We start from the raw sequence: 230,686 nt of genomic DNA, 5'->3' as shown, positions 1-230,686 counted from the left end.
GGGTAATGGCTTTCCAATCGGCGCAGTTATGGCTCAGGGGAAGGCTGCAGAACTTTTTCAGCCAGGTCATCATGGTTCTACCTATGGTGGCACACCGCTGGGTTGTGCAACGGTCCTTGCTGTACTCAACACGCTTGAGCAAGATAACCTCTGCCAAGCCGCAGAAAAACTCGGCCAGCGGATTCGTGAAGGCTTCCAGGAACACCTGGGCAACCGTGAAGAGCTGCTTGCCATTCGAGGGCGCGGACTGATGATCGGCCTGGAACTGGATCGCCCCTGTGGCGAACTGGTTAAATTGGCTCTGGATGCTGGCCTGCTCATCAATGTGACTGCAGGATCAGTCATTCGCCTGCTGCCACCCCTGATTTTTAGTGACCAGGAAGCCGACCAGCTGGTCGAACGCCTTTCACAATTGGTCATTCACTGGTTAGAAACTACCAAGATCCCTTAAAGCTGAGAGCCTCAAGTTATGAGCGTGCGACATTTTTTAACCCTCTCTGATCTCTCTCCACAGGAGCTGGAAAGAGTCATTCAGCGAGCTATAGAACTCAAGCGTCGCCACAAGGCCGGCTTGCTTGATGAGCCCTTGAAGAATAAGGTTCTGGCGATGATTTTTGAAAAATCCTCGACCCGGACCCGTGTTTCTTTTGAAGCTGGCATGACTCAACTGGGCGGCTCAGCCATCTTCTTGTCGCCCAAGGATACCCAACTAGGTCGTGGCGAACCTTTGCAGGACACCGCAAGAGTCCTTTCGGAAATGGTGGATGCAGTCATGGTCCGCACCTTCTCCCACCAGGACCTGGAAACCTTTGCTCAGCATTCAACAATTCCTGTCATTAATGCCCTAACCGATGATTTTCACCCCTGTCAGCTACTGGCCGATGTCCAAACTTTTGTTGAATGTCGTGGCAGCTTGCAAGGCAAAACCGTAACCTGGATCGGCGATGGCAACAATATGTGTAACTCCTATATTCGTGCTGCCCGCCAGTTTGATTTCCAGTTGCGCATCTGCTGCCCTGAAGGCTATGAGCCTTCCGAAACCCTGGTCAAGGATTTTGAAGACCGGGTGACCTTGGTTCGTAACCCTCAAGAAGCCGTCAAGGATGTCCAATTGGTAGTTACCGATGTTTGGGCATCCATGGGTCAGGAAGACGAGCAGAATCGGCGTAAAAGGGACTTTGCAGACTACCAGGTATCTCCACAGCTTATGGACCTGGCTGCCAAGGATGCCCTCTTCATGCACTGTTTACCCGCACACCGAGGCGAAGAAATCAGTGAAGACATGCTGGATGATCATCGTTCAGTCGTTTTCCAGGAAGCTGGCAACCGCCTGCATGCCCAAAAGGCCCTACTTGAATTTTTGATTACAGGTTCCCCGCTACAGCCGATGTAAACTAACCAACAGCCAATAAAAAGCCCCTGGCCCATTCAATGGGTACCAGGGGCTTTTTTGGTAAACCTGGCTTTATTCAGTGATCAGCCAAGTCACCTTCGTGGGCATGCCCGTGCTGAACTTCATCTTCACTAGCTTCACGAACTGAATCGATGCTGCCTTTAAAGTTCAGAGAAACACCTGCCAGCGGATGGTTGGCATCAATAGTGACGGTTTCGTCATTCGCTTCAATGACCGTCACGACCATAGCGCCACCTGGACCCTGAGTTTGAAACTGCATTCCCGGTTCAATCTGCTCAACACCCTGAAAAGCTTCGCGCTGAACCTGCTGAACCAGCTCGTCATTCCTTTCACCATAGCCATCTTTAGGCTTGACGACCACGTCAAACTCATCACCCTTCTGCTTGCCTTCAAGCTGAGACTCAAGACCGGGAATGATGTTACTGTGGCCATGCAGATAGAAAAGTGGGTTGCCGCCCTGGGAGGAATCCAGAACCTGTCCATCATCATTGGTAAGTGTGTAATGAATACCAATGACCTTATTGGCTGCAACTTGCATAGAATAATCCTGTTTCGGTGAATTGATCTTATATTGTAGCGACCTGAACCCCGATAACACAAATTTTCCTATCTTTTTCATGGCCGATGTTTATTCAACAATATGAAGTGTTAAACTTATGACCAGCCTCATATCAACCCGCAGGACAGGAGAATCAGTGAGCCTTAGTCTTGAATTCAGGAGTTGCTGGCGATTATTCATTCCATTCCTGATCCTTGTGCTCGTTCTAGCAGGCTGCTCAACCCCCTCGAGACTGGATACACCTCCACCCAGTGGCTTTCAACCCTTTTATCAGCCTCAACCTGGCGAAAGTTTTGGCCAGGTTGCCCATCGCTTGCCCGTCAGCGAAGCTGAATTAAAACGCTTCAACCCGCGCTCTCAGGAAACACCCTTGAATTCTTCCCGCAGCCTGAGACTCCCTGAGCGCTCTAGCGATGTACCAGCTGAAGGCCCTTATTATTATCGTATTCAGCCCGGCGATACTCTAAGCAAACTGGCCCAGCATTTTCATATTTCGTTGCTGAGTTTGACCCAAGCCAATCCTGGGCTCCAACCTGAACGCTTAGGTATTGGCCAAAGAATTATTATTCCTGTGGAGGGTCGAGATATAAATGGTTATCGCTGGCCCGTAGACAACCCCCAAGTCAGAATCAACTTTTCCCACCAGCGCTGGGGAGTTCATCAGGGGCTGACTCTGGAGACTGAGCCTAGAGAAGAAATTTTCCCCATAGCACCCGGGCAAGTCGTTTTTGCAGGAGAAATGCGTGGCTTTGGCAGAGTCGTAATCGTTGAACACAGCGGCAGACGCCAGTCCATCTACGGCTACTGCCATGCGCTCTTTGTGGAAGAAAGAAACCGGCTCTCTGGACGCCACCCTGTATGTTCAGCAGGCCACCAGCGTCAAATCAATCAACCTGGTATTTATTTTGAACTGCGTGAAGAAGGCAGAGCTGTATCACCAGAAAATTATCTGCCAGCCCTGCCTTGGAAGGATTAAGCTAGTGTACCAACTCGGGTAGTAACTCCAGTTTTTCCAGGGCAGAAGACGAAGTCGCTCGCTGGGTATTCAAAAGCACCCTGGCATCCAGTACCTTGTAGCCTTCACGGTAACAACGCACAGGATTCAGATCCATTTCCGCTATCTCAGGATGAGCTGTCACCAAGGCTGAAACCTTCAGCATCAGCTCAACCAGTGCCGACTTATCAACCGGTGGCTGACCACGCACCCCTTCAAGTACCTTGGCAGAGCGAATACCAGCCAGCATATCCCATGCATCAGCCCGGCTCAGCGGCAAGGCCCTGAACACCACATCTTCCAGAACCTCAACAAAAATGCCACCCAAACCAAACATCAGTAGAGGGCCATATTGAGAGTCCCGAGTTACTCCCAGAATCACTTCCGTTGCCTGGTTACTGGCCATAGGCACCAGCAGACACCCCTGTAATTTGGCATCCGCTGCATACTTGGCAGCACTTAGCTCTATACGTTGCCAGGCTGCATCCAGGTCTTCCAAGCCAAGCAGATTCAGTTCCACGCCACCGGCGTCAGATTTATGTAGAATATCCTGCGAAACCAGCTTCATCGCCAAGGGCTGGGTCAACCAGGCAGCATCCAACTGCTGTAAATCCTCTCTGGATCTCAGCCACAGCTCTTCTGGCAGTTGCACCTCAAAAGCCTTCAGCAATTGCTTGGCTTCAGGCTCAAGCAGGGCTGAGCGGCCTTCAAAGCGGGCTCCATCCAAAATCTTAAGCGCACGCCGACTGGCTTCGCCTTCGCCAGTCAGATAATCATCCGTCGCTTCTCTGAATCGATAAGCCGAATAGTCAGTTAAGGCCTGAACTGCGGCTACAGCCACTTCAATACTGGAAAAAACCGGAAAGCCTTCTTCTACCAAAAGTGCCAGCGGCTCTGGCTTATAGAGCGCATAAAGACTATGTACCAACAAGGGCTTGCCACTGGCTCTGGCTAAGTCCGCCAATTGCAGGGCTGTTTGTCGCTCAGCAATCAAAAGCTGCGGATCAAAGCGCAAGGCATAGCCACCAAAGAGTCCGACCAGCAGTAGCTGATCCACACCAGGGTCAGCCAATAAAATTTCTGCACAGCGTGCAAAAACCTCAGGGTCAGTATCTGTCGCTCCGGCCACATCAATCGGGTTCGTCAAACTCGCCGTCGCTGGAAGACAAGCCGCCAAAGCCTTCTGACTGGCAGCACTTAATTGGGCCAGAGGCAACCCCAAACTATCCAGCGCATCGGCTGCAATGGTGGCATGTCCGCCACCGTCCGCCAAAACGGCAACACGGCCTCCTTTAACCAGAGGCTGGGTTGCCAGGGCCTCAGCCACTGGGAGCAAGTAATCGGGTTGATTGACCAGGACTACTCCGGCCTGACGCATAACACCCCTGGCCACCTGATAGTTACCTGCCAGGGCACCGGTATGGGATTTAGCTGCTTTTTGACCGGATGCTGAACGCCCTGATTTATAAACCACCAAAGGTTTACTGGCTGTAAACTGACGAGCTGCCTGTAAAAAAGCCTGACCGGCATCCAGGCCCTCAATATAGGCCGCTAGGGCACCCGTTCCCTGATCCAGCAGGAAATAATCCAGATAATCATGGAAAGCCAAATCTGAGGCATTACCCACGCCAATATAACTACTAAAACCTGAATGCAGCTGCAGAGTTCCTTCAGTTACCAAAGACAGGGCCATATTGCCGGACTGGGACAAAATTCCCAAAGGACCAGGACGCAGATCTCGATAACCAACCAGATTCATGGCCGCATGCATGTTAAAGACACCTGAAGTGTTGGGACCTATCAGGCGCAGCCCCCAATTTCTGGCAACCGCCAGACTTAGATTTTGCAGAGCCTGGCCTGCTGCACCCACTTCAGCAAAACCGCTGGCCAAAACCACCGCCGTTTTCACCCCTTTACGACCACAGGCATCCAGCACTTCGGGTAAGCTAGCCGCAGGCGTACACACCAAGGCCAATTCAGGCGCGCCGGGGACAGCGGCAATTTCCGGATAGCAAGTCAGGCCGAGAAGTTGCTCCAGCCGGGGGTTGACCGGGTAAATACGGCCTTGAAACCCCTCGGTAACCAGGGCCTGAACCGCCTGATAGCCGCGTTTACCTGGATCAGCCGAAGCACCCACCACCATCAGGGATGAGGGATAAAGGCTGGCAAGAAGCTCTTGGGCACTGGTCTTTGCTTGCTGATTCATGGTCAGACTCCTAACGTCCACTAAAAACGGGGTTACGTTTTTCAGTAAAGGCATTCACCCCTTCCTGCCAGTCTTCTGTACTGCTACAGAACATCATGCCTTCCAGCTCAGCAGTTAAGGCATCCGTCAAACTCCGCTGCCCAGCTAGATTAAGCTGTTGCTTAGCCAAAGCCATAGACAAAGGTGCCTGTTTAGCCAAACGCCTGGCAAACTCCTGCACCTGCTGATGAAAACTGTCTAAACCCTCAGCCACCAGGCTTCGGTGTGCCAAGCCAAGATGAACAGCTTGATCACCGGTAATTTTTTCACCCAAGAGGACTAACTCCTTGGCTTGAGTCATGCCAACACGCTGAGGCAAAAGCCAAGAGATGCCACCGCCAATAAAGGCACCTATACTGGTTTCAGGGAGCCCCCAAAGCGCATCAGACTTCATCAACAGAAAATCAGCCGCCACCGCCAACTCAGCTCCAGCACCCAGCGCATAACCATTAACTGCAGCAACAATAGGCTTGGGATATTCCACCAGTCGCCGACAAACTTCCTGCTCACCGCGCAAATATTCTCTTTTTTCATAAGCGGTTCGGGTGCCTTCTGCATGGGCCTTCATATCCGCGCCCACGCAAAAAGCACGGCCAGCGCCAGTCAGCACCAGTGCGCGCACATCGGAACGCTCACGGGCTGCATCCAACTGCTCACACAAAGCGGTATACACGGCTTGATTGACTGCATTTAACCGCTCAGGCCGATTCAAGGTAAGCCAGAGCACCTCGTCTTTCATTTCAGCCAAAACCGGCTGCTGATCATAATTCATGGTTCACCTCATCAATCAGCAACTCATGACGTCTAAGGCTGCTCAGCCCCTTGCGTCCGAGACGACCTGCAACCATCGCCATCAACCCCTCAATAAAAACCAAAAAGGCAGCCATAGAATTGCTGTACCAGGTACCACTGGTTGGGGCCACAAAGGTCAGGGAAGCTTCAGTCGCCAAAGGAGATCCATGGGAATCAGTAATGGCAACCACCTGCATGCCGTGATTGGCTGCAATGCGCGCTGCCGCAACCGTGCCACGGGTATAGGGTGCAGCCCCGATAACCACCAATACATCCTTCTCTGATAACTCAGTCAAACCATGCGCAACACCATGATGAGGATTACCCAGAAGGCTGACATCCGGACGCAACAGGCCCAAAGCATAGGCAAAAAGATTAGCCATGGTATAAGCCTGTCGTAGGCCATAAACCCTGACCCGGGGCGCAGAAATTAATAAGCTGACGGTTTTCTCAAGTGCATGCAGGTCCAGCCCTTTAAGCATCTGGGCAATATTGCTGGTTTCCTCTTCAGCAACCTGGGTCATCAAGGCCAGGGAGGCAGGCGTTTCTTCCGCGTCTCCTTCTTCCAGCAACTGTCCGGCCAGGTCACTGTAAAAACTGGTGCGACTGGTGCGTGCCAAGTGATTACGAAAAATCAATTGAAACTCAGCAAAGCTTTCAAAACCCAGCTTACGAACCAAACGGCTAAGCGTAGAGGCATTCACGCCAGCATTCTCAGCCAGGGTTGAAATTGAAGCCACAGCCACCTCATCCGGCTTATCCATCATTTGGGTTAAGGCCATCATGGCTCTTTTACCCAGCTTGAGATCGCTGTTGGGGGAATTGAGCGTTTGCAGCCGACGTTTTAACTCTTCCAGGGTACGGGGTGCCAAAGTTCTTCTCTCTCTCGGTAAACATTGCTTAACCTGCACTCTAGACAGAAAAAAACCTTAATGCAAATATTTTTGCTTATAAAAATTTAAATGCAAATTATTGCGCAAATTTTTCCAGACAACTGATTACTCGAGAGTAAAAATAGCTTTTCCCCGACAATAGATAACGGTATAAAATAGAAGACATAAAAAAAGCCTGCAAAAATTTGCAGGCTTCAGTATTAAAGCAAACTAACGACCCAATAGACGGCCTCTTGGCATTTCTGCCAACGAGCGGAACTCGACCCTAACTCCCTGCTCATCCACCCAGGCAGTAATCAGCCTGGCTGGAACCAGATCAAAGTATATATTGCGCACCGTTACTGAAGACAAGGGTTCCAGCTGAAGTTCATCTTCAGACATTTCCTCCAGGGTGACATCTTCTGCCGGGATTAAGGAATGCTTGAAGCTTTCAGCAAGCACCCAAAAAGGCACACCTGAATCTCTGGCCGCCAAGGCCAAGAGTTTACTGCCAGCCTTGTTTACCAGACTGCCATCACGCAGCAAGCTATCAGCACCCACGATTACCTTATCAGCCTGGGGTACAAAATAGGCCATTTGAGCCTCTGAAATAAATTGCGTTGGTATGTCCAGCTTGCTGAGAAAACGCGCCAGTTTACGCCCTTCCATTCCAGGACGGGATTCAGTAATGATCGCCTGGATCTGGATGCCGTGCAGATGACAGGCTTCAAATAACGCCATAACACCAGAGCTGGTACTCAAGGTCATTAGGGTCATGCCATCTTTCAGCTCATCAACACAGGCTCTTACCGCTCCCTTTTGGGCCGCTTTTAGTTCTTGAATAACTTCTTTAGCTGCCGTTTGAGCTTCTTGACGCGCCGCTTTCAAATCATCTTCAGGCAGACTTTCCAAACAGTCCGACCAGCGCAAAAGCGCATTTCTGACCGCCTGTATACTGGGACGGGCCGTCAGCAACTTCTGCACCAAATCTTCTAGCTCTTCAACCAATTCGCGGGTATCCGCTGCGACACAGCAGTCGGCAAAATCAATCATGTCTTCCAAGGTTTTGCGCGCCAGCGTCGAAGCGCCACTATTCAAGTCTTCCTTAACGGCCCTCAGCCTGCGTGCTTTAAAATCCGCATTGTCCTTGGCATAAATCATACTTTAGAATCTCCATCGGCTTGGCTGGTGTTGGTTTGCTGATGACGCAGCTCTCTGGCTGCCTGAAGCGAACGACTGGCCAGATTTTCCAAAATACCCCAATCTTTGCGCATCAAGAGTTCACGCGGCAACATCCAGCTTCCGCCCACCGCAGCCACTCCAGGCAAGGCAAACCATTGCGCCAAACAGGATTCATCAATGCCACCCGTGGGTACAAACTGCATTTCCGGCAAGGGCGCCTTCATTGCCTGCAAGTACTCAGGTCCACCCAGAGCAGCAGCAGGAAAGAGCTTAACCTGGCGGTAGCCTTCCAGGCAGGCTTGCATGGCTTCCCCTGGTGTTGCCACACCGGGTAGAAGACGAATTCCCAGATCACGAGCAACTGCATTCAGTTCTGGGCACCAGCCGGGGGTTACTGCCAGCGTCAGGCCCAAACGCTTGAGCTTCACCAGTTGCTCAGGGTAGCGAACACTGCCAGCAACCAGAGTAATATCAGTGGATTTCAGCTGCTCAAGGACCTTCCAGGCCGCTTCTTCACGCAGGGTAACTTCCAAAACACCATAGCCCGCCCTCAAGAGCACTTCCACCAAGTCCTCAGCCACCTCTGGAAGCACTTTTGCCCAAACAGGAATCAAGGGTTGATCAGCAAGCAGAGAGGCCCAGTCAAAGGGCGAGACATGAGACATGGTTATTTCTCCACGCGAGTTAGAAAATCACTAACCAACTGACCAAAGGCTTCAGCCTGCTCAGCATGCAGCCAGTGACCTGCATCCAGTTCAGCCAATTCCAGATTGGGGAAGCCGTGTTTGAATTCTGGCAGCAATTCATCCGTCACATAATCTGAACGCTGACCACGCAAGACCAGGGTTGGTCCGTTGAAGCTGCGATCTTTTGCCATCGCCGGGGGAGCATCAATAATCGACTGATAATCTCGTGCAATCTCTTCGATGGCTACTCGCAAACGCAGGCCATCCTCAGCGCGCACCAGATTAGTCAATAAAAACAGGCGGGTTTGAACATCACTGACAAAATCAGCCAAAAACTTATCAGCCTCACGGCGCTCATGCCAAGGCTCGGCTTCATGCAGGGCTCTCAAGCCATCAATTATGGCTGCATGGGTATGCTCATAACGAACCGGAGCTATATCAGCAACCAGTAGTTTATTCACACGGCTGGGATAACGCAGGGCAAACTCCATAGCCACCTTGCCGCCCATGGAATGCCCCAAAAGATTAACTTTTTCCAGATCCTCACTATCCAGCCAGTAAAGAAGATCTTCAGCCTGCTGGCTATAATTCATGCCCAGCGAATGAAAACTGCGCCCATGATTGCGTAAATCCAGGCACCAGACTGCAAATTCATCACTCCAACGCCGGGCCAAGCCCCGCCAGTTGTCAGCACTTCCAAAAAGACCGTGCATAACGACTAGGGGTTCACCCTGGCCATAGCGTTGATGTGCGAGAAGGCTACTCATGAAAAACTCCTTGGATCAGGTGATTCCTGCTTTCATGAGATTATGCCAACAACAGCCCCCTAAATACCAATCTAAATAGGTTTAACTCAGGTTGACTGGCTTAGAGTTGAGCGGCTTTCTCAGGAGCGACTCGCAACAGGCGCTGCTGCAACCAGGACAGAAAAAGACCATAGGCTGGCAGGAAGAACACCAGAGAAAGAGTCAGCTTGAAGCCGTAGTCGACCAGGGCAATTTCTGGCCAATGAGCCGCCATAAAGGTATCAGGGCTGTTGTGGAAGGCAACCGAAAAGAACACCAGGGTATCCAAAGCATTACCAAAAACAGTCGAGACCGCAGGAGCAACCCACCACAAAGGCAGAGTCCGCAAGCGTTCAAAAACCTGAATATCCAGCAACTGACCCAGCATATAAGCCATGAAACTAGCCAAGGCAATACGGGCAACAAAGAGATTCAATTCGGTAAGACCTGAAAAACCTGCAAAGCTACCCTGGGCAAAAACCACAGAAATCAGGTAGGAAAGCAGCAAAGCGGGAAACATCACCGCAAAAATGATTCGCCGCGCCAGCTCTTTACCAAAAATCCGCACCGTTAAGTCGGTGGCTAAAAAGATAAATGGAAAGGTCAAGGCGCCATAGGTATTGTGCAGACCCAAGAACTCAAAGGGAAACTGCACCAGATAGTTACTGGCTGCGATAATTGCAATATGCAACAAGGAAAGATAAATCAGGGCTTTACGGAATTGTGATGCAGAAAGAGACAGCATGGCTGGATCCTTTTTTTGTCAGGGGTTGAGGGAACCCTGGATGAATGAAGGCGCGCATTATAAGCAGCCAGCCGGAAAATATAAAGCCCCTGCGCAGATCAACGCAGAGGCTAGTTGACGCAAGGGATCTACTTAAGAGCGATGGAGGCCGCTGCTTGGTCAGGCTGTCCACGACAGGACGTCGTGGCCAGAGCCTACAGGGACGTATTCACGCGTCCTGACAAGCAGTACCTTTGCCGGCACCCAGCTCAAGCAGCCCTTGCCCTAAAACCAAGCCAGCTATCAGCTAACCAGCCCCTGCCCTTTCATGGCATCTTCGATTTCACTCAGGCTGGCTGGATCATCAATGGTGGAAGGCACCTGGTATTCCTTGCCGTCGGCGATGTTGCGCAGAATCTTACGCAAAATCTTGCCAGAGCGGGTTTTCGGCAGACGGTCCACCACCAGGGTTTGGCGATAGCAGGCAATGGCACCGATTTCCTTGCGTACCAGTGCAGCCAGTTCTTTTTCCAGCTCGGCAGGATCACCATCCCAGCCATCTTTGGTAATCACCAGACCGACAGGCAGTTGGCCTTTGAGCTCATCAGCGACACCGATGACTGCACATTCAGCTACACCCGGATGGGAAGCCACAATTTCTTCCATTTCACCGGTAGAGAGACGGTGGCCTGCAACATTGATGACATCATCGGTGCGACCCATGATGAACAGATAACCCTCTTCATCAAACTTACCGCCATCACCCGTTAGGTAGTAGCCAGGGTAAGCCGCCATGTAGGAGCTTTCATAACGGGCATGGTCACCCCAAACGCTGGTCAAACAGCCCGGCGGCATGGGTAGCTTGATGCAGACACTGCCCTCTTCATTGGCCGGAGCCTGTTCACCTTTAGAGTCCAGAATCTGAACATTAAAGCCAGGTGTGGGATAGGTCGCCGAACCTGCCTTGGGTTGAACTGCTTCCAGCCCCATCATGTTACCGGCAATTGCCCAACCGGTTTCGGTTTGCCACCAGTGGTCAATCACAGGGACGGGCAGAAGCTCATTCAGCCAGTGGTAGGTAGGCGGGTCCAGGCGCTCACCCGCCAGGAACATGGCTTTCAGGCTGGAGATATCATATTTCGCCAGCATCTTGCCTTCAGGGTCTTCTTTCTTGACCGCACGAAAAGCCGTTGGCGCGGTAAAGAAGCCACTGATTTTGTATTCTTCAATCATTCGCCAGAAGGCACCGGAATCAGGCGTTTTCACCGGCTTGCCTTCGTAAACCACGGTAGTACAACCCGCCAACAGAGGCGCATAAACAATGTAAGAGTGACCGACAACCCAGCCAACATCCGAAGCCGCCATAAAGACCTCACCTGGGTCGATGTTGTAGACCGTCTTCATGCTGTACTTCAAAGCCACAGCATGACCGCCGTTATCACGAACAACGCCCTTGGGCTTGCCGGTGGTGCCGGAGGTATAAAGTACATACAGGGGATCGGTGGCTTTAACCGGAACAGGATCAACCGGGTCAGCCTTGCTGACTTCTTCCCAGTCCACATCCATGGGCGCTTTCAGCTCACAAGTTTGTTGCGGACGCTGCAAAACCACCAAATGATCAGGCTTGTGCTGTGCCTGACTAATGGCTTCATCCAGCATGCCTTTGTAGGGAATAACCTTGCTGACTTCAATGCCACAGGAAGCAGAAACAATTACCTTGGGCTGGGCATCATCAATACGCACTGCCAATTCATGAGGTGCAAAACCACCAAAGACCACTGAGTGAACTGCGCCCAGGCGAGCACAGGCATAGATAGCCACCAGCGCTTCTGGGACCATGGGCATGTAAATAACCACCCGATCACCCTTTTCAACTCCCAGCTTACGCAAGCCACCTGCAAAGGTAGCAACCTGATCACGCAACTGGCGATAGGTCAGCTTGGATTTGCTATCCGTTACTGGAGAGTCATAGATCACTGCCGTCTGCTCAGCACGGCCATTTTCAACATGGTAATCCAGGGCACAGTAGCTGGTATTCAGTTCACCATCGACAAACCAGCGCCAAGCGCCCTTCTCATCCTTTTCAAGAATGCGTGTGGGCTTTTTGTACCAAGGCAGCTGTTCGGCCTGCTCACGCCAAAAATCTTCAGGCTGATTAATCGAGCGCTCGTATTCTGCTTTGTAGGTCATTTTCCTCGCCTCTGATGTAATTTTTATTGGACAACACTCGCAAGTGTTGACACTTTGCATAGATCCAAGCGTAACTCTAAAGCACCCAAGGGCGTTTGAAACTACTACAAAAGGCGCAAAGCCTTATCAGCTCTTAGCAAAAAGATCTTTAGCTCCGAACAAACTAAACTTAAAACCAGGAATATTGCTGACAATTACCGTCACTTCCCCTTTAAAACATCAGGTTATGCATAAAAAGACACAAAATACCTCTTTTTAGGGTGTCAACAACTCTAAAAAAAGCAGGTAGAATGAGAGGCCTAAAATATACCGGTTAACGGATTGTTAACTGATAAATCATAACAACCAGCGGGCCAACATCATGGCAAATGCACTAGCAGCAGATGAGCAGCTTATCAGTGAATTAAGGAACAACGCCCAGCAGGCAACCACCCTGCTCAAGGCGCTGGCTAATGAAAATCGGCTAATGATTCTTTGTTATTTAGAAGGCAAGGAAATGTCTGTTACGGAACTGAATGATTGCCTGGATCTGAGTCAATCGGCCTTATCTCAGCACCTGGCAATCCTGCGAAGAGACGGACTGGTCAAAACACGGCGCGAATCGCAAACTATTTTCTACTCATTGAAGGGCGAAGAGGCCAAGCAGGTTATCAGTACGCTTCACTCTATTTACTGCGCCTGACCCCTTCAATTTAGAACAACCACTTAACGTTTAAAAGGCGCCTGCAAACTTGGCCACAAACTTGCAAGGCGCTGCTCTACCACTCCTGCAGCCTGCGCTGTGACTCTTTCTACCAGAGGCGAGGGCTTCTTCAGTTTCAAAGCCAAAACCTCAGCCTCATTAACTTTTTGTAACAAATACTCGTCACTGGTCATTAATTGATCAATCAGTTTCAGGCCGAGTGCCTGCTCGCCGTACCAGATTTCACCCTTGGCCACCTTATCGATTTCCAAGTCGGGGCGGTTACGCTGAACAAAGTCTTTAAATAGCTTGTGAGTGGATTCCAGGTCATCCAAGAACTTCTTACGGCCTTCTTCGGTATTTTCACCCATCAAGGTCAAGGTGCGCTTGTATTCGCCGGCTGTCAGCACTTCATAATCAACATCATGTTTTTTAAGGAAGCGGTTAAAGTTCGGCATTTCGGCAACGACGCCTATCGAGCCTATAACCGCAAAGGGCGCGGCCAAGATTTGACTGGCTGCACAAGCCATCATGTAGCCCCCCGAAGCAGCAACCTTATCAACACAGATCGTTAGACGAACCTGACGATCTCGCAGGCGCTGTAGCTGGGCTGCTGCATAGCCATAGCTGTGCACTAGGCCACCGGCACTCTCCAGACGCACAACCACTTCATCGTCAGGTCTGAGCAAGCCCAGCAGACAGGAAATTTCCCGGCCCAGAGCACCGGCACGGCTTGCCATCAAATCCCCCTTGAAATCCAACACAAAAACCCGTGGCAAGGCCGCTTTTTCCTGCTGGCGTTTTTTATCTTGCTGCTTACGCTCTTTGCGTACTTGCTTGAGCTGCTTACCCTGCAGCCACTGTTCTTGTAACTCATCCTGCTGCTCTTGAAGCCGCTCATTCAAGGAGTGAACTTCAAGCTGCTCCTGCCCTGCCCGGCTGCGTTTAATGGCAACCGCAAGACTGACAATAACCAGAACAGCCACCCCAAAGGTCAACAGCTTCAATAGAAAGCCAAGGTATTCAACAATAAATTCTGGCACTCAGGACTCCTTTCAAAAGAAAAGCAAAACAAGGGTTGATTAAAACATACGTTTGAAATAAGCTAAAGTTATCTGCATGAGATCACCCAACAAGAGGATACCCCCATGGCTGATATCAACGCTATTATCGAAGGCCTCCAAGACAAGTTCAACGCCGAAGCGGCCAACGGCATGGAAGAAGTTTTCCAGTTCAACATTGAAGATGGCGACAACTACCATATCACCATCAACAACGGCAGCTGTGAGATCGCTCAGGGCGAGCATGATGAACCTTCCGTAACTCTGATCATGGATACAGAAACACTTAAAGGTGTTCTGACCGGTGAAGAAGATGGCATGCAAGCTTTCATGGCTGGCAAACTACGTGCTGAAGGTGACATGATGCTAGCAACCAAGCTGTCTGCTCTTTTCCCAGTGTAACACCCCTCAGTTTCCCTGCATGACCTTTGGGCAGCCGCCTCGCTGCCCTTTTTTGCGACCTTTTGCCCCAGCCCCCCGTTTTTAAACCTCTGGTTTGCCTAACGACTTTTGGTTAACATGGCTTACATTTTTACACACTGTAAAAATATCTGAGATAGATCTGAGGACACTTTGGCTAGGCTTTTTACATCTGTGCGCCACTCTTTACGCTGGTTTATATTTATAGCCATTCTTTTTTGCTGCCTGATCGTCTTCCTGGGTGCATCCCTGGTCTCTTCACTGCATTACGAGAACTTAATCAATCAGCAAAACCAGGCTCTTCAGCAAGAGCTTGAAGCCCGTTATCCAAATGAATCCGAGGGGTTTGAGCTAATCACCATCACTGCTGATGTTCGTCTGACCTATATTCTTAGTTTTATTTTCTTCTCACTATTTTTTATTGGCCTGGCCGGCTACCTATCCCACCTGGCAGTACGCAGAATCAATACAGCCATCGACCAGTTCCAGCTGAGCATTGTTAACATTCAGTCAGCAGATGATTTAAAAGATTTTGATGCACATCCCCAGGCGTTTGTTTTTCAAGAACTGGGTGAAGCCTTTTCTGGTGTTAATCAGCTGGCCAGGCAGCTAGACACCATTATGGTCGATAAAAGCCTGTTGGAAGCTGCGCTTAATGAACTGGACCAAGAAAACAGCATGGCGGCCAAAATTCTTTATGGCCATCTGATTGAAAAAAACGCTGACAACCCTTGGGGAATCAGCCATCGCATTCAGGCTTCCAGTCGCTTCAGCGGTGACATTGTACTGGTCCGTCGCTCACCAACCGGCAGCATCTTTGTGCTGTTGGCAGATGCTACCGGGCACGGCTTGGCCGCCACTATCACCATTATGCCGGTTATATCAGTTTTTGACTCCATGGTTAAAAAAGGCCATCGGCTGACCTATATTCTCAAGGAAATGAATCAGCGCCTGCTGGTCGATCTACCGGGTGACCGTTTTGTCGCTGCCCTGGTGATGGAAATTGATCCCCTAAACCGAGAACTTAAAGTATGGAACGGCGGCATGCCGCCGGCTTTGTTACGCAGCGCAGAAAAAGCTATTCACCACCGGTTTCTCTCACGTCATATGGCTTTGGGTATTTTGGATGCTGATCTTTTTGATGCCCTGCCCGAACGGGTGCCCCTGCCTCAGGATGGCAAGCTGATTTGTTATAGTGATGGACTAACCGAGCAGGAGAATATGCAGGGTCTTAGCTTTGGCCAACCAAAACTGGAAGACTTGTTTGAACAGCTAGATGACCAGCACCTGGTTGCAGGCATTCTTACCGCAGCTGAAAAGCATGCAGAAAAAGCAATTCCAGATGATGACATTTCTTTGCTGTTATTGGATTTTGAAAAACTGAATACCAGTCTCCATTACTCAATCAGCCAGGCACCCCGCAGCATCAACAGCACCCAGCAGGTGGCTCCCTTTCAGTGGCATATCAAACTTCAAGGCCAGCAACTGATCAATCGTGCCCTGCCAGCCATGACCAATGATTTTCTGCAAACTCTGGGAATCAATCAGGAACTCACTCAGCAGGTTTTCACTCTGGCCCATCAGCTCACTTCCAGGGCACTCCACGAAAACCTCTTACAGCTTCCTGCTGCCATTAAATACCGACTTCTTGCCGGACAGGGAGAAGAAGGACTCAGACACTACTACCGCAAGCGCCAGGAAGCTCTTGAAAATCTCAACCCAGACTCCTTTCTGGAATTAAGCCTGGACTGTTGGACAGACCCAACGACTGCTAATACCCATGTAGAGGTCAGTGTTCGTGACAATGGCTCAGGTCAGGCAGAACTTGATGTGAAAACCAGGTTGCAGCTGGATTGGTGCAAACAAGTCGAGGTTTTGGAAGCAGGCCACTGGGTCAAGGCAAGAATCTAGTAGACAAGTGCAAACCCGTGATTAAAACAGATCCACTTCGCCCACTTCAGGCTTCTGCTCGACCTGCTTCAGGTATTTGTTTTCACGTTCAATAATAGTGCGGTTATGCAAGGTATTGATTTTCTTCAGCATGACTTTTCCGGTTACTGGAAAAAAGTGCACCTTACGCGGATAAATATCCAGCACATCCTTGGCCACCACGGGGATGCCTTCATTGCTCAGATGCTCAAGAACAAATTCCACATTACGCTCACCAACGTTGGCAAAGGTAAAGTCTTTAATAACCTTGCCACCGCCAAATACCTTGGCTTCAAGACGCCGGCGCTGCGCCCCCAGCTTAAGCAGATGATTGACCAGCAGCTCCATAGCATAAACACCATAACGGGCAGACTCATTCAGTGGCGAGGCATCTGAGCTACGATCATGAGGTAGCAGAAAATGGTTCAAGCCACCAATCCCCGAATAGCTATCTCTAAGACAAACGGCAACGCAAGAGCCTAAAACAGTGACCAGCATTTCACCCATGTCGGTCGCATAGTATTCACCAGGCAGCACCTTAATGGCAGGCACTTCAAAATAGCGATCATAATAATGGGAGAGAGCAAAATGCTTATCGACTTCAATTTCCATAGATCGTCCTATTCCAAGGTTGCCAAAGCCAGGCACCCTTGCTTCCTAAATTCCAGACTCTTGGCCAGCTTTCTAACCAAAAACAGACCACGCCCTGAAAGCTCATTTTTGGGTTTGGAGAGCACGCGATCAGTATCAAAGCCTTCGCCCGTATGCTCGACTTCAACCTGCAAGAAGCCCAAATCCTGACCTCTAACCCACTGCAAGCGAATTCTAATCGCGTCCTGATCGCTTAGCTGTCTAAGTCGCTGTTCACGCTGAACATAGTATTCAGCAAAGCCATGCACTTCATCTTTCAATGAGGACTCCAGCCTCAACAAGCCATGCTCAATTGCATTGTTGGTTAGCTCACTGATAATTGTGAAGGCTTTTTGACAAAATGGCTGGGCAAAACCCAGCTCTTGCAGATAGTCATTGCATAAAGCCGGTAATTCCTGACTTCCGACCTGCTGGCCTTTCAAGGATAACTCCCAGCAAAAAGGGGCGATTGCTTTGCTTTGAAACTGTTTCGTTTGTTCCTGATACTTCTGGTATTGAAAATAAATCAACTCAGCAAAGTGGACATAAAACAAGGAAGCATCATCGTCAAACTGATCGATTTCCGAGAAATCCTTCAGCTCCTGAATCAAAGGGCTCATCATCTGCTGATGATTACCACTGCCCAAGCCCATCAATAAACGCTCAAGGCCATAGGTTTCACCACCCAGATTGACCTGCTCGGTAATACCGTCACTGCAGCCAAAAAGCCCGCCCGCTGCCTGCAAAGGGAAGCGTTCAACATTCGACTCAAAACTCAGGTTATCTAAAATACCCAAGGCCATATGAGTGGATGAAAAGCTCTGAATGACCTCGCCCGCTTCATTCAAGTGATAAAGCGGCGGCATTCCACCGTTCCATATACTGACCTGATCATGGAGCACATCCAATTCCACCAAAGAGGCGGCGACAAAACGGTCTGGGGGTAACTTGAAATGCAGTTTGCGGTTCATTTCTCTGACGATCATGGGTAGGGCATAGCCCTTGTTGACCATACTGTGGAAAATATCAACTAGCGGCAAGAGGGTCATAGTCGCCGAGAGTCCATGACCCATAGCATCCGCGTGGAGTACAAAAGTACTTCCAGAGGGCGCTGTTTTGGCAAGAACCAGATCGCCACAAAAACCACTACTGGCATTCAGGTAGCGGTTAAACCCGCGTATTGTGTCTGAACCGTGATCCAGCAGGTTGTTATAGAAAATATAGGATGCCATTTCAGCTTCTCGCTTACTGGCATCCAACAGTCGCTGGAGTTCATTGTTTTGCTCAACCACTCGATGGGCCAGGCGCCCTCGACTCACGAGAGTCCTGGCCTTTAAAGCAACCTGCTTTGCATTGAGTGGCTTAACCAGATAATCATTAACTCCCAGCTCCAAGCAGCGGCTCAACAGCTGCTCATCCTGCTCTTTAGCTACCAGGAGCGTTGGTAGGCGCAGCTCGCTGACTCCAGCCTTTGCCTGCTCTTCAATCAGCTGCAAGCCCTGACCATCCGGCAACTCCTGTTCAACTAGGAGCAAGTCTACCTGCATTTCCTTTTGCAAAAGCTGTCTGGCAGCTTGCAGATTGGTTGCCAGAGTGGCCTCCAAGCCCAACTGATTCAACTGCTCTGCAAAGGCACGGTTAGAGTCCTGGTCGGCACCCACCAGGAGCAGATGAAAATCAGCAATATCTGGTGGTAAAGAGTTCATTGCACGGCAACAATTTTTTCAATATTGGCGACTTTCAGAATCTCAGCGGCTGTCCCCGAGGCATTCGTGATACGGATCGTCTTATTGACCGCAGCAGCCTTCTTATGCAAATACACAATCATGCCCAAAGCCGCACTATCCAGATAATTAACTGCTGAGAAGTCCAAGGAGATGCTAGTGACCTCCTTATTGCTTAAAGCCTCATCCATTTGCTCATTAAATTGCTTGTGATAACCAAAATCAAAGCGCTCGGGCAGACGTGCCACATGGACATTTGACATTAAAGGACTCCAAATTTTATTAAAATAGGTCGATATCTCCACTAGCCATTGAGCTACTGGAAACTGGATTGGATTTACGCTCTTCCCTGGCTCTACTGAAGTTTTCAATACTGCGGTGCAAAGCTGCATGAAACTGATGTGGGTCATCCGCACCGGCTTGCAAGGCCTCGACCAAAAGCAGTAGGTGACTTTGTTCAGAAACCGTGTGCTGAATTGTTTGGGTACTCATATCCTCAAACTGCATGGCACGCATGGCATCATAAAGAGCACTACTCAGGCTGGCAGAAAGTCCATTCAGCTGTTCAGTAACCCGTTGATCACTGGCTGATTTATCCATTAGTAGCTGAATCGCCGTTTCTACATCCTTTTTGGCTTTGAGGATATAGCTCATATCCTGAGAAGCAATCTGGCTAACATCATCAACCAGCTTGCCAATCCGGTTATTCATTGCATTTAAATTATGTTGAATGGTTTGGCTAAATTGTGCTGATCTCGCCGACAGGGCTCTAACCTCATCAGCAACGACAGCAAAACCCCGCCCATGTTCACCTGCCCTTGCTGCTTCTATAGCCGCATTCAAGGCCAAAAGGTTGGTCTGGTCAGCAATATTGTCAATATCACCCAAGGCTTTCATCAATTCAGGCATGCCTTCAGAAAGCTCGGAGACTCTATCCAGCATTTCCATCAAATCAGCACTGGTTTGTACCGAGGTTTCAACAAAACTGTTTAGGGTTTTCAGGGTATCTTCAGCAAAACTACTCATATGCTTATGAGAGCTGGCATCGGTTTCCAGGTTCCCTCCATATAAGAGCACTCTGACTAAATCCTGCTGCTCGTCCAAATCCTGCTTGAACCGGTTAAAGGCATCAGTCAGAGTGCTGAGAGCATCTGTTTGCATGCTCTGCAGGGCATCCATATCCTCTTTGGATTCAGCAACGACCGAGGCGATGGTTTCACCAATTTGACGATAATCCCTTTGCAGGTCTACTTCCGAAATACCTTCAATAAATGCATCCCGGCTAGGATCAGGCAAACCGCTGATACGCTGCCTGGCCCTTTCCCGTAAAGGCAGGTAACCCAGCAGAAAACCAGCTGGAAAAATCATAAGACCCATTAACCAGCCTGGCAAAAACCAGCCTACGACCCCTGCAACCAGCGTCAGTAGGATTAACAAGACCCATACAAGCTGTTTATTCATTAACTTTCCTTCAAACGACTAAACACGATTAATTCGCTGACCCAAATGGTCGATGACCCTGGCTGGTAGCTCTACAAGAGGTAGAACCTCATCAGTGGCGCCCAGTGCAATGGCTTCCTTGGGCATTCCAAAAACTACACAACTGGATTCATCCTGGGCCAGGGTGAAAGCCCCGGCATGCTTCATTGCCAGCAATCCTGCCGCACCATCCCGGCCCATTCCGGTCAGCAGTACACCGACCGCATTGGCTCCGGCTACTTTGGCCGCGGAATGAAAAAGCACGTCTACCGAGGGTCGATGACGATTGACCAGGGGTGTATCCAGCAAGCGGGTCATATAATTGGCCCCGCTTCGGGTAATTTCCAAATGCTGATTGCCAGGAGCAATGTAGACATGGCCTGGCAAGACTCTTTCATTGTGAGTGGCTTCCTTGACCCTTAAAACACCTTCCTTATCCAGACGTTCGGCAAAAGTACGGGTAAAGTTTTCCGGCATATGCTGGGTGATCAAAATAGCGGGCATATCCGCCGGCAAATCCACCAAAAACTCTTTGATGGCTTCAGTGCCACCCGTCGAGGCACCTAAAAAAACCAACTTCTCGGTTGACGCATACTGGTGACTGCGCATCGACTCAGCCAGACTCTTGGCCCGCTTGGCATCAGCCTGGGCCTTTCTGGACTGGGTTTTCGGCTTGATATGCGCGGCAGAACAAGTCCGTAACTTTTCAGCAATCAGGTCCGAATAGGCCGTCATCCCAGAAACGATATCCACCTTAGGCTTGGCAATATAATCAATTGCGCCCAGCTCCAAGGCTCTTAAAGTCACTTCTGACCCCTTGTCAGTCAGTGATGAAACCATCAGTACCGGCATTGGTCGCAAGCGCATCAGACGTTCCAAAAAATCCAGTCCATCCATTCGCGGCATTTCGACATCCAGGGTCAGCACATCCGGGTTATGCAATTTAATTAAATCGCGGGCCACCAAGGGGTCAGGTGCCGTGGCGATCACTTCCATGTCAGGGTGGCTGTTAATCAGGTCTTTCAGCAGTCGCCGAATGAGCGCCGAATCATCCACCACCAAAACTGTAATTTTTTCCTTTTTCATCAGCCAAAAAGCTCTATATTGCCAGCTACTTCGATGTTAAGAAGCCTTTGAAAGTACTCGGCTTCACGCTCAAATATAGTTTTGTTATTCAGCCGCTTGAGCTTTTTCACCAAAACCCGCCCACTGGCTGGAAAAAAATAAATTTTTTGCGGCCAGGGGCCCAAGAGACTTTTACTGACTACAGGAATCTGTTCAGCATTCAAGTAATCCAGCAGGAACTCTGCATTCCGCTCACCGATTTGATGACTTTCCGGTGCCATCAGCACATCACCGCCCCCAAACACCTTGGCCTGTAAAGATTCCTTTTGGGCTCCCAACTTATAAAGTTGATTCAGCAAGACTTCCAAAGCATGGCTGCCATAACGAATTGAGCTATTAATCAGCTCTTCTTCCCGACCATCCACAGGCAACATAAAATGATTGATGCCACCAATACCCTTAACAGGGTCATGAATGCAGGCAGCAACACAGCTCCCCAAAACAGTGACCAGTAACTTGTCCTGCCCGGTGACATAGTATTCTCCGGGAAGTAACTTGACCGCTTGCATCTCAAAGTAGCTGTCATAGTAGCTAACAGGAGACCAGGCCTCCGTCTGGATATCTTCATCCAGCGCTTCCTGATCACTAACCTGCATCGTTTACTCCTTGGGCAAGGGTCTGAATACGGTTTTGCCCTGCAACCGGAACAAATCTCCAGCGTGCTGAAAACTTTCTGAATGCCCCGCATACAAGAGCCCTTCAGGACTCAATAACGGATGAAAGCGGGACAAAACCTTATACTGGGTCGGCTTATCAAAATAAATCATCACATTACGACAAAAGATTGCATCAAAAGGCCCCTTGATTGGCCATTGAGGTGCTAGCAGGTTCAATGAATTAAAGTGAATCAAGTCTCTGACCTGAGAACGCACCTTAACCATGCCGGTATACATCCCCTTGCCGCGTACAAAAAAGCTTTTAACCCGTTCATCAGACAATTTAGCAACCCTGTCAGAAGCATAGACTCCTCGTTTAGCCTGGCGCAGGACATTGGTATCCACATCCGTCGCCAGAATACGAACCGGTGGCGTCCAACTGCCAAAGGCTTCGATCGCTGTCATGGCTATCGAGTAGGCTTCTTCACCTGTCGAGCAGGCACTGGACCAGATTTTTAAAGGCTTGGGCGAGTGTTTGGCAGCCGACAAAAGCTGCTCCGCCAGCAGGTCAAAATGGTGCTCTTCTCTAAAAAATGCCGTTAAGTTCGTAGTCAGCGCATTAATAAAATCCTGAGCTTCATCTTCGTTTTCTTCAAGGTGTTGAAGATACTGCTCAAAAGTCATCAGGCCAAGAGCGCGTAAGCGGCGCGCAATACGGCTATAAACCAGATCGCGCTTTTTGGGGCTTAGAAAAATACCCGCACGCTCATGAGCCAGATCACGAATTCGCTCAAAGTCCTTATTCGTAAAATCAAATTCGCGTTCTTTTTCGCTCACATCCACCTCTCAGAACTCTTCCCATTCATCATCAGACTGACGCTTGGGAGGTGGCAAGGGAGCCTTGCGCTTACTGGCCTGCTGCCCCGCAGGTTTGGCTTGCTGAGGCCTGGTTGGGGCTTGTTTGTTGGCCACTTGCCGGGTTTTGTTTGCTTGAGGCTGCTGGGTTTTTCCAAGCTGGTTTAGAGCCTCCTCATCCACTCTAAAAATCGATACCGAGCCGGTCAGGGACTCCGCTTGGTCTTGCAGGGACTCCGCCGCTGCGGCGGCTTCTTCGACCAAAGCAGCATTTTGTTGGGTCACATCATCCATCTGCATGACGGCCTGGTTAACCTGCTCGATACCCTGGCTTTGCTCATCAGAAGCTGCAGCAATTTCAGACATGATATCCGACACCCTTTTTACTGAGGTGACGATTTCTTTCATGCTCTCACCAGAAGCCTGAACCACGCTACTGGTGGCATCTACGATCTGTCCGTCTTTACGTATCAGTTCCTGAATTTCTTTGGCTGCCGTTGCCGAACGCTGTGCCAGAGAACGTACCTCACCAGCCACGACCGCAAAGCCTCGACCCTGTTCACCGGCACGGGCCGCTTCTACCGCAGCATTCAAGGCCAGGATATTGGTTTGGAAAGCAATGGTGTCGATGACCGAGATAATCTCACTCATCTTCTCGGCACTAGCGGTTAATTCATGCATTTTTTCAACGGCTTCCTGAACTCTTGCGCCGCCTTCTTCTGCCACTTCACTGGCACTGAAGCTCAACTGGTTGGCCTGGCGGGCATTATCAGCATTCTGACGCACAGTAGACGTCAACTCTTCCATGCTGGAGGCCGTTTCCTCCAGACTGGACGCCTGCTCTTCGGTACGCTGAGACAAGTCGGTATTGCCTGCTGCGATTTGTGAGGAAGCCGTGCTTATCGCATCAACAGAGGCTTTGATTTCACTAACCAGCCCACGCAGTTTATTCTGCATCTCCTGCAAAGCCAGTAGTACCTCACCAATTTCATCTTCTTTATCAACACGTATCTGGTTATTGAGGTTGCCTGAAGAAATCTCTTTGAAATAACTCACGGTGCGTTTCAGTGGATTAATGATGGCCCGCATGAGCAGCCAGCCCACAAAAATAGCAATCAATACACCCAGAGTAATCGCCAGGATGGCAAAATTACGGGTGGCTTGATAATTAGCAAGGGCTTCAGCATATTCCTGAGCTGCGACTTCTTCCTGTAAATTCATCAACTCAGAAGCCACTTCAAAAGCGCGGTGAAAAGCCGGGTTGGTAGTTCTAATCATATGCATGTTGGCTTCCATGAACTCACCTACTTCATAAAGCTCTATAGCCGGCAATAAACCTTCCCTGACAAATTCACCTCTTAGGCGTGCAAAATTTTCAGCCAAGCGAGCTTCACGTTCGGTCAGATAGGTTTGCATATAGTCATCCCAGATATGGGTAATGCGCTCAATATTTTCTCTGACTCTATCTGTGTGCAGCTCTATTGGGTGGTCATGCAACACATGTTCGTCCAATCGGGGGTCATGCATCCCTGCCAGATTCAACTCCATAATGTTGCGCTGCATCAGGTATTCAATATCCGCCAACTGGTGGGAAGGAACCAAACGATCCTCATAGACGCTTTCCAGGCGATCAGCGACATCCCGCATGCCATTGAGGCCGACAATGCCTATTGCAATCAGCAAAACAGATAAAAAGCCAATAACAAAAATCAAACGCAGTTTGAGAGTCAGTTTTTTGAGCATCATGAGTCCTTGATTATTCGATTCAATAAATTAGCCAGCCTGAACGACCTGGTCCATCAGTCCCATATCACCGCTGGTCATCAATTTTTCGATATCAACCACTATAGCCATGCGCTCCTGATTTCCCTCCTGGTCCTTGGCAAGGGTTGCCAAACCCTGCAGATATTCAGTATCCAGGGTGGCGCCAAATTCGGGTGCCGGACGGATTTGCTCAGGGTCCAGAGCAATCACATCAGAAACGCCATCAACCACCATACCAACAATGCGCTCACCCAAATTCAGGATGATCATCACGGTAAACTGATCGTAAACCACTTCACCCACGTTAAACTTGATGCGCATGTCCACGACAGGAACGATTACCCCGCGCATGTTGATGACACCTTTAATATAGCTGGGGGTATTGGCAATACGAGTCACGCCGTCATAACCACGGATTTCCTGAACTTTAAGAATATCGATAGCATATTCTTCTTCGCCCAGTGTAAAAGTCAAAAATTCCTGCTGACCACTATTTACTAGTGCCTGATCATCAAGTGCATCACTCATCAGTTATTCCTCCCTATCTGGCTGCTTAAGCATTCATTTTTGCCAAGCGTTCAATATCGATAATCAAGGCGACGCGACCATCACCCATAATGGTGGCTCCGGAAATACCCTCTACTTTACGGTAGTGGGTTTCCAAGCTTTTGATCACCACCTGGTCTTGGGCTATCAGCTCATCGACAAAAAGAGCCAATTTACCATGAATACTTTCCACCACGACGAGAATGCCCTGCTCAGGCTTGGTGACCCGAGGTTCCAGATTGAAAACCTTGTACAAGGGCACCAAAGGCAGATATTCACCCCGAATATGGACGACTCGCCCCTTACCCGCAACGGTTTTAAGCTGAGATTTGTCAGGTTGCAAAGACTCCAGAATACGGGTTAAGGGCAGAATGAAGACTTCATCACCAACCCGCAGAGACATTCCATCAAGAATGGCTAATGTAAGTGGCAAACGCAAGCCAATTCGCGTTCCCTCACCCTCGACAGAGTCAATTTCTATCTGGCCTTTCATTTCACTGATGTTGCGTGAAACCACGTCCATGCCAACACCACGCCCGGAGACATCAGTTACTTCCTTGGCCGTGGAAAAGCCAGCCGCAAAAATCAGCTGCCAGACTTCTTTATCCGTTGGGTTATCACTTAAGGGAACCCCTTTTTCCTGAGCCTTAGCCAAGAGTTTTTCACGATTAAGGCCAGCACCATCATCATGAATTTCAACCAGGATACTGCCACCCTGGTGGCTGGCACTGAGGGTAATCGTGCCCTCTTCAGGCTTGCCTGCTGCAACCCTTTCTTCGGGCGATTCAATGCCATGATCAATCGAGTTGCGAACCAAGTGGGTCAAAGGGTCAGAAAGCTTTTCAATCAAGCCCTTATCCAACTCAGTCTCTTCACCCACCAGCTTGAGCTTGACCTTCTTGTGCATTTTTTTGGTCAGATCGCGCACCACTCTTGGAAAGCGGCCAAATACAAAGTTAATCGGCAGCATGCGTATCGACATCACCGCTTCCTGGAGATCCCGCGAATTGCGCTCCAGATTAGCCAAACCGTTATGAATATTTTCGTGCTCGATAGGGTCAAGTACTGAAAGCGACTGAGCCAGCATGGAACGAGTAATGACCAACTCACCGACCAAATTGATCAACTGGTCAACCTTTTCAACACCAACACGAATAGAGGTATCAACACTGGTTTTGGATTGAGCCTTGGCCGGAGAAGTGGGTTTGCTGACTTCTCTGGAAACTGAACCTGCCGACGCCTTTTCATCAGCTGCCTGTTTAATCGGCAATTCCTGCTCATCAACAAAAAAACCATAGCCCTGATCTGCTTCCTGCTGCTCTTTAGCAGCAGGCAAATCAGCAGTATCAACAAAGAAACCAAAGCCCTGATCCGCCTCAACAGCGTCCTGGGCCGCAGGCAGGTCTTTCTCATCGACAAAAAAGCCAAAACCATCATCGTCGCTGGGCTCTGCCAGAGGCGCTTCCTCACGACTAAAGGTCACTTCTTGGGGCTCACACACCCAGGCAAAAATTTCTTCCAGTTGCTCCCGGCCTACATCAGCCTGCAAGCGCCAGCTGGCTTTACCTTCAGCCGGTTGCTGCAAAATTTCCAGAGGGCCCAAAGCCTTCAAATCTTCATTGATGGCTTCATGCGAAGCCCCTTTGGCAAAAACATCTTCCTTGGGGTGGAGTTGAATCAACCAATGGCCTTCACCACCCTGAGGGCTAGCTGAAGCCAAGGGCGGCTCTGAAGGTTGATCAGCAGCAACTTCCTGGTCAGCTTCTGCCAGACGTATCAATTCAGCTTTATTGGCCTGAATGGCTTCCTGGTCAGATTCCTCACCCTGTTGATGAGCATCCAAAAGCCTTCCCAAGAGATCAGAAGCCTGCAAGAAGGCTTCAATCATTTCATCAGTTGGCTCTAGCTCTTGCTTACGCAGGCGATCCAATAGGGTTTCCAAAGCATGGGTTAAATCGGCAATATCTGTAAAACCAAAGGTCCCTGCACCACCCTTGATCGAATGGGCCGCCCTGAAAATGGCATTGAGATCATCAAGATTCGGGTCATCCAGATCCACTGCCAGCAAGAGATTTTCCATAGTTGCCAGATGCTCATAGGCTTCATCAATGAATACCTGGTGAAACTGGCTCAGATCAACACTCATCAGCCAAACCTTTTCAAATCAGCCTATGACTTTTTTAACAACGTCGATTAATTTCTGCGGGTCGAAAGGTTTCACCAGCCAACCCGTTGCTCCGGCAGCCTTGCCTTGTTGCTTCATTGCATCACCGGCTTCAGTCGTCAGTACCAGAATAGGTGTGCGACTATACGCTGGCAGTGCACGTAAACTCTTGATCAGGGTAATGCCATCCATATTGGGCATATTCTGATCGGTCAACACCAGATCAAAACGGCCTGTTTTGGCTTTTTCCAGCCCCTGCTTGCCATCAACAGCTTCAGTGACTGAGTAACCCGCCCCTTTCAGGGTAAAAGTAACCATCTGACGGATGGAAGCAGAATCATCGACAGTCAAAATCGATTTGGCCATTCACTGAATCCTCTTTAAATACATACGGATATCTAATATTAGTTTGTCCTAGCATAGCATTCTTTACAGGGCTCCCTAAAACTCTTCCCACTCATCTTCATCCTGGCGCTTGGGAGGTGGTGGTACCCGACGTTTGTTAGCAGTCGACTGAGCCGTTCTTTGCTGGTGCCCTTGATTAGCTGCAGCAATCCGGGGAGCCTGCTTTTTAGCCGCAGGTGTTTTAGATGAACTGCTCAAACGGCGATTTCCGGCTTCAATTTCACGGCTAATCTTGAAGGTTGAAACCGCATCACTGAGTGCCTGGGACTGCTCTTCCAAAGACTCTGCGGCAGCCGCCGCCTCTTCAACCAGGGCAGCGTTCTGCTGGGTCACATCATCCATTTGAATCACGGCTTGATTGACCTGTTCAATACCCTGGCTTTGCTCATCAGAGGCTGCAGAAATCTCACCCATCAGGTCGGTGACTCTTTTCACCGAAACGACAATCTGTTCAATGGTGTCACCCGTTTCCTGAACCAGTAGACTCCCGCCTTTGACTGTTTCTACCGACTCACCAATCAACTGTTTGATTTCTTTGGCCGCTGCTGCAGAACGCTGTGCCAGTACTCGCACTTCACCGGCAACCACAGCAAAACCACGACCTTGCTCACCGGCTCGGGCGGCTTCCACAGCAGCATTCAGGGCTAGGATATTGGTCTGGAAAGCAATACTGTCGATCAGGGTGGTGATTTCAGCAATCCGGTCAGAACTGGCGCTTATTTCTTCCATGGTGGCAACCACCTGACGGGCTTTTTGACCGCCTTCAGTGGCAATGCGGCTGGCATCCTGAGAAACCTGATCAGCCTGACGGGCATTGTCGGCATTCTGCTTAACCGCTGAGGTCAGCTCTTCCAGGCTGGACGCGGTTTCTTCAAGGCTTGAGGCCTGCTCTTCAGTACGCTGAGAAAGATCCGAGTTACCTGCCGCAATTTCACCCGAAGCAGTGGTGATTGAAGCAACGGCTTCCTTAATATCGCCAACCAGATCTTCTATCTTGCCAACAAAGACATTGAAATGCTGGGTTAACTCCGAAAGCTCATCATGACCCGATTCATCCAGACGAACGGTCAGGTTACCTTCACCACTGCTGATATCTTTCATCGCATCAGCTGTTTGCTTGATCGGTTGAATAATCGAACGACCAATCATCATGGCGATCACCAGCATGGCAACCAAAATAGCCAGAGCTATCCCACCTAGAGTCAGCAGGCTTTCTATGAACATCTGGTCAATATCATCAACATAAACACCTGTTGCAATAACCCAGTCCCAAGCCTGGTTATAGCGTGCATAGGAAATTTTCTGGATCTGTTCATCACTACCGGGACGATTCCAGTAATAGGGAACTACGGTTGAGCCTTCACGCATTGCACCTTGAATCATATCCCTGACCAAGCGCACACCATTAACATCTTCCAAGTGCATCATGTTATTGCCGCGCAAGTCTGCACTGGGATGAGCAAGGGTCAAACCATCACTGGCAAAGATGAAAATATAATCATCATCCGGGCCATAGATCATCGCACTAACTCTTGCAGCGGCCTGCTCTTGAGCCTCCTGCCGAGTCAACTCGCCTGAGGCTTCCATTTCCTGGTAGGCCCTGACGATGCCTTCAGCAGAATCCACCTGATTGGTAATTTCCTGCAGCTTCAGACTTTCCATATCATCATATTGACGATTCAAAGCAACCAATAAAATGGCCAGCATACCGGCCACAGCTAAAAGGTTGATAATCCAGATTCGGTGGTTAATTTTTAATTTGCGAAGAAGCTTGAGCATGTTGTTCCCCAAAGAAAACTCAAATCCCAGTCCAAGGTTGCGACCAATAGCCGCAAGTATGGCATGGATATAGGATGACGTGTACCTTCAGAACAGAAATGATCTTTAACCCAGGTTTCAAAAGTCTGCGCCAAGGCAACAAATACGTTAAAATGCCGCTTTGATTTAACGATTGTTTAGGGTCATGACAGAATATTTGCTCCTGCTAGTCAGCACCGTTCTGGTGAACAACTTCGTCCTGGTACAGTTTCTTGGTCTCTGCCCGTTTATGGGGGTGTCCGGAAAGCTGGATACTGCTCTGGGCATGGCTTTAGCAACCACCTTTGTCCTGACCCTTTCTTCAGCCCTGAGTCACCTGGTTTATCATGGGCTGTTGCTGCCTTTGGATCTTGAATACCTGCGCACCATCAGCTTCATCATTATGATTGCCGCCGTTGTTCAATTTACTGAAATGCTGGTGCATAAGACTTCCCCCGTACTCCACCAAACTCTAGGCATCTTTCTGCCCCTGATTACCACCAACTGTGCGGTTCTTGGCGTTGCTCTCCTCTCCCTCACCCGGGAGCAAAGTTTTGTTGAAGCCATTGTTTATGGGTTGGGTGCCGGGCTGGGCTTTGCCCTGGTCCTGGTTTGTTTTGCAGCCATGCGTGAGCGCCTGGCTTTGGCTGATGTGCCGGCGCCCTTTCAAGGTGCAGCCGTTGCCATGATGACCGCCGGCCTCATGTCTTTGGCCTTTATGGGCTTTACCGGAATGGTGCAGTTGTAATGCTGGAGCTGCTTGTTAACCAACCGGTTATTGCTGCCATCCTGGCTCTTGCCGGCTTGGCTTTGTTGATTGGCCTGCTACTGGGCTTTGCCCAGGTCCGCTTTCATGTGGAAGGCGACCCTCTAGTTGAAAAAATCGACCACCTCTTGCCCCAAACCCAGTGTGGTCAGTGCGGTCATCCTGGCTGCCGACCCTATGCAGAAGCCATAGCCGCCGGAGAGGAAATCAACAAGTGTCCACCCGGCGGTGAGGCCACCATTCAAGCCCTGGCTGATCTCCTTGGCCGCGAGCCGCTACCCCTGGATGCCGAAGAAGGAGTGACCAGTGATAAGAAGGTTGCCTTTATTCGTGAAGATGAATGTATTGGCTGTACCAAATGCATTCAAGCCTGCCCGGTTGATGCCATTATCGGGGCTCCCAAGCTGATGCACACGGTCATTATTGATGAATGTACCGGCTGTGACCTTTGTGTCGAACCCTGCCCCGTTGATTGTATTGATATGCTGCCCTTAACCAGCGAACCAGGAAACTGGAAATGGCCCCAGCCGCCCGGCCCTCTCAGCAAAAGTCAGGATCGCCTTTTGAATAAGGAGGCTATCCATGACCTTTAATATCCAAAGGGCCAACTACCGGTTTCATGGTGGTATTCATCCACCGGAGTGCAAAGCACTATCCAATCAACAACCCTTGATGATGGCAGGTTTACCTGAGCAGGTTGTTCTTCACCTCGGCCAGCGTTTGGATCGGCTGGCAACACCCGTCGTCAAACCCGGTGATCGTGTCAAAAGAGGCCAGCTACTGGCGACCAGTGAATCTCCCGCCAGTGCTTGTGTGCATGCCAGCATCAGTGGTGAAGTTCTTGCTATAGAGCCTCATCCCTTACCCCATCCTTCAGGGCTTAGCCTTCCCGCGCTGGTACTTGTCTCTGATGGCCTGGATGAGCCTGAAGAGTCAGTCGCTTATCCCGACTGGCCGGAAAGAACAGCTGACGAGTTATTGCCACTGATCTACTCCTCAGGTTTAGCGGGTCTGGGCGGTGCTGTTTTTCCAACTCGAACCAAACTGGCCGGGGCCTTGAGCAAGGGCATCGACACCCTGATTATCAATGCCGCCGAGTGCGAACCCTATATCACTGCGGATGATGTCTTGATGCGCACCCGGCCCCAGGCCATCCTGGAAGGCATAGGACTGCTCAAGAAGTTGCTTCAACCCAAGCAGTTGCTGCTCGGAATCGAAGACAACAAACCCGAAGCCCTGGCCGCATTACAAGAGGCCTTACCGGCTAGTGGCCTGGAAAAAGATCTGCAACTCCTGGTTGTACCCACTCTCTACCCTTCTGGTGGAGAGAAGCAACTGATCCAACTGTTAACGGGTAAAGAAGTACCCAGTGGCGGCCTGCCACTGGATTTAGGTATTCTCTGTCACAATGTTGGCACCCTGGCCGCACTTGCTGATGCCGTGGTTCGGGGTCAACCGCTGATTGAGCGGGTCGTCACCCTCACCGGCCAGGCCTTAGCTCGCCCCGGAAACTTTAGGATTCGTATCGGCACCCCTATGAGCCAACTCCTTGATGAAGCAGGTTTGGATGCCCAAAAAGCTCAAAGGCTGATTATGGGTGGCCCCATGATGGGTTTCACACTGCCCGACACCCAGCTACCCATAACCAAAGCAGTCAACTGTCTTCTGGTACCGACTCAGCAAGAATTGCCTCTACCTGGACCCGAACAACCCTGTATCCGCTGTGGACGCTGTGAAGAAGTCTGTCCAGCTCAGTTGCTGCCCCAACAGCTTTATTACTATGCAGCTGGTCAAGCCTTCGAAAAGGCTGAAGATCAGCAATTATTCGACTGTATTGAGTGTGGTGCCTGCGCCTGGGTTTGCCCCAGCGAAATCCCTCTGGTTCATTACTACCGGTATGCCAAGGATGAAATTCGCCAGCAGCGCGATGCAGCCGAAAAAGCCGAACAGGCCCGCTTGCGGTTTGAAGCCCGCCAGGAACGCCTGGAGCGTGAAGCTGCTGAAAAAGAAGCCAAACGCAAAGCCAGGGCAGCGGCGGCAGCCCAGGCCAATGCTGCAAAAAAACAGGCAGAACAACAAAAGGCCGCTGCCTCGACTCAGGACAAGACGACTTCAACGCCTGACGAGTCGGCTGCCAGCCAGGCAAAAAAACTCAAGCAATTAAAAGTTGCCCGTGCAGCGGCCACAGTTGCGGTTAAAAAAGCAGAAAAAGGGCTAAGCAATCTGGAAAGCTCGGCTGATGCAACCGCCGAACAAATCCAGGAACAGCAAACACGCTTACAGGCCGCCAGGGAACAATTGAAGATCGCAGAAGCCAAGCTTGGCGAAGCAGAAGGAAACTAGCATGTCCTGGATACAGATTTCTTCGCCCCATGCCCATAACCAGGTTACGACTGACCAGGTTATGCGTCAGGTTCTACTGGCCTGTCTACCCGGTATCAGTGCGCTGACCTGGTTTTTTGGCCCTGGCATCCTGATCAATCTGCTATTCACCGTCAGCACGGCTGTAGCCGCAGAAGCCCTGGTGCTTCGCCTGCGTGGCCGTTCTCTGGGTCTTCTTAATGACTATTCAGCAGTGGTTACCGGCGTATTAATCGGGGTTTGTTTACCGGCAACAGCGCCCTGGTGGATTGCTATTCTAGGCAGTCTTTTTGCTATTCTCATGGGCAAGCAGCTCTTTGGTGGTCTGGGTCAAAACCCTTTTAATCCGGCCATGGCTGCCTATGCATTTCTGCTGGTCAGCTTTCCGCTTCAAGTCAGTATCTGGCCTTTTCCAGCACCTCCCTTTAGCGGCAGTGACGCTGGCTGGCTCAACTCTCTAGCCGGTGCTGATGCCTTAACCGGGGCCACAGCTCTGGATGCCTGGCGCAACAAAGGCCTGCTAATGGCAGATGAATTCTGGGCAGATACCTCACGTTTGGCTCCGGCCATGACTCAGGCTTGGGCCAGTGTTGCTCTAGCCTGGCTGCTGGGTGGCCTCTATTTGATCTACCGGCGCCTGATTAACTGGCAACTGCCGGTTGCTTTCCTCAGTACCCTGTTTATTGCCGGTGCTTTTGTCTGGGGATTGGATACCAGTCATCAAGCGCCCCCCTGGCTGCATTTGGCTGCAGGCTCTGCGGTCTTTGCGGCCTTTTTCATCCTCACCGACCCAGTCAGTGGTGCCACCAGCCTTAAAGGCAAAATCTGCTTTGGTATCGGTGCTGGCCTGATCGTTATTGCGATACGCACCTGGGGCACCTACCCGGATGGGGTGGCCTTTTCAGTACTCCTGATGAACTTTGCTGCCCCAGCGTTAGATTATTACACCCGCCCAAGGGTCTATGGTCAGTCACGCGCCAAAAAAGGCCTACAAAGCAAGGAGCCAAAAGCATGAGCAATCAAGCACCCAGCTTGGCGTACAGCCTAAAACGCAGTGTTGTTGGCCTGGTGCTTTTTGCTCTGGTAACCGCTGGTGCTGTTTCCTTAACCCAGGTACTGACGGCGGAGCGGATTAGTCACAATCGCGCCGAAGCAGCAGCCCGCCTGTTATTTGAACTGGCACCACCCCAAGAAGGCTACCAACTCAATATTGATCAACCTCTGCTGCTACTGGCTGCACCCGAACTGGGTCATAGCTCTCCTTTTGCCGCGCATCTCGCCTACCAACAGGAAGAGCCCACCTTGCTGCTGGTTCCAGTGATCGCCCCCGATGGTTATACAGGAAAAATCGAGTTACTGGTTGCACTGCATTTAGACGGCCATATTCAAGGTGTTCGTGTCGCCCATCACCTGGAAACACCCGGCCTGGGCGATAAAATTGAAGTGCAAAAATCTAACTGGATTCATAACTTTGTTGGACGGGATCTGAATAACCCCGAACCCGAAGGCTGGACGGTTAAAAAAGAAGGTGGTGAATTTGATCAATTCACCGGTGCCACCATTACACCTAGAGCTGTTGTCAGGGCCGTTAAACGCAGCCTCATCTGGTACCAGGAAAATCAATATCAGCTTACGCCACAAATAGAAAGGCATGCCCAAGATTCTCTGGAGGATCAGTGATATGAGCCAGCCAACCCTGCCATACCGGCAAATTGCCACCGATGGCCTCTGGAATAACAACCCAGCCCTGGTGCAACTGCTGGGACTCTGTCCACTGCTTGCGGTCACCAATACGTTTGTCAACGCCCTGGGGCTGGGACTGGCAACCTTACTGGTTCTGCTGGGTTCCAATTTATCGGTCTCTCTGGTTCGCCACCATGTACCCTCCAGTGTGCGTCTACCTGCTTTTGTGATGATCATTGCCTCCTTTGTAACCTGCGCTGAACTTCTGATGCAGGCGTTCACCTATGAGCTGTATCAAATTCTGGGGATTTTCATTCCCCTGATCGTCACCAACTGCATGATTCTGGGCCGTGCCGATGCCTTTGCCTCAAAAAATCCACCTCTGCCCGCCCTCTATGATGGCCTGATGGTTTCACTCGGTTTTGGTGGTGTTCTGCTTCTGCTGGGCAGTCTGCGAGAACTTCTCGGCCAAGGCACCCTATTCAGTGGCATGGATTTACTCTTAGGACCTCTGGCTGCTGACTGGAAAATCACCTTTTTTACCGACTTCCAAGTTCTCATTATGCTGCTACCACCAGGTGCCTTTTTTGGAACCGGACTCTTAATTGCTTTGAAAAACCTGATCGACCAGGAGCGCAAAAAACGCGCTCAACCTCAAATAATTGCCAGTGATCAACCCAGCCGACGCGTAAGGATCAGCCAAACGTGAATGCCGAAAAACGTCACCAGATTTTTAGCCGTTTAAGGGAAGCCAACCCCGAGCCAACAACCGAGCTTAACTGGACGACCCCTTTTGAGTTGCTCGCAGCCGTACTCTTATCAGCCCAGGCCACTGATGTTGGTGTCAACAAAGCGACGGCCCGCCTCTTTCCCGTCGCCAATACACCCCAAGCCATTCTTGATTTGGGGCTGGACGAACTGAAGAGTTATATCAAAACCATTGGCCTCTTTAACACCAAGGCTGAAAATCTGCTCAAAACCTGCCGTATCTTGGTGGAAAAGCACGCAGGTGAAGTACCAGCTACGCGTAAGGAACTTGAAGCTCTGCCTGGTGTAGGTCGCAAAACCGCTAATGTGGTGCTCAATACTGCTTTTGGGCAGCCTACCATTGCCGTAGACACCCATATTTTTCGGGTCAGCAACCGTACAGGTATTGCCAAGGGAAAAAATGTTGAGGAAGTTGAACAAAGACTCTTGCGTCTTACTCCTAAAGAGTTCAAACAGGATGCTCACCACTGGCTGATTCTACATGGGCGCTATACCTGCGTAGCCCGCAAGCCCCGCTGCTTAAGTTGTATTATTGAAGATCTATGTGAATTTAAAGAAAAAACTGAGTAAGATGAACAGCAACAAAATTCATCACGCAAAAATACATTTTATGTGAGGTCACCGTGACGCCCCTAGCAACTGCCAGACGCTCCCGTGCTGTTACCACCGAAGAAGTCCTGTTGATCCTCTGCCATTCAGTCACAGAAGTGCTCAGCAATGCAGGCAACAAAGAAGTCTCCTATTCACCCATGGTCCAAAAAATCAACAAAACCTGCTTGCGGCCGGATATCGGTTGCTTTGTGCTTTTCGATGGCGGTTTTTCAGGGCTGGTCATTATTAACTTCACAGCCGATTCGGCCATGGAAATTTATCGCAAATACATGGTCAGCATGGGCATGCCAGCCAACGAACTGGCCCATTACCATACGGCCGATGAAGTAGGTAATGTTATGGGTGAAGTCATGAACCAAATTGTTGGCGATTTCACCAATAAAGTACGCCATCAATTACGGACTTCCATCACCCAAAGCCAACCCAAAATGATGGCGATTAACAAGCAGGTTCAGATTTCAGTCAACACCACTCTGGATCAGCCCCAGTCTCGCCGGGTAACCTTTAGCACGGAAGATAACAATATTTTCTACCTGGAACTCTCCATGGACAAAACCGAATTTATCAAGCTGCATGATTTTGATGAATCCGAGCTGGAAGACCCAGACAGCATCATTGAAGAAAATCGTGAGAAAGAAGAAAAAAAGGTCCGCGACCAACAAGCTGGCAACTCGGACCATGATGACCTGATGAATGATCTAGGCATATAAGTATCTAAGTATCAAAATACAGCCCTTCCCTTGGGAGGGCTGGTCAACAAGCGGTAAAGCCGCTTCAACCCCTCTTCCAACTGACTTCTTTCCGCAGGCGGGCTCACACACAAACGAACCGCCTGAGGAGCCGCCTGAGTCCCCACACAAAAAGGCTCAGCACTCAGCAACCTGACGCCCACCTCTGCGGCGGCACGCACAAACTCACTCGCCCGCCAGCCCTCGGGTAAATGCAACCAAACCACAAAACCATAGGGGTGGCAGGAAAAGTTTTGATCCACAAAGATGTCTGCCAAGAGCTGCTGACGGGCGTGCACCTCCTGCCACTGCCACTCCAATAGACGCTCGGCATCACCTCTCTCTATCCAGGCACAGGTCAAAGCCACCATCAGCGGAGGCGCCATCCAGCAGTGGGCACGCAAACTAGCCATCAAACCCGGCAAAAGATCTTCCGGTGAGGCAATCAAACCCACTCGCAAACCACCGGCTAGAATCTTGGAAGTACTAAACAGGTAAAGTGTTCTTTTCGGAATTAAATCCGCCATACGCGGCAAGCGAAAAGCTTCAGGTAAAAACTGTACGGAATCTTCCAGAATCCAAAAATCATAACGCTCTGCCAGCTCTGCCAATTGCTGGCGGCGGGCAAGCGACATCCGGCAACCGGTAGGATTATTCAGATCCGGCATCACATAAACCGCCTTGGGGCTTTGTTGATGACACAGCCTTTCCAAAGCCTCCATATCCATGCCTTCTGCATCCATAGGAACCCCCTGATGCCTCAGGTGCAGCTGACGTGCAGCCGCTATCGCACCGGGATAGGTAAAACGATCCGACACCAAAAGATCGCCAGGAGCCATCAGCGTTTGCAGCGCAATAAACATAGCATGCTGCCCACCATCGGTTACTACCAGCTGCTCTGAGCGCACCTCAACCCCCATGCGTGCCAACCAGTCTACAAAAACCTGCAGATAGCGCGTTTGGCCCCGCTCAGACTGATAAGCCAAGGCAGCGGCCAGTTGTTCTGGATCTTCGGCCACCTGTTGAAGTGCTTGATAAAAGGTTTTAACTCGTTCAGATGAAGGCACCATCAAACTCAGCGATAAATCAATGCTGCCATCATCACGTCCTTCTTCAAGATGATAAAAGTCTGGTTTTGGGGACAGACTCTTGGATAGCACATAGGTACCACTCCCCACCCTGGCCGCCACCAAACCTCGCCGTTCCGCTTCACTATAGGCGCGAGTCACCGTTCCTGTTGTCACCCCCAGAGCATCGGCCAGCAAACGCTGGGGAGGCAAGCGTTCTTCCTCAGCCAGCTCACCAGCATCAATAGCCGTTTTAATGGCAGTAACCAACGCCTTGTAACGGGGCCCAGGATAAGCCTCCAGATCAGGTAGCCACTGGCAACGAGCACGCGCCTTAGCTTTTAGTGACATTGTCATGGTATCAATATTCCGATTGCAGTTATTTTCTAGCAGGATAACCTAGTATTGAATGCATTCAAAGACGAAACACCTAAAATTGAACCCATACAATTTAAGAGTAAAGAACAATGGAAACTGGATGGAATCTTAACCCTGAAAGCCTCCTACTGCTTGGTGCAGCCCTGGCTTATATGGTCTCCATGACACTAACACCTGGACCCAACAATATTATGTTGACGGCCTCCGGAGCCAACTATGGATTTCGGCGCACCCTACCGCATATTTTTGGAATAGCCGTGGGCTGCCTACTGCTCTTTGTTGCCCTGGCACTGGGATTGGGCAGTGCTTTTATGCACTACCCGATACTGCAAACTGTCTTAAAGGTTCTCGGCAGCGCCTATTTACTTTGGCTAGCCTGGAAAATTGCCACGGCACCACCACCCGTCATTCGTACTGACAACCAGGGCCAGCCCTTGACGCTCGTACAGGCTGCGGCCTTCCAGTTTGCCAACCCCAAGGCATGGATTGTGGGAATTGCCTTAATGGCTGGCTTTCTGCCGGATCAAGGCAACCTACTACTCAATGCGTTATTATTAGCAGGCTTAAGCACCCTGGTAGGCTTGCCCTGCGTTTGTATTTGGGCGGGATTTGGTGTAGCAATCGGTAGAATTTTGAAAAGCGAGAACCACTGGCGCTGGTTCAATCGAGGGATGGGTGGGATTACCGCTGCTTGTGTCCTGGTTATTCTTCAGTAATCAGCAACTGAGTGGCGAATCCAACCTGAGCAAAAACCTCAAGCATTGACTCAGGTGCCAGGCGGATACAACCATGTGAACCAGGCACCCCCAGAGGTTGATCATCGGGGGTGCCATGCAGGTAGATATAACGCCTCTGGCTATCCACCGAACCACCCCGATTAATGCCTTTTTCTTCACCGCAAAGCCACAGAATCCGCCCCAGAATCCAGTCCCTGTGCGGATAAGCTGCATTCAACTCAGGCGTCCAGATTTCACCTGTCAGCCTGCGACCACGAAACACAGCCCGAGCATCCTGACCCGCACCGATACAGGCACGAATGCGGTGCCAGCCGCGGGGCGTACAGCCACTACCCTCCTGCTCACCCAAGCCAGCTTTTCCTGTCGAAACGGGCCAGCTTTGCAAAACCTCTCCACCAGGACTCAGCAAATACAAACGCTGCTCACCGGCACTCACCCACAACCAATTATTGGCTGGGCGGCTAGGAGCCAGGTTCAATTGCTGTTTCAGAAACTGCTTATCCATTTACTGGACCGCCTAAGTGGATTGAAAGGCAGAGGGCATCACTTTTTCAAGCTGCCACAACAAGATGTTATGGCCAGAGCTTACAGGCATGCATTCACGTGCCCTAAAAAGTGGATTGAGAGGCAGAGGCCATCACTTTTTCAGGCTGTCCACAACAGGATGTTGTGGCCAGAGCTTACAGGGATGTATTCACGCGTCTTGAAAAAGTGATGGATTCTGACTAAGTGCCAGTGCCAGTGCCAGTGCCAAGAAGCTTAATCGCTAGCTACCAGCGGCTCAGGAACAGGCGCCTTCAAAGCTGCCGTAACGACTGGCAGCAAACGAGCCACCAGATCCTTGATGCGTGTTTTCTCATCATAATCGTTGTAGGCAATGTCTCTCAAGGCATCCAACGAGGACATGGTGAAAACCACCGAACCCAGCATAAAGTGAATGCGCCAGAAGCGTTCAGCATCCGGCAAATCAGCCGTACAGAGTTTTAGCTGGTTGGTAAAGCGGGTAAAGGTTTGACCGTAGTGTTCCTGAAGATAACGACGCATATGCCCCTGTGCCTGAGTGTAAGCCAAGCCCAACAAGCGCATAAAGACCGACAAACTACCCTTGCTGGCAGGAACGCTAATAGTTGTTTTGGCCAGGACTTCCAGTAATTCTTCCAGAGTCACGCTGCCGCGCTTTTCCAAAGCGGCCAACTCGGCATTGAATTGTTCACAGAAGGGATCAAGATAGCGGGCAAAGACCGCCTGTATCAGGGCTTTCTTGGAACCAAAATGGTAGTTGACTGCAGCCAGATTCACCTTGGCCTTGCCAGTTATCGTGCGCAAAGAGGTTTCAGCAAAGCCCTTTTCAGCAAAAAGGGCTTCAGCAGTATCTAAAATTCGAGTGACGGTATCCGACTGGGCCATGGGTGCTCCTGCGGCAAACAGACAAAGGTTAAAACATACGTTTTAAACATTATCTAGCAAAGCACCCTCCAGGGTCAAGCGCCTTCCAGACGATCACGCCAGCTTTCCACCAAGCTCAGTAAGGCAGGTATCACCACTAAAACCAGCAAGGTAGCTACTGCCAATCCAAAAACAATGGAAACAGCCATGGGTATCAGAAACTGGGCTTGCACCGAGGTTTCAAAAAGCAAAGGAACCAAGCCAACAATTGTAGTGGTCGAAGTGATTAAAACAGCCCGCAAGCGCTGGCAGGCAGCCTCAATGATTGCTTCCTGGCGCTCCAACCCTGTTTTACGCAGTCCCTGATAAAAGCTCACCAGGATGATGGAGTTATTGACCACGATTCCCGTCAGGCCAAAAAGACCAAACAAGGATAGGATAGTGAGTTCGATATTTAATAGCCAGTGACCCAGGGTTGCACCCAGCAAACCAAAGGGAATGATAGCCATCACCACCAAAGGCAATAGATAGCTACCAAACATCCAGGCTAGAACGATAAAAATAGCTGCCAAGGCAAAAACCAAGCCCATGCGCATATCACCCAGGGTTTCTGCCTGATCCACAGCTCGCCCCTGAAAGGACCAGTTGATACCGTGGCGTTCAGCTAATTCAGGCAAGACATCACTGGCCAAACCATCACGTATCTGTCCAGCATTCCCCCGAGCCCGGTCCACTTCAGCGGAGACATGAATGGCCAGGCGCGCATCGGCATGCCGCAGGGTTTCAAAGCCTGGCTGAAAATCGAGGTCAATCACCTGCTCCAAGGGCACCCAACCTTGGCGATCCGGTAGAGGCAAGGACAATTGGCTTAAGGTTGAAGAACGATAGCGCTCGACATCTGGCAAGCGTACTCTGACTTCCACCTCTTCCAAGCCATCCTGATAAAGCTGCACCAAGCTGCCATCGAAAAAACCACGCAACTCAGCTGCCAAGGAACGGGGGGTAAAACCCAGAGCCTGGCCTTCAGGTCGCAAGCGCACCAGCAGTTGCTCCCGACCATAGGGCGTATCATCCTCCACTGCATAGAGGCCGGCAATGTCTTGCATGCGTCCGGCCAATTCCAAAGCAGCAACCTTCAACTCTTCTGCGGTTCCTCCTTCCAGGCGCACGTCCACATCACGACCCGGAGGACCGCCAGTTACCGCTGTGATAACCACTGAATCCAAGCCAGGCGCCTTGGGAAGGCGTTCATTCCAGGCATCCATAAGCTGCTGATTGGTGACTTCGCGTCGATCAGGTGAAACCAACTCCACCAAAATGGAAGCAAACTGGTCGCCACTGGGTGCATTACCATCCTGAGAAAGTTGCTGGCCCAAGCGGGTCACTCGGGTTTGCACGATGCCCTGGCCCAGGTCATCTTCTGCTTCCAGCAGTGCCTGATCCAGATCTTGCATAAAGGCTTCAACTTTGGCCGGTGAAGTACCAGCAACAAAGGCCACATTGGCTCTCAGCGTAGTACCGTCAGGACTGGGGAAAAAGGTGAAGCCGACCCGACCACCGGCCAGCATACCGATTGCCAGAATAAACAGAGCCAAGGCAGAAGCCAGGGTCAGGCCCTTGCGCTCAACAGCAAAACTGACCCAACGCCGGAATCGATGGTCCCGAAAGCTTTCCAGCCCCCGCTCAAAACGGGCACTGATTCCCTTTTTCGAGGCTTCATTCAGCTCAGCAGGATCTACAGCCAGGCCACGTTTGAGTTGATGTGGCAGAATCAGAAAACTAATAATCAAGGTGGCAAGAATCACACAAATCACCACCAGCGGAATCTCAAACATGATATTGCCGATAATGCCGCCGACCAGCATCAACGGCAGGAAGGCAGCCACGGTCGTCAGGGAGGCGGCAATAACCGGGCCCAGCATCCGCCGGGCACCTGTTTCGGCCGCTTCTTCTGCGGAATAGCCCTGACCACGCAGGGTATAAGCATGCTCGGAAACCACGATGGCATTATCCACGATGATGCCCAAGGCCATAATAAAGCCGAACAAAGACATCATGTTGATACTGCCCCCAAACAACCAAAGGGCTACAAAAGCCGTGGTAAAAGCAATGGGAATTCCCAGCGCCACCCTTAAAGCCAAACGCCCACTTAAAAACAGGAAGAGAATTGCCAGAACCAGCAGGAGACCACCAGCACCATTTTTCAGCAGCAGCTTAATCCGCTCGTCAATCAGTTCCCAAAGCTGGTCATAGACTTCCAACTCTATATTGGGTGGCTTGCTTGCCTGAGTCTGCTTCAGCCAATCATTAAAAAGACGGGCAGCCGCCAAGGCATCGGTGGACTCGGTTCGCTGCAACCAAAGCTCCACAGCGGGTTTACCCTGATAGCGAATCTGAACCTGGCCATCTCGGGCACGTTTATTGATTTCAGCAAATTCACCCAGTTGTAAGAGCCCACGTTCATTGTTGGCAGCTATCGGCAGCTGGGCAAAAGCCCTTTCATCACGGGCCTGTTCAAGAATTCGCAGTTGACGGCCACCCTGGTCACGCCCAACCTGACCCGCAGGCTGATCCTGAGTAAAAGCTGCCAACTGCTCAGCCAGCTGATTAGGCGTCAAGGCTAAAGCCATCAAGTTAGCCAGAGGCACTTCAATCGCCATTTCTTCTTGGGGAAGGCCCGCAAAATCAACCCGCTCTATCCCCAGATCCAAAAGCTCCTGCTCATACTGACGGGCCAGGCTACGCATTTCATCCGCATCATCCAAACCCGTTACCAGCAAACGGGCGATGGGTTCATAGCGCACGATACGGCTCACTATCGGGGTTTCAGCTGCTTCGGGCAGGTTGCGCAGCTGAGCAACCCGGTCTTCGACCTGGGCCAAAGCCTGGGTCATATCCGTGCCGTCGCGAAACTCCAGAGTGATGGCAGAAATTCCCAGTGACGAGGTCGAAGTCATCGACTTCAAGCCATCAACACTGCGCAGTTCATTTTCCAAAGGCAGGGTTACCCCTGTTTCCACATCCTCAGCACTTGCTCCTGTCCAGACCACCCGAACACTAACAATATCCAAGGAAAAATTAGGGAAGAACTGGGTATTGAGCTTATTCAGTGCCCAAAAACCCGATAAAAGCATCAGCACCACCAGCAAGCTGCTGGCCAGACGATGACGAAGAAAGAGCCCGATCAAGCCGCCCTGATCTTTCATTCCACCGCCTCCACCAAAAGGCCTGTCATGGCATTAGGCAGGCGATTAGTCATGACTCTATCGCCTGAAGTCAACTCCTCAGAACGCACCAAAACACCCGGCTGCCCATCCACTAGCAGTTGTCCCAAGGCTTCAACATTCAAGCCTTCAAGGCGCTCATCAAGGACTCGGTAAACCCGGTTACGCCCTTGAACGGCATCAGCCGGAAGCCAGTAAACCCCTTTTTCAACGGGTAAAGCCAGGTTGGCATCAATAAAACGTCCCAAGGCCAGTCCTTCAGGGTCTCCTTCTAAAAGGCTGAACACAGCTTTAATACCCGCTGTATCCTGAGTTCGACCGGCCAGCTCCTGAAGTTCAAATATCAAAGTCTGCCCATCGACCTGGGTTTCCGCTTTGAGAGTCAGCCCCTGATCCAGCGCTGAGCGTAAAGTGGCCAGACGGGAAACAGGTAAACGTGCCAGCAACTCCACCTGTTCAGGTACAAAAACACTGACCAAAGGCTCATTGGCAGCAACCCGATCACCCCGGCTGACTTGAATTTCCTGCACCCGCAAATCGACCGGGGCCTTCAAGCGGGTTGCCTCTAAATCCCGTCTTGCCATAGCCAACTGAGTTTCAGCTCTTTGCAAATTACTCTTCAATTGCTGTTGCCGGGAGGTAAACTGCTCAATAGCTAGCTCCCGGTTAATGACTGCCAAACGCTGCTGGGCCAAAGCCAGCTGAGCCTCATCGACTTCACGCTGAGAGGCGCGATTAGTCGCCAGCAACTGACGCAGACGCTCATATTGTCGTTCAGTCAGCAGCAACATGGCTTCTTCCTGATCCAGAGCCTGACGATCGACCCGGTGTTGACTCTGCAGCTGTTCCAGTTGAGCACTAATATCAGCCATTTCGGCTTCACGCTGCTGGTAGAGAGCGCGGGCATCCAGGTCATCCAGGGTAATCAGTAAATCCCCTTCAGCTACCCGCTGACCTTCACGAACGTGAATCTCCTGAACATCCCCAGCCGCTCTGGCTCTCAGCTGGGCATCGGTATTACTGGTTAGCTCGCCAAACACACGCAGGCTGGGCGCATAATCACCAGCCTGAATCTCAACCACTGTGATTGGCCAACGTCTTTCTTCATCGCCTGCAGCCGGCGGCTCAGGCCGGGTCATACGCAGGAGAACAAAACCCAGCAGGGCTAGCAAAATAATCAAGAAAGGCAAAAAGCGTTTCAGCAAGGCAGGCATATATCAGAGATCCCTGATCTATTTTTTGGAACCAGAAGTCTAATTCACTTGCCGATAAAAATACAGCAGAGCCAAGAGTGTGACTTTTTGACGCAAATCAAGGAAACAAATCATTCAAAAAGATGCATTTAATTATGCTTTTTAGTACATAAAACTGCAAAATCAATAAAAAAACAGAATAATCAATCAATAAAAATAAAAAAATCAGTTAAATTAACCAAAAAACTACTAAATGCTTTATTAGATGCAAAACCTGACCCTATAAGCCACTGATTTTAATCAATTTTATTGTTTGACTCCTTTACAAGGGACCACTAGGCTAGGCAGCCTTACTTGACCAAAGGGTCACTTAACTAGATAGAAGCAAGAGAGGAAGCTGGTTTGTCCTTGATTTATATTCCCAAGCTTAGGAAGGCCACTCACTGGTATCATCAGCAACTGGAGTCCCTTCCCCCGCTGCAGCGAGTGACTCATCCTGAACTGACGCTGGGGCATTATCGGGATTTGCTGAAATGCTTTTTTCACATCTACCTCCATCTTGAGGAGCAGATCTACCCCTATTTCTGCCAGCTAACTCGCAACGAATTCAACTGGAATGGTTTTATGGCTTCACCACGCTTAGCCAAAGACCTGGTTCATCTGTGTCAGCCCCTTCCTGGTCGCCACCTGTGTCATGAGCACCCTATAAATATTAGTAACCTACCCCAGGCCTTGGGCTGCTGTTATGTACTGCTGGGATCAGGCTTTGGTGCTAAAAAGATCGGCCCTTTAGTTAAACAAAATCTAGGTGAGCTTACACCGATTCACTTTTACGAAGAGGGGCAGCCTTATCTGAAAAGCCTTTGGCATCAACTGGAAGACCTTATCAGTATCTATTCAGCAGAAGTTAACGATATGCAGGAAACCATCGAAGCGGCCATAGCAACCTTCCAGTTTTTCAATCAACAAATCCAACAAGCTTTCCATCCAGTCAAACAAGAGGTTAAAGATCTGTGACCCCTTCTGCAGTTGCCTACGAAATCAGCAATTGTGAAAAAGAACCCATTCACACTCCAGCTGCCATTCAACCCGATGGCCTGCTACTGGTCATCGAACCGAGAACCTTTAATATCCTTCAAGCCAGTGCTAATACCAAAGATTGGCTGGGTATAGACGCAGAACAACTTTTAGGTACTTATTTGCCGGACTTACTCGGTGAAGAACTGAACCCCTTTCTTGATCAAATCCTCTCACACCCCAGCAATTATCAACCCAATCTTTTGCCGATAGAGTTCCAGAAGAGCAAGTTTGTCTTGCGTGGTCACCATAATGCAGGTGGTATTTTAGTAGAAATGGAGCCGCTTCCCAAAGATGATCAGCTCCTGACCTATCGCCTCTTTACACAGCTGAACAACTTCTTTCATGAACTGGAATTGACCAGTGACCCCGAGCGCTTATTAAAAATGGCAGCCAAGATGCTTCGCAAGGTCACCGGCCATGAAAGTGTAATGGTCTATAAATTTGATAACGAGTGGAATGGTCAAATTATCATTGAGGACCGAGCGGATGGACAAGAAAGATTTAAAGGCCACCACTTTCCCGCCAGCGACATTCCAGCACAGGCCCGGCGACTCTATCGCATCAACCGGGTTCGGCGTATCAGCAATGCCAACTACACCCCCGTACCCCTGGTTCCAGCCACCAACCCCCTGGTTGGCGATTTGGATATGACGCTGACCCAGCTACGCAGTGTTTCTCCGATCCATCTCGAATACATGCGTAACATGGGAACCGCTTCATCTCTAACTCTGTCACTGATGCCTGATGGACACCTTTGGGGAATGATCGTTTGCCACGGCGATCAACCCAATTATGTTAGCCAACCGGTTCGCACCTTTTGCAAAATGGTGACCCAACTGGTTAGCGAAAACCTGCAACTCGCATTAAACCGTCAGTTTAATCACCAGATGACACGGCTGGGACGGGCTATAGACCAGTTCAATGCGCCCTTTCAAGCTACCTACAATCTGCACGAAGGCCTGGCTGGACTCAAAGAACTCCTTGACCCTTTTGAATCTGACGCTATTTTTTTGCGCCTGGATGGTATTGATTACCAGTTTGGCCGGGAAGTTGATGCTCAGGAAATGCAATGCCTGCGTTCAAGTGTCAGGCACCAAACTCATGCTGGCATGGCCTACGCTGAACATCTTCCTGAAAACTACCAGGGTCAAGCTCACTGGATTTGCGGCTACCTGTTTTTGCCGCTAGCCGCCTCGGGTGATGAATATATGATTTTCCTGCGTAAAGAACGCCCCCTAGAAGTGACCTGGGCAGGTAAGCCAGCCAAGGCAGTCCGAGAAGAACTAACGCCCGGAGAATTCAACCTTTCACCCCGTGAATCCTTTGAGAAGTGGACTGAAAAAGTTAGAGGTCAAAGCCTACCCTGGGAAAGGCACCACAGAGCAGCTGCCAGCCGCTTGCGCCGAGCCATCAACCTGCGTATGGCCACAGAAATGGTCAGACTGCGCCAACATGATGCCGAAATGGCCCATCTGGCTACCCACGATGCACTAACCGGATTACCCAATCGACTCCTGGTTGATGACCGCCTGGAGCAGGCTTTGGCAAAAGCGCGCCGTGAACGGGGTGCAGGTGCAGTGCTTTTTGTTGATCTGGATGGCTTCAAACCCATTAACGACCGCTACGGGCATGATGTTGGCGACAAGATTCTCTGTCTGCTTTCTCATCGGTTAAGCAGCAGTATTCGCGAGTCGGATACCTTTGCCCGTCTGGGCGGCGATGAATTTCTGTTTATCATCACCGGCTTCTCTTCAAAATCAACCACTCTCTTTGGTGCTGAAACCCTCGCCTGCAAGCTTCTTGAGTCCCTGAAAGAACCTTTTGTGGTCAACGGCCAAACATTTCAGGTCGGTGCCAGTATCGGTATTGCTATCTACCCTTTTGATGCCGATGAACCTAATGAACTCATCAAAAAAGCCGACCAAGCCATGTATGTGGTTAAAGAAACCGGGCGCAGCAACTACCACTTCTATGCTGATGGCTCTCCTTAATCCGTACGCTGCTCCCACGACTTAACTCGGCGACTGACTGTCGAGGGGTGCACCTCAAAGTGCTCAGCAACCTCTTGCAAGGTAAAGCCGCCTTGTAAATAAGCCTGGACCATGGATTCAGGAAACTCATAAGCCTGCTGATAATCTTTAAGAACAACCTTGTCAGGCTGGAGTTTTCTCTTGCCATTTGCCTTCCCATTGCCCTGCTTATCCAGGCTTTTATAAACCCGCCGCACAAAGTCCTGATCACCCAGAAATACCTGGTGCCTGACCCGCTGCCAAACATCCTCTTCAGAAGAAGCTGTAAACAGATAGGCTTTCCAAAACTCATCAGCAGGATGGCGTACCTGCGGGTGCTGATTGAGCAGATCCAAATGTAGAGGTGGCGCCAGCTTATCCGGCTTTTCACCTAAAAGCTGTGCCGTGCTGCCCCAAGGCCAGTTTTGTGGACGACTCACCCAACCTTTCAACCAGGGCTCAGCTAACACCTGTCTGACCAAGGGAACAAGAAAGTCTTTGCTATCCACCAACAGGGCCTTATAACGACCGGCAAAAAGGCTACCCTTGCGCCCATGACGGCGGTTATAGCTTTGGGTATAAAGGCCATTGAGCTGCCGCATACCCGACGACAGGCGTCCTTTAGGCAGACGCACAACCAAGTGGTAGTGGCGATCTAACTGACACCAAGCAAGACATTGCCAGCCATAGCGCTCAATAACACCCTGCAGGTGCTTCATCCAATCCAGCCTGTCCTGAGTTACCGGAAAAAGGACTTCCTCATCCGTTCTGGCGGTGAGATGGTAGAACCCACCTGGAATCTCAATACGTAAGGGTCTGGACATAATATTCTGAGCTTAGTCAATCCCAGAACACTTTGTTACATTTATTTTTTCAATCACTAATTAAGGTAACTTCCAAGCAAAACCCAGAAATCTTTGCCAGAATTAGGATTGAAGTTCTTTGATGACAAGGAGATAACCATGACCTCATCTTCCGCTTTTCAACAAACCTTAAAAGCAGGAAGCAAGAGCTACGCCTATTTCAGTCTCCCCGAAGCAGCCAAGCAATTTGGCTCAGTTGACCGACTGCCTTTCTCTTTGAAGGTGCTCCTGGAAAATCTGCTCCGCAACCTGGATGGCGACACCGTTACTGAAGAAGATATTCAGGCGCTGGTCGATTGGCAAAAAAATCAACGCAGTGATCGGGAAATTGCCTTTCGCCCGGCTCGGGTGCTGATGCAGGACTTTACCGGCGTCCCCGGTGTGGTGGACCTGGCCTCGATGCGCGCCGCCGTTAGCGAACTGGGTGATGACCCGCAAAAAATCAATCCGCTGTCACCGGTCGATCTGGTGATCGACCACTCCGTCATGGTGGATTCCTTTGCCAAGGATTCTGCCTTTAAAGACAATGTCGATCTGGAAACCCAACGCAACCAGGAACGCTATCAATTCCTGCGCTGGGGCCAACAGGCCTTTGACAACTTTCGCGTGGTCCCCCCCGGCACCGGTATCTGCCACCAGGTCAACCTGGAATATCTGGGTCAAACGGTATGGAGCCAGGAAGTTGATGGTCAAACATTAGCCTACCCGGATACCCTGGTCGGCACCGACTCCCACACCACCATGATCAATGGCTTGGGTGTGCTCGGCTGGGGTGTAGGCGGCATAGAAGCTGAAGCTGCCATGCTTGGCCAGCCGATTTCCATGCTGATTCCTGAAGTGGTGGGCTTTAAGCTCAAGGGCAAACTTAAAGAAGGCATTACCGCCACCGATCTGGTGTTGACTGTGACTCAGCAACTCAGATCCCGCGGCGTGGTCGGCAAGTTTGTCGAATTCTATGGTGAAGGTCTGGCTGATCTGCCTCTGGCCGACCGAGCCACTATTGCCAATATGGCTCCTGAATATGGGGCCACCTGTGGCTTCTTCCCGGTGGATGAACAAACCCTGGATTACCTACGCCTGACCGGTCGTGATGAAGAGGTCATTGCCCGGGTTGAGGCCTATTGCAAGGCTCAGGGCATGTGGCATACCCGTGGGGATGAGCCACTCTTCTCGGATACCCTGGAACTGGACTTGGATCAGGTGGAACCCAGCTTGGCTGGCCCCAAGCGCCCTCAAGACAGAGTCACCCTAAGCCAGGTTAAATCCACTTTCCAAGGCCTCCTGGATCTGCAGGTCGCCAAAGAACCCGAAGAAAGTGAACTGGAAAGTGAAGGTGGCGGCCATGCTGCCGTGGGCGGTGATCTGGCTGCGGGTGAAGTGGAATATCAGGACGAACAAGGCCAGACCCACCTGCTCAAGCATGGCGCAGTGGTTATAGCCGCCATCACCTCCTGTACCAACACCTCCAACCCCAGCGTGCTTATGGCTGCGGGTCTGGTCGCGAAAAAAGCTGTGGAAAAAGGCCTGGTGCGCCAGCCCTGGGTAAAAAGCTCCCTGGCTCCTGGTTCCAAGGTGGTCACCGACTACCTGGCTGCTGCAGGACTGAACACCTACCTGGATGAACTGGGCTTTCACCTGGTCGGTTATGGCTGCACCACTTGTATTGGCAACTCGGGGCCTCTGCCTGAAGCCATTGAAGAAGCCATACACAAGGGTGATTTAACCGTGGGTTCAGTGCTTTCAGGGAACCGCAACTTTGAAGGCCGTATCCATCCATCGATTAAAACCAACTGGCTGGCTTCGCCACCCCTGGTAGTTGCCTATGCCTTGGCGGGTAACCTGCAGATGGATATTACTTCCGAACCCCTAGGGCAGGATCAACAGGGCCAGCCGGTTTACCTGAAAGATATCTGGCCCTCCAATGCCGAAATTGCCAAGGCAGTTGAAGGCGTTAAAACCCAAATGTTCCGCAAAGAATACGGTGAAGTCTTTGAAGGCGATGCCTCCTGGCAAAACCTGCAGGTACCCCAGGACAAAACCTACACCTGGCCGGAATCCACCTATATTCAACATCCGCCCTTCTTCCAGGGCATGCAGCGTACACCTTCTGCCGTTGAAGATGTTAAGGGGGCCGGTGTACTGGCTCTGTTGGGCGATTCGGTCACCACCGACCATATTTCTCCCGCTGGCTCCATCAAACCTTCCAGTCCAGCAGGCCGTTATCTTCAGGATAAGGGCGTCGAGCCCAGGGACTTTAACTCCTATGGCTCACGGCGGGGTAACCATGAAGTGATGATGCGTGGCACTTTTGCCAATGTGCGGATTCGCAATGAAATGCTGGACGGTGTGGAAGGCGGTGAAACCCGCCACTACCCTTCGGGTGAACAAATGGCCATCTATGATGCCGCCATGCGCTATGCCGAAGACGGCAAACCCCTGGTCGTGATTGCCGGCAAGGAATACGGCACCGGCTCCTCCCGTGACTGGGCCGCCAAGGGCACCCGCCTGCTGGGTGTACGCGCAGTAATTGCCGAATCCTTTGAACGTATTCACCGCTCCAACCTGGTCGGCATGGGCGTACTGCCCCTGCAATTTGCGGAAGGCGTGAGCCGCAAAACCCTGCAACTGACCGGTGAGGAAAGCTTCAACATCAGCGGCCTCAACCAGCTGAAACCCCAGCAAAACGTTGAAGTCATCCTGACCCGCCCGGATGGCAGCAGTGAAAGCTTCCAGACCCTCTGCCGGATCGACACCGGCAATGAACTGGAATACTACCGCCACGGCGGCATCCTGCATTATGTCCTGCGGAAAATGATCGGCGCAGCCTGATCAAAACCTTCAACCCGGCAAGGAAGCCGGGGTTGCCACTCTGAAGCGCATGTACTAACCTTGTTATAACATCAGGAGGTCAACATGCGCACCCATCTACGCAAAATAGGAAATTCCAAAGGCGTTCTGCTCCCCAGTGCTCTTCTTGCTGAAACAGGCATTACCGATGAAATTGAAATTCGAATGGAAGCTGGCAGGTTGGTTATTGAGCCAGCCCAGAAACCCCGTGAAGGCTGGTTTGATGGCTATCGCGAAGAAGAAGATAGAGACGTTTTTGAAGACCTCACCCCGGATGAGGACACGGAGGATTGGGAATGGTAGCTTCTCAAGGAAGGGATAAAAGACAAATCCTGCGTGGTGAAGTCTACTGGGTCAATCTGGACCCAACTTTGGGAACGGAAATCAGAAAGACTCGTCCAGCGCTGGTCATCTCCCCTGATGACATGAATACTGCCTTGCCTCGCGTATTGATTGCACCTATCACCAGTAAAGGCCAACCGCTTGGCTGCCGACCCGAACTCATATTCAACAAGAAGCCTGCCCGCATTCTGCTTGACCAGCTTCGCAGCGTCGATAAGCAGCGCCTGCTGGGAAAAATGGGCGAAATCTCACCCAAACACTGGCATCAAACACTGCTGGAAATGCTGGCTTAATTCTGAAACTGCAATTCAGCCAGGTGGCGATAAAGCTCCGAGGACTGCAAGAGCTCCTGGTGGGTGCCGCTGGCCACCAGACGCCCCTGATCCATCACCAGAATACGATCCGCTGCGATCACGGTCGCCAGGCGATGAGCAATCACCAGCGACGTGCGCCCTTGCATCAAGCGATCCAGGGCTTCCTGAACCAGCTGCTCACTGGCGGCATCCAGGGCACTGGTGGCTTCATCCAGTAACAGCACCCGCGGGTTGCACAGCAAAGCACGAGCAATAGCCAAGCGTTGACGCTGACCGCCGGATAGCTGCACACCACCCGGCCCCAACCAGGTTTGCATGCCTTGTGGCAGCGCCTGGATAAACCCTAGCGCTTGAGCCTCTTCAGCCGCTTGGCGTACCTCTTCATCCGTCGCTTCGGGGCGTCCATAACGAATGTTTTCTTCAGCAGTACCGGTAAACAACACCGGCTCCTGGGCGACCAGTGCCATGCTGGAGCGCAAATCCTGGGGCTTAAGGCTTTTCAAATTCAGACCCTCCAGACAGATACGCCCGGAATCAGGATCATAAAAACGTAGCAATAACTTCAATAGGCTGGATTTGCCCGCCCCGGACGGGCCGACCAGGGCCACCCGCTCACCCGGCTCCAGCGTCACCGAAAAGTCTTCGACTGCAGGGCGCTCAGGACGAGACGGATAGGCAAAGGTCACCTGTTCAAAAGCCACCCGGCCCTCCAGGGTTGGGGGAAGCGCAATCGGCTCCCTGGGTGCCGCTATGGCAGGTTCGGCAGCCAGTAACTCCAAGAGGCGCTCCGCCGCACCCGCAGCCCTTTGCACCTCACCGGCCACCTCGGCCAAAGCGGCTACCGCGCCAGCGGCAATCAGGGCATAGAAGACAAAAGCCGTTAGTTCGCCCGGACTCATACGACCGGCCAGCACATCATGCCCGCCCTGCCAGAGAATAATCCCCACCGCAGTAAAAACCACCAGCAGAGCAAAACCCGTCAAGAGCGCCCGCTGAAAAATACGTGCCCGAGCCACGACAAAGGCTTCTTCAACCTTGCCACCATAGAGCTTTTGATCTTCGGCTTCATGGTTAAATGCCTGGAGGGTTTCGATGCCCTGCAGAGCTTCTCCGGCATAGCTGCCCAGCTCGGCAACCTGATCCTGACTGGAGCGCGACAGCTTGCGTACCCGCCGCCCAAACCAGACCACCGGCACCACAGTCAGCGGAATACCCAGCAGCACCATCAGCGTCAGCCAGGGGCTGGTAATCAGCAACAAAATCACCGCGCCGATAAACGTCAGCAGGTTACGCAGCGCCATGGAAAGCGAAGACCCAAACAAGCTTTGCAACACACTGGTATCGGCAGTCAGGCGGCTTTGGATTTCACCCGCGCCATTACGGAAAAAATATTCCGGCTCCAGTGACAGCAGATGATTAAACACCTGCAAGCGCAGATCCGCGGCCAAGCGCTCACCAATCCAGCTGACCAGATAAAAACGACAGGCCGAAGCCAGCGCCATAATCGCCACCACCCCCAGGGTGCCCATCAGCGCCCAGTTCAACCACTGGGCATTACCCGAAGCAAACCCCCGATCCACTACCAGGCGCAGCCCCTGCCCCAGCAGCAGCACCCCGCTGGCCGCGACCACCAGAGCGATGGCAGCCATCACCAAACGTAGCTTGTAGGGTTTTAAAAACTGCGCCAAACGAAAAAGAATACGAGGATGAGGACGCGAAGAAGTGGTCATAAAATCCCAGGCAAATAAGTGAATACAGAAAATAGACTGATGGGCCTAAAATACCACAGACCAACCCAGGGGAAGGTGTTAAACTGCCGTTTTTTTTGGAGTAATGGGCATGCAGGGTCTGGCACTTGCCATTGCAGCTTACATGATTTGGGGGTTCTTCCCGCTCTTCTTTCACCAGCTTAATGCTGTGCTGCCAACTGAAATCCTAGCTCACCGAGTGGTCTGGGCTCTGGTCTTCACTCTGGGCGCTCTTCTCGTCCTGGGTCAGGCCAAACGCTTCAAACAACTGCTAGTTCAGCCGCGTGCCTTGGGCTGGCTGGCCCTTTCGGGCTTGTTGATCAGCTCCAACTGGCTGGTATTTATTTGGGCTGTCGGCCAACAACGAGTGCTGGAAGCCAGCCTGGGGTATTTTATCTCCCCCCTGGTCAGCCTGCTAATGGGTTGGCTGCTGCTCAAAGAGAAACAGCACCCCCTGCAACTCGCCGCAGGCTTTTTGGCAGCTATTGCCATCGCCTGGGAACTCATCAGCCTGGGGCAACTGCCCTGGATTCCCTTGTTCCTGGCCCTGACTGTGGGTTTTTATGGTCTAGTTCGCAAGCGCCAGCCGGTGGACTCCCTTCATGGTTTGACCATCGAAACCCTCTGGATGCTGCCCTTTGCTCTGGGCTGGTTGGCCTGGATGCAGATAGCTGATTACCCAGTCGTCTTCAGCAATGACCTCAAGCTCTCCTGGCTGCTGGTTGCTTCCGGCCTGATGACCGCTTCGCCCTTGCTACTCTTTGCCGCCGCCACCCGCAGGCTCGACCTCTCTATTGTCGGCTTTATCATGTACATCAACCCCATCATGCAATTTATCACCGCTGTCTGGATACTCGGCGAAAGCTACCCACCGCAAAGGCTGGTGACCTTTATCCTCATCTGGATCGCCATGGTTTTATTTATGTGGGGCATTTGGAGGGCTAGAAAAAACAACAAGCAAGCCTTAAACTCAAGGAGTAAAGTTTAGAGAAGAGAGGTAGAGATGCAAAAATCTACAGAAGCTTCATATACCGCTTACCTGCAAGCCAAAGTTGACAAAGCACGCATGCAGGCTGCTCAAGGCAAAGCCAGCAGCCATGATGATGTAGAAGCTGAGTTTGTTGCCAAGCGGAACAAGGCCACCAAAAAAACTGCATAAGCTATGGAAATTCTATGGACGGATACTGCCAAAGAAGATCGACTGCAGATATGGAACTATCTCAGTGAAATAAACCCACAGGCAGCCGAAGACATGGATAGCCGATTTAGCCGCTCTGTAAGTGTTTTAAAACAGTTCCCTGAATCAGGTGTACCGGGACTTATAAAGGATACACGTGAGCTCTACCCCCATCCCAGTTACCGCCTTGTCTATGAAATCCACAGTGGCAAAATTTGGATTCTTGCTATAGTGCACACGGCTAAGCTATGGCCGCCGCTGATGTAAGCATCAAGATTCAGCATGACTAAGCCCCCAGAGAAGAGGCCTCAGAACAAACCGAGGCCTTTCTTATAGCCTATCAGATAAACTCAGCACCCCCCATATAGGGCTTGAGTACTTCGGGAACCTGGATGCGTCCGTCGGGTTGCTGGTAGTTTTCCATCACCGCGACCAGGCAGCGGCCCACGGCTAGGCCAGAGCCATTGAGGGTATGCAGCAGTTCGGGTTTTTTGGCATCCGGGCTACGAAAACGGGCCTGCATGCGGCGGGCCTGGAAGTCTTCACAGTTGGACACTGAAGAGATTTCCCGGTAGGTGTTCTGGCTGGGAATCCAAACTTCCAGATCATAGGTCTTGGCTGCACCAAAACCCATATCACCGGTACACAGGCTGAGTACGCGATAAGGCAACTCCAGCTTCTGCAGAATCGCCTCGGCATGGCCGGTCATTTCTTCCAGGGCTTCGTAGGATTTTTCCGGGTGAACCAGCTGCACCATCTCCACCTTTTCAAACTGGTGCTGACGAATCATCCCACGGGTATCCTTACCATAGGCACCCGCCTCTGAACGAAAGCAGGCACTCAGTGCAGTCAGTCGAATCGGCAACTCATCGGCCTTGGCGATCTGATCACGCAGAATATTGGTCAGAGGCACTTCGGCAGTGGGAATCAGATAATAATCATGGTCGGCATGCAGCTTGAACAGATCTTCGGCAAACTTGGGCAACTGACCGGTGCCATACAGGCTGTCATCGTTGACGATCAGCGGCACATTACACTCTTCATAACCATGCTCATCTACCTGGGTATTGAGCATAAACTGCGCCAGCGCCCGATGCAGACGGGCAATCCCACCGCGCATCAGGTTAAAGCGTGAACCCGTCAGCTTGGCCGCTGTTTCAAAATCCAAAAGACCGGATTTTTCACCCAGATCGACATGATCCTGAACTTCAAAATCAAACGAACGCGGCTCACCCCAACGGCGAATCTCGACATTCTGCTCTTCATCCTGACCCACAGGCACCGACTCATGCGGTAAATTGGGCAGGGTCGCCAGCAAGGCCTGATACTCCTCCTGCAACTGAGTCAGCTCAGATTTGGCTGCATCCAACTGACCACCCAGATCGGCCACCTCATCCAACAACGGCTGAATGTCTTCACCGGCAGCCTTGGCCTTGCCAATGTTTTTGGAACGGCTATTACGCTCGGCCTGAAGCTGCTCCGTCTTCACCTGCAGATCCTTGCGCTTTTCTTCCAGAGCCGCAAAGGCTGCTTTATCCAATTCAAAACCACGGGTCGCCAGACGCTCGGCCACCTGGTCCAGTTCTGTTCTCAGTAGTTTGGGGTCTAACATGTTCAATCCTGTTTGGAGATTGTAAAAATTCTGGGTATGAGTTCTGAGTCGCAAGGCACTGGTTGTCAGGACGCGTGAATACATCCCTGTAAGCTCTGGCAGAATTCACTCCCGATGAATCTCTGCACTTCCCACTTCCATGTGGGTCGACCGCAACGTCCTGTTGCGGACAGCCTGGCATACCAGCACCTTGCGCCTCTGCCCATGCAGAAAACTATAAGGCTCACGGCAAGGTTGACTGCGTCAGCGAGTCAGGACGACGGCAGCTACCGCTATCCCTGCTCTCGCTGCATTCAGGCGTCCATGCCTATCAGTGCGGCTGTCCATTCAGGATAGAATGGTCAGCCGAGAAGCAGACTGCCTTGCTAAAGTGAGCCGAGCTACTGGCTAAGTGCTAGAGCCGGCCTTGTCAGACTCTTTACTGTCGGAGTCTTTTTCACGCAGGCGATCCAGTCGTGCCGCTATTTTCCCATAAAGGGTGTTTTTCGGCCATTTTCCTGTACTGCTGAGCTTGCCCGCAGGAATACCCAGCATCAGTTGAATGGCTTCTTCAACCTGGCTGACAGCCCAAATATTGAATTGACCGGCTTCCACAGCTTCACGCACTTCTTCACGCAGCATCAGCTGAGCCGTATTCTGCTTGGGAATGATCACACCCTGATCACCGGTCAAGCCACGTGCCTGACAGACTTCAAAAAAGCCTTCGATTTTCTCATTCACACCACCGATCGGCTGAACCTCACCCAACTGGTTAATCGAACCCGTCACCGCCAGGTTCTGGGCCACCGGTACTTCGGCCATCGCCGAGAAGAGACAGATCAACTCACCCAAAGAGGCCGAGTCACCATCAACACCACCATAGGATTGTTCAAAGACGATACTGGCATCCAGTGGCAGGCTGTCCTCAGCGCCAAAAAGGCCGCACAGATAGCCCGTAAGGATCATCACGCCCTTGGAGTGCATGGAGCCGCCCATATGGACACTGCGTTCGATATCCAGCACTTCACCATGACCATAGTGAACGCGAGCAGTAATTCTTGAGGGCTGACCATGCAGGAAGTCATGGCTACCCACCACAGTCAGGCCATTGACCTGGCCAATCTTGTTACCACTGGTGGAAATCATGATGAAGTCATCACGAATGGATTCCAAAACATGCTCAGGATAGCGACCTGCACGACGACGACGGGAAGCCAGGGCCTCACGAATGTGTTCAGCTTCCACCTTAGGTAGCAGCTCCCGAGTGGCAATGTAATCGGCTTCACGCAAGAGGTGATTAAGATCAGCTGCATTCAGGGACAGCTTGTCTTGATGTTCAGCCATGCGTGCCGCTTCTTCAACAATGCGCATCACCGCACTGGGTGCAAAAGGCAGCAGAGCTTCACGGCTGGCCATGCTGGCAATCAGGCGTGCATAAAGCTTCTGGTTGGGCGAAGTACGCGGCATTTCTGTTTCAAATTCAGCCACCACTTTAAACAGCTCAACAAACTCAGAGTCCTGTTCTTGCAGGGCATGCAATAATTCATAATCACCCAAAAGGGCAACCGTACAATCCAGAGGAATGGGCTCTGGTTCCAAAGACACACTGCCCGAAAGTGATAATTGGCGCTCCAGGGTATCAATACGCAGGCTACCGGTTCTTAGCGCCAGCTTCAGCCCTTCCCAGGCATAAGGCTGACTGAGCAGGCGTTCAGCATCCAACACCAAAAAACCACCATTGGCACGATGCAAAGCACCCGGACGAATCAATGAGAAATCCGTAGCTACGGTACCCTGATAGGTCACATTCTCGACATGACCGACAATGTTATTGTGCGTTGGCAAGGCTTCTTCGATAACCGGCGCCATTTCCCGATCAGCATGGCTGACCAAAAGATTAACCTGGTAGCGGGTGGGAATGCGTTTGTCCGGTGAAACACTAGCCACGGCTTCGCTTTCATCATCTTCGTCTTCCAGGAAGATGGTGACGTTATCCTGAATATCCTGATAAAGCGCTTCCAGGTACTGCTGAATTCGGGGGTAATCAAGATACTTGTCTTTGAGAACCTGCAAGCCTTCCTGAATGGCATCGTCAGTCACCTCTTCATTCAGGCGCAGCTGCTCCTGACGACTCTCCTTTTCCAACTGGGCCAGCGCACGCAGCGACAAGCGCAGCTTCTTCTCCATGTCCTCTATTTTTTCCCTAAAATCCTTGCGCGTGGCATCATCCAACTTGGCGAACTCGCCCGCATCCATCGGCTGATCTTCTTCATCCGCAGGAACAAAAGAATAACCACCCGGTGTTTGCAGTATCAGCTTAAGACCCAGCTCACCGCCTTCCTGCGACAAGGCTTTTAAAGCAGTGCTTTGCTGGTCGGCAAAATGATCCTTGATCTTCTCAGCTCTTTCGAAAAAACCTTCATTATCAAAAGCAGCAGGGATCGCCTGCTTTAAATCCAGCAAAAGCTCCTGCAAGTCTTCTTTAAAAACTTTACCCAACCCACAAGGCAGGCGCACCGCCCAGGGTTTACGAGAATTGGCAAAATCATGCAGATACAACCAATCAGACGGGGGTTCCATCTGCTCGGCACGCTTTTCCAGAAAGCGCCGAATCATCGTCCGCTTGCCCAGACCTGCATGGCCCACCGCAAAAATGTTATAACCTTTGCGATTGACAGCCGTGCCAAACTGTAAGGCTTCTTCAGCCCGCTGCTGTCCAATAAAGGTATCCAAAGGGGGAATCTGGCGGGTATCTTCGAAATTGAAATCCTTCGCTCTGCAGGCTTTGTAGAGCTTACTTAGCGGAAGCGACTTGGGTGTTCTCATCAGTATCCTTGGCGATAAAAAGCGTAGAGATTAACAGGCCAGACACAAAAGAGCCAAATAATAGTCAAACACCCCAGTTACAGGTTAAGATTTAACCATTGCTCACCAGAATCAAGAAGACTCAATGAAGCCACTAGCCCAAAAAGCCCTTGTACTCTTTGCCACCCTATTGGTTGCAACAGCCATTCAAGCCAGCTCCATGAGCCAATCAGATCTACCCATGAGCCAGCCCAACTTCCAGGGTTTTGTTCCTGATCAACGCCGTCATATGGATGAGCGTGAAGAAGATCCCAACTTGATTCGCATGATGGTTGCTCCCAGTCTTTATGCAGTCACCAACCTCCTGCTAGATACCTATCAGGAAAAACGGCCTGAATCGCGCTTTCGCATCCATCAAGGCACACCTGACGACCTGTTAGACCTACTGGACGACAACTACGACTTTGATCTGCTGCTGGATGCTGAAATTTCTGATGGCATGGCACGAGTCAAAGATGGTTGGGCTGTACGCACACAAGTGTTGGCCGTTGGCCGGGTTGCTCTTTGGGCGCCACTGGAAACCGTACGCAGTACTCGCGTTCTCAGTTTGCGTAACGACCCCATAGGCCTGCAACACGCAAGCTCACCCTATCACCGTGCAGGCCGAGAAGTTCTTGAACGCAATGAAGTGCTTGAAGAGTACGAAAACCGCCTGACTCCCGTGCGCCTGGGTGAAAGCCTGTTTGATAAAGTCAAAAACGGTGACTTCCCAGCGGCTTTTATCGAATACCATCGACTCGTTCAAGCTGGCCTGCATGAAAGGCGGGAAGTACTGAAAATGCCCTCTAACCACCATGGTTCCATCACCCACTCAGCAACCATGATGCGACACGGACAGAGTAAAGATAACGTTCAGGAGTTTTGGGAGTTCCTATTTAGCGACCAAGCACAGCGTATCTTGAAGGATGCAGGCTTCGATTAAGCTACAGGTTGTTACCAGAGGCTACAAAAGCTTCAAGACAAACACTTGTTTGAATTGCCTGCTTAGCCTAAAGTTGCCTTAGGACATAGTAAAAGGCACCTGCAATGCATCTACAAGAACAAGCCGCTATCAATCCCAAGGAAACTCTGTCAGTTTTTCGCAACCAGCTGACTTATAATGTCCAGCAATGGACCCTGGGCGTGATGCTTCCCCTCACCTTTTGGCAGTACTATCAGGGCTATCGGTCCCTGAGTATTCTGCTGGCAGTGTTTTCTATTCTTCTAGCCCACAGCCTTTGGCAAGGTCGGCATCAGCCACTGCGCAATTACCAGGCTCAGGGATACGTTATTCTAGCCAGCTGCTGTGTTCTCTATTCGACTTGGTTGAATGCTCACCAAGGGGTTTACTGGGCTTTCCCGGTGATTGCCACCTACTTCTTCATGCTGCGTCCGGACGCCTCCAAAAAAGCAGCCTTAACCTTCATGCTGGCTTTTATTCCTCTAGTTGCTTATAAGTTTGAATTGGATGAAGCCCTGCGCGTTCTCTCATCACTCGCAATCAGTACCCTGCTCGTCAGCTACTTTGCCACGATGGTTCTCCGGCTGCATAAAGACTTGGTTCGCCTGGCAACCTGCGACCCCCTGACTGGCTGTTTAAATCGCAGCCAGTTGGAAACCCTGCTCAGCCAGGCATTGGAAGAACACAAGCAAAAAGGCACCCCTTACACTTTGCTACTCCTGGACTTGGACCACTTCAAGGAAGTCAATGACCGCCACGGTCATCATCAAGGAGATCTACTGCTACAAGGCTTTGCTGACAAGATAAGAGATAATCTCCGCCCGGAAGACCGTTTATTCAGACTCGGCGGGGAAGAATTTCTGGTGTTTTTCCATCACTGCGGTGGAGAGCAAGCCATAAAAGCCACAGAAAGGCTATTAGAGCAAATCAGAACCAGTGAATTTGCCGATGGCCTCACCGTAACCAGCAGCGCCGGTATTGCCGAGGCCCACAGCAGCTACAAGGACTGGTCCTTGTGGCTGCATCAGGCGGATGAAGTGCTTTACCAGGCTAAAACCGAAGGCAGAGACAGCTATCGGGTGGCAACCGGTCATTAAGCTGCTTGGTGCTGGCGGGGCTGAGCTACAAGCATCGCTTCAATACTCAGGTGATAATCCAAAGCCTCCCACTCAAGGCCAGTACCATCACAAATAAGTCGCCAGTCATGTAACTGAGCTTGAGTCGCTTTTTCAAGCTCAGGATACCAGCTCATAGGCGTCGAAATAATACGACCGTCCTCAAGCTCTACATGTAAGTGGCGATCATCCCAATACACACGTTTACCGACAATGCCATTCATTCCACTGCTCCAGAAACTGATTTTTATACTCAGCAAGAATTTTCAACATAGCCTTTTCTTCCTGAGGCTTCAATGATGAGTAAACGACTTGCAGGCCTGATAATTCTACCTTGGCCCAGCCGCCTCCTTTCATAATATGAACATGAGGCGGCGGGTGCTCGTTAGCATAGAAGAAAAATTTGAATCCATTCAATATCAGCAGTGTTGGCACTTGCTTCTCCCTAGACCTCAATCTTCTCCCAGCTGGCATCCAGGTTTTCAGCAGTTTTACTGTTGGTCACCACCGCATAGCTGGCTTTTTCAGGTAGCAGGTAGGTTTTCGCAACCCGCTGGAGGTCGTCAAAGCTGACCTTCAATACCTGCTGACGATAGGCCTTGCGCTGTTCAGGCGTGCGGCCAAACAAGCTGGAATGATAGGTTTGACGCGCATCACCGGCTGGCGAGCCAGGTTTATCGATACTGGATACCACACCCAAGATCGCCTCTTCCAGCTTCTGAGGATCAGGCTTTTCGGCCAACAACCAATCAACCGATGCTTTAAAGTCGTCCAGAGTGGCCTCCAAACGCGGGTCCCGGTAAGAAAAGAAACGGAAGACACCATCACCATTATCCTGAGCAGCCCCAGCACCATAGGCACCCCCCTGCTCACGGATCGCCCGATGCAAATAACCATTACGCAGGTATTCACCCAGAATGGTCAGCGCTGCTGCATCAGCATGGCTAGAGTTAACACTGGGGAAGGCCAGCGCACAGAAATTCACCTGAGTGGAAGTCAACCAGGCCTGCTTGATGGCTTCACGTCGTGCTGGTAAAGAGAAGGGCTCAAAATCAGTTGTTACCGGTAGCTGACTCCAACTTTTTTCCAGCGAACCCAACAGAGGCTGCTGCTGGTCCTCTTCGGCCACCAGCATAAAGTGTCTGGGTGCCAGCTTAAGCTTCTCATGTAACGCTTGTAAGGCTGCACTCAATTGCTTAAGGGCCGTTTCATCCTGCAGCTGCTTATCGAGAGCCTTAGCCGCTTTAATTGAACTCAAACCCTTAGTGAGCTGCGCAAAATGACCCGCTGGGCTCAACTCAGATACCGCCGCCAGCATTGCCAAAGCATGGCCTTTACCGGTGATCGATTGGGCTTTGCGTGAAGCCCTTTGGGCAACAATTTCCTTCAACCTGGGCAGCTCATCAAAACGCGCCTGATCCAGAGTCTCAGCCATTAATTCTTGTAAAGCATCCTGCTTGACCGCCAAAGCCTTGCCAGACAAAACCAGATACCCCTTCACCTGCTGAAGATCTTCCAAGCTGGCCTTAACATTCACTGAGGCACTAAAACCGCCGGTAATCTCGCTTTGCAGCGCCTGGTTTTGTTTATAATCCCGGTCAGCGCAACCCAGCTCAGTCAAACAGTGGCTATACAGAGGCAGCAACTCTTGTTCTTCTTCATTCAGTTGAGGCAGCTCCAGCAAGGCCTGAACATAAACCAAGCCATTAGTACCTGCTGTATACCAGGCCGTTGACAAAGAACCCGCCGCCAAATCCTGAGATTCAGGAAGGTGCAGTTCCAGGGGCACATCTTCAAGCGTCACCTTGGGCAACAGAGCATCGTCATCCACCTGCTGCTGACGAATATCCAAAGCCTTCGCCTGCTGAACAATAGCCGCCTTCTCTTCGTCATTCAGCTGCGCTTTAATCGCCGCCAAACGCTCTGCTTCAGCCGCTTCACGCAGGCTGGTAATCTGGTTGTCAGGGCGCAGAGTCAAGCGCACCCGATGCGGATTATCCAGCAGCCACTTGCGAATCAAACCCGGAATAAAATCAGGGTTCTTAACCGCTTCCCGCAGGCGCTCCAAGGCCGGGTCAATATTCAACAAGGCAGCCAAATCACCGCGATGCACCGCGGCCGACAAACCACCCAGCATCAACTGCAAACCAAAGGGCATGCCATCACCGGTAATTTCCCGCTGACTCAGTTCCAATTGATGCAGTTGCGCTTCAACACTACGCTGATCAACACCCTCATCAGCCACCTTCTGCAGCGTCTCCAGAATCAGTTGCTCAAACTCAGCCGCCTTTTCCGGCTCACTGCCTTCCAAACCACAAAGAAAGCTCATTTCACGATTGGAATCTTCCAACCCGCACATGGGCGAAGGGCCTGTACCCAAATCGGTTGATTCCAATGCCGCCAACAAAGGAGAACTGGAATTATCCAAAAGCACCCGAGTCAGCAGATGGGCTTGCAAAAGATCATCAATATTAATTGAACGCGGCAGCAACCAGCCCAGCACATGATGGGTCTGTTGGCTCAAGTCCTCTTGATCCAAAGCATAGGCTTCTTCCACACGCACCGGGGCAAAGTAGCGCTTTTCATCAGCAACCTGGAAGACTTTCGGGTTTTGCTCAAAACGGTGCAGGGCCTGATCATGCAGCTTGCCTTGAAGAGTCTCCACATCCAGGTTACCAAAGGTCATAAAAATGGCGTTGGACGGGTGATAATGGCTCTTGTAAAAATCAAGCAACTGCTCATAAGTCAGATCAGGGATGCAGTCAGGGTCTCCGCCCGAGTTATGATGATAAGTGGTCGTTGGAAACAGGTGCTTGGTCAGAGTCTGGAATAAAGTCGCAACAGGTGAACTCATCGCCCCTTTCATTTCGTTATAGACCACGCCCTTATAAACCAAATCCGATTCGGTGTTGCCGGTTTCAGCAAAGTCCAAACGATGGCCTTCCTGAGCAAAATCCAGCGGGTCTAAACGTGAAAAGAAGGCCGCATCCAGATAAACACCCAAAAGATTATCAAAATCCTTGTCATTCAGAGTCGCGAAAGGATAGGCCGTCCAATCACTGCTGGTCAGCGCATTCATAAAGGTATTCAAGGAACGGCGCAGCATCATGAAAAAAGGATCACGCACCGGATACTGCTCACTACCACACAAAGCCGTATGCTCCAGCATGTGCGCTACCCCGGTCGAATCCTCAGGCAGCGTACGAAAAGCGACCAGAAACACCTTCTCATCCTGGTCCGCAGCCAGGTGATAGTGCTTGGCACCCGTCTGAATATGCTCGAATTCCTGAACTTCAAGGTTCAAAGAAGGAACCGGCTGAGCGCCGAGAAAACGGAAACTGGAGTGGGATTTTTGTGTCGTAGAGGTCATAAATACCTTTTAAAAAACAAGACAATAGAAAGAATCAGAACGCATGAAAAACAGCCAAACCCATTACATCAGGTGAAACGACGGGTAGCAACACTGTATTACCTGTGGACTCAAAAGGACTGTATCGCAAAGTCAATTGACCCACCCCATAACCAACCAGAGCACCAGCCAAGGTATCCGAAGCCCAATGAGCATCCTCATTAATACGACTCAAAGCTGTTGCTGTTGCCAAACCATAAGCACCCCAATACACCAAAGGCTGATGCCTATAACGCTCAGCAAAAACCGTCATGGAAGCAAAAGCGCCTGAAGAATGTCCTGAAAAAAATGACATTCCTCCCTCACCCCAAAGATTAGAATCACCCCCCGAATCTCGTGGCCTTTCTCGACCGGTAATACGCTTGGAGCTTTCTGCGAACACCTGACTAATAATAACCGATTGTAGCGATAGAAAGGTTGTATCCATCAGATAGTCATCATCAAACATCAGTGCTGAAACCGAGGTCGCACCATGAATCCATAAAGCCCCTTTAGGAGAACCTATGTCGTACAAAAATCCTCCAGTCCATTCATCCAGCCCATCGCTCTTGATATTGTCAAACCAGTAATCACGAATCTCTTCATCCTGGGTATAAACCAAAGCAACGGTGCCAAAAGCCAAAGCATTGCGCTTCAACTTATCGGAATCTAAAGTGAAAATTTCACCGGCAGCCCCCATGGGAATACGATAAAAATTGGCAAAATAATTACCCGTTGTACTGGCATCATCATCACCAGCATGAACCCCAACAGGCAAAGTCATTAAAGCAGCAAGCAATACAAGCAAAAATCGCAAAACCCTTCTCCCCGCGCGGACTAAAGTGATATTATAACGTTAACTCAGAGGCTGGGCACCTGGCATTCCGAGATTTTTTGACTCACCAGTCTAAAATAAATACAATGATTAACTAATACTTAAATATGCAGAGAGTCACACAGACTTCTATGAACCAGAAACCCCTACCTCTTTCTCAGCAAAAACCTGTAGCTAATGGTTCTTCACGCTGGGTATATCAACACCCTGACCAGCCCGGCTTCTTGATCAAAGTATTGAAAAACAGACTGCCTGCTCAGCAGGTCTACGGCCTTAAAAACCGCATCAAAGCTCTCAAAGGCAGGCACAAATTAACCCGCCATATGCGGGAAATTGAGCAGTATATCACTGTCAAAAGCTGCAGAAACGACCAGTTTATTGAGCACCTACCCATGATGACCGCTCTCCAGGATACCGACATGGGTTTTGGCGTTGTGGTTGAAGCCATTACTGACACTCAAGGGCGCCTGGCACCTACATTAACAGATTTAGTTCACAACAAGCTTATGACCATCCAGCGCATTACTCTGCTGGAAATATTTTTTGAACGCCTGCTCAGATCCGACGTGGTTGCTGGCGATGTCCACGGTAGAAACATCGTCCTAGAAACCAAAACCGATGGTACTGAACGCTTTGTTCTGGTCGACGGTTTAGGTGACTCCACCATCATACCAACTCGCGCCTTAAGCTGGTGGATTAACCGCTATAAGAAAATTGAAGGCATCAAAAAGCAGCGTAAGCGCTATACGGCACAGCTGACCAGCAAAGAAATCAGGAAAGCTGCAGACCTCCAGTGTGTTTGCTCACTTTTTACACCTTACGACAAATAATTAAAACCAGTTGAAGCAACAGAGGCCCTATGCACCAGGTACAAGTAACAACCTTCAGCAATGATGCTGACGTACCGGCATTACTGGAGTTAGGCAAAAGGCTTCTGAATACCCCTGCAGTTCAACCAGAAAATCCAGACCCTGCGCAGAGTACTGCCCCCAAAATCACTCATAGTCTTAACAAACTATTAAGGGCCGGCCATCAAATCCACTTTGTCCAATACCAAGGCCGAGAGTACATTTTTAAAGTTTTTGCGGATTTGGGCCAACACAGCCCTGGCAGAAGACTAGGTTTTTTCATCGACAGCTGGCTGAAAAACCCAGCAGAAAAAAGCTACCAGGGTGCCTGCAAGCTTAAAGAACTCGGCATACCAGCAATAGAACCCGTTGCACACCTCAGCGGGCGCTGGGGCATCCACCGTCGTGGCCTCTTTATTTATGAAAGCGTACAGGCCCAATATAGTCTTAAAGAATGGCTAAACTCCGATGTGAGCAGCCAACAACGTAAAGAATCTATACATCAGCTCTGCCAAATTACCCGCCAGTTGGAAGCCTCTGACTACCACTTTGCTGACTTCAAACTGGACAACATCCTCGTTGAAGAAAATAGCGACACGAATTTTCGCTTAGTGCTGATAGACACAGACGAAGTTCTCAAGTCCCGATTAAAAAAACTGGCACCCCTTCCCAAACACTGGAAGAAGTGGCTCAGCCTCTGGCACCTGCGCAGACTAAAACCCAAAGCACCGCTGGATATGCAGTTCCTAAAGTGCCACTTAGCTGAAAATCACCACCCTTACGACCTAGGAACCTGGCGGCTTATTAGAAATTTTCAACCTAACCCAGCCAAGTGGTTAAAGCGAAAAAAAAGAAAAGAAAGCAGAAATCGCTTTACCTACAGAGCCTATCGAATTACAACTCACTTGCCGCAAGAGCAAGCTGAAGCAATTCTTGATAGCTTTCTGGATGAAAATTATAAAGTACTTGCGACCTACAAAAACAGCAAGCGTAGCTGTAGCCAACGTGTAAAAACCTCTGACAAGCAAGACTTGGTTTTCGAACAGCCACAAGCACAGTACCAAAGACTAGGCTATAAAATTCGCAACCTCTTTAAAGCCGGAGAAGCTGTGCAGCAATACTCCAGCATGCGCTTACTTCAAAGTCTTGCTTTACAAGGCCCCGAAGCTTTGCTTGCAGCAGAAAAACCCGTAAAAGGCTTACCTAAAAAAGGCCTTGTCGTATACAGACATGCTGAGGGAGAAGCCGCTGACCCTGATAATCCACAGCATGTCAAAATTATAGCCACCGCTCTCTTACATCTACATAGCTATGGCTATACCCGTGATGACCCCCGCTTAAACAACTACCTGATCAACAAAGGGCAGCCAATATTCATTGATTTTCTGCTTGAACAGCCCTTGCTATTCAGAAAAACCAGGCTGAGAATGGAATTCATTAAATTCCTAAGGCGCTATCCAGAAGCCATAGAGTTTCTCAGTGCTTCAGAAAGGACAAGCAAATCTTTTCGTCTAACTCAACTAGTCAAAAACCTGGGTCAGAGAAAGAAAAAAAGCAAGCGAGCCAAAACACCATGAAATCAACCATCTGGTTTGACACACCTAGTCTTTACTATATTCCACAATATGAACCTGTTATTGAAGAGTTGCAGAAGCGTGGCTACAAAGCCAGCTTACTAATCCACCAACACCCAGCTCAAAAGCAATTAATTGACCATTTTTGTAAAAAAACCCAGCTACCCTGGAAGCTAATCAATTCTAAAGATTCAGCTGAATTCTACAGCCGGGAAAAACCTGAGTGGATCATCTTCGGTAACAACTATGAACCGCTTAAGCAGCTAGACAAAAATACCAAAACTGCACTGCTCTACCATGGGATAGGCATTAAATCCTGCTACTATGATGCAGAGCTAGCCCAATTTGATGTACGCTTTACAGAGGGCAGTTTCAGGCAAGAGCAACTACAAACACTCTACCCAGAAGCTAACTTTAAACAAACTGGCTTTGCTAAACTCGATCCCCTGGGAACCAGCAATTTACCTTACCAAAAAGCATTCAAGCCAGAAGAGCATGGATTAGACGCCAACCGCCCTACGCTCGTCTATGCGCCAACCTTTTACCCCAGCTCAATTGAGCGGATGCCGAAAAATTGGCCCAACTATTTTAGTGACTGCAACCTTGTCATCAAACCTCACCTTTTCAGCTACACCAACAAAAAATACGCTAAGCAACGCCAACTTTTTAAACATTGGCAGACTTACCCCAATGTCTATTTGGCACCAGCAGAAGAGATTTCACTGCTACCTTACATGGCAACAGCTGACCTACTCATCAGCGAAGCCTCATCAGCACTATTTGAATTCGCAGCTTTGGATAAGCCGGTTATCTGGTTAGACTTTCTCAAGCTTCGCTGGAGTTATCGCGGAATCTTCCGCTACCGGTTCGAACGCCGGATGGATATGACGATCAATGACTATCGAGACGTAGCCACCCACATCAGTCGCCCCAATGATCTGGAACAAATTATCCGAGAAGAATTGCAGCACCCAGAAAGAAAAAAAGCCGAGCGACTAAAAGCCACTCAGCAATTGATTGGTGAAGTTGATGGCAAGGCTTCGATTAGAATTGCAGGTTACTTAACTGCTGCCCTATCATCACGAAGATAATCCCACTCTTCAACTGGCGTTTGCCAATCACCATAGCGACAAGTCAAGTAACCATCAAGGTCAGCAGGTACTGGGTAGTGCTTACCATCAAATTCAAGAGTACTCAAATTATCATAAAAATGGCGCGGGACTTTCTTATTAACAATCGTCCCCATACCGACCGACCAGTAATAGAAGTCATCATCAGCATATTTAACAATTGCATCTAATAAGACTTCACCACGACTCACTAGGTTTTTTCTATTTCTAAATTTAACAACCCGTAGCTGGCCCTTCTTCAAGGCATGATGATCCTGTTCGCAATACTCAGTACGCACTCTCAAACCCTTCAACCACAGAGGAAAGCGGCACTTCAACAGCTTGTCAGCATCCTTGCCAGCAACAAACAAATCCAAATCATCGTCCCAAGGCAGGAGACGTCCCTCACGCGCGATTCCAAGCAGGGTGCCGCCATCAAGGCAGTAAGTTATGCTATTTTTATCAAAATAGTCGGTAACTAACCTCAAGTATTTCTTAGCTTTTTCTGCAGTGTCGCCTACTAATCGAGAATTGCCACTCATAATGCCACCTGGAAACTATCCAACATTAGCCAGAATCTCAACAATTTCATCTCTTGCATATTGCATGGAATCTATAAAACCACTCCCTTTAAAACAATCGATAAAATACACTTGAGAAGACGTTTCGGAAACTTGCCTCATAAAATGAGAATCAATAACCATTTTTGAAACAAAGTCTTCATAATCTGAAGAGCTATATCTATCACGGCAATAACCTAAGCCCCTTGACTAAATTAACTGATTAAGCTTTTCATCTTTTTTTTCTGGATTAATGCCAAGAACAAAAAAAATCGAGTCATCAGGTAGAGTATCAAGAGCATTTGAAAAATACATTTTTTTAAGAAAGATCCAAATGTCAAAGCCTTCAAATGCCAAGCCTAAAGGTAATTTGCTATTTCGGTATAGCAAGTCATGAAAAAGACTATATTTTTTGAAAAAATATTTTTCTTTGTTATCATAATATATCAATCTCAAGTGATCGGTTGATACAAAATTTAAACCCAGACACTCATGAAGAACATTAGAAAGAAAGGTTTTTCCAACCCTAGGAGTACCTGCAATATATATTTTTTTATGATAAAGAGGTTTGTCAGAAGCATACACAGACAATCTTTTAATGATTCTATCAGAAACCAAGCTGTATAAACCAAGTTTAATGAGGACCCGGTAGCGCCTAATACTTCCCTTTCCAATCTTAAAACGTTGATCAGACATACATGGCATCATAAGAAGTCAGACTATTTAGTATCTCTATTTGTAAACATTCATCTGTTGCAACAGGAGCAATGTGAGGGGGTCCCGGCCAGTCACTGTCATCCCACTGTATTCCAGCAAAGGTTTGTGTCTTTGAATAACGTGGAAAAATATGAAAGTGCAGCAGAGGGTCCTGCATCATCAAGCAAAGCACATTTATTCGATCAGCCTGGAACACCTGCATAGCCAGGCGTTCAGCTTGACCCAGCAAAGCTCCCATCTCCTGGTGTTCCAAACCAGAAAGCTCAGCAAAGCCTCTACGCTCCTGTTTAACACTCAAAACCATAGAGCCCAAAGTTAACTGTTGGGGGCGTACTGAAAGCACCCAGTTGGTGTTTTCCAATACTTTTAATGGAACAACCCGAAACTTGTCATGGAAATCAACGAGAATACTCATAGCTTATTACTACTCCCTAGAGTTTCCCCAGCACCTCGCGCAATTTGGTACTGGAAGTGTGTGTCGTATAAGGAAAGTAGACAATCTCAACGCCAACCGTCGCAAAATCCTTCTCAAGTTGATTCCACTTATCACTGCCTTTCCAATCATCACCCACAAACATTTTATCAAACTTCAAATTCTCCCAAGCTTCCATCTTATTCATATTAACCTGGGGAACCACCTCATCAACAAAGTCTATGTGTTCAACGATTTCCATGCGCTCAACAAAAGGAATAATTGGCAGCTTTCCTTTACGGCTTTGACAAAGCTCATCGGTTGTGACACCTACAATCAGGTAATCACATTCAAGCCTGGCACGCTTAAGTACATTCAAGTGACCAATATGGAAAAGGTCATAGACACCTGTTGTATAGCCAATCTTTTTTGTCATCCTACTACCCTTTTCTCAGAAACTCTTCTTTTTTCATGCATTCTCATTGCTGACCAAATAACAACCAGTAAAAAAGCAAACGTTAAGGTTGCATTATTCCTGTAAAAAAAAGTCAGCGTTAAATTAAAATCAAGGTAACAAAGAACCAATAAAGCTCCAGCAGCAGCAAAAGAGCGAACTCCGGGATCGTTAGACGACATTTTTCTATAGAAGAATAATAAAGGTACAAGCATTAATACCAAAAATCCAGACAAACCAATTATACCTCGCTTAGCAAGCTCTTCAATATATTGATTATGCAAAGATTTGTGATTAAAAACTACTGGATCAATAACGCCCTCTTGAATCAAATGAGCTTCATTTTCCTTGAATCCTTCCTCACCCAACCCGACCAGTGGACTTGTAGAAAAAGCAAAAAACCCAGAGCGCCACATCTCTAACCGCCTGCCAACTGAAGAGTCTGGATCACCAGCAATAAACTGATCTACATCCTGAAACGCGCGATCTACTCTTTGTTGAACACCAGTTGAAGGCAGCATATATAGTGTAACAACTAAGCTGGCGACTAAAGCTAAAATTCCAGCGGCTACAGGAAGTGAAAAATGTTTAGAGTAGAGCTTAAAAATAACTACCATTAACAGAGGTATCCCTACCCAGCCCCCTCTAGTACCAGTCAAAAACGAGCTAGTCATAGCCAAACAAGCTCCTAACACCAGTAATAAAATCCACCAAACATGCTTGGATTGATGCTTTGCCCAGCTAATCCCAGCAATACAAAGAACAGCAAATGTCATACTAAGATTTCCGAGCTGTAAAGGGCTCATGAAATCAGTTCGGACGCGTGAAATTCCGGTTGTTTGCTTAATATATATTGCAATAAGACCCACGGCAACGGCACCTAAACCTAACCCCAACCAAAACAGCTCTGTTCGAAATGGATTGTGAAGCAAGAAAATAAGGATAGGAATGGCTAGAATAAACCGGGAGGGGGCATCAAGTACATCCAATGATTCCCCGTGGTAAAGAAAAAAGAAGAGACTGACTAAAAAGTAGAATGAAAGTGCACCGATTAGATACACGTCTTCTCTATCCAGTTGAACTCTAGGACGGAAAAATAACCAAATCAGTGATACCAAGAGGAGTAGAGACGCACCATAGGAATAACCCTTGCTTACTGTAAGGGTCATGACTAGAAATAGAAGTATTGGTGCCCCAACTATCCAAGGCTTCAAATAACCAGGTATTTTATTGTCCATCGTTCATTTTCGGCAAAGATTTAACAACTTCGATAATGGAAGTCGTTGAAATAGAGGGTGTCCTCTCCAGATAGCGAACATCGCAAATATCCCTAAACTCATCAAACTTACCTTCCCAGTCATTACCCATAACTAGCAAGTCTGCCTGATGATGAATCAGATATTCACGTTTCTTCTCCAATGACTCTTCTAAAAAAACCTCATCTACAAAACGCAAAGAACGAATGATTTCCATTCGCTCAAATTCCGAGTAAACCGGCTTGCGGCCTTTTTTGTTCTCGTTCAAGGCATCCGATGAAACCCCAACGATTAACTCACTTCCCATTTCACGAGCACGCTTAAGAATTCTAATGTGCCCATAATGCAAGATGTCAAAAGTACCAAAGGTAATTACTCTCAAGACAACACCTAATTAAAATTATTGTGGGGTAACCTGCTCATGAAACTGCATTTTATGCAGCTGGGCATAGGCACCTTCTTGGCCTATCAGCTCTTCATGAGTACCTTCTTCAACAATCTGGCCTTCAGCAACCACCAGAATGCGGTCTGCATTTTCTATGGTTGAAAGACGATGTGCAATCACAAAAGTAGTTCGCCCCTGCATGACATATTCCAGGGCCTGCTGGATGTAACGTTCGGATTCCGTATCCAGTGCTGAGGTCGCCTCATCCAACACTAAAATAGGTGCATCTTTCAGGATAGCCCGTGCTATGGCGATACGTTGACGCTGACCACCAGACAAGAGTACACCGTTATCGCCTACCATAGTGTCTAATCCATTCGGCAACTTCTCAACAAAATCCATGACATAGGCTGCTTTCGCAGCTGCTTCTACGGCTTCACGGCTGGGATTTTTCATGCCATAAGCAATATTCGCAGCCAGAGTATCGTTGAACAAAGTAACCTGCTGCGTAACGATAGCTATCTGCTCACGCAAGCTTGCCAGAGACAGCTCTTGCGTTGGAATGCCATCCAAAAGGATTTGCCCCTCAGAGACTTCATAAAAACGGGGAATCAAGCTGGCCAGGGTCGATTTACCACTCCCTGAGCGCCCTACCAAGGCAATCATTTCACCTGGCTTAACAGAAAAATCAATATTCTTAAGTGCTAAGGGTTGGTCATCACCATAGCGAAAGCTAACATTTTCAAAAACCACTTCACCTTTAGCGCGATCCAAAGTTCGACTGCCCCTGTCAGGTTCAGCAGGGGCATCCAGATAGGTAAAAACATCCTGCGCGGCAGCTAGACCTTTCTGAATTTCATTATTAATTTCGGTAAGCTGGCGAAGTGGCTTAGCCATAAGAGAAGCTGCAGTTAAGAAGGCAATAAATTCACCGGGCGTCATATCACCCATCAGTTCAGGAGAAAGCGCCAGCCAAACCAGAAAACCAAGAGCAGCAGCGACTATCAACTGCACCACTGGGGTGTTAATCGCCTTGGTCAAAGCCATCTTCATGGCTTGTTTACGGTTATACTCGCTGGCTTCACGGAAGCGTTCATACTCAAATTCACTCCCACCGAAACTCCTCACCACCCGGTAACCGCTGATTGCTTCAGAAGCAACATGGGTCACATCACCCATAGAGTTTTGGATACGGCGACTGATTTTACGAAAACGCTTACTCGCATAGCTAACAACAGCACCAATAATGGGTGAAACCGCCACAAAAATCAGTGCGAGAGCCCAGTTCACCCAAAGCAGGTAACCCATCAAGCCAATAACAAACAAGCCTTCGCGCAAGAGAACAGTGACTGCCTTGGTCGCAGCACCCGTAACCTGCTCAATATTGTAGGTTAAGCGTGATACCAAGTGTCCCGAAGAATGCTGATCATAAAAGCGCGCCGGAAGCACCAGGAAACGTTTAAACAAGTCCATACGCAAATGGTGCACCAGCTGGCGTGCGATGTGCGCCATAAAATAAGTACCCAAAAAAGTACCCAGGCCGCGCAAAGCAAAAATGGCAACAACGATCAGGGGGAAGAAAAGCCGCTTGTCTTCCATGCCCTGCTCTATAGAATCGACCAGCATTTTCAGAATATGGGCAAAAGCCGTGCTAGATCCCGCATAGATCGCATAGCCTAAAATAGCCAATAGAAAAATAGGCCAGTAAGGGGCGACATACTTAAGAAGACGCTTGTAGGAAACCCAACCATTGGGTTCTTTGTTTGGGGACTCTTGCTCGCTTGTCACTTAGCTCTCACAGTCAAATTCAGCACGAAAGGGCGTATTCTAACCCTTCAAACCCTTTTTTGTCGCCAACTGCGGCAGGATGTCACAGCATTAACCCAGTAAGATGCTCCAGCAGGTTACGCTTATCCGGTTGGGTTTCATTAGCCAGCTGTTTCCTAAGCTCACTACCTACCCTTAGCAGCGCCTGCTCACACTCGCCATATAACTTTTCTGCCTGACTTGCTGATAAGTCACAAACCTGCACGCCAAAACGCAGCAAATGCTTTTTATCCCACCACTTACGGCTTCCCATCAGCGTCAGGGCGGAAACATCCTCACGAATATAGGCGGTGGTACTCACAACATCAAAGGCAGGAGCCAAACGAATACTCTGCGCATCGTCATAAAGCACACCAAAATTCTTCAGATGTGCATCCCCGTTTTGCAGCCGGTTGTTCAAAACCAGCATCTTGAAAAGCTGCTCCAACGCAGCCGCCTTGAATTGGGGAGAAACAAGCTGCTTACCTTGAAGCACGCACAGGTCTTCAAAACCAAGCGTCTGGCCCTGACCCCCCAGATCGAAGCGTTTCATGATAAAAAGACGATCATCATCCGAAAGGTAAAATTCAGGCACTATAACGCCTGCAGTTTCTAACACGCGCATGCAGTAGTACTCATTCAAAGCCAATTGGGGATAATCATCACCCCAGGCTTTAACGATATACCCTTCCAGCTGCAAGGCGGCCTTTGACTTTAACCTTTAAAGGCAAGCTTTCAGCGCTCACGCAGCTCCTCCAAAGTGGGAAAAGGCGATTTTTCGCGCAAAGCCAGCTCGTAGCCAAGGTAATCAAGAATTTTCATCACCTTGCGCACCCCTACATCACCTGCACGGGCATTTTCTAGGCTGTTGATCGTCATCCTGGATAGACGCAAGTCATCGGCCAGCTGCTGTTGCGAATAACCCTTTTGCTGACGCAGGCTTTTGATCGCCTGCCCCAAGTCTTGAAAGTCCACTGCCCCACCTCAATGCTAATTTTACTTTACATTATTGGCACAAAGACGCAAAAGGTAAAGTATTTTTATCAGCCCAGCAAACCCGCTTCCTGCCCCAGAGTTTGGTTGGCCTGCAACCAGCCTTGCACATAGCCGCAGTCAAAAGTACGGCCCTGCATACGCCAGGCTGCTACCGCCTGCCCCTGAGTAATCAATTCAGCAATGGCATCGGTCAATTGGATTTCATTACCGGCTCCAGGCTGAGTCTCAGCCAGCAATGGCATAATAGAACCTGGCAGGATATAACGGCCAATCACCGACAAGCGACTGGGCGCTTCTTCAGGTGAAGGCTTTTCCACCAGAGAAGCAATAGGTGCAGACTCACCGGCTGCCAGCTCCGCACCCTGGCAATCAACAATTCCATACTGATTCACCCGCTCCAACGGCACTTCTTCAACCATAATCTGAGCCGCCTGGCTGCCATTATAGGCTTCCACCATGGCTTTCAGATCCACACCCTTGGAGTTTACTTGAGGCTTGACCAACACATCCGGCAGGATCACCGCAAAAGGCTCATCGGGTTGTACCAGATAAGCCGCACAGTGAATCGCATGACCCAAACCCAAAGCACGATCCTGACGCACACTGGTCACCTTCAACTCCGGCGGCGCTATCGCTCGCAGGGTTTCTAAAATTGCGGTCTTGCCCTTCTTCTCCAGCTCAGTTTCCAACTCATAATGACTATCAAAATGATCCTCCACCGCCGACTTGCCGCCACGAGTCACCAAAATAATTTCATTCAAACCCGCAGCCAAAGCCTCCTCCACCACATGCTGAATCAAAGGACGATCCACCACCGGCACCATCTCCTTAGGAATTGCCTTACTGATCGGCAACAAACGGGTACCCAAACCAGCAACGGGAATAATGGCCTTACGCAGTTCTGAAGACATGAAAACTCCTGATTTAATTCAAAATAATATGATGTGGGAGCGCAGTCTCTTGTGGGAGCGCACTCTGTGCGCGATTCTATCTATTTATCTATCGCTTTCGGAGAAAGCTCCCACAGATAGCTCCCACAGATAGCTCCCACAGATAGCTCCCACAGATAGCTCCCACAGATAGCTCCCACCTGTAGGAGCGCAGTCCTCTGCGCGATCATTGAAGAGCGCACTCTGTGCGCGATATCTAAACCACCTGCCCTCGGCCAACACCTGAGTAGACCCAGCCTTGTGCAGCCAGTTCTTCAGGGTCATAGATATTACGCCCATCCAGTAGTAAGGGTAGGTTCATTTGTTCTTTAATGCTGGCCAGATCCAGGTTCCAGAATTCCTTCCATTCAGTGACCAGCAAAATGGCATCAGCACCTTGGGCCGCTGCTTCTGGCGAATCGGCTACACTCAGCCCTGCCCTGCCAGCAAAGTGTTTTTTTACCGCAGGCAGAGCACGGGGGTCATAGGCCACAACATCAACATTATGTGCTAATAAGGCTTCTATTAGGTGAATAGCAGGACTACCGGAAATACTGGCTGCATTAGGTTTAAAAGAACAGCCCCAGACGGCTACTCGCTTACCGGCTAGATTGGCCTTATAAAAACGCCAAAGCTTTTGAAATAAAAGATCTTTCTGTTGTTCATTGGTCGCCTGAACACTGCTTAAAAGATGCTGTGCACTGCTCTGGCTAGCGGCCAATTCAGAATTCAGTTGGTCCAGAGTTTGCAAAAAGGCTTCACCACCAAAACCACAACCAGGATAAAGATACTGAAAACCAATTCGTGAATCAGCACCCATTCCCTGGCGTACTGCTTCTATATCTATTTCCTGACGCTCTGCAAGTTGCGCCAGCTCATTCATAAAGCTAATTCGGGTCGCCAGCATCCCGTTGATTGCCAGCTTGGTTAACTCAGCTTCACGCGGCGTCATCACCCGAAATCTTTCCTGACTGCGGTTAAAGGGCAACATCAAGCGTTTAATTTGGTTAGTCGCCTGGGCTGAAGCACTACCCAACAACAATTGCTCAACACGGGTAAAGCTTTCCAAGGCACGGCCCGCCTGAATAAAGTTGGGCCAAAACACCACCTGCTGAGGTTTAGGTGTTGCCTTGTTTAAAGCCTCTTGAAGCTGATCTGTTGTTCCCAAAGGCACGGGTTGCACCAAAGCAATCAAAGGTGGAAAGTCTGCTAAGCGCACAGCATCGAGAATAGAGTCAGTTGAAACAAAGTCCCGTGCATCAATCAATAGATCCAAAACAGCCGACTCAGCAACTGGGTTGAACCCGAGCTGTAAGCGCCCACTTTCCAGCTGTTGTGTTAATAAGCGCGATAAATCAGGCTCAACCTCTTCACTGGTTGCATCGGGTAGTGCACCCGCAGTCATTTTCACACTGCAGCCAGTTGAAGCCAAAACAGCTCCCAACGTCCAGGCCACCAAATCTTCACCAATAATAAGCAGCTTCATGATTGGCCTCCTTTAGGGTGATTATCGCTCACAGAGTGAGCTCCCACAGGATTAGTGAGAGCTCCCACAGATTCTGTAGGAGTCCTCTCCGAGGACGATCCTGCTCTATAAGACTCAATTAGCTGAGCCAAATTTATAGTGGAAGAATCTAGGTCCAGATTGTGGGAGCGCAGTCCACTGCGCGAATCGCTCACAGAGTGAGCTCCCACAGGGTTGGGGTGAGCTCCCACAGGGTTGGGGTGAGCTCCCACAGGTTTTGTAGGAGTCCTCTCTGAGGACGATCCATTCAATAAGGGCTGTAACTGCTGGGCAACCTGCTTGCCCAATTCCACACCCCATTGATCAAAGGGGTTAATTCCCCACAAGCAAGCTTGGGCATAAACCTTGTGCTCATAGGTGGCAATCAAGGCACCCAGACTTCGGGCATCCAAGCGCTCAAGTATCAAGGTTGAAGAAGGCTGATTACCCGGATAATGCCGAAAAGGGTTATCGGTCGGCTCGACTGCCGCATTACCCAAAGCCAATACCCGTGACTGGGCCAGGCAGTTGGCAATATTCAGCTCATGTTGAGCAACCAGCTGCTCATAATGAGCAAATTCACAGGCGTTATCATAACGACTGGCAGCAATAATAAAATCTGAAGCAACAGCCTGGGTTCCCTGGTGCAGAAGCTGATAAAAAGCATGCTGGGCATTCGCCCCTATCTCACCCCAAAGCACAGGACAGGTCGCATAATCCAAGGGTTGGCCATCACTAGTCACTGACTTGCCATTACTCTCCATTTCCAACTGCTCAAGGTAGGAAGGAAAATATTTCAAACGCCCGTCATAAGGCAGAATGGCATGAGCCCGAATATCCAAAAAGTTGACATTCCAAACCCCCAGTAGCGCCATCATCATTGGCAGGTTTTCTAAAGGAGCAGCTGAACGAAAATGCTCATCCAGCTCATGGGCACCGGCTAGTAGCTCTCTGAAAACAGACATGCCCAAAGACAAAGCGATAGGCAAACCAATGGTGGCCCAAAGTGAAAAGCGTCCACCCACCCAATCCCAGAAATATAACTGATTAGCCTCTGGCAAGCCCCAGGCGGTCATTTTTTCCCGCGAAGCTGACATACCAATAAAGTGACAACGGTGCAGTAGCTCGGAATCAGGGCAATAGCTGCCCAGCCAGGAACGTACCGTATCGGCATTGGACAGGGTATCGATGGTGGTAAAAGACTTGGAGGCAATACAAAAAAGCGTGGTTTCAGGGTTTAAATGATCCAACAGATCAAATAGCTGACTACCATCGATGGTTGAAGCAAAGTGAACCTTCAAAGAACGTGCTTCAGGTTGAGTGAATTCACGCAACGCCTGAGTCACCATCAAAGGGCCCAGGTCACTACCACCTACCCCCAGATTAACCACATCGGTAATACGTTTACCTGAAAATCCGCGCCAAACACCCGACTGCACCTTTTCAACCAGAACAGCCATTCGCTCCAGCTGCTCATCTACCGCATCCAGGCCTTCAGGGCGTTTATCAGCGGGGGCACGCAAAGCAGTATGCAAGGCTGCGCGGTCTTCACTGATATTGACCTTTTCACCGGCAAACAAAGCCTTAATGCGGCTAGGAAGTTTCGCTTCCAATGCCAGTTTTTCAAGTGCTTCCAGCACTTCACCCGTCACCCGCTGCTTACTAAAATCCAGCGTCATAGAGCCAGCGGACACCGTCATTTTCTGTGCACGCCGGGAATCCTCACTGAACAAATCCACTAGCTTTTTTTTCTGATTTGCCAAGGCTTGAAGATTTGCAAAAGCACTGCGTTGGGTTAATAACTCCTGAGACATAACTTTCCTGGTTATATTTAAGTTGTTTATTGCGAATAAATAACCACGCCCACTCGATCAATATGGTCTTTCAGCAAGGCATTATTGATTTCCTGGTAATCCAGCACATCAAAGCCAAGCGGCAAGTCTGTTTCTTCCAGGTCTAGCTTAATGGCAGCCAGAAGGTGACGATCCAGCCTGCCTTTCAAGGCCAAATCCAGGTCGCTGCGCTCATGATAATTACCCTTCGCACGTGAGCCGTAAACCAGAACTTCTTCGATTAGGGTATGGCGAGCAAAAACCTCGCGCAGCTGTTCCAGCTGTTCAGAACTCAGGCCGATCTTTAGTTGTTTCAAGCACTTCCTCCATTAGCTGAAAATAGAAAGCATCCAGCAATGGCAGATATTCTTCCCTCAAGGTTTTGATAATGGCTTCAAACTTGGCGAAATCATAGGTGTGGCTCATCAGATTTCGATCACCAATCATTTTTATCCAGGTTTCAGCATCACTAATATATTTGGCTGCAAAAGCTTGACGAATCACTCCTTTGGGAGAAATTTGATCCAAGACCAAGCCATCTTGCTCCATTTTATCTTTCAGCACCTTCCAGGCCAGCTCAAAGGTATATTCAAAGCGCTGGATAATCCCTTCTTTTTCAAGCTGGCTCAAAGAAGCAGGCTCCAACTCCAGAGCTTCACGCAGAAGACTGAAAGCTCGGCTAAAATTGTGGAAACGCTGGATCCAGCGGACATCAGAGTAATCCATACAGGTTGACCCTTTTCTAACAAAATATCGCTTTCAGAGAAAGCTCCCACAGAAACCTTCTACAGACTTTGTAGGAGTGCACTCTGTGCGCGATTATCGAAGCGCAAAGCATCGCTTTTGGAGAAAGCTCCCACAGAAACCTTCTGCAGAGTTTGTAGGAGCGCACTCTGTGCGCGATTATCGAAGCGCAAAGCATCGCTTTTGGAGAAAGCTCCCTCAGCGAGCCCCAACAAGCTCCAGCCGGGCCTGTACATCCTTAATCATTGCTTCAAGGAAGGCCTCACCAGCAAAACTTTCTGCATAGATTTTATACAGGGTTTCCGTGCCACTCGGTCTTAACGCACACCAGCCCTGGGCTGTTACCCATTTCACTCCACCTATAGAAGCGCCATTACCGGGTGCCTGGGTCATGATGTTTTGAACGGGCTCGCCACCCAAAACCTTCAGTTCAACCTCTTCGGGCTGAAGGTTAAGCAAACGCGCCTGCAGGGCTTCAGAACAGGCCACATCCACCCGCTTATAAATGGGCGCTCCCAGTTCTTGGGTTAAATCAGCATAGTACTCATGGGGTGTTTTGCCTGTCACCGCCAGAATTTCAGCGGCCAACAAGCAGAGCGCAATACCATCCTTATCGGTACTCCAGGGTTTGCCATTAAAAGTCAGCAAACTGGCCCCTGCGCTTTCCTCGCCCGCAAAACCCAGCCAGCCTTCACTCAAGCCTTCCACAAACCACTTAAAGCCAACAGGCACTTCATAAACGGAATGACCTGCTGCTTCCACAACCCGGTCAATCAAAGAAGAAGAAACCAGAGTTTTGCCAATCTGAATAGCCTTAGGCCAGCCCCCACGGTTGCGAAGCAAATAATCAGCACAAACGGCTAAATAATGATTGGGGTTCAAAAGCCCCTGTGCATCCACCACACCATGACGATCCGCATCAGGGTCATTACCAAAGGCCAGGTCATAGTCATCTTTTACTGCCAGCAGCTTACTCATCACCGCACTGCTAGAGCAGTCCATGCGTATCTTGCCATCATGGTCCGGTGGCATAAATGCAAAATCCGTCGCCAACACAGGGTTCATCACCTCAACGGGCAACTCCAAAGTTCCAGCAATCGCCTGCCAAATCGGTAAAGCCGCACCACCCAAGGGGTCCGCACCCAGCTTCAGGTTGGCTTTACGAATCGCATGAGTATCCACCACCTCATCCAACTGGCGAACATACTCACCCACAAAATCATAACGACCCGAATGCAGCAAAGCCTCTTCAAGGCTGACAGCAGGCTCTTCAAGCTCACCGGCCTGTAAAAGCCTATTGGCCTCTTGTTCTATCCAGGTAGTCACTTCCCCTTCTGCGGCCCCACCATGTGGCGGGTTGTATTTAATCCCCCCATCCTCAGGTGGATTATGCGAAGGGGTTAAAATCAAACCATCCGCCTGGGGTAAACGCGAAGACTGGTTATGGTTATGCTGCAAAATCGCATGACTCACCAAAGGCGTGGCCGTAAAACCTAAATCAGTTTGCAGACGAACATCCACCTTCAAAGCTACCAACTGGCGCAGTACCAATTCCCAAGCTGGTTGCGAAAGTGCATGCGTATCCTTACCCAAAAACAAAGGCCCACTAATCCCCGCTTTTCGGCGATAAGCCACCACAGCCTGCGTAATTGCCAGCAGATGGGGTGCATTGAAAGATGCATTCAGCGAAGAACCCCGATGACCCGAAGTACCAAATTTAACCGGCTTTAACGAAGAAGCCTCCACCTCAGTGAAGGCCGAAAGAACTTTTTGCATTTAACAAACCTTGTTTAGATATAAATCGCTCTCGGAGAGAGCTCCCACAGAGAGCTACCACCTGTAGGAGCGCAGTCCTCTGCGCGATAATCGAAGCATCAAAGAATCGCTTTCGGAGAAAGCTCCTACATGTGGGAGCGCACTCTGTGCGCGATGTTTTTTATCTAGCCCCAAACCCTGTAACGATGGTGCGAATGGTTTTGAAGACAATCAGAATATCCAACCACAAAGAAAAGTTTTTAATATAGTAAAAGTCATATTGTAGTTTTTTATTCATCTCATCCACCTCGGCGGCATAGCCTTGATTGACCTGAGCCCAACCAGAAATCCCCGGCCTAACAACATGGCGATAACTAAAGAAAGGAACTTCATGCTCATAAGACTCAGACAGATGAACGGACTCAGGACGAGGCCCAATAAAGCTCATCTCACCTTTCAAAACATTCAAAATCTGCGGCAACTCATCAATGCGATACTTACGCATCCAGCGGCCTATGCGCGTGATCCTGGGATCACAAATACCCTTGGCATAACCCGTACCCTGACAGTTCAGATACATACTTCGGAATTTATACATCTTGAATCGGCGCGCACGATAGCCCACACGCTCCTGAACAAAAATGGGGCTACCGGGGGAATCCAAGCGAATCAGCACAGCAAGTAGGGCAAAAAAAGGTAGGAAAATCGGGAGCAGCAGCAAAGCTGCCAGGGTATCCACCACCCGCTTAAAGCCAACGTAAAAAAGAGGTGGCAAAAGCGAGCCAAACACATTCTCAGACAAGTGTTCTATCTTTACCCGGCCTGTATGTGACTCATAAATCTGGCGCACATGGTACACAGGCACATGGCTTAAAGCACAACGGGCCAAAAACTTTTCCCATTGGGGTGGCAAATCTTCAGCATGCAAATCCGCGACAACGCCATCATAGCGAACCCCTTGAAAATCAGGGTATTCCAAGAGGCGTACATCTAAATTTCGTCGGGGCTTCAAACTGTTACCCTCACCAAAGGGCACTAAAGCAAACTTGGGTAAACGATAGCGCCGGCCCAAAAAATAGCCCGCAAAACACCAGAAACAAGTTAGAAGGAAGGAAGCAAAAACAACTTGGCGGGCATAATCCACACGAGTAAAAAAAAGGACAGCGATAGCCAAAAGATAAGCAAAACTAACGGTAGGCAAAATATAGGCCGCTGTCTGACCACTGGAAAAGTGCATAACCCGGCGCAGGGTGAAAGTGACCGCCACATAAGCAAGGCTTACGGCCAAAGTGGTATTAATCTGCACCTGGGTAGCATCCTGCCAAAAGACCCAGCCCCACCGGTTCCAAGCAGGTAAGAAGCCAACAAACAACAGGCCTACAAAAAGCTGGAAGGGAAGGCCTAGCAAAAGCCTCTCGTACCACCGTGAATGACGACGCTCTAATTCAATCCGCACACCTACCCCAGAATCCGAAACCATCAACCGGTGCGCAAACCTACACCAAGAAATAACCAATAACTACACTAGCGGTGCAATTATACATAAAAAATAAATCAAAGCTTTCTTAGCGTTCGTTCCAACCCATCTTTCAAGCCAACAGGCGCTTGAAAGCCCGTCAACTCAACACTGCTAGCAAACTGGGTCGTCGAACAAAATTTCTTCACCCTAAGACTACTTACAGGCAACTTACGCCCTGACAAGCGAGCTAGCACATCAAAACCATAACCTGCCAGCAACCCAAGAGAATAGGGCAAGCGTACACCAACCCCCTGCCCTCTACCTAAAGTGGCACGAACCTGACTGACCAAAGTATTCATATCCATATCAGGTTTGTCTACATAATTGTAAGTGTGAATACCAGGACCAAAACCCAGCGAAAACTCCAAAAAAGCCGCCACATTTTCAACATAGGCCATGGACTTTACATTTGTGCCTTCACCCAGCATCACAAACCGGCCTGAAGCAATTTGCTTCAGCAGATTGTAGACATTACCACGATTACCCTCACCAAATACGACCGTTGGGCGCACGATGACCAAGCTGCGGTTAGCAGCATCCTTGACTTGCCACTGACGAAACACCTCTTCAGCCTGCCACTTACTCTTTCCATAGTCGTGGAAAGGGTTAATCTCTCCACTTTCATCCGTGTTGGCCGGCGCAAAGCCATAGACAGCAACACTACTGGTAAACACAATACGCTGAATACCCAGCTCTTCAGCAACAGCACATAAATTTTCAGCGCCCCCAACATTCACATCGTAATAAAGTGAAGTGGGCTGAACATTATCAAGATGCTCAGCGGCAAGATTAACAATACACTCAGCACCTCGCAAAGCAGACCTTAAAGCGCCGATATCTCTAACATCAACCGGACAGGTCAGCTCTGGGTAAGCAGTACCCAACACCTTGTCTTGAATTGAGAAAGCCTGCTCACCAGCAGCCAAACGCAGAGCCAAACGGGTACCGATAAAGCCACTACCACCAACTAGTGCCAGCATTACTTACGACCTTTACGACAGTGTTTCTTTAGCCCATAAATGGCATAACACGAAAAATAATAGACTGCTGGCAAAAAACCCAGACCCACCTGGCGACGATAAAACCGCCAATTAGCCCAGGCAGAAACCAACTTATTGCTAGACAAAGAACCTGCCCGACGCCGATAGACGGCCAAGGGCTCCTGCAACCCCCTAGCCACTTCAACCTGCTTCAAAAGCTGTAACCAAAGGGCAAAATCCTGGCGTTTGTCCAGCAAAGGCATAAGCACTCGGCCAAAAAAAGCCGTGTCATACATAACAGTGGAACAGCCCATCACATTACCCTTCAGCAAACCAAAATAATCAACCTGATGAGGTGCAGAAACCAAATCCTTTGGCTCGCCTTCGCCGTCACAACGCCAATAAGCAGTAAAGCTTAAAGGTGTGCTCTTCTCCTGCATAAAAGCAAGTTGACGCTCAAGCTTCGTTGGCAACCAATAGTCATCACTATCCAAAAAAGCCACATAACGTCCCTTAGCAACAGCGATACCTTGATTACGTGCATAAGCAGGCCCGTGGTTCTCATCACACTTAATCAGCTGAAAGCGCGAATCCTTTTCTACAAAAGGCCGAATCACATGCAAAGATGCATCAGTCGAGCCATCATCTACAATCAGAACTTCAAAATCTTCATAAGACTGGGTCAGTAAAGAGTTCAAACAAGCTGCAAGATAAGCTTCTGAATTAAAAACAGGAACAACAACACTAACCTCAGGTTTGGGCATCGACGACACCCACATCTTCAACCTTCTCGTGATTCATAGCTTCAAATATTTCCAAAATTTTAGTCATCTGCCCCAAGGCTGCCTTGAACTTCATCTTGCTCACAGAAGATTCCAAATTAGCCAAGTGTTGCACCAGCTTAACCTTCACCGGTAGATTAGCTTGATCTTGTGATAAGGAAACTGCCAGTGTATCCAAAAGCTGACTAGTCTGCTTAGCATTCAACCGGGGAAAGCCCACTCCCAGGGGCTCCAGCTTCCACCGCGCCCAAGAAGTAATCAAAATATTTTCCAGCTCCTCTTGGTCACCCTTACCCGCTTTCCAAACTAAGTTCGTCGCATTCACATCAGGATTGATCAAAACAACCGGCAAGGACTCAACCTCAGAATAAACAACGTCCAAACTCCCCAAAAAGGCAGAAAATATTTGTTCTTCCTCTTCAGAATCTACAGCAATCTGCACTCTTTCAAAAAATTCCTTCGTCAAACGCTCATGCAACAGCTTGTGAGAAGCGCGGTAAGCAAGCACTAACGACTCAGGCAAATGCAGCCCCCACAGATGAGAAAAAATCTTTACCTGGAAGCGGTTGAAAGACGAACCCAAAGTCAGGCCTGAACCATAATCCACCACCTGACACTCAAAATTATTCACTGGGTAACGGGCAATCAGCTCAGGTGCCCATAAACGCTTACGTTGCAATTGCTCAAACAAGTATTCCTCATTATCAAGGTGGTGCTTGTTTTTAGCAGTAAAAACGTTCTCTAAATAAAAAGCCGACTGCTCATCGCTGCTGGCTTTGACAACCAACTGAGTCACACCAGGCAGAGTAGAATCCCTCCATTCCACATCGCGTAACTGACAAGAAGGAGCAGATAAAGAAAAAACCTCTTCTAGAGTTTCTGTACGTCTCGTCTTAGAAAAAGCATCGAACAAGGCTAAAGTGGATTTTTTTTCTTTGTGGGCTAGTTGAAACTCCCGGAACACAAAAGCATTAATTTTGTGTTTTTCAGCTGAAAGAACGACAGCCGAATTAATCACTGCTGTTAAGCTACCCAAAAGCTGCCTTAATAATAAAAAACTAATGATCGCAAAAAGTATATTTCCACCCTCACCCACTAGATAAGGGTAAAGAATGACAAAAAAACCACCAAAAAAGTTAAATGCCAATAGACTTTCAAGGTAGCTTCGCCTTTTCTCCAGGATGAATTTCTTAATAGGGTTAGGATTAAGTTCTTCAGACCCCAAAAGAAAAAGAGTTGAAAGAGCACCTTGAATAGAAATAGCTGCTAACAAAGTATAAAGAAGCAGCGTATTCACAAAATAGAAAAGAGCCAGAACAAGCAAAACAAACAGGCCATTGGCAAAAATGCGGCAGACACGGCTATAGTAACCACCTGCCTGATCTTCCTGCGCACTCACCAAAGCAATTTCATTGGCCTGATCAAAGATCCCGCCACCCGCTTTGCGAGACAAAATTTTGATAAAAAAATTAAAAACCAAGGTTAAGAGATAACAAGCAATAGCACCCACAATAAGATACATAACCCACTGCATCTTATCTTCTGGTTCTATAAAAAATCTGAAATAGCGAGGAATACCGGGCGTACCTACCAGAAGTATAACCTTCAGGGGTAGCATAAAAGCCAACATTCGCGTGAACTTGGCTGAAATTGAAAAAAGGATAACAAAAAAAGAAAAGAAGGGTGCGCTCTTAAAAAAAACCCAGAAAATTTTCCAGAACCAAAGCCAGAAATTATGGTTAGCACTAACAAGATTCATTTAACAAAAACCTTAGCAAATTTCTTTTGACGTAAAAAATCAATTTCCAGCCGACGTTCTGCTTTTAAATAAAACTCACCCAACATCTTGTCTGATTCAGAGTCAAATTTATACAAATTACCAGGGCGTGGTGTAAACTCACCAAAAACCATGCCATCAGAATGCTTAGCACTGCAGATAAAATCAATCCGCATAAAGGGTGCAGGAATTGTTTCACTTAAGCGTTCAGCAATCTGCTTCTGCGCTTCTGTAAAGCCCCTACCTAAAAATCGTTGATCTTGATACTTACCTGTATTCAGAAACTGCCCTTGGGAATCCCACTCGCAGTAAGCAAGGCCCTGAAACCGCTGCACTTCCAAAACCAGGCCTACCTGACCATAAAAACAGTAAAACTTAAGATCACGACCCGGAACTTCACCCGCTTCATCCTCTGTAATCAGTTCCTCAACAGACCACAGATCCTTCCTAACCCGGTTAGTGGCAAGATCATCCCTCAAAGCCTTTATTAATGCATCCCAAGAACTCAGCCAAGACTGACTAGCCGGGTGAAAAATACGCTCGGGTGAAAAAACCAAATAAACACCACGGGCATTAGCACCCAAATGAGGCTTGATAACGCCTCGGCTGAAAAATTTCAGATCATTCAGCTTACATCGAGCTTGAAAAACTTCCGGATGCACAAAACCCTGATTACGGATATACCTAAAAGCCTTATCCTTACGGTTCAAACGCCACTCAGGACCAGCTTTAGCCAGCTTATTGCGAGAGTTACGCAAGCCCATCAGCAACCGGAAAGAGGGATCAACAAAATAATTATTCTCATGCAAACGACCAATAGCGGCTTTTTCCGCATTTTTACTGCTAGCTGGCTGCTGACACGCTTGCTCTTTTCCCAACAAAGAAGAAAGAAGCCTTTGCATTTTCAACATGATTTAAGAACGCGCCTCAGCATCACCAGTAGTCTTCCAGGCAGCGTAGGCATGGGGTGGTGTCCATTCTTTACAATGGACTAGGGGTAAGCGATCCAAGGCCTGCTCCAACACTGCTGAATCAAGAAAGACAACTGACTTAGCTTCCACAACATCATCAGCCGTAGCTATTTCCAGCTGACCTTCAATAGCAGAGCGCAAGTAGTCATCAAGCAAACCAGCCGAAGCAGGTGTCGAAAAATATTTCCAGTTGAACACAGCCACCCTCATTTTTTGAAGATCACCTAGAATCCTTTCCAACTGTTGTTCGGAGTTTGGTGAATATTTTGTAAAGTCAGCAACATACAATACATCAACGGCTAAAGTCGAGTCACCACGCAAACGCTGAGGGGCATAGAAATAGCTTGTTGTTCTCTCTCTATCCAAAAAGTTACCGAAGAAATCAGATAGATTTTTATGGATATACTTCTGAGACTCCCGGTAAACCTGCCGAGTCCCAAAAAAAATCGTGCGCACATGGGTTGGCCCAGTCTGGGTCAAGGAGTCAGGCTGGCTTAAGGAAAAGCTCAGAGGAACCTCGGGTAAGACAACATCAACGGTTTCTTCACCATAGTGCGCCTGAACACGCCAAATGAATTCAGTATCTGCACCTGCTCTTACCTGGTCCCAACGTCCCAACTCAGAAACAAGAGATCGCCGGAACATCAACGATGACTCATTTTGCCGTTGATAGCCTTTTCCAGGAATGGCACCTATAGGCAGTACATACAAATCTTCAGTTGTTCGACACCAGGAACTCATACAGGCTTTCAAGCCAGGGCGTTCCAAGAGTGCCTTCACCTGCAACTCAATTTTCTGCGGATGAGACCAGTCGTCCGCATCATGCACTGTAATAAAATCACCCGTTGCGGCATCCAGTGCTGTCAAACGTGCACCATAAGCACCTTTATTGTCGGTATGCTGTAAAAGGTGAATACGGGAGTCCTGCTCTGCAAGAGAAAGCATCACCAAACGACTGGCATCGGTACTGACATCATCAACCAACAAAATCTCAAGATTTTGCCACGTTTGATTTAGCAATCCCTCAACCGCAACAGCCAGAGTTGAAGCTGCATTATAAACGGGTATCAACACACTTACCTTAGGGCCAGCAGCTAAACCAGAGTCAGCAGCCACACCACTCAGGTTAGCAAGCTTAAGCGGTTGGGTTTCGTCTTTAAGGCTTATCGGCAGTAGGCCTGCCTCTGTAAGGATGCGGTTGATAGGCTCCAGTCGCTGTTCAGTATCTAAGCCATCAGATACAAAGTGCCAATTTGACCAGGCAAGCAGAAGGTCATTGGAGGTCACGCCCTGCTGCTCGGCTTCCAACAATAAATCTCTAGCAGCATTCAGACACTTCAATTTCAACAGGGTTTCAAAGCGCAAAATCAGATAGCCAGAAAAAAACAGACGGACAGGTTGCAGCCAAGCGGCCTGTTCAAGAAACCTAAGAGCGTTAGAGTAATCACCGGAAGCAAAGTAACGTCTTGCCAAGGCCCAGCTTGCCTCCCCCCTTTCAACAACCGAACCATACAAACTAGCTGTAACAAGTTTGAGCTTCTCTTCAGCAACTACAGAAAAACCAGACCAAAGCTTTAGTTCCAATTCTTGAACTGAAGTCTGGCCTTTTGTGGAGCCAGCAAACCAAGCATTAGCTGAAAACTCATAATTAAAATCACTGGGCAGTCGGCCTAAGGGGATTTTTCTGCGGCCGGGTAAAAAACTCCTCACCCAAAAGACCAATCTGAAAAACCAGAGCAAGATAAAGCGCAAACGACTTTTAAGCAGCCACGCCAAGCCTTTTTCAAGACTATAAAGAACAACAAACAAAGGATTATTCATTCGCTAAACCTGCTTGACGCAACATACACTTAAGCACCTGCTCAGCAGGATAACGGGGCTGACCATACAAAGGAGCCTGGTGAATCATGAAATTACAAGCTGTATTCAATTCAATGACCTTGGCAACACCACCCTCAAAATCCGTAGCTATCATATCCACACCAACCACACCCAAGCCAGGTATTGCATCAGCAGCCGCTTCAGCCAGCTCCCTCAAAGCACTGGGCAAAAGGTTCGTCACATCAACGGCTTCACCACCCAAGTGGACATTGGAAATTTCTGTCAACTGTAAAAAATGGTCAGCAGCGGGCACCAATGAAGGATCAATCGAATAATATTCCAGTTTTAAAGGGTGCCGAGCATGGGCTTTATTTTGCTTTCTAAAGGCGTTCTTTTGTTCAACCAGCTCTGCAACTGTAGAGCTACCATCGCCCACGACATAAGCAGGAAGCCTGGTAACTGCGCAGACAAATTGACCACCAACCACAATTGCACGCACATCCAAGCCTTCCAGCTTTTCTTCAAGCAAAATACGACGATTCGTCGTAGCAGCCTTAGCTTTTAACCAAGCCGCTTTAAAGCTGTCATCCTGCCAGGAAAATTGAGTCGAAATACCCTGACCAGCACGAGCGTTAGCTGGCTTCATAACCAAAGAGCCGGAAGCTTTAGCAAATTTCAGAGCTTTTTTATAACCAAAGACACTACAAAACTGATGGCTCAATGGAACAGCCACACTTTTTATATTCAATGCATTTATTGTTTTCTTTTTATTCTTACATAGACGGACAGCAGAATTACTTACAAGACTAGTATGCATTTCATCATAACAACCTATTACGACATCATTTTTATAAAAAAAACGTTTATCCGATTTTATTGAAATTTTAATACCAAGATATCCAGATGCAGCAATATACCCAGAAAGGTGGAAAATATTTTCATTAAAAGAATTAAAAGAAGAGTTAAAAACATACTTCCTATAAAATGCTTCAGGTCTCATGCAATAAAGATCCAAAAATTAATCCCAATCCGAAAAACCATCAAGCGTACTCTTTAATTATTTATTATTAGTGCTTTCTAAGAAGATGCTTATTTCTTAGGTCATCAATATTTTTTCTATCCAACCCATCTTTAAAAAATTTATCAAGATTAGAGAAAAAATTTTATATTGAGTTTTTATCTGCAAGAAAAAGAGGTTTCAACTTGGCCTCGTTAGCATAAAACACAGCCAGCTCCCAAGCGGCCCAAAGGAGCTCCAGCACAACTTGGCTAGAAGTCGCCAATTCGGCTAAATCTGCTGAAGCTTTTTCTTCAAAACCCAGAGTTAGCAGCTTGGTACGCAACTGCCCAACTTTACCTGGCCTTTGGCGATCAAATACAGGTAGCTGCTCAAGCCCTTTAATTAAGGCAACCTGATTCACCAACTCCTCAACGGTAACCTGCTCTTTGCCCTTTTTGGTTACCAAGCCGGATAACCAACGCAGTGGCCGTGTTACTTTCCAGGAGTTAGACGCATAGAGATTACGGTATTTTCTAATCAGTTGATCAAAAGCTTTTTTGGCTTCTTCAATAGCCGCCTCTTGCCTAGCCAGCTGCTCTCTGGATTCAGTCAACTCAAACTTAAGCTGTTCAATCTCGCCTTTCAAGCGCGCTAGCTCTTCTTCCTGTGCATCAACTTGCTGAAGATTTTGCTCGTCATTTACCATCTAAATATTCCATAAAATTCATCAGCTATACGCCATAAAAATCTCGGTACCAGGCTACAAAGCGCTGGACAACTTCCGAAACTGAAATCTTTGGTTGATAGTTAAAATCAGCCACCAAATCCTCTACATCTGCATAGGTATCAGGTACATCACCGGGCTGCATCGGTAAGAATTCCTTTTCTGCTGTTATACCAAGCGAACTTTCCAGAGAACCAATAAAATCCATCAGACCGGTCAGACGATGACCACCGATGTTATACACGCGCCAAGGGGCACTACTGGTGGCTGAATCGGGGTTAAATGCATCCCAGTCGGGATTCGCTTGTGCTGGCTGATCAAGCACACGGATAACCCCTTCGACAATATCATCAATATAAGTAAAATCACGACGATGCTTGCCGTAGTTGTAAACCTTGATGGTTTCACCCTTCAAAATGGCCTGAGTGAATTTAAAGGGGGCCATAAACGGTAAAAAAGCGCAGCGCAGTGGTTGGCAAACCATAGAGATGGCTATAGGCATGGGCCATGAGTTCATTAGACTTTTTACTGGCCGCATACATACTCAGTGGGCGGTCCACATTATGGTGAACTGAAAAAGGCATCGTCTTGTTAGCACCGTACACACTAGAGCTACTGGCATACACCAGATGCTCCACACCCTGATTACGGCAACCCTCCAGAAGGTGGGCAAAACCCAGCACATTGCTGTCGATATAAGCCAAGGGATTATCAATCGAATGGCGCACCCCTGCCTGGGCAGCCAGGTTCACTACACGCTTGGGCTTGTACTTGGCAAACAACTCTTCCATACCTGTGCGGTCAGCAAGATCCAGACGTACATGGGTATAGTTAGGGTGGGCTAAATGCCGCGCCAAACGGGCTTCTTTCAGAGCCGGGTCATAGTAGTCATTATGATTATCCAAACCGACCAGAACTTCACCCCGCTCCAGTAAACGCATGCAGAGCTCAGAACCGATAAAACCGGCAGCGCCGGTCACAAGAATTGTCATACTGATGTTTGCTTCCCAAAACAGATCAAAAAAACAACCCAGCGATAAGCGTATAGACAGCCGCCAAGCTGGCTATTCCCAAAGTCAGGTAGCGGAACAAAGCAACAGGGATTCTAGCGCCCAAACGCCTGGATAACCAGAAGCCCAAGAAAACAGCAGGAAACAAACTAAAAGCCAACAACCAGTCACTGACCTGCACCCGCCCAGCGACTGACAAAGCAAGAAGAGAAAAAATACTGGTCGGAATAAAAATAGCGGAAAGACTGGCCCGAACACGAAACGGGTGTGCATTCTGATAAGCCAAACCCAGAGGTGGACCACCTACTCCAGTTAGCGTACCCATTAAGCCAGCCCCAAAGCTTCCAGCAAAAATTACGGAGGAACTAGGCTGAAAATGCAGTGCGCGTAAACTTAAACCGACAGCCAGCAAAATCAACAAGGCAAAAACCACCTGCCAAGCCTCTGCAGAAAGCAAACCGACCAGCAAAGCTGCCAAAATCACACCAAACAAGCTACCAGGGTAAGCAAACAATAAATCACGCCGCACTAAGGCTTGGCGATTGCTCCAAAAAACCAGCAAAGGCAGAACACCACCGATAATAATCAAGGGCACAGGTACAAAGGCAGGGTTAATCAAAAACAACAAAGGTGCACTGAAAAGGGCGACCCCATAACCCAGAACACCCTGGATAAAGCTGCCCGTGAAAATAACTAGCAAAGCGAACAGCAATAAATGAAGTTCCATTAAGCAGTAGCCTTAATTACTATTTAGTGTATGAAGAAGCTGCTGCAAATAAGCTGCATCTTCTCGCAACTGCTCGATTTTATCATCTTTGACAAACTCTATTGCTACCCAAAGATCAAGGTCTTTATGGCCGTAAAGCAAAGCTGCCTCTAATAGTGGCTGCCATAAAGCTCCCCCTTCTTGTAAAGGATAGCGCTCTTTGGAGCCTTTCAGCCCCCAAAAAAAGCAATGAAGGTAAGCAAGCTGCGGCAACATCAGTTCCAAACTGCGTAGCTGCTCTTCTAACGGTAGATTAACATGCGGTTGCCATAAGCTCTTTACACTGGAGCGATCAATCTCATGAAGAAAATTAAGTGCCGATTCAGGTGTATCTGTCAGTGTTTTTCGATGGAACTCGAAGTAAACCGCTAACCCCTGATGTTGAGCAAGATCTGCAAAGGCTTGCGCACGGTTAACTAAAGCTACCCGCTCTTCAAAACTGACTGATGCTGACCCCTGTTGCCCCGCCCAAACTCGGATTGCAGGTGCACCCAAGGCAAGGGCTGTTTCTATTGTTCGCTGCCAAAGCTGATTTTGTTCAAAAGCTGGCTCATTAAAGCGCAAGTAGGAACCATAGGCTAAAACAGCCAAACCAGCCTTCTTCATTTGCTGTTGTATAAAAGCTGCCGACTTTAAATCACCTACAGGCAGGTGGTTTCTACCAGACCATTCAATGCCCTCTAAACCCGCTTCCAAGGCAAGTGAAATTACTTCATGAGTTGGTAAGTGATTCAAGGTTACCGATACCAACGCCTGTCGAAACCTCATAATTACCCTCGGTTGCTGAGTGTAGCCAGATCCACCTCACCTTCAAGCGGCCTTTGGTGAATCCAGTTATCGAGCTCCCGCAGGGCAAATTCGCCAAAACGATGAACCTCTCTTCCCAGCGATCCAGCAATATGCGGCGTTAACTGACAGTTGGGCAATGTGTAAAAGGGGTGATCTTCAGGTGGAGGCTCCTTCTCAGTAACATCTAGATAGGCATGGATATCACCTTGTTTTAAACGGTCAACAAGAGCAGTTTCATCAATTAAAGCGCCTCTTGCAGTATTGATTAGTTGCGCACCAGGCTTTAGTCGGGAGATGCGCTCTCTATTAAGCAGGTGGCGGGTATTTTGGCGCGAAGCATGGTGCAGAGAAACCACGTCACAATGCTCAATTACCCAGTCTAGACAAGCAGGAGTAGCGCCCAAGTTACGAATAACTACCGGGTCAACAAAGGGATCAGCTACATAGCACTCAATATCAAAGTGTTGAAGGAGCTTCAATAAATGCAAAGTAACATTACCAAAACCCAGCAAACCGACACGGGTGCCGTAATAACCTAGAAAATCATTCTTTTTTGGTTTTTTCCAGCCTTTGTGTCCCCCGGCATTGATCCTAGAAGTGAATGCAAGAGTATTACGCAATGCAGTTAAAATAAGTGCAAGGGCGAACTCGGCAGTAGGGATTGCATTTAAGTGAGCTGCGCTAGTAACACGGATACCACGCTCAACTAAAGCTGGCGTTACTAAATGATGAACTGAACCAGCTGCATGAATCAATAATTTAATACTGGGTGATTCGTCTAAAAATTTTTGGTCTAGCGGTTTAGCAGACCAAGTGCTCAGCACTACTTCAGCAACAGTTGGCAATAGTCCTTCATTAGAAAAAATACTGATCAAGTTATAACTCCTTATAAAGTCACCAAGGGATTTAGGCGAAAATATAAGGCGACTATTTTCTTTATTATAATTTATTGCAACTTGCATGACAATATTTGAAGCCTCAAGTTAAAAATAGAAAAAATTAAATTTACAAATAAACCTTAAAAAACACAAGAAATAAATTAAAATAATTAAAATAGACCATCAAGATAAATTACTACCAGAAACAAAAACAAAAACAAAATCAAAGTCATCAAAAAAATCACGTGAATGTAAGTAACAGGACATAGATAGTGCTCCTGCACCTTCAGATTGCACACCATATGAATTATTTAATATATCTTGAGCGCATTTTATCTCATAATCATTTGCAGAATAATAATAATCAACAAGTGATATTATATATTTCTCTGAAAAATCCGGGAACTTTGAAACACAAGCACCATCTGCCAATGTTTTTTCAAGGGTAAGATTAATGCCATCATTAAGGTAACTTAGCTTTGAATAAGAAGAAGGCTCTACAGCAATCGATATAAAGCTTAAGTCAGTTGCTCTAAAAAAAGAACAAAATGGGACTAGCAAGCTACCAATTCCCAAAGGTAGTAAAAATGCTATCTTTGAATTTTCCATATTATTTTCATTGATAAAATTATTAACTTCTAATGCTAAAGTTGCATTTCCAGAAAAAACTTCCCTATCAACACCATCTTGGAAAATCAATTTATTTTCTTTAGCAAAAACAATTGCATTACTTTTTGACTCTTCATAAGAGTCTCCAGAAACAATAACATTTCCACCAAGGCTTTTTATTTTTTCAATTTTATATAATGGAGCTCCTACAGGAACAAAGATATAAGCGTCAACATCAAAATAAGAACAAGCATATGAACATGCCATACCAAAACTTCCAGAGCTTGCTAAGCAAATACCTTTCAATTTGGGTTCTTTTGATATTAGAGAGAAAATTGCATTTAAAGCACCTCTAACTTTAAATGCACCAACGGGATTTATAGTATCATTCACAACTACAAGCTTATCATCCATCTCAGATTTAAATATTTTAGAATTAATGCCAGAATCTTTAATGTTAGATATTACAGAAAACAAATCAACTTCTTTAAAATCAAATAAAAAATCACCGTTTAGTTTATTCTTGGCAATCACGGAATACTCCTTACTAAGCACATAGCATCTATATAAATTACAAAAGTAGTTATATGTTCTCTGATTTCAAAAAATCAAAAAAATTATCAAACTTTTTTCCGTTCAGCAGGTCTGACATTAGACGCCCTCTTGCTTCAGAGTACTCGCGCCCCAAGCTCGTATCAATAGAAGCATTAAAGGAGTTAAAAACACCTGGATTTGGTGTGAACTCACCAAAAACAAGACCATTTTTTGATTTCAAAAAATCTATACGTAGAAATGGAGATGGAATCTTAAGACTAATCTCCTCAGCTAGCCTTATATGCTCAGGAAGGACACCACCTCCTTGAAAGTTTTTGTCTTCATAACGACCTGTAGAAATCTTGTTGCAGTTCTTATCATAATAGCAGACTTTACCCAACATTCTTCTCTCTTCCTGAACAAGCCCAACTTTTCCATAAAAAGTCAACATTTTAATGTCATTAGGTGGCTCATTATCACTATTAAGAATTAACTCTTCAGACATCCAAAGGTCAGGGCGTCCGGATCTTTTTAAGTATTTTTTTGCTTCTTTAATGAACTCCTCATAGTCTGATAATTTCTTTCCATCATCAATACTTATTATTAATTTTTCAGAAACAATTGAAAAAACACCTTTAGCACCCGCAGCATTTATTGGTTTTACAACTCGCCCTTTTTTAAAATCAATACTATTTAAAGGAATACCATATTCATATAGCTCAGGAGTTTTTACACCAATACTATTAACAAATTTCAAACCATTTATTTTATTATCTAATAATCGTTCAGGTGAGTAACCATGAATCTTTGTTAATGTTTTTGTATACGGTACACTTTGCCACATTTCAGAGGTAAAAGATGAAGCAACATCTTCCACGTTAAATTTAAATATTTTTTGTTTATTCTTCAACCAATTTCCAAAAAATCTATTAGGAATCAGCTTCAAAATATCGCTCAACACCACGCTATCACTTTCATAGTGATCTTTATGTTTTTTTATTGCATTCGAAATCTCATAAAACTCGTCATTCAAAAAGCTTGCACGATCGCACAAATCACTCAAAGAAACATTAGCATTAAAAATGCTACTTGCATTCTTTAAATCCTTGAAACCACTTATATGAACTGGATCAGTTTTATTAACATCATATCTTTTAAAATTTTCAAAAACACTACAGAACTGCAACTCGTTAACTAATAACTCTATTTCTGAATGAGAGCCCTCAATGTGTAATGCAATACAGCCCGGCTTCCTATATGAAACCCATCCAGAAATATTTTTCTCATTGGCCTTGGTAATTATATTTTCTATTAAAAACCTATCCTTTTTATTAAAAACTCCATATAGTCTTATATAAAATGCAACAATTTTTTTATTCATATTGAGTCTCTGATATCAATAAATTTATTCCCATGGTCTCAGAAATGAAAAACTTTTCGATTGTGTTTGCATAAATACTGAGGCAGGTCCATTCCAATGCAAAACGCAGGGCATACTACCTGAGTTTTTTGCCTTTACTCTTTTTCCTTTAATTTCCATTAAGTTAAATATTCTACTCATTTCCTCTTTTGCAAAATCAGGATTCAAGTAAAGTTTCTTAATTCTTTTTTCAGAATATTTATCGTATTGTCTTGCCTCTTTTTTTGTAGAAGCCGATAAAAATAGTTTACTAGATAAATCCAAACTTATTTTATCTTTTTTATCAAGATAAACTCTAATCCAGCGGTATTGATTACTTAGTTTTAGTTTAGGATCATCTGGAACTTCAATTTGCTGCGCTTTCTTAATCATTTTTTTAATGGCCCAGGCATATCCTATAAAGCCACCAGTATTTAGGAATCTTGCATCATATTGACTTTCTGGAAACTCAGATGCTAATGATGAGTCAGGATGACAGTTGATTTCCGCTGACACCACAAGCGGTGAATTATAAGAATTAAAATTATTAATAATCTCGTCTTTTCCAGCTAATAAAACAGTATCATAACCATCAACAAACATAACAATTGAGTTATCACTGACATTGTCAAGAACCATATTTAAAAGACGGTCTTTCTCGCTCAGTGAACCAGTTTTACGAGATATAGCTTGCTCATCTGCATACAGTGTCTTTAATGGTATATTGTAATATTCTGCTGATGGCTTTAAATAATTTAAATAGCCATAATTTTCATTATCACTTATAACCGTTGCAAGAATAAAATCAACATCTACTATATTGCTCTTAAGATTTTTAAATTCATTCCATTTGTTTAAATAAAAATAGTTGACACCATCATTTACAACAGCATTTTCTGGAAATTTATAAAAATCACTTTTCTTTCTTGAATTATATACTGTACGATCCCATTTGCTTTCCTCTCCCACACGGTATTTTTTCCCAGAAGACAAGCCAATATGGAAACAAATAATACTGTTCAAAAACTTGGCATTATTATAAATAGATGCATGTCGGAGCCCAAAATCTGAGTCTGAGCCACCCTGTCCTAAAAGAGCTTCATCAAAACCACCTAGATTAATAAAAGATAATTTAGAAATTGCACAACACTGGGTAGCAAACCCTAGAATTGGTGAATTAGGGTTTCTAAAACCTTTTCTATCTTCTTCTAATATTATTTTATCATGATCAAACTCATCGACAAAATGTACTTTTGGTATAATTAATGTGTCATCAGAGTAATTTTTCCAAATATTATAAATAAAATTTTCAGGCAAAATAACATCTGGATCAATAAAAACAAGAAGTTTACCTTGTGACTTCTGTGCGCCTAAGTTTCTGGCTAACATCACACCAAAACCCTGTTTGTAGCCTGTATTATAAATACTCAATGGATATTGAGCGATATAATTCTTTGTAGAATCAATTATTTCTTCACAACCATCAGAAACAACTATTACTTCAAAGCTAGCAAAATGCTGTCTATTCAAGCTTTCTAAGAGGCGCAAAACTGAAGAGCTATTCTTATATCCAGGTATAACAACACTAACTTTATATTTAGTGTTTCTAAAGTCAGAATTAGTTAGAAAAGAGTATGGCTGAACGCCATCGTGTGGAAAGAAATTAATTTTCGTTAATGTATTAAAAGAAGCAGAGTTAACCATATCAGAATTATCAAGAATTTTATGCGCTTCATATATAGGAAACACTCTATCCTGATCAAACCTATCAATTTGCTTATGTTTCCAGGTTTTCTTGTGACTTTCTATAAGCCAACTAACGGCTTTTTTTAAAGAAATCCCGTCATTTGTTTTATAGTTGTACAGGTCAACTCCCCAGTTTCTTGCAATAGTAGCCAAGTTAACAAAGCCTTGAATATTAAAATAGCAATAGTGCTGTGAAGTTTTTCTTTTTAATTCATTTGGCTGTTCACCATTACTATTTATTTGTTCAGCTATTCGTCCTTGGGCACGAGCAAAAGTCTCATAAAGAAACTCAACATTCCCCAAGTAGCAAGATATTGCTGCTAGCTGCAAATCATAATAGGTCCCGTGATTATTATGTTGTATACACTCTTTTTTACCTTGTGGCGATTCTATTAACCATTTTTGATATTCGCTCAACCAATTTTCAAATTCATCAAATTTTTCATTATCAACTAAATTAGTTTTCTTCAACAATCTTATAGCATCAAGAAAATAATAAAAATCTTTTAATTCTATTAATCCAGCATTTCCTCCCAAATTATTATCGATACCCAGCCTGACCTGAGCATAATTTAAGTTTGGTTTCATGCGTGTTTTTTTGTCAATAAAAAATCGAGTGAAGATATTTGCTGCATGCTGTGCATACTTCTCTTTTCAAGTCATGTACCAAGCTAGCATAAGAGAGGTTGAGTCATCAAAAACTCTCTGAACTCGTGTACGATCATACTTCTCACTATCTTGATCATACATTCTAGTTCCGGGTACACGTTCACCATCTTTTCGGATATATGGTAGGCCATTTTTTTTGCTTGGATCAGGCCACCAATAGGGTGCTGGGTGCCAATAATCTTGTTTATCTCCACTTGGTGGGAACGTAGTTTTATCAATCACAGAATAGGGAGACCTTGTTAAAGCATCCTCAGCATTTTTTATTATTACATCTACATATTTTTTTATTTTCGAATCACAACCTGAAATATATATTTTTCTTATATTTGCTATATTTTCAAGTTTGTAGAATTGCAAAGCTTTTTTGTTAGCTGTACATCCACCTATCTGCTTATCAATTTCACGCAGTGTTGCAACAATTGCTTCTTGACGTATTTGCCCACGATTCAAAAAACTTTCTCTAGTATCTTTTTCTAAACTGCCCATGCCAGAGTACAAACGGGCAACCCAGCCAGCAACAGCAAACTGCTTAGCTTCATTAAGTGCATTTCGACGTACTTGATCCCAGGGTTCATCTTTCCAGCGGTCCCACTTACCAGGAATTCCTAATGCCCAAAAAAGCTCCACTTTCGGTCTTCGGCCGTAGCAAAACTCTTCATTAAACAACTCAAGTGTGTCTTTTCTGAAAATAAGTTGTGGTTCTTCTACTGGGTCTGGTGGATTCTCATTATTAATCAGATCATTATTAGAAAGAACACGAGCCATAGGCACTACAAAATGGCTGTACCAGGGTGTTGTAGTTACATCTCTTTGAATTGCTTGCCATGCATCAGGTGTTAGATAGCAATTACCATCCCATGGCAGGGCCCATTTTGCGCGCTTCTTAGCCTCTATTAGCGCAACATTTCTTGCGCCATTGTTATTCATAACATAGTTATTTTTATATCTATATAAAGATGTTAGTACACGATTTTTTTCAGCATCACTAAGGTTCTGATATTTTTCAGTATTCAAAAACCAAGGTGTCGGCAAACTATCAGTATCAAACGGTATCTTTTTATACTCACTTTCATCAAATTTTATTTCTATAAAATCCTGCTTATACTTTTTTAGCACCTTTATTATTTCATTTCTTTCCTTCTTATCAAAAATTCTATTAACAATCCACATTTTTTCGAGCCCAGAATATTCTGGCTCGTTTTCTAGTATGAATTTTATATTTTTTCTTGATTGCCCTTTCTTATGCCTCGGATACAAATCATTTCCGATTATACGTACTAAACAAAAAGTATCATCGACTTTATCAAGTCCTTTAGAATAATATTTATTTTTAAGTGCCTCACAATCTATATAAGAACTATATTTTTTTATTAACTCAACAGGGTGGATATTTTTTGATTCCAAATCATTTTCAAATTTTACTTGAGGTTTTATTTTATTTTTTTCTAGAAACTTTATTGCGCGCTTTGCACCTCCGTTTATTTTCAAGCTTTCTTGATAGGCACTACCGGCTTCTTTTGATTTGTTCAAAAGCTCAAGTGCCATACCTAAATTTTCATATGCAAAATAAGTCTCTTTTTTATTTAGTGATTTTTTATATTCTTCAATAGCCTCTTCCAGTTTATTTTCTCTGAATAACTGGTTTCCTTTAGCAAACGCGGTCTTGCTCATGACTTCTCCATTCTTACTTGGCTCAGTAAGCTAGGCTCCAGCCTAGCTTTAGTTCATTAAGTGATGTGTTTTTATCGGTTTGATAACAAGCTTCTATTCCATTGGCTGCTATTTGATAGCCCTTGAAGCTTAGTTTCATTTCTTTATGTAGCTTTTCGTCTGCATCTATCTTTAAAGTATCAGGCCATTGCATGCACACTGCATGCAGAGTGCTACCTTCACCTTTTAGCGTATCTTCTCGTTCTATTTTTCCCTGGCTAAACTGGTAGCGGGTCAGCAGTAGCAGGTTATCACTTAGCTCTTGCTGCCAGGTCAAGGTGTAGCCTTCTGCTTCTTGTTGCAGGCTAATTTCTGTAAAACGACCAACAGGCCATAATCCCTCACCTGTTGGCTCCTGTATGACGGGTAGCAACAAAGGTACTTCCGTATCAGGCTGACCTTGAATCACTTCACGAGTGTAAGGAATGGGTAGGTAGGTGCTGTGTCTAACGTATTCCTCACCATTAACCAGGGGAAGATTAAAAATTCGGTCTTTATCTCTGTAGGTGAAGAGTGCTTGCTGGCTATCCCCTTCCTTGCCTTTATGAAACCAAGTCAAAGTGGCCTTGGGTAGCTGCTTCAACCAGCTTTGGTACTCTTTTTTGCTAAGCTTGGCTTCTGAGTAGCCTAGTTCTTGCCAGATGTTCTGGGTATAGAGGTGTTGGTATATCAGGCTAAAGTTTTCTCCTAGGATACGGTGCTTACCTCGGTAGCCATCGGTTACGCGGCCATCTTCCCAAAGATTGACCGTACCGCGCTGTTCATCCCACCAGTAATCAATGAATTTTTGTGTACATAAACAACTGAAATAGTGGGCTGCATGCATTTCTTCTGGACTGAGCAGGCCATACCAGGCTGCAGCTGTCAGAATTTCCAGGAAGGCTGTATCCCCATAGGCACCAATGCTGCGACCATATTGAAAACCATCACCCTGTTCATTGAGATTGATCAACACATAGTCTGCGGAGCTTCTAAGATTTTTCTTCAGGGTGTTAGGCAGTGGCATGCCCGCTTCGCGCATTCGCTGGGCAATTTCAGCAACCAGCAAGAAGGAGTAGCGGTCATAACGCCCTTTACCCTTCGTTTCATCAGCAAAGCCAAACTCACCGGATACGTCTTCATAGTGATTTTGCAGGGCTTCTAGCAGACTGTAGCTGGGTTCAGCCCCTTCCCAACCGATTTGAAACCTAAGCTGGGCGATGGCATAGGCTACTTGATAAAAGTTGGTAGGTTTGCTTTTGAGCTGATAGGTTTTGGGATCAACAAAGGTATTCCAGTGTAATTGATCTTTTAGTTGAATCAGATGGTTAACACTAAAGCAGGCATCCAGCAAACCCGACTTATGAAGCTGTTTAAGGCCTTTTAGATAGAAAAAAGCCCCCCAACTGGTGGCAGGTTGGTTTTCAAGCAGCTTGATAATTTTACGGGCCAGGTGAATTCGTTTGCCCGTTATTGGATCACCCGCTGTATATTCAGTCACCCAATAGGCCAAGGCCATTACCGTTTTACCGGCCATAAAGGGGTCTTTACCATTGAAAACGGGCATTCCATCCAGCTGCAGGGTTTTGCCTTCTTCAGCCAGCTTGATAAGTAGTTGATCAAGAAAACCGTAAAGCTGTTTGGTTAGTGGTGTTTGCTGCTCACTGGTTTGACTGGCTTGCGTCAGGTGCAATTGCAGGCCAGTCAGGTTGTTTAGCCCGATTCCTAATTGGCTGGCTTGGTGCGCCATTCGTAAGGGGGCCAATAGTTGAGGGTCACCTGGATAAGGGCCTTGCTCTAGCGCTTGGGTAAAGTGGCTATGGGCTTCTTCTTGCTTATTTAACAGGAGTGCTGAACGGCCCAGTGTGTTGTGAAGGGCTGAGACCAACATTTGAATTTTTGTTGCTTTATCTGCCTGCTGAAATACCTGGGATTCAGCTGCATTGAGTTGCCCTGTTTCTAGTTGGGCAGCTATTGCGAGAAGCTCATCCTTGGGGTTGTTAGCCAGTGCGATCCATTCACCGAGCTGCCATTGTGTAATGGCTGGGCTGTTGCTGTTCTTCTTCTGGACCTGCATGGCCTTTTACCTCAGGGTATTTTAATGAGTTGCTGAAGCAATTCGAGCTGTCCCTGCGCTTTGTAAAATTCCTGTGTCAGTTGTTCTTGCGTTTTATTCAGTTGGTAGTTTTCGTTTTCAAGACGCTGACTGCGTATTTGCAGTTCTGCCAGTTGCTCTTGCTGCTGTTTTGATTTTTTCTCTTTCTTGCTGAGTTGGCTATCTTTTTCCTGACAAGCTAGCTCGAATTCTTTTTGGAGTTTTTCTTGTTGCTGCTGCAGTTGATCTCTTTCTTTTTGAGCAAGGTCTCTTTCTTGTTTTGCTTTGCTGAGTTCTTCCTTGAGAGCTTCATTTTCAGTTTTGATTTTTTTTACTTTTTGATCACTTAGAAGCTGATAATTTAGCTTAAAATTCAGTAGCGGATGCTCAGGATCACGCTGTTTTTGCGACTGTTGCTGGTAGGCCCGCTTGTTCAGGAATTTATTCAATCCATCAGCTGTTGCCGCCTTTTCAAACAGAGGCTCTTGGCCCACTCTTACCTGGATATTTTTAAAATGTTGTAGCTGTTGACTATTGACCAGGGCCTGGAGGATGGCTTCTTCTTGTCCATTGGTTTCCAGGATCAGGGTATTGTCTTTTTCTTGATCTAATCGCGCTTCTGTTACGACCTGTTCAATGCTTAGGGTATCTACGGGTACTTCTTTTTGTTGAGACAGGTTCGGGTAGAGGCGTTTGATTCCCGTTGGTTTTTCTAAACTGCTGGCAGCAGGCAGGTTCATTAGGTGTAGGCTTGCCTGCCCGGATTCAGGAGCAAGAGCTTGGGTACGCAGCTGTAGATGCTTGTGCTCTTTGGCTAGATGCTGGAGCTCTTCTTGAAGCTGGGGGTGAGGTACAAAGGCCAGAATGCGGGTATAGGGCTTTTTCAATTCGGCTTTGAGGGTTTCTAATTGCCCGGCAGCCGCATAAATCAATGTCGGCATTAGCGGTTACCTCCCTGCGCTGGCTTGGCGCGCAGAGGTTTACCCTTTAACAGGCGGCTAAGAGCACGCAGGGGTTTGGTAATTTTCCAAGAAGTGCTTTGGAAGACAGCACGATATTTTTCAAGCAGACGCGTTTTACTCTGTTTGACTTCCTTGAGTTCTTTTTTCAGCTGGGTAAGCTGAGCCTCATGATCTTTGTTTCCCTTAAGCAGCTGTTTTTCCAGCTCTTCCTGGGTGAAATGTAGCTGCTCAATAAGTAGCTCATTTTCTTCTTCAACTTCTTTCAGCTTTTTTTGCTGATTTTGTAGGTTTTCTTGAAGATTTTTTAAATCAGTCTCGCTTTTGGATTTCAGATCCTGATAGTTGTTCAGCTGTTTTTTTAGTTCTTCTTGTGTGGCGTTAAGCTTTTCTAGTTGTTGCTGACTGCCTTCTTTAATTTTTTGCTGAAGCTGCTCAGTGTCTAGCTTGAGTGGACGCAGCAGTGATGCTTGGTTAAGGCTACTGGCTTCCAGTTCTGCGAGCAGTTGTTGTAAGCCAGTATCTTGCATGACGATTTGGCTGGATAGCAGTAATTCCTGGTTTTCTGTCAGTTGCAGAGGTTGGGTATTCCAGTTTTTCTCAGGGAAGGTCCAGCCGAGCTTTTCACTGAGCTTTTGCATCAATTCATCAGGAGCCTGGAGCGCTTGTTCAAGTTGTATCAAGCTGGTACGTGAGCGATTACTGCGCTGTATGTTGAGAAGTTCTTGTACTTCTTGAGACCAGCTTTGTAAGGCTTGGGTTGCCTGCTGGCCTTCACTTAGGGCTTGCTGTAGGTAGACTTCAGGGCGCGTGTATACCAGAAAGAAATGGGTATCAGTGAAGTCATCCAGCCAGCCTTGGAGGTGTTCAAAGTTATTTTGATTGAGGTGGCTGATTCCTGGGCTGTTGACCTGATTTTTCAGGCCTTGGGCCGTAGGTTTTAGGTAGTCTGCCAAGGTATAGTCAACGGGGTTAAATCCGGCTTGTACCATGAGTTCTTCAAATAAAGGCCAAGAGGTTCCTAAGGTAGTTTTTGCCAGGTAGAAGGTGGCAAGTTGACTGGACTGATTCATCTTTAATTCCTTGATTGTCGCTTAGCTGCGTTCTGGTGTTTTTTTGAAGATTAAAAGGTTAAGCATTTCCTGGATAGCAAAGATCCAGAGCAGGCTTTCTATACAGATCGCCCTGAGGCGTTGTTGCCAGGTAAAGTGTTGGTTGCTTAGGTAGCGCCAATAAGCTTTAACTGGCGGGATTAGGGTTTTAATGGCCCATTTAACTCGTTGTTGCCTGGTGCCGGCAGTCAATTGTCCGCCTTTGATGCGTCTGACTTTGGTAACGACTTCTTGCCAGGTTTTGCGGGCTGGGTGGTGCACACAAGCCTGAGGCAAGTAACTGAGCTGATAGCCCTGGGCAACCAATTGCCTGCAAAGCTCTGCATCACCACCTGAAAAACGTTGATCGTTAAAAAGTTGTTGTTCACTAGCTGCTTTGGAAAAGGTTAGGTTAGCCGTTGCCGCATAGCCTTTTTTAACGTAATTCTCTTGTGGAATGCCGCGCAGCAGGTCATAGGTTTCCAACCAGTTGGGTTGATCGGATGCCTGCATTTGAATAGCACCTGCAAATATTTGTTGTTGGTTAGGTGCAGTCTGGATAGCTTGCCTGAGATTGGCTAACCAATCCAGCTTCGGCAGACAGTCGGCATCAGTAAATACCAACCATTCTCCCCGCGCAAGTTGAATGCCCTGGTTGCGTGCTGCGTAAGAACCCGCTTTTTGACAGTGGCTGACTTGGGCATTAGTCGGTAGTTGCAGGTTTTCAGGAAAATCCGGTGATGCATTGTTGATCAAGAGGATTTCAAAGTCACTCGCAGCCAGTGTTTGTGCTTTTAGTGCTTTTAGTAACTCAGGCACCCTAGCCCATTGCTTGTAAACTGGGATGATGATGCTGAAAAAAGGGTGCTTGTTTGTCACAGGGTTATCGCTTTTATTGCTTTTATCGCATTGATCGCTCTCGGAGAGAGCTCCCACGCATTTATCGCTTTCGGAGAAAGCTCCTACAGTGCACTCCTACAAAATAGGTTTATTTAAGCAGGGTTTCCAGATCGTCTGCGGTGAGGATGCGTTCGATCCAGGTTTCTAGTTGTTCCAGGCTGGCGGTGTTGATTTGTTCTTCGGCCCAGGTGGGGAGTTGGCCGAATTTGAGTTGAACCAGTTTTCTAAGTGCCTGTGCTTCACCCTCCTGACGGCCTTGCTGCATACCTTGCTGCATACCTTGCTGCATACCTTGCTGCATGCCCTGTTGCATGCCTTCGTTACGAAATCTTTCTGCAAATCCGGCCATGTTTTTGTCCTCCTGAGCATAGCGCTGCTGGTATTGCTTCATTTCTTCTTCACTGAAGTCAGTATAGATATCGACAAATTCTACGTATTTTAGTTGCTTTTCCGGGTCTTGTTCCAGTGTTAGCAATCCCTGGATGGCTTTGGCGTAGATGTCGACTTTTTCTGCCTGGCTCCATTGCATGTTCGGCAGGTTGAGCCGAGCGACTAAGTTGTTGCTTTCCAGGAATTGGCTGGCTGGCAAGCGATCCAGTTGAGTTTGCAGGTAGTTGAACTCCAGGTAGCTATGGCGCTCTCCTTGGATATTCAAACTGCTGGGTAGTTGTTCGTGACTGTGAAGGAAAATCACCACAGGGACTACCCTTTGGGTTTCGAAAAGCTCACTCAGGTGCAAAGTGTAGTGAGCCAGCCGGTGGATTGAGAAACGTCTTGGGTCAGTTTCTTCTTCCAGTACAAAGAGCAGGGCTTCCTTGCGGCCATCAGGCCATTCTGCCAGTAGTGGAACATCCAGTTCATGAAAACGATCACCGAGGCGTTCTTTGAGTTGTTCCTGGCGGATTGGGGTGATGCGTACATCAGACGTAATATCCGTTGCTTCGTCGCTGGCAAAAAATTCAAGCGCCTGGTGTGGGTAGTCCAGAATCAGGTTTTTGAAATTTTGGTCATGACTGGTGTTTTTGCTCATAAAACTTCCTTGTAAAGCTTTTACAACCTATTCACCTATATTTTTAATCGCTACCAAATAGGTCGCGTGTGTAGGTTTTTTCTTCTACATCTTGAAGTTCATCTGAACGGCGGTTGGCGAGGATGACGTCACTAATTTGTTTGAATTCTTCTAAGCCTTTAATGACGCGGAATTCATCAAACTGGTCTTCATTCCAGACGGGTTCGTAGACAACAACTTCAACGCCTTTGGCTTTAATTTGTTTCATGACATCTTGAATGGCTGAAGCTCTAAAGTTGTCAGAGCCTGATTTCATGATTAAACGATAGACGCCTACTGTTTTTGGCTGGCGTTCAAGTACTGAGTTAGCAACGAATTCTTTTCGAGTTGCATTAGAATCAACAATGGCTTTGATGAGGTTGTTGGGAACCTGATCAAAGTTTGCCAGCAGTTGCTTGGTGTCTTTTGGTAAGCAGTAGCCACCATAACCAAAGCTGGGGTTGTTGTAGTGGTCACCGATACGTGGATCTAAACCGATGCCCTCTATAATTTGCTGGGCATTAAGGTTGTGGGTTTGTGCATAGGAATCCAGCTCATTAAAGTAGGCAACGCGCATGGCAAGATAGGTGTTTGCAAAAAGTTTAATAGCTTCTGCTTCAGTGGAGTCTGTAAAAAGAACTGAAATGTCTTTTTTAATTGCGCCTTCTTTTAAAATCCCTGCAAAGGTTTCTGCTCTTGTTGATCGCTCACCAACAATAATTCGTGAAGGGTAAAGATTGTCATAAAGCGCTTTACCTTCACGGAGAAATTCTGGAGAAAAGATAATATTATTTGTTTTAAATTTTTCTTTAAGTTTTTCAGTGTAGCCAACAGGAATGGTTGATTTGATAACCATGGTGGCATCTGGATTAATTTCCAGAACATCCTTAATAACCGCTTCTACACTCTTTGTATTGAAGTAATTGGTTTCAGGGTCATAGTCTGTGGGGGTGGCAATGATGACAAATTCAGCATCAAGGTAGGCTTCTTCTTTGTTAAGTGTTGCCTTGAAGTTGAGCTGCTTTGTTTTCAAAAAATCTTGTATTTCAGTATCTTCGATTGGTGAACGACGAAGATTGAGCAGCTCGACTTTTTCTTTAAGGATATCAAGAGCGACAACCTGGTGGTTTTGAGCTAGCAGAACTGCATTAGAAAGGCCGACGTAACCTGTACCCGCTACAGCAATTTTCATATCATTCCTATCATAAAATTTAAATAATCATTTAGGCACGCTACCGCCCCGAGGTTAGTGGCTTGCCTCAGAACCAGTCCTTGCGTGCAGAGAGATGTCTATATCCATTAAAAAACCATGTGATTGTAACATTGTTTACAATCACAACCAATTAAAAAAGGGACGCAATTGCGCCCCTCAAGCCTCTTTCCCTTACCGCTATATAATAATTAATACTTTAATTAGAACTTCTCTTCAAAGCCTAGGTTGATTGCAAAATAACGAGGGAATTCAGTGCCGTCAACTGTGGAGGTATCCAGACTCATTGCCATATCCAGGTTGAAGATACCGAAGAAGGTTCCACCTGCACTAACGGTTGTTAGTTCAGTACCCGTCAGGTTTTTGTTGTAGCCTGCACGTACGCCAGGGATCAACCAGCTTTGGGTGAAGTAGCCTGCTGAGATACCCACATCTTGGAACTCATCACCGACAAAATTGGTGGCTGTGCCCAGGGTATAGTAGCCATGCAAGGACCAGGTACGATTGTCATTGAAGTAGGCTGCTTCCAAAACCGTATGACGGGTTAGGGTGACGCTTTCATCAAGAACCAGGCGGCCTGCTGCTGCCAGGTTTTCAGCTGCTGTTCTATCTCTGTCTTTGACATTTCCCTGATCATCAAAAATAGGATCAGCAAACATATCAGCAAGGTTGGGGTATTGAAATTCTGGTTCATTGACATTGTACATGGTTGCACCCACCTGGTAGTTGCGCGCATGCCAAAGCAGGCCCACATCTAGCCCCAGCGCACTTTCTTGGGTGTAATCATCTACAAAAAAGTCACCTGACCGGTCGGCAGCATCATCACCGCTAGCTGTGTAGTAGTCATCTTCTGCTGCACCTCTTAGCGATAAGAAGCCACGATGCATGCGCGCCTGGTAGTAGTTAAGACGCACACCACCTTCTAAAGTACCGTGAGTTGGGTCCAGGTTAAGCGCACTGGTCAGGTTGTGGGCATAGTTAAGAGCCAGATGGGTTACACCTGCGGCCTTAGCTTCCATGGCGGTATCAGTTGTGAAGTCGGCATCCACTTCGAGTTTGGCACTTCCATCTTGCATTTGCTGGCGGAAGGTTTCATCTTGCGCCAAGGTGGTTAGGCTTTCCAACTCTTCATCAGTGTAGCCAGCATCTTTTTTCAGGACCTCGATGACAGCATTCAGGTAGTTTTCATCCTCAGTTGCATTTGCATCATAGCTTTCATATTGCTGTAAAAATGCATCCTTATCATCTGCTTGATCATACTCATCAATCAAGCTATCGAGAACAACGAAGGTTTTACCAATTTTATCAGAGCTGATATTTAAGTCTGCTGAAAGTGATTGGAAGCCATCGCTAGAGGCTGAGGCACCTGAAGCAAAAACCCCGCTACCTGAGGTTGAGTTTTGAACAGTGCGGAAAGTGGTTGCCACACCAAAGGGGCTGGCGATCATTTGCCCACGAAATTGAGCATGAGCAGCAACATTGACACCGAAGGTCCAGTCACGGCCACCTTTAAATAGGAAGGGCATCAAAGGAACAGAAACACTACCACCAAAACGTAGCTGACCGCCTTTTTCCAAATCTTCAAGAAGGCCATCATTTAGGTTATCTGCAACGCCCTGATAACAATTAGCTAGCATATCTGCGTTGGTGCCATCCAAGGATGATGGCGAACACTGTTCATCAGCTGGTTTGTTCTGGTTATGTCGAGCTAAGGCATCTACTAGCTCACGATCATCTTCACTAAGGTTGTTATAGTCATTCCCCGCTTCTTCCAAAGCATCAAGCGCTTCAATATCATCAATCAAGCCTTCAACTTCATCATCGATATCATCCACTTCGCCTAGCTCTAGGTAGCCACCGATGTTACTCAAGTAACCAAAACGAAACCGCTCACCCTCACGAACCATGATGTTGCTGCTGGCCGGGTTGTGGCTGCTGGAATGGATACTACCCGGGTTAGAAACTCCGCCCAGGGTTGCACTGGTTCCTGCTGAATTAAGGGACTGATTAGCTTGTGCCCCGGCGAGTGGCAAGGCCGCAATAGCCATACCTAAAGCGATGCGAGAGAGTTTCATAGTGTTACCTCATGATGGCCGCGCTGATACATTTTTTTAATCTACTTTATAGTAATCTTTATAGCATATCTGTGCGGTGGATCACAGTTCTCTTAACTACACCCAAGGTTGAACTTGCAGCCTGCTGAAGTCATCACCCATATGGGTGTTGCTTCTAGTTACAAAAGTCCATTTGAACGATTTGCTGGTAGGTAACGCCAGGCTCTGCAGGTTCGGTGCAGTTCATTGCCTGAATTTCATAAGTGTTATCTTCAGTAGCGGTTGTTTGCATGAGCAGCAGTTTTTCAGCTTGCCCTTTTGATCCAGTGAAGGTGTGAGTTTCTTCGTGAACCCTTGAAAACTGCCAGCTTTCTGGATCAGTATCATATTCACGCCATGAGTAGTTCACTTTAAAAGCACCTGCTAAAGCGTCGGCATCAACATAGAAGTTACTTTCACCCTGATTCCCAGTGCTGCTGCTACTCATTTCCAAGAAACGAATTTTTTCCTGATTCGCAAGAACAATTTGATAGCTGTTTTCAGAGTCACAAGGTGTCATGTAGTGGTCTTCTTCCTTTTCACTACAGGTTTGGCTTCCGCTGTACATGATGGTGTACTCTTCAGGTAGCAGTCCTTCAGGTAGCTGACTGACATAGTCTGGCTCGTAGGCAAGGCTAAGATTGATCAGTGCTTCATTTGATGAACCCTCTGCCAGAGTTGTGTTTTTTGAATAGAAGCTTCCGTCAAGAGTAACAATCCACTCCCAGTTAATGCCTTCAAGCATTTTATGGGCACAGTCATCAAAAACCATTTCCCAGCTATTTCTATCGGCTGTGGGGACTTTGAAGTGGACATAGCCGCTTTGGTTACACTGAAAAACACCCTGGTCTTTTTCCAGTTCTTGGAGCTCTGCTCTGATTCGATCTATCTCGCCATAGCCAGTTATGAAAAGGTGCTCATAGAAAACCTTTTTACGAATGACTTGGGTGTAGTTTTGATCTGAAAATTCTAGCAGTGGACGCGGTGAACCCAGGTTCATTTGCTCTAAACTTGCTAGATCAAGCTGTTGAAAGTCAGGTGCTTCTGGGGAGTGACTAGTGTCATCTTCAGGAAGGTTTTCTTCTTTTTCAGCAGGGGTTTCTTCTTGTTGCTGCTCATTTTCCTCAGCATTATCTTCAGGCGGAGTTGCTTCCTGCTCTTCCTCAGTAGTTTCTTCAGGGAGGGGCGCTTCAGTTGATGGTGGCTCCGCCGGGTTTGTTTCTGGGTCTGAACCAGAAGAGTCATCAAAACAACCCGTTAAAATGCCAGTCAATAGCAAGACCGCCAGTACTTTTAGCATCTTTTTCTCCTTGTCCTTGATGCACCTATAAATCAGCGGGCATTCTACGAGCTTAACCAGAAAAGTTTGACTTCATAATGTAACTGAAATGTAACACTTTGAAATTAACCTTGGTTTTACAGCTTTTTCTGGACACTGAGGTTTGCACTAAGGTATTGCGGGTAGCTGCTTCCCAGGAAGTCGCTGGTTTGGGGTGTAAAGGCTACATTGAGGTGCAGCCAGTTGGTGAAGCTGGCTCCTAGTTCTAGGGCGGTTACTTGGGTGCCAGCAAGGTTTTGGCTAAATCCCCAGCGAGTTTGCTGTAGGTAGGGGTTGTCAAAGTTCAGGTAGTGTTGAACGCCTAAATTTTGATATTGATCACCAACGAGGTTGGTTGCTTTTCCCAGCGTAAAGTAGGCTTCCAAACCCCAGCGTCCTGTTGGGTTGCGGTAACCACTATCAACAACCAGGTGACGGGTTAGGGTTGCCTTTTTGTTCAGGTTAATGCGGCCTTCTTCCAAGAGTTCTTCCAGGGCTTGTTGGTCTTTATCCCGCAGGTTGCCCCCGGGGCTTAGAAGTGGGTCTTGGAATTGGTCATTCAGGTTGCCAAAGTTAAAGCTGGGTTCGTTGAGGTTGTAGAGGGTTGCGCCCAGCCGTATTCTGGGCGTTTGCCAAACCAAGCCGAAATCCACCCCTAGACCCTGTTCTGTCCGATAGCCTTCGTCAAAGTGGTTTCTGGCCCGGCGTTCTGCTGTCGCGCCTGAAGTGGTTAGGTTGCGTTGGTCTTCCAGCCCCATGACTGAAACTAAGGCTCTGTGCATACGGGCTTGGTAGTAGTTGAGGGTGACGCCAGCATGGAGCTGGTTGCGGCTACGGTTAAGATCAAACAGATGTGAGAATTCCTGGCTAAGACTAAAATTCAAGTAGGTGATTCTAGCTCGGCGCGCTTCCAGGGAGGTGGCGGTGCTGAAGTCAGCTTCACCAAGAAGTTCAAGCCTGCCTTCTTCTAAAGCCTCGCTCAACTCAGGGTCATCTCGAATTCGATCTGCCAGGTCTTGAATGTCTTGCAGCTGTTCATCCGTGTAGCCTGCTTGTTCTTGAAGTTCAAACTGAACCACGCGAACAAATTTTTCGTCGTCGGTGGCTTCTTGTTCGTAAAGCTGTTGATCATCATATTCTGCAAACAGCTCATTAGGTTCACTTTGATAGCGTGCGGATAGTCGGTCGAGTACGGCATAGGTTGCACCCAGTTGATTGAGCCCAACAGTGAGGTTGGCTCCGGGTGTTGGGTTTTGGCTGCTTCCGGTGACTTCTCGGGTTTCCAGGTAAGCATTGACGCTAACGGGCGCACTCATCACCTGACCTTTGATTTGGTTTTTAAACCCTGCCCCCAGGCTAAAGGTTGCTTTCGGCAAGGTGGCTAAGCGCAGGTGAATGGGATAGGCAGGTGCTGCAAATTGGTAACCTGCGCGCAGTTGGCCACTTTTTTCCAGTTCATCAAGCAGGCCTTCATTCAAGGAGTCGGCAACGCCTTGGTAGCAGGCGGCTAGATTGACCAGATTCCGGCCATCCAGTTGTTCAGCCCGACATTGGTTTGAGTGTCTTTCCAGGCTTCTTACGCGCTGCTGGTTGTCTTCGCTAAGGCTGGCGAATTCCTGGTTGTTTCTTTCCAGGATGCTGAGGGTGTCCAAATCTTTGGAGAGGTCTTCAATTTTTTTATCCAGTTGATCCATATCTGGCAGTTCCAGATAGATTCCTGTGCCTGCCAAGGGGGTTAGCGCCGCTTTTTGATCTTCAGCCAGCCGTGTGTTGAGGCTGGCCGGGTTCTGTTGACCGCCAAGCCCTGGATAAAGTGCTTGATTTCCCTGCAGGCCTAGGGGTACCAGTAGCAGTAAACCGGCCAGCAGTGGACCTCGCATGGATACCTCCTCTAGGTAGGAACACCCGAGTGGAAACGAAATTGCGGATCAGGGCTTTCGATCAGTTCTTTTTCCACTTCCAGGAGTTTTTGGATGCGTTGTTTGAGGGGTTGTTTGCCGGGTTTTTCCGCTTCGTAGAGTTCGGCCAGGTAGAGGTAGTCTTCAAAATGCCTGGCTTCGGATTTGATTAGAGAGCGGTAGTATTTTGCTAGGTTGGCATCCAGATAAGGAATGAGCGCCGCAAAACGCTCACAGGAGCGGGCTTCGATAATGCCACCGATGATCAGCAGGTCGATAAAACGGCCATGTTCATCGGTACGCATTGCCTGGCGTAAGCCTTCAGCATAGCGTGCCGGAGTCAGGTTCTGGTAGGCAATGCCTCTTTCTTGAAGCAGGTTAACTACCTGCTCAAAGTGCAGTAGTTCCTCCCGCGCCAGCTGGGACATTTTTTTCAGCAGTTCCGGGCGGTCTACATGTTTGTGCATCAAACTCATCGCCGTGGCTGCGGCTTTTTTCTCACACTGGGCGTGGTCGATCAGCAGGATATCGAGGTTTTCCAGGGCATGATCAACCCAGGCTTGTGGGGTTTTGCAAAGTAGAAAAGCATCGATTTCGGGTGTTTCAGGGGGCTGAATGGTCATAGATTCATCATGCTTGTTGTAGCGATATTTAATGGTTGCAGATTATCGCGCACAGAGTGCGCTCCTACAGTAGGAGCGCACTCTGTGCGCGAACGATTATGCCGCCTGCTGCTTTTGAGTTAGCTCGTGAAGGCGATCTGGTGATAGCTCCAGCCCATGAGGCCAGGATAAAGCACCCGCATCAAGAAAGGCACGTTTAAGAAAGCCTTCATCCTTAAGGGGCTCAAGAAGTGGCCCCTGCTTTTTAGCAAGGTAAGCGGGCAGATCAAATATGCCTTTACTGCCATCTGAAAACTCCAGAAACAGGTGGTTATTTTCAAGAAAATGAAAGCTGAGTATTTTAATCATAATCTGCTCCTGGAATGCGTTCCAAAGGTTCAAAATTTTGTGCTCTTTCCCAGTTAGTCATTAGCTCTTGCTGATAGGTCAGGCACCATTCTTTAACGATAGCAGCCGCCTTGTTGGGAAGCTTACCTTTCGACACTTCACCTGATGATATATTTACTAAAGCTTCAAAGCCTTGATATTCCACATGAATGTGTGGAGGCGGGTGGTCATCGTGCCACATGCGTATAACAATGCCAAAAAATATGGAGAGTACAGGCATAAGCTTAATCAGGTTTGTTTTTCCAAGTGACTTTTCACTCGCAGGTAGTCGCTTTCCGTATCCACTCCGTGTGGATGGTGTTCACAGGCCTGGGCGACGTGGATGCGGTGGCCGTTCCAGAGGGCGCGCAGTTGTTCCAGGTGTTCGGCTTCTTCAATAGGTGCCGGTGGCCAGGTGACGTATTGATTGAGGAAGCGGGTGTAGTAGGCGTAGAGACCGATGTGCCGCTGGTAGTGGATGCCTGGCGGCAGGGCATCGGGTTGGTGGTGGCCCCTGCCCTTGTCGATAAAGTGATCCCGTGCCCAGGGTTGGGGGCTGCGGCTGAAGTAGAGGGCCAGGCCTTGCTTGTCACTGACGACTTTAACGATATTGGGGTTAAATACGGCAGCGATTTCGGTGATGGGTTCGCTGAGGGTGGCGATGCTGGCTTCGGGCTGGGCAGCGAGGTTTTCCGCGACCTGGTTGATTAAGGCCGGTGGAATCAAGGGTTCATCACCTTGAACATTGACGATGATGGCCTGGTCGTCCAGTTGTAGCTGTTCGGCCACTTCCTGCAAGCGATCGGTGCCACTGGGGTGGTCGCTGCGGGTCATACAGATCTGAGCACCGAAATGTTCCGCCGCTTCAGCAATGCGTTGGTCGTCAGTGGCGATCACCACCTGCCCTGCCCGGCTTTTTTGGGCCTGTTCCCAAACATGCTGAATCATCGGCTTGCCTGCCATATCCAGCAGGGGCTTGCCTGGCAGACGTGAAGAAGCATAGCGGGCAGGAATGACGACAGTAAAATCTGGGTGAGGCATAGGTTTGGGCTTTTCCATAGAGCTTCAGGCCGCCTGACTTTTCAAGAGTGGCCAGGCACCCTGTTTGGAGGCTTCCAGTATAACGATTTCAACAATACTACCGTCTTCTGCATAGCTGATATGAGTGTTCCAGTCCTGTGACACTTCTTTGACAATTGGCTTTTCAGAAAGGTGCAGGACAAGAATATCGTCCGCTTCATCGTAAGTGGTTCTCATAGGGTTCACTTCTTTTTCAAACGCTCATCTGCTGTTAGAGGACGCGCTTCTTCTTCGAGCATCACAGGCAGGCCGTCACGGATGGGGTAAGCCAGGCCAGAGACCGTACAGACCAGCTCCTGGGCTTCTTTGTCATATTCAAGCGCTGCATGGGAAACGGGGCAGACCAGTAGAGCGAGAAGTTTTTTGTCCATGGTAGTTCCTGTATAAATTGGTGATGCTTGTTGATCATGAGGTCATTGTAACCATTTTTTTAATAGTTATCGCGCACAGAGTGCGCTCCCACAACCCGAATTTTTGTAGGAGCTTCCTGTGGGAGCTCACTCTGTGAGCGATAGGTTTGTGAGGGTCTGGCACCACAAGCGTTTTTGTTCTATGTTGTTTTTGGATTGCTGGTCATGATTAAAAGGAGTTTTTTATGCCATCATCTCATCGCCTTCGTGTCGGTCGCTTTTCTCAATCCCATCAGGTCTACTTGGTCACCTGCGTTACCCAAAACAGAAACCCTCTCTTTTTTGACTTTTATACTGCTCACGCTTTGCTGGAGAGTTTAAGAGACACAGAATCTCATGCCTATACTTGGGCTTACGTTATTATGCCTGATCACTTCCACTGGCTGGTTCAGTTGGGGGAAAAGGTGAGCCTTTCTGACCAGATACGTTTTGTAAAAAGCTCGGCAACCAAAAGAATTCGTAAACTAAACAACTGTTCATTGGAAGTTTGGCAGGCAGGTTTCCATGACTGTCAGTTGAGAAAAGAAGATGACCTCAAGGCTATGGCACGGTATGTAATCGCTAACCCAATCAGGGCTGGACTGGTTAACTCAGTAAGGAACTACAGCTTTTGGGATGCAGCCTGGATTTGAGATTGAAGATGATCGCTGTGGGAGCTTTCTGTAGGAGCTTTCTGTGGGAGCTTTCTCCGAAAGCGATGCGATGCGATGCGATGCGATGCTTCGATGATCGCGCACGGAGTGCGCTCCCACAAAGCGGAGTGCGCTCCCACAAAGCAGAGTGCGCTCCCACAAAGCAGAGTGCGCTCCTATAGGGTGGTTTGGGTGGTGTTTATTCTATCCTTATACGCATATCCAGGGCGTTGAGTACCTTGTATACCGTTTCAAATCGCGGGTGTTTGCCTTTACCAAAAGCCTTGTATAGGCTTTCTCTACCCAGACCTGCTTCCTTAGCGATTTTTGACATGCCTTCACTGCGCGCAGCATCACCCAGTGCCTGAATAAAGAAATCTAAATCACCTTCATCCAGACAGGCCTGAAGGTACTCGCGCACTAGGTCGGGTGTTGTTAGATATTCCGCTGCATCGAAATTCTGAGTAATTAGTTCAGCCATGAAAGCACCTGTTTAATATCTTTGGTCTGGGTTTTCTTACTACCAACCAAAGCCAGCAGAATAAGCTGATCGCCCCGCTTGGTATAGTAAACTCGCCAGCCTGTCCCTACATCAATTCGCAGTTCGTAAAGGCCATCAGATAAGGCCTTGTGGTCACCAGGGTTCCCACTTTCCAGCCGCCTGATTCTGGCAATTATGCGTGCCACAGCACGCGCATCTTTGATTTTCTTTAAGCGCTCATCAAAGGGAACCCTTCCTTCAACAACCAGTTTTTTAATAATCATCCTTGCCTCCGTATCCTAAAGGATACAGCATGAAGCTTTTTCAAGCGAGTGCAAATATCGCGCATGGAATGCGCTCCTACAAACAAAACTTCAACTGTGGGAGATTCTTATAGGAGCTTTCTGTGGGAGCTTTCTCCGAAAGCGATCGCGCACGGAGTGCGCTCCCACAGTTTATTTGAGTTTTTGGCTGAGGGCTTTCAGGAAGTCTTCTGGCAGTCGGGCTTCTACTTCAACAATCCAGTGGCGCTGGTTGAGCCAGGGTTGAAGTTTTACGGCATCTTTGGCGGTCATGATGATGGGTTGGTCGCCAGGTAGGTTAAGGGTGGCAGCTGACATTCGGGCGTGGTCTGGCAGTGGATGGGGTGTCACTTCCAGCCCTTGAGCTGTTAGTTGATCAAAGAAGCGCTGGGGGTTGCCAATGCCAGCCAGGGCATGTACTTCTTGGCCTGGGTTGAATGGAAGGGCGCTCTGCCAGAGGCCGTCACCGCGCCGCCAGGCGGTTTGTTCCAGGTGGTAGTGGATGGGTTCAATGTCCAGGGGGTGTTGCAGTTCACCCTGGCAGAGCACCCAGTCCACTGTTTGCAGACGTTGTGGCGGTTCACGCAGGGGGCCAACGGGCAGGCAGTGACCATTGCCCAGGCCGCGGGCACCATCAATTACGACCAGTTCGATGTCTCTTTGCAGTGCCAGGTGTTGCAGGCCATCATCAGCAATCAAAAGATCACAGCCTTCTTCAATGAGTAGTTGGGCTGCACGGGGGCGTTTGGGGTCGATAGCAACGGGCAATTGGGTTTGCCTTGCCAGCATCAGCGGTTCATCCCCTGCTTCTTGGGGGTTGCTGTCTTGTTCCACTCGAAAAGGGTAGCTTTTTGCCTTGCTACCATAACCGCGGCTGATAATACCCGGTTGATAGCCCTGGCGTTGCAGGTAGCGCGCGAGGCTGGCAACGACTGGAGATTTGCCACTGCCGCCTACACTGATATTACCGACAATGATGACAGGAACGGGTGCGCGCCAGCTGGCTTTCTTACCTGTTGAATAAGCCTGGCGGCGTTTTTCCAGCTGCTTTAAATATAATTTTTCCAAACACAGGAGTTTGTTCAGTGGGCCGGGGGCTGCTGCGTACCAGTGGCTTTCAATCCAGTTTTGAAGTTTCATAGGACGAGTATATCACCTCCCCTAGTGTGGTGGTCGGGTGGCGATACGTAGCTGTTGAATACCTAGCTGACGGGCGATGTCGAGGGCCATGACCAGGCGTTGGTGGGGTGCTTCCTGTTCAGCCCGGATCAATATGGCAGGGTCGGTATGCTCTTCCAGTAGGGTTTGTAAATACTCTTTGAGGGCATCAGCATCGCTGATTTCCTGGTCATCCAGTTGTATACGTCCATCCGCAAAGAGGGCAAGGTTGAAGATACTATCTCTTTGCGTTTCACGAGGCTCAGAACTGCTGGCGGTAGGTAGCTGTAGGTTCAGTTGCTGGTCAGGAAAACTGGTGGTGACCATAAAGAAGATCAATAGCAGGAAGACAACATCGATCAAGGGGGTCATGTTGACTTGGACGGGTTCTGAGCTTTGCCGACGAAACTGCATAAAAAGCCTCTAGTTCCAGGTGCTGGTGACGGTTTCACTGGAGCCATTTTTGAGATCAGCATCACCATGGAGGTGAAGTGGGTCAGGCTGGTCAGGTGTGAGGGCATCAAGCAGTTGTTGGGAGGCTTCTTCCAGTTCTACGACCAGGTCAGCAACGCGGCGCAAAAAGAAACGGTGCATAACCAGTGCAGGGATGGCAATGGTCAGGCCTGCTGCAGTAGTGATTAGGGCCATGGAAATACCGGCAGCCAGTTGTTGGGCATTGCCTGCGGCCAGGTCCAGTTGCTGGAAAACATCAATCATACCTACGACTGTACCCAGTAGGCCGAGTAGAGGTGTAATGGCGGCAATGGAACCCAGAGGGCTGAGGTATTTTTCTAACAGGTGAACTTCATGAGAACCTGCCGTCTGTAGAGCTTCACGAATGCGCCCTTCACCCTGCCCACGGCGCGCCAGACCAGCAGCAAGTACCCGTCCCAGCGGTGAGCTGTTTCTGAGTTGATTCAGTTCTTCGGTAGAGCCCTGCTGGCTGAGGGCTTTCATAAGCACCCCCGCAGGCAGCACCCGTTTTTTGTGGAGCGTCCAAAGGCGTTCCAAAACGATGGCCAGGGCCACTATGGAAGAGAGAACCAAAGGCAGCATGATCCAGCCGCCTGCAAGTAATAAATCCAGCACCCGTGTACTCCTTAGATGGCTTCTTTGAAGTTATGCTTTTTTCCTGTTGCCCTTTCATAGAGCATTTCTGGTGCTAGATCAAAGCCACAAGGCCAAGCTAAAGTCGGCCACTCATCCAGGTAAAACTTTTTGAATTCTGTAAGCTTCTGCAAAGGCTTAGCTGCATCAAATAAAGCGGGCAGGTCGCTCAAATCAACCTCACCTGTTTCACCTGTATTGAAAGTCAGGCGCAGCCTGTAGTCTTTAAGATATTCGGCACTTTCAAGATAGATCATTAGGTATTCCCTAAATCAGTCAAACCAACGGCTTGAGTTTATAGAATTCTTTAGATTCCCACATCTTCAAGAGAGCAGCCTGATGGGGCTCAGCCCACTCTTCAACCAGCCCTCTAACCTTAGCTGGAAGGTAGCCTGCTTCCAGGTTCAGAGTGTAAATATTCATAACCGCTCGATATTCGTTGTATTTTACATGGAAGTGAGGTGGATTGTGCTCATTGAAGTACATACTGATGACGATGCCAAGAAAGCGTGTTATTTCAGGCATAGTTTTACTCTCCTAGTTCAATTCGGTTTATGACTGATCCAGTTCCATAGGGGTTGATTTTGCTGTCGCCAGCTGCTGACTTGGGGTTCTTGGCCGGGCTCTAGTTGAATATGCAGGCTGCCATGGTGGCCTGTGTCTCTCTGTCTGACTTGGTGCTGGTAGAGACGCTGGACAACGCTGGCGTGGGGATGGCCATAGGCATTGCGCCAGCCGGAGGTGTGCAGGGCCCATTGCGGCCGGGTGGCTTCCAGTAAGGGATTGCCGGTTGAGGTTTGGCTGCCATGGTGTCCGGTTTGTAGCAGGGTGAGTGTCTGGCCTTTTAACAGGCTGGGTAAGGCTTGGCTGAAAAAGGCTTCTTCAGGCGTTCCTGCATCACCTGTCAGGAGCAGGCTGTGTTCTTCACCCCTAACCAAAAGCACACAAGAATCTTCATCTTCAACACGTCGATCAACAGGTCTTGGCGGCCAAAGGGCCAGGATTTCCAAGGCACCTAACTGCCATTGCTGTCCTGCATAACAAAGCTGCCCTTGAGCCTGGGTGGGTTTATTGGGAGCGAGTGGCCGGGACATGATGATTGTTTCAACAGGCCAGCGTTGCAACAAGGGAAGCAAGCCCCCTGAGTGGTCGATATCATCATGGCTGATCACGATTTTGTTCAGACCCTGGGCAGTTAACCAGGGTTCTATGGCATTCACGACTGGTGCCCAGCCTGAAGGAAAGCTGCGCCCGGTATCATAAAGCAGTTGCTCTCCCTGGCTTTCAACCAGTACAGCCGTACCCTGCCCCACATCCAAAACTCTGACTTGCCAAGTCTCGTCTTCAAGGGATGGAAAAGCAGTAGGCAAAGGCAGGAAAGCCAGGAATAAACCCAAGGGGGCGAGCCAGCGTCCAGGAAACCCCGGTGGTAAGAGGCCAAGCAGGCCTATCCAAAGGTAAGTCGGTTGTTGGATTTGCAAGGCGGGTAAGTTGGCGACCCAGGTTAACGCCAGGTGTGTTCCGGCAAACAGCCAGGAAGTAAATTCAGCCAGCCAACTGCCACCCAGCAGGCTAACCAGGAGGCTGGCAAAACTTAGCGGCAGCAAAAGCAAACCGACCAGGGGTACAGCAACCAAGTTGACCAGAGGTGCCCAGATACTAAAGTGCGCTGACTGCCAGAGCAGCAAGGGCGTTAAACCCAGGGTGATCACCCACTGCACCCTGATCAGATTTTTCCAGGCCGGGGCCTGACGAAGACCACGCAAAGAAAACATCAACAGGGCAACGGCTCCAAAGGAAAGCCAGAAGCCACGCGTCAGTACCAGTAAGGGGTTGAGCACCAATACCGCGATCAAAGCGAGGCTAAAGACGGTCCAGGGGCTAAGTTGCCGCCAGCCGCTAAGGATCAGAGCCCCCATTGCCAACATGATCGCTGCCCGCTGAGTGGCAACGCCCCAGCCTGCCAAATGGGCATAGCCCCAGGCAACCAGCAACGATAACACCAGAGCAGCCGTCCAGGGAAACTCTAGGCGTCTGGCCAACCAAAGTAATAACCCAGCCAGCATTCCCAGGTGCAGGCCAGAGATGACCCAGAGGTGAACAGTGCCTGTCTTTTGTAAGGTTTGCCAGTCTTGATGATTGAGTGCCTGCCCTTCACCAAGCGCCAAGGCCAATAGAAAACGCTGCCCTTGTGGGTGAAGATCAGCAGCTTGTTGGCTTTCCAAAAGCTGGGTTCGCCAAGCTGGTAAACCCCTAGCATCCTGGAGCTTCTGAATGTCAGCCGAGCGTCCAACATAGCCTCTACCCACTAGGCCACGAGCCAATTGATTGCCTGTAAAACTGGGAACCTGTTCATTTTTTAAAGATCGAAGTGGGCGAATTCTAGCTTCAAGTTGCCACTGTTCACCAGGACGAGGTAAGGGTTCAGCTGAATACCAGTTCAATCGAATGGGTGCCGCAGCTTTGGCAGCCAGTTGGCAGGGCTCACCTGTCTCCCGCTGACAAGTGAGTACCCGCATTTGAATAGTGCCCCGCCCGCCAGCAGAGGTGCTTGTCGCTAAAATGTCACCCTTGATAAGAACACCTGCTTGAGTATCCTGCCACGAGGGCGCAAGCTCCATTCGCCATGCCAAAAACAGGAGCAACCAGGTATAACCGCTAAGCAGGCCTAATAGGGTCCAGTGCTTACGTCTGAGCAAGCTCAGGGCAAGAGGAAGAGCGAGGATGAGAGCTTCCGAGGGCGGCCAGCTGGAAAGTAGCAAAGCCAGCTGAATGCCAACTACAAGGCCAGCAGCAAAAAACCAGCAGCTTGGGATGTCCTTGTAAAAATGGTTTGAAAACATTGGTTTGCTTCCTGCAAAAAAATGACTTTCCCTGCTTGGTCAGCTATTAACTTAAAGGCATAATACGCGCACTTTTTATGGAGGGGTCAGTACAGGAAATGCCTCGCAAAATCATCAAACGCTACATGCCTAAACCCGAAAGGCTCAGAGAGCAAAAATCTCTCGGCTTCTTGGCGTCCCACCTTGGTGATCCTGGACTCTGGATATTGACCCGCAATAGCGTTGGCGGCGCTTTCAGTATTGGTTTGTTTTTTGCGTTTATGCCTATGCCCTTTCAGATGATACCAGCTGCTTTGTTGGCTATCTTGTTCCGGGTCAATCTTCCGATTTCTGTCGGTATGGTCTGGGTCAGCAACCCGATTACCATGCCGGGCATGCTCTATGTTTGTTATCTACTGGGTAGCTGGATTCTTGATGTGCCCATGCAGCCACCCGATACCGATGGCATGATGCAGTGGGTGATGAATCGTTTCGGTCAGATTTGGCAGCCCCTGTTACTGGGCTCGGTGATCTTGGGTAGTTTGGCTGCGCTCTTGGGCAATGTGGGGGTGCGTCTGGTTTGGCGCTGGCATGTTTCCCTGCAATGGAAGCGGCGAGTCGCCATTAAAAAATTGCCACCGCCGCCTGAACATTAATCGCTGATCAACAGCCCATTTTCCAAACGCAGGATGCGCTGCTGCTTGGCAGCCATTAATGGATCATGGGTCACCACGATAAAGGCTGTTCCTGAACCTTCTGCCAACTCAGTTAAAAGCTGCTGAACCTCTTGCCCGGTATGCTGATCCAAGTTACCTGTTGGTTCGTCCAGAAGCACACAGGCTGGCTGGCTGACCAAAGCTCTGGCCAAAGCGACTCGCTGGCGTTCCCCACCTGACAATTCTGCTGGTTTATGCTCTGCACGATGGGAAACTTTCACTCTATCCAAGAGCTTTAGGGCTTCAGTCTTGGCTTGCTTCATGGGCGTGCCACGAATCAGCAAGGGCATGGCGGCATTTTCCAGGGCCGTAAACTCAGCCAATAGGTGATGAAACTGGTAAACAAAGCCCAATTGGCGATTGCGCCACTGACCCCGCTGTTTTTCATTCATATCGGCATAGTTTTTACCGGCCAGCGCCACTGCCCCACCACTGGCCAAGTCCAGGCCACCCAGCAGATTCAACAGGGTGGTTTTGCCGGAACCGGAACTGCCGACAATAGCTAGGCGCTCACCGGGGTACACATCAAGATTAATTCCGGCCAGCACCTGCACTTCTTCAGGGCCTTCGGTATAGGTTTTGGTGAGGTCCCGGCAAGTGAGTACGGCTTGTCTGGCTGTATCAGTCATAACGCAGTGCCTCCGCTGGCTGAATACGGGATGCCCGCCAAGCGGGATAAAGAGTTGAAACCAAGCTTAAGCCCAGCGCAGCCAGGGTAATAAAGCGCACATCATCCCAGCGTAATTCTGAAGGCAGGTAGCTGATGAAATACACATTGGCATCCAGGAATTGAATGCCCAGGGTGGTCTCTACCCAAAGCACCAGTTCACTAATGTTAAGTGCTAGCAGGATGCCCAAAGCCACACCGACCAGCGTTCCTATTACCCCGATGGTGAGCCCCTGGACCATGAAAATACGCATGATGGTTCCCGGTGTCGCTCCCAAGGTTCTGAGAATGGCAATATCTGATTGCTTGTCAGTGACCACCATTACCAGGGTGGAAACAATATTGAAGGCTGCCACAGCAACAATAATCATCAGCAAGAGGCCGATCATCCGTTTTTCCATTTGGATGGCCTGAAAGAGATTGCCTTGAGTGTGGGTCCAATCCTGCCCTCGATAGGGATGGCCCAACTGATTGACCAGCTCACGTGTCACCGAGGGTGCCTGGAAGAGATCATCCAATTGCAGGCGGATACCCTCGACCGAAGCATTCATTCGCATCAGCCGCTGCATATCCTCCAGGTGAACATAAGCCAGATTGCCATCCAGCTCAGCCCCCACTTTGAAGGTGCCCACCACATTAAAGCGTTTCAAACGGGGAAAGACGCCCGCTGGGGTTATTGAGGCTTCTGGAATCAACAGCGTGACTTGATCGCCCTTCTGAACACGCAGAAAGCGAGCCAGGATATCCCCCAGGATGATGTTAAATTCACCCGACTGGAGGTCTGTCAGTTCGGTGCCGACCAGATGCTCACCAATGATTGAAACCTGGGTTTCCCATTCCGGCAGGATACCTGATACCAGAGCACCCCGATGGTTACCCCTTTGCATTAGCATACCTTGGGAATTAACAAAGGGTGCCGCGCCGATCACGCGAGGATGCTCTTTCAGCTCTTCAGCAACGCTTTGCCAGTCACTGAAATCCTGTTGGTTTTTGATCGCGGAGTGAGGCACCATACCCAGAATTCGTTGCCTGAGTTCGCGGTCAAAACCATTCATGACGGAAAGAACCAGAATCAGCACCGCCACACCCAGAGTCATGCCAATCATGGACGTCAGGGAAATAAAGGAGATGAAATGATTACGTCGTTTGGCTCGGGTATAACGCAAGCCAACCAACAAGGGTATTGAAGCCATTGAGTTGTCAGATCCTTGAAAGCATTTCGGCCGCTATTGTAGGTTAAAGTGAAACTATGAGCACCCACTATCGTTTAGGCTCTCAACTGGACAGCAGTTTTGATGATTTGGTTCAACGCCTGCAGGCTCTACAAGCAGGCTTAGAAGAAGAAAAAGGCCAGTGCTGGATGCTGGGCGCTGACGATCAAACCAGCAGCCACCGCCTGCTGCTCAACTGTTTACTGGATATCTGGTATCTGGATGGCCAAGATGGCCGGGCAACGCGAAGCTATCCTGGCCTGGTGGCAGTTTCTAGTAAGAACTGGCAACTGCTGGGTGAAGTGAACCATGCCAAGGTCAGTTTTTCACACCAGTTGGATCTTATTCGTCGGGAGTTTCCGGATGAACTGCCAGAAGCACGTAAGCGTTTGGCTGAAAGGCATCAGGCTTTACATGCGCATCTGGTAGATCAAGGCCTGGCACGTCTGCATCTCAAGCAAACCTGGCGGCAGCTACCAGGATGCGAACTACCAGTTGAGCAAATTCGTTTTAGCTGGTATTCCAGTGGCCGCAGTATTCGCCGCATCAGTGTTAAAGAGGCCGAGTATCGCCTTTTGCAAATGAATACCGATGCTGCCCATATTGAAATACAGCTCAAAAAGCTTGCTGGCCTTTCTCCAGGTGAACCTCTAGCTCAGGTTCAAAGCCAGGCACCCTTGATGCGTGCCAACCTGTTTTTCAGTGACAACCAACCGGGCCAACCAGAGCGCAAGGCCATGAATATAGCCATGCCTCTTTTTCTGCTCAATGATGAAGGTCGACTACCAGCATTTAATCAACCCAGCCAGGAGCCACCCGAAGCCAGGACACGGGCGCGAAGATCTGACACCAAGCTGGAAGATGAGCCTTTTTTGCCGAGTCTTCGCGTTTACCGTTATCGCTAGAACAACCGGATCAGAAGATCCGGTTCAGACCATTGATGGCTGCAACCCGATAGGCTTCGGCCATGGTTGGGTAGTTGAAGGTAGTGTTAACGAAATAACGCAGGGTGTTGGCTTCCCCTTCTTGGGCCATAACCGCTTGGCCGATATGCACGATCTCTGAAGCCTGGTCACCAAAGCAATGAATCCCCAGAATTTCGAGAGTTTCGCGATGGAAGAGGATTTTCAGCATCCCTGTAGTTTCACCCGTAATCTGTGCACGAGCCAGGGTGCGGAAGAAGGCCTGGCCAACTTCATAAGGCACTTTTTCCTCGGTTAACTCACGCTCGGTTTTACCCAAAGAGCTGATTTCAGGAATGGTATAAATACCAGTAGGTACATCATCAATAAAGCGGAAAGTTGGCTCTTCAAGGAAATCTGCCGCAGCTGAGCGCCCCTGGTCATAGGAAGCAGATGCCAGGCTAGGCCAACCAATAACATCCCCTGCTGCATAGATATGGGGAATAGATGTACGGTAGTGATCATCAACAGTCAGTTGTCCACGACTATTCACTTCCAAACCAATATTTTCCAGACCCAACTCTTCAGTGTTACCGGAACGGCCATTACACCACATGAAGGCATCAGCTTTCAGGCGTTTGCCACTCTTCAGGTTGAGAATCACACCCTGGTCAACGACCTCAACGCTTTCATATTCTTCATTATGGCGAATCAGCACCCCATTGTTGCGCAGGTGGTAGCTGAGGCCATCGGAAATTTCATCATCCAGGAAGGAAAGCAAGCGTTCACGGTTATCAATCAGATCCACTTTAACGCCCAGGCCGCTGAAGATAGAGGCATATTCACAGCCAATAACACCGGCTCCGTAAAGAATGATTGAGCGGGGCGTGTGCGAAAGGCTGAGAATTGAATCTGAGCAGTAGATACGCGGGTGATCAAAGTTAATATCTTTCGGGCGATAAGGGCGAGAACCTGTTGCTATCACGATCCTTTCGGCCTTGATAAATTCTATACCGTTATGGTGGTCCCGCACTTCAATCGTATTAGGATCGACAAATCGGGCAGTGCCAAAAAATACATCTGTACGGTTACGGGCATAAAAACCGGTACGTAAGGCTACCTGCTTTTCAATAACTCGATTGGACCGCTCTAAAACCTTGGGAAAAGAAAAAAAACGAGGCTCACCAATGTCACGAAACATGCGATTGGTGTTGAACTGAATAATTTGTTTGACAGCATGACGCAAAGCTTTTGAGGGGATGGTTCCTTTGTGGGTGCAGTTGCCACCAACCAATTGTTGCTGCTCGATGACGGCGACTTTTTTACCATGTTTTGCCGCGTTCATGGCGGCGCCCTCACCTGCAGGGCCGGTTCCAATTACGATCACATCATAGTTATAAACTGCCATTAATCGCTTACCCCTCTCATTTTTATACCTTTAATTCCAAGCCATGATGACTCACCAGTCAGCCAGTGACAATAAGGCTTTTGGTGCAGACTAAGCACTTTTACTTCTTGCTGGCATCATAGCCAAGCTGATCAGCCTTGTTGCGGCTCAGCTTGTTTTTGTCCTGCTCGGTTTCACAAACCTGTTTGTCGCCACCACAGATATCACATTCCGTTTCCATTCCCAGAGCACTCATACCGCCACAGGAGCCCGCAATGGGTTTACGGCCCATCATTACACCAACCGACATGATCACGACGATCAGTCCCAGTACTAAAAGAGTCAACAGGAACATCTGCATGGGATTTCTCCTCAGTTATAACAAAAAGGGCTGCCTCTCGTATGAGACAACCCTTTTGATCAAGCATTCACTGGCATGGTGTCTTAGCCACCAAAGTCATCCAGCAGAACGTTTTCAGGTTCAACACCCATGTCTTCCAGCAGCTTAACCGCTGAAGCATTCATCATGGGCGGCCCACACATGTAATACTCACAGTCTTCAGGTGCGGGATGGTCTTTCAGATAGTGCTCGTAGAGAACATTATGGATAAAGCCAGTGTAGCCAGTCCAATTATCCTCTGGCAACGGATCAGAAAGTGCCAGATGCCATTCAAAGTTGTCATTTTCTTCAGCCAGCTTGTCGAATTCTTCAACATAGAAGGCTTCACGCAGAGAGCGAGCACCGTACCAGAAGGTAATCTTGCGGTTGGTTTTGATTCGCTTCAGCTGGTCAAAAATGTGTGAACGCATCGGTGCCATACCTGCACCACCGCCAATGAAGACCATTTCAGCATCGGTGTCCTTGGCAAAGAACTCACCAAAGGGTCCCATCACATCAATGGTGTCGCCTGGCTTCAGACTGAAGACGTAGGACGACATAATGCCAGGTGGCAGGTCGTCACGTCCTGGAGGCGGAGTGGCAATACGGATATTGAACTTCACCAAACCCTTTTCTTCTGGGTAGTTGGCCATAGAATAGGCACGAATGGTTGGCTCAGTCACCTTGGATACATACTTCCAGACATTGAACTTGTCCCAGTCAGGATGATATTCCTCATCAATATCGAAGTCTTTGTAGTGAACTTCATGAGGAGGACACTCCAGCTGGACATAACCACCGGCGCGGAAGTCAACATTCTCGCCTTCAGGCAGCTTCAGAGTCAGTTCTTTGATGAAGGTGGCTACGTTGGGGTTGGAAACCACTTCGCAGGTCCAGCGCTTCACACCAAAAACTTCTTCATCTACTTCAATTTTCATGTCCTGCTTAACAGGCACCTGACAAGACAGACGCCAGCCGGCTTTTTTCTCACCCATGGTGAAAGCCGACTCTTCCGTTGGCAGGATGGCACCACCCCCATCAATGACCTTACAGGTACACTGGGCACAGGAGCCACCACCACCACAGGCAGAGGACAGGAAGATGCCATTGGCCGCCAGGGTGTTGAGCAGTTTGCCCCCGGCTTGTGTTTTGATGGTGTGCTCAGGGTCACCATTAATTTCAATTGTGACTTCACCCGAGCTTACAAGCTTGCTGCGTGCTGCCAGGATCACCACGACGAGCGAAAGCACGACGATGGTGAACATGAACACACCGAGCAGGATAATCGTTGAGTCAACCATATTAATACCCTTTTGTTAACCTGTTCATCGCCAGCTTAAAGCTGTACGCCCGAGAAGGACATGAAGCCCAGGGACATCAGACCAGTAACGATAAAGGTGATGCCCAGACCCTGCAGACCAACAGGAATATCGCTGTACTTGAGCTTCTCGCGGATACCGGCCAGTGCAACGATGGCTAGAGCCCAGCCCACACCTGCACCTGTACCGTAAACGATGGACTCACCAAAGCCATAGTCACGCTCGACCATGAACAGGGAAGCACCAAGGATGGCACAGTTGACGGTAATCAGCGGTAAGAAAACGCCCAGCGCGTTGTAGAGCGCAGGTACAAATTTATCCAGGAACATTTCCAGGATTTGTACCAGGGCAGCGATAACACCGATGTAGCTCAGTAGACCCAGGAAAGAGAGGTTGATCTCTTCGGCACCGGAAATACCAGTCCAGCTCAGCGCGCCTTCACGCAGCAGGAAGTTGTAGATGACGTTGTTGACCGGCACGGTAATCGCCAGTACCACTACAACAGCCACACCCAGACCAAAGGCAGCATCGATTTTTTTGGATACCGCCAGGAAGGTACACATGCCCAGGAAGAAGGCCAGAGCCATGTTCTCCACAAAGACAGCGGTAATGAACAGTGATAGAAAGTGTTCAAACATGACTTATAAAACCTCCCTGGGTTTGGTATTCGCCTGAATCTTGAACTCATCATGCTCAACTTGATCGGGATACCATGAACGGATGGCCCAGATCATCAAGCCGATGATAAAGAAGGCAGAAGGCGGCAGCAGCATCATGCCGTTAGCCACATACCAGCCACCATCACTGGTCAGCGTCATCAGCTGAACACCAAAGAGGCTGCCGGAACCAAACAGCTCACGGAAGAAGCCAACGATCAGCAGTACAACGCCATAACCCAGCGCATTACCGACACCATCGATAAAGCTCATGCCAGGACCATTCTGCATGGCATAGGCTTCAGCGCGACCGAGGATAATACAGTTGGTAATGATCAGACCAACGAAGACCGACAGCTGGCGACTGATGTCGTAAGCAAAAGCTTTTAGGAACTGATCAACCACGATTACCAGAGAAGCAATGATGGTGATCTGCACAATGATACGAATACTGCTCGGAATATAATTCCTGATCAGAGATACGAAGGTATTAGAGAGAGCCAATACAAAGATAACGGCCAGGGTCATAACCACAGCAACGTTCATGCTGGTGGTTACAGCCAAGGCAGAACAGACACCCAGTACCTGAAGAGCAATAGGGTTGTTCTTGAAAATTGGATTGAGAACGATCTCTTTAGGTTTTTCGGTCGCCATGATTAAACCCCCTCCCGATATTTAGTCAGGAAAGCACCGTAACCACGCTCACCAGTCCAGAACTGCAACAGGTTGGTTACACCGCGAGCTGTCAGGGTCGCACCCGCCAGAGTATCCACTTCATGGTCAGGGTCGGGATTTCTTGCCAAGCCCAGACGTGGATTCTTGGTGCCTTCTTCATATACTTTCTTGCCAGGCCACTGGCGAAGCCAGTTGGGATTATCGACTTCACCACCCAGGCCAGGCGTTTCCGCATGATCGTGAAAACCCAGACCAGCAATGGTGTTAGCATCCGATTCCAGAGCCAGGAAACCATGCAGGGTTGACCAGAGGCCAGCACCACGCACTGGAATGATAATCCGATCAGGGTTATCAATATCGCCTACCAGGTAGACTAGACCATAGTTTTCCAGGCGACGAATACCTGCAGGATCCTCTTCCAGACGCTGAGAGCGCTCAGGATCGCTGGCTGCACGCAGCTGCTCGAATTCCTCAGCGTTGATATCTTCAGCGAATTCGCCGGTACGCAGATCAACAACGCGAATGTGAATCTCATTAAAGAGTTCGTTCACGCGGTCAAAGGTGGCCTCACGGGGTTCGATCAAGCCAGCAGCCAACAGGATATTGGTGCGCTGGTTATGCACCTGGTTAGCATCCTGACGATCTTTCAAGGCAACAGCAGCGCCAGAAACGATCACCGAGCACACCAAGCACAGCAGGAAAGCGACCGTGAAGACGTTTTTGATGGAGTCTTTATTCTTAGACATTACGCAGCATCCTCCGCTTGATATTGGCCTGAACGACCCAGTTATCGATCAAGGGCGCGAAGAGGTTGGCAAACAGGATGGCCAGCATGATGCCTTCGGGGAAGGCTGGGTTGATAACGCGGATGAGTACGGTCATCACACCGATCAAGAGACCGAAGACCAGCTTGCCCTGATTGGTCATGGCTGCAGAAACGGGGTCTGTTGCCATAAACACCATACCAAAGGCAAAGCCGCCCAGAACCAGGTGCCAGTACCAGGGCATTTCAAACATGGCATTGGTTTCTGACCCGATCATATTGAACAGGGTTGCCGTTGCCACCATGCCCAGGAAAACACCGGCCATAATTCGCCAGGATGCAATTCGGGTCAGCAAGAGAATCGCTGCACCGATAAAGATAGCCAGGGTTGAGGTTTCACCGATGGAACCGGGAATGGTGCCGATGAAGGCTTCCCACCAGGTGTACTGCTGCTGCAGCGCTGCCATACCGTCCTGGTAAGCAACCGACAGCGCTGTTGCGCCAGTATAACCATCAGCAGCAACCCAAACAGCATCGCCGGAAATTTCAGCGGGATAGGCAAAGTAAAGGAAAGCACGACCGGTCAACGCGGGGTTGAGGAAGTTCTTACCCGTACCACCAAAGATTTCTTTACCGATAACCACACCAAAGGTAATACCCAGGGCAACCTGCCACAGAGGAATATTGGTGGGCAGAATCAAGGCAAAGAGTACGGAAGTAACGAAGAAGCCTTCGTTGACTTCGTGGCCACGACGCATGGCGAAGAGAACTTCCCAGAAACCACCAACGATGAAGGTCACCGCATAGATGGGCAGGAAGTAGGTCGCACCATGAATGATGTTATCCCAAATGCTGGTGGGATCATAAGAGCCAGCGCCCAGAAGGACAACAAAGCTTTCACGCAGGCCGCCCAGAGAGCTGTAGCCCGCATCAATAGCCATATTGGCCTGGTAACCTGCATTCCACATACCAAAGAACATGGCGGGGAAGGTGCAGAACCAAACTGTGATCATGATCCGCTTGAGGTCAACGCCATCGCGAACAAAAGCAGTGGTTTTGGCAACGCTGGGCGGCGTATAGAAAATAGTATCTACGGCTTCATAGAGCGCATACCAATTTTCATATTTACCGCCCTTATGAAAATGGGGCTCCATGGAGTCCAGGAGTTTACGAATGCTCATCCTATCAGGCCTCTTTTTCAATCAGCGTCAGGTTGTCACGCAGAATCGGACCATATTCATATTTGCCAGGGCACACATAGGTGCACAGGGCCAGGTCTTCTTCATCCAGTTCAAGACAACCCAACTGCATGGCCACTTCGATGTCACCGACAATCAGTGAACGCAGCAATTGTGTTGGCAAAATATCCAGCGGCATGATGGTTTCATAGTTGCCCACTGGAACCATAGCCCGCTCTGAGCCATTGGTAGAAGTGCTAGGAGCAAACTTTTCACCCAGGCCCAGGAAGCTGGACAGGTAGATCCCCATAACCGAATGGCGATTGCTGCCGGGTAAACCGGGTGACAACCAGCCCATAAACAGGCGCTTGCTGCCTTCTTCCAATACGGAAACCTGATTGTGATAACGACCCAGGTATGCCAGGGCTTCATCAGCAGCACGTCCACCAAACACCGAGCCGGAAATCAACTGAGCATCGCTGGGCGTATTGACTTCGCCAGCCAGCAGATCAGTCAGGCTGGCACCGGTACGGGTGCGGACCAGACGGGGCTTGTTAACCAGAGGACCAGCCAGAGCAATAATACGATCTGTACTGATTTTGCCAGTCAGGAAGAGCTGACCAAAGGCAATCACATCCTGATAGCCCAGGTGCCAAACTTGCTTTTTGGCGCTGACAGGGTCAAGGAAGTGAATGTGGGTGCCCACCAGACCCGCTGGGTGAACGCCTGCAAATTCAGCCACCTCAAAGTTACCACCGGAAATTACCGGGATATCTTTGCCAGCTTCCTTACAAATGAAGGTTTTGCCTTGGGTCAGTTTGCTAACGACCTTCAGACCCGCCAGAAAGGCTTCTTTCTGTTCGGTAATGATTACCGAAGGGTCTGCAGCCAGCGGATGGGTATCCATGGCTGTGACGAAAACTGAGTTGGGGGTGGCATCCAGCGCTGGAACGCGGCTGAAAGGACGGGTACGCAGTGCAGTCCACTGGCCGGATTCAACCAGCTGCTGTTGTACCTGTTCGCGGGTGAGGTCATCAAGTTGACTGTCATTGTAAGCCGTAAACTCCACGGCTTCTTCCTGATCATCCACTTCGATAACGACTGACTGCAGGGCACGACGATAACCGCGGTTAATCGCTGTCACCTTGCCTGCAGCAGGTGCCGTGTACTGCACACCTTCCGTTTTTTTATCCGTAAAAAGGATCTGGCCCAATTTCACCTTGTCACCGACGGAAACTGCCATGGTTGGCTTCATGCCAACATAGTCAGGCCCCAGTACAGCGACTGAACGCACAGGCTGACCATCAGTGATGGTCAGCTCAGGTGCGCCGGCGATGGGTAGATCAAGGCCTTGCTTGATTTTAATCATAGGTCTCGCCCAATCACCAAGTTGTTGAAAAACAAAAGCTAAAAAGCTACTTCTACATCTAAAAACTGGCAAGACAGGAACAGGTTTTATGTACTCTATATCCTGCCTTGTATTGAATTCGTTATCTGGAGATCATCCGGCGCACCATCGCGTCTTTTTGTCGCAGGGATTCTACCTAAAATTGCTTCAGAAATAAAATCGACCCTTCGGACTTCATGGCTATAAACCGGGTCACATTATCGCAGTAGTCATTGAGTTTTCAAAGCTTTATGCCCAGATTCGTCACTAAAAGCGATATAAACCAAATTTATGGAACACTAACGATCTCCAGGCGATTGGTTCCGCCCATTTCTCCACGCTGCTCGCCACGTGTCAGTAACACCCAGTCACCCGATTGAACCAAGCCGCGCTTAAGCAGTTCATCCAGCATCAACTGCCTGACTTGCAGGTCATTCAATCCGGTATAGCTGATTAGAGACGGGTAAACACCACGATACAGGCAAACCCGCCGACAGGTATCCAGACGGGGTGATAAGGCAAAAATAGGCAGCCCTGAGCTAATCCTCGACATCAAAAGCGGCGTGTTGCCTGATTCAGTCAGGCTGGCTATGCATTTGATGGCTGAGTGGTTGGCTGCATACATGCTGGCCATGGCAATAATTTCATCAACAGCTTGAAAGCGCTCATCAATCCGGTGAGTGGATGTACGGGTACTTCTGGACTTTTCGGCTTCTTCACAAATACGTGACATGGCTTCCACGACCCGTGCAGGATAACGACCTGTTGCGGTTTCGCCTGATAGCATGACTGCATCCGTTCCATCCATGACAGCATTGGCAACATCAAACACTTCGGCTCGGGTTGGAATCGCATTTTCAATCATACTTTCCATCATCTGGGTTGCGGTGATGGTGATACGGTTTAGATCCCTGGCTCGCCTGATGATTTTCTTTTGTAATTCAGGCAGCTTGGCATCACCTACTTCTACACCCAGGTCACCACGGGCAATCATGATGACATCCGAAGCCAGCATGACAGCATCCAGGGCTTCATCATCCGCAACCACTTCTGCCCGCTCAATCTTGGAGACGATTTCTGCTTGCAGGCCTGCTCTAAGGGCCAGTTTCCGACAGGTTTCCACGTCTTCTGCGCTGCGCGGGAAAGAGATGGCCAGGTAATCAGCTTCTATTTCAGCAGCGGTTAAAATATCTTCTTTATCCTTATCCGTTAGTGCCGAAGCGGACAAGCCACCGCCGAGAAGGTTTATGCCTTTATTGTTGGAGAGAGGGCCACCCACCAAAACCTTACACTGAACCTGCTCCCCAGCCACTTGGATGACTTCCATGACTACCCGGCCGTCATCCAGCAATAGCTGATCACCCGGCTTAACATCCTGAGGCAGTTGGGTGTAAGTCAGGCCAACTTGGGTTGCATCCCCATCAGCAGCACCCAACCGGCTATCCAAAGTAAAGACATCGCCTTCTTTTAAAACCACCTTGTCTTCTTTAAAACGCGCAATACGAATTTTAGGACCCTGGAGATCAACAAGCACGGCCACTTCCCGATTCATTTCCAGAGCTGCCTGACGAACTCGTTTTACTCTATCCAAGTGCTCTTCAGGGCTGCCATGAGACATATTGATCCGAACCACATCAACGCCGGCACTAAGCACTCGGTCCAATTCACCCGGTCGGTCAGTGGCTGGACCCAAGGTGGCAACTATTTTGGTACGTCTCAAATCTGCACTCACGGGATATCTCCTGGTTGAATACAAAAAAGCCCACCGCCTTTGTATGGGGTGGGCTTAGGCGGGCTTCATTCAAGCATGGAATGAAGAGGCCAGTTATCAGCGATCAGCAGGGAAGTAGAGAAATTTCACATTGGAAATTTCCTGCAGAATGCGGACCACCTGGCAACTGTAACCGAACTCATTGTCGTACCAGACATAGAGGACGACCTGCTTGCCACTGGCAATGGTTGCCTTGCCATCAACGATACCAGCATGACGGTTACCAACAAAGTCAGAGGAAACCACTTCTGCTGAATCAACAAAGTCGATCTGCTTTTGCATCGGCGAATAGAGGGCTGACCAGCTGAGGTATTTGTTCAGGGCTTCAGCATCGGTTTCCTTGTCCAGGGTGAGGTTTAAAATCGCCATGGAAACGTTGGGAATGGGAACACGAATAGCGTTGCCCGTCAGCTTGCCGGCCAGTTCAGGCAGCGCCTTGGCAACAGCCTTGGCCGCACCGGTTTCGGTCAGAACCATGTTCATGGCAGCAGAACGACCGCGACGATCACCCTTGTGGAAGTTATCGATCAGGTTCTGGTCATTGGTATAGGCATGCACGGTTTCCACGTGACCACTGGCAATACCAAACTGATCATTAACCGCTTTAAGAACCGGAACGATGGCATTAGTGGTACAAGAAGCTGCCGAGATGATCTTGTCATCTTCGGTAATGGCTTCATCATTAATACCGTAAACGATATTCTTGATATCACCCTTGCCAGGTGCCGTCAGGATGGCGCGGGAAGCACCCTTACAAGCGATGTGCTGACCCAGGCCTTTTTCATCACGCCAAACACCCGTGTTATCCACGATTAGCGCATTGTTAATACCATACTCGGTGTAGTCAATTTCTTCAGGTGAGTTGGCATAGATAAACTGAATATAGTTACCGTTGACGATCAGCGCTTTGTTGTCATGGTCAACAGTGATAGTGCCATTGAAAGGCCCATGGACTGAGTCACGACGCAGCAGGCTGGCACGCTTTTCCAGGTCACCCTCCTTACCACCGCGAACCACAACGGCACGAACACGTAGCAGACTGCCACCACCGGCTTTTTCAACCAGGATACGTGCCAGCAGGCGACCAATACGACCAAAGCCATAAAGAACGACATCCTGAGGCTCACCACCTTTTTCCGCTTCCTTGTACTGTCCAACGATAGGAGCCACTTCTTCTTTCAAGAAGGCTTCCATATCGCCACCGCCCTGTTTGCGGAACTTGGCAGCTAGCTTACCGATATCGATATGAGCCGGGCCAGGCTTAAGGCTGACCAGAGTTTCCAACAGCAGATGCGTATCACGAACATCCAGCTCGTCGCCTTCCACCTGACGCACAAAACGGTGATCTTTTAGGATACGAATCACAGAACGGTTCACCAGAGCACGACCAAAAATGGAAGTCACCACATTATGCTTGCGGTAGAGAGTTCCAATCAGAGGAATCATACTTTCTGCAAGGGTTTCACGCTCTTGCCAGTCTTGGCTATAGGAATCCAGCTTGGTGTCAGTCACGGGCTGCCTCTCAAAATTAGGGGGTTAGTCCAGAGTTTTCGCGCGCTATTATGCTTGTTGGCCACGTGTTAGGCAAATTTGCAGCCTTAAAGTGCCCTGCTACTTTAGGGGCAGGGGCTAATCGCGCAGGGGACTGCGCTCCCACTTGGACTGCGCTCCTGCAGGGTGGGAGCTCTCTGTGGGAGGTTTCTGTGGGAGCTCACTCTGTGAGCGATTTTTTCGCGCAGGGGACTGCGCTCCCACAGACAGAGGAGCTGGAGCCACTGGGATTCAACTGCTAGAATCCAAGCCTTTTGACTGCCAAGGAAATCTCCGTGCCCCAGAAGTCTGCCGCTGCTCCTTCTTCTTTGCACCTCTTGCCCGAAGCGCCGCCGCGCAAACCGGGTTTTATTCAGCGTTGGCTAAACCTTGAAGGTGCTGCCGAAGCCTTGGCTCTGGTTGAAGCAGCAGAGCAGCATCCAGCACCCTTGATGGTAATCTGCCCTGATAGCAGTTCAGCGCAGGCCTTGGCCGATGAACTGGTGTTTTTTGCTGAAGAACGCCTGCCGGTTTTCACCCTGCCCGACTGGGAAGTGCTGCCCTATGACCGCTTTTCACCCCATCAGGATATTGTTTCTGAGCGCTTAAAAACCCTATTAGCCCTGCCTTCTCAGCAAAAGGGCCTCTTAGTGGTGCCTGTTACCACTCTAATGCAGCGCCTACCGCCAGCTGAGTTTGTTGCCAGCCATGCACTGGATCTGAAACTCAATCAGAAACTGGATTTACATGGTTTTCGCCGTCAACTGGAAGAAGCGGGCTATAGGGCTGTGGATACGGTTTATGAGCATGGTGAGTTCGCAGTGCGTGGCGGCCTGATGGACCTCTACCCCATGGGCAGCGAACAGCCGCTGCGAATTGAGCTTTTTGATGATGAAGTTGAATCCCTGCGCTTCTTTAACCCAGAAACCCAGCGCACTGAAGAAAAAACCGACACGATTTCCTTGCTTCCGGCACATGAGTTTGCACTTACCTCAACAGCCTTGGAGATTTTCCGTACTGAATTCCAAACCCGTTTTGATTTGGACCTCTCCCGTTGCGATCTTTACCAGGATACCCTGAAGGGCCAGGTGACACCGGGGCTGGAATTCTTGCTGCCCCTCTTTTTCACCCACACGGCAACCCTGTTTGATTATTTGCCCGCAGAGACGCTGGTTGCCGAAATGGGGGCGACCAGTGAAGCTGCCGATCACTTTTGGGAAGAAATTCAGCGCCGCTATGAAAGCCTGCGCCATGATGTGCGCCACCCCTGCCTGCCACCGAGTGAGCTTTATCTGCCGGTAGAACGCCTGAATAGCGAGCGCAAAGCCTTTCCACGAATACTGCTTCCTGGCAAGGCACCCAGTGATCAACTGGCTGGCGACCTCCAGTTACCCTGTCAGGCTCTACCCAATCTGGCTGTACAGGCTAAGGCCAGCCGCCCTCTGGGTGCGCTCCAGGATTTCCTAAACGACCATCCGCAAACCTCTTTGTTACTGACGGCTGAATCAGCCGGTCGCCGTGAAGCCCTCTTGGAGCTTTTGGGCCGCCATCAACTGCAACCTGAGCTGATTGACTCCTGGTCTGATTTTTTAAACCAGCGCCCTGCTTTAGGCCTGACGGTAGCACCGCTGGATCGTGGTCTCTGGGCAGGCCATCCTGAAGTGCTGCTGGTCACAGAATCCCTGCTGTTTGGTGAGCGCATTCAACAGCGTCGTCGTCGCCAAACCTCTGAAGTCAATCAAGAGCTGGCCTTCAAAAGCCTGTCGGAACTGACTCTGGGTAGCCCTGTAGTGCATATCGATCATGGTGTAGGCCGCTATCAAGGACTAGAGGTTCTGGAAGCTGGCGGCCAAAAGCAGGAGTTTTTGAAACTGGTCTATGCCGACAAGGCCAACCTCTATGTCCCTGTTGCTGCACTGGATCGTATCAGTCGCTATTCCGGTCTGGCTGATGATTCAGCCCCGCTCCACCGGCTGGGCTCCGAGCAATGGGACAAGGCCAAGCGTAAAGCCGCTGAAAAAATCCGTGATACGGCTGCGGAGTTGCTGGATGTCTATGCCCGGCGTGAAGCCCAGCAGGGTCATGCCTTCACTTTGGATGAAGAGGCCTACGATCAGTTTGCTGCCGCCTTCCCCTTTGAAGAAACCGTGGATCAGGAGTTGGCTATCAATTCCGTGATCCGTGATATGACCCGCACCCGCCCCATGGATCGCGTGGTTTGTGGTGATGTGGGTTTTGGCAAAACAGAAGTCGCCATGCGGGCCGCTTTTATTGCCGTCAATGGCGGGCATCAGGTGGCCGTACTGGTCCCGACCACCCTTTTGGCCCAACAGCATTATGATAATTTCAAGGACCGCTTTGCCGACTGGCCAGTGAATATTGAACTGCTATCCCGTTTTCGCTCGGCCAAAGAGCAGGAAACAGCCATTCGAAATCTGGAAGAAGGCAAGGTGGATATTCTCATCGGCACCCACAAGCTGCTGCAAGCCAGTGTCAAATACCAGCAGTTGGGGTTGGTTATTGTTGATGAGGAGCACCGCTTTGGGGTACGCCAAAAAGAAAAGCTCAAAGCGATACGCGCTAATGTCGATCTGCTGTCCCTGACTGCCACGCCTATTCCACGCACCTTGAATATGGCCATGTCCGGAATTCGTGACCTCTCCATTATTGCCACGCCTCCGGCCCGGCGGCTTTCCGTAAAAACCTTTGTCCGTCAGCGGGATGAAGGCATTATCAAAGAGGCAGTACTACGTGAGCTTCTGCGCGGTGGTCAGGTCTATTTTTTGCATAATGAAGTCAAAACTATTGAAAATACAGCCGAAAAGCTGCGTGAACTCGTCCCCGAAGCCCGCCTGGGTGTCGCTCATGGCCAGATGCCAGAACGCCAACTGGAAAGGGTCATGCAGGACTTTTACCACAAGCGCTTCAATGTCCTCCTCTGCTCAACCATTATTGAAACCGGGATCGATATTCCCAACGCCAACACCATTATCATTGAGCGGGCAGATAAGTTTGGTCTGGCCCAATTACACCAACTGCGCGGTCGCGTGGGTCGCTCTCACCACCAGGCCTATGCCTATCTATTGACGCCCGAAGGCAAAAAGCTGACTGCCGATGCCGAAAAGCGTCTGGAGGCCATTGCCTTGAATGAAGACCTGGGCTCAGGCTTCTTGCTGGCTTCTCAGGATCTGGAAATTCGTGGTGCTGGTGAGCTGCTGGGTGAAGAACAAAGTGGGCAGATCGAAAACCTGGGCTTCAGCCTCTATATGGAACTACTAGAAGAAGCCGTAGAAGCCATCCGCCAGGGCAAAACACCCAACCTGGATCAACCGCTGCAGAAGGGTACAGAAATCAACCTCCACCTGCCCGCGCTGATTCCTGAAGACTACCTGCCTGATGTTAATCTGCGCCTGCAACTCTACAAGCGGATTGCCAGTGCCAAAGGCAAGGCCGGGCTCAAGGATTTGCAGGTAGAGATGATCGACCGCTTTGGCCTGCTTCCAGATGCTGCCAAAAATCTTTTCCGTCTGACCGAAATCAAACACCAGGCGGAAGCCCTGGGACTGGCACGAATTGATGCCGGCAAGGATCGCGGTGTGGTGCACTTTGGTGATCAGCCAAAAATTGAGCCCATTAAACTGGTACAAATGGTTCAACAGCAGCCTAGAGTGTATAAACTGGACGGTGGGCAAACCCTGAAGTTTAATCGCTCTATGGAAACCCCTGACCAATGCTTTAGTGCGTTGGAGCAGTTATTGGATGCCATGACCGCTTAGATGGGAGGGCTTAAATGCAAAGACTGCTGTTTATTATAGGTCTGATCCTGATTCTGATCGCCTTGGCCTGGCCTTGGTTGAAGCATTTACCTCTGGGCCGCTTGCCAGGTGATATCATCGTGCAAAAGCCAGGCTTCACTTTTTTCTTGCCGATTACCAGTATGCTCTTGGTCAGCTTGGTGGTTTCTCTTTTATTGTTTTTGTTTAGGCGCTAGGCAGCTTTTGACTTCAGGCGAGCAAAGCCCTAACCTTTCGTTTCTGTTTAATCCAGGAAGTGGTTCTCAATGCGTTTAATTCTGTTGTTGGTTGCCTTGATAGGTATGTTGCTACCCTGGCAAGCGGTAGTCGCCGATGAACTTGATGAGCTGGTCCCCCACCGTAATGAGCGGGATTACATCATTGAAGTCTTGATCTTCAGCCAGCAGCCAGGTTCAGGGGCAACTGAACTTCCTGGCCCCCCCAAGATATTCCAGCCACTGGAAACTGCTGCCTATATGGTGGGTCCTTCGCCCTACTGGGCCAGGTTGAACCAGGGCCCATTACAGCTTTACCAACCTAGAGAGTTGCAACTCAATCGCCAAGCCAGGGCGCTGGAGCGTAGTAGTGATTATCGGCTACTCTTCCATGATGCTTGGCAGATGCATGTGGTTGGGGAAGATCGCAGCGTGCCTTTACTAATCGAAGCCGGTGATTATTATGGCGGGCAACCTGAACTCCTCGGCCAACTGAAACTCAGTGTGGCTCGCTATCTGCATCTGGAAACAGATCTCTATCTGCATACTTTCGAGCCCTTGGCACAACAGCCAGGCTCTTCTGCATTGAATCAGCTACTCATCCAAAACCGCAGCAGCCTGGAGCATCAAGATTCCTTGTCCAAACACTTATCAGGTCGCTTGGCAGATGATCAAGAGTCTGCTTCACCCTTGATGACTGGTCAGCAGTTTCAAATCAAAGAATCGGCACAAATGAAGCAAAGACGCAGAATGCGCAGTGGTGAGCTGCACTTTATTGATAGCCCCTATCTTGGCTTACTGATTCGGATAGAACGAGCTCCTGAAGAAGATACAGCTAACGAAGCAGAGCGTTAATTAATGTCATGACCTGATCCACTCCCTGGCTGAGGGCACCCTGCATTTGTTGCAGCGTGATTTCTTCTTCACCCAGTCCTGCAGCCGGGTTGACGATAATGGCAAGGCAAGCGTAGGGAAAAGCAAGTTCCTTGGCCAAAGCCGCTTCCGGCATCCCCGTCATACCAACCAGCGTACAGCCGTCTTGAGCCATCCGCCTGATTTCAGCAGCCGTTTCCAGGCGTGGACCCTGAGTCGCACCATAAACACCCCCCTGATACAGCTGCACACCAGCTTGCTGAGCTGCAGCCAAAAGGCGCTCACTCAGCTCGACTGAATAGGGATGGGTAAAATCGATGTGTTCCAAAGGCAGGTAGTCACCATCATAAAAAGTGCTCTCCCGCCCCCAGGTATAATCAATAATTTGATGAGGTAGAACCAGGCTGGCGAGCCCTTGTTTGGGGTCCAGGCCACCTACCGCATTGATGGCAAGAATTTGAGTCGCTCCGGCTGCCTTTAAAGCCAAAAGATTGGCGCGATAGTTGATTTTGTGCGGGGGCAGCTGGTGAGGATGTCCGTGGCGGGCCAGAAAAAGCAGTCGCTGACCTTGCAGGCGAGCTTCTATGACTGGCGAAGAGGCTTCACCCAAAGGGGTGGTTGCTGAATGTTCAGCCAGGACTTCTACTCCTGGCATCTGGGTCAAGCCAGTTCCACCAATGATCGCCAGCATGGTTTAGAGACCCTTGGGAGCATAGATGGCAGGCAGATTACGCAGATAACCCTGGTAATCCATACCACAGCCAAACAAGTAGCGGTCTTCAACTTCCAGGCCTGTGAAATCAGCTTTAAAGCCCTCAATTGCTTTGCGGTCATGTTTTTTATCGACCAGGACAGCGCATTTAACATCGCGCGCACCCTGCTTGCGGCAATGGTCCAGAATAGCAGCAAGAGTTGCGCCTTCGTCCAGAATATCATCGACGATAAGAACACTGCGGTCCTTCATGGAGACTTCAGCCTCTACTCGCCAATGCAGTTCACCACCTTTAATTTGACGGCGATAACGTGTGGCATGCATATAGTCCATTTCCAAGGGAAACTTCAGGCGTTTGACCAGTTCGGAGGTAGTAAACAAGCCACCGTTCATCACGCAGAAAACAACTGGCATGGCATTTTTCAGCTGCTCAGTGACTTCGGCAGCCATCTTATCAAAAGCCTTGGCTACTTGGTGTTCATCAGCCAGACAGTCTGCTTCAGCCAGAACCTGATTGATGCGGTTAATTTCGGTCAGCATTTCTTCTTGCATGAGGTGCCTTAGTTAGATGGTGGAATGAAAGCTTCAGGATTGCCATCACCCAGATGTAGTGTACGAGTTGGGAAAGCAATATCTGCACCTTCCTCTCGAATGATTTCAAATACCTTGAGGAGAACTTCTTGTTTAATATGATGAAAGTCCTCCCAGACGCGAGTCTTGGTAAAGGTATAAATAAAAAAGTCGAGTGAAGAAGCCGCGTAGCTATTAAAATTCACAATTAGTGTTTGGTGCTCGGTTTCCAGGTCTTCATGATCGATTAGGTACTGACGGACCCGATCGGTGATTCGCTGCATTTTATCAGCATCCTGATAACGGATGCCGATGGTTTCAAAAATCCGCCGGTTAAACATGCGCGAAGGGTTTTCGACGGCAATGCTGGCAAAGGTGGCATTGGGTACATAAAGCGGACGCTGATCAAAGGTTCTAATCCGCGTTAGTCGCCAGCCAATATCCTCAATGGTGCCTTCAATTTCCCGATCGGGTGAGCGCACCCAGTCGCCAACGGCAAAAGGCCGGTCAAAGTAGAGCATCAGAGCGCCAAAAAAGTTGGCCAGCAAGTCCCGCGCTGCAAAGCCTATCGCAATACCCCCGATACCACCAAAAGCCAGCACACCAGAAACCGAAAAGCCAAGCGTCTGTAGCATCACCAAGGCGGCAGTAATAATTGCGGCAGCCTTGAGCAGCTTACTAATTGCCTTAGCGGTGGTGGCATCCATGGGTTTACGAACTTCACCAGGTTCCATCAGTTGCTTTTCCATACCACTGACGAAGCGCACCACAAACCAGGTAATCAAAACGATAACCGTGACCCGGCGTATCGGATCGACGGCATCAAAAAGATCCACTTCGGCATTGGCCCTAAGAATATCCAATGCCCAAAACAAACCCTGTGCCCAGATGAAAAGCGCCGCTGGCTTGCGGGCTGCCTCTAGAAAAAGTTCATCCCAATGGTTTTTGGTTTCAGCAAAGCGTTTTTCCAACTTATCAAAAAAACGCCGGGCATAATAATTGGCCAGGAGGGCAGCGAAGATCACCACAAAAACCTGCAGTATCCAAACCTGCTCTGCAGGAATCAAGCCACCGATAGATGAGACTTTCTCGATCCATTCACTCATTGATTTTAGATCCTTTGCTAACAAACCATCAACTGACGTGCTGCCTGCAAATCATCAGCAACCAGCTGCTCGGCAAGTTGGCGAGCCACTAGCGCTTCAGGCGAGTCCAGCCAATTGCGAGCCACTGGGAGCCGTGAGTGAAGCATTGCCGCCTTCTCGCAGGGCTCTATTTGTTCGGCCTGCATCCAAGCCAGCACTTCTAGGGCACCAGCGCGGTCATTGCATACCAAAACCTGATCACAGCCCGCATCCAAGGCAGCTCTTGCCCTTTGAGGGTAGGAACCTGCCACTTTGGCTCCTGCCATTGCCAAATCATCACTAAAAATCATGCCGCTAAAATTCAGCTCATCACGCAGCAAATTCAGCCATTTTTTTGAAAAACCTGCAGGTTGATCATCAACTGCAGGATAAATCACATGAGCTGGCATTATACCCTGTAACTTTTCGGCAAGGGCAGCAAAGGGACGCAAGCAACTGGAACGAAGGGTTTCCAAAGAGCGTTCATCTGTTGGCAGACTGGTATGCGAATCAGCTGCCACATAGCCGTGCCCCGGATAATGCTTACCGACACTAACCATGCCTGCAAGTTGCATTCCTTCAATATATTTCTCTGCCAAGGCGATCAAGCTGGGCAGATCGCTGGCAAAAGCCCGGTCGCCAATGACTTCACTTTGCTGGTAATCAATATCCAACACAGGTGCAAAGCTGAAATCCAAATCCACCTCCAGAACTTCACTAGCCATTAGTTGGCCCAGCAAGCGGGCTCCTTGACTAGCTGCCAGGGGATCCAGTTGATAAAGATGGCCCAACTGACGCAAAGGTGGAAGCCTCGTAAAGCCCTCACGCAGCCGCTGCACTCTGCCGCCCTCCTGGTCAACCGCCAAAAGCAGTTCAGGGCGGAGGGCACGAATTTCACCGGTTAATTCTGCGACCTGCTGCTTATCCTGAATATTACGAGCAAAGAGAATCACCCCACCAACAGCGGGATGTTGCAGCAAGGACTTTTCGTCAGAACTTAGTGCTGTTCCAGTAAGGTCCAGCATTAAACGGCCAGCTAGCATAACTTCATCTCAAAGGTATATTTATAGGGTGCGAACTTTAGCAGATCACGGATTACTTGCCAAAAGCTATCCAGCGCCTTATTTTGGTGCATCTTCAGTTTTTAATAAGAGAGCTTCCGTGAATCTGACTCCGCGCTTTTTTTTGCATGTCTTCCTGCCTTTTGCCCTAGGCTACTATCTTTCTTATTTCTTCAGGGTCGTCAATGGTGTCATTGCTGAGCCTGTTGCCTTGGAGCTGGGCTTGGGTCCGGCCAGTCTAGGTTGGATTGGCAGTGCCTACTTTCTCTTTTTCGCAGCGGCCCAGCTACCCCTTGGGGTTCTTCTCGACCGCTATGATACACGCAAGGTGGCTGCATCTATTCTACTGATAGCAGCGGCTGGTTCCCTTATCTTTGCAATGGCCCAAACAGCCAGTCAACTTTGGATAGGCCGCGGCCTGATTGGTCTGGGTGTCTCGGCCTGTTTGATGGCTGCCTTCCGTGCTTATGCGGCTCTTTTGCCTGCTGAGCGACTGACTTTGATCAATGGCCTCCAGTTGGCTAGTGGTGGCCTAGGTGCCTTGACGGCAACAGCACCCGTTGAGTGGTTGCTTCCCTTGCTCGGCTGGCGGGGTCTCTTTGTAGGTTTGGCACTACTAACCCTGGCCATCGCCCTGCTGGTACGCTTGCGGGTTCCGAGCATTCTTTCAGCCACTAGTCGTAGCCAGGATTCACTGGGTGTACAAATCAAAGAAAGTTTAGCTGTATTTCGTCATCCTGCCTTTTTGCGTATCGCCCCGGCCTGTGTACTCAATCAGGCTATTTATATTGCCTTTCTTAGTCTTTGGGCCGGTATCTGGCTTAGAGAGATGCTGGGTTTTTCAGGGACAGAAACAGCTGATCTTCTGTTTGCATCTGCCGCAGGCATGGTCGCTGGTTTTATGGGGCTTGGCTGGTTAGCGAGTCGTCTGATCAATCTGGGCTTTACCACCACTCAGGTTAGTCTGACTGGTATGCTGATCTTTGCTCTGGGACTAGTGGCCATGTTGCTGCGCTGGCCTTTGCCACCCACCCTGCTTTGGGTACTGCTGGGTTTTTTCGGCAGTTCAGGGACTTTGATGTACGCGGGGCTTTCACAGCAATTTCCACAGAAGCTGGCCGGCCGGGTGAACACGGCTTTAAATCTTCTGGTATTCGCTTCGGCATTTTTGATTCAGTGGCTTTTGGGAGTGCTGATCGGGCTTTGGTCAACGGATGCTGACGGGCGTTACCCTGAAATGGCCTATTTCAGTGCTTTCGGCGCCGTGATTGCTTGCCAACTTCTGGCCCTGGCCTGGTATTTTGTATATCGCAAAAAAAGCCCCTGACAAGTGTCAGAGGCTTTTGATGCTTTGCTTGCTGGGAAGTGCTTAGCGGTACTCTATGTCCGCTTTGCTTTCCAGTTGTTGGATAAACTGACTTTGCAGGCGGTTACCCTTGTCTTCAGCCAGCATCCGCCGAATCTGACGCACTTCGTCTGGGTCAGTACTGACTTCACCTTCAGTCACATTTAATAGCTCTATCAGGGCCACATCACCAGAGACCAGGCTGACCAAACGCGTTGGTGTTTCGTCGAGGTTGATTCGGAAGGCTGCCTGATTAATTTCACGGCTCACTGAGCGACTATTGCGGCTGACCGCTTCCAGGGTTTCCCAATCAACATCCAGGCTTTCACCTGCTTCCAGAGCCTGTTGCAGGCGTTCAGTTTCCTGCTCAGCCAGAGCCTGGGCTTCTACCCTTTTCAGCTCTGCACGAACTTCATCGGCCACTTCCTGCAGAGGCCTTGCCTGACGTGGCTGGTGGTCATTTTTAGCCAAGACCAGATAACGGCCATCTTCTAAGCGCAGCGGCTCAGTAATCCAACCATCCTCAATCACTTCTTCCGAGAAGAGTTCTGCGGCTACATCAGCTTCGGCCCAAAAGCCTTCCAGCTGATCGGTAATCAACCAATCACTGGTTTGCAGTTCCAGGCTGGTTGCTGAAGCGACTTCACTGATGGCTTCAGAACTGAAGCTCAGATTGCTCAGTTCTTCAAGCTTATCACTGGTTGCGGCACGCAAAGGCTGGGCCAGCAGGCGCTCGCGAAGCTCTTCTTTAACTTCTTCGAAAGGCGGCGCTTCAGCTCTCTCCAGATCCGTCAGCTGAATCAAATGCAAGCCAAAGTCTGTTTCCACTACGCCGGATAGATCACCAACTTCTTCCAGTGCAAAAAGCGCCTGTTCAAAATCAGGATCCAGGCTGCCTTCTTCAATGGTGCCCAGTTGTCCACCGCGACGCGCTGTAACCCGATCTTCAGATAGCTCACTGGCCAGCTCGCCAAAATCCGCTCCAGCCAGGATTTCGTCCCGTGCCTGCTCAAGAGTTTCCAAAGCCTGCTGGCGTTCTGCAGCATTGTCGAAGCTCAGCAGTATGTGGGCAGCTGAATAGCTGCTGCCACCACCAAAAGCTGCGGCAAAACGCTGGTATTCTTCTTCCAATTCCTGATCTGTGACTTCCATGCCTGCAAGTAAACTGGAAGGATCAAAAATCAAATAGTCCACTCGGACCCTTTCGGAAGCCATGAAACGTTCCGTTTCAGCTTCATAAAAGGCTTCCACATCAGCATCACTGATATCAATCTGATCCATAAAGTTTTCAGCACGAATCAGAAAGTAACGGTAATCACGCTGCTGACCAACCAAGCGCTGGAAGTCTTCAACTTCTTGATCAAGCATGAATTCTGAAACGGCAAAGCCATCCAGAAGCTGCTGGTTCAGTAGATCTTCACGTAATTGGGCGCGAAAGTCACTGGGCGAGAGACCTTGCTGGCGAAGACGTTGAGTGTAAATTTCTCGGTCAAAGCGGCCTGCATCGTTACGAAAGGCATCAAATTGGACCAGTTGACGATCCAGCATCTGATCGGAAATACGCATGTTCAGTTGCTTAGCTTGCTGACGCAGGAGCTCTTCCTGCACCAGTTGACTCAAAGCAAACTGCCGCAGTTGATTCATATCTATTCGGTCAGGATCGATCTGCCCACTTTGCATCAGCTGACGCATTTGCTGTTGTGCATAGCGATCAACCTGTCTCTGACTGATGCTTTCACCATTGATGCTGGCCACTTCATTAGGATCACCGCGCATGGCCGTAAAGAGTGAATCCATACCCCACATGGAAAATGCCAGGGCAATCAGACCCACGATAAAGTAGGCAATGATGCCTCTGGACTTTTCTCTGATTTTTAAAAGCATGCAGCCCTCAGTCTACCCACAGCCAAAATGAAAAATCGATTATACCGGCTTCACTAGCAACAACCAATGCAGCCTGATGCAAGAGATAAAAAAAACGCACCCTTGAAGGTGCGTTCTCTAAGCAGCAAGGTTCAAGCTTAGTTGACAGCGTCTTTCAGACCCTTGCCTGGCTTGAAGCTGGGGACCTTAGCAGCAGCGATTTGAATTTCTGCACCGGTTTGTGGGTTACGACCAGTACGGGCAGCACGCTCTTTTACTGAGAAGGTGCCAAAACCTACCAGGGAAACACTGTCACCCTTTTGCATAGTACTGGTAACAGCATCCAGCATGGCATCCAGTGCACGACCTGCAGCAGCCTTGGGAAGATCTGCATTGGTAGCGATAGCATCGATCAGTTCTGACTTATTCACTCTTCCACCCCTTAGTTAGGTTTCAAACAAGCTTCTGTTCCGTAAAGACTTGGCTTAACGACCAGAATGCATCAAATATTCAAATTAAATGTCGGTTTGTAAACTTTCTCTACGAGAACGTTATACCAACTAGTTTTAAAAACTGTCAAGCCAACTCTTAAGTGGCCTGAGGGTTACGGCCCTAGCAGTTAAGCAAGCCGCAGTGCCGGTATCTTAGCCTTTATACCGGCCCTAGGGAAATACCCTCATGGCAAATAATTGCGGTTTTAATGGGTTCCTGGCCTTAAATCACCGGTTTTCTCTTCTGAACTGCTCAAGGATTGAGCAGTGAAGGGCTCTGGCAACTCGGTGAGAGCCACTTCCAGCACCTGATCAATCCATTTAACCGGCAGGATTTGCAGCGGACCCTTGATGCTTTCTGGTATTTCTTTAAGATCCCGTTCATTTTCCTGAGGGATCAAAACCGTCTTAATTCCACCACGACGTGCAGCCAGAAGCTTTTCTTTCAGGCCACCGATCTGCATGACTTCACCGCGCAAATTAATTTCACCGGTCATGGCCACTTCTGAGCGCACTGGAATACCGGTAAAGGCAGAGACCAGTGCTGTGCACATGCTGATACCGGCACTTGGACCATCTTTGGGCGTCGCCCCTTCAGGAACGTGAATATGGATATCTTTTTTCTCGAACAGCTCGGGGTCGATACCCAGGGCTGCAGAGCGGCTTCTAACCACGGTAAGCGCCGCCTGAATGGATTCCTGCATAACTTCACCCAGAGAGCCGGTTTTTACCAGACGGGCCTTACCAGGCATGATAGCTGCTTCTATGCTGAGCAGCTCACCACCAACGCTGGTCCAGGCCAAGCCAGTAACCCGACCCACCTGGTTATCCTGGTCGGCTAGACCATAACTATATTTGCGAACGCCCAGGTAGTGCTCAACTTCTTCAGGGCCAACTACTACGGGAATTTCAACCTTACCCTCACTGATTTCGCGGACCACTTTGCGACATACACGTGTGATCTGGCGCTCCAGTTCTCGCACCCCGGCTTCGCGAGTATAGTAGCGAATCATTTCCAGTATCGCTGAATCCTGGAAGTTAGCTTCCTTGTCTTTGAGTCCAGCATTTTTCATTTGCTTGGGTAGCAGGTAGCGCTCGGCAATGTTGCTCTTTTCATCTTCGGTATAGCCTGGCAGCCGAACGACTTCCATGCGATCCAGCAGAGGTGCTGGAATATTCATGGAGTTGGCTGTGCAGATGAAAAGCACTTCCGAAAGGTCAAAATCGACTTCCAGATAGTGGTCGCTGAATTTGCTGTTTTGTTCAGGGTCCAGCACTTCCAGCAGTGCTGATGCCGGATCGCCACGGTGATCCATACCCAGCTTATCGATTTCATCCAGCAAAAACAAGGGGTTACGAACACCCACCTTGGAAAGCTTTTGAACCAGTTTGCCAGGCATGGAGCCGATATAGGTACGGCGATGACCGCGAATTTCAGCTTCATCACGGACGCCACCCAGGGCCATACGAATGTATTTACGATTCACTGCTCGGGCAATGGATTGCCCCAGGGAAGTTTTACCGACGCCAGGAGGGCCAACCAGACAGAGCACTGAGCCTTTGATTTTTTTAACCCGCTGCTGGACTGCCAGGTAATCAAGAATGCGCTCTTTAACTTCTTCCAACCCATAGTGGTCGGCATCCAGAATTTCACCGGCTTTTTCCAGGTTGATACTGGCACGCGATCTTTTTTTCCAGGGCAGGCTGACCATCCAGTCCAGATAACCACGGACCACTGTGGCTTCGGCTGAGGTCGGTGACATCATTTTCAGCTTGTTAAGCTCCGTCTTGGCCTTGTCTCTGGCTTCAGCCGACATGCCAGAGTCTTCAATTTTTTTGGTCAGCTGTTCAATTTCATTGCCCGCATTGTCCAGATCACCCATCTCTTTTTGAATGGCTTTCATTTGCTCATTCAAATAGTACTCGCGCTGGGTTTTTTCCATCTGCTGCTTGACCCGCGAACGGATGCGCTTTTCCACCTGAAGAAGGTCGATTTCCTCTTCAATCTGGGACATCAGGCGTTCAATACGGTCTCTAACCCGATCCAACTCCAGCAACTCCTGCTTATCCTTGACGCCCAAGGACATATGCGAGGAGATGGTATCCACCATACGCGTTGGATCTTCAATATTTTGCAGGCTGGTCAGTACTTCATTGGGCACTTTTTTGGACAGTTTTACATACTGCTCAAACTGACCCAACAGAACGCGTGTGAGGACTTCCTGTTCACGCTGGGAGAGGACTTCGCTACCCAGGTATTCAGCAGTAGCCACGACATATTCGACCAGTTCATTTTGCTGGTTATAGTCCTGGTGTTCTGATGTTTCCAATAAACGGGCACGCTGCTCACCTTCAATAAGTACTTTCACTGTTCCGTCTGGCAAACGCAGTAGCTGCAGAATAGTGGCTTGAGTACCTATGCTGTAGAGATCTTCAGCATCTGGATCATCCATCTCCGGATCTTTTTGAGCAAGCAGCAACACTTTCTTATCAGCAGCCATCGCCGCTTCCAGAGCATGAATTGATTTTTCCCGACCGACAAACAGCGGGATCACCATTTGCGGATAAACAACAACATCTCTTAACGGCAGGAGTGGAAGTTCAAATACTTGCTTCTCGGATGACTTCTTTTGCTGCGACATCGCAGGAGTACCTCTTGATTCGATCATTCAGCAGATCTTCACGCAGAAAAAAAGGGCACCAGGCCCTTTTTTCCTTACCGTAACCAGGGTGAAGACTTCATACCAGCTTAGTCACGGTTGACGGCCAGTTGTTCAACTTCATCGTTTTCGTAAAGCATGAGGGGTTTAGCATCGCCCTTGATGACACTTTCATCCAGAACCACTTTTGAGACCCCTTCCAGGGAAGGAATTTCATACATGGTATCCAGAAGCACGGCTTCCAGGATCGATCTAAGACCACGAGCCCCTGTTTTACGTTCAAGTGCTTTTTCGGCAACCGCACGTAAGGCCTCTTCACGAAATTCCAGCTCAACGCCTTCCATCTCAAACAGCTTGTAGTACTGCTTGGTCAAGGCATTTTTGGGTGCCGTCAGAATTTCAATCAGGGCATCCTCGTCCAATTCGGACAGGGTGGCAACTACAGGCAGACGTCCAATAAATTCAGGAATCAGACCAAAGCGCACCAGATCTTCCGGCTCGATATCCGCCAGGGACTCACCCAGGCTTTTATCTTCTTTGCTGGCAATGGTTGCACTAAAGCCGATACCGCCTTTCTCGGTGCGGGCCTTGATGACCTTCTCCAAGCCAGCAAAAGCGCCACCACAGATAAACAGCATGTTGCTGGTATCCACTTGTAGGAATTCCTGCTGGGGGTGCTTACGACCACCCTGAGGAGGAACTGAAGCTACTGTGCCTTCAATCAATTTAAGCAAGGCCTGCTGGACACCCTCACCCGAAACATCACGAGTGATGGAAGGGTTGTCCGATTTGCGGGAGATTTTGTCGATCTCATCAATGTAAACGATGCCACGCTGCGCCCGTTCAACATCATAATCGCACTTTTGCAGCAGTTTCTGGATGATGTTTTCAACATCTTCACCAACATAACCCGCTTCGGTCAAAGTGGTGGCATCGGCCATGGTGAAGGGCACATTCAGCATTCGGGCCAGGGTTTCAGCCAGCAGCGTCTTACCGGAGCCGGTGGGACCGATTAGCAGGATATTACTTTTACCCAGCTCTATATCGTCTCCGCGGCTGGCTCCAGGACGCAAGCGCTTGTAGTGATTGTAAACAGCAACAGATAACACCATTTTTGCCCGATCCTGGCCGATGACATAATCATCCAGGTGAGCACGAATTTCCTTGGGTGTTGGTAAGCGCTCGTTTTCTTCGCCCAGCTCTTCGTCTTGCAGTTCATTACGAATAATGTCGGTACACAGGGAAACACAGTCATCACAGATGTAGACCGAGGGCCCTGCTATCAGCTTTTTGACTTCATCCTGGCTTTTTCCGCAGAATGAACAATATAAAAGCTTGTCGTTACTCTTTTTGCCGTCGGTCATTTTCTACCCCATTCACTTCTTTGAAGCGATTATTCTGGACGCTTGTCCAATACTGAATCAATTAGGCCGTAATCCACTGCTGTAGGCCCATCCATGAAATTATCACGATCCGTATCCTTGGCAATGGTTTTCAAGCTTTGACCCGTGTGATGGGCAAGAATTTTGTTGAGCTTGTCACGAATACCCAGAATTTCGCGTGTGTGTATTTCGATATCAGAAGCCTGCCCCTGATAACCACCCAATGGCTGGTGAATCATCATGCGTGAATTAGGCAGACAGTGACGCTTACCCTCAGTACCACCGGCCAGCAGAAGAGCACCCATACTGGCTGCCTGGCCGATACACATGGTGGAAACATCAGGTTTGATAAACTGCATGGTGTCATAGATCGACATACCTGCAGTGACTGATCCACCCGGAGAGTTGATATAAAGATAGATGTCTTTATCGGGATTTTCCGATTCCAAAAACAACATTTGGGCTACTATCAAGTTAGCCATGTAGTCTTCAACCTGCCCGACCAGAAAGATTACCCTTTCCTTAAGCAGACGTGAATAGATGTCATAGGCACGTTCACCACGAGCAGACTGCTCAACCACCATGGGTACCAGTCCGCCGGCATTTTGAATATCCAGACTTTTAGTCATCTTTATCCCGTTATTAGCCAAAAGTGATTTTATAGCCTCTAAACTAACTGAGGTTGCAAATAAATTCCACCAGGAATTCGACTCTACCCCAAAAAAACAACCGGCGCCTAAGCGCCGGTCTTTACTGCCAAGCAAGCCTAAAAAGACCAGCTGCTGGCTTATTGAGCAGGCATTGCCAGCTCTTTGAAGCTTTTCGTGACATCAGTCACTTCCGCTTCAGCCAAGAGCTTATCAACAACCTGTTGTTCCAGGGCAGCGGCCTGAACCTGACGCAGCATTTCTGGGTTAGACTTGTAATGGTCAACAACTTTTTCAGGTTCCTGGTAAGACTGAGCCATTTCGTTGATCAAACCATCAACTACGGCATCATCTGCCTGCATTTCATTGGCTTTGATGATTTCACCAACCAGCAGACCCAGAGTGACATTGTTCTTGGCCTGGTCTTTGAAAAGGTCAGCTGGAATCTGGCTGATATCAAAGTCTTCACCCAGGTTATATTGCTGGGCAGCCTGACGACGCAGGTTATCAACTTCGTTATCAATCAGGGCAGCAGGAACTTCAATGGGGTTGGCTTTCATCAGTGCATCAAAAGCCGCCTGCTTGGTGGTATTACGGATGGCCTGCTTGAGCTGGGCTTCCATGTTTTTGCGAACTTCTTTACGGAAAGCCTCTTCACCGCCTTCAGTTACACCAAAGTCAGCAAAAAACTCATCATTCAGTTCAGGCAGCTTCTGGGCTTTGATGCTATTGATTTTGCATTTGAAGGTTGCTTCTTTACCGGCTAGATCTTCAGCCTGGTAGTCTTCCGGGAAGGTCACTGTAACGTCTTTCTCTTCACCCGCTTTACTGCCAACCAATTGGTCTTCAAAGCCGGGAATGAAAGAGTTGGAACCCAGTACCAGATCATGACCTTCTGCCTTGCCACCAGCGAAGGCTTCGCCATCAACAAAGCCTTCAAAATCCAGGTTCACCTGGTCGCCTTGTTCAGCGGCCTTATCGGCTTCTTCAAAGGTGGCACGCTGCTTACGCAAATCAGTAATCAGGTCTTCAAGGTCGCCATCCTGAATTTCAGCAACTGGACGCTCAACCTTTTCACCTTCCAGAGTCTTCACTTCAATTTCAGGATAGACTTCAAATTTGGCTGCAAATTCAAAAGGCTCGCCCGCTTTCATTTTCAGGGGCTCAATTTCAGGAGTTCCTGCAGGGTTGAGTTTTTCCTGAGTAACAGCCTCAACAAAGTGCTCGCGCATCAGTTCTGATAGAACTTCCTGACGAACACTTTCACCGAAACGACTTTTTACAACAGTCATAGGTACTTTGCCTGGACGAAAACCGTCAATTTTGACTTTCTTGGCGGTCTGTTTCAGACGGGCATCTACAGCGCTATCGACCTTTTCAGCCGGCACCTGGATGGTCAGACGGCGCTCCAGCGCGGAAGTCGTTTCTACGGAAACTTGCATGGATGATCCTCGTTAAACACTAAATGGGCTTTTGCAAAAAATTAAAATCCAAGCGACAAGTCTTGAGATTAAAAGAGGGATTTTAAGAGTTACTGGGCTAGGCAGCAAGCCGCTAGCGATAAAAAAGTGCCTTAATAACCCGCATTCATCAAATCCATAAGAATGCAAAAGGACACCTTACGGCGTTTACTCTAATAAAGAAAGGAGAGAGATACAGACTTAGGAATGGGGTGAACGATGGGGCTCGAACCCACGACCGCCGGAGTCACAATCCGGAGCTCTACCAACTGAGCTACGCTCACCACAACTTAAACACAGGCGCCTGGCGCGCCCAGCAGGACTCGAACCTGCAACCTACGGCTTAGAAGGCCGTTGCTCTATCCGGTTGAGCTATAGGCGCGGATTTTTGACCTGCCTGACCATTTAAAAAAATGGTCGGGGTAGAGGGATTCGAACCCCCGACATCCTGCTCCCAAAGCAGGCGCGCTACCAGACTGCGCTATACCCCGTTTTTCTTGTTGCCAGACTTCTTGCGAAGAAGTGCCTGCCAACGAGATGCGCATTATAGGGCGTTAAATTTTTGGGTCAACCCCTTGAAGCAAAAATAATTTATCTTTTTATACCCCAGTGGCCGCCACCCCTTTCCTGGAGTTTCCCTGATCATCGACTCATGCGACAATAGAGGCATTCTAATATTCACTTACTTCATCGACGCAGGAAAACACACTCAATGAGCGCCCAACTGATTGATGGCAAGCAAATAGCGCTGAATATCCGTGAAAAGGTAGCACAACAAATTAAGGCACGCTTGGCCTCGGGCAAAAGAGCGCCCGCTTTAGCTGTTATTTTGGTCGGCAGTGACCCCGCCTCTGAAGTCTATGTTCGCAACAAGCATCTTGCTTGCGAAAAGGCTGGCATCCTTTCTTCCTCACACAAATTGGATCGCAGCACTTCCCAGCAGGAACTGGAACAGTTGATTGATAAGCTCAATGCCGACCCTGAAGTTGATGGCATTCTTTTACAACTCCCCCTTCCCGAACATTTATCTGCCGACCCTTTACTGGAGCGCATAGCCCCTGCTAAGGATGTCGATGGTTTCCACCCTTATAATCTGGGCCGCCTTGCTCAACGCCAACCGCTTTTGCGCCCCTGCACACCCAAGGGCATCATGACCCTGTTGGAAAGCCTGGATATCGACCTAAAAGGCCTGAAAGCTACTATTGTTGGTGCTTCCAATATTGTTGGGCGCCCCATGGCTCTTGAACTTCTCCTGGCAGGCTGCACTGTAACGGTAACTCACCGTTTCACTAGAGATCTGGAAGCTGAAGTTGCGGCTGCGGATATCGTCGTCGTCGGTGTTGGCAAACCAGGCTTGGTCAAAGGTGAATGGATCCAACCCGGAGCCCTGGTTATTGATGTCGGCATTAATCGTTTGGAAGATGGCAGCCTGGTTGGCGATGTTGAATATGCAGCCGCTGCAGAGCGCGCTGCCTGGATCACACCTGTGCCCGGCGGCGTTGGTCCTATGACAGTCGCCAGTTTATTGGAAAATACCCTGGAAGCCTGCGAAAAACGTGAAGTCTGACTCGACAGCCACCTGGATTAATCATTAATATGAGCTACCTTTCATAAATACTAAACGCTCAGGACTCACCCATGCCCCAAGCATTAAAAATCTTGCTGGTTGATGATAGCCGTGTTGCTCGTTTGACCCTCAAACATCTCATTAAAGAATGTGGCCAGGAAGTGGAAATTCAGGAAGCCGCCAATGCTGATGAAGCCCTGGATCTGGTCAAAGAGCACACCTTTGATAAGGCGCTGATTGATTACAATATGCCAGGCCGTGATGGAATTGAGCTGGCGAGTGAAATCCAAAAAATCCAGCCTGATCTAGCCTTAGTATTGGTCACTGCCAATGTGCAGGATGCCATTCAGGAAAGAGCAGCCCAGCAGGGCATGAAGTTTTTGGGCAAGCCAGTTACTCAAGAGCAACTCAATCAGCTCATCAACAGCTAAGGCACCTTTATGAGCCCAATCTTTTCTGATGATGAACAGGAAACCATTGTTGAACTGATGAATCTTGGCGTGGGGCGTGCAGCCAGCGCCCTTTCCCAGTTGGTTAAGGATGAAGTTCTCTTATCCGTTCCCAAGGTGGACTTTGTGCAGCTGGATACTGCCGAGGACACCTTCAAACAACTGCTTCCCAAAAGCCTTGCTGGGGTTACCCAGGCTTTTGACGGCTTCATCAGTGGCAAGGCCGCTCTCATTTTTCCTGAAGAACGCAGCCTGGAGCTGGTTCGCATTGTCGTTGGCAATGAGCTCAGCGCGAGCGAAATTTCAGAACTGGAGCAGGATACCCTGGCTGAACTGGGCAATATTCTCCTGAACTCCTGCCTGGCCTCTCTGGCCAATCTGCTCAAACGTGAAATTAACACGTCTCTGCCAGAAGCTTACAGCGGCGATCATAAGAAGATGCTGGAAATTCTTTGCGATCAAAAAGACTCGCTGATCATGCTGGTACAAATCGATTTTTCTTTGCGCCAGCGCAACCTGCAAGGCTACTTGGCATTTATTATTGACCTTAGAAGTGCTGACGGCTTTCATATAGCTTTGCAAGAGTATCTCGCTGACCTGCTAGGCCCATGATGTCTGACCCTGACCCTAAAATGCCACCCGACCCGACGCTTCAGAAAATTTTTGGGCTGCTGGAAACAGGCTTGATTCTCTGTAATGATCAGGGCCAGATTTTTTTATGGAATGCCTGGATGGAAAGAGTAACGGGCATAACCAGCCATGAAGCCAGCCAAGCACAGCTACACCTGCTCTTTACCACGCAGCCTTCCAAAGCGCTGCAGGATGCTATTAAAGAAGCCTGCAAAAACAAGCTATCCAGACGACTTTCTCATCAATTGCACCCCTACTTGCTTCCTCTTCAGCAACCAGGCAAAGACCAACAGCTGCATCATTCCATCATGATCAGGCCCCTTGAGTATCAGGGCCAGGCTGCCTGCCTTTTGCAAATCAATGATGTCAGCAGCGCAGTTCGTCGCGAACTTCACCTGCGTGAAGCAGAAGCCCTGCTGCGCTTTGAAAAGGAAATACTGTCTTTAGTCGCGCATAACCAACCCATCAACAAGGTTTGGCAGGCGCTTTGTGAAGGTATTGAAAAACTGGCACCAGGTGCCGAGGCAGGCTTACTCTTACTAAATGCAGAACAGGGTTTGGTTAACCCCCTGGCTGCCAAGAATCAGCTTTTACCTTCCAACATCAGTTTGGACTCCACCTCGCCAGCAAGCTTAGCGGCCTTAAGCCAGGAACTGCAAAAAACACCTGGCTGGTGGGCCTGCCCTTTGATCACTGCTGATGAGCAGTTGGCCGGTGTTCTTCAACTGGGTTGGCCGGAGGATGCAAGCACACCTACTGGCAGTCAAACACTACTGGAACGCAGCACCCAACTGGCAAGCATTGCCTTGCAAAACCATCATCAACTCCTGCAGGTGCGCCACCTTGCCGAACATGACAGCTTGACCGGCCTGGCCAATCGGAGCCAACTGACCCGTAAGCTTCAGGAAGCCTGCGAGGCCGCAAGCAGCAAGCCTTTCTCTCTACTTTTCATTGATCTGGATGGCTTCAAGGCTATTAATGATACCCATGGACATGATGCCGGGGATGCCTTACTGGTTGAATTAGCCCAGCGCCTTGAACAGCTGCTGCCAAAAGAAGACCTGGCAGCCAGGCTCGGCGGTGATGAGTTGATCGTGCTCAGCCCCAGCCACTCTACTTTAGACGAAGCCTACCAGCTGGCTGAAAAACTCAACCAGCTTCTGGCCCAACCTTTTCCCTGGCAAGATACGACATTAAGTACAGGTGCCAGCATAGGTATTGCTGTTTTCCCTGATCAAGGCACCTCTGCCAACCAGCTACTGACTCAAGCTGATAATGCCATGTATCTAGCCAAATCACGCGGTAAAGGCCAAGCAGCCAGTTGCGATCTACCCAGCGTGGTTTACAATGCTCACAAGTCCAACTCAGAAGGATAAATGATGTTCGCAAACGTTGAACGCCTGCCAGCAGACCCTATTCTCGGTCTTATTGAAGCCTTTAATAAAGACACCAACCCCAACAAAATTGATTTAGGGGTCGGCGTTTATCGAGATGCTGAAGGCACAACGCCCATTATGCGGGCGGTCAAGGAAGCTGAATCTCTGTTACTGCAAAGTGAAACAACCAAGGCCTATATCGGCTCCCATGGTGATCCTGCTTTTGGCAAACACCTGCTTCCTCTGGTGCTCGGCCAGCAGTCTCCCTTACTGGAAAGAGCCAGCCTGACTCAAGCGCCTGGTGGCACCGGTGCTCTCCGTCTGGCTGGGGACTTTATCAAGCGTATCGACGCCAAGAAAAAAGTCTGGCTTTCCAACCCCACCTGGCCCAACCACCAGGCTATTTTCAAGGCGGCTGGTTTGGAAACAGCCAGTTACCGCTATGTTGATACTGAAAGTAACCAATTGGACTTTCCAGCCCTTTTGGCTGATCTAAAGCAGATTCCCCAGGGTGATGTTGTCCTGCTGCATGCTTGCTGCCATAACCCCAGCGGCTTTGATCTCAACCAACAACAATGGCAAGAAGTACTGGCAGTACTGAAAGAGCGTGAACTTCTGCCCCTACTGGACTTTGCCTATCAAGGTTTTGGTGAAGGGCTTGAAGAGGATGCCTGGGCTGTTCGCCTGCTTGCAGAACACCTGCCCGAAGTGATGATTACAGCCTCTTGCTCGAAGAATTTTGGCCTTTATCGTGAGCGTACAGGTGCCTTTATTGCTGTTGCAGCAACGGCTGATGATATGGAAAAGGTACGCAGCCAATTGGCTGTTGTTGCTCGCTCCAACTACTCCAACCCACCGGCTCATGGCAGTTCTATTGTTGCCACCATTCTTGGTAGCCAAGAGCTAAGGCCGCTATGGGAAGAAGAAGTCACCGAGATGCGTGAGCGGATTAATACCCTGCGCCAGGATTTTGTAAAGGCGCTGGAACCTCACGGCCTGGCTGAGAAGTTTGCTTGCGTGGCTCAACAAAAGGGCATGTTCTCCTATTCGGGCCTCAAGCCCCAGGAAGTGGAGCGTCTGCAAAAAGAATTTGGCATCTACATGGTTTCCAGCGGCCGCATGAACATTGCCGGCTATAACCAACAAAACCTGGAATACCTGTGCACAGCCATTGCCGCTACTTGTAAAGCCTCCTAAAGCACCAAGAGATAAGCCGGGCAACCTCTTCTGAGTAACGCCCGGCTTCTCCCTAGAAGCGCACCCTATTCGTTATTCCCTCATCCGCCTGCCCTCTTCTGGCGATTTTTTTCGTTTGAGCGATCTCTCGTCAACTACTAGCTTGGCTGGTCATATAGTCCATTTTTCCAAGATTTCAGCCACTGTTTGCAGTAAAGAACAATAAAAATGCCTTATTGGAATCATAATTGCATGTTGAATTCGTCACAGCTCTGAAACCTATGTTTACTAAACTGTGACCCAGTTCAAGCTTTGAGGTATATCCCTGATATTAGGTATGCCAATCCGTTGCCTGCTATATACAATGAATAACATAAAATAAAAATTCAGGCAGGTAACCAGTGACGGAGACTTCATCATGCAAGATTTAGGTGAGCGTATCAAAAGACTGCGCCGGGCAAAAAATCTGACCCAGCAACAATTGGCAGATTTATTGAATATTGATCAGGGTGCTGTTTCCCGCTGGGAAAGAGGCCATATCACACCTTCAGCCCGTTACCGTAAAGAATTGGAACAGGTTCTTTCCGCCCCACTTATGGAGATGGATGAGCCCCTTCTGGAAAGTGTCAATATGGATTTGCACTTTGCCCTTATCCTTGACTGCCAACTCAGGGTTTTAGCAGCCTCGGAAACCTCTTTAGCCATTAACGGCTGTCGCAGCCGAGAAGAGTTAGTAGGTAACACCTACCTGCCGTTACTAAATGACACAGCAATGAACCTTTATCAGTGGATGAAGGATGCCGGTGCCTTTGATGCTGGAATCAACTGGGCCAGATTTACTCTGCCAACACCCACGCTGCATTCAGGTTACCGCTGGATGGAAAGCCTGTGGATTCCTTTCCATTTGGCCAATGGCGAACTGGTTTACCGGATTTCCAGCAAGCTGCTGGAAATGCCACCCAGTGAAGGCCTGGGCAAAGCCAAGCTGGAAGTGAATGGTAAGCAGTTGGAACTTTTAGTTCCAACCCAGGCCCGCCCCAGCCAGCAGCCACGCCAACAACGGCATCGCGACTGGCATGAGGCTATATAACCCTAAGTCAGTGCTCGCGGGTCGAGTGAAACTCGATTTCTGGAAAACGCTCTTGCGCTAACTGCAAATTGACTCGGGTCGGTGCCAAATAGGTCAAAAGACCGGCACCATCCCGAGCCAGATTTTCTTCTGACTTGCGTTTGAATTCTTCCAGTTTTTTGGCATCAGAAGAATCCACCCAACGCGCTGTCTGGACACTTATCGGCTCGTAAAGGCAGTCCACCTTGTATTCGTCCTGCAAGCGGAACATCACCACTTCAAACTGCAACTGGCCAACTGCACCCAAGACCAGATTATTATTTTTGAAAGGTTGAAACAGCTGCACAGCACCTTCTTCAGAAAGCTGCTGCAAGCCCTTTTGTAACTGCTTCATTTTTAAGGGGTCTTTAGGCCGGACCAATTTAAAGAGCTCAGGCGCAAAGTGGGGAATACCGGTAAACTTCAGCTCTTCACCCTCTGTAAAGGTATCACCGATCTGAATCGTCCCATGGTTATGCAGGCCAATGATATCGCCTGACCAGGCCTCTTCCAGCAGTTCCCTTTCACCAGCCATGAAGTTGACCGCATCGGCAATCCGAACATCTTTACCGATACGGCAATGACGCATCTTCAAGCCCCGCGAATACTTGCCTGAGCAAATCCGCATAAAGGCAATGCGGTCACGATGCTTGGGGTCCATATTGGCCTGAATCTTAAAAACAAAGCCGCTGAATTTTTCTTCATCGGCGGCAACCTGGCGTGTTTCTGTGGCCCGGCCGGCAGGGGAAGGCGCCCACTCCACAAAATCGGTCAGCATTTCACGTACGCCAAAATTACCCAATGCTGTACCGAAATAGACTGGGGTTAGCTTACCTTCCATAAAAGCTTCCTGATCCCAGGCGTGAGTAGCACCCTGGACCAGCTCCAACTCTTCAACCAATTCTTCATAATCGTCGCCAAGAAAATCCCTGGCTTCCTGAGAATCCAGCCCTTGAATACGTTGGTCGTCAGCCAGCAGATGACCCTGTCCAGGTTTAAAAATATGGATTTCATCGTTATAGAGATTGTAAACCCCTTTAAACCACTGCCCGGAACCGATTGGCCAGTTGATGGGGGCCGCCTTAATTTTCAAGACTTCTTCTATTTCATCCAAGAGCTCAATAGGGTCGCGTATATCCCTATCCAGCTTGTTGACGAAGGAAAAAATAGGCGTATCTCTCAAGCGGCAAACATCCATCAGCTTGATGGTGCGGTCCTCTACACCCTTGGCACCATCCACAACCATCAAGGCCGAATCCACAGCAGTCAGAGTACGATAGGTATCTTCCGAGAAGTCTTCGTGACCTGGCGTGTCCAACAGATTGACCAGCCGTCCATTAAAAGGAAACTGCATCACCGAAGAGGTAATGGAAATCCCCCGATCCTGTTCCATGGTCATCCAATCAGAAGTCGCATGCTTGTCACTTTTTTTACCTTTGACGCTCCCGGCAGTTTGAATCAACTGCCCAAGGAGTAGTAGCTTTTCAGTGATCGTCGTCTTACCTGCATCAGGATGCGATATGATTGCGAAAGTGCGCCGCTTGAGAACTTCGTTGGCAATGGCTTTGCTGGACATCCAGACCTCATTGATCGGTATTAAGGAAAAGGGCGATATTTTCGCTGATAAACGTCCGACAAACAATGCCAAGGGGAACCTGGCTGCAAAAAGCTTTTTCCCTTAAACTCGCTGACCTCGACCCAAGGAGCCAGAATTTTGCACGAAACCCTTCACACCCAACCCCTCCCCCTCTCCACACCGGGTCGCAACCTGATGCGTCTGACCCTGGTCAGAGGGATTACCTGGACAGGTTTTCTGGGTGGCATTATTTTTGGTTTGGAAGTCGTCAACTTCCAGCTCAACATCGTTGCCGTGTTTTCCGTGATCTTTGCCATGGCAATGATCAATCTACTGACCTGGTGGCGGCTTAACTGGCCGCGCCCGGTGGCCGATATTGAATACCTGTTGCACCTCCTGGTTGACGTCATTGGTTTGAGCCTTTTGTTTTATCTGACCGGAGGTGCGAACAACCCTTTCATCTCCTATTTCCTGGTGCCGCTAACCATCTCTGCCGCCACCTTACCCTGGCGCTTCACCTGGATACTGGCCAGTTACATTCTTGCTTCTTACACCCTGCTGATGTTTTTCCATCATCCCGTCCCCCAGTTAGGACAACATCAGGAAGCTGAAGGCTTAAGCTTGCATATTCTGGGCATGTGGGCGAACTTCATCTTAAGTACCGGCCTGATTACGGTTTTTGTTTACAAAATGGCCCAGTCGCTGCGCAACCGGGATGCTGATCTTTCCCAAACGCGTGAGCAGGCTTTAAGGGATGAGCAAATTATGGCTGTGGCTACCCAGGCTGCAGGAACTGCACATGAACTGGGCACCCCCCTTTCCACTTTGGCGGTCATACTTAAGGAAATGAGCAATGAGCATCAAAATAATCCAGAATTACTCGCTGACCTTCAACTGCTTAGACATCAGGTGGATACCTGCAAGGTCACTCTGCAATCACTGGTCAGTAATGCCGATCGCTCCCGGCTGTTAAACCCGGAAACCAAACCCATCAAAGACTTTCTAAAAGATGTTCTAGAACACTGGGAAGTGCTTCGACCCGATGTGCGCTATTGCATCGACTGGCCGGATATCGATTTGCCAGAACCCTGGATTCTGGCTGATATTACCCTGCAACAGGCGCTGATCAACCTATTGAATAATGCCGCTGATGCCAGTGGTAAAAAGCCTGTAACCATCAGTATGGAATGGAGCGCTGTCGAAGCGCAGATTGAAATTCACGATCAGGGCCCCGGCATTCCCATGGAAATCGCTGAACGCCTGGGCCAAACGTTTATTTCCACCAAAAGCAAAGGCTTGGGTTTGGGCCTGTTTTTGACTCATGCGACAATAAACCGGCTTGGCGGTGCCGTACGTCTGTATAATCATAGTCAGGGTGGTACCCTCACTGAAGTACGTTTGCCGGTACTTGCCAATCAGGCAACCTGAAATCCTGCGGAGAAGTAGAGCCCCATGAGTAGTGAAGCCCCAGTAGAAGAGAGTCTGCGCATTCTTGTCATAGATGATGATGAAGTTTTTGGCCAGGTTCTGGACAGAGCTTTCAGTAAAAGAGGCTATGAAGTAACAGTTGTTCAGGATGAACATCAAGCCTTGGAAAAGAGCCGCGACTTTGAGCCGGACTATATTACTCTTGATTTAAAGCTTGAAGGGAGTTCGGGTTTAAACCTGCTGCCACAGTTGATTGAGGCCTCACCCCAATCCAAGATAGTGGTTTTAACCGGCTACTCAAGTATCGCCACAGCGGTTGAAGCTATTAAGCTGGGGGCCGTCAACTATTTGTGTAAACCTGCGGATGCCGATGAAATTCTGGCCGCCTTTCAGAAGCAGGAAGGCAATCCGGATACGCCTCTGGCTGAACAGCCTATGTCAGTCAACCGCCTGACTTGGGAGCATATTCAGAAGGTACTGCATGAGCATGAGGGTAATATTTCAGCTACGGCCAGAGCCCTGGGAATGCATAGACGCACGCTACAACGCAAGTTACAGAAACGCCCGGTCAGGCGTTAAGCCTCAGTTGCCATCCAGATAACGCGCCGGATCAAAAGCCCTCACCCAATCCGGCATAAAGGCCGTCAAACCGGTAATAATCATGCCATTGATCACCGCTTCAGGTGGCAGTGTCAGGGGTAAAAAAAGGAAGTACTCACTAGCCAGACGGCTAAATTCATGGCCACTGGTATAAAGCCAGGTAATGGCAATCACTGCCAACCCTGAAGAAAGAGTTGCAGCAGCAGCACCCACACCACCAGCGACCAAAACAAAAATAAAGAAATTAGCTGGCATTTTGGTATCCACTAAACGCCAGGCCCAGTGGCTAACAAAAACCGGCAGAACACAGGCAACCAAGCCATTAATTCCCAACATGGTCCAGTCTGCCTGGCCTGTCATCGTTGCTCCAAGAAGAGCCAAGCTGGTTGCTAAAAGCGCCATAGGCCAATAGAACATTAGGGTCAGAGTGGTTGCTAACAGCAGGTGTATGGAAACCGCAAAGTTAATATCAGCCCTTAGTTGCCACAAAAAGGCAACCAGCAGAACACTACCCAAGAACAAATGCTGCAGTCCCTTTTCACGAAACAGGATTTTCCAAGGCACTTGCAGCAAAGCCAGGATTACAAAGAGCAACCAAAAAACCAGTGCCAGCCCGCCCAAAAAGCCCGGATGAATACTTGCTGAAAAACTCATTTGCCAACCCCTGACAATTAAAACATATATTTACAATTCATCAAATTACACTACTAGTCGATGGTCTTTACCCCAGGCATACTTGCGCACCGCTGTGTTCTCCTCAAACAATAAAATGTCCCCTACCAGTATAACTGAATAACAACAAGACTCATCCGGGCAAAACAGCACAGGTTAACGACTTTTCTACTCCTTACAGATTGGAGATCTGTTTCTATGCTCGCAATGCTCAGGTTAATCGGCATCAATTTTCGTCTCTGGATTATTCTTGCCCTGGCCATCATCTCACTTTTGATTGTCAGTGTGCTGGCCATCCAGCAAGAGCGTGAAGCCTTGCTAGATGAAAAAAACCTGCAACTTCGTCAACTGCTTGAAATAGTGGAAACGACGGTTGCTCATTACCATCAACAAGCAGAAGCCGGTGAGCTTTCTCATCAGGAAGCACGCCAACAAGCCTATGAACTGGTTGGTGAACTGCGCTTTACCAACAATCAGGATCGGGATTATTTCTGGATGCTGAATAGTGCTGGTGAGGTCATGATGCATGGTGCTCAGCCTCAGTTAGCAGGCAGAAACCTTAGCCAGGCAACTGACCCTGAAGGCTTCCCTTTTTTCCGGCATATTCTTGAAGGTGCCGCTGATCAAGGCGAAGGCCAGGTACGCCATGTTTGGGACAAACCCGGATTTGACCAGCCCGTCGGCAAGATCACCCGTTATGTCTATTTTGAGCCCTGGGATTTGATTATTGGCAATGGCCTTTATCTGGATTCTTTAAATGCTCAAATTCGCCAGCATGCCTTCAACCTGCTGTCCATTTTTGTCCTGGCCGGGTTAGTCATGGCAAGCCTGATACTGCTGATTACCCGTTCTATCCAGTCACCTCTAAAAGACATGCTCAACCGGATGCGTGAAATAGCTGACGGTGATGGCAACCTGACCCATCGCCTGCCACTGGATGGCAAGGATGAGATCATGCACATCAATCGGGCCTTCAATCGCTTTATCGGCAAAATCCAGGATTTGGTAAAAGAGTCCAGAGAGTCTGCCTTATCCGTTTCGGCAGCAGCTGAAGAACTTTCTGCAGTCACCCAGCAGAGCTCGCAAACCGTGCAGCAACAAAGCCAGGAAACCGATCAGGTTGCTACAGCTATGAATGAGATGACAGCCACGGTTCAGGAAGTAGCCAATAATGCTACTTCTGCTGCCAGCGCTGCCTCCCAAGCCAACAATCAGACTCAACTCGGCCAGAAACGTCTTCAGGAAACCCTGGAAACTCTGGGCCAGCTGGATGCCAGCATCAAGACGACAGCCAGCACCTTGGAAGAGTTGAAAGCGGGCACCGAGAATATTGGCACCATCATGGATGTGATCAGTGGTATTGCCGAACAGACCAATCTGCTGGCTCTGAATGCTGCTATCGAAGCTGCTCGAGCTGGCGATCATGGCCGAGGTTTTGCAGTGGTTGCTGATGAGGTTCGCAATCTGGCCGCACGCACCCAAGAAAGTACGGGTGAGATTAGGGATATGATCGAGCGCCTGACCTCAGAAGCCCAGCGTTCATTTGAGGCCATGGCTCAAAGCAGCCACCAGGCGGTTGAAACGGTAACCCATGCCCAGGAAACCTCTCAGGCTCTGGAAGAAGTTGCTGCGGCCATTCAACAGATTGCCGATATGAATACACAAATTGCCAGTGCGGCTGAACAACAAGCAGCTGTAGCCGATGAAATCAATCGCAATGTCGTTAATATTAACGAGCTTTCTTCACAAACCGAGGAAGGCGCACGGCACACAACTCAAGCCAGTGAAGAGCTGGCCGGGCTAGCTGAAAACCTGAATAGTCAGGTCAGTCAGTTCCGTACCTGATGCTGGTTTTAACTTATCTCCAGGGACGGAGGTTGGTCACAACAGACTTGGTTTCTTCCCGCTTCTTTAGCCCTATAGAGCTGGTAGTCAGCACCTGAAAGCAGCTGGTGAATCGTCATGCCCGCTTGCAAAGACATTACCCCGGCACTCAGCCGCTGTTGAATGCCGGCTGGAAACTCATAGCTTTCCAATGCCATGCGAATTTTCTCAGCTACTAGGCAAGCTTGTTGACTATTGGTTTCTGGACAAATCAATAAGAATTCTTCACCGCCCCAACGGCCAAAAATATCTGAGCTGCGGGTTTTGCTTTTCACCAGCACGGCAAATTTTTTCAGAATCTCATCACCCAATTGATGACCATGCTGGTCATTGACTGCTTTAAAGAAATCCAGATCAAAGAGCACCACCGAGAGACTGCGCTGATGCCGCCTGACCAACTCAGCCTGCTCATTAAGCACACGGTCTAAATGATGACGGTTATAACTGCCTGTGAGCTTATCGGTAATCGAAACTTCTTCCAGTTCTTCGTTTTTCTTGCGTAGTTCAGCTTCCGCTTGAAAGAGACGAGAATTCGCCTGACGTATTTTGCGATTCAAGTTGGCCAGGTGCAGTGTATAAAGCCCAAGAATGATCAATACCAGCAGCAATAGCGTTAAACCGGGCAACACACTTCGCCAGGGAAAACCCTGTTCTACGGGTAGCTCAACCCAGTGGGAATAGATGGCGGCATGCTCTTGCTGGCTGACACTGGCTAAGAATTTATCCAAAATTTGTACGAGTTCTGGCCAATCATCTCTAACCGCCATGCCCAGATCAAAGGAGTAGGGCGCTTGGCCAGACACTTTTAAATTGGCCAAACCATCACTTCTTATCAGGTGGGTGGCAGCAGCCAGGTTACCAACGAAACCATAGGCATTTCCTGCCGCAACCTGCCTTAAGCCTTCAATACTGGTAGTCACTCGGGTTATATCCAAATCAGGAAAATGCGTGGAGAGCATCTCATCAGATGCATAGCCTTCAACCACCAGAACTTTTTCGCCCCTTAGTTGGTTCATATCGGCAATAAAATCAACTTCATGGTCCGTCACTATAACCATGGGTGAGCGCACATAGGGTTGAGTGAAATTCAAAAACTGGCGCCGTTCTGGTGTTGAAGAGACGGCAGGAAGCAGGTCAATTTCTTTATTGGCAATGGCTTTGACTACTTCAGGCCAGGTCAGGCCGCGCACCAGCTCTACCTCTATTCCCAGACGCTCTTCTAATAACCGAAGATAATCGGCACTGATGCCCTGCAGCCGCTGTTCTGCATCATAGTATTCAAAAGGCGGCCAATCAGGGTCCACCGCTACTCTAAGACGTTGATGCTGACTTAGAAAAGCTTCCTGGGATTCGGTTAAATTCAACCGCCTTGAACCTGAGTTTTGGCCGGACTCAAAGACCAAACCCTGCACGCCTTGATCATTACTTGCAATCAAATCCAGGCTTTCCATTTGATCAAGAATATATTCAAGACGCCCAGTATCCAGATAACCCATTTCGATGGTATGACGTGCTATCTTGGGTTCCAAGCCATAGGCTTCATTCATTAAAGCTGCTCTGGATTTACCCTGGGTATTGTATTGTTCTAGAATCAAGTCAACGATTTCTTCTTTATTATCCAAGGCATAATGCCAGCCGCGAATCACCGCCCTGCGCATGGCCTCCACCCTTTGCGGGTATTGCTCTGCTTCCTGTCGATGGGTAAAGAGAATGTCGCCATAGTAATCAATACCATAATGGCGAGGATCAATAATTCGAATACCATGACCCGCTTCACGGAATATAAAGGGCTCATTAGTGCTGTAGGCAGTCACCGCATCCACCTCGCCAGCCAGCAGTTTTGCCATGCGTTCATTCAGTGAGTAGCGCATCAAGCCATCACGCAAAACACCATGTTTGGCCAGCATAGCCAAAATGCCCACACCCTCCGTATCATTGTCATAAAAGGCCAAACGCCGCCCTACCAGGTCTCTTGGTGAACGTATATCTGAAGAGGCCAGCGTCATGAGAACATTGGGGGAATGCTGAAAAATCGGGGCGACCAGAACGAGATCCATTCCCCGGTCACGAAACAGAAATAAAATAGAATCAGCTACGCCGTAATCGGCATCCCCTTCCAGGACCTGAAGAATATTATCTTCATTCAAGTCTCTTTCTTTTAGGATGACATCCAGGCCTTCTTCAGCGAAAAAGCCTTTTTCCAGGGCTGCATAGTAGCCAGCAAATTGAAATTGATGCAGCCATTTCAGTTGCAAAGTGACCTGCTCAGCGGCCAGGACATTAATGGGTGCTGCTGTCATCAATACCAACAGCAAAAACAACAACCTTGTTTTTAACCTACAAAGGGGCATCATAGGCGATGAAGGCAACTGGTAAGCGAAGAGTAGTTTCTGATATAAATCACCATAACTTAACAAACACCTATTAGGGAACAACATTTTTAAGGCATTTCAGCCTTAATTTAGCCCAATAAAATTAGAAGATAGTTGATGCAACAAAATAAACCAGCACTTTTTTTACAGAAGGTAAGCAAAAGTTACCTCACTCCTCAGGGCAAGTTGCAGGTCTTGCAACCGCTTAGTCTCACTCTGAATCCAGGCCAAAGCCTGGCTCTAATGGGGGAGTCAGGGAGCGGTAAAAGTACCCTTCTGCATCTGGTCGCTGGTTTGGAACTAGCTGATGAAGGCCAGATTCTAATCGCTGGTGAAGATATTACCCGCCTGGATGAAAAGCATAAGGCCCAACTGCGTCGTGAACGCCTGGGGTTGGTATTCCAACAATTTAATCTGGTACCCAGTTTAAAGGTCAAAGATAACCTGGCCTTCCAGGCACGGCTGGCCGGCTGCCTGGATAAAAAATGGCTAGATGAAATCAATCAACGCCTGGGCTTGGAAGAGTTGCAGGAACGCTACCCCGAACAGCTTTCCGGCGGCCAGCAACAAAGGGTTGCTCTGGGTAGAGCTTTGGCCCACCGCCCTCAACTGCTGCTGGCCGATGAGCCTACTGGAAGTTTGGATGAAGCCACCAGTGACCAGGTCATGCAACTGCTGCTGCAATTGGTTCAACTCAGTGGCTGTAGCCTCTTGATGGTGACTCACAGCCTGCGCCTGGCCAAGCAATTGGATAGCGCCTGGCAGTTGCATTCCGGCCAACTGGAACCCCTCACTGCATGAAGCTTTTTTACTGGACCCTGATCAGCCTACTCAGTCACTGGAAGCGACATCCGGTTCAGCTGGCTAGTTTATTGCTGGGTTTATGGTTAGCAACCGCACTTTGGACAGGCGTACAAAGCCTTAATCAGCAAGCCAAAAGCAACTATGATCAGGCCGCCAGCCTTTTTGATCAGCAGGCCGGGGTTTATCTACAAGCCCCCGGAGGTCAGGCATTTGACCAGGCTCTCTGGTTGGAACTCCGCCTTCAAGACTGGCCTTTGGTGCCTTTGCTCGAAGGACGCATCAGAATACAGGAACCTGAAGTGCGCTTGCAGCTTCTGGGTTTGGACCCTATCAGCCAAATGCAACTGGAAGGAACAGCCAGCCAAATTCTGGGACGCACTTCTTTGGAGCAATGGATCACTGCACCGGGTCAAACTCTAATTGCCCCCTCTACAATGCAAGAGCTGGGCTGGCAGCCAGGTCAACGGCCACTGACCACCCAGGGCCAAAAGCTGCCTCCCCTGGTAAGTCTGGAAGGTTTGGCGCCGGGCCTGCTGTTGACCGATATTGGCTGGGCCCAAGAACTACTGCACAGCCCTGATCAACTCACCCGCTTGTTGGCTCCTCAACAATGGCTTGCCCCCTATTCAGGTCAACTCCCACAGCTTCCTGAAGCGATTGAAGAGCAGCTCATCTGGCAGCAGGGTGAAGCCGAGGCTGATCTGGGTCGCTTGACTGAAAGCTTCCATTTAAACCTGACCGCTTTGGGTCTTTTGGCCTTTGCAGTTGGTCTCTTTATTGTCCATGCCACCTTGGGCCTGGCACTGGAGCAGCGCCTGGGATTGCTACGTACGCTAAGAGCTTCTGGAATCACCCTTAACAGCCTTCTGCTGGCCTTATTGGTTGAGCTGGGTAGCCTGGCCTTAGTTGGCGGCCTGGCTGGGGTGATCAGTGGTTACTGGCTGGCTGCGGCCCTCTTGCCCGATGTTGCCGCCAGCCTGCGCAGCCTCTATGGAGCCCCGGTATCCGGGCAACTGGAAATGCAGCCCACAACCTGGCTCACCGCCTTACTGATGAGCTTTGGCGGTCTACTGCTGGCCGGTAGTAGCTGGCTCTTTAAGGCGGCTCGTCTGCCAATCTTGGCCCTTGCCCGTCCTCAAGCCTGGTATCAGGCTGAACAGCGTCGTGTTCGCTTACAGGGGGTTTTGGCACTCGTGGCGGCACTCGTGGCTGCCTGGGCCTGGCTTCAGGGGGACAGCCTGGTTTGGGGCTTGTTGCTGCTTGCTGGCCTGCTATTGAGTGCCGCCCTCTGGCTGCCCCTGTTGTTGCTTGGGCTGCTCAAACTGGCCAACCTTCTGGCCCGCGGTCCTCTGCAGCAGTGGTTTTGGGCGGATATACGCCAGCAACTACCCGGTTTGTCTCTGGCCCTGATGGCCCTACTCTTGGCGCAGGCTGCCAATATCGGTGTTGGCACCATGACGGAAGGCTTTCGTAAAACCTTTACCGGTTGGCTGGATCAACGCCTAGCTGCAGAAATCTATATTCGCCCTGAAACCCAACAACAGGCTGAAGAAATCACCCGCTGGTTGGAACAACAAGAGGCCATTGAAGCCATCCTGCCCCAGTATCAAATTCAACTGGAGATTGAAGGCTGGCCTGTTGAAGTAGGTGGCCTGGTCGATGCAGCTACCTACAGGGATAGCTGGCCACTATTGCAAACCCTCAATCAACCCTGGCAGGCCGTGTTTTCCGAAAATGCCTGGCTAGCCAGCGAACAGCTTGCCCAACGCCTGCAATTACAACCGGGTGATCAACTGGAGCTGACGACTCGCCTGGGAATAAGAACGGGAAAGCTGGCCGGAATCTATGCGGACTATGGTAATCCCCGTGGACAGCTGCTGATCAATGCCGAAGAGTTTCTGACTTTTTGGCCTGATCAACCCATTCATAGCTTGGCTCTGCGCCTGGCTGAAGATCAGGCCAGTGCTTGGGTTGAAAAGCTGCGTGCAAACTTTCAGTTGGATAGCTCGAGAGTTATTGATCAGGCCAGTCTCAAAGAATGGTCAACAGGTGTTTTTGATCGTACTTTTAATGCCACCTCAGCACTCAGCTATTTAACTCTGGGCTTGGCTGCTTTAGCGCTTTTGACTAGCCTGTTAACCCTCAGTCAGGCGCGTTTGCCCCAGTTGGCACCGCTTTGGGCGATGGGACTCAGCCCGGCTCAGCTGGCTGGCCTCAACCTTTTGCAACTTCTACTGCTGGCTTTGCTGACCGCTCTGCTTGCCCTGCCCTTGGGGCTATTACTCGCCTGGTCCCTGGTCAGTGTGGTCAATGTCCAAGCCTTTGGCTGGCGACTGCCTCTGCATATTTTTCCAGTCCAACTTGGTATTTCAGTCGCTATGGCGCTCCTTGCTGCCCTACTGGCCGCAGCCTGGCCCAGTTGGCAGCTTCGCAGTCGGGCCAGTGCCCGTTTGGTCAAGGTATTCGCCCATGAACGCTAGACTTCTTTATTTGCTGATTTTCCTGCTTGGGCTAAGCGCCTGCAGTGAAGCACCAGAACCTCCATCAGGCTTTGCAGGCCTGGGGACAGAAGTTGAAGGCTATCCCCAGGTTTCTCGAAATGACCGTATCCGTTTTCCTGAAGCTTTAGGCGCCCATCCTGAATATCGTATTGAATGGTGGTATGTCACAGCCAATCTTACTGATGAAAACGGCCAAGACTGGGGTATTCAATGGACGCTTTTTCGCCAGGCTTTGCAGCCCAATCAGGGTAAAGCCAAGGGTTGGCAAACACCTCAGGTTTGGATGGGCCATGCGGCCATCACCTCGGCCACTCATCACTGGCAGGCCGAGCGTTTGTCCAGAGGCGGCACAGGCGAAGCCGATGCTCAGGCTCAACCCTTTAAAGCCTGGATTCACTCTTGGCGGCTTAGCAGTCAACAGGAGGCGTCTTTCAGTCCCTTGGAGGTTTATGCCTCTGATCAGGATTTTGCATATCGCTTGCAGTTGAGTACCGACCAGCCCTTTGTACTGCAGGGCGACCAGGGCTACAGTCAAAAATCCGAACAAGGCCAGGCCTCCTGGTATTACAGCCAGCCTTTTTTCAAGGTGGAGGGCCAGATAGAGGTGGATGACCAGCAGTTACAAGTCAGGGGGCAAGGCTGGATGGATAGAGAGTGGAGTAGCCAGCCCCTGGCACCTGGGCAAGAAGGCTGGGATTGGTTTTCATTGCACCTGGAAACGGGAGAAAAGGTGATGCTCTTTCAGCTCAGGGAAGACGGCAAGGACTATTATTCAGGTACCTGGATTTCAGCAGCAGGTGAACCAACGCCTTTAGAGCCTGAACAAATCCAGATGCAGCCGCTGGAATTAACCCGGGTAGCCGGGCGCCAGTTGCCTACTCACTGGCGTTTGCAAATTGCTGATTATGACCTGGATATCACCACCCGCCCTCTGAATGCCAAGTCCTTTATGGATACTCTGGTTCCTTATTGGGAAGGCCCTATCTTTTTTGAAGGCAGCCACCAGGGGCGCGGCTTTCTGGAAATGACCGGCTATTAAAATCAGCTCAGCTGACGTTTGAAGGGCGGCAGGCTATTGAGCAGTTGGCTACCATAGCGTTTGGTTAGAATACGTCGATCCAAGAGAGTCACTTTACCCTGGTCATCTTCCTGGCGAATCAGGCGACCACACGCCTGGACCAGACGCACGCTGGCATCAGGTACGGTAATCTGCATAAAGGGATTGCCGCCTGTGCTTTCAATCCATTCGGCCAGGGTTGCATCCACCGGATCATCGGGGGTGGAGAAAGGCAGGCGCGCAATAATCACATGGGTCAAATACTTGCCCGGTAGATCAATGCCTTCGGCCAGGGAAGCCAGGCCAAAAATAATGCTGGGCTTCTTCTCATCAATGCGGACACGGTGCTTTTCAATCAGCCGGTTTTTAGACAGCTGATCCTGAGTCAGGGTTACCCGTTTCAACTGCGTAGGCAGCCCGTCATAGACTTCATTCATCTGTCGGCGTGAAGAAAAAAGCACCAGTGCAGCCGCCTGAGGGTGCTGCAACTCTGTTTCCAGATAATCCAGAATTGCATCAGTATGTGCCTGCTGTTGGCTGGGATCACATGCCTGCTTGGGCACTTCCAAAATACCCAAACGCTGATAATCAAAGGGGCTGGGGTAGGAATGGCAAGGGGTTGCCTCAGCCAATCCGGTACGTTGTTTCAAACGATCAAACTTACCCAAGGCAGTCAGGGTTGCTGAGGTCAAGGCACTGCCAAAACAACGCGACCAAAGACGATAAGCCAAATCCCCGGCAGCTGTGACCGGGCTGGCTGCCAGCTCCAGATCCTCATCCCCTTCAGACAGGCGATGCTGCGTCAGCCAGCGGGCATGGGGTGGACGTCCCTCTTGGTCCGGCTCAGCACAAAGGCTCCAAAGCTGATGGGCGGCCAGCGCCCGTGAATGCAAGAGCGCCAGCAAGGGTTGCCATTCAGCAGCAATCTCAGCATCCAGGGAAGAACCTTTTTCAGGGTCTTGAGCTTCCTTAAGCTGGTTGACCAGATTTTCCAGTAATCGACAAAGAGTGGAAAAATAGATCAATAGCTGCCCGGCAAACTGCCGCACTTCTTCAGGTAATTTGCCCTGGGGCCAGCGAAATACGGGCTGACTGGGATTATAGGAATCCTTGAAAGGCGTCCCATCCAGCAGTTGTGAATAGAGAACACCCAGGTCGCGAACCAATTCATCCACTGGCACCAATATCTGATTCAGCTGACTGGTAGCTGAAGGACTGGCCGCCAAGGCACGCAGCAGATCAGGTTGAGATTTCTTCAAGAGTTGCAGCCACTTCAGGCTGGCATTGAACCGAAAGCTGGCGGCAAAGTGATTAAGGGCTTTATCCGGTAAGTGATGGGCTTCATCAAAGACATAATAGCTTTGTTCAGGTGCCGGCAGGATGGCCCCGCCGCCTAAAGCCAAGTCGGCCAAAACCAGATCATGGTTGGCAACGATCACATCCGCCTGCTCCAGTTCACGTCGCGCATTATAAAAAGGGCAAGCAGCAGCAAAATGCGGGCAGCGGCGATTGGTGCAGCGCTGATGGTCGGTGGTCAAGCGGTTCCATAAATCCTGGGGAACAGCTTCTTGCAAACTGTCTCTATCACCATCCCAGCGACCACCGGCAAAGTCTTCAAGCAGACGCGTCAGCACCTCTTCATCCTTGGCTTGGGGCTGGGCAAGCAACTCCTGCTCAAAAAGACTTAGAGTCGCTTTCTCAGATTCCGGCTCAGCGGCGCGCAGGCTGGCCGCAGCCTTGCTTAATTGGGCAGTACACAGGTAGCGGCCTCGGCCCTTGGCCAGGGCGAAGTTAAAGTCCAGCGAGGTGAGTTTTTTAAGATCAGGCAGATCGCGAAGTAGCAGCTGCTCCTGCAAGGCAATGGTTGCCGTCGAGAGGATCAGCCGCTTTTCACGAGCCTGCGCCAAAGGCAGGGTAGCCAGGAGATAAGCCAGCGTTTTGCCGGTTCCTGTTCCTGCCTCTATGGCAATCAGGTGATTATTGCCTTTACGGCGACCCTCTTCGTCTTCAGCAATTGCCGCAAAGCTTTTGGCAATATCGGCGATCATTTGTTTCTGACCACCGCGCGGCTTGACTTGACGGCCTTCCAGAAACTCCCGGTAGGCCTTCTGAATCAGAAGCTGGTCTTCAGGCTTCATGCACCTTCTTCTTCCTGCATCAGATCTTCGGGGGGATGCACGCAGGGCAGCTTACTTTTGGTGTAGTCTTCAATCGCTGGCAAGGCGAAGGCATCCTCTTCACCAATAAAACTGATAGAAGTTCCCAAAGCGCCAGCACGGCCAGTACGGCCAATACGGTGCACATAGTCTTCAGGATCTTCAGGTAGGGTAAAGTTGATGACATGGCTGATATCATCAATATGGATACCCCGACCGGCCACATCAGTTGCAACCAGCACTTCGGTTTTACCTTCCCTGAAGTTTTCCAAAGTGGAAATGCGTTTCTTCTGCTCAACTTCACCCGACAGCATGGCTACACTGATGCCTGCTTTTTTCAAGGCTTCATAGACATCACGGGTGGTATCCCGACGATTGCTGAAGACAATAACCTTGGTTAGCTTCCAACGCTTGACCAATCGGGTGAGCAGCTTGATCTTCTCATTATCCGCAACCAGGAAGGCATGCTGATCAATATTGTCAGCTGATTGAATCAAGGTAGCGATTTCAACCCGCTGAGGATTAACCGTCCATTGGGCGGACAGGTTAAGAATATCCTGGGTAAAGGTAGCTGAGTAGAGCAGGGTCTGGCGTTCTTCCTTGGGCGGCGTTGCCCGGATGATGCGCTTAACATCGGGAATGAAGCCCATGTCCAGCATCCGGTCTGCTTCATCCAAAACAAGCACTTCTACTTCGCGCAGATTAACATCCTTCTTGTTATGGAAGTCCAGGAGGCGGCCTGGAGTCGCAACCAGCAAATCAATGGCTTCACCTCTGAGCTGATCACGCTGTTTTACATAGTCCATCCCACCAACAACGGATAGGAGTTTGAAAGGTGTATAGCGTATCAAGGCTTCAGCATCTTTACAGATCTGCAGAACCAGTTCCCGGGTAGGTGCCAGGATCAAGGCTCTGGGAGCACCGACTTTACGGCCTTCTGGATAGTCTTCTTCCAGCAGGTAAGTCAGGATGGCAATCAAAAAGGCAGCTGTTTTACCCGTACCCGTTTGGGCCTTACCAATCAGATCAACACCATGCAGGGTGTAAAGCAGAGATTCAGCCTGAATTGGCGTGCAATAGCTGAAGCCTTCTTCACTGATGGATTTCATCAGGGGCAAGGGCAAGTTAAAGTCATGAAAGCGTACCTTGCCTTTTTCTTCTGGAACCTGAAAATCATCCAGTTTCCAGTCACCCAGGGCCTTGTTTGCCTGTTCCTGGCGCGCTTTAAAAGCCTCGGCCACATTCAGGTTGCCTGTATTCTTGCGTGCCCCTGGTGCTTGACGGCGGCCGCCGCTGGCTTTTGAAGGCTTACGGCGCCGACGGCGTTTTGCCTGATCCGGTTTGGTGGACGAAGCATTTGCAGAAGATGCGGTAGACGGATTTGTCAAAACGCGACCTCAAAATTAGTAGTCAATGTAAACCTGTTTCCTGTTTCAGGCGGCGTATGATAGCAAGTTTACCTGCCGGCGACTAACGTCCCTGCTGTAATTCCCGCACATCATCCATCAGTCGGGTCACCCGACTGGTTAACTGGCTTCGGCTGGCTTCCAGCGAAGCAAGAATTTCTTCATATTCAGCCAGGCGTTCGCCCAGGTCTTCAGGAACCTCGGCACTGGCTTGTTGAGTCAATTGGGTTATCTGACCACGCAGCTCCCTGACTTCCTGGTTCAAGGCTTCTACCTGCTGGCGTCTGTCTTGATCACGAACCTGCTGATTCAGCGTCGAAGTAGTCAGGCTGATTTCTGCCAAGCGATTGGAGTAGCTTTCAACTTCGCTGGATAAACCACGCAACTGCTCGTTCCAGCGGTTCGTTGCTCTTTCCAATCGCTCAGCAGCCTGCTGGGCATTCTGGTTGGCTTGATTGGCAGAAGTCCGGGTCGAGGCCAGGTCACCTTCGACTTTTTCCAGTTTTTCCTGCAATTCGGCAATCGCTGGACGGTTACGCTGGTGAGCGACCACCCAAAGCTTGCGAATTTCATCATCTGCCCATTCCAGCTTTTCTTGATGAGCCCTGAGGCGCTGTGAAAAACTGCTTCCAGCTTCGGTCAGATCCTGCCCTGTCTCTGACAAGCGTATTTCCAGCTCTTGGATACGGTCAGCCAAAGCTTCCATCGCCTGTTGCTGGTTTTCTGCGCGCATCAATTGCCAGCCACCGAAACCCAGGCCCAACACAGCCAAGACTAATGCAACCAAGGCCAGGGTTGAAAAAGATTTACCCCCATCAGGAGGCAGGGTTGGATAGTTGCCACTGCCATTACCCCCGCCACCTCCGCCGTTAGGATAGCCCGAAGCCGTGGTTTGCTGAAACTCTCGGGAGGTTGAGGAAGAGTCAGCAGGCTGCTCTCGCGTTGGGCGTTCCCGATAACTGGCCTCCTCTTTTTCTCGAGTAGCCCTAGTTGGTGGCACTTCGGCTCGAGTTGGTTTTCTTTCTACTTCCTTTTCAGCCAACCTTTTGCGCACTTCAGCCCTGGCCGCTTCAGAAGCCTGACGTTGCGGCTGAGTTTGGCTGGCACTGGCCGAAGTCGACGAAGTGGTTTCTGTTTTAGGCGTACGCGGGGAAGCTGACTTCTCTTCCGGCATTATCAATCTTGGTTCTTTACGGTCTGGCATTTTTTCAACCGGCTGGTGTAAAAGGGTCTATTCTGCCAAGTGTCGGCCCTTGCGGCTACCCCTAACGTCTAAACCAATACCCTAGTACTCCGCTCGGATTTGTCAGTCGCTACCGCTGGTGCTATGATTCTTAATGTTTTCATTGATTTGTATCAGGTGGCGGTTGAAATTTCCAAGTAACGTCACCATCTAGTCAGTTCTTCCCGCTTTGATGAGCACAACTCAATTTGAGTAATTAGTGAACAAGGAGACCTAACCATGGCTTTTGAACTACCTGCACTGCCTTATGAGAAAAATGCACTGGAACCGCATATTTCTGCTGAGACTCTGGAATACCACCACGGCAAACACCACCAGACCTATGTTACCAAACTGAACGGTATGGTTCCCGGAACAGAATTTGAAGGCAAAAGCCTGGAAGAAATCATCAAGGCTGCTGGCCCTGGCCCTGTTTTCAACAATGCAGCCCAAGTTTGGAACCACACTTTCTACTGGCACTGCCTGAGCCCTCAGGGTGGCGGTGAGCCTACAGGTGCTGTTGCCGATGCCATCAAAGCCAAATGGGGTTCTTTTGCTGAATTCCAAAAAGCTTTTGATGACAAAGCAGTCAATAACTTTGGTTCTTCCTGGACCTGGTTGGTGAAAAACGCTGCTGGTGAGCTGGAAATCGTTAACACCTCCAATGCTGGCACGCCTATGACTGACGGTCAGACTGCTCTGTTGACTGTTGATTTGTGGGAACATGCCTACTATATCGACTATCGCAATGCGCGTCCCAAGTACCTGGAGGCTTTCTGGGCCCTGGTTAACTGGGACTTTGTGAACAAAAATCTGGCTGGCTAATTGATCAAGCTAGCAATCCCAACCCGGCCTTAGCAGGCCGGGTTTTTTTATGCGGCCTGCAAAATCTCTGCGAATGTTTTAGGATGAGCTCCATAAAGACAAGAGGAGACAGGCATGACTTCACCCACCAGCCGCGAAGAATGGCAGCAACTTGCCAAGACACTTGAGCTTCCATCCCAGGCCTTTATCAATGGTCAGTATGTCGATGCCTTGAGTGGCGCCACCTTCCGCTGTGAAAGCCCTTTGGATGGCCGCCAACTGATTAGTGTTGCCAGCTGTCAGGAAGAAGACGTGGATCTGGCCGTTAAAGCGGCCCGGAAAAGCTTTCAGGAAGGCAACTGGCGACTTCTACCCCCAGCAAAACGCAAAAAAATTCTGCTCAAGTTTGCTGATCTCTTAATCCAGCACCGGGATGAATTGGCTTTATTGGAAACCCTGGATATGGGCAAGCCCATCCGTTTTTCACAGGCTGTCGATATTCCTGCCGCTGCCCAGGCTTTTCGTTGGACGGCTGAAGCTATCGATAAGGTTTATGGTGAGCTGGCCCCCACTCCCGCCAATCAACTGGGTATGATTACTCGTGAGCCTGTGGGGGTTGTTGCCTGTATAGTGCCCTGGAACTTTCCTTTACTGATGGCTAGCTGGAAACTGGCACCTGCTTTGGCGATGGGCAATTCCGTCTTACTTAAACCATCGGAAAAGTCGCCCCTTTCTGCCCTGAGAGTTGCAGCTCTGGCCCAAGAAGCGGGCATTCCCGATGGAGTTTTCAACGTCCTGCCCGGTCTAGGTGCTTCTGCTGGCAGAGCCCTGGCTCTTCACCAGGATGTTGATTGCCTTGCGTTTACCGGGTCTACTGCCACTGCCAAACAACTTCTGATTTATTCTGGCGAATCCAATATGAAAAGGGTTTGGCTGGAAGCTGGCGGCAAAAGCCCCAATATTGTTTTTGCGGATGCACCTGATCTTAAAAAAGCAGCCCGTGCCGCTGCCCAGGCCGTTGCCTTCAATCAAGGCCAGGTTTGTACAGCTGGAACCCGGTTACTGGTCGAAGAAAGCATCAAGGATGAATTTATTGCTGAAGTCAAACAGGCTCTTGCCAAATGGCAGCCAGGTGATCCTCTGGACCCTAACACCACCTTTGGTGCCCTGGCCGACCAGCAACAATTTGCCAAGGTGATGGACTATATTGCCCTGGCTAAGCAAGAAGGTGCCCAACTGGAATTGGGTGGTCAACCAAGACTTCAGGAAACCGGTGGCTATTTTACTGAGCCCACGCTCTTTTCCGAAGTCAAAAATTCCATGCGTGTTGCTCAGGAAGAAGTATTTGGCCCACTGCTTGCAGTGATCAGCTTCAAAACCCGCGAAGAAGCCGTTGCTATTGCCAATGACACCATCTATGGACTGGCTGCAGCTGTCTGGACAAAAGATATCGACAAAGCCCACTTGACGGCTCAAGAGCTGCGTGCAGGAAGCGTTTGGATCAACAACTATGACGGGGGCGATATGACGGCACCCTTTGGCGGCTTCAAGCAATCCGGGCAGGGGCGTGACAAGTCTCTGCACGCTTTTGACAAGTACACAGAAATCAAAGCAACCTGGCTGACCTTGAACTAGATCACATAAGTCCACTGTAAAACAGGATAAGCTAGCTTTATCTAACCACAACAAGGATTCACCATGACCCTACCTGTCATCATCTGCGATGACTCAGCAATGGCTCGCAAGCAACTGGCCCGGTCTCTACCCGGAGGCTGGGATATTGAGGTCACCTTTGCCAACAATGGGCAAGAAGCGCTGGATGCAATACATGCCGGGAAGGGCGACCTGATGTTTTTGGATCTGAACATGCCCGTCATGGATGGTTTTGAGGTCCTGGAAACCATTCGCAAAGAAGATCTTTCGTCTTTGGTTTTGGTGGTTTCAGGGGATATCCAGCCCGAAGCCCGTAAACGTGTTCTTGCTTTGGGTGCCTTGGAGTTCATCAAAAAACCCATTAACACCGAAATTATCACTGAGATCCTCAATAACTACGGCATTATTAGTAGCCGCCAACCGCAAACGGAAGAAGAGCTGGCGCGCTTCAACAATGAGCAACTGGAACTCAATGATTTAATTCAAGAAACCGTCAATATTGCCATGGGCCAGGCCGGTAAGTTATTGGGTGATTTATTAAATACCTTTATTCACCTTCCCGTGCCCAAAGTTCATTTGGTCAACTACAACCAGCTCCCTGATCACCTGGCAGCAAAGCAACTATCCAGTCTTTCGGCCATCTCTCAGGGTTTTAATGGCGAAGGTATTGCCGGTGAAGCCCTGATTTTGATTGATGATGAAAGTCTACCCGCAATTGCTGAGCTACTCCCCGAAACACAAAATGCAGATAGCAATAGTGAACTGGAAGTTTTAACTGATCTGGCAGGCCTGTTAAGTGGTGCCTGCCTGAAAGGCTTTGCCAAACAATTGGATGTTCGCTTCAGCCTTGGCCATCCCATTATTTTGGGTAAAAGTCTACCCCTAGAGCAGCTGCTTAAAAATCGGGAAAAAAATGAGAAGATCTTGGCCGTGGAAATCGATTATCACCTGCCGGGACAAAATATTGAGTGTGATCTTTTACTGCTTTTTACTGAAAACTCCTTGCCAGCCCTGACTGAAAGAACCGGATATCTGCAATGACTCTAATTCAAGACGAAAAGGAACTGAATGATCTCCATTGGATGGTGCAAATGCTCCAAACGGTTGACGTTGGCCTGATTGTGCTTGACCAAGAGGGTAGGATTCTACTTTGGAACAGTTTTATGGAGAACCATTCAGGCATTCGTAGTAAGCAGGCACTCAACCAGACCCTGAAAACCTTGTTTCCGAAGCTGCCTCATGCCTGGCTGCAAAGAAAGTTGGATGCCGTTTTTAAACTGGGCAGTCCTGCTTACTCAACCTGGGAACAAAGGCCTCGCCTGTTTGATTTCAAAAGTTATAGACCCCTAACGGGTGGTTCTGAACTCATGTATCAGAACCTGACCCTGATGCCCTTGCAAGGCCGCAATAACAAAACTTCGCAAGTCTGCTTGCTGGTCTATGATGTAACCGAAAATGCAATTAGCAAATTGCAGCTGGAAACAGCCAATGCTGAACTAGCAAGGCTCAGCCGTACCGACCGGCTCACAGAGCTATTCAATAGAGGTTATTGGGAAGAGTGCTTGAATCAAGAGTTTTTGCGTGCCCAACGCAGTGGTGGTGAGTCCAGTTTGATTATTTTTGATATCGATCACTTCAAGAAGGTTAATGACACCCATGGCCACCAGGCAGGTGATGAAGTGATTCGAGAGGTGGCTAAAATTCTGCGGAGCACAGCGCGAGAAACCGACTTCCCGGGACGCTACGGCGGTGAAGAGTTTGTCTTGTTATTGCCGGACACCCCTGCGTCCGGTGCTTTAGAAGTCGCAGAAAGGGCACGTAAAAAACTGGAAGCGACTCGCATTCACTATGAAGACCTGGTGTTGCAGGTCACTATCAGCCTGGGAATCAGCAGTTTTTCTCCTGATCTGGTATCTGCCCAGCAGTGGCTGGAAAGAGCCGACCAAGCCCTTTACCAAGCCAAAAACGCTGGTCGCAACCAGACCTGCCTATGGCAAGGCTAAAACAGGTAACGCCAGCCTGCTGCCATGAGGATGCCCGCGCCTATAGCAGGCAAGGGCTTTTTCGCCACTAAAAAGATCACTAGAGTGGTCAGCAGTGACATGCGTGCCGCCTGATCCCCTTCAACAGCCATAGGCAATATCAGGGCAATCAATACCGAACCGGACATGCCATTGATAAAGCCTTCGACACGGCGGTTGATGGGGACAAAAGACATCAGGAAAACGCCACCATAGCGGGTGGTCAGGGTAACCAGTGTCATCACCCCAATAACCAGCAGGCCAACACCCAAGCCAGATTCAAGAGTCATCTTTTTCCTCCAGCCAGTAAGCACCTACCAGACCGCCAGCCAAGGCACCGGCAACGACATGACTATTGGGAGGCAACCAGTAGAGCGCAAGAATAGAGGTTGCACCAGCAACCGACCAGATCACCAGGTTACGCAAGTTTTTGCTGCCACCCAGTGCCATGGTCAGCAAAAAGCAGCCCAGTACCATATCCAATCCCAAGGCTTCAGGATCAGGTATACCCTGGGTTAGAACCAGCCCCATCCAGGTTCCAGTCACCCAGGTCAGCCAGAGCGCCAACCCCCCGCCAAAAAGAACACCTAAATTACGCTCACCCCGCTGATACTCCTGAGCGGCTATTGCCCAGTTGGCATCACTAATGACCGTCAAAATCCCATAGCGTTTGGCGGCAGGAACTTCTTTCAGCCAGGGATAAAGAGAAGCGCCCATTAATAGATGACGGGCATTGATAGCAAAGGTGGTAATCATAATCGCCAACAGAGGAATTTCCAGTTGCCAAAGCTCAAGTGCAGCAAACTGTGAGGCCCCGGCAAACACCAGGGCACTCATCAACATCGCTTCGGTTTTGCTCAACCCGGTTTGCGCAGCAGCCAGCCCAAAGGCTATCCCAAAGGCGATAACAAACATGGACAGGGGAAGAAGCCGTTTAAATCCAAGCCAAGTGCCTTGAGCATCTAGTTCTACCTTAGCCGATATCATCCAGATCCCCTTCCCTGATAGGAACGCTGGCTTCCCATAACTCCAGTTTGTCACGCGCCACCCGACGCCCCAGTTCAATCAGTTGGTTGGCCTTGTGGAACTCATAGCCACTGCAAGCTGTACGCGGAACTTCCATAAGAATATCGGGAGGATAGCCGGCAACTTTATATTCACTCAAAGCCGATTGGGTGATCTCAAAGGATTGCAGAATTACATCCAGTTTACCCCAGCGGGTGTCTGAAGCCTCACGTTCACTACTGGCTCCCTGAGCATCTTCATCCCAAAAAGTCAGCTTACCCAGTAGCTGGCCCGCACGCCCTTTGACACGTTTCATCCATTCACCTACAGCGCCAGGTTCCTGGTCAGCGCCAGGATTATTTTCCCAGTCTGGCATCATTTCCTGCAGGGTTGCTCTTGAGCTTTGCGAAGTGACATTAACCGCTATAATTAAATCAGCATGGTAGGCGACCACGGGGGTAATCGGTAGTGGATTCAGCAAACCACCATCGACTAGGGTTCTACCTCTATGCTGTACAGGTGTGATAACTCCAGGAACTGCAATAGATGCACGTATGGCTTCTTCAAGTGAACCCTGCTGAAACCAGACTTCTTTCTGCTTGGTCAGGTCCGTGGCAACTGAGGTATAAGGAATCGGCAAGTCTTCTATCTTAATGTCACCCAGCATTTCCCCGATCACTTGCATGATCTTTTCCCCTTTGATCGCACCCAAAGGACTCCAGGTCACATCAACCAGACGCAACAAATCAAAATAATCCAAACCCTTAACCCAGTCACGATAGTTGTTCAGCTTGCCCGCTGCATAGAGCCCACCGACCAGGGCACCCATGGAGCAGCCAGAAACACCCACTATCTCGTAACCCCTGGCTTCCAGCTCTTCGATAACACCGATGTGTGCATAGCCTCTGGCGCCACCAGAGCCCAGTACTAGAGCAACACTTGTATGATGTTTTTTGCGCATGGCGATCTCCTTTACTGCACAGAGTTACGACTTAAGACAAATGATCTTTAAGTAAAAACTCGGTAACGACAGCTGCATTAGCCTCGGCTGTCGCTTCTTCCAAATGCAGGTGGTGACCTCCGGTCAGTACCTGTCTGCTCCCTTTTTGCAGAAGTTGAAAACGGGTTTCTATTTCAGGACGCTGAATCAGTAGCCCCTGCTCTGCTTCAATCAACAAGGCCGGTGCTTGAATGGCACGCATAAAGGCTTCATTTTGAGCCTCCGTCAAACGCCAGGGTGAAGGGTGCCGTAAGCGTGCATCACTTCTCCAATACCAGCCACCCGCTTCGTGCTCTTCATCAACTTGCTTTAACGCCCGCTGACACAAAGCCAGAGCAGCCTCATAGTCAACCGCGCCAACGCCTTTCATCCGGGCTTCTGCTGCTTCTTTAATAGAAGCATAGATTTTACTCGGCAAGGCTGGTTCTTCCTCCTGGAGCAGTTGTTTTTGCTGGTGACCAATCCAACGCCCCAAAGCACGGCCCATTTGGGCTGCAGCTTCATCATCGGGTGTTGTTAACGTTCCCAAGCCATCAATCATCACTAGCTTTTCAACCGCTTCTGGATGAGCCGCGGCCAACAAGGAAGCGACACCTGCGCCCATAGAATGACCGACCAGAGTAAAACGCGACCAACCTAAGGCCAGGGCAGCGGCTTGAACATCAAAGCAGTTTTCCATCAACAAATAAGGCTGACCTGCCGGACGCCAATCCGAAAAACCATGACCGGCAAAATCCAAGGCAACAACATAGTAGCCTGCTTTAGCCAACTCAGGGCCCAGGTGAACATAGGTCATGGCATTATCCAGCCAACCATGAAGAGCAAGCAGAGGTTTATCTGCAGGATCACCCCAGGCTAAGGCAGCCATTTGCAAATGGGGCAATTCCAGAACAAGCGGTGTGCTGCCTTCAGGAGTAGGATTCAAACTGGGTTGCAGTACAGACATTAAGCTTTCCTAACTTAAACCGGTAAAATGAAGAATAAAAACACCCAGACTGATACTTAAAGTCCCAAAAAGGGTTGTCAGGGCAACAATATTGGCCGCCAGAACAGCATTACCACCCATGGCTCTGGCCATAACATAACTGGCTGCAGCCGTTGGACAACTAAAAACCAGGAAGAGAACACCCAAGGTCATTCCTTCATAACCCAGCAGCCAGGCACCAAATACCATGGGCAACGGCAAGAGTATCAGCTTATAGGCCGTGGATGTCAGGGCTGCCTTACTGGTTGCTCGCAAGGCACGCAAGTCCAGCGCCGCGCCAATACATAATAGAGCCAGAGGAAGTGTCATACTGGCCAAATAATTGGCTGTTTGCAGCCCCACTTCTGGTAGAGGCCAGGCAAACAAGGAAAAGGGAACCGCCAAAAATACAGCAATGATCAAGGGGTTGCGAAGGATATCCAGTCCCATGCGCGGCCAGTTAATCCCCCCCGTGTTACGCCAAAGGCTCAAGGCCACAACCGACAACAAATTATAAAGTACAATCAGCAAGGCCAATAGAATTGAGGCCAGGGCAACGCCTGCTTCACCATATTGATTGGCTGCCAGTGCAAGTCCTAAAATAGCCAGATTACCCCGGAAAGCGCCCTGAACAAAAACACCCCTATCTGCCAAATCCGGCAAACTTCTCGCGCGCCAGACCAGCCAGCCAAAAGCCAAAAGAGTGACCACAGCAGCATAAACCAACAGATCCAAAGCAAAAACCTGGTTCAAATCAGTTTTCAGCAGATTTAAAAAAACCAGTAAGGGAAGGGTGACATTGAAAACCAGCCGTGAAGCGACTCGGTTGAATTCATCATTGATCAAGCCAATGCGGGCGAAAAAAATACCCAGGAAAACCAGTAAAAAAACTGGTGCGGTTACTTCCAAGGTGAAAGTCAGAGTGTCCAGCAGCATTAGAGGGTCGCCAAACCATAGAGGATACCCGCCAAAGCAATCAGCATAAACAGAAGGTTACGCCAGCCTTTGTTACTGGGTTGGTTGGATCCGGAATCATCAGAACTCATGCTATTCATCTCCTTTTCAATTGATTGACTCTAGACTCAGTCGTCTAGAAAGCTTCCTAGGATAATGGATTTTTACTAAACCGGAAGCCTTGCATTTCATTTAAACGGGCGTATAAAGATTGTTGAAGCTGAAACTAAGGATTACTTATGCCAACACCGATTTTGCACTTTGCTCCCGCCAACGGCTTTCCTGGAGGCAGTTATCGCAGCCTTTTAGAGCCCTTGAAAACCCATTTTCCCGTGGTAACTCTGGATCGCTTGGGTCACCACCCCAGTTACCCAGTCAACAATAACTGGCAGAATTTGACCCATGAGTTTCTAGCCCATCTGGACCAGCAGGTTCCTGGCAAGCATCTGATTGGTGTCGGTCATTCTCTGGGTGGCGTCGTCACCTACCTTGCAGCTCTGGAACAACCGGAAAGGTTTGAGCAGCTAATCCTCTTGGACCCACCCTTGATGACTGGCTTGGATAGTCTGGGCTTAAAACTGGCCAAACGTTTGGGATTTATCGATAAAGTGACTCCCGCAGGTATCACTCGTGGTAGACGCAGTCACTGGCCTGACCAAGCCAGTGCTCTGGCTTATTTTCAAGGTAAGAAACTCTTTCAGAATTTCCATCCGCAAGCCTTGGCGGACTATGTTGATGCAGGCACAGAGGCGGACCCCAAAGGCGGGATCAAATTACGTTTTGAGCCAAAAGTGGAAGTTGCTATTTTTCGCAATCTGGCTGATCACCTAACAGGCAGTCATAAGAAACTCAATCTGCCGGTTACCGTGATTAGAGGCAGTGAGACTGATTTAATTACCCCAGCCAGAGCGAAAAAACTGGAAAAAATGGGCTTTAACTGCCAGCAACTTCCCGGAGGTCATATGTTTCCCTTGGAAAATCCGGAGGCCACCCGCAAACTGCTGCTGCAACTGATTCAACAGCCTGCCACCGCTTAGCTTTGGCTATTCACCTTTAGAAAACGAGAAGCCTGGCGAACACTGGCAGCTGCCTGTGGAAGATAGCGATAAAGCAGCTGCCAGACATGGGGCATCCAAGCCATTTCTTTAATTTCAGCTTGGCCACCGACATTTTGAATCCCTTTAACCAGGCGCCGGGCGTCATCAAGCAGTACTTCTTGCAAACTGACCTGCACAGACACAGGTGCCAAGCCTTCAAGATCACCGAATAAAGGCGAAATATCCGGGCTATCAAGGGATTTCTTACCCGCATAAAGCTCTGCAAAAGCATTCATTTGCACTTTGTTCAATACAGGGTCGGTTGCTGCATTCAACTCCATGGAAGTGCCACTACAAGTCAGGTCCACCCAAGGTGATAAAAGCACACAGGCTGCAGGTTGTTGCTTGTGCTGCTGCCTTAGAGTTTGCATCAGGGATAAGGCCAGACCACCACCTGCTGAATCCCCTGCCAGGGTCAAGCGGGAGGCATCTACCCCCTGCTCGATCAGCCACTCATAGGCTGCCTGCACATCTTCAAATCCATTGGGCCAGGGGTAGTCAGGTGCCAAGCGGTAGTCAATCACCAGGACGCGGGCATCAGTATGGCGGGCAAAGGCAATGGCCAGTTCTCGGTGGGTATCCAAAGAGCCCAACGCAAAGCCACCGCCATGCAGATAGAGCAGGTAGCGTTGAGTATGACTGGCTTTTAAGCTAAGTAGCTCTGCCTGGCGGCCGCCAATTTCTAATTCCAGGCAATCAACATCATGAGGAATCCGGCTGCTGGCATTGAGTTCATTCAAGTAATCACGCAGCAAACGGCACTGGCTGGCCAAAAGCTGGCGATTAAACAAATCCACACCTTGCTGCATGACTGCTAGCGGCCACAGCATTTCATTACTCATGAGGTTTTCCCAGAAGTTTCTTCCTGGTCAACCAGAGGGTCTCTGGGCTGATAAGGGTCCAGATCAACAGGTTCACTTGTGGGCCATTCCGCAAAGGGAAAGGGTTTAGCTTCACTGTTAAAGGTGAGGTAACGAAAGATCTGGTAGCCATAGCGAGTTAACTGAGAACCCAAAGCCAGCAGTTGAGGTTGCGGTCTTCCTGTAAACAGGCGCAGGACCACTTGGACCAAAACCACGCCCAACAAAATCAGTTCGTTCAGTTTCCAGGCCAGGAAAAACAAGAGCATAAAGGGTAGACGCAACCAGAAGCTTTCATCTCTTATCCGTTCTTTGATGGGTGTCGAAGAAGTCGCCATCATTAATCTCCTCAGTCAGATGCAACCCGGGTAATTTTTTGTGCTGATTTCAGCACCTCGTCTCGGGGCAATACAAATTCAACATCAGTACTTTGCTCATTGCCCATCATGGAGCCGGCCATTTCTCTGGGGCTATGGTTTTCAAACAGGACTAGATAGAGTGCTTGTACTAGGGGCATATAAATTCCCATTTCATCCGCTTTCGCTTTGACCAAACGGACAGTGTTTACCCCTTCCGCCACCTGCCCAAGCGACTCGACCACCTCATCCAGACTCTTACCCTGCCCTAAAGCCTGACCGACCCGATAGTTACGGGACAAGGGCGAGGTACAGGTTACGATCAAGTCTCCGACACCGGCCAGACCCAAAAAGGTCATGGGGTTGGCGCCAAGACTGACCGCAAAACGACTCATTTCAGCCAGGGCCCGGGTCATCAGCATACTTCGTGTATTTTCTCCCATACCCAAGGCAGCCGCCATGCCTGCTGCTATGGCATAGATATTCTTGAGGGCTCCACCCAATTCCGCACCATAGATATCGGTATTGGCATAAACCCGGAAATAACGATTACCCAAGACCTGCTGCACCGTTGCACGCGTTAAATCATCATCACTTGCAATAACGGTTCCAGTCAATTGCTTTTGCGCCAGCTCACTGGCCAGGTTGGGACCTGACAGCACTCCCAAATGGGTAAAACCGGTGATTTCAGCCATCAGCTGGCTCATCAGCTTAAAACCCTTTTCTTCAAAACCCTTGGTTGTACTGACCAACAGCTGCTCGGGCTTCAAAAAAGGACGGGCTTGCTCTAAAACCTGCGCAAAGCCTTTACTGGGAATAGCCAGAAAAACCAGCTCAGCACCCTCTAAGGCTTCTTCCAGATCAGAAGTTGCCTGTACAGTCTCAGGTAGCTGTAAGTCCGGCATATAGCGGGGGTTACGATGCTCGCGATTAATCGCTTCGGCCAATTCAGGGTTCCTGACCCAGAGCCGGGTTGGATGTCCATTATCGGCAACAATTGAGGCCAGCGCAGTACCAAAACTGCCACCACCAATTACTGCAACAGTCACACTTGCTGTCATGGCATTCCTTACAATAGCTAAAGCTAAATAAATAGATTATCTAGATCTATTGTAACTTATTTGACGCTACTACAAGTAAAGACCTGCAACAAGCTGTCAGGATGAACAGGATAAGGACAAGCACTGCTTGTCTACGGGTGGTGATTCCCAATCACCTGGTTGACGCTGGCTGGCATCAAAAGGCTGCTTAAAAATCGCCAACTGGCGTTCTACTTCACTGAAATCACCGCCTTCGGCTGCTTCTATCGCCTTTTGCAAAAGGTGGGTTCTAGGCAGCACCCAAGGGTTTCTGCTTTCCAGAAGTTGCTGACGCTGTTGTTTCGTTGCAAAGTAATGCCCTGTTCGCTCTTCCCAAGCCAGCAGCCAAGCATCTACGGCTTCCCGGCTCACGGCCATCGCTGGCTCTTTCATCAGGGCCTCAGCTTCTTCCAGCCGCTGCTCAGCCAACAAGCGAAGTAATTGGGTCCAGTCCAGACGTCCTTTTTCACACAAGCTCAAAAAGTCTTTCACCAGGGGCCAGTCAGCAACTGGGTCCAGCCCCAAGCGTTGCGATAGGCGTTCACGGTAAGCCTTTTGGTAAAGCCCGGGAAAACGCTGCAAGCTGTCCTTGAGGGCTTCAACAGGCGCGAGTTTGATCAGGGATTGGGCCAAGCAAGCCAGGTTCCACTGAACGATATCCGGCTGGTGTTCAAAAGCATAACGACCACGGTCATCACTATGATTGGCCACCAGGCCGGGTTGATAGAAGTCCAAAAAGGCAAAGGGACCGTAATCAAGGGTTTCACCCAACAAGGACATATTGTCTGTATTCAATACGCCGTGGCAAAAACCCAAAGCCTGCCAGTGGGCAACCAGGCGAGCTGTCCGTTGCATCACCTCTGCAAAGAGCTCAGCAGCCGGTTCAGCTGTGGAAAGGAGTTCGGGGAAATAGTTTTGTAAAGCAAAGTCAAGTAGTGCTTGCTGGCCTTCATGATCCTGGCGGTAATAAAAATGTTCAAAATGACCAAAACGAAGATGGCTGGGCGTCACTCTGAGCAGTGTGGCTCCAGGCTCCAATTGCTCACGACGTACACTTTCACCGGTCATCACTACGGCCAGAGCACGTGTAGTGGGAATACCCAGATGATGAAGGGCTTCACTACCCAGAAATTCACGAATACTGGAACGCAGCACTGCGCGACCATCACCAAAGCGGGAAAAGGCCGTCTGTCCAGCGCCTTTCAGATGCAGCTCCCAGTGCTCCTGACCGGCAGTGGTCACTTCACCTAAAAGCAGGCCACGACCATCCCCTAAATCAGGATTGTAGTAACCAAACTGATGGCCTGCATATTTCATGGCCAGAGGCTCACTACCTGGCAGGGAGGCATGTCCAGTCATGATCCGCACTAACTGGTCTTCATTTAACTGACAGGGATCCAGACCCAGTAGCCGGGCAGTGTCGGTACTCAGGCCAACCAGATAACCAGGAAGGCGCAGGCGCTCAGGGGCTTTAAATTGAAAAAAACGCTGAGGAAGCTGGGCATAGCGATTATCAAGATTCAATGAATCCAGAGTGGACATAGGTAACCTCCAGGCAATAACTTAGTATTTTACTAGGTTATTACCTGGATCGCAGCCCTATTCCGTATCGGCTTGTGAAGCCTCTTGCTGATAGGCTTCCAGAGCCTGTTGAATTTCTTCGAAATTAGCCAGGATCAGATTGATTACTTCATCAACATAGGCCTGGCGTCTTTCTGAATAGCTGATTAACCCTGGAGCCAGGTCAACCCCCGTGGGCTCACGATCTTCTTCCTGATAAAGCTCTTGGCGCAGCTCTCGTAGCTTCCGGTAAGCACGGTGAGTATTGATGTTACGCAGGTAGCTGCGCACGCTGGACTGCACACTGTCAAAAAGACGCACCTCGTGATTCATATCCGGTGTGCGTCTTTCTGGAACCAAGCCACAACCTTCGGTAAAACACCATTGCCCGAAAAGATTATTACCCTGCTGGGCAAAACGTGAAGTGCCCCAGCCTGATTCCTTGGCACCTTGCATCAGCACCAGGTCTTCTGGCACTGGATGGGCCCTTTTCATAATCAGTTGCCAATCTTCTTCGCTGGCAGGCCAAGTCACTCGATAGTAATCAAAAATTTCACGCAGCAAGCGCTCATCCGTAGGGGTCAGGGCTTGACCTTCTTGCTGGGCCTGATAAGCAGTTTCCAACTGCTCCCGCTGCCAGGCTATAAACTGATTTTCAAAAATAACCAGGGGCACCAAAGCGGTAAAAAAAGCCTCTTTACGCCAGGGAACATGAGTGATGTCCGAATAATCCGGCATCTGCTCTAAAGGGTCGGGCGCTTCTGCTTCAAAGCGCTGCAATAGCGGTTCCTGGTGAGGGTCCAGCCACTCAGACACCAGAGCACCGAGAGCCACGACCAAAGAGATCAGAATTAAACCACGAAAAAACAACGGGGAAGCTTCAGGCTCTTGCATGCAAATTCCTTAATTGACTTGAATGCTCAATTTTAATTGAAAATACCCTGAAAGAAAAAACCTCAGCAGCTGCTGAGGTTTTTCGACCTTAATAAGGGCCTGTTTGATTCAGGTTACTTGAATGTGCCAGGGTTCATAACGTACACCATAGCTATTATCCGTCGTATAGCGAATATGTACAAAGCCCAGATCTTGGAGACGGCGGTAAAGATCGGTTTCCGCAAAATCATCACTGAAGTTCCGATAACCAAAACCAACTTTACCAACATCAAAGTCACCCGTAGCATGGTAAGAATGCCCCGGAGGTGCAAGCGAGCGCGAAGCTTTTGACATATTGCCCGCTGACTGCTCGGCTTTCGCTAAAAAGAGGTGGGTTTGCTTAATCAGACTGCGCACACCTGAGGTAAGAACCAGGTCATCACCTACCTGCTCTTGAAGCTGGCTATAAAATTCGCGGCTTTTGCCTTTAAACAAAAAGTGACCCGTTCCAGGAACACTTTCGACGTCACGACGCGAAATACTTTGCGTCATGCTATCCATCACCTTTTCACCATGGAAACCATAGAGACTGGCATCGGTATGGAAAAGCTCTTCCATGAATTCCATTTCGGCACGGGTGAAAGCACCTATCTGTGAATAATTGCGGGCATAGAGCAGAGCTTCATCAAAAGACAGCAGGTTGAAGTTACCATGACCAACAATATCCTGAACCCGATCCAAACGGTGATAGGTAGAAAGCATGACATCCATTTTCTCTTCGGGCAGAAAATAGTCATCATCAAAAACGCTTTCAAAATAACGAGTTCGCGTTTGGGTATCGACCTCACCATTGGCAGCCAGCTCTTGTTCAACCGCCTGCTGGTGTGCTTGGGAAAGTGCCTGACTGATCTCAGTTGGCAAGATATCTTCCATACCCTGTTGCAGGTTAATTGCGGCCCACTGCCCTTGTGCTGCTCCCATTCCAAAACTGTCCGGCAACTGTTTGGTCAGGTTAAGCTGGCGTAGAACAGAACCACTACCCAAGGCTACAAAGCCGCTGACCGAAAGTGCTTTCAGAAGTGTTCTTCTTTCCACAAATATCTCCACTTCTTCCCATAGTTTTTATGTATTCGGAGTAAACTTTACTAAGCTGGCATGAAGCTGTCCAGAAGAACCGATAGCCAAACTATGGTATTTCTTAATCAAGGCCATAAATAAAATTAAGCCCGGCGATTACCGGGCTTAATTAGTTGCTTGATTTTCTTAGAATCAGTTGCTCAGTTCTAATAACAAGCGATTCAAACGCTGGACAAACTGCCCAGGGTCTTCCAGGGTTTCACCAGCAGCCAAAGCTGCCTGATCACAAAGCACCTGGGCAAGCTCATTAAAGCGTTCTTCACGGGTTTCATTTTCCAAGCGCCCCATCAGCGGATGCTCTGGGTTGATTTCCAAAATCGGCTTGGTATCGGGTGCCTTCTGACCAGCCGCTTCGAGAATTTTGCGCATCTGTACACCCAGATCACCGGCACCCATCACCAAAACGGCAGGTGATTCAGTCAAGCGGGTGGAAACCTTCACTTCACTTACTCGCTCCTCCAAAGCTTTCTTGACACGCTCAACCAGGTCCTTCTTGGCTTCACTGGCTTCTTCCTGAGCTTTTTTGTCTTCTTCTGAATCCAGCTCGCCCAGATCCAGGTCACCGCGGGCTACATCGACCATTTCCTTGCCATCAAATTCATTGAGGTGGCTCATCAACCATTCATCAATGCGGTCAGTAAGCAAGAGCACTTCAATACCCTTCTTGCGGAAGACTTCCAGGTGGGGACTGGATTTGATTTGTGCCAGGGTTTCACCGACCAGGTAGTAGATCTTGTCCTGGCCTTCTTTCATCCGCTCAACATACTGGGCCAGGCTGACTTTTTGCTCATCTTCTTGAGTAGAACTGAAACGCAGCAAACCGGCAATTTTTTCACGGTTGCTGAAGTCTTCGCCAGGGCCTTCTTTCAACACCTGACCAAACTCCTTCCAAAACTCCTGGTACTTATCTTCATCCTTGGCCAGCTTTTCCAACATCGACAGTACCCGCTTAGTAAGTGCTGACTTCATGCTGTCAATTTGCGGGTTCTGTTGCAGAATTTCACGGGAAATATTCAGTGGCAGGTCTGAAGAGTCAACCACCCCTTTAATGAAGCGCAGATACAGCGGCAGGAATTGCTCTGCGTTATCCAGGATAAAGACACGTTGCACATAGAGCTTCAAGCCACGTGGAGCTTCACGATGGTAGAGATCAAAGGGCGCACGCTTGGGCACATAAAGCAAAGAAGTATATTCCTGCTTGCCTTCAACCTTGTTATGGCTCCAGGTCAGAGGTTCTTCAAAGTCATGGGCAACATGCTTGTAGAACTCCTTGTATTCTTCATCCTTAATATCCGATTTGCCTCGGGTCCAAAGCGCATTAGCTTTGTTAACGGTTTCCCATTCCTGAGTGGCTTCTTCGCTTTCTTTTTCTTCAGTTTCTTTAAGCAGCTGAATGGGCAGACCAATATGATCCGAGTATTTTTGAATCACATTGCGCAAGCGGAAGCTGCTGGCAAATTCCTTGGCATCTTCTTTGAGCTTTAAAGTAATGCGCGTTCCCCGGCCTGCTTTTTCCAAAGGCTCGACTGTAAATTCACCATCACCGGTTGAAGTCCAGCGCACGCCATCCGCTTGAGCTGTACCTGCTTTACGGGTTTCCACGACCACTTCTTCGGCAACAATAAAAGCCGAGTAGAAGCCAACACCGAACTGGCCGATCAGGCTAGAGTCTTTCTTTTGATCGCCAGTAAGCTGCTTAAGAAATTCGGAAGTACCTGAGCGGGCAATAGTCCCCAGATTGGCAATGACGTCTTCACGGTCCATGCCGATGCCATTGTCTTCCAAGGTGATGGTATTGGCTTTTTCATCACTGCTGATTTGGACCTTCAGATCAGGATCTTCTTCAAGCAGGGCCGGATGCTTGATGGCCTGGAAGCGCAGCTTATCGCAGGCATCGGAAGCATTGGAAATGAGCTCGCGCAGAAAGATTTCGCGATTGGAGTAGAGGGCGTGCACCATCAGGTGCAGGAGTTGCTTAACTTCAGTCTGAAAACCAAGAGTTTGTTTTTCTGCCTGACTCATTGAGGGATGTCTCCTGAACAGCTTGGGGTTTAACTTTCGGGTTTCTCTCAAGATGGGGGCAGGCAGAAAAAATTCAAGGGTGGCTAGCTGTCATTTGGCCAAACCAGATGCGCACGCGCCAGGGCGACTGGCTGATCTTTTTGATCCCCTTGCCAGGCGGTCACTGAAACATTCACCACACGTTTGCCCAGACGGCCCAACTCACAGGCGGCCCAGGTGGGCTGCAGACGTGCTGAGCGTAGATAATCGATCGAAAAGTCGATCACCTTGGGTACTCGCTGCCCACCTGAATAGGCCATGACGTTGAGAATAGCGGCAGTTTCCATAAAGGCAGCGATCACACCGCCATGCAAAGCTGGCAAAAGTGGGTTACCGACGTTGGAAGAGTTGGCTGCCAGTTCAAAGAAGAGGTCCTGTTCGGCTTCCAAGGCCTTCACCCCCAGGAGCTGGCCATAGGGAATCCTATCAAACCAGGTATTCACAGCTTCAGCGGACAGGCGTTGGCCCAGTTGACCACCTTGCAAATCACTTTCATTCATTAGCCTGCCTCCTGACCAAAAAGATGCTCAGCAAAACCCTTGGGCGTTCGCTCACCACCCAGGCGCATAAAGGTTCCTGTTCCCTTGGCTATGGGCAGCTCAGAGTCCTGCCAGATCAGACCTTCGGTAAAAACAATTTGGCTGGCCACTCGGGTTACCCAGGCACGGCAGTAAAGCCTGCGCCCTGCTTCGGCAGCACGGTAGTGATCCATGCGCAAATCAACGGTGGGACAAACTTCAGGTTGCTCCAGGCCAAGAATAGCCGCTGAACCACAGGCGGTATCCATCAAAACAGTGAGGACACCGCCATGAATCAACTGTTTTTCAGCATTGCCTACAAAGCGCTTATCACCCTGCAGAGACAGAAGAACACCTTCATCACTCACCTCTTCCGCCTGCATATCCAATACTTTGCAATGGGGAATCAGAGTCATGAACTTCTTGATTCCTTTTAATTTTTGTTGGTTAGTCATTACTTTCACTTTATGCAAACACTTGTTTGACCAGCATACATCCAAGTTACCTTGAGGGAAAGGTCTGGGCAGAAGACTCTCGTCAGTCTAAGATGAGCCTCTTCTGAAATAGGACAACTGGAGCCTTAAATGCTGTTTCCTGCAAAATATGCCCGCTACGTATTTTCTTTCCTGATGTCTATTTATATGGTCACTTTAATGACTTTTGTGATCACTCTGGTCAATACAGGTTTGGATGCTGGCTTTCTAAGCCGCTGGTGGCGTGCTTTCTATATTGCCTGGCCCATTGCATTTGTGCTGATTTTAATCGGTGCACCTCGCCTCCAACAGCTCGCAGGAAAACTGATTCGCAAAGCGCCAGATCAAGCCGGATAGCTGGTAAATTCACGGCAAGCGCCTAAACTGCTGATGGAGACCTTTAAACAAGTGCGCACCCAACTGGAGTTAGTCATGCCTAAGATCAAAATAAAAATCAGCTACTTGTTGGGAGGTAACTTATGAAACTCTTTGGTTCTCTGACCTCACCCTATGTCAGACGTCTGCGTATTTGGCTGGAAAATACCGATTATGAGTTTGTTGCCCTGGATGTGTTTTCAAGCGAAGGGCGCGCACAATTGGAAAGTGTAAGCCCAGCACGAAAAATCCCGCTGTTACAGCTCGGCAAGGAAACCATCTTTGATTCGCGAATTATATTCAGTTTTCTCAATAAGAAACTACAACGCGAAGAGTTAACCCTGGATGACGAGAATACTCTAAGCCTGATTGATGAAGCCAACCAAGCCTATGTTCACCTGTTTATGTTATCGAAATCGGGTGTTGATACCCATCAGGATAGCTTTTACTTCAATTTACAGAGAGAACATATCAATAATCTGTTACTGCATTTTGAAGGCATGGTTTCGGCTGGACACTTCAAACAATGGAACTACCCCGCAATCTGCCTGTTTTGCCTGCTCGACTGGATCGACTTCAGGCACCTTGAAAATCTTGAAAATACCCCGGCGCTTAAAGAATTCAGAGATAAACATCAAGATCATGAGTATGTCCAACTGACCAATCCACGATAAAAAAAACCGCCACCTCCCAAAGGAGATGGCGGTTTTGAAAGACAAGTCGCTGAGCTTACCAGCCAGTGACTTCCTTCAGGGCATCACCGATATCAGCCAGCGAACGCACGGTTTTAACACCTGCGTCTTCCAGGGCAGCAAACTTCTCATCTGCAGTACCCTTACCACCAGCGATAATCGCGCCAGCGTGACCCATACGCTTGCCAGGAGGTGCCGTAACACCAGCAATGTAGGAAACAACGGGCTTGGTGACATTGGCTTTAATGAAAGCAGCCGCTTCTTCTTCAGCAGAACCACCAATCTCGCCGATCATAACGATGGCTTCAGTTTGGGGATCTTCCTGGAAGAGCTTCAGAATGTCGATGAAGCTGGAACCCGGAATAGGGTCACCACCAATACCAACACAGGTAGACTGACCAAAACCATGATCAGTGGTCTGCTTGACCGCTTCATACGTCAGAGTACCGGAACGAGAAACGATACCGACCTTGCCTGGCTTGTGAATGTGACCAGGCATGATGCCGATTTTGCACTCGCCAGGAGTAATAACGCCTGGGCAGTTAGGGCCAATAAGGGTTACACCCAGCTCATCACACTTAACCTTGGCATCCAGCATATCCAAAGTAGGAATGCCTTCAGTGATGGTTACGATCAGCTTGATACCGGCATTGGCCGCTTCCAGGATAGAATCCTTACAGAAGGGTGCAGGAACATAGATCACAGAGGCTTCAGCACCAGTCGCTTCAACAGCTTCTTTAACGGTGTTGAAAACGGGCAGACCCAGGTGAGTTGTACCACCCTTACCAGGCGTTACACCACCAACCATTTTGGTGCCGTAAGCAATGGCTTGTTCAGAGTGGAAAGTACCCTGACCACCAGTAAAACCCTGGCAGATGACTTTAGTGTCTTTATTGATCAATACGCTCATTACTTGCCCTCCGCCGCTTTAACAACTTGCTGAGCTGCATCTGTCAGACTGGTGGCAGCGATGATGTTCAGACCGCTTTCAGCCAGTTTTTTGGAGCCCAGTTCTGCATTGTTGCCTTCAAGGCGGACAACGACAGGCACTTTAACACCGACCTGTTCAACAGCACCGATAATACCTTCAGCGATCATATCGCAACGCACGATACCGCCAAAGATGTTGACCAGTACAGCCTTCACATTGCTGTCAGACAGAATGATTTTGAAGGCTTCAGCAACCCGCTCTTTGGTCGCACCACCACCAACATCCAGGAAGTTGGCTGGCTGGCCGTTATGCAGGTTGACGATATCCATGGTTCCCATGGCCAGACCCGCACCATTAACCATGCAGCCGATGTTGCCATCGAGAGCAACATAGTTCAGCTCCCACTTGGCGGCATTGGCTTCACGCTCATCTTCCTGAGAAGGATCGCGCATTTCCTGCAGATCCTTGTGACGATAGAGAGCGTTGGAGTCGATCACGACCTTGGCATCCAAGCAATGCAGGTTGCCTTCGTCAGTGATAACCAGGGGGTTGATTTCCAGCAGAGCCAAGTCTTTTTCTTCAAACAGTTTGGCCAGACCCAGGAAGATCTTGGTGAACTGTTTGATTTGGTCTGGATTCAGGCCCAGTTTAAAACCAATTTCACGCGCCTGATAAGGTTGAGCTCCGGTTAAGGGGTCAACCTCAGCTTTCAAAATCTTTTCAGGTGTCTCTTCAGCAACCTTTTCGATCTCAACGCCACCTTCAGTGGAAGCCATGAAAACGATGCGACCACTGGCACGGTCCAAGACTGCACCCAGGTAGAGTTCCTGAGCGATATCAGTGCAGCTTTCAACCAGAATTTTACTGACTGGCTGACCGTTTTTATCTGTCTGGTAGGTTACCAGGTTTTTGCCCAGCCACTGCTTGGCAAATTCTGAAGCCTCTTCAGCTGATTTGATCAGCTTAACGCCGCCCGCTTTACCACGGCCACCAGCGTGGACCTGGGCCTTAACGACCCACATGTTACCACCGATTTTTTTACAGGCTTCAGCCGCTTCTTCCGGAGTATCTACTGCAAAACCGGTGGAAACTGGCAGACCGTAATCGGCGAAAAGTTTTTTTCCCTGATATTCGTGCAGGTTCATAAGTACTATGCCGTCTTTTGTCTGTTACTTACTTTGATGACAGCCAGCCACTGCAGATGATAATCAACAGTGGCTGGCTGTCCCCCGTAGGCCAGCCGGTCAGGCCGACCTACCTAGAAGCGCATCCGATTTATTTGCGCTTTTTCTTATTGGCCATGTGAATGGCGTGACCATCCACAGCCAGAGCTGCTTCATGCACTGCTTCGGACAAGGTTGGGTGTGCGAAACAGGTCAAGGCCAGATCTTCAGCAGAAGAAGCGAATTCCAGGGCAATAACGCCGTTGTGAATCATTTCACCTGCATTCTGACCAAAGATATGCATACCCAAAACACGATCAGTTTCTTCGTGTGCCAGGATTTTCACCATTCCCTCAGTGCAGTTGTTGGCCATGGCACGACCAATTGCTGAGAAAGGAAAGACACCTGACTTGTAAGGAGTGCCTGATGCTTTCAGTTCTTCTTCAGTCTTACCAACCCAAGCCACTTCTGGGAAGGTATAGATAACATTAGGGATGGCGTCATAGTTCATTTCAGGTTTATGACCGGCAATAATGTCAGCCACCATGATGCCTTCTTCAGATGCCTTGTGAGCCAGCATGGGGCCACGCACCACATCACCAATGGCATAAACACCAGGAGCTTCAGTACGACACTGGTCATCAACAAAGATGAAACCACGCTCATCCAGAGAAACACCTGAGTCGTCTGCCAGTACACCCTGGGTATAAGGCTTACGACCCACACAAACCACCAGCTTGTCGAAGGTTTTCTTGTGCTCACCTTTGGAATCGGTGTAGGTCACTTCCACTTCTTTGCCTTTAATTTCAGTCGAAGTGACGCGGGCACCCAGTTCAATTTCCAGACCCTGTTTGGTCATGGATTTTTTAACATCCTTGGCAATCTGTTGATCAACAGCTGCCAGGAAGCTGTCCATGGCCTCGAATACGGTAACTTCAGAACCCAGGCGCTTCCATACAGAGCCCAGCTCAAGGCCGATAACACCACCACCGATAACACCCATACGCTTAGGAGTTTCGGTGATTTCCAGAGCGCCCGTCGAATCAACAATCACGCCTTCAGTCAGAGGAGCTGAAGGAATTTCAACAGGCACTGAGCCGGAAGCTATGATGACGTTCTCAGCTTCAATGGTCTGAGTTTTACCATCATGGCTGGTCACTTCAACTTTCTTGCCAGCCTGGAGCTTACCTGTACCTTCATAAGCCGTAACGCCATTGGCTTTAAACAGCATGGCAATACCGCCAGTCAGCTGTGTGACGATTTTATCCTTGCGGGCAACCATTTTTTTGACGTCCATTTTGACGTCTTTGGCTTCAATACCCAGATCAGCAAAATCATGCTTGGCTTCATGGTACTTATGAGAGGCTTCCAGCAAGGCTTTGGAAGGAATACAGCCTACGTTCAGGCAGGTTCCACCCAAAACAGGCTTGCCTTCCTTGCTGATCCACTTTTCCACACAGGCGGTTTTAAGACCCAGCTGCGCTGCACGTATTGCTGCAACATAGCCGCCAGGGCCTGCACCAATTACCACTACATCATATTTATCAGACATATTTTTTTCCTGTCTTTAGGGTGTCAGGAGATTTCAGCAAAGTCCGGATTATACATCCAGCAGAATGCGAGCAGGATCTTCCAGCAGTTCCTTGATAGTAACCAGGAACTGAACTGCGTCCTTACCATCAATCATGCGGTGATCATAGGACAGGGCCAGATACATCATCGGACGTATTTCAACCTGACCATTGATCGCCATAGGACGTTCCTGAATCTTGTGCATACCCAGAATAGCTGTCTGGGGTGGGTTCAGGATAGGCGTTGACATCAAGGAACCAAAGACACCGCCATTGGTGATCGTAAAGGTGCCGCCTTGAAGATCATCAATACCAATTTTACCTTCACGTCCACGCTTACCAAAATCAGCAATGGTACCTTCAATATCGGCCAAGTTCATGCTGTCGCAGTCGCGCAATACTGGAACCATCAGGCCACGCTCGGTGGAAACGGCAACACCGATGTCCTGGTAGGCATGATAAACAATATCAGTACCATCAATCGAAGCATTAACATCTGGGAACCGCTTCAACGCTTCAGTTGCAGCCTTGACGAAGAAAGACATAAAGCCCAGACGAACACCGTTGTGACGTTTCTCGAACTGATCTTTGTACTTCTTACGAATTTCCATTACCGGCTTCATGTCAACTTCATTGTAAGTCGTCAACATGGCAGCTGTTTGCTGGGCTTCAACCAGACGCTTGGCAATGGTTTGACGCATACGACTCATGGGTACGCGTTTTTCAACCTTCTCACCGGCGGCAACCTGAACTTGAGGTGCAGCTGGGGCAGATTTCTTGGCAGCACCAGAAGTGGCAGCACCCGACACAGCTTTTTGAACGTCTTCTTTAGTGATCAGCCCGCCTTTACCGCTTCCGGTGACAGAAGACAGGTCAACACCCTTTTCATTGGCCAGCTTACGCGCAGCAGGAGCAACCTTTTCATCACCAGCAGCAGCTTGAGCTGTCTGCTTGGGCTCTTCAGCTGCTGGTTTTTCTTCAGCCGCTGGCTTGGCAGCAGGTGCTACACCTTCCTTTATTTTACCGAGCAATTGCTCAGATTCTACGGTATCACCCTCGTTGGCCAGAATTTCTTCCAGCACACCATCTGCAGAAGCAGGGACTTCCAGGACAACCTTGTCAGTTTCAATATCAACCAGAATTTCATCCCTTTCCACTGCTTCGCCTGGCTGCTTGTGCCAGGTTGCTACAGTACCCTCTGCAACTGACTCGGGAAAAGTTGGAGCTTTGATCTCGATAGCCATGTTATACCCTTTCCTAACTTGTACTTATTGCCCGACCAGTGGCCGGGCTGCATGTTGTTTGTCTGCTGGCTCAGCCTTCTAGGGCATCTTGAACCAGTTTGTTCTGCTGCTCTACGTGAACACTTGCATAACCAGAGGCAGGCGCCGCTGACGCCGCACGTCCAGCAAATCTTAGCTGGTGTGCCAACTCCCCCTTCAGCTTGCCCAGTACATTACGCATGTGGTGCTGGCTTGAATACCAAGCTCCCTGATTCTGGGGCTCTTCCTGGCACCAGACAGCATCTTTGAGGTTGGTATATTGGGCCAGTTCTGCTTCCAAATCTTCTTCAGGGAAGGGGTAAAGCTGCTCGATACGCACTATAGCTGTATCTTCAATACCCTGCTCTGCCCTTTTTGCAGCCAAGTCGTAATAAACCTTGCCACCACAGAGAATCAGACGCTTGACCTTTTTCGGGTCAAGGTTGGCCTGGTCACCGATAACAGGCATGAAGGAGCCCTTGGCAAGGTCCTCAAGTGAGGAGGTTGCATCCTTATGGCGTAACAAGCTCTTCGGCGACATGACAACCAACGGCTTACGAAGTGGACGCAGTACCTGACGACGCAGCAGGTGGAAAATCTGTGCCGGTGTTGTCGGTGTACAAACCTGAATGTTGTGCTCAGCACAAAGTTGCAGGTAACGCTCAAGACGTGCTGATGAGTGCTCAGGTCCCTGACCTTCATAGCCATGAGGCAACAACATGGTCAAGCCACAAAGGCGGCCCCATTTGGTTTCACCAGAAGAAATAAACTGGTCAAAGACCACCTGGGCACCATTGGCAAAATCACCAAACTGAGCTTCCCAAATGACCAGTGCATTGGGCATGGTGGTTGAGTAACCATATTCAAAAGCCAACACGGCTTCTTCAGAAAGGAAGGAGTCGTGAATCACAAAAGAAGGCTGACCCTCCCTGAGATTCTGCAAGGGTACAAAAACACGCCCATCATTAAAATCATGCAGTACTGCGTGACGGTGAGAGAAGGTGCCTCGACCTACATCCTGACCGGTGATCCGGATTGGATGCCCTGAATCGATCAGCGTGGCATAGGCCAGCATTTCTGCAAAGCCCCAGTTCAGTGCCATGCCTCCAGCCAACATCTTGCGGCGGTCTTCATAAATTTTGGCGACCTGACGTTGCATTTGGAAACCTTCAGGGGCTTCGCACATACGTGCAGCCAGCTCCTGAAGATGCTTCATATCAACACTGGTATCGTACTTCGCTGTCCACTCATGTCCCAGGTAAGGCGTCCAATCAACAAAAAGAGCCTTGTTGGGTTCTTTCACCAAGGAGTTGGCGACGTGTTCACCATTGTCCAGAGCATCACGATAGTCACTGACAAACTGTTTATCTTCGTCAGCAGTCAGGATAGCCTCTTCAACCAGCTTTTTCGCATAGATCTTGCGCGTAGTTGGGTGCTTGGCAATCTTCTTGTACATCACTGGCTGAGTACCTGAAGGTTCGTCAGCCTCATTGTGACCACGGCGGCGGTAGCAAACCAGGTCAATCACCACATCTTTCTTGAACTGCATGCGGTAATCAACAGCCACCTGAGTCACATGGAGAACAGCTTCAGGGTCATCACCATTGACATGGAAAATAGGCGCTGAAACCATTTTAGCCGCATCGGTGCAGTATTCGGTCGAACGCGTATCCTCAGGCTTGGAAGTGGTAAAGCCTACCTGATTGTTGATCACGATATGGATGGTGCCGCCGGTTTTATAAGCCCGGGTTTGTGACATCTGGAAGGTTTCCATGACCACACCCTGGCCGGCAAAAGCAGCATCCCCATGGATGGAAATAGGCAGCACCTTCTGACCATCGTTATCTTCTCGGCGATCCTGGCGGGCGCGCACTGAGCCTTCAACAACCGGAGAAACAATTTCCAGGTGCGAGGGGTTAAATGCCAGAGCCAGGTGAACTTCGCCACCAGAAGTCATCACGTTGGAAGAAAAGCCCTGGTGATATTTAACGTCACCAGAACCTTGAGAAACCATTTTTTTGCCATCAAACTCATCAAAGAGTTCAGACGGATTTTTACCCAGGATGTTAACCAGAGTATTCAGCCTGCCCCTGTGGGCCATGCCGATAACAACTTCTTTAACACCATAAGAGCCAGAGCGCTGAATAATTTCATCCATCATAGGAATGTAGGATTCAGCACCTTCGAGGCCAAAACGCTTGGTGCCTGGGTATTTGGAAGCCAGATAGTTCTCCAGACCTTCAGCTGCCGTCAAACGCTCCAACAGATGTTTGCGGACTTCAGGGCTGTAATCAGGTTTTGATCGGACCGACTCAAAACGCTGCTGCAGCCAACGCTTTTCTTCTGTATCCACGATGTGCATGAATTCCGCACCGATAGTGGAACAGTAAGTCTGTTTGACTGCTTCATGAATTTCGCGAAGGGTCGTCTTTTCTTTACCGATGAAAAGCGAACCTGTCTGGAATTCCTCATCCAGATCTTCTTTGTTGAGCTGGTGAAAGCCCAAGTCCAGATCAGCCACCTGTTTACGTTCTCTTAGATCCAACGGATCCAAACTGGCCTGCTGATGGCCGCGAAAACGATAGGCATTAATGAGCTGCAGCACCTTAACCTGCTTTTTATCATGCAGATTGTCAGCACTGATGCCTGGGACAGCCGTTTTACGCTGACGACTTAGAAGCTCAAAGTGATCACGGATGGGAGAGAGAGGAAGGTCTTGTGCTGGCGCACCTTCCGGACGGGGGAGCTTGTTGAAATACTCACGCCATTGCTCCGGGACGGCGTTAGGATCGTTAAGATACTCTTCGTAGAGTTCTTCGATAAAGTGGACATTGCCCCCATAGGTATGGGACGTGTTCCACATAAACTCCATGCTGCCTTCTTGCATCTGTTATCACCCTGCATAGAAGGGGAGTTTATTCGCGTCGACCGCTGAGTCACTTTTAAAACCCAGTTCCCCTGGCCGCTGCGAACAAACGGGGAAAACCCGTATCCCCTGATGGTTACTTTATTTAGCGCGAAGCCGGTGGATCTCACCGGCTTCAGCAGCACTATTGTACCCGACTTGTAGAAAAACTACAGTGCTGGTACGGGGTTTTAACCACGACTTTCGGTGCATATTCCCCTGTTTGAACAGGGGAAAAGCCCTTAGGTCGCATTCGACAGCAGCATATCGCGAATATGGCCGATAGCACGTGTCGGGTTTAGACCCTTTGGACAAACAGAAACACAGTTCATGATTCCGCGGCAACGGAACACGCTGAACGGGTCGTCCAGCTCGGAAAGACGCTCACGAGTAGCAGTATCCCGGCTGTCGATCAGGAAGCGGTAAGCCTGCAAGAGGCCGGAAGGACCGACAAACTTGTCAGGGTTCCACCAGAAGGACGGGCAGGCTGTGGAACAGCAGGCACAGAGGATACATTCATAGAGGCCATCCAGCTTGTCACGATCTTCTGGTGATTGCAGACGCTCAATAGCTGGTGCTGGCGTGTCATTGATCAGGTAGGGTTGAATGCGCTCGTACTGCTCATAGAACAAGGACATATCAACAACCAGATCACGAATCACTGGCAGACCAGGCAGAGGGCGTAAAATTAGCTTACCATTCTTAACCACTTCAGAAAGTGGCGTGATGCAAGCCAAGCCATTCTTACCATTCATATTCATGCCATCAGAGCCACATACACCTTCACGACAAGAACGACGGTAAGTCATGCTACTGTCTTTTTCTTTAACCAGGTGCAGCACATCCAACACCATCAGGTCTTTACCCTGGGTGTCGATCTCGAAGTCCTTCATTGAAGGCGCTTCGTCTGTCTCTGGGTTGTAACGATAAACGGATACCTGAAGCATCTTTACTCTCCCAACATCGAATTCTGATTAGTAAGTACGAACTTTAGGCTCAAAGTGCTTCAGCAGGTCACCCTGAATCAGCTTGGGAGCCATGTTGACATCGCGCTTACCGAGAGTTTTGGTGGTTGGCATATACACAGAATGCTTCAACCAATTAGCATCATCACGCTCAGTGTAGTCATTACGGCTGTGAGCACCACGGCTTTCACGACGCTCATAAGCAGAGATAGCCGTTGCTTCAGCCACTTCCAGCAGGTTATCCAACTCCAGAGCTTCAATACGTGCAGTATTGAAGGCATCACTCTTGTCTTCGAGATGAGCATTGGCAATCCGTTCACGCAGATCTTTCAGCTGGGCAATACCCTTTTCCATGTAAGGACCGTCACGGAAAACGCCAAAATAGTTCTGCATGCACTCTTGCAATTCAGCGCGCAGTGCTGGAATAGACTCACCACCAGTTGATTCGTTCCAACGATTCATCCGCGCCAGAGAAGCTTCCAGATCGGATTCAGAGGCTTCGTCATACTCAATGCCTTGATCCAGTGCTTTCTCAATGTACTGACCCGCTGCACGACCAAAGACCACCAGATCCAGGAGTGAGTTACCACCCAGGCGGTTAGCACCATGTACAGATACACAAGCTGCTTCACCACAAGCAAAGAGACCATTGATGATCTGGTCTTTGCCATTTTCATCGACAGTAATCGCCTGACCATGAATATTGGTGGGAATACCACCCATCATGTAGTGACAGGTAGGTACTACAGGAATTGGAGCCTTAACAGGATCAACGTGAGCAAAGGTTTTCGACAGCTCCAGAATACCGGGCAGACGCTTATTCAGTACTTCTTCGCCCAGGTGATCCAACTTCAGGAATACATGATCACCCTTCTCACCGGCACCACGACCTTCCAGAATTTCCAGAACCATGGAACGCGCAACCACATCACGACCCGCCAAATCTTTGGCATTGGGTGCATAACGCTCCATGAAGCGTTCACCATCTTTATTGATCAGGTAACCACCTTCACCGCGGCAGCCTTCAGTAACCAGTGTACCGGCACCCCAGATACCTGTTGGGTGGAACTGCCACATTTCCATATCCTGCATGGCAAAACCAGCACGCAGAGCCATGCCGATACCGTCACCGGTATTGATCAGAGCATTGGTGGTTGACGCATAGATGCGGCCTGCACCGCCGGTCGCCAGAACGGTTGCCTTGGCTTTAACGAAAACCTTTTCACCCGTTTCGATACAAACGGCAATACAGCCCACGACATCATTTTTGGCATTTTTGACCAGATCAACCGCATACCATTCGTTCAGAAACGTGGTGTTATTCTTGATATTGGCCTGGTAAAGCGTATGCAACAAGGCATGACCCGTACGGTCAGCAGCAGCACAGGTACGTGATGCCTGGCCACCCTTACCAAACTCTTTAGACTGACCACCGAAAGGACGCTGGTAGATGCGGCCCTGCTCTGTGCGAGAAAAGGGCAGACCCAGGTGCTCCAGCTCAAATACGGCTTTAGGACCCTCATTACACATATACTCAATCGCGTCCTGGTCACCGATATAGTCGGAGCCCTTGACGGTGTCATACATGTGCCAACGCCAGTCATCATTTGGATCATCAGAAGCAATCGCACAGGTAATGCCACCCTGGGCAGATACCGTATGTGAACGCGTTGGAAATACCTTGGAGATGACCGCTGTCTTGCGACCGGACTGAGCCAATTGCAGGCCAGCACGCAGACCGGAACCACCACCACCAACGATGATGGCATCAAATTCTAGAGTACGAAGTGCTGACATGAATTAAACTCCCCACAAAAGTTGAACGCCCCAGACCACATAGGCAAACAACGCCAGGGCCACGACTGCCTGGAAAACCAGACGCACACCGGTAGACTTCATATAGTCAGTCGATACCGTCCACAGGCCAATCCAAGCGTGGGCGGCTAGTGAAAGCAAAGCCAAGAGGCTGAAAATACGCATCCAGGTTCCCTGAAACAGGCTAACCCAAGTCAGGTAGTCCAAGTTGGACGTTCCCAGGAAAAAGCCAACCATAAACAGGGTGTAAGCCAGCAGGATAACTGCTGTCACACGCTGCATAAGCCAGTCGGACAGGCCGCTACGACCAAAACTTGTGATATTGGTTACCATACCCAGATCCCCGCAAGCAGAATGAGAATTGCAGAAATGACGACCACAGCCTGAGCCATCTTGTGCCCACCCTCAAGGGTGACACCAATGTCCAGATCCATGATTAAGTGCTTGATTCCAGCCACACAGTGGTAAGCCAAAGCGGACAGCAGGCCCCAGAGCACAAATTTGGCCAGGAAGTTTTCCTGGAGAAGAGTTTTGACGGTTTCAAAGCCCTGTGGAGAAGACAGAGAAACTTGAAACGCCCAAAACATAAAGATTAGGCCAACGAACATGATTACGCCGGTGATCCGGTGAGTAATCGATGTCAACGCTGACAAGGGTAGTTTTATCGTCGATAAATCGAGGTTTACAGGTCTTTTGCTATTCACGGCTCTACACTCTTATGTGCTTGCATGGGCTCAGCCAGCAACAAGCGATTATTTTCGGAAGCACTTATCAGTAAACCCGGGACAGGCCGGATTTACTTGCTGCGTGCTCCACCCCCTGGTGCAGGTCGCTGATTATAGGAACCCCCAACTGCTTACGCAATCTAGCCAAAGGTTGTGCGCTGCACCAAAATAAGCGAACCTAATCACCTGACATTTACGCAGGCGGGGCGCATTCTAGCAACCCTACAGGGGATTACCCTAGCCATTTCGCGTAATTGACAAGTTTTGTAACCCTTCTATAGTGGGGCCACTCTGATTTCTGATTGGGCAAGTGAGACTCAAAATAAATAAGGAGGCCTTATGGCTAACAAGAAAGCAGTACTGACCGTTGATGGTCTTGAGCAGAGCATTGAATTCCCCGTCCTTTCCGGCTCACAAGGGCCGGATGTTATTGATGTCCGCACTCTGGGTGCCAACGGTGTTTTTACCTATGACCCAGGCTTCATGGCAACGGCCTCCTGTGAGTCCAAAATCACCTACATCGATGGCGGCCAGGGTATTCTGTTGCACCGCGGCTACCCTATTGACCAGCTAGCTGAGAACGCCGACTACATTGAACTCTGCTTCCTGTTATTAAATGGCGAGCTGCCAACACCGGCACAACGCGATAAATTTGAAAACACGATTCGCCGTCACACCATGGTTCATGAACAGCTAACTCAGTTCTTCAAGGGCTTCCGTCGTGACGCTCACCCCATGGCCGTTATGTGTGGTGTAGTTGGTGCTCTCTCCGCTTTTTATCATGAAGCCATGGATATCAGCGATGCTTATCACCGTGAAGTGTCTGCACATCGTTTGATTGCCAAAATGCCAACCATTGCAGCCATGTGTTACAAGTATTCCATCGGCCAGCCATTTGTTTACCCACGCAATGACCTGTCCTATTCAGAAAACTTCCTGCACATGATGTTCGCTACTCCTTGTGAAGAGTACAAAGTCAATCCGATTTTTGCCAAGGCAATGGACCGTATTTTCATGCTGCATGCTGACCACGAGCAGAATGCCTCCACTTCAACCGTTCGCTTGGCGGGCTCTACCGGCGCCAACCCCTTCGCTTGTATTGCTGCTGGTATCGCTGCCCTTTGGGGTCCTGCTCACGGCGGTGCCAACGAAGCAGTACTCAACATGCTGGATGAAATCGGTGACGACTCTGAAGAAAACATTCAACGCTTTGTTGATAAGGCCAAGGACAAAAAGGATCCTTTCAAACTGATGGGCTTTGGTCACCGCGTTTACCGCAACTTTGATCCTCGCGCCAAGGTAATGAAAAAAACCTGTGATGAAGTTCTTCAGGAATTGGGCATGGCCGATGACCCTCAGCTAAAAATTGCCAAGCGCCTGGAAGAGATCGCTCTGGAAGACGACTACTTCAAAGAACGCAAACTCTACCCCAACGTCGACTTCTACTCAGGCATCATTCTTAAGGCCATCGGCATCCCCACCAACATGTTTACGGCTATCTTTGCTCTGAGCCGGACTATTGGTTGGATTTCTCACTGGAATGAAATGATCAGCAATGATTACAAGATCGGTCGCCCTCGCCAGCTTTACACGGGTGCACCACAAAGAGACTATCCGGCCAAGTAACCTTGCTGACATGCTCTTAAAAGGCTGCCCAGGCAGCCTTTTTTCTGTTAAGGCAGGCTTAAAAGCTTCAAGTAATTGTTATGCTTACTTGCAAGCGGCATAATGCCAGCATGCAACTCATTACAGGAGCTCACCATGACAACAAGTAAAAATCTGGCATTTATCGGCCTGGGTGTAATGGGCTCACCCATGGCCAGCCACCTGGCCCAAGGTGGGCACCAAGTCTGTGTATATAACCGGACACCAGTGAAAGCCCAGCAATGGCTGGACCAACATTCAGGCCACAGCTTTGTGACCACACCAGCCAAAGCAGCAGCTGAGGCAGATATAGTGCTCCTCTGCGTTGGCAAGGATGACGATGTCCGCGAAGTCATCACCGGGCCTCAGGGTATTCTGCAAACCCTTAAAGCTGGCAGTCTCGTTATTGACCACACCACCGCTTCTGCAAGCCTTGCTCAGGAAATGGCAACAGCCTGCAAGGAGAAACAAATTGATTTTCTGGATGCTCCAGTATCAGGTGGCCAGCAAGGCGCCGAAAACGGCCAACTCACCATCATGGTCGGCGGTGAGCAAGCTGCCTTTGAGCGGGGTCAACCAATTATGGAGCTCTTTGCCAAAGCTGTGACTCACATGGGTCCTGCCGGTAGTGGGCAAATGACCAAAATGGTCAATCAAATCTGTATAGGCGGCCTGGTCCAAGCTTTGGCCGAAGGTCTAAATTTTGCTGAACGGGCGGGCTTGGATCAGCAGAAAGTGATCGATGTTATTAGCCAAGGCGCTGCTGGTTCCTGGCAAATGGTGAATCGTCATAAAACCATGATCAATGATGAATATGAGCACGGCTTTGCCGTTGATTGGATGCGTAAAGATTTAGCCATCTGCCTTGATCAGGCCCGGAAACTTGGTGCACAACTTCCGGTCACTGCTTTGGTCGACCAATTTTATGCAGAAGTTCAGAATCTAGGTGGTGGCCGCTGGGATACCTCCAGCCTACTACGACGCCTTCAAGCCACCCGACCGAAGTAATTATTTGATTCAGGGCGTTATTTTTCGTTAAGACCTCCAGAGTCAGGCTTGCGTTTACCAGCAAAAGAAGCTATCAAGAGAAGTTTGCTTAATACACCTTTAACTCAGGACCGATCAGTGGGCACTACCGAAACGGAAACCAGAAACAACGGTAAAGAACAGGAAAAAAAACCGGAAGGTCAGGTCATATCTACCCGGGAAGGGATTTATCGTCTTCTGAAAAGGTTGGAAAACAAGCACACCCCACTAAAACTGAACTTTGATGCCGTTGCTGATAAGTACACCAGCATGGTCATTGCAGTTAATTATAAGGAAGGCTATTTCCTCCTGGACGAGGTAACCCCGCGCTGGGGTGATGACCTAATGGCCAAAGCCATACCCTTCAGCTTTGAAAGCTTTCATGATGGCTGCCGTATCAGCGCCAGCCTTATTCAAGCTTCAGGCCGGGCGGTTAAAGATGGCGCACCCGTTTACAAAGTCCCTTTTCCAAAAAACCTGCATTTTCTGCAAAGGCGCCAGTTTTATCGGGCGCCAGTTAGGATGTCCCTGGAAATCAAAGTTCGCCTGGGCGTCAAAGTACCCCCCGAAAAACGGGATGAGTATGACAACCTGATCCATCAAGACCCCACTTGGGAGTATGAAGGCCTACTAAGAGATCTGTCTGCCCAAGGGGGCCAAGTGGATGTCGAAGGCAGCCTTCAGGAAACGCTGGAAAAAAACACACAATTTGATTGCTGCCATATTATTTTTCCTAACGGTGACTTTATTGAGCTGGGTATTATCGTCCGCCATATAGGCTACGATGAGAAAAAGAAAGTCAGCAGCCTAGGTTGCCAGTTCACCAATCTAGACCCCAAAAAAGATCAAAAAATTTCATTTGTTGTAACTGAGCTGCAGCGCGACCATGCCCGTAACGCTTCGGGCAATGCCAGTAATGCAGCACCTTCCGAGCTTTTTGAACCAGCAGCACCCAGCAAAGATAAAAAAGACAAGAAAAAAGAAGCCGAAAGAAGCAAAGAAGAAGCCAACAAAGAAGAAAAAGCCAAGGTAGAGCAGCTGGATACGCGCAGTGCTCACCAGCTTGCAGTCAAAGCAGTACGCACCCTGGTAGGCCAACTGCGTAACAAGGAAGCTCTGGATATCCAACTAGCCTGGGAAGCGGCCAATCAACTTCTAGTGTCACTTGAAAAACAGCGCCAGGAGTTGATTCTATATACCCGAATCAGAAGTACCGGCCAATATCTTTTTGAGCACTCTGTCAGTGTTGCGGTACTCCTGGCTGATCAAATGATGTTTGACAAAGCCAACCCCAAATCCAAAGATGACGAGTTCCTCCGCAATCTAATTTTTGCTGGCCTCTGCCATGATTTGGGCAAGGGTCTGATTCCAGAACGCATCATTGGTAAGACCAGCGGGCTAACCGATAAAGAAGCAAAGGTCATGCACAAGCATTCACTGCTGACCCGAGAAATTCTATCAAGACAACCAGGAACTCCTGAAGTCGCTCTACAGGTTGCCACCCAGAACTGTGAGCGCTTGGATGGTTCAGGGCACCCTGAAGGGCTCAAAGGCATTTCTATCAGCCCTGTCGGCAAACTGGCCGCGGTCATTGATGTTTTTGATGCCATGACCAATGGACGCAGCTATAGAGCTGGCATTCCCCATGCCTTGGCCTTCAAACGTCTACTCAGCATGAACAACCAACTTGATCAACCTGCCACTCAGCAACTCATTAAACATCAGGGCATCTTCCCCATAGGCTCTCTGGTTAGCTTTGCTAATGGTGATTTAGGTTTTGTAAAAAGCCTTACAGCAACAGCTTCACCTGATCAGGTGCGCTTGGTATTCAATAAAAATAGCGGTCGCCCTCTGGCTCTTCAGGACATCCAAGTAGGCTCCGGCAGCAACTGGACAAAGGTTGCTGCACCCGAAGACCCTGCAAAATATAAATTAAATAACGACTTATTACTGCACGAAATCTAAGTGACCCTTATCCACACTTTCTGTGGATAACAAAGTGGAAAAGACCTTAGAAACCTTCTCCACGCTTGTCAGTAAGGACAAGACCACAGATTGCTTAATTTTTAACCAAAAAAACTAAGCACACAAAATCAATGGCTTAGCTATCACTAGTAAGCCAAGCCATTGGTTGAAAAGGGTTTAGTGATTAGCTTTCAAGATTATTTTTAAAGCAAAAGGCAATAGTATTCCGCAAGCTTTCAACTTGTGGAAAAGATGTGGAGAAAAATTGGAAGAAGAAGGAGTTTAAATGGCGTCCCATAGGGGGTTCGAACCCCTGTTACCGCCGTGAAAGGGCGGTGTCCTGGACCACTAGACGAATGGGACGCTAACTTCCGAAAAGATTTGGTGGAGCTAAGCGGGATCGAACCGCTGACCTCTTGCATGCCATGCAAGCGCTCTCCCAGCTGAGCTATAGCCCCACGTTGTCCGGAAGACGGTGCGTATATTACTTTTGGACACACCCACCGTCAAGCCTTTTTTTATTTAATTTTCAGAAACCTGGCTTTGCAAGAGTTGCTGGTATTTTTTCTCCAGCTTCTTGGCTTGCTTTTTGGAGACGCCACCCTCGGTCAACAGATCCAAAGCAAAGCGCAGACGTGCCCGACTGATTTCAGGACCCAGAATCACCATCGCATCCAGCACCGAAGTCGAGGTTGTGCTGCCAGCAATTGACAAGAAAACCGGTTGCAGATAGTCCTTCATTTTCATTCCGGCCGCCTGACTCAAGAGTTTGATGCGCTGCATCAGGTTCTCTTTGTTCCAATCTCTAAGGGCATCCATTTCCCACACCAAAAATTGCATCTGCTCCACTAAATCCACTTCTTCTGGCCACTTCAACTGGGCAAAGTTTTCTTTACTGATATTGGGCATACCACTGAAGAAATAGGCCGCCAGCGGTGCGACATCTGAAAGCGTTTCAGCTCTGGGTTTGATTTGTGGAAGTATGCTGCTGACATACTCCTTGTTAAAGGCCCAGGACATGAGTCTTTGTAAATAAGCCTCGTCATCCAGCTCACGCAGGTAGAGGCCATTCAACCAGCTCAGCTTTTCCACATCAAACACAGGGCCACCCAAAGAAACCCGCTGAATATCAAAGTGCTCAATCATTTCATCCAGGCTGAATTTCTCACTTTCATCCGGCATGGACCAGCCCATACGTCCCAGGTAATTAATCACTGCTTCCGGCAAAAAGCCCATACGCTGGTAATAGCGAATCGAAGTGGGGTTCTTGCGCTTGGACAGCTTGGATTTATCCGGATTGCGCAACAGCGGCAGGTGGCAAAGAACCGGCATTTCCCAGCCAAAATACTCATAAAGCAGCTGATGCTTGGGTGCCGAGTTAATCCACTCTTCGCCGCGCAGTACATGGGTGATTTCCATCAGGTGATCATCCACAACATTAGCCAGGTGGTAGGTAGGCATGCCATCAGACTTTAATAGGATTTGTGCATCCACCATGCTCCAGTCCAGCTCCATGGGGCCGCGCAGTAAGTCATTAATAATGCAAACGCCCTCTTCTTCAGGTACCAGCATACGCACGACATAAGGAGCATTAGCAGCTTCTCGCTTGGCTACTTCAGTTTCCGGCAAATAAAGGTCAGAAGGCTTAAGAGCCGTTGCCTTACCGGCCAGCTGGCGTTCGCGGCGCAGCTCATCCAGCTCTTCTGGCGTGCGATAGCATTTGAACGCCTTGCCTTTGGCCAATAATTCATCCGCATACTGCTGGTAAAGATGTTTGCGTTCACTTTGCCGATAAGGACCCAGATCACCTCCAACATCTGGCCCTTCATCCCAATCCAGCCCTAACCAGCGTAGGGAATCAAAAATCTGCTGCTCTGACTCTGCTGTTGAGCGTTGTTGATCCGTATCTTCAATACGTAAAATAAACTTGCCCTGATGCTGGCGGGCAAAACAAAGATTAAACAGGGCAATGTAGGCGGTGCCTACATGAGGGTCACCAGTAGGCGAAGGGGCAATACGGGTACGTACAGACATGAAGTGCTTACCTTATCTATTCACATGAGTGGAAGCTTGAATTCCTGGCGCAAGTATAAGAGATAAAGGCGTTAAACGCAGCCAGGCAAAGAAATGCGACAATACGCCACCTTCACAGCAAGCAGGCCCTACTTCAGAATTAAATCTCGGTTTATCGAGGTCTTTGTCTGTTATCACCTCAAATCGTTTGCGGTCAATAAGGAAGTAGGCCCTACGCACTTGCTCACCTGGGCGATCCCTGTTCCCCCTACAGGATCGCCTTTTTTTTATCGCGCAGTTTACGGTAAACTAGTCGTTTTGCAGGTGACCCTCTAGGCATGCACACATCCAAACTTCCTCACTGGTCAGGTCGTCCCTACCCGCGTTTTTCCCTGGCTCCCATGCTGGATGTGACTGATCGCCACTTTCGGTATTTTTTGCGCCTACTCAGTCAAGAAACCCTCTTATACAGCGAAATGGTGACCACGGGCGCGCTTTTGCATGGCCGTGATCCTGAGCGCTTTTTAGACTTTTCAGCCCAGGAGCACCCTGTCGCTCTGCAGCTCGGGGGCAGTAATCCCGATGAGCTGGCCGCCTGCACTGAAAAAGCCACTCTCTGGGGCTATGATGAAATCAACTTGAATGTCGGCTGCCCCAGCGATCGAGTCCAGAACAATCTGATTGGCGCCTGCTTAATGGCTCATCCGGAGAGGGTTGCTCGTTGCTTCCAGGCCATGCAAGCCGCTACCGACAAACCGGTAACCATTAAATGCCGGATAGGCATTGATGACCAGGATGAAGATCATGACCTGGAGCAGTTCGTTAACCTGCTTAAGGAAGCCGGTTGTAAAATCTTTATTTTGCATGCCCGCAAAGCCTGGCTTCAAGGCTTGTCGCCCAAGCAGAACCGGGATATCCCCCCGCTCAACTATGAACGGGTATACCGCTTGAAAGCCAAGCATCCAGAGCTGACGATTGCCATCAATGGTGGTATCAAGTCTTTGGACGCTTGCAGTGAACACTTACAGCAGGTCGACTCAGTGATGCTAGGGCGCGCACTCTGGGATCAACCCCTGTTGGCTGCTGAGGTTGATCAAAAACTTTATGGCCAGGTTTCCAAACCCTCGATTACAGCCCGACAAGCAGTTGAGAACTACCTTCCTTATGCCGAAGAACAGCTTGCCAGGGGAGTAAGACTCAATGCCCTGACGCGCCCCTTGATGGGTGTCTTTCAAGGCGTTCCTGGTGCCCGCAAGTTCCGTCGCCTGCTCAGTGAAAAAGCCCATCAACCTGACCAAAATGCCGACCTCATTCGTCAAGCATTAGATCTGGTTCAAGACACTTCTCTAGCCACCCCCACCTAGGGTGTATTGCTCCTGCAACAAGTCTCTGATTAGATAGAGGAAAACACAGGAGAAAATACGTGAGTACCAAGAGCAAACTGGACAGCCTTAAAGAAATGACGCTGGTTGTTGCCGATACGGGTGATTTAGATGCTATTCGTCGCTACCAGCCAACCGATGCCACCACCAACCCCTCCCTGCTTCTCCAGGCACTGGAGCTGCCTGCCTATCAGCCACTGGTAAAGCAGGCCTGGCAGGAAGCTGAAAGCAGCCAGAGCAGCATTTATGACTGCTTTGCGGCTCTTTTGGCTTGCCAGCTCCAGCAGCAGGTTCGAGGCTATGTTTCAGTGGAAGTGGATGCGCGGACTTCTTTTGATACTCAAGCCAGTGTTGAACGCGCTCGCAAACTGATCAGCAAGATCCAAAATGCCGGGGGCCATCCAGAGCGCATCCTGATCAAGTTGGCGGCCACCTGGGAAGGCATAGAAGCAGCCAAGGTTTTAGAGGCTGAAGGCATTCGTTGTAACCTGACCCTGTTATTTGGCTTTACTCAAGCCAGAGCCTGTGCTGACGCTGGCGTGACCTTGATTTCACCTTTCGTAGGTCGCATCCTGGATTGGTATTCTGCCCAGAACCCTGAAGCTGACTTTTCCGGGCACCAGGACCCTGGCGTTCAATCCGTGCAGAAAATTTACCGCTACTACAAAGAAAGAGGCTATAAAACCATCGTTATGGGTGCCAGCTTCCGGAACCTCGGTGAGATAGAAGCCCTGGCAGGTTGTGACCGCTTAACCATAGCACCAAAACTTCTCGCTGAACTGGAAACAGACTCTGGCCCCCTACCCCGCCAGCTGGCAGAAGACTATCCGTCACAATCCAAAGAAGCCGCTTTAACCGAGGCCGAATTTCGTCTTCAACTCAATGCTGACGCCATGGCCACAGAAAAACTGGCTGAAGGAATACGCAAGTTTATTGTCGATTTGGAGAAACTGGAAAAAGCGATTCGCCAAGCCTCTAGTCAGGCTTAGTAATCAAGTGGGATGCGGGCACTCTTCAAGGGCTTGAACAACGCTCTTGAAGGCTTCCCGGTTGCTGTCATTCATAGACATCAGCGTACGGTGAGCTTCCAGCACCTTAGTGCGTATATGCTCTTCACTGCCGGCCAACTGAGGCACTTCTTCCAGTGCTTTATCCGTAGTAACCGGTTGCTCCATGATTAAAAAATACTGCCTGAAGCCCATGGATTCGAGGAGCAGGGTGATATCCGAGTTAGAGGAAATGATACTGGGTTGATTCAGTCCAGCCACGGATGCTTTAACAGCTATCTTGGCTAAAAGACCCAGAGTCGTACTATCCAGGTTATCGGCCTGGGAAAGGTCGATCACAATACTTTCCACTTCCCTGTCGGAAAACACCTGTTCAAACAACTGGTCCAGCGTACAACAAAGCGTCAAACGCACATCACCAAGCAACTTGAGTATGTAGGTGTTTTTTGATTTGGCCGCCAAAAGCTTGCCTGTTTGCATATCAACAACCAGTTATCGTCATTAGGGTCACATCGTCAGGCCAGCTGCCTTCGGCAACCGGCAAACGCTCCAACAGAGCTTCCAAGTTGCCACCCGTCTCAACAACCCAGCGATGCCAGTATTGCTGTCTTTCTTCCAGACCCTGACCGGGTAAAAGCTCCAGGATACCATCACTGGCTATACACAAGCGGCCCCCTTGAGGGAACTGGCAAGTGTAATCCTTATAGTGGGCATCTGGAAAGAGGCCTATAGGCATTCCCGTTCCACTTAACTCTTTGACTTCCCCTTCTGCATCAATCAGCAGAGGGACGGGTAAATGAGCACCCAAGGCATAGGTTAGGTTTCCAGTTTGCGTATCCAAACAGCCCAATACCAGTGTCAAATGCTTATCCAGTCCTCCAGCCAAGAGCTCTTCATTAACTCGCATACACAGCTGCGCAGGACTAAAATCCTCTTGTTCACAATACTTACCCAGCAAATACTTTATAAGTATAGTCACAAATGCTGAAGAAGCTCCATGTCCTGATACATCGGCAAGATAGAACAAAAGTTGATGCTCACCCTGAGCCCAACAATCAACGAAATCACCTGAAAGGTAAAGAGAGGGCTTAAGCCAGTAATCCAACCGGTAAGCATCCAGCTGTGTTGGATTCGCCGGTAACAAAGACTGTTGCACATGATAGCCAGCCTGCTGATCCTGACGCAGCATTGCCAAAGCAGTTTTAAGATCAGCATTTTCCTGTTCTAGTTCCTGCTGATACGTTAAGGCTGCTTCCTGCTGAGATTTTCTCATATGCGCCTCAATCTGTTTCACTGCCTCTAGCAAGCTTTATTACTTCAAACGGTAATCCGACTGACATACGAAAGCAAGCCAAGTTATACTTTTTTCTTGGGTTTTTAATCTGAAAAGGCATCATCAAAGTCGAAATCATCAAAATCATCGTCAAGAAAAGGGTCAGCACCCATTTTTCCGTCATTAATCAGGAAAGTGCGCCTTTGAAGGTAGGCATCCCGTATAAAGGAATAGCGGTCGCCCATAATCAGCTGCTCTGCTTCTAAAAGATCACTTCTAACCTGTATACCATAAACACCCCAAAGGCTATATTCGATATAGGGGTGATCAATATAGGCCATGGGGTTCAAACGATAATCGATCGGCAAAGACACCGCGTGGGTCAAGGTTTGGCCGCCAAAAACCGGCAAAACCACATAGGGTCCCTCAGGCACACCCCAAACACTCAGAGTCTGGCCAAAGTCTTCCTGGCTTCGGGGCAAACCCAAGGGCGTGGCCACATCCAGGAAGCCCGCCAAACCCAGAGTAGTATTCAGGGCAAAACGCACCGCATCCTTGCTAGCAGCCGCTGGTTTTACCTGGAGTAGGTTGTTGGTGAACTGAGAAATCTCACGAAGATTATTGAAAAAATTGCGAACACCAGTACGAGCAAATTGCGGCGTGACCGCCTTATAGCCCTTGGCAGTCGGTTTAATAATCCAGGCATCCAGGGTCTCATTAAATGCAAACACCCGGCGATTCCAGTTTTCAAAAGGGTCCCTTGGATGAGCTTCCCATTCTTCCTCCTCAGGACTTCCTTCAACGCTTTCAGGGATTTCCTGCTGAGCGGCGCAGCCGGTCAACAACAAGAGCAGCACCAACAGCCATGCGGCCTTTTTCATCCAGCACTCCTTGCCAGCATTAAACTTTCTTGACTAGCAAGCAGCCTGCAGAATAACCCGCACCAAAAGAACAGATGACACCCAGATCACCTGTCTTCAAATCATCTCTGTGCAGGTGAAAAGCAATAATGGAGCCAGCGGAACTGGTGTTGGCATAGCGATCCAGAATAACAGGGGCTTCTGTTTCTGAAGCCTCCCGGCCGAGAACGCGACGCGCAATCAACTGATTCATATTGAGGTTAGCTTGATGCAGCCAGAGGCGAGACAGGTCTTCAGCCTGGAGGCCATTGACTTGCAGCTGCTCAGTGATCATTTCTGCAACCAGCGGGCAAACCTCTTTAAACACCTTGCGACCTTCTTGAACAAAAAGCTTATCCGCTTTATTCAAACCACTTTCATCACAGCGGTTCAGAAAACCAGCATTATTGCGAATATTGTTAGAGAATTGGGTCAGCAGCTTGCTGGAAAAGACTTCAAAAGCATCAGACGCTTGAGCAACATCAGCAGCTTCAAGAACCACTGCAGTGCAAGCATCACCAAAAATAAAATGGCTGTCACGATCGCAGAAATTCAAGTGTGCACTACAAATTTCAGGGTTCACCATCAGCACACGACTGGCTTGCCCTGTTTGTATGGCATTGCAAGCAGCCTGAATACCAAAGGTCGCACTGGAGCAGGCCACGTTCATATCATAGGCAAAACCGCCGGCACCCAGTAGTTGCTGGACTTCAATCGCCACGGCCGGGTAGGCACGTTGCGGGTTGGAGCAGGCCAGAATCACCATGTCCAGCTGATCACCTCGAATACCTGCCTGATTAAGCGCCTGTTCAGCTGCCTTAACAGCCATTTCTGCTTGAACGCTCGGTTGATCATTAGGACGTTCCGGCAACCAAGGCTTCATGCGCTCAGGATCAAGAATACCTTTTTTATCAAGTACATAACGACTTTTAATTCCCGAAGCCTTTTCAATAAATTCAACGCTGGACAGGGCTTTAGCTGTCATCTCACCAGCTTCTATGGCCTTAGCATTTTTTGCATTCCAGCTTTCGGCCCAGGTATTAAACGCAGCGACCAATTCTGCATTGCTGATACTCTGCTCAGGAGTGAAAAGACCACTACCGGTAATGTAAACGGATTTCATAGAATGCCTTGAAATAGAATAATAAGAAATGATTAGTCAGAAGCAGGCAGGTCAGCCAGCCAGTTAAGCAGAACTGGAAAATAATCCTGTTCAGCTGCTTCATCCAGACACAGTTGAGAACGCTTGTAGTTTTGCTGATTACCTACTCTGCGACCCAATTTGATCAGGCGCCCATTATGAGCACCCAGATCAAACATAAAAGCACGGGCATCAGCATCGCTGGCCCGCCAAGATTGATACAGACTGGCAAAATACAAACTGGGTGGCCAGTCCAGAGCCTTAACTGCTGCAGCATAGTCAAAACCCTTGGGGGAAACCCAGGGCGCGTCCAGCCAGTTCAGTGCATCAAAATAAAAGCTTTGGCTTTCATTGCACCGCCCCAGCTTTAGTTTGACGGCGGGAACATAGCCCAGTAGGCGACTAATCACCTTCACACCCCTGACGTGCAGCCAATTAATCCAAAAATGTTTGAGCCGCCCTGCCGGCTGGGATTCACGGAAAGGACTAAAATGTACCAGGCCCTGAAGGGAAGTCAGATAGCTGGGGTTACGTGCTAAAAAGCTGGTCAATAATAAACTGCCAAAACCCTGGCCTACCCAGACTTGCGGGCCAGGTTGGGCTCTTTTATTAACGGCTTCGACCAGCTTGGGCAGATCCTGGGTTAGAGCTTCCTCGACACCAAAATCATGCTCCTTCAGTATCTTGCCGTCCAAACGACGCGATCTCAGTTCGCCCAGATAGACATCATAACCTGCTCTGGCCAGCACATAAGCCAAGCCGCTGCGGTTGCCAGCATTATGAAAACAAGTTGAGTCATCCATCAGACCATGCAGCATAAATACAGCCTGACCTGCAGATTTTGCTGGATAGATACGCACCAACTGAGCAAACTGACGGCCCGCAACCGGCAGATTAATGCGTTCTTCAATAATTGATCGACTTGTGGATGTCATTCGTGTTTCCTGGTTCCATGGCTCAGTTGTTGCATTATCCCACGTAAAGCCTTAGTGATAAACCTGTCAATCAGTAACCAATTGGCTCCAGTAGGTTTTAAGTCGCTTGGCAGAAATACTTTCACTGGTCCCCAACTGCTGAGCATAAAGAGATACGCGGTATTCTTCCAGCAACCAACGAAAATCCATGAGTTCACGACTCACTTCACCCTTAGGCAAAAGCTGCTGATAACGAGCTTCCCAGGCTTGCCACCAGGCTTCCACTTCATCAGCATTGCGTTGGTCTCTAAGCCGGTCCCGAGCCGCTTTTTCCAAACGTAGCTCCAAAGCTTTGAGATAACGCGGGTAATGCTGCAGCCAGTGACCGGAATCCCAGATAAAGCCAGGATAAAAAAGTCGCGCCAGCTGCCGCTGAGCATCCTTGAAAGTCAGCGCCAGGGCCAGATTCATTTTGCCCTTAAGCTGAGCTGCCAGAGGGACCTGGGCCTTGAGCGCGGCCTCGACCTGCTGAACTTTTTCGGTTGCCTTGGGTACCCAATCGGCTTCATGGTTTTTCAGCCAGGCCGAGAAATCAGCGGCGGTTCGTGGCCAGGGTGCATCCTTTCCTTGAAAAAGGGCTTCACGCAATGCCGTATCCAGCAGGTCATCCACTAGCTGCTGGCGACTACCGATTTTGGCATAGAGCAGCTGCAGGTTCTTCAAGCCCGGCAGCTGGCTTTGCAGGTATTTTTCCTTTTGCGGCAAGCTTAGGCGGGCCAGACGGACCAGCCCTTTTTCTGTGGCCATGCGGGCTTTTTCCTGGCTATCAACCAGGGTCACGCCAACACTCTGACCTTCATCTACCAAAGCGGGAAAGGCCTGCAGCTTAACCCCGGCCTGGACCTGTTCCAGACGTTCCGGTAAATCAGCAAAATCCCAGTCGGTTCGCCCAGTGACCTGTAAATCACCGGCATCCAGGGCCTGAGTTCCTGCTTCCATCTGCCGGGCGAAGCGCTTTTGCAGCGCTGCAAGGTCCCGCCCCTGACCCAAAGGCTTACCTTGAGCATCCACGACTTTGAAGTTCATGCGCAGGTGATCAGGCAAGTCCACCTGCTGCCACAGGGCTTCGTCTATGCGATTGCCGGTGATCTTGTAGAGGAAGAGCCCCAACGCCTTGCCCAGCGGTAGGTCATCTGGGACCAAGGCTTCCAGAGCGGCACGCACATAGTCCGGCAGGGGAACAAAATTTTTGCGGACCGCCTTGGGCAGGCCACGCATTAAGGCCAGGCACTTTTCTTCCAACAGCCCAGGCACCAGCCATTCCAGACGCCCTTCCGGTAATTGCCCCAGCATGGCAACCGGTACAGTAATACTGACCCCATCATCGGCTTCACCCGGTGCAAAGTGATAACTCAGTTGCCATTCTACCCCTTCCCAGCGCAGAGTATCCGGGTAGGCTTCAGCGGTGACCTCATCAGCCGTCCTTGCCAGCAGGGCTTCACGGGTCAGGAATAATAAATTCGGCTGCTCCTGCTCGGCCTGTTTGCGCCAGGACTCAAAACTGGCGCCCTTGTTGATATCTTCCGGGATACGGCTATCATAAAAGTCATAGAGCACTTGATCATCGACCAGAATATCTTTCTTGCGTGCCTTGTCTTCCAAGGTCTGAACAGCATTCAACAGCGCCTGGTTGTGTGCCATAAAAGGAGCACGGGTCTGATACTGTCCCTCTACCAATGCCGAGCGAATAAACAGCTCACGCGCCTCGACTGGCTGAATCTTGCCAAAATCCACCTTGCGCCCGGTCACCAGTGGCAAACCAAACAAAGTCACCTTTTCCAAAGCCGCCACCCGCGCCGCTTTCTTTTCCCAGTGGGGATCGGAATGGCTGCATTTGACCAAATGCTCTGCCAGGGGCTCGGCCCAGCGCGGGTCAATTTTGGCGATCATGCGGGCAAACAGCCGGGTGGTTTCGACCAGTTCAGCCGCCATGATCCACTTCGGGGTTTTCTTGCCCGCTTTGGAGCCGGGATGAATGAAAAACTTGCGATTGCGCGCGCCCAGGTATTCCTTGTTTTCCTGTAGCATGCCCATATTGGACAGGAGTCCAGAAAGCAGCGCTTGATGCAGGGCAGCATAACTGGCTGGCTCGGTGTTTTCTTTTAGGCCCAACTCTTTCGCTAGGAGTTTGAGCTGGCGATGAGTATCCCGCCATTCGCGCATACGCATGTAGGATAAAAACAGTTTTTTACAGTCCTTGCGCAGTTGGTTGCCGGATACCTCCTGACGCTTTTCCTCGTAGAAATTCCATAAATTGACCAGGGCCAAAAAATCCGAATCCGGGTCCTTCCATTGGGCATGAGCCTGATCGGCCGCCTGTTGATGGTCGGCGGGTCTTTCTCTCGGGTCCTGTAGGTTGAGTGCCGAGGTAATCACCAGCATTTCTTGTAGACAGGAACGTTGATCAGCCTCCAACAGCATACGCGCCAGACGCGGGTCCACCGGCAGGCGGGCCAGTTTACGACCCAGGCCGGTCAGCTGGTTTTTGGCATTGACCGCGCCCAGCTCAAACAGCAGGCGAAAACCATCCTTGATGAAACGGCTATCCGGTGGTTCCACAAAAGGAAAGTCTTCCACCGCGCCCAAACGCAGGGACAGCATCTGCAGGATGACCGCCGCCAGGTTGGTGCGACGAATTTCAGGCTCGGTGAATTCAGGGCGACTGACAAAATCTTCTTCACTATAGAGACGAATACACAGGCCTTCAGCGATCCGCCCACAGCGCCCAGCGCGCTGATTGGCACTGGCCTGGGACACCGGCTCGATCGGCAGGCGCTGCACTCCGGCGCGATAGCTGTAGCGGCTGATCCGCGCTGTACCCGGATCAATCACATAGCGAATACCCGGCACCGTCAGCGAGGTTTCAGCAACATTAGTGGTGAGCACTACGCGCCGTCCCGAATGGGTTTGAAACACCCGCTGCTGCTCGGATGCGGGTAGGCGCGCATAGAGTGGCAGCACTTCCGTATCGCGAAAACGCCCGGAACCCTGCTGACGACGAATGAGATGAGCGACTTCACGAATTTCCCGCTCACCCGGCAGGAACACCAGTACGTCCCGCGGGCCATGCAACCAGCCTTTTTGCCTTTCCAGGGTCTGAATTTCTTCCAGGGCTTCGAGAATCCCTTCCTGCTGCGTCAGGTCTTCGGTATCGGGGTCTTCGCTGAGTAGCGGGCGATAAAGGGTTTCCACCGGATAGGTTCGGCCTGAGACTTCAATAATCGGGCAGTTACTAAAATGCTGGGAGAAGCGCTCGACATCAATGGTGGCCGAAGTAATCACCAACTTCAGATCCGGGCGTTTGGGCAGCAGTCGCTTCAGATACCCCAACAAAAAATCAATATTCAGGCTACGTTCATGGGCTTCATCAATAATGATGACCTGATAGCGGTTAAGAAAAGGGTCCTTTTGGGTTTCAGCGAGCAGGATGCCATCTGTCATCAGCTTGACCAGCGTGGTGTCCGTCTGCTGATCCTGAAAGCGCACCTGATAGCCGACCTGCTGACCCAGGGGGACTTGCAGTTCCTCCGCCAGGCGCTGCGCCACTGAGCGGGCGGCCAGGCGTCGAGGCTGGGTATGACCGATCAGCCCCTGAGCGCCCAGGCCCATTTCCAGGCAGATTTTAGGAAGCTGGGTGGTTTTGCCCGAGCCGGTTTCCCCAGCCACCACCAAAACCTGGTTGTCAGCTAGAGCCTTCTGAATGGCTTCACGCTGATCACTGACGGGCAAATCCGGGTAGTCGATTTTCGGCCAGACCGCACGGCGTTTTTCGACCTGAGCTACTGAAGCCTGAAGGGCCTGCAGCAGCCGCTCATCAACCCCTCCCGCCTTTTTGCGGGCCGCCTGCCAGCGCCGCTTTAAAGGATGCCGATCTTTCAATAGACAAGCATCCAGCAATTCCTGTGGCGACATAGGTTTAGTAAAGGGAGGCTGATCCGGCTGGGACATGACAACTCGCTGGCGGTGGAAAATCCGCCAGTATAAAGCAATTAGCCCTCCAGCCAAAAAGACACATCAGTTTTCCCAGTAAAGCTCTTCCAAGATGACTGCGGGTACAGGTGAATTTTCCCAGAAGCCCTTCAAATTTTTCTTACGGATGGACTGTTGGGGTTTGATATGCAGGAAAACATGGGCCGCATCCTCAGCCAATAGGAGCTGAGTTTGCTGGAGCAGGTGATTCCTTTTCGCTTCATCTTGTTCCTGCTCTATTTGCTTCCAAAGCTGGTCAAACCCGGGGTTATGATAATTAAAGTAGTAATCATCCCGAGCATAGATATCGATATCAAAGGGTTCAACATGAGCCACAACCGTCAGATCATAATTTTTGCCATAAAACACTTCATCCAACCATTTTGACCAACTAACTCTTTGCACATCCAGCCGAATGCCTACAGCTTCCAGATAAGCAGATAGGTGGAGACTGGCTTGCCGGGCATACAAAGGAGGAGGCACCTTAAAGGTTAACTCCAGCCCTGAGGCATAACCCGCTTCTGCCAACAGCTTCTTGGCTTTGCCGGGATCATAGGGATACCTATCCGACAAATCCAGGTAGGCAGGATGCAAAGGGGAAAAGTGACTGCCTATCAAGGGAGGGTTGGATTTGGGATAAATATCCAGCAAGCCTTTTTTATCTACCGCATGATTTATTGCCCGCCGGACACGCCGATCTACCAAAGCCGGATGCTGATGATTGAAAGCCAGCAGGGTTTGCCCTTCACTCAAACCATCATAAAGAACATAGTCTCCACGACTGGCCAAGCGCACAACCGATTCCAAAGGGCTAATATTCGGATACAAATCGATAGCTCCTTCGGATAAGCTGGCTTCCAGCTCAATGCGATTACTGGTAAAGCTAATACTGGCTCGTTGAATCCGTGGCTGAGCACCCCAGTAATTTTGGAAAGCCGCCAACTCCAAAGGCTGACCCTCTAGCCAGGAAACAAACTCATAGGGACCTGTCCCTATGGGGTGGCGACTATTATTATCGGCTGATTCTGGCTCCACCATAACCGCTGCAGCCAAGCCCAGCCTGAACAGCAAAAGGTTATCCGGCCTTTGCAAACGTATTTGCAGGCGCAGAAGCGAAACTACTTGTATTTCTTGAATATGTGCAAAAAGATGGCGCTGAGGGTTTTGAGTGGCTGGATCCAGAAGGCGCTCTAAACTGAAGGCGGCCACCTCTGCATTAAATGGCTGGCCATTGTGGAAGCGCACTCCAGGCTGGAGAGTGAAAGTATAAACCCGTCCTTCCTCTGAGACTTCCCAAGAGCTGGCGAGATTTGGCTTCACTTCGCCATGACGATTAATACGGGTCAAACCCTGATAAATATTGTTGTAGGTTGCCTCAGAAACTGTTGCGGAAGGTGTGAGGGTCGGGTCCAGGTGTGGCGGCATCAAGTGCAGCTCAATTCGTACCCGGTCAGCAACAGCCAAGGTAGGCATGAATAAAACAACAAGCAGCAACCAGCGCTTCCTGCAGAACCAATTCCTCATTTCCCCTCCTTGCTGATTGTATGCACCACTAATTGATTACGCCCCAGCCTTTTGGCCTCATAAAGTGCCATATCAGCACTCTTCAAGCAGGCAATCAAGTCTCTATCCTGACAATAACCCGCCAAGCCTATACTGGCCGTCACTCGAAGATCCACACCGGCAACATGAATAGGTAATTGTTCTATTTGCAGGCGCAGGCGCTCAAGATATTGACTGGCTGTTTTCAGTGACAGTTTCTGAAAAACCACCGCAAACTCTTCACCACCTACCCGCGCCACCATGGCTGCTTCCGGCAAAGCCGCTTTGAGCTCTTCAGCGAGCATACGAATCACCTGATCACCAGCGTCATGCCCATGGTTATCATTAATGGATTTAAAATGATCTATATCGAGCATTGCTATACAAAAGGATTCTGACTCATCCTTCTGACTCAACTGATTCAGGTGGCGATCAAAGTAATGTCGGTTGTAAAGCTTGGTCAAAGCATCATGGGTGGCCAGAAAAGAGAGCTCTTCATTCATCTCCATAATCCGGCCTTCGTGTGCATTAATTTT

Annotated in this window: 208 protein-coding genes, 5 tRNA genes and 1 pseudogene (2 of these 214 running past the window's edge); 59 read left to right on the top strand and 155 right to left on the bottom strand. The window is 49.2% G+C overall.

What is annotated here, in order from left to right:
• Window positions 1-451 carry the final stretch of an aspartate aminotransferase family protein gene (locus BM185_RS02480; RefSeq protein ID WP_091958739.1) on the top strand. Its footprint begins 740 nt before the window's first position, so the window shows 451 of its 1,191 coding nt (coding positions 741-1,191); the start codon falls outside the window, past its left edge; its stop codon occupies window positions 449-451.
• Window positions 452-469: 18 nt separating this feature from the next.
• Window positions 470-1,393, top strand: coding sequence for an ornithine carbamoyltransferase (gene argF / locus BM185_RS02475; RefSeq protein WP_091958736.1), 924 nt, complete (start codon window positions 470-472; stop codon window positions 1,391-1,393).
• 76 nt (window positions 1,394-1,469) lie between these two features.
• Here argF and BM185_RS02470 read toward each other — a convergent pair whose 3' ends face one another.
• The gene (locus BM185_RS02470; RefSeq protein WP_091958733.1) at window positions 1,470-1,952 is read right to left on the bottom strand and encodes an FKBP-type peptidyl-prolyl cis-trans isomerase; all 483 of its coding nucleotides are present in this window, start codon (window positions 1,950-1,952) and stop codon (window positions 1,470-1,472) included.
• Between the two features lie 217 nt (window positions 1,953-2,169).
• Between BM185_RS02470 and BM185_RS02465 the strand changes: the two genes are divergently transcribed.
• A complete protein-coding gene (locus BM185_RS02465) occupies window positions 2,170-2,949 on the top strand; it encodes a peptidoglycan DD-metalloendopeptidase family protein (protein WP_177203445.1) in 780 nt (259 codons plus the stop codon).
• Between the two features lies 1 nt (window position 2,950).
• Here the strand turns inward: BM185_RS02465 and BM185_RS02460 are convergent, their stop codons facing one another.
• The 8 genes from BM185_RS02460 to BM185_RS02425 all read right to left on the bottom strand — a co-directional run bounded on the left by BM185_RS02460 (window position 2,951) and on the right by BM185_RS02425 (window position 12,443).
• Window positions 2,951-5,173 (bottom strand): acetate--CoA ligase family protein, encoded by a 2,223-nt coding sequence (locus tag BM185_RS02460; protein WP_091958727.1) that lies wholly within the window; start codon window positions 5,171-5,173, stop codon window positions 2,951-2,953.
• A gap of 10 nt (window positions 5,174-5,183) precedes the next feature.
• Entirely contained in the window at window positions 5,184-5,984 is an 801-nt protein-coding gene (locus BM185_RS02455; RefSeq protein ID WP_091958724.1) for an enoyl-CoA hydratase/isomerase family protein, read from the bottom strand.
• Window positions 5,974-6,876 carry a MurR/RpiR family transcriptional regulator gene (locus BM185_RS02450; protein ID WP_091958720.1) on the bottom strand — a complete coding sequence of 301 codons (903 nt, stop codon included), beginning with the start codon at window positions 6,874-6,876 and terminating at the stop codon, window positions 5,974-5,976. The genes BM185_RS02455 and BM185_RS02450 overlap by 11 nt, the downstream gene beginning before the upstream one ends.
• A 231-nt stretch (window positions 6,877-7,107) precedes the next feature.
• A complete protein-coding gene (locus BM185_RS02445) occupies window positions 7,108-8,037 on the bottom strand; it encodes an eIF2B alpha/beta/delta subunit family protein (RefSeq protein WP_091958718.1) in 930 nt (309 codons plus the stop codon).
• Window positions 8,034-8,723: a bifunctional 4-hydroxy-2-oxoglutarate aldolase/2-dehydro-3-deoxy-phosphogluconate aldolase gene (locus tag BM185_RS02440; protein WP_091958716.1), complete on the bottom strand. Its 690-nt coding sequence runs from the start codon at window positions 8,721-8,723 to the stop codon at window positions 8,034-8,036. The genes BM185_RS02445 and BM185_RS02440 overlap by 4 nt, the downstream gene beginning before the upstream one ends.
• Window positions 8,724-8,725: 2 nt before the next feature.
• Entirely contained in the window at window positions 8,726-9,511 is a 786-nt protein-coding gene (locus tag BM185_RS02435) for an alpha/beta fold hydrolase (RefSeq protein ID WP_091958713.1), read from the bottom strand.
• Window positions 9,512-9,611: 100 nt separating this feature from the next.
• The gene (locus BM185_RS02430) at window positions 9,612-10,274 is read right to left on the bottom strand and encodes a 7-cyano-7-deazaguanine/7-aminomethyl-7-deazaguanine transporter (protein ID WP_091958710.1); all 663 of its coding nucleotides are present in this window, start codon (window positions 10,272-10,274) and stop codon (window positions 9,612-9,614) included.
• 282 nt (window positions 10,275-10,556) lie between these two features.
• Window positions 10,557-12,443, bottom strand: a complete 1,887-nt coding sequence (locus BM185_RS02425) for a propionyl-CoA synthetase (protein WP_091958707.1) — start codon at window positions 12,441-12,443, stop codon at window positions 10,557-10,559.
• A gap of 361 nt (window positions 12,444-12,804) precedes the next feature.
• Between BM185_RS02425 and BM185_RS02420 the strand changes: the two genes are divergently transcribed.
• Window positions 12,805-13,125 (top strand): ArsR/SmtB family transcription factor, encoded by a 321-nt coding sequence (locus tag BM185_RS02420; RefSeq protein WP_091958704.1) that lies wholly within the window; start codon window positions 12,805-12,807, stop codon window positions 13,123-13,125.
• Window positions 13,126-13,148: 23 nt separating this feature from the next.
• Here the strand turns inward: BM185_RS02420 and sohB are convergent, their stop codons facing one another.
• On the bottom strand, window positions 13,149-14,168 hold the full coding sequence (gene sohB, locus BM185_RS02415; protein WP_091958701.1) for a protease SohB: 1,020 nt from the start codon (window positions 14,166-14,168) through the stop codon (window positions 13,149-13,151).
• 105 nt (window positions 14,169-14,273) lie between these two features.
• Here sohB and BM185_RS02410 point away from each other — a divergent pair, with 105 nt between their 5' ends.
• Complete coding sequence (locus BM185_RS02410; protein ID WP_091958698.1) at window positions 14,274-14,588, top strand: SCP2 sterol-binding domain-containing protein; 315 nt, start codon at window positions 14,274-14,276, stop codon at window positions 14,586-14,588.
• Between the two features lie 192 nt (window positions 14,589-14,780).
• Entirely contained in the window at window positions 14,781-16,517 is a 1,737-nt protein-coding gene (locus tag BM185_RS02405; protein WP_091958695.1) for a PP2C family protein-serine/threonine phosphatase, read from the top strand.
• Window positions 16,518-16,538: 21 nt separating this feature from the next.
• Here BM185_RS02405 and cheD (BM185_RS02400) read toward each other — a convergent pair whose 3' ends face one another.
• The 12 genes from cheD (BM185_RS02400) to BM185_RS14910 form a co-directional block, all read right to left on the bottom strand.
• The gene (cheD, locus tag BM185_RS02400; protein ID WP_091958693.1) at window positions 16,539-17,147 is read right to left on the bottom strand and encodes a chemoreceptor glutamine deamidase CheD; all 609 of its coding nucleotides are present in this window, start codon (window positions 17,145-17,147) and stop codon (window positions 16,539-16,541) included.
• An 8-nt stretch (window positions 17,148-17,155) separates the two neighbouring features.
• Complete coding sequence (locus tag BM185_RS02395) at window positions 17,156-18,871, bottom strand: ATP-binding SpoIIE family protein phosphatase (RefSeq protein ID WP_091958689.1); 1,716 nt, start codon at window positions 18,869-18,871, stop codon at window positions 17,156-17,158.
• Window positions 18,868-19,152 (bottom strand): STAS domain-containing protein, encoded by a 285-nt coding sequence (locus tag BM185_RS02390; protein ID WP_091958686.1) that lies wholly within the window; start codon window positions 19,150-19,152, stop codon window positions 18,868-18,870. The genes BM185_RS02395 and BM185_RS02390 overlap by 4 nt, the downstream gene beginning before the upstream one ends.
• A 19-nt stretch (window positions 19,153-19,171) precedes the next feature.
• The gene (locus tag BM185_RS15005) at window positions 19,172-19,837 is read right to left on the bottom strand and encodes a methyl-accepting chemotaxis protein (protein ID WP_425434192.1); all 666 of its coding nucleotides are present in this window, start codon (window positions 19,835-19,837) and stop codon (window positions 19,172-19,174) included.
• 531 nt (window positions 19,838-20,368) lie between these two features.
• Window positions 20,369-21,454 carry a protein-glutamate methylesterase/protein-glutamine glutaminase gene (locus BM185_RS02380; RefSeq protein ID WP_091958679.1) on the bottom strand — a complete coding sequence of 362 codons (1,086 nt, stop codon included), beginning with the start codon at window positions 21,452-21,454 and terminating at the stop codon, window positions 20,369-20,371.
• Window positions 21,454-22,089, bottom strand: coding sequence for a chemoreceptor glutamine deamidase CheD (cheD, locus tag BM185_RS02375; protein ID WP_091958676.1), 636 nt, complete (start codon window positions 22,087-22,089; stop codon window positions 21,454-21,456). Before cheD (BM185_RS02375) ends, BM185_RS02380 begins: the two co-directional genes overlap by 1 nt.
• A gap of 3 nt (window positions 22,090-22,092) precedes the next feature.
• The gene (locus tag BM185_RS02370) at window positions 22,093-22,926 is read right to left on the bottom strand and encodes a CheR family methyltransferase (protein ID WP_245751657.1); all 834 of its coding nucleotides are present in this window, start codon (window positions 22,924-22,926) and stop codon (window positions 22,093-22,095) included.
• A gap of 9 nt (window positions 22,927-22,935) precedes the next feature.
• Complete coding sequence (locus tag BM185_RS14915; RefSeq protein WP_091958670.1) at window positions 22,936-24,690, bottom strand: methyl-accepting chemotaxis protein; 1,755 nt, start codon at window positions 24,688-24,690, stop codon at window positions 22,936-22,938.
• A 27-nt stretch (window positions 24,691-24,717) separates the two neighbouring features.
• Window positions 24,718-25,236, bottom strand: a complete 519-nt coding sequence (locus BM185_RS02360) for a chemotaxis protein CheW (RefSeq protein WP_091958667.1) — start codon at window positions 25,234-25,236, stop codon at window positions 24,718-24,720.
• A 25-nt stretch (window positions 25,237-25,261) separates the two neighbouring features.
• Complete coding sequence (locus BM185_RS02355; protein WP_091958664.1) at window positions 25,262-27,400, bottom strand: chemotaxis protein CheW; 2,139 nt, start codon at window positions 27,398-27,400, stop codon at window positions 25,262-25,264.
• Window positions 27,401-27,418: 18 nt separating this feature from the next.
• On the bottom strand, window positions 27,419-27,784 hold the full coding sequence (locus BM185_RS02350) for a response regulator (protein WP_091958661.1): 366 nt from the start codon (window positions 27,782-27,784) through the stop codon (window positions 27,419-27,421).
• A gap of 75 nt (window positions 27,785-27,859) precedes the next feature.
• Complete coding sequence (locus tag BM185_RS14910; RefSeq protein ID WP_218149359.1) at window positions 27,860-29,602, bottom strand: methyl-accepting chemotaxis protein; 1,743 nt, start codon at window positions 29,600-29,602, stop codon at window positions 27,860-27,862.
• 184 nt (window positions 29,603-29,786) lie between these two features.
• Between BM185_RS14910 and rsxA the strand changes: the two genes are divergently transcribed.
• The 8 genes from rsxA to BM185_RS02305 are packed head-to-tail and all read left to right on the top strand — an operon-like array spanning window position 29,787 to window position 36,520.
• A complete protein-coding gene (gene rsxA / locus BM185_RS02340; protein WP_091958658.1) occupies window positions 29,787-30,368 on the top strand; it encodes an electron transport complex subunit RsxA in 582 nt (193 codons plus the stop codon).
• On the top strand, window positions 30,368-30,979 hold the full coding sequence (rsxB, locus tag BM185_RS02335; RefSeq protein WP_177203443.1) for an electron transport complex subunit RsxB: 612 nt from the start codon (window positions 30,368-30,370) through the stop codon (window positions 30,977-30,979). The genes rsxA and rsxB overlap by 1 nt, the downstream gene beginning before the upstream one ends.
• Complete coding sequence (gene rsxC / locus BM185_RS02330) at window positions 30,969-32,729, top strand: electron transport complex subunit RsxC (protein WP_091958655.1); 1,761 nt, start codon at window positions 30,969-30,971, stop codon at window positions 32,727-32,729. Before rsxB ends, rsxC begins: the two co-directional genes overlap by 11 nt.
• A 1-nt stretch (window position 32,730) precedes the next feature.
• Complete coding sequence (locus tag BM185_RS02325) at window positions 32,731-33,762, top strand: RnfABCDGE type electron transport complex subunit D (RefSeq protein WP_091958652.1); 1,032 nt, start codon at window positions 32,731-32,733, stop codon at window positions 33,760-33,762.
• On the top strand, window positions 33,759-34,427 hold the full coding sequence (gene rsxG / locus BM185_RS02320; protein ID WP_091958650.1) for an electron transport complex subunit RsxG: 669 nt from the start codon (window positions 33,759-33,761) through the stop codon (window positions 34,425-34,427). The genes BM185_RS02325 and rsxG overlap by 4 nt, the downstream gene beginning before the upstream one ends.
• 1 nt (window position 34,428) lies before the next feature.
• Window positions 34,429-35,139 (top strand): electron transport complex subunit E, encoded by a 711-nt coding sequence (locus tag BM185_RS02315; protein ID WP_091958647.1) that lies wholly within the window; start codon window positions 34,429-34,431, stop codon window positions 35,137-35,139.
• Window positions 35,136-35,768, top strand: coding sequence for an endonuclease III (gene nth / locus BM185_RS02310; RefSeq protein WP_091958644.1), 633 nt, complete (start codon window positions 35,136-35,138; stop codon window positions 35,766-35,768). Before BM185_RS02315 ends, nth begins: the two co-directional genes overlap by 4 nt.
• Before the next feature lie 53 nt (window positions 35,769-35,821).
• Window positions 35,822-36,520, top strand: a complete 699-nt coding sequence (locus tag BM185_RS02305; RefSeq protein WP_091958642.1) for a DUF3334 family protein — start codon at window positions 35,822-35,824, stop codon at window positions 36,518-36,520.
• A gap of 11 nt (window positions 36,521-36,531) precedes the next feature.
• On the opposite strand, the gene BM185_RS02300 is transcribed toward BM185_RS02305, so the two are convergent.
• On the bottom strand, window positions 36,532-37,962 hold the full coding sequence (locus tag BM185_RS02300) for an aminotransferase-like domain-containing protein (RefSeq protein WP_091958638.1): 1,431 nt from the start codon (window positions 37,960-37,962) through the stop codon (window positions 36,532-36,534).
• 110 nt (window positions 37,963-38,072) lie between these two features.
• Between BM185_RS02300 and BM185_RS02295 the strand changes: the two genes are divergently transcribed.
• A complete protein-coding gene (locus BM185_RS02295; RefSeq protein ID WP_091958635.1) occupies window positions 38,073-38,699 on the top strand; it encodes a LysE family translocator in 627 nt (208 codons plus the stop codon).
• Here the strand turns inward: BM185_RS02295 and BM185_RS02290 are convergent.
• From BM185_RS02290 to BM185_RS02275, 4 genes are all read right to left on the bottom strand, one after another.
• On the bottom strand, window positions 38,686-39,225 hold the full coding sequence (locus tag BM185_RS02290; protein ID WP_091958634.1) for a L,D-transpeptidase: 540 nt from the start codon (window positions 39,223-39,225) through the stop codon (window positions 38,686-38,688). The two genes, BM185_RS02295 and BM185_RS02290, sit on opposite strands and share 14 nt — an antisense overlap.
• 254 nt (window positions 39,226-39,479) lie before the next feature.
• A complete protein-coding gene (locus BM185_RS02285) occupies window positions 39,480-40,127 on the bottom strand; it encodes a TetR/AcrR family transcriptional regulator (RefSeq protein ID WP_091958630.1) in 648 nt (215 codons plus the stop codon).
• Window positions 40,128-40,201: 74 nt separating this feature from the next.
• Window positions 40,202-43,312 carry an efflux RND transporter permease subunit gene (locus BM185_RS02280; protein ID WP_091958627.1) on the bottom strand — a complete coding sequence of 1,037 codons (3,111 nt, stop codon included), beginning with the start codon at window positions 43,310-43,312 and terminating at the stop codon, window positions 40,202-40,204.
• Window positions 43,309-44,544, bottom strand: coding sequence for an efflux RND transporter periplasmic adaptor subunit (locus BM185_RS02275; protein WP_091958623.1), 1,236 nt, complete (start codon window positions 44,542-44,544; stop codon window positions 43,309-43,311). Before BM185_RS02275 ends, BM185_RS02280 begins: the two co-directional genes overlap by 4 nt.
• Before the next feature lie 381 nt (window positions 44,545-44,925).
• On the opposite strand from BM185_RS02275, the gene BM185_RS02270 reads away from it, so the two are divergent.
• A complete protein-coding gene (locus BM185_RS02270) occupies window positions 44,926-45,540 on the top strand; it encodes a biliverdin-producing heme oxygenase (protein ID WP_091958619.1) in 615 nt (204 codons plus the stop codon).
• Window positions 45,537-47,594, top strand: a complete 2,058-nt coding sequence (locus BM185_RS02265; RefSeq protein ID WP_091958617.1) for a bifunctional diguanylate cyclase/phosphodiesterase — start codon at window positions 45,537-45,539, stop codon at window positions 47,592-47,594. The genes BM185_RS02270 and BM185_RS02265 overlap by 4 nt, the downstream gene beginning before the upstream one ends.
• Here the strand turns inward: BM185_RS02265 and BM185_RS02260 are convergent.
• The gene (locus BM185_RS02260) at window positions 47,591-48,436 is read right to left on the bottom strand and encodes a transposase (RefSeq protein WP_091958614.1); all 846 of its coding nucleotides are present in this window, start codon (window positions 48,434-48,436) and stop codon (window positions 47,591-47,593) included. The genes BM185_RS02265 and BM185_RS02260 overlap by 4 nt on opposite strands.
• A 138-nt stretch (window positions 48,437-48,574) precedes the next feature.
• Here BM185_RS02260 and acnA point away from each other — a divergent pair, with 138 nt between their 5' ends.
• The 3 genes from acnA to BM185_RS02245 all read left to right on the top strand — a co-directional run bounded on the left by acnA (window position 48,575) and on the right by BM185_RS02245 (window position 51,957).
• Window positions 48,575-51,304, top strand: a complete 2,730-nt coding sequence (gene acnA / locus BM185_RS02255) for an aconitate hydratase AcnA (RefSeq protein WP_091958611.1) — start codon at window positions 48,575-48,577, stop codon at window positions 51,302-51,304.
• Window positions 51,305-51,388: 84 nt separating this feature from the next.
• Entirely contained in the window at window positions 51,389-51,625 is a 237-nt protein-coding gene (locus tag BM185_RS02250) for an AbrB/MazE/SpoVT family DNA-binding domain-containing protein (RefSeq protein ID WP_091958608.1), read from the top strand.
• Complete coding sequence (locus BM185_RS02245; RefSeq protein WP_091958606.1) at window positions 51,619-51,957, top strand: type II toxin-antitoxin system PemK/MazF family toxin; 339 nt, start codon at window positions 51,619-51,621, stop codon at window positions 51,955-51,957. Before BM185_RS02250 ends, BM185_RS02245 begins: the two co-directional genes overlap by 7 nt.
• On the opposite strand, the gene BM185_RS02240 is transcribed toward BM185_RS02245, so the two are convergent.
• Window positions 51,954-53,708 (bottom strand): ABC transporter transmembrane domain-containing protein, encoded by a 1,755-nt coding sequence (locus BM185_RS02240; protein WP_091958603.1) that lies wholly within the window; start codon window positions 53,706-53,708, stop codon window positions 51,954-51,956. The two genes, BM185_RS02245 and BM185_RS02240, sit on opposite strands and share 4 nt — an antisense overlap.
• A gap of 109 nt (window positions 53,709-53,817) precedes the next feature.
• Here BM185_RS02240 and rarD point away from each other — a divergent pair, with 109 nt between their 5' ends.
• Genes rarD through BM185_RS02230 form a run of 3 tightly spaced genes read left to right on the top strand, consistent with a single transcriptional unit; the run spans window position 53,818 to window position 55,170 of the window.
• The gene (gene rarD, locus BM185_RS02235) at window positions 53,818-54,714 is read left to right on the top strand and encodes an EamA family transporter RarD (RefSeq protein ID WP_091958601.1); all 897 of its coding nucleotides are present in this window, start codon (window positions 53,818-53,820) and stop codon (window positions 54,712-54,714) included.
• A 15-nt stretch (window positions 54,715-54,729) separates the two neighbouring features.
• Window positions 54,730-54,885, top strand: coding sequence for a hypothetical protein (locus tag BM185_RS14640; protein WP_177203442.1), 156 nt, complete (start codon window positions 54,730-54,732; stop codon window positions 54,883-54,885).
• A 3-nt stretch (window positions 54,886-54,888) separates the two neighbouring features.
• Window positions 54,889-55,170, top strand: coding sequence for a type II toxin-antitoxin system RelE/ParE family toxin (locus BM185_RS02230; protein ID WP_091958598.1), 282 nt, complete (start codon window positions 54,889-54,891; stop codon window positions 55,168-55,170).
• A gap of 73 nt (window positions 55,171-55,243) precedes the next feature.
• On the opposite strand, the gene serS is transcribed toward BM185_RS02230, so the two are convergent.
• Window positions 55,244-56,515 carry a serine--tRNA ligase gene (serS, locus tag BM185_RS02225; RefSeq protein WP_091958595.1) on the bottom strand — a complete coding sequence of 424 codons (1,272 nt, stop codon included), beginning with the start codon at window positions 56,513-56,515 and terminating at the stop codon, window positions 55,244-55,246.
• A 387-nt stretch (window positions 56,516-56,902) separates the two neighbouring features.
• On the bottom strand, window positions 56,903-59,320 hold the full coding sequence (locus BM185_RS02220) for an ATP-binding protein (protein WP_091958592.1): 2,418 nt from the start codon (window positions 59,318-59,320) through the stop codon (window positions 56,903-56,905).
• A gap of 124 nt (window positions 59,321-59,444) precedes the next feature.
• On the opposite strand from BM185_RS02220, the gene BM185_RS02215 reads away from it, so the two are divergent.
• Both BM185_RS02215 and BM185_RS02210 read left to right on the top strand, forming a co-directional pair.
• Window positions 59,445-60,281: a substrate-binding domain-containing protein gene (locus BM185_RS02215; RefSeq protein WP_091958590.1), complete on the top strand. Its 837-nt coding sequence runs from the start codon at window positions 59,445-59,447 to the stop codon at window positions 60,279-60,281.
• Between the two features lie 104 nt (window positions 60,282-60,385).
• A complete protein-coding gene (locus BM185_RS02210) occupies window positions 60,386-61,396 on the top strand; it encodes a GGDEF domain-containing protein (protein WP_091958587.1) in 1,011 nt (336 codons plus the stop codon).
• On the opposite strand, the gene BM185_RS02205 is transcribed toward BM185_RS02210, so the two are convergent.
• The 4 genes from BM185_RS02205 to BM185_RS02190 are packed head-to-tail and all read right to left on the bottom strand — an operon-like array spanning window position 61,393 to window position 65,619.
• On the bottom strand, window positions 61,393-61,638 hold the full coding sequence (locus tag BM185_RS02205) for a DUF2442 domain-containing protein (RefSeq protein ID WP_091958584.1): 246 nt from the start codon (window positions 61,636-61,638) through the stop codon (window positions 61,393-61,395). The genes BM185_RS02210 and BM185_RS02205 overlap by 4 nt on opposite strands.
• On the bottom strand, window positions 61,619-61,849 hold the full coding sequence (locus tag BM185_RS02200) for a DUF4160 domain-containing protein (protein WP_091958581.1): 231 nt from the start codon (window positions 61,847-61,849) through the stop codon (window positions 61,619-61,621). Before BM185_RS02200 ends, BM185_RS02205 begins: the two co-directional genes overlap by 20 nt.
• A 10-nt stretch (window positions 61,850-61,859) precedes the next feature.
• Complete coding sequence (locus BM185_RS02195) at window positions 61,860-64,784, bottom strand: insulinase family protein (RefSeq protein ID WP_091958579.1); 2,925 nt, start codon at window positions 64,782-64,784, stop codon at window positions 61,860-61,862.
• 34 nt (window positions 64,785-64,818) lie between these two features.
• On the bottom strand, window positions 64,819-65,619 hold the full coding sequence (locus BM185_RS02190) for a phosphatase PAP2 family protein (RefSeq protein ID WP_143089464.1): 801 nt from the start codon (window positions 65,617-65,619) through the stop codon (window positions 64,819-64,821).
• Between the two features lie 149 nt (window positions 65,620-65,768).
• On the opposite strand from BM185_RS02190, the gene BM185_RS02185 reads away from it, so the two are divergent.
• Genes BM185_RS02185 through BM185_RS02175 form a run of 3 tightly spaced genes read left to right on the top strand, consistent with a single transcriptional unit; the run spans window position 65,769 to window position 69,150 of the window.
• A complete protein-coding gene (locus BM185_RS02185; RefSeq protein WP_177203441.1) occupies window positions 65,769-66,467 on the top strand; it encodes a YrbL family protein in 699 nt (232 codons plus the stop codon).
• 29 nt (window positions 66,468-66,496) lie between these two features.
• Entirely contained in the window at window positions 66,497-68,062 is a 1,566-nt protein-coding gene (locus BM185_RS02180; protein WP_091958569.1) for a lipopolysaccharide kinase InaA family protein, read from the top strand.
• Window positions 68,059-69,150 carry a CDP-glycerol glycerophosphotransferase family protein gene (locus tag BM185_RS02175; RefSeq protein ID WP_091958567.1) on the top strand — a complete coding sequence of 364 codons (1,092 nt, stop codon included), beginning with the start codon at window positions 68,059-68,061 and terminating at the stop codon, window positions 69,148-69,150. Before BM185_RS02180 ends, BM185_RS02175 begins: the two co-directional genes overlap by 4 nt.
• Here BM185_RS02175 and BM185_RS02170 read toward each other — a convergent pair.
• From BM185_RS02170 to BM185_RS01945, 47 genes and pseudogenes are all read right to left on the bottom strand, one after another.
• Window positions 69,117-69,710 (bottom strand): LicD family protein, encoded by a 594-nt coding sequence (locus tag BM185_RS02170; RefSeq protein WP_091958564.1) that lies wholly within the window; start codon window positions 69,708-69,710, stop codon window positions 69,117-69,119. The two genes, BM185_RS02175 and BM185_RS02170, sit on opposite strands and share 34 nt — an antisense overlap.
• A 228-nt stretch (window positions 69,711-69,938) precedes the next feature.
• On the bottom strand, window positions 69,939-70,424 hold the full coding sequence (locus BM185_RS02165) for a hypothetical protein (protein WP_091958560.1): 486 nt from the start codon (window positions 70,422-70,424) through the stop codon (window positions 69,939-69,941).
• Window positions 70,417-70,860 (bottom strand): HIT family protein, encoded by a 444-nt coding sequence (locus tag BM185_RS02160; RefSeq protein ID WP_091958557.1) that lies wholly within the window; start codon window positions 70,858-70,860, stop codon window positions 70,417-70,419. The genes BM185_RS02165 and BM185_RS02160 overlap by 8 nt, the downstream gene beginning before the upstream one ends.
• A 16-nt stretch (window positions 70,861-70,876) precedes the next feature.
• Window positions 70,877-71,293 carry an FAD synthase family protein gene (locus BM185_RS02155; protein ID WP_091958554.1) on the bottom strand — a complete coding sequence of 139 codons (417 nt, stop codon included), beginning with the start codon at window positions 71,291-71,293 and terminating at the stop codon, window positions 70,877-70,879.
• Window positions 71,290-72,549, bottom strand: a complete 1,260-nt coding sequence (locus BM185_RS02150) for an O-antigen ligase family protein (protein WP_091958552.1) — start codon at window positions 72,547-72,549, stop codon at window positions 71,290-71,292. Before BM185_RS02150 ends, BM185_RS02155 begins: the two co-directional genes overlap by 4 nt.
• Complete coding sequence (locus BM185_RS02145) at window positions 72,539-72,949, bottom strand: FAD synthase family protein (protein ID WP_091958549.1); 411 nt, start codon at window positions 72,947-72,949, stop codon at window positions 72,539-72,541. Before BM185_RS02145 ends, BM185_RS02150 begins: the two co-directional genes overlap by 11 nt.
• 18 nt (window positions 72,950-72,967) lie before the next feature.
• The gene (gene msbA, locus BM185_RS02140) at window positions 72,968-74,740 is read right to left on the bottom strand and encodes a lipid A export permease/ATP-binding protein MsbA (protein ID WP_091958547.1); all 1,773 of its coding nucleotides are present in this window, start codon (window positions 74,738-74,740) and stop codon (window positions 72,968-72,970) included.
• Between the two features lie 82 nt (window positions 74,741-74,822).
• Complete coding sequence (locus BM185_RS02135; protein WP_091958543.1) at window positions 74,823-75,458, bottom strand: type II toxin-antitoxin system HipA family toxin; 636 nt, start codon at window positions 75,456-75,458, stop codon at window positions 74,823-74,825.
• A gap of 35 nt (window positions 75,459-75,493) precedes the next feature.
• The gene (locus BM185_RS02130) at window positions 75,494-75,733 is read right to left on the bottom strand and encodes a helix-turn-helix transcriptional regulator (protein ID WP_091958540.1); all 240 of its coding nucleotides are present in this window, start codon (window positions 75,731-75,733) and stop codon (window positions 75,494-75,496) included.
• A 68-nt stretch (window positions 75,734-75,801) separates the two neighbouring features.
• Entirely contained in the window at window positions 75,802-76,665 is an 864-nt protein-coding gene (locus BM185_RS02125) for a UTP--glucose-1-phosphate uridylyltransferase (protein WP_091958537.1), read from the bottom strand.
• 235 nt (window positions 76,666-76,900) lie between these two features.
• Window positions 76,901-78,169 carry a nucleotide sugar dehydrogenase gene (locus BM185_RS02120; protein WP_091958534.1) on the bottom strand — a complete coding sequence of 423 codons (1,269 nt, stop codon included), beginning with the start codon at window positions 78,167-78,169 and terminating at the stop codon, window positions 76,901-76,903.
• Window positions 78,166-80,001, bottom strand: coding sequence for a glucose-6-phosphate isomerase (gene pgi / locus BM185_RS02115; protein WP_091958532.1), 1,836 nt, complete (start codon window positions 79,999-80,001; stop codon window positions 78,166-78,168). The genes BM185_RS02120 and pgi overlap by 4 nt, the downstream gene beginning before the upstream one ends.
• Window positions 80,002-80,027: 26 nt before the next feature.
• Entirely contained in the window at window positions 80,028-80,336 is a 309-nt protein-coding gene (locus BM185_RS02110) for a nucleotidyltransferase domain-containing protein (RefSeq protein WP_091958530.1), read from the bottom strand.
• Complete coding sequence (locus tag BM185_RS02105) at window positions 80,305-80,745, bottom strand: nucleotidyltransferase substrate binding protein (protein ID WP_091958527.1); 441 nt, start codon at window positions 80,743-80,745, stop codon at window positions 80,305-80,307. The genes BM185_RS02110 and BM185_RS02105 overlap by 32 nt, the downstream gene beginning before the upstream one ends.
• 216 nt (window positions 80,746-80,961) lie before the next feature.
• Entirely contained in the window at window positions 80,962-82,539 is a 1,578-nt protein-coding gene (locus tag BM185_RS02100; RefSeq protein WP_091958523.1) for a phosphohexomutase domain-containing protein, read from the bottom strand.
• Between the two features lie 160 nt (window positions 82,540-82,699).
• Window positions 82,700-83,998 carry an exopolysaccharide biosynthesis polyprenyl glycosylphosphotransferase gene (locus tag BM185_RS02095; RefSeq protein WP_091958519.1) on the bottom strand — a complete coding sequence of 433 codons (1,299 nt, stop codon included), beginning with the start codon at window positions 83,996-83,998 and terminating at the stop codon, window positions 82,700-82,702.
• A gap of 74 nt (window positions 83,999-84,072) precedes the next feature.
• The gene (locus BM185_RS02090; protein ID WP_091958516.1) at window positions 84,073-85,017 is read right to left on the bottom strand and encodes an NAD-dependent epimerase/dehydratase family protein; all 945 of its coding nucleotides are present in this window, start codon (window positions 85,015-85,017) and stop codon (window positions 84,073-84,075) included.
• Window positions 85,017-85,781, bottom strand: a complete 765-nt coding sequence (locus BM185_RS02085; protein WP_218149358.1) for a glycosyltransferase family 2 protein — start codon at window positions 85,779-85,781, stop codon at window positions 85,017-85,019. Before BM185_RS02085 ends, BM185_RS02090 begins: the two co-directional genes overlap by 1 nt.
• Window positions 85,768-87,558 (bottom strand): hypothetical protein, encoded by a 1,791-nt coding sequence (locus BM185_RS02080; protein ID WP_091958514.1) that lies wholly within the window; start codon window positions 87,556-87,558, stop codon window positions 85,768-85,770. Before BM185_RS02080 ends, BM185_RS02085 begins: the two co-directional genes overlap by 14 nt.
• Entirely contained in the window at window positions 87,555-88,487 is a 933-nt protein-coding gene (locus BM185_RS02075; protein ID WP_091958511.1) for an ATP-grasp fold amidoligase family protein, read from the bottom strand. Before BM185_RS02075 ends, BM185_RS02080 begins: the two co-directional genes overlap by 4 nt.
• A 3-nt stretch (window positions 88,488-88,490) precedes the next feature.
• Window positions 88,491-90,368, bottom strand: a complete 1,878-nt coding sequence (locus tag BM185_RS02070; protein WP_091958508.1) for a glycosyltransferase family 2 protein — start codon at window positions 90,366-90,368, stop codon at window positions 88,491-88,493.
• Complete coding sequence (locus tag BM185_RS02065; RefSeq protein ID WP_143089463.1) at window positions 90,361-91,368, bottom strand: ATP-grasp domain-containing protein; 1,008 nt, start codon at window positions 91,366-91,368, stop codon at window positions 90,361-90,363. Before BM185_RS02065 ends, BM185_RS02070 begins: the two co-directional genes overlap by 8 nt.
• 163 nt (window positions 91,369-91,531) lie before the next feature.
• Complete coding sequence (locus tag BM185_RS02060; RefSeq protein ID WP_091958502.1) at window positions 91,532-92,074, bottom strand: hypothetical protein; 543 nt, start codon at window positions 92,072-92,074, stop codon at window positions 91,532-91,534.
• Between the two features lie 25 nt (window positions 92,075-92,099).
• Window positions 92,100-92,537 (bottom strand): NAD-dependent epimerase/dehydratase family protein, encoded by a 438-nt coding sequence (locus tag BM185_RS14985; protein ID WP_342713666.1) that lies wholly within the window; start codon window positions 92,535-92,537, stop codon window positions 92,100-92,102.
• A complete protein-coding gene (locus BM185_RS14980) occupies window positions 92,524-93,084 on the bottom strand; it encodes an SDR family NAD(P)-dependent oxidoreductase (protein ID WP_342713665.1) in 561 nt (186 codons plus the stop codon). The genes BM185_RS14985 and BM185_RS14980 overlap by 14 nt, the downstream gene beginning before the upstream one ends.
• A 25-nt stretch (window positions 93,085-93,109) precedes the next feature.
• Window positions 93,110-93,829: a sulfite exporter TauE/SafE family protein gene (locus BM185_RS02050; RefSeq protein WP_091958500.1), complete on the bottom strand. Its 720-nt coding sequence runs from the start codon at window positions 93,827-93,829 to the stop codon at window positions 93,110-93,112.
• Window positions 93,830-93,841: 12 nt separating this feature from the next.
• Entirely contained in the window at window positions 93,842-94,636 is a 795-nt protein-coding gene (locus BM185_RS02045) for a sugar phosphate isomerase/epimerase family protein (protein WP_091958497.1), read from the bottom strand.
• A gap of 2 nt (window positions 94,637-94,638) precedes the next feature.
• Window positions 94,639-95,532: a hydroxyacid dehydrogenase gene (locus BM185_RS02040; protein WP_177203440.1), complete on the bottom strand. Its 894-nt coding sequence runs from the start codon at window positions 95,530-95,532 to the stop codon at window positions 94,639-94,641.
• 186 nt (window positions 95,533-95,718) lie between these two features.
• Window positions 95,719-96,678: a pyridoxal-phosphate dependent enzyme gene (locus BM185_RS02035; protein WP_091958492.1), complete on the bottom strand. Its 960-nt coding sequence runs from the start codon at window positions 96,676-96,678 to the stop codon at window positions 95,719-95,721.
• A 49-nt stretch (window positions 96,679-96,727) separates the two neighbouring features.
• Window positions 96,728-98,059 (bottom strand): ATP-grasp fold amidoligase family protein, encoded by a 1,332-nt coding sequence (locus tag BM185_RS02030; protein ID WP_091958489.1) that lies wholly within the window; start codon window positions 98,057-98,059, stop codon window positions 96,728-96,730.
• 24 nt (window positions 98,060-98,083) lie between these two features.
• Window positions 98,084-99,781 carry a glycosyltransferase gene (locus BM185_RS02025; RefSeq protein ID WP_245751689.1) on the bottom strand — a complete coding sequence of 566 codons (1,698 nt, stop codon included), beginning with the start codon at window positions 99,779-99,781 and terminating at the stop codon, window positions 98,084-98,086.
• 108 nt (window positions 99,782-99,889) lie between these two features.
• Window positions 99,890-101,419 (bottom strand): annotated as a pseudogene (locus tag BM185_RS14775) (alginate lyase family protein); the annotation flags it as partial.
• A gap of 766 nt (window positions 101,420-102,185) precedes the next feature.
• The gene (locus tag BM185_RS02015; RefSeq protein ID WP_091958480.1) at window positions 102,186-104,258 is read right to left on the bottom strand and encodes a hypothetical protein; all 2,073 of its coding nucleotides are present in this window, start codon (window positions 104,256-104,258) and stop codon (window positions 102,186-102,188) included.
• Between the two features lie 11 nt (window positions 104,259-104,269).
• Window positions 104,270-105,217: a hypothetical protein gene (locus tag BM185_RS02010; RefSeq protein WP_091958477.1), complete on the bottom strand. Its 948-nt coding sequence runs from the start codon at window positions 105,215-105,217 to the stop codon at window positions 104,270-104,272.
• Window positions 105,217-106,308, bottom strand: a complete 1,092-nt coding sequence (locus tag BM185_RS02005) for a hypothetical protein (RefSeq protein ID WP_091958474.1) — start codon at window positions 106,306-106,308, stop codon at window positions 105,217-105,219. The genes BM185_RS02010 and BM185_RS02005 overlap by 1 nt, the downstream gene beginning before the upstream one ends.
• Window positions 106,309-106,329: 21 nt before the next feature.
• Window positions 106,330-107,205, bottom strand: a complete 876-nt coding sequence (locus BM185_RS02000; RefSeq protein ID WP_177203439.1) for a glycosyltransferase family 2 protein — start codon at window positions 107,203-107,205, stop codon at window positions 106,330-106,332.
• A 109-nt stretch (window positions 107,206-107,314) separates the two neighbouring features.
• Window positions 107,315-108,256 (bottom strand): DUF4351 domain-containing protein, encoded by a 942-nt coding sequence (locus BM185_RS01995; RefSeq protein WP_091958467.1) that lies wholly within the window; start codon window positions 108,254-108,256, stop codon window positions 107,315-107,317.
• A gap of 43 nt (window positions 108,257-108,299) precedes the next feature.
• Window positions 108,300-109,466 (bottom strand): nucleotide sugar dehydrogenase, encoded by a 1,167-nt coding sequence (locus tag BM185_RS01990; protein ID WP_091958464.1) that lies wholly within the window; start codon window positions 109,464-109,466, stop codon window positions 108,300-108,302.
• A 221-nt stretch (window positions 109,467-109,687) separates the two neighbouring features.
• Window positions 109,688-111,559, bottom strand: a complete 1,872-nt coding sequence (traF, locus tag BM185_RS01985) for a conjugal transfer protein TraF (protein ID WP_091958461.1) — start codon at window positions 111,557-111,559, stop codon at window positions 109,688-109,690.
• A gap of 154 nt (window positions 111,560-111,713) precedes the next feature.
• Window positions 111,714-112,877, bottom strand: a complete 1,164-nt coding sequence (locus tag BM185_RS01980; RefSeq protein ID WP_091958457.1) for a hypothetical protein — start codon at window positions 112,875-112,877, stop codon at window positions 111,714-111,716.
• A 116-nt stretch (window positions 112,878-112,993) separates the two neighbouring features.
• Window positions 112,994-114,775, bottom strand: coding sequence for a conjugal transfer protein TraF (gene traF / locus BM185_RS01975; protein ID WP_091958454.1), 1,782 nt, complete (start codon window positions 114,773-114,775; stop codon window positions 112,994-112,996).
• A gap of 11 nt (window positions 114,776-114,786) precedes the next feature.
• Window positions 114,787-115,416: a MiaE family protein gene (locus tag BM185_RS01970; protein WP_091958451.1), complete on the bottom strand. Its 630-nt coding sequence runs from the start codon at window positions 115,414-115,416 to the stop codon at window positions 114,787-114,789.
• Window positions 115,417-115,512: 96 nt separating this feature from the next.
• A complete protein-coding gene (locus tag BM185_RS01965) occupies window positions 115,513-115,764 on the bottom strand; it encodes a DUF2442 domain-containing protein (RefSeq protein WP_091958449.1) in 252 nt (83 codons plus the stop codon).
• Complete coding sequence (locus BM185_RS01960) at window positions 115,757-116,023, bottom strand: DUF4160 domain-containing protein (RefSeq protein WP_091958447.1); 267 nt, start codon at window positions 116,021-116,023, stop codon at window positions 115,757-115,759. Before BM185_RS01960 ends, BM185_RS01965 begins: the two co-directional genes overlap by 8 nt.
• A gap of 8 nt (window positions 116,024-116,031) precedes the next feature.
• Window positions 116,032-116,841, bottom strand: a complete 810-nt coding sequence (gene kdsB / locus BM185_RS01955; protein WP_245751656.1) for a 3-deoxy-manno-octulosonate cytidylyltransferase — start codon at window positions 116,839-116,841, stop codon at window positions 116,032-116,034.
• Window positions 116,842-116,847: 6 nt separating this feature from the next.
• Window positions 116,848-117,039 (bottom strand): DUF2283 domain-containing protein, encoded by a 192-nt coding sequence (locus tag BM185_RS01950; RefSeq protein ID WP_091958444.1) that lies wholly within the window; start codon window positions 117,037-117,039, stop codon window positions 116,848-116,850.
• A 5-nt stretch (window positions 117,040-117,044) separates the two neighbouring features.
• Window positions 117,045-117,233 carry a Trm112 family protein gene (locus BM185_RS01945; RefSeq protein WP_091958442.1) on the bottom strand — a complete coding sequence of 63 codons (189 nt, stop codon included), beginning with the start codon at window positions 117,231-117,233 and terminating at the stop codon, window positions 117,045-117,047.
• A gap of 224 nt (window positions 117,234-117,457) precedes the next feature.
• Between BM185_RS01945 and BM185_RS01940 the strand changes: the two genes are divergently transcribed.
• Window positions 117,458-117,904 carry an REP-associated tyrosine transposase gene (locus tag BM185_RS01940; protein ID WP_091958439.1) on the top strand — a complete coding sequence of 149 codons (447 nt, stop codon included), beginning with the start codon at window positions 117,458-117,460 and terminating at the stop codon, window positions 117,902-117,904.
• 199 nt (window positions 117,905-118,103) lie between these two features.
• Here the strand turns inward: BM185_RS01940 and BM185_RS01935 are convergent, their stop codons facing one another.
• The 8 genes from BM185_RS01935 to BM185_RS01900 all read right to left on the bottom strand — a co-directional run bounded on the left by BM185_RS01935 (window position 118,104) and on the right by BM185_RS01900 (window position 123,795).
• Entirely contained in the window at window positions 118,104-118,385 is a 282-nt protein-coding gene (locus BM185_RS01935) for an addiction module antidote protein (protein WP_091958436.1), read from the bottom strand.
• The gene (locus tag BM185_RS01930) at window positions 118,373-118,669 is read right to left on the bottom strand and encodes a type II toxin-antitoxin system RelE/ParE family toxin (RefSeq protein ID WP_091958434.1); all 297 of its coding nucleotides are present in this window, start codon (window positions 118,667-118,669) and stop codon (window positions 118,373-118,375) included. The genes BM185_RS01935 and BM185_RS01930 overlap by 13 nt, the downstream gene beginning before the upstream one ends.
• Window positions 118,670-118,840: 171 nt before the next feature.
• Window positions 118,841-119,827: a tetraacyldisaccharide 4'-kinase gene (lpxK, locus tag BM185_RS01925; protein WP_091958431.1), complete on the bottom strand. Its 987-nt coding sequence runs from the start codon at window positions 119,825-119,827 to the stop codon at window positions 118,841-118,843.
• 21 nt (window positions 119,828-119,848) lie between these two features.
• Complete coding sequence (locus BM185_RS01920; protein ID WP_091958428.1) at window positions 119,849-120,259, bottom strand: ExbD/TolR family protein; 411 nt, start codon at window positions 120,257-120,259, stop codon at window positions 119,849-119,851.
• Between the two features lie 9 nt (window positions 120,260-120,268).
• Complete coding sequence (locus tag BM185_RS01915; protein WP_091958425.1) at window positions 120,269-120,934, bottom strand: MotA/TolQ/ExbB proton channel family protein; 666 nt, start codon at window positions 120,932-120,934, stop codon at window positions 120,269-120,271.
• Window positions 120,935-120,945: 11 nt separating this feature from the next.
• Window positions 120,946-121,209 carry a DUF2442 domain-containing protein gene (locus BM185_RS01910; RefSeq protein ID WP_091958423.1) on the bottom strand — a complete coding sequence of 88 codons (264 nt, stop codon included), beginning with the start codon at window positions 121,207-121,209 and terminating at the stop codon, window positions 120,946-120,948.
• A gap of 19 nt (window positions 121,210-121,228) precedes the next feature.
• Entirely contained in the window at window positions 121,229-121,477 is a 249-nt protein-coding gene (locus BM185_RS01905; RefSeq protein WP_091958421.1) for a DUF4160 domain-containing protein, read from the bottom strand.
• A gap of 17 nt (window positions 121,478-121,494) precedes the next feature.
• Window positions 121,495-123,795, bottom strand: coding sequence for a DNA internalization-related competence protein ComEC/Rec2 (locus BM185_RS01900; RefSeq protein WP_091958418.1), 2,301 nt, complete (start codon window positions 123,793-123,795; stop codon window positions 121,495-121,497).
• A 98-nt stretch (window positions 123,796-123,893) separates the two neighbouring features.
• Between BM185_RS01900 and BM185_RS01895 the strand changes: the two genes are divergently transcribed.
• Window positions 123,894-124,430, top strand: a complete 537-nt coding sequence (locus tag BM185_RS01895; protein ID WP_091958416.1) for a DUF2062 domain-containing protein — start codon at window positions 123,894-123,896, stop codon at window positions 124,428-124,430.
• Here BM185_RS01895 and BM185_RS01890 read toward each other — a convergent pair.
• Together BM185_RS01890 and BM185_RS01885 are read right to left on the bottom strand one after the other, a co-directional pair.
• Entirely contained in the window at window positions 124,427-125,119 is a 693-nt protein-coding gene (locus tag BM185_RS01890; RefSeq protein WP_091958412.1) for an ABC transporter ATP-binding protein, read from the bottom strand. The genes BM185_RS01895 and BM185_RS01890 overlap by 4 nt on opposite strands.
• Window positions 125,112-126,350 (bottom strand): lipoprotein-releasing ABC transporter permease subunit, encoded by a 1,239-nt coding sequence (locus BM185_RS01885; protein WP_091958409.1) that lies wholly within the window; start codon window positions 126,348-126,350, stop codon window positions 125,112-125,114. Before BM185_RS01885 ends, BM185_RS01890 begins: the two co-directional genes overlap by 8 nt.
• Window positions 126,351-126,406: 56 nt before the next feature.
• Between BM185_RS01885 and BM185_RS01880 the strand changes: the two genes are divergently transcribed.
• On the top strand, window positions 126,407-127,273 hold the full coding sequence (locus tag BM185_RS01880; RefSeq protein ID WP_091958406.1) for a DNA replication terminus site-binding protein: 867 nt from the start codon (window positions 126,407-126,409) through the stop codon (window positions 127,271-127,273).
• Window positions 127,274-127,283: 10 nt separating this feature from the next.
• On the opposite strand, the gene sthA is transcribed toward BM185_RS01880, so the two are convergent.
• The 10 genes from sthA to BM185_RS01830 all read right to left on the bottom strand — a co-directional run bounded on the left by sthA (window position 127,284) and on the right by BM185_RS01830 (window position 138,297).
• Entirely contained in the window at window positions 127,284-128,678 is a 1,395-nt protein-coding gene (gene sthA, locus BM185_RS01875) for a Si-specific NAD(P)(+) transhydrogenase (RefSeq protein WP_091958403.1), read from the bottom strand.
• Window positions 128,679-128,778: 100 nt separating this feature from the next.
• Window positions 128,779-129,018, bottom strand: a complete 240-nt coding sequence (gene nqrM / locus BM185_RS01870; protein ID WP_091958400.1) for a (Na+)-NQR maturation NqrM — start codon at window positions 129,016-129,018, stop codon at window positions 128,779-128,781.
• A gap of 83 nt (window positions 129,019-129,101) precedes the next feature.
• Entirely contained in the window at window positions 129,102-130,337 is a 1,236-nt protein-coding gene (gene nqrF / locus BM185_RS01865; protein ID WP_091958397.1) for an NADH:ubiquinone reductase (Na(+)-transporting) subunit F, read from the bottom strand.
• Window positions 130,338-130,372: 35 nt separating this feature from the next.
• Entirely contained in the window at window positions 130,373-130,993 is a 621-nt protein-coding gene (nqrE, locus tag BM185_RS01860) for an NADH:ubiquinone reductase (Na(+)-transporting) subunit E (RefSeq protein ID WP_091958395.1), read from the bottom strand.
• 3 nt (window positions 130,994-130,996) lie between these two features.
• Window positions 130,997-131,665 carry an NADH:ubiquinone reductase (Na(+)-transporting) subunit D gene (locus tag BM185_RS01855; RefSeq protein ID WP_091958392.1) on the bottom strand — a complete coding sequence of 223 codons (669 nt, stop codon included), beginning with the start codon at window positions 131,663-131,665 and terminating at the stop codon, window positions 130,997-130,999.
• A gap of 2 nt (window positions 131,666-131,667) precedes the next feature.
• Complete coding sequence (locus tag BM185_RS01850; protein ID WP_091958390.1) at window positions 131,668-132,432, bottom strand: Na(+)-translocating NADH-quinone reductase subunit C; 765 nt, start codon at window positions 132,430-132,432, stop codon at window positions 131,668-131,670.
• The gene (locus BM185_RS01845; protein WP_091958387.1) at window positions 132,425-133,630 is read right to left on the bottom strand and encodes an NADH:ubiquinone reductase (Na(+)-transporting) subunit B; all 1,206 of its coding nucleotides are present in this window, start codon (window positions 133,628-133,630) and stop codon (window positions 132,425-132,427) included. Before BM185_RS01845 ends, BM185_RS01850 begins: the two co-directional genes overlap by 8 nt.
• Window positions 133,631-133,634: 4 nt before the next feature.
• Window positions 133,635-134,996, bottom strand: a complete 1,362-nt coding sequence (locus BM185_RS01840) for a Na(+)-translocating NADH-quinone reductase subunit A (protein WP_091958384.1) — start codon at window positions 134,994-134,996, stop codon at window positions 133,635-133,637.
• 307 nt (window positions 134,997-135,303) lie between these two features.
• A complete protein-coding gene (pyk, locus tag BM185_RS01835) occupies window positions 135,304-136,746 on the bottom strand; it encodes a pyruvate kinase (RefSeq protein WP_091958381.1) in 1,443 nt (480 codons plus the stop codon).
• 96 nt (window positions 136,747-136,842) lie between these two features.
• Window positions 136,843-138,297 (bottom strand): glyceraldehyde-3-phosphate dehydrogenase, encoded by a 1,455-nt coding sequence (locus BM185_RS01830; protein ID WP_091958378.1) that lies wholly within the window; start codon window positions 138,295-138,297, stop codon window positions 136,843-136,845.
• A 314-nt stretch (window positions 138,298-138,611) separates the two neighbouring features.
• Between BM185_RS01830 and mfd the strand changes: the two genes are divergently transcribed.
• From mfd to BM185_RS01810, 3 genes are all read left to right on the top strand, one after another.
• Window positions 138,612-142,091, top strand: coding sequence for a transcription-repair coupling factor (mfd, locus tag BM185_RS01820; RefSeq protein WP_245751654.1), 3,480 nt, complete (start codon window positions 138,612-138,614; stop codon window positions 142,089-142,091).
• 14 nt (window positions 142,092-142,105) lie between these two features.
• On the top strand, window positions 142,106-142,306 hold the full coding sequence (locus BM185_RS01815) for a DUF2905 domain-containing protein (protein WP_091958373.1): 201 nt from the start codon (window positions 142,106-142,108) through the stop codon (window positions 142,304-142,306).
• Window positions 142,307-142,375: 69 nt separating this feature from the next.
• Window positions 142,376-143,179 carry a CsiV family protein gene (locus BM185_RS01810; RefSeq protein ID WP_091958370.1) on the top strand — a complete coding sequence of 268 codons (804 nt, stop codon included), beginning with the start codon at window positions 142,376-142,378 and terminating at the stop codon, window positions 143,177-143,179.
• On the opposite strand, the gene BM185_RS01805 is transcribed toward BM185_RS01810, so the two are convergent.
• From BM185_RS01805 to nagZ, 4 genes are read right to left on the bottom strand one after another with little or no spacing between them, the layout of a single operon-like run.
• Complete coding sequence (locus tag BM185_RS01805; RefSeq protein ID WP_091958366.1) at window positions 143,160-143,888, bottom strand: S-methyl-5'-thioinosine phosphorylase; 729 nt, start codon at window positions 143,886-143,888, stop codon at window positions 143,160-143,162. The two genes, BM185_RS01810 and BM185_RS01805, sit on opposite strands and share 20 nt — an antisense overlap.
• Before the next feature lie 3 nt (window positions 143,889-143,891).
• The gene (locus tag BM185_RS01800) at window positions 143,892-144,461 is read right to left on the bottom strand and encodes a hypoxanthine-guanine phosphoribosyltransferase (RefSeq protein WP_245751652.1); all 570 of its coding nucleotides are present in this window, start codon (window positions 144,459-144,461) and stop codon (window positions 143,892-143,894) included.
• An 8-nt stretch (window positions 144,462-144,469) separates the two neighbouring features.
• The gene (locus BM185_RS01795; RefSeq protein ID WP_091958363.1) at window positions 144,470-145,585 is read right to left on the bottom strand and encodes a mechanosensitive ion channel family protein; all 1,116 of its coding nucleotides are present in this window, start codon (window positions 145,583-145,585) and stop codon (window positions 144,470-144,472) included.
• Between the two features lie 17 nt (window positions 145,586-145,602).
• Entirely contained in the window at window positions 145,603-146,646 is a 1,044-nt protein-coding gene (gene nagZ / locus BM185_RS01790) for a beta-N-acetylhexosaminidase (RefSeq protein ID WP_091958360.1), read from the bottom strand.
• A gap of 118 nt (window positions 146,647-146,764) precedes the next feature.
• Here nagZ and BM185_RS01785 point away from each other — a divergent pair, with 118 nt between their 5' ends.
• Window positions 146,765-147,991, top strand: a complete 1,227-nt coding sequence (locus BM185_RS01785; RefSeq protein WP_245751650.1) for an MFS transporter — start codon at window positions 146,765-146,767, stop codon at window positions 147,989-147,991.
• Window positions 147,992-148,033: 42 nt separating this feature from the next.
• Here BM185_RS01785 and BM185_RS01780 read toward each other — a convergent pair whose 3' ends face one another.
• The 9 genes from BM185_RS01780 to BM185_RS01740 form a co-directional block, all read right to left on the bottom strand.
• On the bottom strand, window positions 148,034-149,893 hold the full coding sequence (locus tag BM185_RS01780) for a SurA N-terminal domain-containing protein (protein WP_091958357.1): 1,860 nt from the start codon (window positions 149,891-149,893) through the stop codon (window positions 148,034-148,036).
• 137 nt (window positions 149,894-150,030) lie between these two features.
• Entirely contained in the window at window positions 150,031-150,303 is a 273-nt protein-coding gene (locus BM185_RS01775) for an HU family DNA-binding protein (protein WP_091958354.1), read from the bottom strand.
• Window positions 150,304-150,569: 266 nt separating this feature from the next.
• Window positions 150,570-153,005, bottom strand: coding sequence for an endopeptidase La (gene lon, locus BM185_RS01770; RefSeq protein WP_091958351.1), 2,436 nt, complete (start codon window positions 153,003-153,005; stop codon window positions 150,570-150,572).
• Window positions 153,006-153,112: 107 nt separating this feature from the next.
• A complete protein-coding gene (clpX, locus tag BM185_RS01765; RefSeq protein ID WP_091958348.1) occupies window positions 153,113-154,387 on the bottom strand; it encodes an ATP-dependent protease ATP-binding subunit ClpX in 1,275 nt (424 codons plus the stop codon).
• Between the two features lie 29 nt (window positions 154,388-154,416).
• Window positions 154,417-155,034: an ATP-dependent Clp endopeptidase proteolytic subunit ClpP gene (gene clpP / locus BM185_RS01760; protein ID WP_091958345.1), complete on the bottom strand. Its 618-nt coding sequence runs from the start codon at window positions 155,032-155,034 to the stop codon at window positions 154,417-154,419.
• A gap of 158 nt (window positions 155,035-155,192) precedes the next feature.
• Window positions 155,193-156,494 (bottom strand): trigger factor, encoded by a 1,302-nt coding sequence (gene tig / locus BM185_RS01755; RefSeq protein WP_091958342.1) that lies wholly within the window; start codon window positions 156,492-156,494, stop codon window positions 155,193-155,195.
• A gap of 226 nt (window positions 156,495-156,720) precedes the next feature.
• Window positions 156,721-156,796 (bottom strand) — tRNA-His (locus tag BM185_RS01750).
• Window positions 156,797-156,817: 21 nt separating this feature from the next.
• Window positions 156,818-156,894, bottom strand: a tRNA-Arg gene (locus BM185_RS01745).
• 32 nt (window positions 156,895-156,926) lie between these two features.
• A tRNA-Pro gene (locus tag BM185_RS01740) sits at window positions 156,927-157,003 on the bottom strand.
• 221 nt (window positions 157,004-157,224) lie between these two features.
• Between BM185_RS01740 and folD the strand changes: the two genes are divergently transcribed.
• The 6 genes from folD to BM185_RS01710 all read left to right on the top strand — a co-directional run bounded on the left by folD (window position 157,225) and on the right by BM185_RS01710 (window position 162,800).
• Window positions 157,225-158,079, top strand: a complete 855-nt coding sequence (gene folD / locus BM185_RS01735) for a bifunctional methylenetetrahydrofolate dehydrogenase/methenyltetrahydrofolate cyclohydrolase FolD (RefSeq protein ID WP_091958338.1) — start codon at window positions 157,225-157,227, stop codon at window positions 158,077-158,079.
• A gap of 71 nt (window positions 158,080-158,150) precedes the next feature.
• Window positions 158,151-158,510 carry a response regulator gene (locus tag BM185_RS01730; RefSeq protein ID WP_091958335.1) on the top strand — a complete coding sequence of 120 codons (360 nt, stop codon included), beginning with the start codon at window positions 158,151-158,153 and terminating at the stop codon, window positions 158,508-158,510.
• Window positions 158,511-158,519: 9 nt separating this feature from the next.
• Window positions 158,520-159,140 (top strand): chemotaxis protein CheC, encoded by a 621-nt coding sequence (locus BM185_RS01725; RefSeq protein WP_091958332.1) that lies wholly within the window; start codon window positions 158,520-158,522, stop codon window positions 159,138-159,140.
• A complete protein-coding gene (locus tag BM185_RS01720; protein WP_091958330.1) occupies window positions 159,137-160,534 on the top strand; it encodes a GGDEF domain-containing protein in 1,398 nt (465 codons plus the stop codon). The genes BM185_RS01725 and BM185_RS01720 overlap by 4 nt, the downstream gene beginning before the upstream one ends.
• A 3-nt stretch (window positions 160,535-160,537) precedes the next feature.
• Window positions 160,538-161,731, top strand: coding sequence for an amino acid aminotransferase (locus BM185_RS01715; protein ID WP_091958327.1), 1,194 nt, complete (start codon window positions 160,538-160,540; stop codon window positions 161,729-161,731).
• Between the two features lie 397 nt (window positions 161,732-162,128).
• Window positions 162,129-162,800, top strand: a complete 672-nt coding sequence (locus BM185_RS01710) for a helix-turn-helix domain-containing protein (RefSeq protein WP_091958324.1) — start codon at window positions 162,129-162,131, stop codon at window positions 162,798-162,800.
• Window positions 162,801-162,807: 7 nt separating this feature from the next.
• Here BM185_RS01710 and BM185_RS01705 read toward each other — a convergent pair whose 3' ends face one another.
• On the bottom strand, window positions 162,808-164,394 hold the full coding sequence (locus tag BM185_RS01705) for a peptide chain release factor 3 (protein ID WP_091958322.1): 1,587 nt from the start codon (window positions 164,392-164,394) through the stop codon (window positions 162,808-162,810).
• Window positions 164,395-164,532: 138 nt separating this feature from the next.
• Here BM185_RS01705 and BM185_RS01700 point away from each other — a divergent pair, with 138 nt between their 5' ends.
• Together BM185_RS01700 and BM185_RS01695 are read left to right on the top strand one after the other, a co-directional pair.
• Window positions 164,533-165,822, top strand: coding sequence for an ATP-binding protein (locus BM185_RS01700; protein ID WP_245751648.1), 1,290 nt, complete (start codon window positions 164,533-164,535; stop codon window positions 165,820-165,822).
• Window positions 165,823-165,846: 24 nt separating this feature from the next.
• Entirely contained in the window at window positions 165,847-166,401 is a 555-nt protein-coding gene (locus tag BM185_RS01695; protein WP_091958319.1) for a response regulator transcription factor, read from the top strand.
• 3 nt (window positions 166,402-166,404) lie between these two features.
• Here the strand turns inward: BM185_RS01695 and BM185_RS01690 are convergent, their stop codons facing one another.
• A complete protein-coding gene (locus BM185_RS01690) occupies window positions 166,405-167,076 on the bottom strand; it encodes an energy-coupling factor ABC transporter permease (protein WP_091958315.1) in 672 nt (223 codons plus the stop codon).
• 216 nt (window positions 167,077-167,292) lie between these two features.
• Here BM185_RS01690 and BM185_RS01685 point away from each other — a divergent pair, with 216 nt between their 5' ends.
• Window positions 167,293-168,939 carry a methyl-accepting chemotaxis protein gene (locus BM185_RS01685; protein ID WP_091958312.1) on the top strand — a complete coding sequence of 549 codons (1,647 nt, stop codon included), beginning with the start codon at window positions 167,293-167,295 and terminating at the stop codon, window positions 168,937-168,939.
• An 8-nt stretch (window positions 168,940-168,947) separates the two neighbouring features.
• Here BM185_RS01685 and BM185_RS01680 read toward each other — a convergent pair whose 3' ends face one another.
• Window positions 168,948-171,302 (bottom strand): transporter substrate-binding domain-containing diguanylate cyclase, encoded by a 2,355-nt coding sequence (locus BM185_RS01680; RefSeq protein WP_177203438.1) that lies wholly within the window; start codon window positions 171,300-171,302, stop codon window positions 168,948-168,950.
• A 165-nt stretch (window positions 171,303-171,467) separates the two neighbouring features.
• Here BM185_RS01680 and BM185_RS01675 point away from each other — a divergent pair, with 165 nt between their 5' ends.
• Genes BM185_RS01675 through BM185_RS01665 form a run of 3 tightly spaced genes read left to right on the top strand, consistent with a single transcriptional unit; the run spans window position 171,468 to window position 175,694 of the window.
• On the top strand, window positions 171,468-172,151 hold the full coding sequence (locus BM185_RS01675) for an ABC transporter ATP-binding protein (RefSeq protein WP_091958308.1): 684 nt from the start codon (window positions 171,468-171,470) through the stop codon (window positions 172,149-172,151).
• Window positions 172,148-174,634, top strand: coding sequence for an ABC transporter permease (locus tag BM185_RS01670; RefSeq protein ID WP_091958305.1), 2,487 nt, complete (start codon window positions 172,148-172,150; stop codon window positions 174,632-174,634). Before BM185_RS01675 ends, BM185_RS01670 begins: the two co-directional genes overlap by 4 nt.
• Complete coding sequence (locus BM185_RS01665) at window positions 174,624-175,694, top strand: lipocalin-like domain-containing protein (protein WP_091958303.1); 1,071 nt, start codon at window positions 174,624-174,626, stop codon at window positions 175,692-175,694. The genes BM185_RS01670 and BM185_RS01665 overlap by 11 nt, the downstream gene beginning before the upstream one ends.
• Window positions 175,695-175,696: 2 nt before the next feature.
• Here the strand turns inward: BM185_RS01665 and dinG are convergent, their stop codons facing one another.
• The 3 genes from dinG to BM185_RS01650 form a co-directional block, all read right to left on the bottom strand.
• Entirely contained in the window at window positions 175,697-177,850 is a 2,154-nt protein-coding gene (dinG, locus tag BM185_RS01660; protein ID WP_091958301.1) for an ATP-dependent DNA helicase DinG, read from the bottom strand.
• Window positions 177,847-179,115 (bottom strand): DEAD/DEAH box helicase, encoded by a 1,269-nt coding sequence (locus BM185_RS01655; RefSeq protein WP_425434191.1) that lies wholly within the window; start codon window positions 179,113-179,115, stop codon window positions 177,847-177,849. The genes dinG and BM185_RS01655 overlap by 4 nt, the downstream gene beginning before the upstream one ends.
• Before the next feature lie 223 nt (window positions 179,116-179,338).
• Window positions 179,339-180,478, bottom strand: a complete 1,140-nt coding sequence (locus BM185_RS01650; RefSeq protein WP_143089462.1) for a coiled-coil domain-containing protein — start codon at window positions 180,476-180,478, stop codon at window positions 179,339-179,341.
• A 258-nt stretch (window positions 180,479-180,736) separates the two neighbouring features.
• Between BM185_RS01650 and sodB the strand changes: the two genes are divergently transcribed.
• The 4 genes from sodB (at window position 180,737) to BM185_RS01630 (ending at window position 184,956) form a co-directional block, all read left to right on the top strand.
• Window positions 180,737-181,321, top strand: a complete 585-nt coding sequence (sodB, locus tag BM185_RS01645; protein ID WP_091958294.1) for a superoxide dismutase [Fe] — start codon at window positions 180,737-180,739, stop codon at window positions 181,319-181,321.
• Window positions 181,322-181,435: 114 nt separating this feature from the next.
• Complete coding sequence (locus BM185_RS01640) at window positions 181,436-182,935, top strand: aldehyde dehydrogenase (RefSeq protein ID WP_091958291.1); 1,500 nt, start codon at window positions 181,436-181,438, stop codon at window positions 182,933-182,935.
• Between the two features lie 63 nt (window positions 182,936-182,998).
• Entirely contained in the window at window positions 182,999-183,994 is a 996-nt protein-coding gene (locus tag BM185_RS01635; protein WP_091958288.1) for a response regulator, read from the top strand.
• The gene (locus BM185_RS01630) at window positions 183,991-184,956 is read left to right on the top strand and encodes a sensor domain-containing diguanylate cyclase (protein ID WP_245751646.1); all 966 of its coding nucleotides are present in this window, start codon (window positions 183,991-183,993) and stop codon (window positions 184,954-184,956) included. The genes BM185_RS01635 and BM185_RS01630 overlap by 4 nt, the downstream gene beginning before the upstream one ends.
• On the opposite strand, the gene BM185_RS01625 is transcribed toward BM185_RS01630, so the two are convergent.
• Genes BM185_RS01625 through BM185_RS01605 form a run of 5 tightly spaced genes read right to left on the bottom strand, consistent with a single transcriptional unit; the run spans window position 184,953 to window position 188,879 of the window.
• Window positions 184,953-185,264 (bottom strand): AzlD family protein, encoded by a 312-nt coding sequence (locus BM185_RS01625; protein WP_091958286.1) that lies wholly within the window; start codon window positions 185,262-185,264, stop codon window positions 184,953-184,955. The genes BM185_RS01630 and BM185_RS01625 overlap by 4 nt on opposite strands.
• Window positions 185,254-185,961: an AzlC family ABC transporter permease gene (locus BM185_RS01620; RefSeq protein ID WP_091958283.1), complete on the bottom strand. Its 708-nt coding sequence runs from the start codon at window positions 185,959-185,961 to the stop codon at window positions 185,254-185,256. Before BM185_RS01620 ends, BM185_RS01625 begins: the two co-directional genes overlap by 11 nt.
• A complete protein-coding gene (locus tag BM185_RS01615) occupies window positions 185,948-186,940 on the bottom strand; it encodes a patatin-like phospholipase family protein (protein WP_091958281.1) in 993 nt (330 codons plus the stop codon). The genes BM185_RS01620 and BM185_RS01615 overlap by 14 nt, the downstream gene beginning before the upstream one ends.
• A 31-nt stretch (window positions 186,941-186,971) precedes the next feature.
• Window positions 186,972-187,925 (bottom strand): alpha/beta fold hydrolase, encoded by a 954-nt coding sequence (locus BM185_RS01610; RefSeq protein ID WP_091958278.1) that lies wholly within the window; start codon window positions 187,923-187,925, stop codon window positions 186,972-186,974.
• Between the two features lie 9 nt (window positions 187,926-187,934).
• Window positions 187,935-188,879 carry an AEC family transporter gene (locus BM185_RS01605; RefSeq protein WP_091958276.1) on the bottom strand — a complete coding sequence of 315 codons (945 nt, stop codon included), beginning with the start codon at window positions 188,877-188,879 and terminating at the stop codon, window positions 187,935-187,937.
• Between the two features lie 257 nt (window positions 188,880-189,136).
• Here BM185_RS01605 and BM185_RS01600 point away from each other — a divergent pair, with 257 nt between their 5' ends.
• Window positions 189,137-189,934 carry an alpha/beta fold hydrolase gene (locus tag BM185_RS01600; RefSeq protein WP_091958273.1) on the top strand — a complete coding sequence of 266 codons (798 nt, stop codon included), beginning with the start codon at window positions 189,137-189,139 and terminating at the stop codon, window positions 189,932-189,934.
• Here the strand turns inward: BM185_RS01600 and BM185_RS01595 are convergent.
• The 9 genes from BM185_RS01595 to BM185_RS01555 all read right to left on the bottom strand — a co-directional run bounded on the left by BM185_RS01595 (window position 189,931) and on the right by BM185_RS01555 (window position 198,893).
• Complete coding sequence (locus tag BM185_RS01595; protein ID WP_091958271.1) at window positions 189,931-190,836, bottom strand: alpha/beta hydrolase; 906 nt, start codon at window positions 190,834-190,836, stop codon at window positions 189,931-189,933. The two genes, BM185_RS01600 and BM185_RS01595, sit on opposite strands and share 4 nt — an antisense overlap.
• Window positions 190,833-191,195, bottom strand: a complete 363-nt coding sequence (locus BM185_RS01590; RefSeq protein WP_091958268.1) for a DUF4389 domain-containing protein — start codon at window positions 191,193-191,195, stop codon at window positions 190,833-190,835. Before BM185_RS01590 ends, BM185_RS01595 begins: the two co-directional genes overlap by 4 nt.
• A gap of 8 nt (window positions 191,196-191,203) precedes the next feature.
• Window positions 191,204-192,271, bottom strand: coding sequence for an NAD(P)H-dependent glycerol-3-phosphate dehydrogenase (locus BM185_RS01585; RefSeq protein ID WP_091958266.1), 1,068 nt, complete (start codon window positions 192,269-192,271; stop codon window positions 191,204-191,206).
• Between the two features lie 96 nt (window positions 192,272-192,367).
• Window positions 192,368-193,831, bottom strand: a complete 1,464-nt coding sequence (locus tag BM185_RS01580) for a protein adenylyltransferase SelO (protein WP_091958263.1) — start codon at window positions 193,829-193,831, stop codon at window positions 192,368-192,370.
• A 57-nt stretch (window positions 193,832-193,888) separates the two neighbouring features.
• Window positions 193,889-194,743 (bottom strand): glucosaminidase domain-containing protein, encoded by an 855-nt coding sequence (locus BM185_RS01575; RefSeq protein ID WP_091958260.1) that lies wholly within the window; start codon window positions 194,741-194,743, stop codon window positions 193,889-193,891.
• Between the two features lie 108 nt (window positions 194,744-194,851).
• Window positions 194,852-195,817: a D-alanyl-D-alanine carboxypeptidase family protein gene (locus BM185_RS01570; protein WP_091958257.1), complete on the bottom strand. Its 966-nt coding sequence runs from the start codon at window positions 195,815-195,817 to the stop codon at window positions 194,852-194,854.
• A gap of 174 nt (window positions 195,818-195,991) precedes the next feature.
• Window positions 195,992-197,881, bottom strand: coding sequence for a molecular chaperone HtpG (htpG, locus tag BM185_RS01565; RefSeq protein ID WP_091958255.1), 1,890 nt, complete (start codon window positions 197,879-197,881; stop codon window positions 195,992-195,994).
• A gap of 83 nt (window positions 197,882-197,964) precedes the next feature.
• Complete coding sequence (locus BM185_RS01560) at window positions 197,965-198,420, bottom strand: PaaI family thioesterase (protein ID WP_091958252.1); 456 nt, start codon at window positions 198,418-198,420, stop codon at window positions 197,965-197,967.
• Window positions 198,420-198,893, bottom strand: coding sequence for a PaaI family thioesterase (locus BM185_RS01555; RefSeq protein WP_091958248.1), 474 nt, complete (start codon window positions 198,891-198,893; stop codon window positions 198,420-198,422). Before BM185_RS01555 ends, BM185_RS01560 begins: the two co-directional genes overlap by 1 nt.
• 129 nt (window positions 198,894-199,022) lie before the next feature.
• On the opposite strand from BM185_RS01555, the gene BM185_RS01550 reads away from it, so the two are divergent.
• Both BM185_RS01550 and BM185_RS01545 read left to right on the top strand, forming a co-directional pair.
• Entirely contained in the window at window positions 199,023-199,268 is a 246-nt protein-coding gene (locus tag BM185_RS01550) for a DUF2798 domain-containing protein (RefSeq protein ID WP_091958244.1), read from the top strand.
• A 122-nt stretch (window positions 199,269-199,390) separates the two neighbouring features.
• Window positions 199,391-199,960, top strand: a complete 570-nt coding sequence (locus BM185_RS01545) for a glutathione S-transferase family protein (protein WP_091958241.1) — start codon at window positions 199,391-199,393, stop codon at window positions 199,958-199,960.
• Between the two features lie 55 nt (window positions 199,961-200,015).
• Here BM185_RS01545 and sucD read toward each other — a convergent pair whose 3' ends face one another.
• The 9 genes from sucD to sdhC form a co-directional block, all read right to left on the bottom strand.
• Window positions 200,016-200,888, bottom strand: a complete 873-nt coding sequence (gene sucD, locus BM185_RS01540; protein WP_091958238.1) for a succinate--CoA ligase subunit alpha — start codon at window positions 200,886-200,888, stop codon at window positions 200,016-200,018.
• Window positions 200,888-202,054 carry an ADP-forming succinate--CoA ligase subunit beta gene (gene sucC / locus BM185_RS01535; RefSeq protein ID WP_091958236.1) on the bottom strand — a complete coding sequence of 389 codons (1,167 nt, stop codon included), beginning with the start codon at window positions 202,052-202,054 and terminating at the stop codon, window positions 200,888-200,890. The genes sucD and sucC overlap by 1 nt, the downstream gene beginning before the upstream one ends.
• Before the next feature lie 130 nt (window positions 202,055-202,184).
• Window positions 202,185-203,624, bottom strand: coding sequence for a dihydrolipoyl dehydrogenase (gene lpdA / locus BM185_RS01530; RefSeq protein ID WP_091958233.1), 1,440 nt, complete (start codon window positions 203,622-203,624; stop codon window positions 202,185-202,187).
• Between the two features lie 48 nt (window positions 203,625-203,672).
• A complete protein-coding gene (gene odhB, locus BM185_RS01525) occupies window positions 203,673-204,887 on the bottom strand; it encodes a 2-oxoglutarate dehydrogenase complex dihydrolipoyllysine-residue succinyltransferase (RefSeq protein WP_091958230.1) in 1,215 nt (404 codons plus the stop codon).
• Window positions 204,888-204,957: 70 nt separating this feature from the next.
• On the bottom strand, window positions 204,958-207,792 hold the full coding sequence (locus BM185_RS01520) for a 2-oxoglutarate dehydrogenase E1 component (RefSeq protein ID WP_091958228.1): 2,835 nt from the start codon (window positions 207,790-207,792) through the stop codon (window positions 204,958-204,960).
• A gap of 260 nt (window positions 207,793-208,052) precedes the next feature.
• A complete protein-coding gene (locus tag BM185_RS01515; protein ID WP_091958225.1) occupies window positions 208,053-208,757 on the bottom strand; it encodes a succinate dehydrogenase iron-sulfur subunit in 705 nt (234 codons plus the stop codon).
• Window positions 208,758-208,784: 27 nt separating this feature from the next.
• The gene (gene sdhA, locus BM185_RS01510; RefSeq protein WP_091958222.1) at window positions 208,785-210,572 is read right to left on the bottom strand and encodes a succinate dehydrogenase flavoprotein subunit; all 1,788 of its coding nucleotides are present in this window, start codon (window positions 210,570-210,572) and stop codon (window positions 208,785-208,787) included.
• 3 nt (window positions 210,573-210,575) lie between these two features.
• Window positions 210,576-210,923 (bottom strand): succinate dehydrogenase, hydrophobic membrane anchor protein, encoded by a 348-nt coding sequence (gene sdhD / locus BM185_RS01505; RefSeq protein WP_091958219.1) that lies wholly within the window; start codon window positions 210,921-210,923, stop codon window positions 210,576-210,578.
• A complete protein-coding gene (sdhC, locus tag BM185_RS01500) occupies window positions 210,917-211,294 on the bottom strand; it encodes a succinate dehydrogenase, cytochrome b556 subunit (protein ID WP_091958216.1) in 378 nt (125 codons plus the stop codon). The genes sdhD and sdhC overlap by 7 nt, the downstream gene beginning before the upstream one ends.
• Before the next feature lie 360 nt (window positions 211,295-211,654).
• Here sdhC and gltA point away from each other — a divergent pair, with 360 nt between their 5' ends.
• The 3 genes from gltA (at window position 211,655) to BM185_RS01485 (ending at window position 215,950) form a co-directional block, all read left to right on the top strand.
• Window positions 211,655-212,941 (top strand): citrate synthase, encoded by a 1,287-nt coding sequence (gene gltA / locus BM185_RS01495; RefSeq protein WP_091958214.1) that lies wholly within the window; start codon window positions 211,655-211,657, stop codon window positions 212,939-212,941.
• A gap of 135 nt (window positions 212,942-213,076) precedes the next feature.
• Window positions 213,077-213,967 (top strand): NAD(P)-dependent oxidoreductase, encoded by an 891-nt coding sequence (locus BM185_RS01490; protein WP_091958211.1) that lies wholly within the window; start codon window positions 213,077-213,079, stop codon window positions 213,965-213,967.
• 117 nt (window positions 213,968-214,084) lie between these two features.
• Window positions 214,085-215,950, top strand: a complete 1,866-nt coding sequence (locus BM185_RS01485) for an HD domain-containing phosphohydrolase (RefSeq protein ID WP_177203437.1) — start codon at window positions 214,085-214,087, stop codon at window positions 215,948-215,950.
• Between the two features lie 287 nt (window positions 215,951-216,237).
• On the opposite strand, the gene BM185_RS01480 is transcribed toward BM185_RS01485, so the two are convergent.
• The 3 genes from BM185_RS01480 to gltX form a co-directional block, all read right to left on the bottom strand.
• A tRNA-Glu gene (locus tag BM185_RS01480) sits at window positions 216,238-216,313 on the bottom strand.
• A 19-nt stretch (window positions 216,314-216,332) separates the two neighbouring features.
• Window positions 216,333-216,408 (bottom strand) — tRNA-Ala (locus BM185_RS01475).
• A 64-nt stretch (window positions 216,409-216,472) separates the two neighbouring features.
• Window positions 216,473-217,984, bottom strand: a complete 1,512-nt coding sequence (gene gltX, locus BM185_RS01470) for a glutamate--tRNA ligase (protein ID WP_091958206.1) — start codon at window positions 217,982-217,984, stop codon at window positions 216,473-216,475.
• Window positions 217,985-218,301: 317 nt separating this feature from the next.
• On the opposite strand from gltX, the gene dusA reads away from it, so the two are divergent.
• A complete protein-coding gene (gene dusA, locus BM185_RS01460; protein WP_091958200.1) occupies window positions 218,302-219,327 on the top strand; it encodes a tRNA dihydrouridine(20/20a) synthase DusA in 1,026 nt (341 codons plus the stop codon).
• A gap of 59 nt (window positions 219,328-219,386) precedes the next feature.
• Window positions 219,387-220,334 carry a transaldolase gene (gene tal, locus BM185_RS01455; protein WP_281247313.1) on the top strand — a complete coding sequence of 316 codons (948 nt, stop codon included), beginning with the start codon at window positions 219,387-219,389 and terminating at the stop codon, window positions 220,332-220,334.
• A 3-nt stretch (window positions 220,335-220,337) separates the two neighbouring features.
• Here tal and BM185_RS01450 read toward each other — a convergent pair whose 3' ends face one another.
• From BM185_RS01450 to BM185_RS01415, 8 genes are all read right to left on the bottom strand, one after another.
• Window positions 220,338-220,832, bottom strand: a complete 495-nt coding sequence (locus BM185_RS01450; RefSeq protein WP_091958198.1) for an STAS domain-containing protein — start codon at window positions 220,830-220,832, stop codon at window positions 220,338-220,340.
• A gap of 1 nt (window position 220,833) precedes the next feature.
• A complete protein-coding gene (locus BM185_RS01445; protein WP_091958195.1) occupies window positions 220,834-221,625 on the bottom strand; it encodes a PP2C family protein-serine/threonine phosphatase in 792 nt (263 codons plus the stop codon).
• 104 nt (window positions 221,626-221,729) lie between these two features.
• A complete protein-coding gene (locus BM185_RS01440; RefSeq protein ID WP_091958192.1) occupies window positions 221,730-222,506 on the bottom strand; it encodes an MlaA family lipoprotein in 777 nt (258 codons plus the stop codon).
• A 19-nt stretch (window positions 222,507-222,525) separates the two neighbouring features.
• Window positions 222,526-223,647 (bottom strand): beta-ketoacyl-ACP synthase III, encoded by a 1,122-nt coding sequence (locus BM185_RS01435; protein ID WP_091958190.1) that lies wholly within the window; start codon window positions 223,645-223,647, stop codon window positions 222,526-222,528.
• Between the two features lie 32 nt (window positions 223,648-223,679).
• The gene (locus BM185_RS01430) at window positions 223,680-224,600 is read right to left on the bottom strand and encodes a serine aminopeptidase domain-containing protein (RefSeq protein WP_091958187.1); all 921 of its coding nucleotides are present in this window, start codon (window positions 224,598-224,600) and stop codon (window positions 223,680-223,682) included.
• A 66-nt stretch (window positions 224,601-224,666) separates the two neighbouring features.
• The gene (gene hrpA, locus BM185_RS01425) at window positions 224,667-228,587 is read right to left on the bottom strand and encodes an ATP-dependent RNA helicase HrpA (protein WP_091958184.1); all 3,921 of its coding nucleotides are present in this window, start codon (window positions 228,585-228,587) and stop codon (window positions 224,667-224,669) included.
• Window positions 228,588-228,653: 66 nt separating this feature from the next.
• Window positions 228,654-230,102: an ABC transporter substrate-binding protein gene (locus BM185_RS01420; RefSeq protein WP_177203436.1), complete on the bottom strand. Its 1,449-nt coding sequence runs from the start codon at window positions 230,100-230,102 to the stop codon at window positions 228,654-228,656.
• A 26-nt stretch (window positions 230,103-230,128) separates the two neighbouring features.
• Window positions 230,129-230,686, bottom strand: partial view of a GGDEF domain-containing protein gene (locus tag BM185_RS01415; RefSeq protein ID WP_177203435.1) — the 3' portion only. It continues 822 nt past the right edge of the window; only the last 558 of its 1,380 coding nucleotides appear in the window; the start codon falls outside the window, past its right edge — the gene reads right to left on this strand; it ends in the stop codon at window positions 230,129-230,131.

The organism is Marinospirillum celere (assembly GCF_900112235.1).
Taxonomy (GTDB): domain Bacteria; phylum Pseudomonadota; class Gammaproteobacteria; order Pseudomonadales; family Halomonadaceae; genus Marinospirillum; species Marinospirillum celere.
The sequence above is the reverse complement of the archived record's forward strand: the minus strand, read 5'-3'. Positions and strand labels throughout refer to the sequence as shown.

Coding starts and splice junctions, on each gene's coding strand:
- argF (WP_091958736.1), top strand. CDS start 470: ATGAGCGTGCGACATTTTTTAACCCTCTCTGATCTCTCTCCACAGGAG.
- BM185_RS02470 (WP_091958733.1), bottom strand. CDS start 1,952: ATGCAAGTTGCAGCCAATAAGGTCATTGGTATTCATTACACACTTACC.
- BM185_RS02460 (WP_091958727.1), bottom strand. CDS start 5,173: ATGAATCAGCAAGCAAAGACCAGTGCCCAAGAGCTTCTTGCCAGCCTT.
- BM185_RS02455 (WP_091958724.1), bottom strand. CDS start 5,984: ATGAATTATGATCAGCAGCCGGTTTTGGCTGAAATGAAAGACGAGGTG.
- BM185_RS02445 (WP_091958718.1), bottom strand. CDS start 8,037: ATGATTTATGCCAAGGACAATGCGGATTTTAAAGCACGCAGGCTGAGG.
- BM185_RS02440 (WP_091958716.1), bottom strand. CDS start 8,723: ATGTCTCATGTCTCGCCCTTTGACTGGGCCTCTCTGCTTGCTGATCAA.
- BM185_RS02435 (WP_091958713.1), bottom strand. CDS start 9,511: ATGAGTAGCCTTCTCGCACATCAACGCTATGGCCAGGGTGAACCCCTA.
- BM185_RS02430 (WP_091958710.1), bottom strand. CDS start 10,274: ATGCTGTCTCTTTCTGCATCACAATTCCGTAAAGCCCTGATTTATCTT.
- BM185_RS02425 (WP_091958707.1), bottom strand. CDS start 12,443: ATGACCTACAAAGCAGAATACGAGCGCTCGATTAATCAGCCTGAAGAT.
- BM185_RS02420 (WP_091958704.1), top strand. CDS start 12,805: ATGGCAAATGCACTAGCAGCAGATGAGCAGCTTATCAGTGAATTAAGG.
- BM185_RS02410 (WP_091958698.1), top strand. CDS start 14,274: ATGGCTGATATCAACGCTATTATCGAAGGCCTCCAAGACAAGTTCAAC.
- cheD (WP_091958693.1), bottom strand. CDS start 17,147: ATGGAAATTGAAGTCGATAAGCATTTTGCTCTCTCCCATTATTATGAT.
- BM185_RS02395 (WP_091958689.1), bottom strand. CDS start 18,871: ATGAACTCTTTACCACCAGATATTGCTGATTTTCATCTGCTCCTGGTG.
- BM185_RS02390 (WP_091958686.1), bottom strand. CDS start 19,152: ATGTCAAATGTCCATGTGGCACGTCTGCCCGAGCGCTTTGATTTTGGT.
- BM185_RS15005 (WP_425434192.1), bottom strand. CDS start 19,837: ATGGAAATGCTGGATAGAGTCTCCGAGCTTTCTGAAGGCATGCCTGAA.
- BM185_RS02380 (WP_091958679.1), bottom strand. CDS start 21,454: ATGAAAAAGGAAAAAATTACAGTTTTGGTGGTGGATGATTCGGCGCTC.
- cheD (WP_091958676.1), bottom strand. CDS start 22,089: ATGCAGGTTAGTGATCAGGAAGCGCTGGATGAAGATATCCAGACGGAG.
- BM185_RS14915 (WP_091958670.1), bottom strand. CDS start 24,690: ATGATGCTCAAAAAACTGACTCTCAAACTGCGTTTGATTTTTGTTATT.
- BM185_RS02360 (WP_091958667.1), bottom strand. CDS start 25,236: ATGAGTGATGCACTTGATGATCAGGCACTAGTAAATAGTGGTCAGCAG.
- BM185_RS02355 (WP_091958664.1), bottom strand. CDS start 27,400: ATGAGTGTTGATCTGAGCCAGTTTCACCAGGTATTCATTGATGAAGCC.
- BM185_RS02350 (WP_091958661.1), bottom strand. CDS start 27,784: ATGGCCAAATCGATTTTGACTGTCGATGATTCTGCTTCCATCCGTCAG.
- BM185_RS14910 (WP_218149359.1), bottom strand. CDS start 29,602: ATGCTCAAGCTTCTTCGCAAATTAAAAATTAACCACCGAATCTGGATT.
- rsxA (WP_091958658.1), top strand. CDS start 29,787: ATGACAGAATATTTGCTCCTGCTAGTCAGCACCGTTCTGGTGAACAAC.
- rsxB (WP_177203443.1), top strand. CDS start 30,368: ATGCTGGAGCTGCTTGTTAACCAACCGGTTATTGCTGCCATCCTGGCT.
- rsxC (WP_091958655.1), top strand. CDS start 30,969: ATGACCTTTAATATCCAAAGGGCCAACTACCGGTTTCATGGTGGTATT.
- BM185_RS02325 (WP_091958652.1), top strand. CDS start 32,731: ATGTCCTGGATACAGATTTCTTCGCCCCATGCCCATAACCAGGTTACG.
- rsxG (WP_091958650.1), top strand. CDS start 33,759: ATGAGCAATCAAGCACCCAGCTTGGCGTACAGCCTAAAACGCAGTGTT.
- BM185_RS02315 (WP_091958647.1), top strand. CDS start 34,429: ATGAGCCAGCCAACCCTGCCATACCGGCAAATTGCCACCGATGGCCTC.
- BM185_RS02300 (WP_091958638.1), bottom strand. CDS start 37,962: ATGACAATGTCACTAAAAGCTAAGGCGCGTGCTCGTTGCCAGTGGCTA.
- BM185_RS02295 (WP_091958635.1), top strand. CDS start 38,073: ATGGAAACTGGATGGAATCTTAACCCTGAAAGCCTCCTACTGCTTGGT.
- BM185_RS02290 (WP_091958634.1), bottom strand. CDS start 39,225: ATGGATAAGCAGTTTCTGAAACAGCAATTGAACCTGGCTCCTAGCCGC.
- BM185_RS02285 (WP_091958630.1), bottom strand. CDS start 40,127: ATGGCCCAGTCGGATACCGTCACTCGAATTTTAGATACTGCTGAAGCC.
- BM185_RS02280 (WP_091958627.1), bottom strand. CDS start 43,312: ATGAAAGATCAGGGCGGCTTGATCGGGCTCTTTCTTCGTCATCGTCTG.
- BM185_RS02275 (WP_091958623.1), bottom strand. CDS start 44,544: ATGCCTGCCTTGCTGAAACGCTTTTTGCCTTTCTTGATTATTTTGCTA.
- BM185_RS02260 (WP_091958614.1), bottom strand. CDS start 48,436: ATGTCCAGACCCTTACGTATTGAGATTCCAGGTGGGTTCTACCATCTC.
- acnA (WP_091958611.1), top strand. CDS start 48,575: ATGACCTCATCTTCCGCTTTTCAACAAACCTTAAAAGCAGGAAGCAAG.
- BM185_RS02250 (WP_091958608.1), top strand. CDS start 51,389: ATGCGCACCCATCTACGCAAAATAGGAAATTCCAAAGGCGTTCTGCTC.
- BM185_RS02245 (WP_091958606.1), top strand. CDS start 51,619: ATGGTAGCTTCTCAAGGAAGGGATAAAAGACAAATCCTGCGTGGTGAA.
- BM185_RS02240 (WP_091958603.1), bottom strand. CDS start 53,708: ATGACCACTTCTTCGCGTCCTCATCCTCGTATTCTTTTTCGTTTGGCG.
- rarD (WP_091958601.1), top strand. CDS start 53,818: ATGCAGGGTCTGGCACTTGCCATTGCAGCTTACATGATTTGGGGGTTC.
- BM185_RS14640 (WP_177203442.1), top strand. CDS start 54,730: ATGCAAAAATCTACAGAAGCTTCATATACCGCTTACCTGCAAGCCAAA.
- BM185_RS02230 (WP_091958598.1), top strand. CDS start 54,889: ATGGAAATTCTATGGACGGATACTGCCAAAGAAGATCGACTGCAGATA.
- serS (WP_091958595.1), bottom strand. CDS start 56,515: ATGTTAGACCCCAAACTACTGAGAACAGAACTGGACCAGGTGGCCGAG.
- BM185_RS02220 (WP_091958592.1), bottom strand. CDS start 59,320: ATGAGAACACCCAAGTCGCTTCCGCTAAGTAAGCTCTACAAAGCCTGC.
- BM185_RS02215 (WP_091958590.1), top strand. CDS start 59,445: ATGAAGCCACTAGCCCAAAAAGCCCTTGTACTCTTTGCCACCCTATTG.
- BM185_RS02210 (WP_091958587.1), top strand. CDS start 60,386: ATGCATCTACAAGAACAAGCCGCTATCAATCCCAAGGAAACTCTGTCA.
- BM185_RS02205 (WP_091958584.1), bottom strand. CDS start 61,638: ATGAATGGCATTGTCGGTAAACGTGTGTATTGGGATGATCGCCACTTA.
- BM185_RS02195 (WP_091958579.1), bottom strand. CDS start 64,784: ATGACCTCTACGACACAAAAATCCCACTCCAGTTTCCGTTTTCTCGGC.
- BM185_RS02185 (WP_177203441.1), top strand. CDS start 65,769: ATGAACCAGAAACCCCTACCTCTTTCTCAGCAAAAACCTGTAGCTAAT.
- BM185_RS02180 (WP_091958569.1), top strand. CDS start 66,497: ATGCACCAGGTACAAGTAACAACCTTCAGCAATGATGCTGACGTACCG.
- BM185_RS02175 (WP_091958567.1), top strand. CDS start 68,059: ATGAAATCAACCATCTGGTTTGACACACCTAGTCTTTACTATATTCCA.
- BM185_RS02170 (WP_091958564.1), bottom strand. CDS start 69,710: ATGAGTGGCAATTCTCGATTAGTAGGCGACACTGCAGAAAAAGCTAAG.
- BM185_RS02165 (WP_091958560.1), bottom strand. CDS start 70,424: ATGTCTGATCAACGTTTTAAGATTGGAAAGGGAAGTATTAGGCGCTAC.
- BM185_RS02160 (WP_091958557.1), bottom strand. CDS start 70,860: ATGAGTATTCTCGTTGATTTCCATGACAAGTTTCGGGTTGTTCCATTA.
- BM185_RS02155 (WP_091958554.1), bottom strand. CDS start 71,293: ATGACAAAAAAGATTGGCTATACAACAGGTGTCTATGACCTTTTCCAT.
- BM185_RS02150 (WP_091958552.1), bottom strand. CDS start 72,549: ATGGACAATAAAATACCTGGTTATTTGAAGCCTTGGATAGTTGGGGCA.
- BM185_RS02125 (WP_091958537.1), bottom strand. CDS start 76,665: ATGTCTTCAGAACTGCGTAAGGCCATTATTCCCGTTGCTGGTTTGGGT.
- BM185_RS02120 (WP_091958534.1), bottom strand. CDS start 78,169: ATGAAGCTGCTTATTATTGGTGAAGATTTGGTGGCCTGGACGTTGGGA.
- pgi (WP_091958532.1), bottom strand. CDS start 80,001: ATGTCTCAGGAGTTATTAACCCAACGCAGTGCTTTTGCAAATCTTCAA.
- BM185_RS02105 (WP_091958527.1), bottom strand. CDS start 80,745: ATGGATTACTCTGATGTCCGCTGGATCCAGCGTTTCCACAATTTTAGC.
- BM185_RS02100 (WP_091958523.1), bottom strand. CDS start 82,539: ATGCAAAAAGTTCTTTCGGCCTTCACTGAGGTGGAGGCTTCTTCGTTA.
- BM185_RS02095 (WP_091958519.1), bottom strand. CDS start 83,998: ATGGTTTCGGATTCTGGGGTAGGTGTGCGGATTGAATTAGAGCGTCGT.
- BM185_RS02090 (WP_091958516.1), bottom strand. CDS start 85,017: ATGCTGGCACTAGTTGGTGGTAGTGGCTTTATCGGTACCCGTTTGGCT.
- BM185_RS02085 (WP_218149358.1), bottom strand. CDS start 85,781: ATGCCCAAACCTGAGGTTAGTGTTGTTGTTCCTGTTTTTAATTCAGAA.
- BM185_RS02080 (WP_091958514.1), bottom strand. CDS start 87,558: ATGAATCTTGTTAGTGCTAACCATAATTTCTGGCTTTGGTTCTGGAAA.
- BM185_RS02075 (WP_091958511.1), bottom strand. CDS start 88,487: ATGTTGAAAATGCAAAGGCTTCTTTCTTCTTTGTTGGGAAAAGAGCAA.
- BM185_RS02070 (WP_091958508.1), bottom strand. CDS start 90,368: ATGAATAATCCTTTGTTTGTTGTTCTTTATAGTCTTGAAAAAGGCTTG.
- BM185_RS02065 (WP_143089463.1), bottom strand. CDS start 91,368: ATGAGACCTGAAGCATTTTATAGGAAGTATGTTTTTAACTCTTCTTTT.
- BM185_RS02060 (WP_091958502.1), bottom strand. CDS start 92,074: ATGGTAAATGACGAGCAAAATCTTCAGCAAGTTGATGCACAGGAAGAA.
- BM185_RS14985 (WP_342713666.1), bottom strand. CDS start 92,537: ATGGCCCCCTTTAAATTCACTCAGGCCATTTTGAAGGGTGAAACCATC.
- BM185_RS14980 (WP_342713665.1), bottom strand. CDS start 93,084: ATGACAATTCTTGTGACCGGCGCTGCCGGTTTTATCGGTTCTGAGCTC.
- BM185_RS02050 (WP_091958500.1), bottom strand. CDS start 93,829: ATGGAACTTCATTTATTGCTGTTCGCTTTGCTAGTTATTTTCACGGGC.
- BM185_RS02045 (WP_091958497.1), bottom strand. CDS start 94,636: ATGAGGTTTCGACAGGCGTTGGTATCGGTAACCTTGAATCACTTACCA.
- BM185_RS02030 (WP_091958489.1), bottom strand. CDS start 98,059: ATGAATAAAAAAATTGTTGCATTTTATATAAGACTATATGGAGTTTTT.
- BM185_RS02025 (WP_245751689.1), bottom strand. CDS start 99,781: ATGGTTAACTCTGCTTCTTTTAATACATTAACGAAAATTAATTTCTTT.
- BM185_RS02015 (WP_091958480.1), bottom strand. CDS start 104,258: ATGCAGGTCCAGAAGAAGAACAGCAACAGCCCAGCCATTACACAATGG.
- BM185_RS02010 (WP_091958477.1), bottom strand. CDS start 105,217: ATGCCGACATTGATTTATGCGGCTGCCGGGCAATTAGAAACCCTCAAA.
- BM185_RS02005 (WP_091958474.1), bottom strand. CDS start 106,308: ATGAATCAGTCCAGTCAACTTGCCACCTTCTACCTGGCAAAAACTACC.
- BM185_RS01995 (WP_091958467.1), bottom strand. CDS start 108,256: ATGAGCAAAAACACCAGTCATGACCAAAATTTCAAAAACCTGATTCTG.
- BM185_RS01990 (WP_091958464.1), bottom strand. CDS start 109,466: ATGAAAATTGCTGTAGCGGGTACAGGTTACGTCGGCCTTTCTAATGCA.
- traF (WP_091958461.1), bottom strand. CDS start 111,559: ATGAAACTCTCTCGCATCGCTTTAGGTATGGCTATTGCGGCCTTGCCA.
- BM185_RS01980 (WP_091958457.1), bottom strand. CDS start 112,877: ATGCTAAAAGTACTGGCGGTCTTGCTATTGACTGGCATTTTAACGGGT.
- traF (WP_091958454.1), bottom strand. CDS start 114,775: ATGCGAGGTCCACTGCTGGCCGGTTTACTGCTACTGGTACCCCTAGGC.
- BM185_RS01970 (WP_091958451.1), bottom strand. CDS start 115,416: ATGACCATTCAGCCCCCTGAAACACCCGAAATCGATGCTTTTCTACTT.
- BM185_RS01965 (WP_091958449.1), bottom strand. CDS start 115,764: ATGATTAAAATACTCAGCTTTCATTTTCTTGAAAATAACCACCTGTTT.
- BM185_RS01960 (WP_091958447.1), bottom strand. CDS start 116,023: ATGCCTGTACTCTCCATATTTTTTGGCATTGTTATACGCATGTGGCAC.
- kdsB (WP_245751656.1), bottom strand. CDS start 116,841: ATGGAAAAGCCCAAACCTATGCCTCACCCAGATTTTACTGTCGTCATT.
- BM185_RS01950 (WP_091958444.1), bottom strand. CDS start 117,039: ATGAGAACCACTTACGATGAAGCGGACGATATTCTTGTCCTGCACCTT.
- BM185_RS01945 (WP_091958442.1), bottom strand. CDS start 117,233: ATGGACAAAAAACTTCTCGCTCTACTGGTCTGCCCCGTTTCCCATGCA.
- BM185_RS01940 (WP_091958439.1), top strand. CDS start 117,458: ATGCCATCATCTCATCGCCTTCGTGTCGGTCGCTTTTCTCAATCCCAT.
- BM185_RS01935 (WP_091958436.1), bottom strand. CDS start 118,385: ATGGCTGAACTAATTACTCAGAATTTCGATGCAGCGGAATATCTAACA.
- BM185_RS01930 (WP_091958434.1), bottom strand. CDS start 118,669: ATGATTATTAAAAAACTGGTTGTTGAAGGAAGGGTTCCCTTTGATGAG.
- lpxK (WP_091958431.1), bottom strand. CDS start 119,827: ATGAAACTTCAAAACTGGATTGAAAGCCACTGGTACGCAGCAGCCCCC.
- BM185_RS01920 (WP_091958428.1), bottom strand. CDS start 120,259: ATGCAGTTTCGTCGGCAAAGCTCAGAACCCGTCCAAGTCAACATGACC.
- BM185_RS01910 (WP_091958423.1), bottom strand. CDS start 121,209: ATGATCTATCTTGAAAGTGCCGAATATCTTAAAGACTACAGGCTGCGC.
- BM185_RS01905 (WP_091958421.1), bottom strand. CDS start 121,477: ATGCCTGAAATAACACGCTTTCTTGGCATCGTCATCAGTATGTACTTC.
- BM185_RS01900 (WP_091958418.1), bottom strand. CDS start 123,795: ATGTTTTCAAACCATTTTTACAAGGACATCCCAAGCTGCTGGTTTTTT.
- BM185_RS01895 (WP_091958416.1), top strand. CDS start 123,894: ATGCCTCGCAAAATCATCAAACGCTACATGCCTAAACCCGAAAGGCTC.
- BM185_RS01890 (WP_091958412.1), bottom strand. CDS start 125,119: ATGACTGATACAGCCAGACAAGCCGTACTCACTTGCCGGGACCTCACC.
- BM185_RS01885 (WP_091958409.1), bottom strand. CDS start 126,350: ATGGCTTCAATACCCTTGTTGGTTGGCTTGCGTTATACCCGAGCCAAA.
- BM185_RS01880 (WP_091958406.1), top strand. CDS start 126,407: ATGAGCACCCACTATCGTTTAGGCTCTCAACTGGACAGCAGTTTTGAT.
- sthA (WP_091958403.1), bottom strand. CDS start 128,678: ATGGCAGTTTATAACTATGATGTGATCGTAATTGGAACCGGCCCTGCA.
- nqrM (WP_091958400.1), bottom strand. CDS start 129,018: ATGCAGATGTTCCTGTTGACTCTTTTAGTACTGGGACTGATCGTCGTG.
- nqrF (WP_091958397.1), bottom strand. CDS start 130,337: ATGGTTGACTCAACGATTATCCTGCTCGGTGTGTTCATGTTCACCATC.
- nqrE (WP_091958395.1), bottom strand. CDS start 130,993: ATGTTTGAACACTTTCTATCACTGTTCATTACCGCTGTCTTTGTGGAG.
- BM185_RS01855 (WP_091958392.1), bottom strand. CDS start 131,665: ATGGCGACCGAAAAACCTAAAGAGATCGTTCTCAATCCAATTTTCAAG.
- BM185_RS01850 (WP_091958390.1), bottom strand. CDS start 132,432: ATGTCTAAGAATAAAGACTCCATCAAAAACGTCTTCACGGTCGCTTTC.
- BM185_RS01845 (WP_091958387.1), bottom strand. CDS start 133,630: ATGAGCATTCGTAAACTCCTGGACTCCATGGAGCCCCATTTTCATAAG.
- BM185_RS01840 (WP_091958384.1), bottom strand. CDS start 134,996: ATGATTAAAATCAAGCAAGGCCTTGATCTACCCATCGCCGGCGCACCT.
- BM185_RS01815 (WP_091958373.1), top strand. CDS start 142,106: ATGCAAAGACTGCTGTTTATTATAGGTCTGATCCTGATTCTGATCGCC.
- BM185_RS01810 (WP_091958370.1), top strand. CDS start 142,376: ATGCGTTTAATTCTGTTGTTGGTTGCCTTGATAGGTATGTTGCTACCC.
- BM185_RS01805 (WP_091958366.1), bottom strand. CDS start 143,888: ATGCTGGCGATCATTGGTGGAACTGGCTTGACCCAGATGCCAGGAGTA.
- BM185_RS01800 (WP_245751652.1), bottom strand. CDS start 144,461: ATGCAAGAAGAAATGCTGACCGAAATTAACCGCATCAATCAGGTTCTG.
- BM185_RS01795 (WP_091958363.1), bottom strand. CDS start 145,585: ATGAGTGAATGGATCGAGAAAGTCTCATCTATCGGTGGCTTGATTCCT.
- nagZ (WP_091958360.1), bottom strand. CDS start 146,646: ATGCTAGCTGGCCGTTTAATGCTGGACCTTACTGGAACAGCACTAAGT.
- BM185_RS01780 (WP_091958357.1), bottom strand. CDS start 149,893: ATGCTTTTAAAAATCAGAGAAAAGTCCAGAGGCATCATTGCCTACTTT.
- lon (WP_091958351.1), bottom strand. CDS start 153,005: ATGTCGCAGCAAAAGAAGTCATCCGAGAAGCAAGTATTTGAACTTCCA.
- clpX (WP_091958348.1), bottom strand. CDS start 154,387: ATGACCGACGGCAAAAAGAGTAACGACAAGCTTTTATATTGTTCATTC.
- clpP (WP_091958345.1), bottom strand. CDS start 155,034: ATGACTAAAAGTCTGGATATTCAAAATGCCGGCGGACTGGTACCCATG.
- tig (WP_091958342.1), bottom strand. CDS start 156,494: ATGCAAGTTTCCGTAGAAACGACTTCCGCGCTGGAGCGCCGTCTGACC.
- folD (WP_091958338.1), top strand. CDS start 157,225: ATGAGCGCCCAACTGATTGATGGCAAGCAAATAGCGCTGAATATCCGT.
- BM185_RS01730 (WP_091958335.1), top strand. CDS start 158,151: ATGCCCCAAGCATTAAAAATCTTGCTGGTTGATGATAGCCGTGTTGCT.
- BM185_RS01725 (WP_091958332.1), top strand. CDS start 158,520: ATGAGCCCAATCTTTTCTGATGATGAACAGGAAACCATTGTTGAACTG.
- BM185_RS01720 (WP_091958330.1), top strand. CDS start 159,137: ATGATGTCTGACCCTGACCCTAAAATGCCACCCGACCCGACGCTTCAG.
- BM185_RS01715 (WP_091958327.1), top strand. CDS start 160,538: ATGTTCGCAAACGTTGAACGCCTGCCAGCAGACCCTATTCTCGGTCTT.
- BM185_RS01710 (WP_091958324.1), top strand. CDS start 162,129: ATGCAAGATTTAGGTGAGCGTATCAAAAGACTGCGCCGGGCAAAAAAT.
- BM185_RS01705 (WP_091958322.1), bottom strand. CDS start 164,394: ATGTCCAGCAAAGCCATTGCCAACGAAGTTCTCAAGCGGCGCACTTTC.
- BM185_RS01695 (WP_091958319.1), top strand. CDS start 165,847: ATGAGTAGTGAAGCCCCAGTAGAAGAGAGTCTGCGCATTCTTGTCATA.
- BM185_RS01690 (WP_091958315.1), bottom strand. CDS start 167,076: ATGAGTTTTTCAGCAAGTATTCATCCGGGCTTTTTGGGCGGGCTGGCA.
- BM185_RS01685 (WP_091958312.1), top strand. CDS start 167,293: ATGCTCGCAATGCTCAGGTTAATCGGCATCAATTTTCGTCTCTGGATT.
- BM185_RS01675 (WP_091958308.1), top strand. CDS start 171,468: ATGCAACAAAATAAACCAGCACTTTTTTTACAGAAGGTAAGCAAAAGT.
- BM185_RS01670 (WP_091958305.1), top strand. CDS start 172,148: ATGAAGCTTTTTTACTGGACCCTGATCAGCCTACTCAGTCACTGGAAG.
- BM185_RS01665 (WP_091958303.1), top strand. CDS start 174,624: ATGAACGCTAGACTTCTTTATTTGCTGATTTTCCTGCTTGGGCTAAGC.
- dinG (WP_091958301.1), bottom strand. CDS start 177,850: ATGAAGCCTGAAGACCAGCTTCTGATTCAGAAGGCCTACCGGGAGTTT.
- BM185_RS01650 (WP_143089462.1), bottom strand. CDS start 180,478: ATGCCAGACCGTAAAGAACCAAGATTGATAATGCCGGAAGAGAAGTCA.
- sodB (WP_091958294.1), top strand. CDS start 180,737: ATGGCTTTTGAACTACCTGCACTGCCTTATGAGAAAAATGCACTGGAA.
- BM185_RS01640 (WP_091958291.1), top strand. CDS start 181,436: ATGACTTCACCCACCAGCCGCGAAGAATGGCAGCAACTTGCCAAGACA.
- BM185_RS01635 (WP_091958288.1), top strand. CDS start 182,999: ATGACCCTACCTGTCATCATCTGCGATGACTCAGCAATGGCTCGCAAG.
- BM185_RS01630 (WP_245751646.1), top strand. CDS start 183,991: ATGACTCTAATTCAAGACGAAAAGGAACTGAATGATCTCCATTGGATG.
- BM185_RS01625 (WP_091958286.1), bottom strand. CDS start 185,264: ATGACTCTTGAATCTGGCTTGGGTGTTGGCCTGCTGGTTATTGGGGTG.
- BM185_RS01620 (WP_091958283.1), bottom strand. CDS start 185,961: ATGATATCGGCTAAGGTAGAACTAGATGCTCAAGGCACTTGGCTTGGA.
- BM185_RS01615 (WP_091958281.1), bottom strand. CDS start 186,940: ATGCGCAAAAAACATCATACAAGTGTTGCTCTAGTACTGGGCTCTGGT.
- BM185_RS01610 (WP_091958278.1), bottom strand. CDS start 187,925: ATGTCTGTACTGCAACCCAGTTTGAATCCTACTCCTGAAGGCAGCACA.
- BM185_RS01605 (WP_091958276.1), bottom strand. CDS start 188,879: ATGCTGCTGGACACTCTGACTTTCACCTTGGAAGTAACCGCACCAGTT.
- BM185_RS01600 (WP_091958273.1), top strand. CDS start 189,137: ATGCCAACACCGATTTTGCACTTTGCTCCCGCCAACGGCTTTCCTGGA.
- BM185_RS01595 (WP_091958271.1), bottom strand. CDS start 190,836: ATGAGTAATGAAATGCTGTGGCCGCTAGCAGTCATGCAGCAAGGTGTG.
- BM185_RS01590 (WP_091958268.1), bottom strand. CDS start 191,195: ATGATGGCGACTTCTTCGACACCCATCAAAGAACGGATAAGAGATGAA.
- BM185_RS01585 (WP_091958266.1), bottom strand. CDS start 192,271: ATGACAGCAAGTGTGACTGTTGCAGTAATTGGTGGTGGCAGTTTTGGT.
- BM185_RS01580 (WP_091958263.1), bottom strand. CDS start 193,831: ATGTCCACTCTGGATTCATTGAATCTTGATAATCGCTATGCCCAGCTT.
- BM185_RS01575 (WP_091958260.1), bottom strand. CDS start 194,743: ATGCAAGAGCCTGAAGCTTCCCCGTTGTTTTTTCGTGGTTTAATTCTG.
- htpG (WP_091958255.1), bottom strand. CDS start 197,881: ATGAGTCAGGCAGAAAAACAAACTCTTGGTTTTCAGACTGAAGTTAAG.
- BM185_RS01560 (WP_091958252.1), bottom strand. CDS start 198,420: ATGAATGAAAGTGATTTGCAAGGTGGTCAACTGGGCCAACGCCTGTCC.
- BM185_RS01555 (WP_091958248.1), bottom strand. CDS start 198,893: ATGACTAACCAACAAAAATTAAAAGGAATCAAGAAGTTCATGACTCTG.
- BM185_RS01550 (WP_091958244.1), top strand. CDS start 199,023: ATGCTGTTTCCTGCAAAATATGCCCGCTACGTATTTTCTTTCCTGATG.
- BM185_RS01545 (WP_091958241.1), top strand. CDS start 199,391: ATGAAACTCTTTGGTTCTCTGACCTCACCCTATGTCAGACGTCTGCGT.
- sucD (WP_091958238.1), bottom strand. CDS start 200,888: ATGAGCGTATTGATCAATAAAGACACTAAAGTCATCTGCCAGGGTTTT.
- sucC (WP_091958236.1), bottom strand. CDS start 202,054: ATGAACCTGCACGAATATCAGGGAAAAAAACTTTTCGCCGATTACGGT.
- lpdA (WP_091958233.1), bottom strand. CDS start 203,624: ATGTCTGATAAATATGATGTAGTGGTAATTGGTGCAGGCCCTGGCGGC.
- odhB (WP_091958230.1), bottom strand. CDS start 204,887: ATGGCTATCGAGATCAAAGCTCCAACTTTTCCCGAGTCAGTTGCAGAG.
- BM185_RS01520 (WP_091958228.1), bottom strand. CDS start 207,792: ATGCAAGAAGGCAGCATGGAGTTTATGTGGAACACGTCCCATACCTAT.
- BM185_RS01515 (WP_091958225.1), bottom strand. CDS start 208,757: ATGCTTCAGGTATCCGTTTATCGTTACAACCCAGAGACAGACGAAGCG.
- sdhA (WP_091958222.1), bottom strand. CDS start 210,572: ATGTCAGCACTTCGTACTCTAGAATTTGATGCCATCATCGTTGGTGGT.
- sdhD (WP_091958219.1), bottom strand. CDS start 210,923: ATGGTAACCAATATCACAAGTTTTGGTCGTAGCGGCCTGTCCGACTGG.
- gltA (WP_091958214.1), top strand. CDS start 211,655: ATGGCTAACAAGAAAGCAGTACTGACCGTTGATGGTCTTGAGCAGAGC.
- BM185_RS01490 (WP_091958211.1), top strand. CDS start 213,077: ATGACAACAAGTAAAAATCTGGCATTTATCGGCCTGGGTGTAATGGGC.
- gltX (WP_091958206.1), bottom strand. CDS start 217,984: ATGTCTGTACGTACCCGTATTGCCCCTTCGCCTACTGGTGACCCTCAT.
- dusA (WP_091958200.1), top strand. CDS start 218,302: ATGCACACATCCAAACTTCCTCACTGGTCAGGTCGTCCCTACCCGCGT.
- BM185_RS01450 (WP_091958198.1), bottom strand. CDS start 220,832: ATGCAAACAGGCAAGCTTTTGGCGGCCAAATCAAAAAACACCTACATA.
- BM185_RS01445 (WP_091958195.1), bottom strand. CDS start 221,625: ATGAGAAAATCTCAGCAGGAAGCAGCCTTAACGTATCAGCAGGAACTA.
- BM185_RS01440 (WP_091958192.1), bottom strand. CDS start 222,506: ATGAAAAAGGCCGCATGGCTGTTGGTGCTGCTCTTGTTGTTGACCGGC.
- BM185_RS01435 (WP_091958190.1), bottom strand. CDS start 223,647: ATGAAATCCGTTTACATTACCGGTAGTGGTCTTTTCACTCCTGAGCAG.
- BM185_RS01430 (WP_091958187.1), bottom strand. CDS start 224,600: ATGACATCCACAAGTCGATCAATTATTGAAGAACGCATTAATCTGCCG.
- hrpA (WP_091958184.1), bottom strand. CDS start 228,587: ATGTCCCAGCCGGATCAGCCTCCCTTTACTAAACCTATGTCGCCACAG.